The sequence below is a fragment of the Leptospira hartskeerlii genome (assembly GCF_002811475.1).
Classification (GTDB): Bacteria; Spirochaetota; Leptospiria; order Leptospirales; family Leptospiraceae; genus Leptospira_B; species Leptospira_B hartskeerlii.
In genome coordinates this window covers 57,672-288,357 of sequence record NZ_NPDL01000003.1, presented here as the reverse complement: position 1 = coordinate 288,357, position 230,686 = coordinate 57,672, and the positions used below count along the sequence as shown (strand labels likewise).

At 40.5% G+C, this 230,686-nt stretch carries 220 protein-coding genes and 5 tRNA genes (2 of these 225 only partly in view); 121 read left to right on the top strand and 104 right to left on the bottom strand.

The window, feature by feature from the left end; translation table 11 throughout:
- From lepA to CH352_RS06785, 4 genes are all read left to right on the top strand, one after another.
- Positions 1 to 883, top strand: partial view of a translation elongation factor 4 gene (lepA, locus tag CH352_RS06805; RefSeq protein WP_100706066.1) — the end only. Its footprint begins 923 nt before the window's first position; only the last 883 of its 1,806 coding nucleotides appear in the window; its start codon lies off the left edge, out of view; the stop codon is at positions 881 to 883.
- 3 nt (positions 884 to 886) lie between these two features.
- Positions 887 to 1,792, top strand: a complete 906-nt coding sequence (locus tag CH352_RS06800; RefSeq protein ID WP_100706065.1) for a PALP domain-containing protein — start codon at positions 887 to 889, stop codon at positions 1,790 to 1,792.
- 123 nt (positions 1,793 to 1,915) lie between these two features.
- The gene (locus CH352_RS06795) at positions 1,916 to 2,470 is read left to right on the top strand and encodes a hypothetical protein (RefSeq protein ID WP_100706064.1); all 555 of its coding nucleotides are present in this window, start codon (positions 1,916 to 1,918) and stop codon (positions 2,468 to 2,470) included.
- Between the two features lie 348 nt (positions 2,471 to 2,818).
- Positions 2,819 to 3,706: a hypothetical protein gene (locus CH352_RS06785; protein WP_100706062.1), complete on the top strand. Its 888-nt coding sequence runs from the start codon at positions 2,819 to 2,821 to the stop codon at positions 3,704 to 3,706.
- A gap of 66 nt (positions 3,707 to 3,772) precedes the next feature.
- On the opposite strand, the gene CH352_RS06780 is transcribed toward CH352_RS06785, so the two are convergent.
- The 3 genes from CH352_RS06780 to CH352_RS06770 are packed head-to-tail and all read right to left on the bottom strand — an operon-like array spanning position 3,773 to position 7,121.
- Entirely contained in the window at positions 3,773 to 4,504 is a 732-nt protein-coding gene (locus CH352_RS06780; protein WP_100706061.1) for a succinate dehydrogenase/fumarate reductase iron-sulfur subunit, read from the bottom strand.
- The gene (locus tag CH352_RS06775) at positions 4,504 to 6,420 is read right to left on the bottom strand and encodes a fumarate reductase/succinate dehydrogenase flavoprotein subunit (protein WP_100706060.1); all 1,917 of its coding nucleotides are present in this window, start codon (positions 6,418 to 6,420) and stop codon (positions 4,504 to 4,506) included. Before CH352_RS06775 ends, CH352_RS06780 begins: the two co-directional genes overlap by 1 nt.
- Entirely contained in the window at positions 6,420 to 7,121 is a 702-nt protein-coding gene (locus tag CH352_RS06770; RefSeq protein ID WP_100706059.1) for a succinate dehydrogenase cytochrome b subunit, read from the bottom strand. The genes CH352_RS06775 and CH352_RS06770 overlap by 1 nt, the downstream gene beginning before the upstream one ends.
- Before the next feature lie 249 nt (positions 7,122 to 7,370).
- On the opposite strand from CH352_RS06770, the gene CH352_RS06765 reads away from it, so the two are divergent.
- The 4 genes from CH352_RS06765 (at position 7,371) to CH352_RS06750 (ending at position 10,564) form a co-directional block, all read left to right on the top strand.
- Complete coding sequence (locus CH352_RS06765) at positions 7,371 to 8,822, top strand: aldo/keto reductase (RefSeq protein WP_244283357.1); 1,452 nt, start codon at positions 7,371 to 7,373, stop codon at positions 8,820 to 8,822.
- Positions 8,806 to 9,288: a DUF309 domain-containing protein gene (locus CH352_RS06760; protein ID WP_100706057.1), complete on the top strand. Its 483-nt coding sequence runs from the start codon at positions 8,806 to 8,808 to the stop codon at positions 9,286 to 9,288. Before CH352_RS06765 ends, CH352_RS06760 begins: the two co-directional genes overlap by 17 nt.
- Before the next feature lie 4 nt (positions 9,289 to 9,292).
- On the top strand, positions 9,293 to 10,186 hold the full coding sequence (locus CH352_RS06755; protein ID WP_100706056.1) for an alpha/beta fold hydrolase: 894 nt from the start codon (positions 9,293 to 9,295) through the stop codon (positions 10,184 to 10,186).
- Positions 10,187 to 10,354: 168 nt separating this feature from the next.
- Positions 10,355 to 10,564 (top strand): hypothetical protein, encoded by a 210-nt coding sequence (locus CH352_RS06750; protein WP_008590531.1) that lies wholly within the window; start codon positions 10,355 to 10,357, stop codon positions 10,562 to 10,564.
- A 71-nt stretch (positions 10,565 to 10,635) separates the two neighbouring features.
- Here CH352_RS06750 and CH352_RS06745 read toward each other — a convergent pair whose 3' ends face one another.
- Positions 10,636 to 10,941, bottom strand: coding sequence for a PilZ domain-containing protein (locus CH352_RS06745; protein WP_165780154.1), 306 nt, complete (start codon positions 10,939 to 10,941; stop codon positions 10,636 to 10,638).
- Positions 10,942 to 11,451: 510 nt separating this feature from the next.
- Between CH352_RS06745 and CH352_RS06735 the strand changes: the two genes are divergently transcribed.
- Together CH352_RS06735 and CH352_RS06730 are read left to right on the top strand one after the other, a co-directional pair.
- The gene (locus tag CH352_RS06735) at positions 11,452 to 11,625 is read left to right on the top strand and encodes an antitoxin (protein WP_100706251.1); all 174 of its coding nucleotides are present in this window, start codon (positions 11,452 to 11,454) and stop codon (positions 11,623 to 11,625) included.
- Positions 11,622 to 12,020 carry a putative toxin-antitoxin system toxin component, PIN family gene (locus CH352_RS06730; protein ID WP_100706055.1) on the top strand — a complete coding sequence of 133 codons (399 nt, stop codon included), beginning with the start codon at positions 11,622 to 11,624 and terminating at the stop codon, positions 12,018 to 12,020. The genes CH352_RS06735 and CH352_RS06730 overlap by 4 nt, the downstream gene beginning before the upstream one ends.
- Positions 12,021 to 12,030: 10 nt before the next feature.
- Here CH352_RS06730 and serA read toward each other — a convergent pair whose 3' ends face one another.
- Positions 12,031 to 13,254: a phosphoglycerate dehydrogenase gene (gene serA / locus CH352_RS06725; protein ID WP_100706054.1), complete on the bottom strand. Its 1,224-nt coding sequence runs from the start codon at positions 13,252 to 13,254 to the stop codon at positions 12,031 to 12,033.
- A 113-nt stretch (positions 13,255 to 13,367) separates the two neighbouring features.
- On the opposite strand from serA, the gene CH352_RS06720 reads away from it, so the two are divergent.
- Positions 13,368 to 13,913 carry a hypothetical protein gene (locus CH352_RS06720; protein ID WP_100706053.1) on the top strand — a complete coding sequence of 182 codons (546 nt, stop codon included), beginning with the start codon at positions 13,368 to 13,370 and terminating at the stop codon, positions 13,911 to 13,913.
- Positions 13,914 to 13,915: 2 nt separating this feature from the next.
- On the opposite strand, the gene lysS is transcribed toward CH352_RS06720, so the two are convergent.
- The 4 genes from lysS to CH352_RS06700 all read right to left on the bottom strand — a co-directional run bounded on the left by lysS (position 13,916) and on the right by CH352_RS06700 (position 16,926).
- Positions 13,916 to 15,415 carry a lysine--tRNA ligase gene (gene lysS / locus CH352_RS06715; protein ID WP_100706052.1) on the bottom strand — a complete coding sequence of 500 codons (1,500 nt, stop codon included), beginning with the start codon at positions 15,413 to 15,415 and terminating at the stop codon, positions 13,916 to 13,918.
- A gap of 1 nt (position 15,416) precedes the next feature.
- Positions 15,417 to 16,052: a hypothetical protein gene (locus CH352_RS06710; RefSeq protein ID WP_100706051.1), complete on the bottom strand. Its 636-nt coding sequence runs from the start codon at positions 16,050 to 16,052 to the stop codon at positions 15,417 to 15,419.
- A 56-nt stretch (positions 16,053 to 16,108) separates the two neighbouring features.
- A tRNA-Leu gene (locus CH352_RS06705) sits at positions 16,109 to 16,191 on the bottom strand.
- Positions 16,192 to 16,254: 63 nt separating this feature from the next.
- Complete coding sequence (locus CH352_RS06700; protein WP_100706050.1) at positions 16,255 to 16,926, bottom strand: CDP-alcohol phosphatidyltransferase family protein; 672 nt, start codon at positions 16,924 to 16,926, stop codon at positions 16,255 to 16,257.
- Between the two features lie 128 nt (positions 16,927 to 17,054).
- Between CH352_RS06700 and CH352_RS06695 the strand changes: the two genes are divergently transcribed.
- A tRNA-Asp gene (locus tag CH352_RS06695) sits at positions 17,055 to 17,128 on the top strand.
- 38 nt (positions 17,129 to 17,166) lie between these two features.
- Here CH352_RS06695 and fliG read toward each other — a convergent pair.
- Genes fliG through pdhA form a run of 4 tightly spaced genes read right to left on the bottom strand, consistent with a single transcriptional unit; the run spans position 17,167 to position 21,533 of the window.
- Positions 17,167 to 18,186: a flagellar motor switch protein FliG gene (gene fliG, locus CH352_RS06690; protein ID WP_165780160.1), complete on the bottom strand. Its 1,020-nt coding sequence runs from the start codon at positions 18,184 to 18,186 to the stop codon at positions 17,167 to 17,169.
- A 22-nt stretch (positions 18,187 to 18,208) separates the two neighbouring features.
- Complete coding sequence (locus CH352_RS06685) at positions 18,209 to 19,534, bottom strand: pyruvate dehydrogenase complex dihydrolipoamide acetyltransferase (RefSeq protein WP_100706048.1); 1,326 nt, start codon at positions 19,532 to 19,534, stop codon at positions 18,209 to 18,211.
- Positions 19,535 to 19,578: 44 nt separating this feature from the next.
- A complete protein-coding gene (locus tag CH352_RS06680; RefSeq protein ID WP_100706047.1) occupies positions 19,579 to 20,553 on the bottom strand; it encodes a pyruvate dehydrogenase complex E1 component subunit beta in 975 nt (324 codons plus the stop codon).
- The gene (gene pdhA, locus CH352_RS06675; protein WP_100706046.1) at positions 20,553 to 21,533 is read right to left on the bottom strand and encodes a pyruvate dehydrogenase (acetyl-transferring) E1 component subunit alpha; all 981 of its coding nucleotides are present in this window, start codon (positions 21,531 to 21,533) and stop codon (positions 20,553 to 20,555) included. The genes CH352_RS06680 and pdhA overlap by 1 nt, the downstream gene beginning before the upstream one ends.
- 462 nt (positions 21,534 to 21,995) lie before the next feature.
- Between pdhA and CH352_RS06665 the strand changes: the two genes are divergently transcribed.
- The 4 genes from CH352_RS06665 to CH352_RS06650 all read left to right on the top strand — a co-directional run bounded on the left by CH352_RS06665 (position 21,996) and on the right by CH352_RS06650 (position 25,123).
- Entirely contained in the window at positions 21,996 to 22,841 is an 846-nt protein-coding gene (locus CH352_RS06665) for a flagellin N-terminal helical domain-containing protein (protein ID WP_100706044.1), read from the top strand.
- 406 nt (positions 22,842 to 23,247) lie between these two features.
- Complete coding sequence (locus CH352_RS06660) at positions 23,248 to 24,096, top strand: flagellin N-terminal helical domain-containing protein (RefSeq protein WP_100706043.1); 849 nt, start codon at positions 23,248 to 23,250, stop codon at positions 24,094 to 24,096.
- Between the two features lie 152 nt (positions 24,097 to 24,248).
- On the top strand, positions 24,249 to 24,569 hold the full coding sequence (locus CH352_RS06655) for an ArsR/SmtB family transcription factor (RefSeq protein ID WP_100706042.1): 321 nt from the start codon (positions 24,249 to 24,251) through the stop codon (positions 24,567 to 24,569).
- Between the two features lie 2 nt (positions 24,570 to 24,571).
- Positions 24,572 to 25,123 (top strand): SRPBCC family protein, encoded by a 552-nt coding sequence (locus CH352_RS06650; RefSeq protein ID WP_100706041.1) that lies wholly within the window; start codon positions 24,572 to 24,574, stop codon positions 25,121 to 25,123.
- A gap of 64 nt (positions 25,124 to 25,187) precedes the next feature.
- Here the strand turns inward: CH352_RS06650 and CH352_RS06645 are convergent, their stop codons facing one another.
- Positions 25,188 to 26,435: a lipoprotein LipL46 gene (locus tag CH352_RS06645; RefSeq protein ID WP_100706040.1), complete on the bottom strand. Its 1,248-nt coding sequence runs from the start codon at positions 26,433 to 26,435 to the stop codon at positions 25,188 to 25,190.
- 66 nt (positions 26,436 to 26,501) lie between these two features.
- Between CH352_RS06645 and CH352_RS06640 the strand changes: the two genes are divergently transcribed.
- From CH352_RS06640 to CH352_RS06615, 6 genes are read left to right on the top strand one after another with little or no spacing between them, the layout of a single operon-like run.
- Positions 26,502 to 27,761, top strand: coding sequence for an exo-beta-N-acetylmuramidase NamZ family protein (locus CH352_RS06640; protein WP_100706039.1), 1,260 nt, complete (start codon positions 26,502 to 26,504; stop codon positions 27,759 to 27,761).
- 31 nt (positions 27,762 to 27,792) lie between these two features.
- Complete coding sequence (locus tag CH352_RS06635) at positions 27,793 to 28,401, top strand: LIC_11883 family protein (protein WP_100706038.1); 609 nt, start codon at positions 27,793 to 27,795, stop codon at positions 28,399 to 28,401.
- Positions 28,398 to 29,252 (top strand): DUF2797 domain-containing protein, encoded by an 855-nt coding sequence (locus tag CH352_RS06630; protein ID WP_100706037.1) that lies wholly within the window; start codon positions 28,398 to 28,400, stop codon positions 29,250 to 29,252. Before CH352_RS06635 ends, CH352_RS06630 begins: the two co-directional genes overlap by 4 nt.
- Before the next feature lie 8 nt (positions 29,253 to 29,260).
- Positions 29,261 to 30,121: a M48 family metalloprotease gene (locus tag CH352_RS06625; protein ID WP_100706036.1), complete on the top strand. Its 861-nt coding sequence runs from the start codon at positions 29,261 to 29,263 to the stop codon at positions 30,119 to 30,121.
- A 30-nt stretch (positions 30,122 to 30,151) separates the two neighbouring features.
- On the top strand, positions 30,152 to 31,342 hold the full coding sequence (locus CH352_RS06620) for a DUF2157 domain-containing protein (protein ID WP_100706035.1): 1,191 nt from the start codon (positions 30,152 to 30,154) through the stop codon (positions 31,340 to 31,342).
- Positions 31,339 to 31,899: a GDYXXLXY domain-containing protein gene (locus CH352_RS06615; RefSeq protein WP_100706034.1), complete on the top strand. Its 561-nt coding sequence runs from the start codon at positions 31,339 to 31,341 to the stop codon at positions 31,897 to 31,899. Before CH352_RS06620 ends, CH352_RS06615 begins: the two co-directional genes overlap by 4 nt.
- On the opposite strand, the gene CH352_RS06610 is transcribed toward CH352_RS06615, so the two are convergent.
- From CH352_RS06610 to CH352_RS06590, 5 genes are all read right to left on the bottom strand, one after another.
- Positions 31,871 to 32,749, bottom strand: coding sequence for an NAD(P)-dependent oxidoreductase (locus tag CH352_RS06610; protein WP_100706033.1), 879 nt, complete (start codon positions 32,747 to 32,749; stop codon positions 31,871 to 31,873). The genes CH352_RS06615 and CH352_RS06610 overlap by 29 nt on opposite strands.
- A gap of 45 nt (positions 32,750 to 32,794) precedes the next feature.
- Positions 32,795 to 33,544, bottom strand: a complete 750-nt coding sequence (gene mce / locus CH352_RS06605; protein WP_100706032.1) for a mammalian cell entry protein Mce — start codon at positions 33,542 to 33,544, stop codon at positions 32,795 to 32,797.
- A gap of 68 nt (positions 33,545 to 33,612) precedes the next feature.
- Positions 33,613 to 34,380, bottom strand: a complete 768-nt coding sequence (locus CH352_RS06600; RefSeq protein WP_100706031.1) for an ABC transporter ATP-binding protein — start codon at positions 34,378 to 34,380, stop codon at positions 33,613 to 33,615.
- 3 nt (positions 34,381 to 34,383) lie between these two features.
- Positions 34,384 to 35,163 (bottom strand): MlaE family ABC transporter permease, encoded by a 780-nt coding sequence (locus CH352_RS06595; protein WP_100706030.1) that lies wholly within the window; start codon positions 35,161 to 35,163, stop codon positions 34,384 to 34,386.
- A gap of 5 nt (positions 35,164 to 35,168) precedes the next feature.
- Positions 35,169 to 36,569, bottom strand: coding sequence for a hypothetical protein (locus tag CH352_RS06590; protein ID WP_100706029.1), 1,401 nt, complete (start codon positions 36,567 to 36,569; stop codon positions 35,169 to 35,171).
- Between the two features lie 38 nt (positions 36,570 to 36,607).
- On the opposite strand from CH352_RS06590, the gene CH352_RS06585 reads away from it, so the two are divergent.
- Positions 36,608 to 37,663, top strand: coding sequence for a D-alanine--D-alanine ligase (locus CH352_RS06585; protein ID WP_100706028.1), 1,056 nt, complete (start codon positions 36,608 to 36,610; stop codon positions 37,661 to 37,663).
- Positions 37,664 to 37,665: 2 nt separating this feature from the next.
- Here CH352_RS06585 and metW read toward each other — a convergent pair whose 3' ends face one another.
- The 3 genes from metW to CH352_RS06570 all read right to left on the bottom strand — a co-directional run bounded on the left by metW (position 37,666) and on the right by CH352_RS06570 (position 40,805).
- Complete coding sequence (gene metW, locus CH352_RS06580; RefSeq protein ID WP_100706027.1) at positions 37,666 to 38,277, bottom strand: methionine biosynthesis protein MetW; 612 nt, start codon at positions 38,275 to 38,277, stop codon at positions 37,666 to 37,668.
- The gene (gene metX, locus CH352_RS06575; protein ID WP_100706026.1) at positions 38,274 to 39,383 is read right to left on the bottom strand and encodes a homoserine O-acetyltransferase MetX; all 1,110 of its coding nucleotides are present in this window, start codon (positions 39,381 to 39,383) and stop codon (positions 38,274 to 38,276) included. The genes metW and metX overlap by 4 nt, the downstream gene beginning before the upstream one ends.
- Before the next feature lie 117 nt (positions 39,384 to 39,500).
- Positions 39,501 to 40,805 (bottom strand): O-acetylhomoserine aminocarboxypropyltransferase/cysteine synthase family protein, encoded by a 1,305-nt coding sequence (locus CH352_RS06570; RefSeq protein ID WP_100706025.1) that lies wholly within the window; start codon positions 40,803 to 40,805, stop codon positions 39,501 to 39,503.
- Between the two features lie 334 nt (positions 40,806 to 41,139).
- Here CH352_RS06570 and impL63 point away from each other — a divergent pair, with 334 nt between their 5' ends.
- Complete coding sequence (gene impL63 / locus CH352_RS06565) at positions 41,140 to 42,816, top strand: cytoplasmic membrane protein ImpL63 (RefSeq protein ID WP_100706250.1); 1,677 nt, start codon at positions 41,140 to 41,142, stop codon at positions 42,814 to 42,816.
- A gap of 1 nt (position 42,817) precedes the next feature.
- Here impL63 and CH352_RS06560 read toward each other — a convergent pair whose 3' ends face one another.
- The 4 genes from CH352_RS06560 to CH352_RS06545 form a co-directional block, all read right to left on the bottom strand.
- The gene (locus tag CH352_RS06560) at positions 42,818 to 43,573 is read right to left on the bottom strand and encodes an RsmE family RNA methyltransferase (protein ID WP_100706024.1); all 756 of its coding nucleotides are present in this window, start codon (positions 43,571 to 43,573) and stop codon (positions 42,818 to 42,820) included.
- A 6-nt stretch (positions 43,574 to 43,579) separates the two neighbouring features.
- Positions 43,580 to 44,083: a zinc ribbon domain-containing protein gene (locus CH352_RS06555; protein WP_243396246.1), complete on the bottom strand. Its 504-nt coding sequence runs from the start codon at positions 44,081 to 44,083 to the stop codon at positions 43,580 to 43,582.
- 5 nt (positions 44,084 to 44,088) lie between these two features.
- Positions 44,089 to 44,913, bottom strand: a complete 825-nt coding sequence (fcpB, locus tag CH352_RS06550; protein ID WP_100706023.1) for a flagellar-coiling protein FcpB — start codon at positions 44,911 to 44,913, stop codon at positions 44,089 to 44,091.
- Positions 44,914 to 45,038: 125 nt separating this feature from the next.
- Positions 45,039 to 46,334, bottom strand: coding sequence for an AAA family ATPase (locus tag CH352_RS06545; protein WP_207766651.1), 1,296 nt, complete (start codon positions 46,332 to 46,334; stop codon positions 45,039 to 45,041).
- 81 nt (positions 46,335 to 46,415) lie between these two features.
- Between CH352_RS06545 and fliN the strand changes: the two genes are divergently transcribed.
- On the top strand, positions 46,416 to 46,940 hold the full coding sequence (gene fliN / locus CH352_RS06540) for a flagellar motor switch protein FliN (RefSeq protein ID WP_100706021.1): 525 nt from the start codon (positions 46,416 to 46,418) through the stop codon (positions 46,938 to 46,940).
- 46 nt (positions 46,941 to 46,986) lie between these two features.
- On the opposite strand, the gene CH352_RS06535 is transcribed toward fliN, so the two are convergent.
- Genes CH352_RS06535 through CH352_RS06525 form a run of 3 tightly spaced genes read right to left on the bottom strand, consistent with a single transcriptional unit; the run spans position 46,987 to position 49,360 of the window.
- Positions 46,987 to 47,913: an SPFH domain-containing protein gene (locus CH352_RS06535; RefSeq protein ID WP_100706020.1), complete on the bottom strand. Its 927-nt coding sequence runs from the start codon at positions 47,911 to 47,913 to the stop codon at positions 46,987 to 46,989.
- Between the two features lie 8 nt (positions 47,914 to 47,921).
- On the bottom strand, positions 47,922 to 48,857 hold the full coding sequence (locus CH352_RS06530) for an SPFH domain-containing protein (protein ID WP_100706019.1): 936 nt from the start codon (positions 48,855 to 48,857) through the stop codon (positions 47,922 to 47,924).
- A 32-nt stretch (positions 48,858 to 48,889) separates the two neighbouring features.
- Positions 48,890 to 49,360 carry an NfeD family protein gene (locus CH352_RS06525; protein ID WP_100706018.1) on the bottom strand — a complete coding sequence of 157 codons (471 nt, stop codon included), beginning with the start codon at positions 49,358 to 49,360 and terminating at the stop codon, positions 48,890 to 48,892.
- A gap of 70 nt (positions 49,361 to 49,430) precedes the next feature.
- Here CH352_RS06525 and CH352_RS06520 point away from each other — a divergent pair, with 70 nt between their 5' ends.
- The 6 genes from CH352_RS06520 to fliM all read left to right on the top strand — a co-directional run bounded on the left by CH352_RS06520 (position 49,431) and on the right by fliM (position 54,936).
- A complete protein-coding gene (locus tag CH352_RS06520; protein ID WP_100706017.1) occupies positions 49,431 to 49,868 on the top strand; it encodes a heme-binding domain-containing protein in 438 nt (145 codons plus the stop codon).
- Between the two features lie 18 nt (positions 49,869 to 49,886).
- The gene (argH, locus tag CH352_RS06515; RefSeq protein ID WP_100706016.1) at positions 49,887 to 51,308 is read left to right on the top strand and encodes an argininosuccinate lyase; all 1,422 of its coding nucleotides are present in this window, start codon (positions 49,887 to 49,889) and stop codon (positions 51,306 to 51,308) included.
- The gene (locus CH352_RS06510) at positions 51,305 to 52,207 is read left to right on the top strand and encodes a peptidylprolyl isomerase (protein WP_100706015.1); all 903 of its coding nucleotides are present in this window, start codon (positions 51,305 to 51,307) and stop codon (positions 52,205 to 52,207) included. Before argH ends, CH352_RS06510 begins: the two co-directional genes overlap by 4 nt.
- Positions 52,207 to 52,815 carry a hypothetical protein gene (locus tag CH352_RS06505; protein ID WP_100706014.1) on the top strand — a complete coding sequence of 203 codons (609 nt, stop codon included), beginning with the start codon at positions 52,207 to 52,209 and terminating at the stop codon, positions 52,813 to 52,815. The genes CH352_RS06510 and CH352_RS06505 overlap by 1 nt, the downstream gene beginning before the upstream one ends.
- 115 nt (positions 52,816 to 52,930) lie before the next feature.
- Positions 52,931 to 53,914, top strand: a complete 984-nt coding sequence (locus CH352_RS06500; RefSeq protein ID WP_100706013.1) for a hypothetical protein — start codon at positions 52,931 to 52,933, stop codon at positions 53,912 to 53,914.
- Positions 53,911 to 54,936, top strand: a complete 1,026-nt coding sequence (gene fliM, locus CH352_RS06495) for a flagellar motor switch protein FliM (protein WP_020768525.1) — start codon at positions 53,911 to 53,913, stop codon at positions 54,934 to 54,936. Before CH352_RS06500 ends, fliM begins: the two co-directional genes overlap by 4 nt.
- Positions 54,937 to 55,052: 116 nt before the next feature.
- Here fliM and CH352_RS06490 read toward each other — a convergent pair whose 3' ends face one another.
- Entirely contained in the window at positions 55,053 to 55,271 is a 219-nt protein-coding gene (locus CH352_RS06490; RefSeq protein WP_100706012.1) for a ferredoxin, read from the bottom strand.
- Positions 55,272 to 55,525: 254 nt separating this feature from the next.
- Between CH352_RS06490 and lsa33 the strand changes: the two genes are divergently transcribed.
- Positions 55,526 to 56,455, top strand: coding sequence for a surface adhesin Lsa33 (gene lsa33 / locus CH352_RS06485; protein ID WP_100706011.1), 930 nt, complete (start codon positions 55,526 to 55,528; stop codon positions 56,453 to 56,455).
- A 56-nt stretch (positions 56,456 to 56,511) separates the two neighbouring features.
- Here the strand turns inward: lsa33 and CH352_RS06480 are convergent, their stop codons facing one another.
- Together CH352_RS06480 and queF are read right to left on the bottom strand one after the other, a co-directional pair.
- Positions 56,512 to 56,775, bottom strand: a complete 264-nt coding sequence (locus CH352_RS06480; RefSeq protein WP_165780158.1) for a SemiSWEET transporter — start codon at positions 56,773 to 56,775, stop codon at positions 56,512 to 56,514.
- On the bottom strand, positions 56,775 to 57,188 hold the full coding sequence (gene queF, locus CH352_RS06475; protein ID WP_100706009.1) for a preQ(1) synthase: 414 nt from the start codon (positions 57,186 to 57,188) through the stop codon (positions 56,775 to 56,777). The genes CH352_RS06480 and queF overlap by 1 nt, the downstream gene beginning before the upstream one ends.
- Positions 57,189 to 57,277: 89 nt before the next feature.
- On the opposite strand from queF, the gene guaA reads away from it, so the two are divergent.
- Positions 57,278 to 59,089, top strand: coding sequence for a glutamine-hydrolyzing GMP synthase (gene guaA, locus CH352_RS06470; protein ID WP_100706008.1), 1,812 nt, complete (start codon positions 57,278 to 57,280; stop codon positions 59,087 to 59,089).
- A gap of 19 nt (positions 59,090 to 59,108) precedes the next feature.
- On the opposite strand, the gene CH352_RS06465 is transcribed toward guaA, so the two are convergent.
- Positions 59,109 to 59,558 (bottom strand): DUF4505 family protein, encoded by a 450-nt coding sequence (locus tag CH352_RS06465; protein ID WP_100706007.1) that lies wholly within the window; start codon positions 59,556 to 59,558, stop codon positions 59,109 to 59,111.
- 59 nt (positions 59,559 to 59,617) lie between these two features.
- On the opposite strand from CH352_RS06465, the gene CH352_RS06460 reads away from it, so the two are divergent.
- Together CH352_RS06460 and CH352_RS06455 are read left to right on the top strand one after the other, a co-directional pair.
- Positions 59,618 to 59,688, top strand: a tRNA-Cys gene (locus tag CH352_RS06460).
- 18 nt (positions 59,689 to 59,706) lie between these two features.
- A tRNA-Leu gene (locus CH352_RS06455) sits at positions 59,707 to 59,793 on the top strand.
- A gap of 3 nt (positions 59,794 to 59,796) precedes the next feature.
- Here CH352_RS06455 and CH352_RS06450 read toward each other — a convergent pair.
- Positions 59,797 to 61,767: an O-antigen ligase family protein gene (locus CH352_RS06450; RefSeq protein ID WP_100706006.1), complete on the bottom strand. Its 1,971-nt coding sequence runs from the start codon at positions 61,765 to 61,767 to the stop codon at positions 59,797 to 59,799.
- Positions 61,768 to 61,876: 109 nt separating this feature from the next.
- Here CH352_RS06450 and CH352_RS06445 point away from each other — a divergent pair, with 109 nt between their 5' ends.
- From CH352_RS06445 to CH352_RS06405, 9 genes are all read left to right on the top strand, one after another.
- Positions 61,877 to 62,776, top strand: a complete 900-nt coding sequence (locus CH352_RS06445; protein ID WP_100706005.1) for a glycosyltransferase family 2 protein — start codon at positions 61,877 to 61,879, stop codon at positions 62,774 to 62,776.
- 1 nt (position 62,777) lies between these two features.
- Entirely contained in the window at positions 62,778 to 63,557 is a 780-nt protein-coding gene (locus tag CH352_RS06440; RefSeq protein WP_100706004.1) for an LBBP_01157 family protein, read from the top strand.
- 2 nt (positions 63,558 to 63,559) lie between these two features.
- Positions 63,560 to 64,147 (top strand): D-sedoheptulose 7-phosphate isomerase, encoded by a 588-nt coding sequence (gmhA, locus tag CH352_RS06435; protein ID WP_100706003.1) that lies wholly within the window; start codon positions 63,560 to 63,562, stop codon positions 64,145 to 64,147.
- Between the two features lie 3 nt (positions 64,148 to 64,150).
- Positions 64,151 to 64,939, top strand: coding sequence for an ATP-binding cassette domain-containing protein (locus tag CH352_RS06430; protein WP_100706002.1), 789 nt, complete (start codon positions 64,151 to 64,153; stop codon positions 64,937 to 64,939).
- Entirely contained in the window at positions 64,923 to 66,398 is a 1,476-nt protein-coding gene (locus CH352_RS06425; RefSeq protein ID WP_100706001.1) for an FHA domain-containing protein, read from the top strand. The genes CH352_RS06430 and CH352_RS06425 overlap by 17 nt, the downstream gene beginning before the upstream one ends.
- Positions 66,399 to 66,512: 114 nt before the next feature.
- The gene (leuC, locus tag CH352_RS06420; protein WP_100706000.1) at positions 66,513 to 67,910 is read left to right on the top strand and encodes a 3-isopropylmalate dehydratase large subunit; all 1,398 of its coding nucleotides are present in this window, start codon (positions 66,513 to 66,515) and stop codon (positions 67,908 to 67,910) included.
- A gap of 12 nt (positions 67,911 to 67,922) precedes the next feature.
- A complete protein-coding gene (leuD, locus tag CH352_RS06415; RefSeq protein ID WP_100705999.1) occupies positions 67,923 to 68,549 on the top strand; it encodes a 3-isopropylmalate dehydratase small subunit in 627 nt (208 codons plus the stop codon).
- 30 nt (positions 68,550 to 68,579) lie between these two features.
- Positions 68,580 to 69,581: a PLP-dependent cysteine synthase family protein gene (locus tag CH352_RS06410; RefSeq protein WP_100705998.1), complete on the top strand. Its 1,002-nt coding sequence runs from the start codon at positions 68,580 to 68,582 to the stop codon at positions 69,579 to 69,581.
- Between the two features lie 5 nt (positions 69,582 to 69,586).
- Positions 69,587 to 71,470 (top strand): AAA domain-containing protein, encoded by a 1,884-nt coding sequence (locus tag CH352_RS06405; RefSeq protein WP_100705997.1) that lies wholly within the window; start codon positions 69,587 to 69,589, stop codon positions 71,468 to 71,470.
- Positions 71,471 to 71,473: 3 nt separating this feature from the next.
- Here the strand turns inward: CH352_RS06405 and CH352_RS06400 are convergent, their stop codons facing one another.
- On the bottom strand, positions 71,474 to 72,100 hold the full coding sequence (locus tag CH352_RS06400; protein ID WP_100705996.1) for an NrsF family protein: 627 nt from the start codon (positions 72,098 to 72,100) through the stop codon (positions 71,474 to 71,476).
- Between the two features lie 125 nt (positions 72,101 to 72,225).
- Between CH352_RS06400 and CH352_RS06395 the strand changes: the two genes are divergently transcribed.
- Genes CH352_RS06395 through gshAB form a run of 7 tightly spaced genes read left to right on the top strand, consistent with a single transcriptional unit; the run spans position 72,226 to position 80,909 of the window.
- Entirely contained in the window at positions 72,226 to 72,813 is a 588-nt protein-coding gene (locus tag CH352_RS06395; protein WP_100705995.1) for an RNA polymerase sigma factor, read from the top strand.
- Between the two features lie 3 nt (positions 72,814 to 72,816).
- Complete coding sequence (locus CH352_RS06390) at positions 72,817 to 73,989, top strand: GNAT family N-acetyltransferase (RefSeq protein WP_100705994.1); 1,173 nt, start codon at positions 72,817 to 72,819, stop codon at positions 73,987 to 73,989.
- Positions 73,986 to 74,309 (top strand): ATP-dependent Clp protease adapter ClpS, encoded by a 324-nt coding sequence (clpS, locus tag CH352_RS06385; protein WP_100705993.1) that lies wholly within the window; start codon positions 73,986 to 73,988, stop codon positions 74,307 to 74,309. The genes CH352_RS06390 and clpS overlap by 4 nt, the downstream gene beginning before the upstream one ends.
- Positions 74,306 to 76,549 carry an ATP-dependent Clp protease ATP-binding subunit ClpA gene (clpA, locus tag CH352_RS06380; protein WP_100705992.1) on the top strand — a complete coding sequence of 748 codons (2,244 nt, stop codon included), beginning with the start codon at positions 74,306 to 74,308 and terminating at the stop codon, positions 76,547 to 76,549. The genes clpS and clpA overlap by 4 nt, the downstream gene beginning before the upstream one ends.
- Entirely contained in the window at positions 76,549 to 78,312 is a 1,764-nt protein-coding gene (ggt, locus tag CH352_RS06375) for a gamma-glutamyltransferase (RefSeq protein ID WP_100705991.1), read from the top strand. The genes clpA and ggt overlap by 1 nt, the downstream gene beginning before the upstream one ends.
- A 27-nt stretch (positions 78,313 to 78,339) precedes the next feature.
- Positions 78,340 to 79,881, top strand: a complete 1,542-nt coding sequence (gene gshA, locus CH352_RS06370) for a glutamate--cysteine ligase (RefSeq protein WP_100705990.1) — start codon at positions 78,340 to 78,342, stop codon at positions 79,879 to 79,881.
- Positions 79,869 to 80,909: a bifunctional glutamate--cysteine ligase GshA/glutathione synthetase GshB gene (gene gshAB / locus CH352_RS06365; protein ID WP_165780157.1), complete on the top strand. Its 1,041-nt coding sequence runs from the start codon at positions 79,869 to 79,871 to the stop codon at positions 80,907 to 80,909. The genes gshA and gshAB overlap by 13 nt, the downstream gene beginning before the upstream one ends.
- On the opposite strand, the gene CH352_RS06360 is transcribed toward gshAB, so the two are convergent.
- From CH352_RS06360 to CH352_RS06320, 9 genes are all read right to left on the bottom strand, one after another.
- On the bottom strand, positions 80,892 to 81,152 hold the full coding sequence (locus CH352_RS06360; protein ID WP_008589741.1) for a glutathione S-transferase N-terminal domain-containing protein: 261 nt from the start codon (positions 81,150 to 81,152) through the stop codon (positions 80,892 to 80,894). The genes gshAB and CH352_RS06360 overlap by 18 nt on opposite strands.
- A gap of 1 nt (position 81,153) precedes the next feature.
- A complete protein-coding gene (gene grxD / locus CH352_RS06355) occupies positions 81,154 to 81,465 on the bottom strand; it encodes a Grx4 family monothiol glutaredoxin (RefSeq protein ID WP_100705988.1) in 312 nt (103 codons plus the stop codon).
- Between the two features lie 25 nt (positions 81,466 to 81,490).
- Positions 81,491 to 81,712, bottom strand: coding sequence for a BolA/IbaG family iron-sulfur metabolism protein (locus tag CH352_RS06350; RefSeq protein ID WP_100705987.1), 222 nt, complete (start codon positions 81,710 to 81,712; stop codon positions 81,491 to 81,493).
- A gap of 65 nt (positions 81,713 to 81,777) precedes the next feature.
- A complete protein-coding gene (locus CH352_RS06345) occupies positions 81,778 to 82,050 on the bottom strand; it encodes a BolA family protein (protein ID WP_100705986.1) in 273 nt (90 codons plus the stop codon).
- A 1-nt stretch (position 82,051) separates the two neighbouring features.
- A complete protein-coding gene (locus CH352_RS06340) occupies positions 82,052 to 82,825 on the bottom strand; it encodes an ABC transporter permease (protein WP_100705985.1) in 774 nt (257 codons plus the stop codon).
- A complete protein-coding gene (locus tag CH352_RS06335) occupies positions 82,822 to 83,739 on the bottom strand; it encodes an ABC transporter ATP-binding protein (RefSeq protein WP_100705984.1) in 918 nt (305 codons plus the stop codon). The genes CH352_RS06340 and CH352_RS06335 overlap by 4 nt, the downstream gene beginning before the upstream one ends.
- A 62-nt stretch (positions 83,740 to 83,801) precedes the next feature.
- Positions 83,802 to 85,181 carry a dihydrolipoyl dehydrogenase gene (locus CH352_RS06330; protein WP_100705983.1) on the bottom strand — a complete coding sequence of 460 codons (1,380 nt, stop codon included), beginning with the start codon at positions 85,179 to 85,181 and terminating at the stop codon, positions 83,802 to 83,804.
- 169 nt (positions 85,182 to 85,350) lie between these two features.
- Positions 85,351 to 86,166, bottom strand: coding sequence for a hydroxyacylglutathione hydrolase (locus CH352_RS06325; RefSeq protein ID WP_100705982.1), 816 nt, complete (start codon positions 86,164 to 86,166; stop codon positions 85,351 to 85,353).
- 28 nt (positions 86,167 to 86,194) lie between these two features.
- On the bottom strand, positions 86,195 to 86,509 hold the full coding sequence (locus CH352_RS06320) for an STAS domain-containing protein (RefSeq protein ID WP_020768055.1): 315 nt from the start codon (positions 86,507 to 86,509) through the stop codon (positions 86,195 to 86,197).
- A gap of 265 nt (positions 86,510 to 86,774) precedes the next feature.
- On the opposite strand from CH352_RS06320, the gene CH352_RS06315 reads away from it, so the two are divergent.
- The gene (locus tag CH352_RS06315; protein WP_100705981.1) at positions 86,775 to 87,731 is read left to right on the top strand and encodes an MBL fold metallo-hydrolase; all 957 of its coding nucleotides are present in this window, start codon (positions 86,775 to 86,777) and stop codon (positions 87,729 to 87,731) included.
- 32 nt (positions 87,732 to 87,763) lie between these two features.
- Positions 87,764 to 89,257 carry a glycerol kinase GlpK gene (glpK, locus tag CH352_RS06310; RefSeq protein WP_100705980.1) on the top strand — a complete coding sequence of 498 codons (1,494 nt, stop codon included), beginning with the start codon at positions 87,764 to 87,766 and terminating at the stop codon, positions 89,255 to 89,257.
- Here glpK and CH352_RS06305 read toward each other — a convergent pair whose 3' ends face one another.
- The 6 genes from CH352_RS06305 to sppA are packed head-to-tail and all read right to left on the bottom strand — an operon-like array spanning position 89,258 to position 94,977.
- Positions 89,258 to 90,568, bottom strand: coding sequence for a hypothetical protein (locus CH352_RS06305; protein ID WP_100705979.1), 1,311 nt, complete (start codon positions 90,566 to 90,568; stop codon positions 89,258 to 89,260).
- Positions 90,569 to 90,584: 16 nt separating this feature from the next.
- Entirely contained in the window at positions 90,585 to 90,872 is a 288-nt protein-coding gene (locus CH352_RS06300) for a hypothetical protein (RefSeq protein ID WP_100705978.1), read from the bottom strand.
- Between the two features lie 50 nt (positions 90,873 to 90,922).
- A complete protein-coding gene (locus CH352_RS06295; RefSeq protein WP_100705977.1) occupies positions 90,923 to 91,903 on the bottom strand; it encodes a PP2C family protein-serine/threonine phosphatase in 981 nt (326 codons plus the stop codon).
- Entirely contained in the window at positions 91,900 to 92,517 is a 618-nt protein-coding gene (locus CH352_RS06290; protein WP_100705976.1) for a hypothetical protein, read from the bottom strand. The genes CH352_RS06295 and CH352_RS06290 overlap by 4 nt, the downstream gene beginning before the upstream one ends.
- 22 nt (positions 92,518 to 92,539) lie before the next feature.
- Positions 92,540 to 93,958, bottom strand: a complete 1,419-nt coding sequence (locus CH352_RS06285) for an MBOAT family O-acyltransferase (protein WP_100705975.1) — start codon at positions 93,956 to 93,958, stop codon at positions 92,540 to 92,542.
- Between the two features lie 23 nt (positions 93,959 to 93,981).
- The gene (gene sppA / locus CH352_RS06280; protein WP_100705974.1) at positions 93,982 to 94,977 is read right to left on the bottom strand and encodes a signal peptide peptidase SppA; all 996 of its coding nucleotides are present in this window, start codon (positions 94,975 to 94,977) and stop codon (positions 93,982 to 93,984) included.
- A gap of 170 nt (positions 94,978 to 95,147) precedes the next feature.
- On the opposite strand from sppA, the gene CH352_RS06275 reads away from it, so the two are divergent.
- From CH352_RS06275 to CH352_RS06255, 5 genes are all read left to right on the top strand, one after another.
- Positions 95,148 to 96,020, top strand: a complete 873-nt coding sequence (locus tag CH352_RS06275) for an aldose epimerase family protein (protein WP_100706248.1) — start codon at positions 95,148 to 95,150, stop codon at positions 96,018 to 96,020.
- Between the two features lie 76 nt (positions 96,021 to 96,096).
- Positions 96,097 to 97,791 carry a DNA repair helicase XPB gene (locus CH352_RS06270; protein WP_100705973.1) on the top strand — a complete coding sequence of 565 codons (1,695 nt, stop codon included), beginning with the start codon at positions 96,097 to 96,099 and terminating at the stop codon, positions 97,789 to 97,791.
- Positions 97,792 to 97,808: 17 nt separating this feature from the next.
- Positions 97,809 to 99,026, top strand: a complete 1,218-nt coding sequence (locus CH352_RS06265; RefSeq protein WP_100705972.1) for a pyridoxal phosphate-dependent aminotransferase — start codon at positions 97,809 to 97,811, stop codon at positions 99,024 to 99,026.
- A gap of 4 nt (positions 99,027 to 99,030) precedes the next feature.
- Positions 99,031 to 100,020: a hypothetical protein gene (locus CH352_RS06260; RefSeq protein WP_100705971.1), complete on the top strand. Its 990-nt coding sequence runs from the start codon at positions 99,031 to 99,033 to the stop codon at positions 100,018 to 100,020.
- Entirely contained in the window at positions 100,005 to 100,820 is an 816-nt protein-coding gene (locus tag CH352_RS06255) for an alpha/beta fold hydrolase (protein ID WP_100705970.1), read from the top strand. The genes CH352_RS06260 and CH352_RS06255 overlap by 16 nt, the downstream gene beginning before the upstream one ends.
- Here the strand turns inward: CH352_RS06255 and CH352_RS06250 are convergent.
- On the bottom strand, positions 100,795 to 102,252 hold the full coding sequence (locus tag CH352_RS06250) for a sodium:solute symporter family transporter (RefSeq protein ID WP_100705969.1): 1,458 nt from the start codon (positions 102,250 to 102,252) through the stop codon (positions 100,795 to 100,797). The two genes, CH352_RS06255 and CH352_RS06250, sit on opposite strands and share 26 nt — an antisense overlap.
- A gap of 119 nt (positions 102,253 to 102,371) precedes the next feature.
- Here CH352_RS06250 and thrB point away from each other — a divergent pair, with 119 nt between their 5' ends.
- Positions 102,372 to 103,349: a homoserine kinase gene (thrB, locus tag CH352_RS06245; protein WP_100705968.1), complete on the top strand. Its 978-nt coding sequence runs from the start codon at positions 102,372 to 102,374 to the stop codon at positions 103,347 to 103,349.
- On the opposite strand, the gene CH352_RS06240 is transcribed toward thrB, so the two are convergent.
- Positions 103,346 to 103,990, bottom strand: coding sequence for a hypothetical protein (locus tag CH352_RS06240; RefSeq protein ID WP_100705967.1), 645 nt, complete (start codon positions 103,988 to 103,990; stop codon positions 103,346 to 103,348). The two genes, thrB and CH352_RS06240, sit on opposite strands and share 4 nt — an antisense overlap.
- Positions 103,991 to 103,993: 3 nt before the next feature.
- A complete protein-coding gene (locus CH352_RS06235; RefSeq protein WP_100705966.1) occupies positions 103,994 to 104,311 on the bottom strand; it encodes a hypothetical protein in 318 nt (105 codons plus the stop codon).
- A gap of 230 nt (positions 104,312 to 104,541) precedes the next feature.
- Here CH352_RS06235 and CH352_RS06230 point away from each other — a divergent pair, with 230 nt between their 5' ends.
- From CH352_RS06230 to serB, 9 genes are all read left to right on the top strand, one after another.
- Positions 104,542 to 105,609, top strand: a complete 1,068-nt coding sequence (locus CH352_RS06230) for a DsbA family protein (RefSeq protein WP_100705965.1) — start codon at positions 104,542 to 104,544, stop codon at positions 105,607 to 105,609.
- A gap of 31 nt (positions 105,610 to 105,640) precedes the next feature.
- On the top strand, positions 105,641 to 106,621 hold the full coding sequence (locus tag CH352_RS06225) for a malate dehydrogenase (RefSeq protein WP_100705964.1): 981 nt from the start codon (positions 105,641 to 105,643) through the stop codon (positions 106,619 to 106,621).
- Between the two features lie 97 nt (positions 106,622 to 106,718).
- The gene (locus CH352_RS06220; RefSeq protein ID WP_423789692.1) at positions 106,719 to 107,777 is read left to right on the top strand and encodes an aminotransferase class I/II-fold pyridoxal phosphate-dependent enzyme; all 1,059 of its coding nucleotides are present in this window, start codon (positions 106,719 to 106,721) and stop codon (positions 107,775 to 107,777) included.
- 2 nt (positions 107,778 to 107,779) lie between these two features.
- Positions 107,780 to 108,445, top strand: a complete 666-nt coding sequence (gene bioD, locus CH352_RS06215) for a dethiobiotin synthase (RefSeq protein WP_100705962.1) — start codon at positions 107,780 to 107,782, stop codon at positions 108,443 to 108,445.
- The gene (gene bioA, locus CH352_RS06210) at positions 108,442 to 109,746 is read left to right on the top strand and encodes an adenosylmethionine--8-amino-7-oxononanoate transaminase (protein ID WP_100705961.1); all 1,305 of its coding nucleotides are present in this window, start codon (positions 108,442 to 108,444) and stop codon (positions 109,744 to 109,746) included. Before bioD ends, bioA begins: the two co-directional genes overlap by 4 nt.
- 68 nt (positions 109,747 to 109,814) lie before the next feature.
- Entirely contained in the window at positions 109,815 to 110,909 is a 1,095-nt protein-coding gene (bioB, locus tag CH352_RS06205; protein WP_100705960.1) for a biotin synthase BioB, read from the top strand.
- Between the two features lie 147 nt (positions 110,910 to 111,056).
- Positions 111,057 to 111,230, top strand: coding sequence for a hypothetical protein (locus tag CH352_RS19005; protein ID WP_008591702.1), 174 nt, complete (start codon positions 111,057 to 111,059; stop codon positions 111,228 to 111,230).
- Between the two features lie 22 nt (positions 111,231 to 111,252).
- Positions 111,253 to 111,996: a GDSL-type esterase/lipase family protein gene (locus CH352_RS06200; protein ID WP_100705959.1), complete on the top strand. Its 744-nt coding sequence runs from the start codon at positions 111,253 to 111,255 to the stop codon at positions 111,994 to 111,996.
- 92 nt (positions 111,997 to 112,088) lie between these two features.
- The gene (serB, locus tag CH352_RS06195) at positions 112,089 to 112,865 is read left to right on the top strand and encodes a phosphoserine phosphatase SerB (protein ID WP_423789691.1); all 777 of its coding nucleotides are present in this window, start codon (positions 112,089 to 112,091) and stop codon (positions 112,863 to 112,865) included.
- A 49-nt stretch (positions 112,866 to 112,914) separates the two neighbouring features.
- Here serB and mutS read toward each other — a convergent pair whose 3' ends face one another.
- Both mutS and CH352_RS06185 read right to left on the bottom strand, forming a co-directional pair.
- Positions 112,915 to 115,473, bottom strand: a complete 2,559-nt coding sequence (mutS, locus tag CH352_RS06190) for a DNA mismatch repair protein MutS (protein ID WP_100705957.1) — start codon at positions 115,471 to 115,473, stop codon at positions 112,915 to 112,917.
- Positions 115,442 to 116,104 carry a phosphoribosylanthranilate isomerase gene (locus tag CH352_RS06185; protein ID WP_100705956.1) on the bottom strand — a complete coding sequence of 221 codons (663 nt, stop codon included), beginning with the start codon at positions 116,102 to 116,104 and terminating at the stop codon, positions 115,442 to 115,444. The genes mutS and CH352_RS06185 overlap by 32 nt, the downstream gene beginning before the upstream one ends.
- Before the next feature lie 96 nt (positions 116,105 to 116,200).
- Here CH352_RS06185 and CH352_RS06180 point away from each other — a divergent pair, with 96 nt between their 5' ends.
- The gene (locus tag CH352_RS06180) at positions 116,201 to 116,899 is read left to right on the top strand and encodes a purine nucleoside phosphorylase YfiH/LACC1 family protein (protein WP_100705955.1); all 699 of its coding nucleotides are present in this window, start codon (positions 116,201 to 116,203) and stop codon (positions 116,897 to 116,899) included.
- A gap of 25 nt (positions 116,900 to 116,924) precedes the next feature.
- On the opposite strand, the gene CH352_RS06175 is transcribed toward CH352_RS06180, so the two are convergent.
- The 4 genes from CH352_RS06175 to CH352_RS06160 form a co-directional block, all read right to left on the bottom strand.
- On the bottom strand, positions 116,925 to 117,332 hold the full coding sequence (locus tag CH352_RS06175; protein WP_100705954.1) for a response regulator: 408 nt from the start codon (positions 117,330 to 117,332) through the stop codon (positions 116,925 to 116,927).
- Positions 117,333 to 117,439: 107 nt separating this feature from the next.
- On the bottom strand, positions 117,440 to 118,516 hold the full coding sequence (gene leuB, locus CH352_RS06170) for a 3-isopropylmalate dehydrogenase (protein WP_100705953.1): 1,077 nt from the start codon (positions 118,514 to 118,516) through the stop codon (positions 117,440 to 117,442).
- A gap of 19 nt (positions 118,517 to 118,535) precedes the next feature.
- The gene (locus CH352_RS06165) at positions 118,536 to 119,750 is read right to left on the bottom strand and encodes an aspartate aminotransferase family protein (RefSeq protein WP_100705952.1); all 1,215 of its coding nucleotides are present in this window, start codon (positions 119,748 to 119,750) and stop codon (positions 118,536 to 118,538) included.
- Positions 119,747 to 121,513: a phospho-sugar mutase gene (locus CH352_RS06160; protein ID WP_100705951.1), complete on the bottom strand. Its 1,767-nt coding sequence runs from the start codon at positions 121,511 to 121,513 to the stop codon at positions 119,747 to 119,749. Before CH352_RS06160 ends, CH352_RS06165 begins: the two co-directional genes overlap by 4 nt.
- Positions 121,514 to 121,596: 83 nt before the next feature.
- On the opposite strand from CH352_RS06160, the gene CH352_RS06155 reads away from it, so the two are divergent.
- A complete protein-coding gene (locus tag CH352_RS06155; protein WP_100705950.1) occupies positions 121,597 to 121,962 on the top strand; it encodes a hypothetical protein in 366 nt (121 codons plus the stop codon).
- Positions 121,963 to 121,983: 21 nt separating this feature from the next.
- Complete coding sequence (locus tag CH352_RS06150; protein ID WP_100705949.1) at positions 121,984 to 123,129, top strand: aminotransferase class I/II-fold pyridoxal phosphate-dependent enzyme; 1,146 nt, start codon at positions 121,984 to 121,986, stop codon at positions 123,127 to 123,129.
- Here the strand turns inward: CH352_RS06150 and CH352_RS06145 are convergent.
- The gene (locus CH352_RS06145; RefSeq protein WP_125169473.1) at positions 123,027 to 124,136 is read right to left on the bottom strand and encodes a hypothetical protein; all 1,110 of its coding nucleotides are present in this window, start codon (positions 124,134 to 124,136) and stop codon (positions 123,027 to 123,029) included. The two genes, CH352_RS06150 and CH352_RS06145, sit on opposite strands and share 103 nt — an antisense overlap.
- Before the next feature lie 69 nt (positions 124,137 to 124,205).
- On the opposite strand from CH352_RS06145, the gene CH352_RS06140 reads away from it, so the two are divergent.
- From CH352_RS06140 to CH352_RS06100, 9 genes are all read left to right on the top strand, one after another.
- The gene (locus CH352_RS06140) at positions 124,206 to 124,979 is read left to right on the top strand and encodes an LOG family protein (protein ID WP_100705947.1); all 774 of its coding nucleotides are present in this window, start codon (positions 124,206 to 124,208) and stop codon (positions 124,977 to 124,979) included.
- A gap of 87 nt (positions 124,980 to 125,066) precedes the next feature.
- Complete coding sequence (gene rpmB, locus CH352_RS06135; RefSeq protein ID WP_100705946.1) at positions 125,067 to 125,342, top strand: 50S ribosomal protein L28; 276 nt, start codon at positions 125,067 to 125,069, stop codon at positions 125,340 to 125,342.
- Complete coding sequence (locus tag CH352_RS06130) at positions 125,299 to 125,994, top strand: endonuclease III domain-containing protein (RefSeq protein WP_100705945.1); 696 nt, start codon at positions 125,299 to 125,301, stop codon at positions 125,992 to 125,994. The genes rpmB and CH352_RS06130 overlap by 44 nt, the downstream gene beginning before the upstream one ends.
- 10 nt (positions 125,995 to 126,004) lie before the next feature.
- A complete protein-coding gene (locus CH352_RS06125) occupies positions 126,005 to 126,436 on the top strand; it encodes an acyl-CoA thioesterase (RefSeq protein WP_008591302.1) in 432 nt (143 codons plus the stop codon).
- Position 126,437: 1 nt separating this feature from the next.
- On the top strand, positions 126,438 to 126,860 hold the full coding sequence (locus CH352_RS06120; RefSeq protein ID WP_100705944.1) for a peptide chain release factor family protein: 423 nt from the start codon (positions 126,438 to 126,440) through the stop codon (positions 126,858 to 126,860).
- Positions 126,861 to 126,863: 3 nt separating this feature from the next.
- Entirely contained in the window at positions 126,864 to 128,744 is a 1,881-nt protein-coding gene (uvrC, locus tag CH352_RS06115) for an excinuclease ABC subunit UvrC (protein WP_100705943.1), read from the top strand.
- Between the two features lie 50 nt (positions 128,745 to 128,794).
- Positions 128,795 to 130,933, top strand: a complete 2,139-nt coding sequence (locus tag CH352_RS06110) for an LIC11755 family lipoprotein (RefSeq protein WP_100705942.1) — start codon at positions 128,795 to 128,797, stop codon at positions 130,931 to 130,933.
- A gap of 11 nt (positions 130,934 to 130,944) precedes the next feature.
- Positions 130,945 to 132,333, top strand: coding sequence for an LA_2168 family protein (locus tag CH352_RS06105; protein ID WP_100705941.1), 1,389 nt, complete (start codon positions 130,945 to 130,947; stop codon positions 132,331 to 132,333).
- The gene (locus CH352_RS06100; protein WP_100705940.1) at positions 132,330 to 134,096 is read left to right on the top strand and encodes a phospholipase D-like domain-containing protein; all 1,767 of its coding nucleotides are present in this window, start codon (positions 132,330 to 132,332) and stop codon (positions 134,094 to 134,096) included. Before CH352_RS06105 ends, CH352_RS06100 begins: the two co-directional genes overlap by 4 nt.
- Here the strand turns inward: CH352_RS06100 and CH352_RS06095 are convergent.
- Positions 134,076 to 135,404, bottom strand: coding sequence for an O-antigen ligase family protein (locus CH352_RS06095; protein ID WP_100705939.1), 1,329 nt, complete (start codon positions 135,402 to 135,404; stop codon positions 134,076 to 134,078). The two genes, CH352_RS06100 and CH352_RS06095, sit on opposite strands and share 21 nt — an antisense overlap.
- 125 nt (positions 135,405 to 135,529) lie before the next feature.
- On the opposite strand from CH352_RS06095, the gene CH352_RS06090 reads away from it, so the two are divergent.
- Positions 135,530 to 136,825 carry a glycosyltransferase gene (locus tag CH352_RS06090; protein WP_100705938.1) on the top strand — a complete coding sequence of 432 codons (1,296 nt, stop codon included), beginning with the start codon at positions 135,530 to 135,532 and terminating at the stop codon, positions 136,823 to 136,825.
- Here CH352_RS06090 and CH352_RS06085 read toward each other — a convergent pair whose 3' ends face one another.
- Complete coding sequence (locus CH352_RS06085) at positions 136,826 to 137,884, bottom strand: glycosyltransferase family 9 protein (protein ID WP_100705937.1); 1,059 nt, start codon at positions 137,882 to 137,884, stop codon at positions 136,826 to 136,828. It abuts the gene before it with no gap.
- The gene (locus tag CH352_RS06080; protein WP_100705936.1) at positions 137,881 to 138,483 is read right to left on the bottom strand and encodes a DUF4254 domain-containing protein; all 603 of its coding nucleotides are present in this window, start codon (positions 138,481 to 138,483) and stop codon (positions 137,881 to 137,883) included. The genes CH352_RS06085 and CH352_RS06080 overlap by 4 nt, the downstream gene beginning before the upstream one ends.
- Positions 138,484 to 138,609: 126 nt before the next feature.
- Here CH352_RS06080 and CH352_RS06075 point away from each other — a divergent pair, with 126 nt between their 5' ends.
- Positions 138,610 to 140,364, top strand: a complete 1,755-nt coding sequence (locus CH352_RS06075; protein WP_100705935.1) for a patatin-like phospholipase family protein — start codon at positions 138,610 to 138,612, stop codon at positions 140,362 to 140,364.
- Here the strand turns inward: CH352_RS06075 and CH352_RS06070 are convergent, their stop codons facing one another.
- From CH352_RS06070 to CH352_RS06050, 5 genes are all read right to left on the bottom strand, one after another.
- Entirely contained in the window at positions 140,365 to 140,994 is a 630-nt protein-coding gene (locus CH352_RS06070; RefSeq protein WP_100705934.1) for a phosphorylase, read from the bottom strand.
- A gap of 4 nt (positions 140,995 to 140,998) precedes the next feature.
- Positions 140,999 to 142,927 carry an AMP-binding protein gene (locus CH352_RS06065; RefSeq protein ID WP_100705933.1) on the bottom strand — a complete coding sequence of 643 codons (1,929 nt, stop codon included), beginning with the start codon at positions 142,925 to 142,927 and terminating at the stop codon, positions 140,999 to 141,001.
- A gap of 6 nt (positions 142,928 to 142,933) precedes the next feature.
- Positions 142,934 to 143,947, bottom strand: a complete 1,014-nt coding sequence (gene argC / locus CH352_RS06060; RefSeq protein ID WP_100705932.1) for an N-acetyl-gamma-glutamyl-phosphate reductase — start codon at positions 143,945 to 143,947, stop codon at positions 142,934 to 142,936.
- A 123-nt stretch (positions 143,948 to 144,070) separates the two neighbouring features.
- Entirely contained in the window at positions 144,071 to 145,159 is a 1,089-nt protein-coding gene (recA, locus tag CH352_RS06055) for a recombinase RecA (protein WP_100706247.1), read from the bottom strand.
- Between the two features lie 274 nt (positions 145,160 to 145,433).
- Entirely contained in the window at positions 145,434 to 146,279 is an 846-nt protein-coding gene (locus CH352_RS06050; RefSeq protein ID WP_100705931.1) for a hypothetical protein, read from the bottom strand.
- 68 nt (positions 146,280 to 146,347) lie between these two features.
- Between CH352_RS06050 and CH352_RS06045 the strand changes: the two genes are divergently transcribed.
- Genes CH352_RS06045 through CH352_RS06020 form a run of 6 tightly spaced genes read left to right on the top strand, consistent with a single transcriptional unit; the run spans position 146,348 to position 152,013 of the window.
- Entirely contained in the window at positions 146,348 to 146,821 is a 474-nt protein-coding gene (locus CH352_RS06045) for a hypothetical protein (RefSeq protein WP_100705930.1), read from the top strand.
- Positions 146,821 to 147,240, top strand: coding sequence for an HIT family protein (locus CH352_RS06040; protein WP_100705929.1), 420 nt, complete (start codon positions 146,821 to 146,823; stop codon positions 147,238 to 147,240). The genes CH352_RS06045 and CH352_RS06040 overlap by 1 nt, the downstream gene beginning before the upstream one ends.
- 51 nt (positions 147,241 to 147,291) lie before the next feature.
- A complete protein-coding gene (locus CH352_RS06035; protein ID WP_100705928.1) occupies positions 147,292 to 148,674 on the top strand; it encodes a TldD/PmbA family protein in 1,383 nt (460 codons plus the stop codon).
- Entirely contained in the window at positions 148,674 to 150,011 is a 1,338-nt protein-coding gene (locus tag CH352_RS06030) for a TldD/PmbA family protein (protein WP_100705927.1), read from the top strand. The genes CH352_RS06035 and CH352_RS06030 overlap by 1 nt, the downstream gene beginning before the upstream one ends.
- A 2-nt stretch (positions 150,012 to 150,013) precedes the next feature.
- Positions 150,014 to 150,817: an AAA family ATPase gene (locus CH352_RS06025; RefSeq protein WP_100705926.1), complete on the top strand. Its 804-nt coding sequence runs from the start codon at positions 150,014 to 150,016 to the stop codon at positions 150,815 to 150,817.
- A gap of 5 nt (positions 150,818 to 150,822) precedes the next feature.
- Complete coding sequence (locus tag CH352_RS06020; protein WP_100705925.1) at positions 150,823 to 152,013, top strand: VWA containing CoxE family protein; 1,191 nt, start codon at positions 150,823 to 150,825, stop codon at positions 152,011 to 152,013.
- Here CH352_RS06020 and CH352_RS06015 read toward each other — a convergent pair whose 3' ends face one another.
- From CH352_RS06015 to CH352_RS05970, 10 genes are all read right to left on the bottom strand, one after another.
- Positions 152,014 to 152,559: a YceI family protein gene (locus CH352_RS06015; protein ID WP_100705924.1), complete on the bottom strand. Its 546-nt coding sequence runs from the start codon at positions 152,557 to 152,559 to the stop codon at positions 152,014 to 152,016.
- Between the two features lie 11 nt (positions 152,560 to 152,570).
- Positions 152,571 to 153,293 carry a hypothetical protein gene (locus tag CH352_RS06010; protein WP_100705923.1) on the bottom strand — a complete coding sequence of 241 codons (723 nt, stop codon included), beginning with the start codon at positions 153,291 to 153,293 and terminating at the stop codon, positions 152,571 to 152,573.
- A gap of 145 nt (positions 153,294 to 153,438) precedes the next feature.
- The gene (locus CH352_RS06005) at positions 153,439 to 153,624 is read right to left on the bottom strand and encodes a hypothetical protein (RefSeq protein ID WP_100705922.1); all 186 of its coding nucleotides are present in this window, start codon (positions 153,622 to 153,624) and stop codon (positions 153,439 to 153,441) included.
- A 5-nt stretch (positions 153,625 to 153,629) separates the two neighbouring features.
- Entirely contained in the window at positions 153,630 to 154,433 is an 804-nt protein-coding gene (locus tag CH352_RS06000; protein ID WP_243396244.1) for a SprT-like domain-containing protein, read from the bottom strand.
- The gene (locus tag CH352_RS05995; protein WP_100705920.1) at positions 154,387 to 156,375 is read right to left on the bottom strand and encodes an ATP-dependent helicase; all 1,989 of its coding nucleotides are present in this window, start codon (positions 156,373 to 156,375) and stop codon (positions 154,387 to 154,389) included. Before CH352_RS05995 ends, CH352_RS06000 begins: the two co-directional genes overlap by 47 nt.
- An 8-nt stretch (positions 156,376 to 156,383) precedes the next feature.
- A complete protein-coding gene (locus tag CH352_RS05990) occupies positions 156,384 to 156,854 on the bottom strand; it encodes an FKBP-type peptidyl-prolyl cis-trans isomerase (protein WP_100705919.1) in 471 nt (156 codons plus the stop codon).
- A 115-nt stretch (positions 156,855 to 156,969) separates the two neighbouring features.
- Positions 156,970 to 157,305: an LIC14007 family protein gene (locus tag CH352_RS05985; protein WP_100705918.1), complete on the bottom strand. Its 336-nt coding sequence runs from the start codon at positions 157,303 to 157,305 to the stop codon at positions 156,970 to 156,972.
- Positions 157,306 to 157,435: 130 nt separating this feature from the next.
- Positions 157,436 to 157,603, bottom strand: a complete 168-nt coding sequence (locus CH352_RS19000; protein ID WP_165780153.1) for a hypothetical protein — start codon at positions 157,601 to 157,603, stop codon at positions 157,436 to 157,438.
- Positions 157,604 to 157,655: 52 nt separating this feature from the next.
- The gene (locus CH352_RS05975; protein WP_100705916.1) at positions 157,656 to 159,680 is read right to left on the bottom strand and encodes an oxidoreductase; all 2,025 of its coding nucleotides are present in this window, start codon (positions 159,678 to 159,680) and stop codon (positions 157,656 to 157,658) included.
- Between the two features lie 135 nt (positions 159,681 to 159,815).
- Entirely contained in the window at positions 159,816 to 161,333 is a 1,518-nt protein-coding gene (locus CH352_RS05970; protein ID WP_100705915.1) for a 2-isopropylmalate synthase, read from the bottom strand.
- 91 nt (positions 161,334 to 161,424) lie between these two features.
- On the opposite strand from CH352_RS05970, the gene CH352_RS05965 reads away from it, so the two are divergent.
- The gene (locus CH352_RS05965; RefSeq protein WP_341476367.1) at positions 161,425 to 161,769 is read left to right on the top strand and encodes a hypothetical protein; all 345 of its coding nucleotides are present in this window, start codon (positions 161,425 to 161,427) and stop codon (positions 161,767 to 161,769) included.
- A gap of 83 nt (positions 161,770 to 161,852) precedes the next feature.
- Here CH352_RS05965 and CH352_RS05960 read toward each other — a convergent pair whose 3' ends face one another.
- Complete coding sequence (locus CH352_RS05960; RefSeq protein WP_100705914.1) at positions 161,853 to 162,566, bottom strand: queuosine precursor transporter; 714 nt, start codon at positions 162,564 to 162,566, stop codon at positions 161,853 to 161,855.
- A 152-nt stretch (positions 162,567 to 162,718) separates the two neighbouring features.
- Between CH352_RS05960 and CH352_RS05955 the strand changes: the two genes are divergently transcribed.
- Together CH352_RS05955 and CH352_RS05950 are read left to right on the top strand one after the other, a co-directional pair.
- Positions 162,719 to 164,299 carry a glycosyl hydrolase family 18 protein gene (locus CH352_RS05955; protein WP_100733507.1) on the top strand — a complete coding sequence of 527 codons (1,581 nt, stop codon included), beginning with the start codon at positions 162,719 to 162,721 and terminating at the stop codon, positions 164,297 to 164,299.
- On the top strand, positions 164,286 to 165,221 hold the full coding sequence (locus CH352_RS05950) for an L-threonylcarbamoyladenylate synthase (RefSeq protein ID WP_100705912.1): 936 nt from the start codon (positions 164,286 to 164,288) through the stop codon (positions 165,219 to 165,221). The genes CH352_RS05955 and CH352_RS05950 overlap by 14 nt, the downstream gene beginning before the upstream one ends.
- On the opposite strand, the gene CH352_RS05945 is transcribed toward CH352_RS05950, so the two are convergent.
- The gene (locus tag CH352_RS05945) at positions 165,218 to 166,930 is read right to left on the bottom strand and encodes a S49 family peptidase (protein WP_100705911.1); all 1,713 of its coding nucleotides are present in this window, start codon (positions 166,928 to 166,930) and stop codon (positions 165,218 to 165,220) included. The two genes, CH352_RS05950 and CH352_RS05945, sit on opposite strands and share 4 nt — an antisense overlap.
- A 128-nt stretch (positions 166,931 to 167,058) precedes the next feature.
- Here CH352_RS05945 and uvrA point away from each other — a divergent pair, with 128 nt between their 5' ends.
- The gene (uvrA, locus tag CH352_RS05940) at positions 167,059 to 169,893 is read left to right on the top strand and encodes an excinuclease ABC subunit UvrA (protein WP_100705910.1); all 2,835 of its coding nucleotides are present in this window, start codon (positions 167,059 to 167,061) and stop codon (positions 169,891 to 169,893) included.
- A gap of 11 nt (positions 169,894 to 169,904) precedes the next feature.
- Positions 169,905 to 170,963 (top strand): acyl-CoA dehydrogenase family protein, encoded by a 1,059-nt coding sequence (locus CH352_RS05935; protein WP_100705909.1) that lies wholly within the window; start codon positions 169,905 to 169,907, stop codon positions 170,961 to 170,963.
- On the opposite strand, the gene CH352_RS05930 is transcribed toward CH352_RS05935, so the two are convergent.
- Together CH352_RS05930 and CH352_RS05925 are read right to left on the bottom strand one after the other, a co-directional pair.
- Positions 170,960 to 171,973, bottom strand: a complete 1,014-nt coding sequence (locus CH352_RS05930) for a cation diffusion facilitator family transporter (protein ID WP_100705908.1) — start codon at positions 171,971 to 171,973, stop codon at positions 170,960 to 170,962. The genes CH352_RS05935 and CH352_RS05930 overlap by 4 nt on opposite strands.
- A 14-nt stretch (positions 171,974 to 171,987) precedes the next feature.
- Positions 171,988 to 173,019, bottom strand: coding sequence for an OmpA/MotB family protein (locus CH352_RS05925; protein ID WP_100705907.1), 1,032 nt, complete (start codon positions 173,017 to 173,019; stop codon positions 171,988 to 171,990).
- Positions 173,020 to 173,156: 137 nt separating this feature from the next.
- Between CH352_RS05925 and mgtE the strand changes: the two genes are divergently transcribed.
- The 4 genes from mgtE to CH352_RS05905 all read left to right on the top strand — a co-directional run bounded on the left by mgtE (position 173,157) and on the right by CH352_RS05905 (position 177,285).
- Positions 173,157 to 174,551 carry a magnesium transporter gene (mgtE, locus tag CH352_RS05920; RefSeq protein WP_100705906.1) on the top strand — a complete coding sequence of 465 codons (1,395 nt, stop codon included), beginning with the start codon at positions 173,157 to 173,159 and terminating at the stop codon, positions 174,549 to 174,551.
- A 49-nt stretch (positions 174,552 to 174,600) separates the two neighbouring features.
- Positions 174,601 to 175,245, top strand: a complete 645-nt coding sequence (locus CH352_RS05915; protein ID WP_100705905.1) for an LA_2219 family laminin/E-cadherin/plasminogen-binding protein — start codon at positions 174,601 to 174,603, stop codon at positions 175,243 to 175,245.
- Between the two features lie 66 nt (positions 175,246 to 175,311).
- Positions 175,312 to 176,289: an NAD(P)-dependent alcohol dehydrogenase gene (locus CH352_RS05910; protein ID WP_100705904.1), complete on the top strand. Its 978-nt coding sequence runs from the start codon at positions 175,312 to 175,314 to the stop codon at positions 176,287 to 176,289.
- A gap of 39 nt (positions 176,290 to 176,328) precedes the next feature.
- Positions 176,329 to 177,285, top strand: coding sequence for a cytochrome c (locus tag CH352_RS05905; protein ID WP_100705903.1), 957 nt, complete (start codon positions 176,329 to 176,331; stop codon positions 177,283 to 177,285).
- A gap of 57 nt (positions 177,286 to 177,342) precedes the next feature.
- On the opposite strand, the gene CH352_RS05900 is transcribed toward CH352_RS05905, so the two are convergent.
- From CH352_RS05900 to CH352_RS05885, 4 genes are all read right to left on the bottom strand, one after another.
- Complete coding sequence (locus tag CH352_RS05900; protein ID WP_100705902.1) at positions 177,343 to 177,657, bottom strand: antibiotic biosynthesis monooxygenase family protein; 315 nt, start codon at positions 177,655 to 177,657, stop codon at positions 177,343 to 177,345.
- Positions 177,658 to 177,722: 65 nt separating this feature from the next.
- Complete coding sequence (locus CH352_RS05895) at positions 177,723 to 178,499, bottom strand: helix-turn-helix domain-containing protein (protein ID WP_100705901.1); 777 nt, start codon at positions 178,497 to 178,499, stop codon at positions 177,723 to 177,725.
- Positions 178,500 to 178,541: 42 nt separating this feature from the next.
- The gene (locus CH352_RS05890) at positions 178,542 to 181,064 is read right to left on the bottom strand and encodes a cation-translocating P-type ATPase (RefSeq protein WP_100705900.1); all 2,523 of its coding nucleotides are present in this window, start codon (positions 181,062 to 181,064) and stop codon (positions 178,542 to 178,544) included.
- 71 nt (positions 181,065 to 181,135) lie between these two features.
- The gene (locus tag CH352_RS05885) at positions 181,136 to 181,345 is read right to left on the bottom strand and encodes a YgaP family membrane protein (RefSeq protein WP_100706245.1); all 210 of its coding nucleotides are present in this window, start codon (positions 181,343 to 181,345) and stop codon (positions 181,136 to 181,138) included.
- Positions 181,346 to 181,459: 114 nt separating this feature from the next.
- On the opposite strand from CH352_RS05885, the gene CH352_RS05880 reads away from it, so the two are divergent.
- Positions 181,460 to 182,020: an ion transporter gene (locus tag CH352_RS05880; RefSeq protein ID WP_100705899.1), complete on the top strand. Its 561-nt coding sequence runs from the start codon at positions 181,460 to 181,462 to the stop codon at positions 182,018 to 182,020.
- A 59-nt stretch (positions 182,021 to 182,079) separates the two neighbouring features.
- On the top strand, positions 182,080 to 183,051 hold the full coding sequence (gene galE, locus CH352_RS05875) for a UDP-glucose 4-epimerase GalE (protein WP_100705898.1): 972 nt from the start codon (positions 182,080 to 182,082) through the stop codon (positions 183,049 to 183,051).
- Positions 183,052 to 183,107: 56 nt separating this feature from the next.
- Here galE and CH352_RS05870 read toward each other — a convergent pair whose 3' ends face one another.
- Together CH352_RS05870 and fbp are read right to left on the bottom strand one after the other, a co-directional pair.
- Positions 183,108 to 184,751 carry a thiol-activated cytolysin family protein gene (locus CH352_RS05870; protein ID WP_100705897.1) on the bottom strand — a complete coding sequence of 548 codons (1,644 nt, stop codon included), beginning with the start codon at positions 184,749 to 184,751 and terminating at the stop codon, positions 183,108 to 183,110.
- Positions 184,752 to 185,066: 315 nt separating this feature from the next.
- On the bottom strand, positions 185,067 to 186,089 hold the full coding sequence (gene fbp, locus CH352_RS05865; protein ID WP_100705896.1) for a class 1 fructose-bisphosphatase: 1,023 nt from the start codon (positions 186,087 to 186,089) through the stop codon (positions 185,067 to 185,069).
- A gap of 116 nt (positions 186,090 to 186,205) precedes the next feature.
- Between fbp and CH352_RS05860 the strand changes: the two genes are divergently transcribed.
- From CH352_RS05860 to rpoD, 7 genes are all read left to right on the top strand, one after another.
- The gene (locus CH352_RS05860; RefSeq protein WP_100705895.1) at positions 186,206 to 186,628 is read left to right on the top strand and encodes a hypothetical protein; all 423 of its coding nucleotides are present in this window, start codon (positions 186,206 to 186,208) and stop codon (positions 186,626 to 186,628) included.
- Positions 186,629 to 186,801: 173 nt separating this feature from the next.
- Positions 186,802 to 187,017: a hypothetical protein gene (locus tag CH352_RS05855; protein WP_100705894.1), complete on the top strand. Its 216-nt coding sequence runs from the start codon at positions 186,802 to 186,804 to the stop codon at positions 187,015 to 187,017.
- A gap of 68 nt (positions 187,018 to 187,085) precedes the next feature.
- On the top strand, positions 187,086 to 187,550 hold the full coding sequence (locus CH352_RS05850) for a hypothetical protein (protein ID WP_100705893.1): 465 nt from the start codon (positions 187,086 to 187,088) through the stop codon (positions 187,548 to 187,550).
- 200 nt (positions 187,551 to 187,750) lie between these two features.
- Entirely contained in the window at positions 187,751 to 187,960 is a 210-nt protein-coding gene (gene rpsU / locus CH352_RS05845) for a 30S ribosomal protein S21 (RefSeq protein ID WP_008591132.1), read from the top strand.
- 38 nt (positions 187,961 to 187,998) lie between these two features.
- Positions 187,999 to 188,448, top strand: a complete 450-nt coding sequence (locus CH352_RS05840) for a GatB/YqeY domain-containing protein (RefSeq protein WP_100705892.1) — start codon at positions 187,999 to 188,001, stop codon at positions 188,446 to 188,448.
- An 11-nt stretch (positions 188,449 to 188,459) separates the two neighbouring features.
- Entirely contained in the window at positions 188,460 to 190,250 is a 1,791-nt protein-coding gene (gene dnaG, locus CH352_RS05835) for a DNA primase (RefSeq protein ID WP_100705891.1), read from the top strand.
- A 15-nt stretch (positions 190,251 to 190,265) separates the two neighbouring features.
- Positions 190,266 to 192,032 carry an RNA polymerase sigma factor RpoD gene (gene rpoD, locus CH352_RS05830; RefSeq protein WP_086448759.1) on the top strand — a complete coding sequence of 589 codons (1,767 nt, stop codon included), beginning with the start codon at positions 190,266 to 190,268 and terminating at the stop codon, positions 192,030 to 192,032.
- Between the two features lie 99 nt (positions 192,033 to 192,131).
- Here the strand turns inward: rpoD and CH352_RS05825 are convergent, their stop codons facing one another.
- Entirely contained in the window at positions 192,132 to 193,748 is a 1,617-nt protein-coding gene (locus CH352_RS05825) for a glycerol-3-phosphate dehydrogenase/oxidase (protein ID WP_100705890.1), read from the bottom strand.
- Positions 193,749 to 193,810: 62 nt separating this feature from the next.
- Between CH352_RS05825 and tyrS the strand changes: the two genes are divergently transcribed.
- A complete protein-coding gene (tyrS, locus tag CH352_RS05820; protein ID WP_100705889.1) occupies positions 193,811 to 195,028 on the top strand; it encodes a tyrosine--tRNA ligase in 1,218 nt (405 codons plus the stop codon).
- Between the two features lie 13 nt (positions 195,029 to 195,041).
- Complete coding sequence (locus CH352_RS05815) at positions 195,042 to 196,241, top strand: polysaccharide deacetylase family protein (protein ID WP_100705888.1); 1,200 nt, start codon at positions 195,042 to 195,044, stop codon at positions 196,239 to 196,241.
- Positions 196,242 to 196,261: 20 nt separating this feature from the next.
- Here the strand turns inward: CH352_RS05815 and CH352_RS05810 are convergent, their stop codons facing one another.
- From CH352_RS05810 to CH352_RS05795, 4 genes are all read right to left on the bottom strand, one after another.
- Entirely contained in the window at positions 196,262 to 199,603 is a 3,342-nt protein-coding gene (locus tag CH352_RS05810) for an efflux RND transporter permease subunit (RefSeq protein WP_100705887.1), read from the bottom strand.
- A gap of 38 nt (positions 199,604 to 199,641) precedes the next feature.
- The gene (gene def, locus CH352_RS05805) at positions 199,642 to 200,172 is read right to left on the bottom strand and encodes a peptide deformylase (RefSeq protein ID WP_100705886.1); all 531 of its coding nucleotides are present in this window, start codon (positions 200,170 to 200,172) and stop codon (positions 199,642 to 199,644) included.
- Positions 200,173 to 200,174: 2 nt separating this feature from the next.
- Positions 200,175 to 200,861, bottom strand: a complete 687-nt coding sequence (locus CH352_RS05800) for a hypothetical protein (protein WP_100705885.1) — start codon at positions 200,859 to 200,861, stop codon at positions 200,175 to 200,177.
- Between the two features lie 54 nt (positions 200,862 to 200,915).
- A tRNA-Ala gene (locus tag CH352_RS05795) sits at positions 200,916 to 200,988 on the bottom strand.
- 60 nt (positions 200,989 to 201,048) lie between these two features.
- Between CH352_RS05795 and CH352_RS05790 the strand changes: the two genes are divergently transcribed.
- The 5 genes from CH352_RS05790 (at position 201,049) to CH352_RS05770 (ending at position 209,005) form a co-directional block, all read left to right on the top strand.
- Entirely contained in the window at positions 201,049 to 201,354 is a 306-nt protein-coding gene (locus tag CH352_RS05790; protein WP_086448752.1) for a hypothetical protein, read from the top strand.
- Between the two features lie 97 nt (positions 201,355 to 201,451).
- On the top strand, positions 201,452 to 204,133 hold the full coding sequence (locus tag CH352_RS05785; protein WP_423789690.1) for a SpoIIE family protein phosphatase: 2,682 nt from the start codon (positions 201,452 to 201,454) through the stop codon (positions 204,131 to 204,133).
- A 13-nt stretch (positions 204,134 to 204,146) separates the two neighbouring features.
- A complete protein-coding gene (locus CH352_RS05780) occupies positions 204,147 to 204,476 on the top strand; it encodes an STAS domain-containing protein (RefSeq protein WP_008596558.1) in 330 nt (109 codons plus the stop codon).
- A 128-nt stretch (positions 204,477 to 204,604) separates the two neighbouring features.
- Positions 204,605 to 206,257: an acyl-CoA carboxylase subunit beta gene (locus CH352_RS05775; RefSeq protein WP_100705883.1), complete on the top strand. Its 1,653-nt coding sequence runs from the start codon at positions 204,605 to 204,607 to the stop codon at positions 206,255 to 206,257.
- 6 nt (positions 206,258 to 206,263) lie between these two features.
- Positions 206,264 to 209,005 carry an ATP-binding protein gene (locus CH352_RS05770; RefSeq protein WP_100705882.1) on the top strand — a complete coding sequence of 914 codons (2,742 nt, stop codon included), beginning with the start codon at positions 206,264 to 206,266 and terminating at the stop codon, positions 209,003 to 209,005.
- Positions 209,006 to 209,035: 30 nt separating this feature from the next.
- Here the strand turns inward: CH352_RS05770 and CH352_RS05765 are convergent, their stop codons facing one another.
- The 10 genes from CH352_RS05765 to ispH all read right to left on the bottom strand — a co-directional run bounded on the left by CH352_RS05765 (position 209,036) and on the right by ispH (position 221,304).
- Complete coding sequence (locus CH352_RS05765; protein ID WP_100705881.1) at positions 209,036 to 210,064, bottom strand: protein-glutamate methylesterase/protein-glutamine glutaminase; 1,029 nt, start codon at positions 210,062 to 210,064, stop codon at positions 209,036 to 209,038.
- Between the two features lie 6 nt (positions 210,065 to 210,070).
- Entirely contained in the window at positions 210,071 to 210,562 is a 492-nt protein-coding gene (locus tag CH352_RS05760) for a chemotaxis protein CheD (protein ID WP_100705880.1), read from the bottom strand.
- Positions 210,563 to 211,063, bottom strand: coding sequence for a chemotaxis protein CheW (locus CH352_RS05755; protein WP_100705879.1), 501 nt, complete (start codon positions 211,061 to 211,063; stop codon positions 210,563 to 210,565).
- 10 nt (positions 211,064 to 211,073) lie between these two features.
- Positions 211,074 to 213,950: a methyl-accepting chemotaxis protein gene (locus CH352_RS05750; protein ID WP_243396241.1), complete on the bottom strand. Its 2,877-nt coding sequence runs from the start codon at positions 213,948 to 213,950 to the stop codon at positions 211,074 to 211,076.
- 51 nt (positions 213,951 to 214,001) lie between these two features.
- Positions 214,002 to 216,113 (bottom strand): chemotaxis protein CheA, encoded by a 2,112-nt coding sequence (locus CH352_RS05745; protein WP_100705878.1) that lies wholly within the window; start codon positions 216,111 to 216,113, stop codon positions 214,002 to 214,004.
- Positions 216,113 to 216,496 carry an STAS domain-containing protein gene (locus tag CH352_RS05740; protein WP_100705877.1) on the bottom strand — a complete coding sequence of 128 codons (384 nt, stop codon included), beginning with the start codon at positions 216,494 to 216,496 and terminating at the stop codon, positions 216,113 to 216,115. Before CH352_RS05740 ends, CH352_RS05745 begins: the two co-directional genes overlap by 1 nt.
- A 13-nt stretch (positions 216,497 to 216,509) precedes the next feature.
- Positions 216,510 to 216,872, bottom strand: a complete 363-nt coding sequence (locus CH352_RS05735; RefSeq protein ID WP_100705876.1) for a response regulator — start codon at positions 216,870 to 216,872, stop codon at positions 216,510 to 216,512.
- 19 nt (positions 216,873 to 216,891) lie between these two features.
- Complete coding sequence (locus CH352_RS05730; RefSeq protein ID WP_100705875.1) at positions 216,892 to 218,163, bottom strand: ATP-binding response regulator; 1,272 nt, start codon at positions 218,161 to 218,163, stop codon at positions 216,892 to 216,894.
- Positions 218,156 to 220,234, bottom strand: coding sequence for a PAS domain-containing sensor histidine kinase (locus CH352_RS05725; RefSeq protein WP_100705874.1), 2,079 nt, complete (start codon positions 220,232 to 220,234; stop codon positions 218,156 to 218,158). Before CH352_RS05725 ends, CH352_RS05730 begins: the two co-directional genes overlap by 8 nt.
- A gap of 131 nt (positions 220,235 to 220,365) precedes the next feature.
- Positions 220,366 to 221,304: a 4-hydroxy-3-methylbut-2-enyl diphosphate reductase gene (ispH, locus tag CH352_RS05720; RefSeq protein ID WP_100705873.1), complete on the bottom strand. Its 939-nt coding sequence runs from the start codon at positions 221,302 to 221,304 to the stop codon at positions 220,366 to 220,368.
- A gap of 242 nt (positions 221,305 to 221,546) precedes the next feature.
- Here ispH and CH352_RS05715 point away from each other — a divergent pair, with 242 nt between their 5' ends.
- Positions 221,547 to 222,395, top strand: a complete 849-nt coding sequence (locus CH352_RS05715; protein ID WP_010515586.1) for a flagellin N-terminal helical domain-containing protein — start codon at positions 221,547 to 221,549, stop codon at positions 222,393 to 222,395.
- A gap of 333 nt (positions 222,396 to 222,728) precedes the next feature.
- On the top strand, positions 222,729 to 224,360 hold the full coding sequence (locus tag CH352_RS05710) for an ArnT family glycosyltransferase (protein WP_100705872.1): 1,632 nt from the start codon (positions 222,729 to 222,731) through the stop codon (positions 224,358 to 224,360).
- Between the two features lie 193 nt (positions 224,361 to 224,553).
- On the opposite strand, the gene CH352_RS05705 is transcribed toward CH352_RS05710, so the two are convergent.
- Positions 224,554 to 225,579: a glycosyltransferase family 2 protein gene (locus tag CH352_RS05705; RefSeq protein ID WP_100705871.1), complete on the bottom strand. Its 1,026-nt coding sequence runs from the start codon at positions 225,577 to 225,579 to the stop codon at positions 224,554 to 224,556.
- A 174-nt stretch (positions 225,580 to 225,753) separates the two neighbouring features.
- Here CH352_RS05705 and CH352_RS05700 point away from each other — a divergent pair, with 174 nt between their 5' ends.
- The 6 genes from CH352_RS05700 to CH352_RS05675 all read left to right on the top strand — a co-directional run.
- Positions 225,754 to 226,839, top strand: coding sequence for a PHP domain-containing protein (locus CH352_RS05700; RefSeq protein WP_100705870.1), 1,086 nt, complete (start codon positions 225,754 to 225,756; stop codon positions 226,837 to 226,839).
- An 88-nt stretch (positions 226,840 to 226,927) separates the two neighbouring features.
- Positions 226,928 to 227,347 (top strand): hypothetical protein, encoded by a 420-nt coding sequence (locus tag CH352_RS05695; RefSeq protein WP_100705869.1) that lies wholly within the window; start codon positions 226,928 to 226,930, stop codon positions 227,345 to 227,347.
- Between the two features lie 35 nt (positions 227,348 to 227,382).
- The gene (locus tag CH352_RS05690; RefSeq protein WP_100705868.1) at positions 227,383 to 228,753 is read left to right on the top strand and encodes a TolC family protein; all 1,371 of its coding nucleotides are present in this window, start codon (positions 227,383 to 227,385) and stop codon (positions 228,751 to 228,753) included.
- A 10-nt stretch (positions 228,754 to 228,763) separates the two neighbouring features.
- Positions 228,764 to 229,213, top strand: a complete 450-nt coding sequence (locus CH352_RS05685) for an LIC13259/LIC11441 family protein (protein WP_100705867.1) — start codon at positions 228,764 to 228,766, stop codon at positions 229,211 to 229,213.
- The gene (locus CH352_RS05680) at positions 229,200 to 230,288 is read left to right on the top strand and encodes a heavy metal-binding domain-containing protein (protein WP_100705866.1); all 1,089 of its coding nucleotides are present in this window, start codon (positions 229,200 to 229,202) and stop codon (positions 230,286 to 230,288) included. Before CH352_RS05685 ends, CH352_RS05680 begins: the two co-directional genes overlap by 14 nt.
- Before the next feature lie 10 nt (positions 230,289 to 230,298).
- Positions 230,299 to 230,686: the 5' end (the start) of an efflux RND transporter permease subunit gene (locus CH352_RS05675; protein WP_100705865.1), read on the top strand. The gene runs 2,900 nt beyond the window's last position; 388 of the gene's 3,288 nt are visible here — the first part of the coding sequence; its start codon is at positions 230,299 to 230,301; the stop codon falls past the right edge of the window.

Genomic DNA, 230,686 nt, shown 5'->3' with positions numbered 1-230,686 from the left:
AGAACAATTCGAAGAATTAGTAGATGCGATCGAAAAGATGAAACTGAACGACGCAGCTCTTGTATACGAAAAAGAAAGTTCTGCTGCGTTAGGATTCGGATTTCGGGTGGGCTATCTGGGACTTCTCCACATGGAGATCGTACAGGAAAGATTAGAAAGAGAATTCAATCTTGACCTGATCACTACTGCGCCTTCCGTAAAATACACGATACGAATGAAAAACGGAGAGGTATTTGATATAGATAACCCTTCTAAATTTCCTGATCCTGTTTTTATAGAAGCTACAGAAGAGCCTTATGTAAAGGCATCCATTATCACTCCGAATGAATATGTCGGTAATATCATGTCCTTGGCGATTGATAAAAGAGGAGTCCAGTTGGATACTGTTTATCTTTCTCAGGATAAGGTGCAGTTGACCTACGAGATCCCTCTTGCAGAGTTAATTTTCGAATTTTATGATAAACTAAAATCTTTAACCAGAGGATATGCTTCTTTGGATTACGAACCTTGCGGTTATAAGGCGTCTCGACTCGTAAAAATGGATATTTTGGTAAACGGAGAATCCGTTGATGCACTTTCTATGATCGTTCATAGTTCCAAAGCGGAATCCCGCGGTAGAGAGATCATCGAAAAATTGAAAGAGATAATCCCTCGCCACCAATTTATGATCCCGATCCAAGCTGCAGTCGGAGGCAAAATCCTCGCCAGAGAAAGTATTTCTGCTCTTCGTAAGAATGTAACCGCTAAATGTTACGGGGGAGATATCACTCGTAAGAAAAAACTTTTAGAGAAGCAGAAAGAAGGGAAGAAGAGGATGAAACAGATCGGAAACGTAGAAATTCCTCAAGAAGCCTTCCTTGCAGTTCTAAAAACCGGGGACTAATTTTTGAAAGACTCCGTTTTGCGAACCCGCAGAACCGGAGTAGATTCCGTCCTCAAAATACATTCTTCAGAACTATTTATAAAAAGAGAAGATCAGATCTTCTTTTCCCAAGGGACCAAGATCCGAAAGTTGCAGGGAATTTATAAAAGTTTAGAACCGAAACTCCGATCCGGGGAAATCGAAAAGGTCATTCTGCAAGGGAATTTGCATTCTAATGCGATCCTGGCAGGGAGTTTGTTTTTTCGATTTGTAGAAGTGCCTACAAAAATCCTGGGATATTCCAGGGATCCAAGGCTAATTACTCCTGCTTCGATTATTGCAAAACGGTTTTCAGAGTTAGAATTGTATCCGACTAGGCAGGAATGGGAAAAAGCCGTCGAAGATACTACAAAATCCCTCTCCTCCAATCAATTCCTGATCCCGGAATATCTATTCACACCCTCTGCCTTGGAAGGGCTCTCATCTCTCTGGGAGGAAATTGATCCGACTCATTACGATAGGATTGTTTTAGATATCGGTTCAGGGCTTACTTGGATTTCCGGATTAGAATGGGGGAAACTTCCTATAACAGGGGTTTGTCTAGGAATACAAAAGAGTAAGTTTGTGTCTTGGATGGACTTGAATTTGTCGTCATTTCGACTACCGATATTAGACCTTCCTTATGAAAACCTAATCGATCCAAAAGAAAAAATAAAAGCAGATTTTTCCTATGGAAAGAAAGGAAACTTCTGGTTGGAAAAATCAAAAGAATACCAAAACCGATTCGGACTTTATCTGGAACCTATATACGCAGCAAAGTCTATTAGCATTCTTGAATCTATGATGAAAGAAAGGGAGTTAGAGGGTCGGATTTTATACATATATCAGGGTGGGATCTTGCAAGGAGGAATAACGTCAATATTGCCCTAAAGTGATAGGCATGTTTTATATAACTCTTTTGGGATATTAAGAATTAAATGTTTTTCTGAAAAACAACATTGACCTGATTCGCTGACGGAAAATATCTAACTTATCATTTATATTGGATTAACGATGAGAAAAATTCTACTAATAAGTTTCTGCCTGTATTTTTTACAGTGCACAACTACCGTTAAGATTATTACAGATCCTCCAGGATTGGACGTATATAACCAAAGCCAAAGACTTGGAAAAACTCCCTTAGAAGTTGTCATGTCTGACGGTATATTTGAAAATTATTATTTAGAATTTAAGAAAGATCGCAAATATTTAAGAAACGTTCGTATGGCTACGGAAATCAAAAATGGAGCTTTAGTCGGCGCAATTTGTTTCCTATTTCCCGTGCTTTGGGTGATTGGGCCTAAACCTTACCAGGAATATACGATAGATAACGCATTTGATCAGAAAACGATGAATAAAGATTCTGCCTTAGTGGTCTCTAATTTACCTCAAGGCGTAGAAATGATCGTAGGGACCAAAGTTTTTGGAAAAAATAGTTCCGCTTATATTGAAGCGAACGAATACAAAGTAAAACTTTGCGATCATTTAAAATGTAATGATATAGGGAAACATCGTTTCGAAAAGGATAGCGGTTATTTTTACCAACTCGACTCTTCTAATCGTAAGTAAATTCCCGTTTGAACGAATCAAAATCTCTGTGAAATTGGTCGATTGGTTTGTGATCGATCAATTTCCCCCTTCCTTCTTTATATATATATCTTTTCTGTCCATATTCCTGCATCAGTCTATTTTCAATATAAAGGAGCCGATTGATCGAAAAGAATAGCGCAGTCAGAAAATTAGAAGTCTCGAATTCCTCTTTTACGAAATGAGAGCAGGAAGGTGACATTGGACAAATCACATTTTGGAATTTGCTATCTTTTGTTTGGTGTTTTTGAATTCTATTTAATACGATAGCAGTGAGAAAAAAGCGATCTTCTGGATCTTCTTTACGGACAGAAGAAATAGTTTGGCAGAATGAGAAGAACATTATCAATAAGCATATTTGTATTTGTCCAACTTTGGAGTGTAAAAGTGTTTTCCTCTCCTTTGGATGCTTGTAATCTAAATTCTTCACAACTAGATAGTTTGCGTAACGCATCCTTTTATTACAAGTCAGAAAGGTATTTGGAAGCTGAGATAGAACTGAATCGCATTCTACAGGTTAAAAAATGTGATTCGATCCGGATCTTTCACGCCTTTACTTACCTAAGACAAAGTAAGAATATCGATATATTATTAATAGAGTCAGATTGGAAGGATATTCGGTTCAGGATCTTATATGATTTTTCTAATTTGGCTCGTTCCGGAAGAGATTTTGCCGAGGTTCCTAAAGAAAATACCTACTGTCTCTATCCAGATTGTAGATTAGAAGGACTCGAATCAATACTAGTATATCTCATTCAGATAAAAGATTGGGAAAATTTGGATTCTTCATCTTTTGAAAATACCTCACATATCCATTCTGAAGAAGAATTGAAAAGATTTCGAGAATATTGGACTTCTGAGCAAAAGAAGATACAAGAGAAATCTAAAAGTCCTTATTTGGCAGGGGGATTTTCTGCGGCAATTCCTGGAACAGGGCAGATATATGCGGATCAATTTGCAGAAGGTGTTACTTCTTTTTTTGTAAATTTGGTAGTTCTGTCTGCAACTTACGCGCTCTATGTAGCAGAGCCAACAAGTGTTTTGTTTTATCTAGTTTCAGGAGTTTCGTTGGTAACCTACACTACGAATATTATAGGAGGTTTCTCCGCAGCGAATCGAAATAATAATTATTGGAAATACGAAACTTTGGAAGGACTCAAGAAAGAGTTTATAAGTCTTCCTATTCTGGAAAAAGAGATTTTATTTAAACTTTTCTAATTTTACTCCTAAAACAAAAAAGGCCCTCTTTCGAAGGCCTTTTTCTCAATCAGGAAATCCTAATTCTTAAGAAAGAATAAACTCTTTGTTTAGAACCCGGATAAAATCCCGTTTGATGTCTTTAGGACAAGCAGCTTCGCATTCGTACTGATTCGTACAATTTCCGAAACCTTCTTTATCCATTGCGTTTACCATGTTTTTCACACGCTCTTTTTTCTCTACCTGGCCCTGAGGAAGTAATGCAAGGTGGGAAACTTTTGCAGAAACGAATAGCATCGCAGAAGCATTTTTACAAGAAGCTACGCAAGCACCACAACCAATACAGGTTGCTGCGTCCATTGCAACGTCAGCATCTTTTTTAGGAATAGGCAATGCGTTCGCGTCAGGAGCTCCTCCAGTATTGATACTAACGAATCCTCCTGATTGGATGATCCTGTCAAAACCGCTACGATCAACTATTAGGTCTTTTATGACAGGGAATGCTTTCGCTCTCCATGGCTCCAAGTAGATAGTGTCTCCATCTTTGAAACTTCTCATATGAAGTTGGCAGGTGGTCACACCTGGAAGAGGCCCATGAGCCTCTCCATTGATCATAATATTACAAGAACCGCAAATACCTTCTCTACAATCGTGCTCGAACGCAATCGGATCATCTCCTTTTACGATCAGGTCCTCGTTAACTACGTCTATCATTTCTAAGAAAGACATATCAGGAGAAATATCTTTGGCATCGTAGTTTACGATCTTGCCTTTCTCTTTTGCGTTTTTCTGTCTCCAGACTTTTAGTTTGAGGTCCATTATTTGTAGCTCCTCGTAGCGAGTTTAATATTCTCGAATTCCAGTTTTTCTCTGTGCTCAGTAGGTTTCGCGCCTACTCCCTTCCATTCCCAAGCAGTTGCATGACAGAATTTATCGTCGTCACGTTTTGCTTCTCCGTCGTCCATTTGGTGCTCTGTACGGAAATGGCCTCCACAAGATTCTTCTCTTGTAAGAGCATCTAAGCAGAGAAGTTCTCCAAACTCTAAGAAGTCTGCAACTCTTCCTGCTTTTTCTAAGGATTGATTTAGATCAGAACCAGAACCAGGAACGTTTACATTCTTCCAGAATTCTTCTCTGATCTCAGGAATTTTCACGAGAGCTTCTTTTAAGCTCTTATCGGTCCTTGCCATTCCGCAATTATTCCACATGATCTTTCCGAGTTCTTTATGGAAAGAATCAACAGTTCTCTTACCTTTAATGCTAAGGAATTTATTGAGCTGAGAATTTGCGTCAGTCTCTGCTTTTTTGAATTCAGCATGATCGGTGCTAGGAGTTTTTCCGAATCCTACTTCTGCCAGATAATTTCCGATGGTGTAAGGAAGAACGAAATATCCGTCTGCAAGTCCTTGCATCAGCGCAGAAGCTCCAAGTCTGTTTGCTCCGTGGTCAGAGAAGTTTGCTTCACCAATCACGAATAAACCTGGAAGATTGCTCATCAGGTTATAATCCACCCAGAGTCCGCCCATTGTATAGTGAACTGCAGGATAAATTCTCATTGGAACTTTATAAGGATTTTCTCCAGTGATCTGTTCATACATCTGGAAGAGGTTACCATATCTTTCAGCGATTGTATGTTCCCCCAAACGATTGATCGCAGAGGAGAAGTCCAGATATACACCTTGGCCTCCCGGTCCTACGCCGAATCCAGCATCGCAAACTTCTTTTGCGGAACGGGACGCGATATCACGAGGACAAAGGTTTCCATAACTTGGGTATTTTCTTTCTAAGTAATAATCTCTTTCGCTCTCAGGGATATCCGCTGGGTTACGAGTATCTCCCTGTTTTTTAGGAACCCAAATACGTCCGTCGTTTCGGAGAGATTCAGACATCAAAGTTAATTTGGACTGATGGTCTCCTGAAACTGGGATACAAGTAGGGTGGATCTGAGTGTAACAAGGGTTAGCGAAGAAGGCGCCTTTTTTGTAAGCCCTAAATGTTGCAGTAACGTTAGAACCTTTCGCATTCGTGGAAAGATAGAATACGTTACCATATCCGCCAGAAGCAAGAACAACCGCATCTGCAGAATGAACAGTAACTTGGCCGGTTACTAAGTCGCGGATCACAACACCTTTTGCATGACCGTCGATCACAACCACGTCCAACATCTCAGTTCTCGGATACATCTTCACATTTCCGAGTCCGATCTGTCTGGAAAGTGCTGAATAAGCTCCTAAAAGAAGCTGTTGTCCAGTTTGACCTTTAGCGTAGAATGTACGGGAAACTTGGGCTCCACCAAAGGATCTGTTATCCAAATGTCCGCCATATTCTCTCGCAAATGGAACACCTTGAGCCACACATTGGTCAATGATGTTCGTAGAAACTTGAGCTAAACGATATACGTTAGCTTCTCTTGCTCTGAAGTCTCCACCTTTGATCGTATCATAGAACAAACGATAAACAGAGTCACCGTCGTTTTGGTAGTTCTTAGCTGCGTTGATACCGCCTTGAGCTGCAATCGAGTGAGCTCTACGTGGGCTATCTTGGAAGCAGAATGTTTTAACGTTGTATCCGAGTTCCGCCAATGTAGCAGAAGCGGAACCACCTGCGAGACCAGTTCCAATTACGATAACTGTGTATTTTCTTTTGTTAGCCGGGTTAACTAATTTGATATGGGATTTATAATCGTCCCATTTTTTTTCCAAGGGACCCGATGGGATTTTGGAATCTAAACTCATTATTGCGCTCCTGGAACTTTCACAAAGTTAAGAAGAATGGCAACCGGCATGGAAACATTGCCGATGAAAATGGTCAAAGCGTAGAGGATCGCAAATGCGTTCGTCTTAGGCGCCCAGAAAGTAGTGTTAAATCCAAGAGTTTGGAAAACACTCGTAACTCCATGGCGAAGGTGAAACGCAAGCAATGTCATCGCTACGATATAGGAAACAGAAACATAAACGTTCTTAAATCCTAAGATTACCATAGTGTAAACATCATGCCTTTGTCTGTCACCAATGGTTTCTTGGAGTGCAAAGTTTTCAGGCTGGATCTTACCTAAGGTAAAATGAAGCAAATGGTATATTACAAAAGCTAATAACACGGAACCGGTCAAAGCCATATACCGGGAAGATAAAGTAGCCTGGATCGTACTTTCTTTTACATAGCCAACCGGTCTCGCCTTCTTGTTTTCAAGAGACAATTTGAGGGCGTAGTAAACGTGTAATGCGAACGCTACTATAAGAATTCCGCGGGCCAACCATAAGAGTCCGCCTAAATTGTGTAAGAACTCAGCGTAAGTGTTAATCTTATCCGGTTCTTGGAAGATCTGGAGGTTCCCCAGCATGTGTACAAACACAAAGCCGAAGAGAATGATTCCGGTAATCGCAACGATAGTTTTTCTACCGATGGACGACCTTAGATATCCAGCTTGAAAATCCATTCAAAATCTCCTGTAAGGATCATGGGAAGAAGTCATCGATTTGTTTGAGGAAGGGACCAGAAAAAGCGAAAGATCGAATTTAGAATCCCTCTACAAAGTATGATAAAAAATCAGGTCTAGACGAAAAGCACTTTTAAACTAAAAGACAAAAAATGGACATTTGCCGAGGAATATTTAGACTTGGTCTCATTTAGTGCGACGCGAAAATTCAAAATACAGCAAATGATTTCTAAGGATCCGTTTCAGTCTTTGTATAGAGAATCCCTTTACGAAGGGAGGAAGGAAAACTTTTCCCCGGGCAAAAAGGGAGAAGGACTCGGCTATTTTTTATTCCGAGAACTGAAGCTGTCCCGAATCGCGTTCGGTGGATATAGGATAGGACTGGAAGATCCGGAACATAAGGAAGCTCTACTTCTTGCACTCAAATCCGGAGTGAACGTCATTGACGTTTCGGCCAACTATGGAGACGGGGAAGCTGAAAGTTTAGTAGGCAAAGTCCTGGATGAAAATTTCAAAAAAAAACAACTGAATCGAAAGGAAATTTTCTTAGTCACCAAGGCGGGTTATATCCAGGGACGGAATATGAAATTGGTCGAGTCCAAAGAAAAGGAGAAGGATCAATTTCCGGAAATCACATACTACCAACCTGGTTGTTATCATTGTATTTCTCCTGCATTTTTGGAAGACCAATTGGAAAGGTCCAGAAAGCGTCTCGGACTTTCCACCATCGATGCATTCTTATTGCACAATCCCGAATATTTTCTAAGCCATTCCGAGAAGAACGGAGTTCCAAAAGAAGAAGCTCAAGCGGAATATTATCGTAGGATCAAAGAGGCATTTCTATTTTTAGAGAAGGCAAGAAAGGAAGGAAAAATCCAGTTTTATGGGATTTCCAGTAATACCTTTCCCGTGCCGGAAGGGGATTATACACATACTTCTTTGTCGAAGTGCCTACAAATCGCTGAGAAAATTGCAGGAAAAGAACATGGATTCGCAGTGGTCCAGTTCCCTGGGAATTGGTACGAAGACGGATTCCTTCGCAATCGGTCGGAAGGCGGGACTTTACTCGAGATCTGTAGTAACTTCGACCTTCTTCCACTCATCAACCGACCACTTAACTCATTCCAAGCCGGGAAAGGAATGATCCGACTTACTTACACTCCTCAGGGGCAGGCGCCTGATCAGTCGAAGTTACTACAAATCTTAGAACTTGAATCCTCTCTCCTCGAACCACTTTCCGCTAATCCGAATCGGAATTCACTTTCCAAACTTTGGCAAACTTATGGGGAGAAGATCCGCTCCGAAGAACAATTCCAAGTCCTTCTGCAAAAATCCTGGATCCCTGCTTTGCGATCAGTAATCGACGAAGTATATTCAGAAAAAGGAAAAGAATCCGCGGAAGAATACCTACGAGTTTTAAACACGGCTCTCCCTTTGCTCGAAGAACAAATACAGATACGTTCTTCCGAAAAACTATCAGGATTATACGAAAGTCTGATCTCCGGATTCCATCCAAACGGAGAAGGTCCTGAAACTTTGTCTTCTCTCATGGTATTTCATTTAGCTTCACTTTTAGAAAAGGGAATAGTTCTACTCGGAATGAGAAAAAGAAAATATGTCCGGGACATTCTTCCAATCTTCAAAAATCAACTACCTATAATCCCAAGATCGGAATGGGGCGAAAATGGAATTCGATCCTGAAATACTTTCTATATTAGAAAAAGTGAAACAAGGAGACGCGGACGCGAGCTTTAGCTACGCATGGGAAGAAGGAAGAAAACTCTTTCAGACAGGAAGATATTTCGAATTACATGAAGTCTTTGAATTTCAATGGAAGAAAGAGACAGGTGGAAGAAGGCTACTTCTACATGGATGGATCCAACTTGCGATTTCTTTGAATAAGGTTTTCGTAAAACCGAATATTCGCGGATCTAAAATGCAAGCGGAGAAGTCCAAGGAGAAGTTCCTAAAACTTTCCGAAACTGGAGAACTTTCCCCATTAGGAAAAGAGCAAAATATCCTTATAATCTCCTACTTGGAAAAACTTTTGAGAAATTTTCAAAGTGAAGAAAGTTGGGACCTAAAACGAATTAAAGAACTTTCTCTTCCGGAAATGATCGAAAGCGGCAAGGAATTGTTTTCAAGTTCCGTTTTTCCAGCATCGTGACCGTATGGAATTTTCAGATCCTCAAAATAAAAATCAAGAAAGTGGATTTTTCGAATCCGGCGGATATAAACTCCATTATACGAAAAGGGACAATGGAAAGGGAAGAGCATTGCTCCTTCTTCACGGATTTATGGATTCTTCCCAAACCTTTTTATTCCAGGAAGAATATTTATCCAAACATTTCGACTTATACCGTTTCGACTATAGAGGGCATGGGGATTCAGAATGGTTGAAAGAAGGTTTCTATCATTTCATGCTTCCTTTGGTAGATACAAAAACATTCATCCAAAAATTTCTTCCTGAAAAATTCCATATTCTCGGACATTCAATGGGAGGAGGACTCGGCTCTAGGATTGCAGGATTGTATCCGGAAAGAGTCGAAAGTCTTGTAAGCTTAGAAGGATTTAGTTCTCTCCAAGATCCTGAAAAGGAAAGAAGAAGGTTCCTTGGTTGGTTGGAAAATTGGGAACTAAGTCTCGCGGGAAAAGATAGAAAACGCCAAAAAAATTTCAAATCTGTAGAAGATGCTGCAGCAAGACTTGCACCCATCTACCCAAGGCTTCCTAAAGAAAGACTCATAAAGATCACGGAAACGTTAACCAGGCCTGCAGAAGAAGGCGGTTATATGTGGAAGAGCGATCCTTCATACAAAAACGGTCCTCCCGTACTTTTAAGCCCTCAATTTACTAGACATCTTTGGGAAACAATCTCTTGCAATGTCCTCGTTGTCTATGGACAAAAGACTCACCTTGCATTAGATGATAGCAAAGAAGTATTCTCTCATATTAGAAATTTAAAATATATTGAAATAGAAGATGCCGGTCATAATATGCATCACGATCGTCCCGAATATCTCGAAAGCATCCTGGAAGAATTCTACGTAACAAATTTGAAGTAAACGAATTTTAAATACATTACTGTGTCGGATAACGTATTCTTTACTCACGTATGTTTAGTACTAAAATTTCTGAGACATAAAAAAATTCCTGAGTTTTATCAAAAAAAACTTGTACTTTTATGGTACCGGAATAGTTTTCCTCCAACGTTTTGTAGTTAGGGGCCGAACATGGTAAGCAGCAAATTTAAAGAACAAATGGAAAGATACGTAAACTACCGAGGGATAGACATCATTCTTCATTTGAAAGACGGTTCTATCATCGAATTAGATAAAAACAGAAGACTCGTAGGCGAAGAGATCGTATATTTTCCACAAAAAGCGAATCCTAGCAAAATTTCTCTCACCATGATCCAGAAAGCGGATCTATTTGTCGCCTAATCAAAAAAGGCGAATCCCTTCAAGATGATCAAAACGACACCGAGGCAAGCTCGGTGTTTGTTTGTAAGACCTTAAGCTAAGGTTTGGATCAATTCTTCGATTTCCTTAATCTTATCGAAATCCTTTTCGGTATAATTTAAGAATACATCGTATTCCGCATCCGAAACACGATCGCATTTGATTACTTTCATCGGAATATCGATGGAACCGGAGACGCTGATCGTTCCTACTTTTAAAGCCAGGTTCGTTCCTGGCTCTAAAGGAACCTCGGTTCTATGCACAATTCCTACTAACACATTTTCTGCAATTCTTAGCTTAGAACTTTCTAATACTTGAAAGCCTACGTTAAGTGTGGAGGGGATTCTATTGTATTTCATGGCGGTTTCCTCCCGTTTTTTCTGAAAGAGTTTAGATTCAGTCGCTTACGTTCCGATTAAGATCCTTTTACGATCCTGAGAAAATCGATCGAAGAGACGATATTCCTATTTAAAGCAAATTCTATACCAGTAATCCTATATTAGGCCCTGGACAAAAAGAAAATCGTGCAATGCACTAAAATATTAAGTCACTTTCTAATATAGCGAACATATGCCAGGGTTTAGCGGAGAAAGAGCCAGATCTTCACTTTATTGAGACCCTAAAGCTTGATATTTAGTCGTAGTTACTACATGGCAGATTTTTATGAGGATTCCGAAAATCCTTCTTTATTGCTACTTTATTAAGCGAATTGGCAGTATTCCATTCTTCTTTGGAAATTTTTTATTCCGGAATCACTTTTCCCCTCCTCATTTTTTTCTTTTCTTGCTTTCTACCTGTCATACTTTGTAATACAGAGGTCTGAGATGAGGAAAGTGGTCTCGGTTAGTTTAGATGAGGAATTGGAATCTATGTTACTGAAAAGCGCACGTAGTCAAAAAGTTTCCAAAAGTGAAGTGGTCCAAAAGGCACTGAAACAATATTTCTTCTTAACCGAAGCACAACGGTTTCGCAAGAACCTAAAAAAATATGCAGAAAAAGCGGGATATCTCAGTGAGGAAGATATCTACAAAGATATCTCTTGAAAATCGTTCTAGATACGAACGTACTTCTTTCTAGTTATTTATTCCAAGGTTATACTGCAGAGGTATTCGACCATGTTTGGTTGAATCACGAGATTATAGTATCCGAATGGATCCTTGAAGAATTTAGAGAAGTATGTTCTCGTAAATTTAAGATCAAAGATAAAGAAATTCTAGAAGTTTTAGATCATCTTAAGAGTGGGGCAAAGGTTTATCAACCGAAAGGTCTTCCTCCTAAAGTTTCTGCCGACCCGGATGATGACAATATTCTTCATATTGCTGTATTTTCTAAGGCAGATTGGATCTTGAGCGGAGATTCCGATCTTTTGAAATTAAAACAGTTTCAGAAAATCGAAATCATTTCTCCAAGAGAATACAAACTGAAATTTTTGGTCTGAGTGTTCTTGCTCAATAAAGGATTCTGGTCTTGATAGAACCAGGATGTCTTTCTATTCTTTCTTTCAGTTCGTCTCCCACACTCATGTTGATTACCATAGAAAGGTAACCGATTTCAGCGCTGGTCCCTAAATGTTGAGAACTGATGTTTGCACCAATCTCGGAGACCATGCTGTTGATATCTTTCAAGAAGCCCGGCTGGTTTTTATGAACGTTCAGAATCCTATACATTCCCTGAGGGATTGGATTTAATTCTATATTTGGGAAGTTCACAGCAAAGGTAGTGGAACCATTGTTTACAAACTTTAAAAGTTTGGATGCAACTTCAGTTCCGATATTCTTCTGAGCTTCTTCCGTAGAGCCGCCGATATGAGGGGTCAATATTACGTTTTGCAGATTTTGCAAAGGAGTGATGAACGGATCGCTATTTGATTCAGGTTCCTGCGGAAAAACATCCACTCCTGCACCTGCGATATGACCTGCTTTAATCGCCTCAGCCAATGCTTCTAGATCCACAACCTTTCCTCTGGAAAGATTGATGATATAAGCTCCCTTTTTCGTAGCCTTGATTTCTTTCGCACCATACAGGTTCGTCGTTTCCGGAAGTTCAGGCACATGGAATGTAACAAAATCGGAAACGGAAAGTAGTTCTTCGTAAGAACTGAGAGGTGTTGCATTTCCTAAAGGAAGAACCGTTTGCGTATCATAATAAACCACCTTTAAGCCCATTGCTTCCGCAAGAACTGAAACTTGGCTTCCGATATGGCCGTAGCCTACGATTCCTAAAGTTTTTCCGCGGACTTCAAAACAATTCTTAGAAATTTTGTTCCAAATACCAGAATGGGTATTTCTGATATGGTCCGGAACTCTTCGGGCTAACATTACGATTTCTGCAATTACGAGCTCAGCAACGGAACGAGTATTGGAATAAGGAGCGTTGAATACTGGGACCCCTTTTTTCTCAGCTTCCGCTAAATCCACCTGGTTTGTCCCAATACAGAAACAACCCACGGTCATAAGTCGTTTCGCCCTGGCTAAAACAGGTGCAGTAAGATTGGTTTTACTTCGGATCCCCAGAACATGAATGTTCTCGATTTCTTTCGAAAGTTCGTCTTCGCCCAGTGCTTGGGGGAGAAGGCGGACATTAAAACCGTCTTTTTGAAAGAGTTGGAATGCGTCTTGGTGTACATTCTCTAAGAGGAGGACGTTTATCTTTTCTTTCGGGTAGGAAATCATAGTTCTATTACCATGGAACGTATCCTCGGCTTCTCTGAAAACGGATTTTTTACTTCACCTTTGGGAGATCGTGAGAAGAATGGAATGGAAATCACAAAGGAGACCGCTTTTCAATGATCCGTTCTAATTTTTCTTTTTTTCAAGTTTCTATCTTCGCGGTATTTTTTACCGTTTTTCTGAATTCCTGCTCGGCTCGGGTCCAAGTCCTTCCTGAACCAGTGGTAGAGCAGACACTTTTCAGAAGTGGTCCGATTTGTCCCGGCGCAATTTTCTGCAGCATCGGAAAACCTGGCTCACTGAATTTTAAAGGGATTCTCGTGAATAAAACAGGGGAGAAGCCGATCTTCTTGGAATATTATATGAGCTCCTTTGAGGAAAGTTTTCCGATCGGGATTTCTATGAAACTAGACCAAACTTGGCATAACCTTAGAAAGACCTCTACTGATTACGGGGATACAGTTCGTGTAGTGTCCATTCTTCCTACGGATGTGGCAGACAAATTACTCTCCGCAAAAGAAATCCAACTTAGTTTTTCTTCCAGAGACAATACGAGCACATTCACTTTAAGTTCTTCCAATACGGACAGTTTGAAATCCTTATTGAAGGACTTGAAAGAAAAGTTGGATTCTCAAGCAAGACTAACGATTACAAATCACTAAACTTATTCCGGCCTCATCAGAGGGAATAAGATGGTATCTCTGATAGAATGAGAATTTGTAAGTAACATTACCAAACGATCTATTCCAATCCCGAGACCTCCAGTAGGAGGCATTCCATATTCAAGCGCGCGGATATAATCCTCGTCCATCATGAATGCCTCGTCGTCTCCTGCCTCTCTTTGTTTAACCTGATCTTCAAATCTTTCTTTTTGATCGAATGGATCGTTCAACTCCGAGAATGCATTTCCAATCTCCCTACCTACTATATAAGGCTCGAATCTTTCCACGTAACTTGGATTTTCAGGATTCGATTTTGCTAATGGAGAAAGTTCTTTAGGATAATCAGTCACGAATACAGGCTGGATCAGATTTGGTTCCGCTTTTTCGGAGAATACCTCGTCTGCCACTTTCCAGATAGAAGTACATTTGCTTGCATCGACTTTTACGGAACTTGCTTTTTCTTTTGCTTCGTCTAGAGTTTTTACCTGGGAGAAATCAATTCCTGAATATTCTTTAATAATATCCACATATTTCACTCTTCTCCAAGGAGGGCTCAAATCAACAAGGTCATTTCCGTATTTGATCTTAAGAGTTCCGCAGATCTTTTGAGCGACAGTAGTGATCAGTTTTTCCGTTAGTTCCAACATTTTTCCCATATCGCCATAAGCCATATACGCTTCGAGCATGGTGAATTCAGGATTGTGTTTGGTAGAAATTCCCTCGTTCCTAAAGTTTCGGTTTAATTCGAAAACTCTATCTAGTCCGCCTACGATCAGTCGTTTTAGATATAATTCCGGAGCGATCCTTAAGAATAACTGCATGTCCAATGTATTGTGATGGGTGACGAATGGTCTTGCCGCCGCGCCTCCTGCGATCGGTTGCATCATTGGAGTTTCCACTTCTAAAAATCCTTCGGAAGTTAGAAAACTACGGATCTCGGATACGATCCTACTGCGAGTGATGAAAGTATCTCGGACATGGTCGTTTACTACCAAGTCTACATAACGCATTCTGTATCTTTGTTCCACGTCCGCGAAAGCGTCGTAAATCACTCCGTCTTTCTCTTTCACAACAGGAAGGGGACGAACACATTTTGCAAGTAAGGTAACGGAAGTTAAATGAAGAGTAGTTTCTCCCTTTTGGGTCTGGAAAAGATAACCTTCAATCCCGATCAAGTCTCCTAAGTCCAAACTTTTGAAAAGTGTATAATTCTCTTCTCCCAGATCATCTCTGGTTGCATAAAGTTGGATGACTCCTGATTTATCTTTTAAATGAGCGAAACTTGCCTTTCCCATTACTCGTTTGGAATGCAAACGTCCGCCTAATAAGAATTTTTTCTCCGGACCGGTAGGAGTTTGAGAATACATCTCTATCAAAGATGCCGAATCTGAATCAGGGAAGAATCGGATCGGGTAGGGATCTACTCCCTTCTCCTTTAGATTTTTGATCTTCTCGATTCTTTGTTGGATAAGTTCGTTTGTTTCTTTTAAGTCTTGGGACATTCTAATTTCCTAATAGTATCAGATATAAATGTTTCGAGAGTCTTCCTAAGATGGATTCTAGGCTTTTCGGTTTTGTAAACCAATCCCAGGATCCGATCCCTTCGCTTACTTTGGAGACTGCGATATAAATTCCCGCAGGTTCCAATACGTTTCTATATAATTTTAACAAGGTTGCGGAGTCGTATTCTTTTCCTATCAAAAGAAAAGTTTTCCACTGACGATCCAGAGCGATCTTTAAGAGAGTTTTCGGAAATTCCTGAGGACCAGCTTCTACCGTATAAACAAGGATCTTAGTTTCATCGACTCCTAAGGAAATCAAATAGGTTTGTAAAGAAGCGGTTGGATCTCCTACAATTCCCAAATCTGAATCCTGGTTGGGCGGAGAATGTAAAATGACAATCACAGGAGCCAGGCCCTTCTTCCATAAAGTAGCAGCTTGTTTGAATTTATCTTTTTTACCCGTTTCAATCGTTTCTAATACAATTGCGTCCGATTTTTTGGGATCGGCCTTTGAAACTAATAGATAAGGAGAAGAGAAGAATAATATCAGAAATAGGATCAATAATCCGAAAAAGCCGTAAGAAACAAGTTTGGCTTTGTCTAAGAAATCTTTAACGGAGAGAGCACCCGATGTCATAGTTCTACCGAGGGTTGGTTTTTCGAAATGGAGGAAGGAGTTTAGGTAGGACGAATTGCTCGAGAGGGGACTCGAACCCCTACACCGAACCGGCACAAGCACCTCAAGCTTGCGTGTCTACCAATTCCACCACCCGAGCGGTCGCGATTGACAGAATGGGTGAGTCGGCTCCGGTGTCAAGGAAATTCAACCGAAGATAGAATTAGACTAGTTCGTACTTTTTCTTCTGCTTTTTATCTTCCGGATCTAAGATGAATCTTTCCGGATGGAACACTATATTCCAATATCTTTTGGAATAGGCGACTACTCCAATGCTTAATACCAAAACTAAAATATAACCTGAATATTCCGGATGAAGGAAAAAATGATTTTCTGGTAAGGTAGGGCCGATCAGAGGTAAAGTCATATACCATAGTACTGCAGCCGCAACAAGTCCCACTCCAATCTTACCCCACCAATTCGGTTTTCCTTGGATCCCTCTCTTTAAATATAAAAATCCACCCAGCCATACTCCTAAAATTTCTCTTACAATATAGATAAGAAGAATCCAAAGAGGAAACTGATAATAATGAACGATTACGGAGAGTCCACCAATAGTAACAAACTTATCGCAGATAGGATCCAGATACTTTCCCAAAACAGATTCTTGGGAAAGTAGCCTGGCTAGAAACCCGTCTAGAAAATCCGTAAGCACTGCAAGAATGCAAGTACCGATAGCTAAGAATAAATATTCGCTGCTACGAGGAGATTCGATATGTTTGCGAGTGAATTGGATAAAAAAAGGAAGAAGTAAAACTCTTGAGACGGATAAAAAATTAGAAAGAGTAAATACCCTCTCTTCGAGTAGATCCTTTGGTTTTTTTTCTTGAAGCATCTATAAAAGCCGTCAGTCGGAAAAACTCCGCTATTGGAAAGGCTATGGAATGGACTTAAAAATTCATCCCTTTTTCAGATAAACGAATTGACCCCCGAACTCTCTCAGAAATCATGTTCTTCATAAAAGGAGCTGTAGCTCAGCTGGTTAGAGTGCCTGCCTGTCACGCAGGATGTCGCGGGTTCGAGTCCCGTCAGCTCCGGAATTTTCCCATCAATCTATAGTTTGACTCGAAGCGGGTCAAATGAACTCTTCCGAATCCTTTTTAATTATAATTTCCCCGATCTCTTCCAAGTCGCGTAGCGCAGTCAAAATGCTGTTTCTGGCATCTGTGATCTCTTTCAAAGTTACTTTTCCACGGATATCCATACTTTCTAAAATATCGTTAGCTCTATTTTTGGACATTGCCTCGAAGAAATGAGCCTTAATCTGGTCAGAAGCTCCTCTGAGTGCGATAGCGATCAGATCATCGTCTCCGATCCGATTGATAAGTTGTCTCATCTCTTTGGAGTTGAGAAGAAGCACATCTTCAAATGTATATAATTTCTCCCTGACCTGAGAAGCAAGTTCCGGAGATTGTTCTTCCAATTCTTTCAGAATAGTCTCTTCCAAAGATTTATCCATATGATTCAGGATATTTGCAAGAGCTTCCGCTCCTCCCGCTTCGCTGAATTCGGATTTATCTCTTTGTTCGTATTTTTTCTTCAGAACTTTTGCGATTTGGCGGATTGCATCCGGATGAGTTTTGGTAGTGTTTGCGAGTCTCAGCGCAACTTTGCTCTGAAGTTCTTTTGGTAAAAACTTAAGTGTTTCCGCCGCTTTTTTAGGATGTAAAAATGCAAGTGTGACTGCGATAGTTTGGGTATGTTCCGGGGCAAGAAGGTGAGCAAGAGTCTGCGGTTCTGCGTCGTTTAAGAAGGAAAAATCTTCTTCAGTGTCCTTTCTATCTAGTTTACCTAATATGTTTTCTGACTTTTCTTTTCCGAGAGACTTTTGGAGTAATTCTCTTGCGGTTTCGATTCCGCCTCTGGATTCTGCAGCTAGGTCTTTTAGGGAACCTTGGAAATCTAGAAGAACTTCTTCTTTTTCGGATTTGCTGATTGTTTTGATCTTTGCCATTTCTTGGACGATCTCTTCAATCAACTTCTCATCTAATTGTGCCAAAGCCTTGGCAGCAGCATCCTTATCTAAGGATAGAAGTAGCATTGCTGCCTTTTTAACTTTTTGGTCTCTAATTTTAAGATTGGAATCTTGGTCCACTGCTTGTTCGCCCACAAAGAAATCAGGCAAGTAACCGAAGAGGATGTTCCAGAAAATTTCGAAACACTTCCAACCAACCGGCTCCTACCGCACCGTCTACCACTCTATGATCGCAGGAAAGGCAGACTGAAAGAGTTTTTCCGGGGACAACGGCTCCATTTTTGATTACCGGTTTGGATACCACGTTTCCAACCGCGAGGATTGCCGCTTCAGGTTCGTTGATTACCGCTGCAAAACGATTCACTCCGAACATTCCCAAATTGGAAACAGTGAAGGTTCCGTCTGAAAACTCTTCCGGTTTGAGTTTTCGTTCCCTTGCACGGGAAGCAAGCTCTTTTACCGTTCTACCGATTTCCAAAACGGACCTTTTATCTGCGTTTCTTACATAAGGAGTAATCAGTCCACCTTCGATAGAAACTGCTACTCCTATATCCACTCTTCCATGTTTTAGAATATGATCTTCTCTCCAGGAAGAATTCACTTCCGGAACTTTTAGAAGCGCAAGCGCAGAGGCTCTTATAATAAAATCGTTTATGCTAAGTTTAATCTCTTCTCCCGATTCTTTTAGATCGGAGTTAAAATTTTCTCTCAAATGAACAAGTGCATCTGCGTCAATTTCCATATCCAAATAGAAATGAGGTTGGTGAGTTTTAGAATGAACTAATCTAGAAGCGATCGTCTTTCTCATTCCTGATATTGGAAGTTTCTCTTCTTGCATAATTTCTCCGGCAAATGGAGAAGTTCCGCTAGGTGAGAATGCGGAGATCCCGTTTTCAATATCTCTTTTGATAATCCTTCCGTCCGGTCCGCTTCCTCTGATCTTAGAAAGATCAATTCCACTTTCCTCTGCTAAACGTTTTGCCAAAGGAGAAGCCTTAATCCTTCCTGCCAGTGCTCCTGGGGAAAGTCCTCTGGAAACTGGGCTCTCTTTAGGTGTTGGGGCTTCTTCAGGTTCAAAAGTTGTCGAAGATACTACATTTTCCGCTTTTTTAGGGCTAGGCCCAGGAGAAGTAAGCGGAGGTGGTTCAGGAGCCGAGCTCGGAGCCGCCGCCGGGGCTACGGCCGAAGATCTGGATTTTGCTTCTGAAAGTAGGGAAGTGATATCTTCTCCTGCTTTTCCTATGATTGCAACTGGGGCTCCAACTGGGAGTTTGGCGCCTTCCTGTGCTAAAATTTCTAAAATCACCCCGGAATCGAATGCTTCCATTTCCATGACCGCTTTATCGGTTTCGACCTCGGCTAATATTTCTCCAGGAGCGACAGAGTCACCCTTCTTCTTTAGCCATTTTACCAAAACACCTTCCGACATTGTCGGGGAAAGTTGGGTCATTTCGGAAATTTTTGCCATCTATTTTTCCTATTTATAATATAATAATATTCAAATATTATGATTTATTTAATCATTTCTCTGACTTTTTTGATTATTTTTTCTTCGCTCGGCAGTGAGGATTTTTCCAGATTGGCCGCGTAAGGCATAGGCACATCTTCCTGAGTAATCCTTTCGATTGGGGCATCCAAATAATCGAATGCTTCTTTTTGGATCAGGTAAGCCACTTGTGCCCCAAATCCTGCCACATTCCAACCTTCTTCCACTATGAGTACTTTGTTTGTTTTTCTGACAGAAGCTAAAATTCCTTCTTCATCCAAAGGTCTTATACTTCTTAGATCTAAAACTTCGACTGAAATTCCTTCTTTTGCCAATTTTTCTGCTGCGGGAAGAACATACATAAGTGCCCTGGACCAACTTACGATCGTGAGTTGTGTTCCTTCTCTTTTGATATCCGATTTTCCCATCGGGATCAAAAACTCGCCTTCCGGAACTTCTCCCTTGGAGCCGTACAATACTTCACTCTCTATGAAGATCGTTGGATTATTATCTCGGATGGAAGTTTTTAAGAGTCCGTAAGCGTCAGAAGGAGTGTAAGGGGCGAGAACTTTTAGTCCTGGAATATGAGCATACCAACTTTCGAAGGACTGAGAGTGTTGAGCTGCAAGTCTTCCTCCAGCACCGCCTGCGCCGCGGAAAACGATCGGGATCGGGAATTGTCCCGCACTCATATAATTCATTTTTGCCGCTGAGTTGATGATCTGATCGATCGCAACAAGTGAGAAGTTCCAGGTCATAAATTCTATGATAGGCCTTAGTCCTACCATAGCGGCTCCAATTCCAACTCCAGCAAAACCGTTCTCTGAAATGGGAGTGTCGATCACTCTTTTTTCGCCGAACTTAGCGAGCATTCCTTGGGAAACTTTGTACGCTCCTTCGTAATGTCCTACTTCTTCACCCATGAGAAAGATATTCGGATCCTTCTCCATTTCTTCCGTCATGGCTCGATTGAGCGCTTCTCTATATGTGAGTACTGCCATTATACATTCTCCGCATAAACATGCTTGTACAGCCAGCCAAGAGGAGGTTCTTCACTCTTTTCTGCGAAGTCTACAGACTCTTCAACGGTTTTGAGGATGATTTCGTCCATCTTGGCCAATTCTTCTTGGGCCCAACCTGCGGAAACTAGATCTTTCTCCGCTTTGATAAGAGGATCGCCTTGTTTATATTTTTCTAATTCTTCTTTGGTCCTATACTTTGCAGGGTCCGACATGGAGTGGCCCCTGAATCTGTAGGTGGAAATTTCCATGAGGGTAGGGCCTTCTCCTCTTCTTGCTCTTTCCACGGCAACCTTCACATGCTCCCTAACTTTTCGGACTTCGTCGCCTTCTATATGGTCTCTTGCGATATCATAAGCTGCTGCTCTTACGGAAACATCCTTAACGGAGAGCGCTCTATATTCTGGAGTTCCCATTGCATAGTGATTATTCTCACAGATCATAACTAGAGGAAGTTTCCAGATGGCGGCCAAATTCATTCCTTCGTGAAAGGAACCAATGTTTGCTGCACCTTCTCCAAAAAAACATAATGTAACTGCACCATCTTCGCGGTATTTGGATGCGTATGCGATGCCAGCTGCGAGTGAGATATGTCCACCTACGATCCCATGTCCTCCCATGAAGTGTTTCTTCTTGTCGAAGAAGTGCATGGAGCCTCCGTTACCGGAAACAATCCCAGTTTTTTTGCCGTATAATTCCGCCATGAGAGACTTGGGTTCTAAACCTCTGGCGAGTGCGTGGCCATGATCTCTATAGGTGGAAACTATATAATCTTTTTCTTCTAGAGCGGAGATCGCTCCTACGCCCACGGCTTCTTGACCGATGTACAAATGGCAGAAGCCGCCGATTTTGCCCATGCTATACGCCTTTGCGGAAGCTTCTTCGAAGCGACGGATCAAAAGCATTTGTCTGTATAATTCTAATAGATCTTCAGTTTCTTTTTTTGTTTTAGGTTGGCTCATAGTACTTTAGGAAATACGAAAACAATCGCAAAATATCTTCTTAGAACTAGGATATGCAAACTGATTTCGGAAATTTTTTGAAAAATGATCAGAGGCGGAGAAGGGGAGCTTCTTTTTCTAAAAAAATGCTTATGGAAATTTCCAGTTCGTTCGAACCTTTAGATGAGCCCAAAAAAGGAGAATTTTTTAGAAAAAATTCTCCAATTCCTTTCTCTCTTTTTCTTCAAAAATCGCTAATAATCAGCAAAAAATGGCTAAAATAGCCGAAAATATCCATTTTCGTTAAAATTAATCTAGGCCTGGTGCTTCACCGAAGATATATCTGAAGGAAACCCTGAATTTCTAGGTTTTTCCCGGATTTCAGCCTTCATTTAAACATATAGAAAAAAGACCAAAACCAAACCAGCACAGATCCCGGCACGGACGCCGGGCTCATGATCTTAAGTTTCAAGGAGGAAACAAATGATCATTAACCATAACTTAGCCGCGATTAACTCCCACCGCGTTCTGAAGTTCCAGAACAACGAAGTGGCGAAAAACATGGAGGCACTTTCTTCCGGTATGCGTATTAACCGCGCCGGTGATGATGCATCCGGTCTAGCCGTTTCCGAGAAAATGAGAACTCAGGTGAAAGGACTTCGCCAAGCGGAGAGAAACACTGAGGACGGCATGTCCCTGATCCAAACAACTGAAGGATATCTGCAGGAAACTAACGATATCATCCAGAGGGTCCGTGTACTTGCTATCCAATCTTCCAACGGTATCTACGGTGCAGAAGACCGTCAGATGATCCAAGTAGAAGTTTCTCAGCTCATAGACGAAATTGATCGCATTTCCTCCCAAGCAGAGTTCAACAAGATGGCATTGCTCCAAGGCGATTTCGCTCGTGGATCAAGAACTGCTTCTATGTGGTTCCACATCGGACCGAACCAGCACCAGAGGGAACGTGTTTATATCGCAACTATGACCGCTAAGGCTCTGAATTTGATCAAGTCTGACGGAACACTTTTGACTCTTTCTACTGCTGAACTTTCAAACGAAGCAATCGGCTTTCTTGACGATGCTTTAATGAAAATCAACAAACAAAGAGCAAATCTTGGAGCTTACTATAACCGTTTAGAGCATGCATCTAAAGGTCTAATGGTAGCTTACGAGAACATCCAAGCTTCAGAGTCGAGAATCAGGGACGCGGATATGGCAGAGGAAACAGTATCGTTCACTAAGAATCAAATCTTAGTTCAATCCGGTACTGCAATGTTAGCTCAGGCTAACGTAAGACCTCAGTCTGTCCTCCAGTTACTTAGGTAATTAGGACTTTCCGGCAGCGGGAGCAGTGATGCTCCCGCACCGGGAACTTTTCTGTAGAACTCCGAAGCCGCGCATGCGGCTATCGTTGTCTACGGACCTAACGAAAAGGTACAGGAAAAACGTCGGGTCTAATCTTCTTCTTTCCCCAATTTTTTTCCGGTTCCTTTTCCAAGGAGAAATTCCGAAGAAACCGAACTGGGTTAGTAATAACCTAAAGCTTATTGTACTTTTGTAAGGTTGCTGACGTTAGTCAGCATTCTTGCGGTTGATTGAATAATATCCTAATCTCCTCGGGAGAAAATGACCTGTCGGGTGGTCCGACCGGGTCCATCCCGGAGCACCGGACAGGTCATGTCCGATCGGAGGATAGGGAGATCCTCCGGAAACTCTCTACAAGGAGTGTAGGATGATTATCAATCACAACCTGAGTGCGGTGAATGCTCACCGCTCTCTGAAGTTCAACGAGCTAGCTGTGGATAAAACCATGAAAGCTTTGTCGTCCGGCATGCGGATCAATTCTGCCGGCGACGATGCTTCGGGTTTGGCTGTCTCCGAAAAACTCAGAACGCAGATCAACGGACTGAGGCAAGCGGAGAGAAATACGGAAGATGGGATGAGTTTCATCCAGACTGCAGAAGGATTCCTTCAACAGTCTTCGGATATCATCCAAAGGATCCGGGTTTTGGCCATCCAAACCTCGAATGGGATTTACAGCCCCGAAGACAGACAATTGGTTCAGGTGGAAGTTTCCGCCCTTGTCGACGAAGTGGATCGTATTGCTTCTCAAGCAGAATTCAATCGATTCAAATTGTTCGAGGGAGACTTCGCTAGAGGTTCCAAAAGAGCTTCTATGTGGTTCCATATGGGACCGAACCAGAACCAAAGGGAAAGGTTCTTCATAGGAACTATGACTTCCCGAGCTTTAAAGCTTACCAAGGCAGATGGTAGACCGATTGCGGTTTCTTCTCCTGGGGAAGCGAATGAAGTGATCGGCTTAGCCGATGCTGCGCTCGGAAAGATCATGAAGCAGAGGGCGGATATGGGAGCTTATTTTAATAGGCTGGAACATTCCGCAAAAGGTCTCATGGCAGCGTATGAAAATATGCAGGCATCTGAGTCCAGAATTCGTGACGCTGATATGGCGGAGGAGATGGTTGCTCTAACTACAAAACAAATACTCGTGCAGAGTGGTACGGCGATGTTAGTGCAAGCAAACCTAAAACCGAATTCGGTCCTCAAACTTCTACAAATGTAGTTTTCGGGAACAGGCGCCACCGGATGGAAACTCCGGTGGCTTTTTTTATATCTTCGTCAAAATCATTTTTTACTAAACATCTCCGCTTATAATTTTCTAAAAATTTATATTTAAGTATTGACTTAATTAAGTTTAAACTTAAATATATGGCCATGCAGGCTTTAGATGCAATTGCGGACCCAACCAGGCGCAAAATTTTAGAACTACTATTCAAAGGCGAAATGGGCGCAGGAGAAATTGCGGGACATTTTGATATAAGCTCCGCTGCGATCTCCCAACACCTAAAAGTTTTGAAAGAATGTAATCTGATCCAAGTGAGAGTGGATGGGCAAAGAAGGATCCATTCCTTGGATTACAAAGGTTGGAAAGAGATCCAGGATTGGCTCGATAGAGCTAAAACTTTCTGGGAAGGAAGACTGGATATTCTGGAAAAAGAATTAAGAGCTAATAAAATAAAAAAAGGGAGAAGATAGTGATGAAAGATCTATCTGTGAACAAAACGTATGGAACCTTCACTTCGGATTCCGAAGTTCGTTTCCAAAGATTATTACCTGGGCCGATTGAAACTGTTTGGGAATATTTGACTGATTCTGAGAAGCGTGGCACCTGGCTTGCTTCCGGAACTATGGAATTGAAAGTAGGTGGAAAAGTAGAATTAAACTTTTTGCATTCTTCTCTTTCAGACGAAAAAACTTATCCGGAAAGATTTAAGGAAATGGAAAACGGTATTAGCGGAGTTGAAACGATCACTGCAATTGATGCTCCTCGTTTTTTAAGTTTTACTTGGCATCCTAATTCTGAAGTTAGTTTTGAACTACAAGAAAAGGGGGAAGATGTTCTTCTTACCTTGAGACATTATAAACTGGTGGATGAATTCGGTAAACTTATGGTCTCTAGCGGATGGCATACTCATTTGGATATTCTGGTTTCGAAACTTTATAAAGAATCAGTTCCTAAGTTTTGGCAGACATTTGCTCACCATGAAAGTATTTATCATGAGACCCTAAAAAGTATCGTTAAGAAGTGATCCTTAAAATAGAAAAGCCGACGATCACTCGCCGGCTTTCTTTTAAAATCGATTGTTAGACCGATTATTTATTCGGAGTAAACTCCAAAGTAACCACACCTCTTGCAGCCGACTTAACGTTCATTTTCTTAGTAGCTAAGAAAGTAAACCCTCTGTCTTTTTTATAGACTAATTCGTCCATAAAGAGTGCGTCTTTTCCAGGGTAGGTAACTTCCCACTCGGAACCGCTTACGTTGCTTGCTCTAACATTGATGTCTTTTGCAGCAGTTAATTCTGCTAGATCATCTTTGAATTTAGTGGATTCGTCAGCATCCAAACCGGTAAACTTCAGAATGATTGTGTTGTTCTCAGTGAGATTGAACCATTCTTCTTTTAGTTGTTTGTTTACTTTTTTGGTAACACTTTCAGCCCAAGCAGCAATCGCTTTTTCACGAGATACTTTCTGAGTGATGTCTGCAGCTCGACCATCTCCTGTGCCGGTATCGACGATTTTTCCGTCTCCCCATAGCAGGATGACTTTATAAGATCCGGTAGCCGCAGTATTGAATAAAGGTCTATCCAATGTTTTTCCACCGATTGCAGTTACAGGTGCTTGGTCTTCAGTTTCTACTGAACCAACTACCAGAACTTCTGCTCCGGAAGCTTGAGCTTGGATTAAAATCGCAGCTCCTGCATCTAAAGAGTTTACTGCATCAGCAGTCAAACCGGAAGGTTTAACAGTTTTAGAAGCAGTTCCTGGATCTACGATCTTGTTTCCTGCTTTTTTGAGTCCTTTGATGATCTCAGCTTCTGCAATATTACCATTGCTTAAAGGAGCCACAGGTGCTCCCCCAACTTTAGAAGGAACTAAAACTACGATACGTGGATTTCCTACATCAGCAAGTAAACCTTCTACAGCAGTGGAAAGTTTAGATTCTTCGATAGTACAACGAACAGTAAGTTTTAAAATAGGTTGAGTGTCTATCTTACCTTGGTCTTCCGAAACGATGTCGTATGATTTTACGAACGCATCCGTTTTGGAAAGTAGACTAGAGCCTAAACTTTCTCCGTCGGAAGCTTGGCTTTTGCTGGAAATTTCTTCGCCAACTACTTTACGTACCGCATTAACTTTTGCGTCTTTGATCGCTCTTTGTTTTGCGTTCGCTATATCTCCGTTATAGATCGGAGCTTCTCCGAGCACGGTGATCGTATTTCCTTCTCTAGTGAATTCTTCTTTTTTCTTGCGTCGGGATCCGTCACCCGTTGCGCATGCAAAAGCGAAACCTAAAATCAGTGTGAGAGCGGTTATCCGCAGGATGGGCAGCTTTGCCATATCGCTTCCTTTTTCTCCTTGATGTATTGAATTCTGTCTATTTACTGAACAAATAAGGTATCTTACATGCGGTTCAAAGAAAGAAACAAAAAAATCCTAACTTTACTCATTTTTTTTCTGACAATTTCCTCAGGCTCCTGCGTAGAAGCGTCATCCAGAAGTCATATTTCTAAATCCAAAATTATTCCAGCCGAAGTTTCCTTCTACGAACAAGTGCTTCCTAGTCTTTCCGGTAAATCCGTTGTGCTCGTTACGAATCCATCCGGTATAGGAAGACATCCTGAGAAGATCTTAAAAGAATTTAAGGATAAAAAAGTTAAGATCAAACATCTGATCGGACTCGAACACGGGTTTTTAGGATTGGAAGAAGACTTCAGCAAGTCTCCAGTCACAATGGATGAAACTTTTCAGCTTCCTATCTATCATATTTATAAGGTTAAAAATTCCGAGATACCTGCAATTCTGAAAGGTGCAGATGCAGTTGTGTTCGACGTTGTAGATATGGGAATGCGTTGTTATACATACGTAAGCGTTCTCAAACGTTTGATGGATAATTTGCCTGATCCAAATACTAAGTTTATTCTTTTAGATCATCCAAACCCTGCGTTATATTTGGGCGCAAGGGGAGAAGGTATACAGAAGAAGTTTTTAAACTTCGCAGGAGAATTTCCTTCTCTATTCTTCACGGGTATGACTCTGGGAGAAGCTGCTGCATTCTATAATGGAGAATATCTAGGCGGAAAAGTGAAACTAGATATCATCTCTCCCGAAAATCTAAAGAGAGGATTCGATTGGGAAAGAGAAGGGATCCCTTGGTCTACGCCATCTCCGAATCTTCCTACGTTGGATTCTGCGAAAAACTATTTAGGTTTGGTGCTATTAGAAGGAGTGAATGTTTCCGTAGGAAGAGGAACTCAGGCTCCATTCGTATATTTCGGCGCTCCTTGGATGAATGAGCCGGAAGATATTATCCCAGAATTAAACGAAGACAGCAAAGGCGATTATTATTACCAGAGCGTATTCTTTAAACCTACATTCGGTCCTTTTAAAGGAGAGATCTGTAGAGGTCTTCGTTTAACAGTCGTAAATCGTAAATATGATCCGATCAGAATGGCATATAATTTAACCGCCATTATGAAAAAGAAATATAAGGATTTCAAATGGAGACAATACGCCGACGGATCCCATAATATAGATTTTCTTTGGGGAACCGAAAGATTTAGAGAGTCGGTGGATGCAGGTAAGACATACGAAGAGTTTAAGGCTTCTTATGCGGAATCTGAATCTTCTACAAATAGACAGATCCAAAAATATCTGATCTACTAATGTTTTATAAATAGATTTCGAAAGATATATTATGAGAACCAGATTCGCAGTTATAGTATTGATTTGTTTTTCCTTCTCCATTTTCGCAGAAAACGAAACCGGAGAATGGAAAGAATATGGACTGAAAGAAGTTTTAGGCCGTCTGAAATTTTATGCATTTGCTAAAATCGCCCAAAGTGTTCGTACGGGAGCTTCCTTCGACCAAGAATTATACGTCAAGGAAACTCCATGTGCTCAGGATTTTCCAAAGTTAGAAGGAAATTTCCAATGCGCATTACTCAAAGTTTCTACATTTGAAGATAAGTTGGCGGAAAGTTCTGAGCCGACCCCGCCTAACGCTACTGCTACATCTGCGACCAACGGTTTGACTCCGAGCAAAATGATACCCCCTATCCCTGTGAAAGCAAAATGGTATGAAGGAAGAACGCTCGCAGGAAAGGGAGTTCTTTCTCTTCCAGGAAAAGAAGGGCAGAGTGATTTGAAATTATTCTATCACACTGATGGAAAGCTAAGTCATTATTATTACGAAGATAAAATAGTGGTTTTTGACTGGAAAGGCCATGAGTTAAGCACTATCTTAACTGTAAAAGTGGATCCAAAATTACGACCACTTGGCGGTAAGGAATATTTTTTTCCATGAAAGAATTGTCTTCCGGTTTTTTAAGAATGATGGACCATGAAGGTGTGAACCCGGTAGAATATATCTGGGTAGTAGCTTCTTATCCCTCTTCCGAATCCGGAAAACAAGAGGCAAAACTTGTTCCTGCAAATTTTAAGATCGGAAGCCTTGTAGGCAAAAGAGTAAAACTGGAATTTACCGGAAAGATCCGATGCGTGAATTGTGGAAAAGTCACAAGTAAAAGTTTTAACCAAGGAAGTTGTTTTAACTGCTTCCAAACATTAGCGGAGAACGATCTATGTATTCTTCGTCCTGAAACCTGTCATTTTCATTTAGGAACTTGTAGGGAACCTGAATGGGGAGAAGGTTACTGCTTTCAAAAGCACACTGTGTATCTTGCAAACACGAGCGGACTCAAAGTGGGAATTACGCGCGAAAAGCCGGTCTCCAATCGCTGGGTGGATCAGGGCGCACAAGAAGCAATTCCACTTTTAGAAGTTTCCTCCAGAAGGGACGCAGGTCTTATCGAAAAACAATTTACCACTGTTATAGATGATAAAACAAAATGGCAGAAGATGGTGTCGGAAGATTCCGTTCCATACGATCTAATTTCCAAAAAGAAAGAGCTACTTGAAGTGTTGGATTCCTGGGACTTGGGAGTTCCTTATGTTGAATCAGCCGAGCAGAGCATTACAAAATTAAGTTATCCTATTTCAGAATATCCTAAAAAATCCAAATCTTTCTCGCCGGATAAGGAGAAGGAAATAGATTCTAAATTGCTCGGTATCAAAGGACAGTATCTTTTGTTCGAGGATGTAGTCATCAATATACGCGCCTATGGCGGTTACGAAATCCGTTTGTATTCGGAGTGAATTGTCCTATGAATAAAAGTTCTATTCGCAAATATTTTCTGGTCCTATTTTTACTTTTTTCCCTCCAAGGTTGCGGCTGGATGGTGGATATTGTCTTTCCTTTGGACGTAGACCGATTTTTAGGAGAACAATTTTATAAGGCAGCAGTAACAGGAGAAGGTCACGGAAAAATTTACAAAGACAAGTCCTTGGAAAAATATCTGCAATCTATTGTAGATCGTATCTTAAAATCCAAATCCATCCAATACAAGGACGAATTCAAATATAAGGTAACCATAATAGATGATGATAAGGTTATCAATGCGATCTGCGCGCCCGGAGGCTATATATTCGTTTATACAGGACTTCTTCATTTCGTAAAAAATGAAGCGACTCTCGCAGGGATACTTTCTCATGAGATCGCTCATGCGGAAAGAAGACATTCTACCAAACAATTATCCACGAATCTTACTTTATATTTTGCGTTATATTTTGTTCTTTCTTACGTATTAGGTCCTGATCTTGCGCAACATGCGGCCGATATTGCAGGACTTTCTACAAATCTATTGGGACTTGCAAACTCTCGTTCCATGGAAGAAGAAGCAGACGAATTCGGCTTTGATTATATGAGATCTACTCCTTATTATCCCGGTGCGATCGCCGATTTTTTCAAAGATATCCAAAAAGAGAAGAAAATAAATCCTGAGTTAAAAGGAGCGGATATTCCTTTGGAAAAATATTTAAGCACGCATCCACTCGACGAAGATAGAATTTCAGCCAACGAAAAAAGATTGAAAGATGCCGGCATTGGCGCACCGAATCAAAAATCATATTTTAAAGAAAGATACCGCAATAATATTGAAAAGTCTTTCGGAAACGAGGTTGACTGATTTCGATTCCATTTAGATAACTTTCGCGTTATGAATTGGAAGAAAAAGTTAAAAACTTGGGTGGATGGCGGACTCATTAGCCAGACTCAGGCAGAGTCCATTCTCAAATTCGAAGATTCTAAAAAAATTCCTTATGTATTCTATTCCTTTCTTGCCTTAGGGATCGTGATTATCGGACTTGGGGTCATCGCAATGGTGGCTGCTAACTGGGATAAGATCCATTATTCCGTAAAATTGGTCGCGAGTTTTACACTACTTTCAGGGATAGGGATTACGATCCTGTATTCTCAAAGTAAAGAGATTTGGAACGATACAATTCGTTATCTTTTAGTTTTACTTCTTTGTGTATTATTTTTTGCGAATATTGGTTTGGTTTCCCAGATCTATCATACCCAAGGAAAATTATACCAAGCACTTTTACTTTGGTCAGGGATCACTATCTTGCTCGTGGTCATGTATCCTGGTAGGGTACTGCAACATCTTTGGATCGCAGTATTCAGCTCTTCATTCTTAAGTTGGATAGACAATCATCCGGATATTAGTTGGAAAGAGAAAGATCATTATTTTTCTCTCTTCTTCTTTATTGCTTCTTGGGTATTTGCAGGGATTGCCATCTTTGCAGAGAGAAGATTGGATACTAAGGAAAGTAAAACTTCTATCCTTGTGAATCCGTTCTTACTTTGGGCTTTTGGTTTCTTTTTAACTTCTTCTATTTGGGGAAGTTTTGAAACTCATGATATTCCGAATTTGGACCAAGATCCTGAATTTGCTAGAAGATACGATCTGCCTTTCTCATGGTATTGGCCTTTACTTTTTCCTATTCTGTTGATTGCGGTGTCTCAATTTTTCAGAAAGCGTTTTTCTCGTAGAAAGATCATTTTACTTTCTATTTCCGGAATATTCTTAGGATTCCTAAATTACCCTCAGGTATTTCATTGGTATGGAAAGTATCCAGCTATGATATTTTTCTTTTTGGCCTGGATCCCATTTACATTCTTATTTTTTGAATCTCGAAGATGGTTCGATCTCTCTTTACTAATTTTAGGTCTTAGATTCGTATCTGTCTATTTGGAAGTATTCGGAAGTTTGCTTGCTACCGGAATTGGTCTGATCGTCTCCGGAATATTTATTTTGGGTTTCAGCATCTTAATATTTAGGATGAGAGAAAAGATCAGAAATGCCGCGAACCAGCTCTTTCAAGATGAGGAATTTGGAATATGAATAAGTTTAGCATTTATATTCTTGCTGTATTCTTACCAATCATTGTTTTGGCTTCCGTTGCCTTGGAGAGGGAATTCGATCTTAGGAATGGGAAAATTTTGATACTTCCGATTACTGGATATGATCCTAGAGATTTACTTTCCGGGCAATACCTAAGATTTCAGATAGATCGGAAATACTCCGACGATGTCTGTCAAAAGGGAGATTACGTTTCATCTACTGTAGAATCTGCGGTGGCAACTGTAGACGGAAGCAAGCTCACTAAAAAGGAAACCTGCGTTTGTTTTGATTCCAGAGAACCTTCCGAATATGAAATACGTTTTTACTCTGATTGTAACGAACTCAAAAACGATACGACTTGTTGGAACTACGTCAAAGGAGAATGTAATTACGGAAACTTTAATTATCCTTTCCGCAAATATTTTATCCCGGAAGAGGGCGCGAAAGAACTAGAGGAAAAACTCCGAGAACCAGGCGCCAAAATCCAATTGAGAATCGACAAAAATGGTAATGGTCTGATAGAAAAGATCATTTGGCCGGAGGTATCTTCGCAGTAACCTCGTTTAAGCTGCAATAGTCCTTCTCACCCAAACCCGCTTCGATACCGGAGCGGTAAATCTCATCCAGTCCGGAACAGAGTGGCAGCTTAGTTCCGGATTCTTCTCCTAATGAGAGTGCATGTTTGAGATCCTTATACATATTCTTCAAAGCGAAATGAGTCTCGTAATTTCCTGAGAATAGAAATGGAAACTTGAATTCTGAAATTCCGGATTTAGCAGCGGACTGTTCTAAGATAGATTTCAGGATAGAAGGATCTATACCTTGGCTTTTGGCCAAAGAAAAACCTTCCATATAAACTTGGAAGATCCCTGCTTGCACCATGTTGAGAGCGATCTTTGCCTTCTGTCCATCTCCGATCTGTCCACAATAGACAGTGTTCTTGCCGCAGATCTCAAATACAAAAGAGATGTCTTGGATTTCTTCTTTAGATTTTGCGCCTACCATAAATAGGATCTGTCCATCTCTGGCTGCATTCTTAGAACCTGTCATAGGAGCATCTAAAAATTGGATATTCTGTTTTTGAAATGCGTCTTTCAGTTTGATTGTGAGAGAAGGGGAGGTTGTGCCAACATCTATCACATATTTTGCATTCGTTTCCAGAAGACCGGAGGAGAATACTGATTCTTCTACTACATGATCTTCCGTAAGACAGAGTATTATAATTTCTGAATCTTTTGCTGCTTCTTTGATATCTCCGTGGACGGAAATATTCGCTGATTTTAAGTCTTGGATTTTTTCTGGGTTACGAGCAAATAACTGAAGAGAATGCCCTTTGGAAGAGAGATTGTTTGCGATCCCTCTTCCCATGATCCCGGTTCCGATGATTGCAATTTTACGAGAAGACATAAGGAAAGTCTTCCGCATACAACCTGATTTGGCAAGAAAAAGGTTTTAGAAAGAGCTAAGTGCCGCGCGAATAAAGCTTGTGACCGGAGCTTGTTCTCTGGTATCTTCCAGACCTTCTCTCAGTTCTCTAAGGACAATCTGAGCGTCTGTTAAAACGGTATTCACATTCGTATGAAGATCGTCTCTGTTGATTAGTCTACCTAGAGTTCCGTCTCCAGTATTGATCTTAGTAGTGATATCAGCTACGTTTGAGAAGGTTTTACGAATATCTCCTCTGTTTTCTGCAATCAATTCGGAAAGAGATACGAGCGGATCCTGCAATACTCTTCCTTTTAAGGAAGTTACTCCAGATTTATAATCCACTACTTGGAAAGTCCTAGGTGTACCTTTACCTTCTTCCGTTGATTCAGAAGTTCCCGGGTCTATGGAGATCACTCTACCGGAAAGCAAACTTTCGTTACGTATTGCAATATCATAATTTTCGTACATACGAACAGGCTCTTTTAGAAGAATGGTAACTTCTACCCTGGTGGCGACTCCTACTTCTCCTGCGGGAAGTACTGCTCCACTCTCATCTATTTGGATGAGTCGAATATTGGAAACGTAACCGAACGGTACACCTTGCACAGTGACCTTGTTTCCAACTTTGATCCCTTCCGAATTTTTGAAATTGATCTTTAGGAATTCACCCCGTTTTTGAACGGGACCACCTTCCGTCATAACGGTAAAGTAACCGACTACGACCAAAGCTACGGAAAAGATAGCACCTACTAAAAGATAACGAAAGGATTTCATTTAGGATCCAAAACTCTTACTATATATATCGGACTTTTTATCCAGAATATTCTCTTAGGACCCAGGTTTCAATTCTTAGTTTCCAGAATCATAGGTCCTTTGGTATGTCCATTGATAAACTGACGGATGAATTCATTCGGAGAATTCTGCACTTCTTCCGGAGTTCCGGTAAATAAGACCTGTCCCCCATAAAAAAATGAAATGCGGTCGGCTATCATATACGCGCTGGACATATCATGTGTGACCACCACTTGAGCTGCACCGGTTTCCTTTTTGATACGGATAATCAGTTCGTTGATCACGTTCGACATAACAGGATCTAGACCGGATGTGGGCTCGTCGTATAAAATGATCTGAGGATTGGAAGCGATTGCTCTTGCAAGTCCTGCTCTCTTCTTCATTCCGCCTGAGATATCGTTCGGAAAATTATCCTTCGCGACAGTCATATCCACTAACCTAAGTTTTTCGGCAACGATGCGTTGGATTTCCTCTTCGGGATATAATTTATGCTCTCTTAAGGGGAGTGCAACGTTATCGAACACGGTCATCCAGTTGATGAGAGCACCCGACTGAAATAAAACTCCCATTTTAGCTCGGAGCTTTTCTCTCTCCTGGATGGTAACCCCTGAGATTTTTTCGCCGAAGATCTTACATTCTCCTGCATCAGGATCTAATAGACCTGTGATATGTTTTAAGGTCACGGACTTTCCTGTTCCGGAAGGCCCAAGTACCACCATGGTCTCTCCCTTTTTTACCTGAAGGTTCATACCTTTCAGGATTTTTCTTTGTCCGAAAGCTTTGTGCAGATTGATGAGTTCTATTGCGTATTCTTCCATGATTTATTCCCTATAGAAGATCGCGGTGATCACGTAACCGAAAAAGATAACCATCAAAAAAGAAGTTACTACAGATTCTCTAGTGGCCCTGCCGACCCCTATCGCTCCTCCACTCGTTCTTAAACCGTGAGAACAAGAGATGGACGAAATGATTAGGCCAAATACATATCCTTTGAATAAGCCGGTGTAAAGGTCTTTAAGGCCCGGAATGGAAGTGATCCTTTCGTTCACATCCTGGAAATACACTATATATTCTATTCCCAATTGAAAATGCCCGACTAACGCCCCGCCTAAGATCCCCAAAATACTGGAATACACGCAGAGCACAGGGACCATTAAAGAAAAACCTAATACTCTTGGAAACACCAGAAATCGTACAGGATCAATGGACATTACTTCTAAAGCGTCGATTTCTTCCGAAACTTTCATGGTCCCGATTTCCGCTGCGATTGCAGAACCGATAGAAGCAGCTAAAATAAGTGCGGTCATAAAAGGAGACATCTCTCGAGTAAGAGTGATTGTAAGAAGAAGTCCGATCTGTCCTTCTGCTCCGAAATCTTTTAAGCCAAGTCCGGTGTTTAAGGTGAGAAGCATTCCTGTAAAAACTGCAACTACCGAGACCACAAACAAACTTCCTACACCCGCGATAAACATCTGGTCTAAAATTTCTTTCCGTTTTTCGACCGCAAATCTTAGATTTAAAAAAGTTTCCGCGATCAAAACGATCGTATAACCTGCAGCGTATAGAGTATCGTTCGCTTTTTCTTTAAAGGATTCCAACATTTCGATTAGAGCCTAATCCACCAAAAAATCTGCACCGTAGTCTTGTCCTTACTTCTTTCTAATCCGAATAGACCGTATAAAAATTGATAAGAAGTCTTTTCCGGAGTGGAGCTGTATTCCACGAGCAATGGCACATGGATATGCAGTTCGTCTTCGTTCCATCTCTGGGTATAAAGTCTCATTAAAAAAGAGAGCCTTTTTTCTCCATTGGCTAATTTTTGATACTCAACAATGGACCAGACCGGATCCCAGATCCTTTCCACAAGTTCGGATTTTATAGGAAATAAAGAAAGTAGATTCCAAGTCAGGTTACCTTCTCTATCTTCATGCCAACGGAAGAATGGCCAGAGTTTATAATAATTTTCTTCTCTTCCCCATTGAACGTAAGTCCTGTTCGTTCTCCACCAAAATGGAATAAAATAAGTCTCGGAAGATTTGAGATGATAGCTATCGGTACTTAAGCGGAAATAGAACGGAGTGAAAAATCTGGTCTCCTTATACGCAAATCTATAATAACCGTAAAAAGGAAATAAGATTAACTTTCTGTAATCTTCGTCGTCGTTTTGACCATACTGGAAGAGGAAAAATAGAATGTTCAGATCTTTTTCATGAGTTCTTTTATCGTACCCGTACGAAAATAGAGAACCAAAAATAGGAAACCAGAGAAACGCTCTTGCCTTCATATTCCCGAATTCGGAATCTTTCGCTAAGTAGAGGGGCCAAAACATTTTATAAGTGAAGGGTTCTCTTTTATCCTCGTTAATATTTCCCCATTGGATAAATGGCCAAAGGATCGAGTAACGTTCATATTTCCCTTTATGGATCTTGTGAGAATAAAAAGGCAAGATCCTAAGATCGCTTCTGACTTCGGAACCTCCCCACATGACCAAAGGCCATAAGATCCCATGGGCATTATAATTCTTATATTTCCAATTGGAATAAAGAGGGAATAGGGCAAAATTCAATTCCGAGTAGCTAACCTTTCCTCTAAGTCTTCCGAATAAAGGAAAAAATCCGAAATAGGACTCGCGAGCAGTTTCTCCTTTTCCCCAGATTAAAAGTGGAGAAAGAGTATCCTCATCCCAACCTAGATCGTCATGGTAAGTTTCCGTCCCACTGATGAAGAATAAAAAGCTCCATACCCTCCAGTAATCCGTCTTTTCCGAATAATAGATCGGGAATAAGAACGTGTCATATCTATAATTCGATTTGGTTTCTTTATAAGTGGAGAAGAAGGGACGGAAGATCTGCTCTTCTTCTCCCAATCTTTTTTCGGATTGGTATAAGAACCAAAATTGTTTGTATTCGGAAGGATAAGGAGAAACCGGTTTGAAAGGGTATTCCGAAAATAGACTTTCCGTACAAACTAGGAAGAAAAGGATCAGTACTAGATTCTTATTTATCATTCTTCCCGGAAAATCCTAAGCAACAGGGGATTAGATCATTGAAAATTGCAGTTTTATTCGGCGGAACTTCCACAGAACACGAAATTTCCCTGCGCACAGGCACTTTCATAAGTAAAACTTTGTCTGCCATGGGACATTCGGTCAAACCCATTCTGATTTCCAGAGATGGCAGATGGGTGATCCCTAAAGAGTATCGACCCGAGTTCCCTGATGGAAATTCCAAGAATCCGGAAGAGTATTTAAAAGAATTCGAAGAAATTCATTCTACTATTGCAGGTGCATTCTCCTCCTTAGATTGTGATGTTGCATTTTTAGGATTACATGGAACAAGCGGAGAAGACGGTTCCGTCCAAGGTTTCTTAAAAGTTCTCGGGATCCCATTCACAGGTTCAGACGTAAAAGCATCTGCACTTGCAATGGATAAGATCAGAGCAAATCGATTATTCCAACTCGCTGGAATGTCTGTGGCTCCGTTTTGGGAATTGAGAAAAAAAGAATATTCTGAAAATCCGACTTCGGTCGAAAACTCCGGTTTAGAATATCCACTTTTTTTAAAACCGGTAGAAGGCGGTTCTAGCTTTCATACATTCAGGATAGAAGGACCGGAAGATCTGCGTAAGAAACTGCCAGAATTTTTCGATGCTGAAGAACATGCTATATTACAAAAATTCCTGAAAGGAACGGAAGTTTCCTGCGGAGTCTGGGAAAAGAAAGAAGGCCCTAAAAGAATACTAGAAGCGCTTCCTCCCACAGAAATTATTCCAGGCGGAGAATTTTTCGACGTGGAATCCAAATACAAACCTGGACTTTCTCAAGAGATCACCCCTGCTCGTTTGTCTGAAAAGATCATCTCCAAGATCCAAGAACAATCCATCCTAGCTCATAAAACTCTAGGTTGCGAAGGCTATTCAAGAACGGATTTTATTGTGGTAGGAGAAACTCCATTTGTTCTGGAAACAAACACGTTACCCGGAATGACAGAGACAAGTCTTATCCCTCAACAAGCAAAAGCGGCTGGGATTCCTATCCAAACATTGTATCAGTCTTTGATCGACCAGGCTTTAGAAAGAGCAGGGAAGGTTCCCGTAGGTTGATTCTATCTAATCTGGAACAACGCTAACTTTGCAAAAAAGTTGGGACTAAATTTTACCTGTTTCAGATCTGTGAAGAATGCTTTATCTTCTACAGTGAAACCGCGAATATCGCAGAACTCCTGAAAATCTAGAACGGAAAGAAAATGTAAGTTAGGAGTATTAAACCAGCGGTAAGGAAGAAGATCCGTAACAGGAGTTTTTCCTTGGAATAGAATTCTAAAACGAACTTCCCAATATCCAAAATTCGGAAAAACGATGATTACACGTTTGCCGATCCTCAAACATTCTTTGATAATATCGCCAGGGTGTCTGGTCTCTTGGATAGTCTGATTTAAGATCACATAATCAAAACGTTTGTCTTCGTGATGGCTTAGGCCTTCGTCAATATCTCCATGGTGAACATACACACCTTTACGGATACATTCTACGATCGCATCTTCGTCCTTCTCGATACCTTGTCCTCGGATCCCTTTTTGTTTGAGAAGATAGAGAAGATCTCCATTGCCGCAACCAAGGTCCAAAACTCTGGAACCCGGTGAGATTGTATCCAGAATATATGCGAAGTCCGGTCTTTCACTCAGAGTGGCGCTACTTAAGATCTTAGAATCTATCATTCGTTCACCGGCATATTTAGAAAACCTCTGATCACATCTTCCTGTCTTTGGTTAGGAAGAAGAAAACTATCATGACCTTCGTTCGTAGTAAGCTCCACGTAAAAGACTCTTTTATCGGAGGCTTCTAAACTTTTTACGATCTCTCTAGATTGAGAAGGAGGGTAGAGCCAATCGGAACTATAAGAGACAACTAAAAATCTACAATGAGCTGGACTAAGCGCCTTAGTAAGTTCCTGGCCTTTGCCCAGACTGAAATGATCCAGGGCTTTTGTCACATAGATATAAGAGTTTGCATCGAAACGATCTACGAAACTTTCTCCTTGGTATATTAAATAACTTCCTACTGCAAAATCGGAATTTAATAGGTTTCCTATAGGAGGTTTCCTGCCGAATTTTTCTCTCATCTTATGGTCGGAAAGATAAGTGATATGGCCCATCATTCTTGCCAAAGCAAGTCCTTTACGAGGAGTTGCACTGTCTTCATACAATCCGTTATTCCAATTCGGATCGGAAAGAATTGCCTGTCTTCCCACTTCATTAAAGGCGATTTGCATTGCGGAATGTTCTGCAGAAGAAGCTAAAATAATACAATTCTCTAAAGAATCCGGATAAGAAATGCTCCATTGTAAAGCCTGCATTCCACCCATGGAGCCGCCGGCTACGCAGAGCAATCTTTGGATCCCGAAAGATTCTACCAAAAGCTTTTGAGCAGCCACCATATCCTTAATGGAAACGAAAGGAAAGCTGGAACCATATGGTTTTCCACTGACAGGATTGATACTCATGGGTCCTGAAGAACCCTTACATCCGCCGATCACATTAGAAGATATTATAAAAAATTGATTTGTATCAAAGGCCTTACCTGGACCGATATACTCGTCCCACCAACCTGGACGTTTTTCTCCTTCAGAATGAAATCCTGCCGCATGAGCGTCTCCTGAAAGTGCATGGCAGACTAGTATTGCATTGTCTTTGTTGGGAGAAAGTGTTCCGTAGGTTTCATAAGCAACTACGGTAGGGGAAAGAACAGAACCGTTGTCCAGGCGTAGATCTCCCAGCACTGCGGTTTTTGGTTCTACTATGCCGACGGATTGATTCGATCCCATGATTTAAGTTCCAAATAACTAAGCCACTTTCCTTTTTCAGATGATCCTAAGCAAGCTTAGGAAACTAAAAAGAGAAAGTGGCCGATTATTAGACGATTTTTTGAACGGAGTCGGAAGTCACACCTTTTTCAGTGCTTCGTCCAGGTCCGTAATAATATCGTCTATATGTTCCAGACCAACGGAAAGTCTGATAAACTCAGGAGTCACACCCGCTGCCAATTGTTCTTCCGCACTCAACTGTTGGTGAGTAGTAGAAGCAGGATGGATCGCAAGTGATTTTGCATCTCCTACGTTTGCAAGCAAGGAGAATAATTCCAGACCGTCTATCAACTTCTTCGCTTCCGGAATTCCACCTTTCACTCCGAATCCGATGATTGCTCCGAACAATCCTCTCGTATGGTATTTTTTAGCCAGAGCGTAGTTTTTATCGGAAGGAAGGCCAGGATAGTTCACCCAAGTCACTTTAGGATGTTTTGAAAGATACTCCGCTACTTTTAGCGCATTCTCCGAATGCTGGGTAACTCTCAAATGAAGAGTTTCAATACCTTGTAGGATATTAAACGCATTAAAAGGGGAAATTGCAGGCCCTAAATCTCTCAAACCTTGGACACGAGCTTTGATGATGAATGCGATATTCACGCCGCCAAAAGGTTCGAACTTACCGAAAACGTCCCAGAATTTCAGGCCATGATAGCTTGGATCCGGTTCAGTGAAGTTCTTAAACTTCCCGTTCCCCCAGTTGAATTTACCTGAATCAACGATGATCCCTCCGATGGAAGTTCCATGGCCTCCTAAAAACTTGGTAAGCGAGTGAACCACAATGTCTGCACCAAAATCGATAGGACGAACAAGATAAGGAGAAGGTAGGGTATTGTCAATCACCAGCGGGACCCCTGCATCATGAGCAACCTTAGCAACTGCTTCTATGTCAAGAGTATCCAACTTAGGATTGCCTAAGGTTTCGGCAAATATGGCTCTAGTCTTGTCATTGATCGCTTTTTTGAAATTTTCAGGATTGGATTGGTCCACAAAATGGACTTTGATCCCAAGCTTAGGGAAAGTATAGTGAAGAAGGTTGTAAGTTCCTCCATAAAGGGAAGAAGATGCCACAATTTCCTGGCCTGCTTCTACTATATTCAAAAGTGCTAATGTTTCTGCAGACTGACCGGAGGCAGTCGCAAGAGCAGCAACTCCACCTTCTAACGCCGCAACTCTTTGCTCTAAAACGTCAGTAGTCGGATTTCCGATCCTCGTATAAATATTACCGAATTCCTGGAGTCCGAATAGTCTCGCTGCATGGTCCGTATCCTTAAAAACATAGGATGTAGTTTGGTAGATAGGGACGGCTCTGGATGTGGTTGTAGGATCTGGGGCCTGTCCTCCATGAAGAGCGATTGTTTCTGGTTTATAGTTTCTTGCCACGCTTAAGACTCCTTTTTACTAAGTGTAGAAATTTATTCTACAATGTCCATCTAAAATTTAATAAATAAGATAATATAATCGCTATAGTGAACGAATGTGATTTCAGAATAAAAATGAAAATTCTTTTAAAGATCCATCCCTTAAGAAATGAAAACCGATAGATTTTGGAAAATATTTTCTAAAATACGAGAAATGTTCCTGTTTTATTGGTTTTTCATCGCAAGGTTCTGATAGAATCGGTAAGTCATTTAGATTCCATGTAGTTGATACGATACTAGTGGTACTATTTTTGGATGAATTGAAATACGCTTTCCCGGTGAATTCCGGCTCAAATATGAAATTAAACTTTTTGAATTTATTAAGAAGATCTCTAATACTTCCGGGAATTATCCTTTTAACCCTTTATCTATTGCCTGGGGAAGAACTTGAAGCGCAACTCTGGATGCCTCCTGGCAGACAATACATGCAACCTCCTGATCCATTCACATTCGATGCAGGGGTGAACAAGTTTAATAACGATTATTATCTATATCTTGCTCCTACCTTAAATTTGAATTTCGGTGGAGAATTCGGACTATCGCTCACAGCTCCGATGAACTTTCTCGCATACGACCAAGATCCGAAAGATCCAACCTTAAAAGTGGGAAGCATTCGTAAAATCGACTACGACCAAAAGAGTGATTATCTTAGGCTTATTAATAATATCTGGTATGGGACTTATGGTCTTTATAAACCGGGGGAGACAACCTTCTCCTTTTATGCGGGGAAACTCTTCGATGGATATATAGGACACGGAACCATCGTAAACCGTTATGTGAACAACCAGAGGATAGACATTTATAATGTGGGTCTGATGGCTGATTTTAATAACGATTATGGAGGAGTGCAGGTATTCACAAACTCTGTCTATACTCACGAGATAGGTGCAGCCAGAGGATATGTACGTCCGTTTGCGATCGCATTCAAATTATTCGATCTATTTACGGGAAGATCTCAACTCTTCGGGATGTTACAACTTGGACAAGGAAACGTAGCGGACGAAGCCGGTAGAAAAAAAGTCTACGAAGAAGCAGGAGTAGACCCGGAAGACAGAGAGAAATACAGGGCTTTGGTAGAAGATCAAAAGACTCACCAGATGAGAGAAGAAATGATCCCGATCGAGAAAAAACCAGAATCTCGTAAGGAAAAGTTAAAAGAGTTCTTCAATCAGGATAATTTCGCAAATAGATTCTCTATCGGTTATACTACCGCATTCGATACAAAGGCTCCTACACAACTTTCGTTTGATACCACCGGTCGTTTACGTTTGGATTCTAATAATAATCCGCTCGTAGAGCAGTCGGAAAAATTAGTCATCCAAGGTATGGATGCTGAATACAAACTCATCAGCACAAAATATATTGAAATCACTCCTTACTACGATGTAAACACCATCAAAATATTGAACTCCAAAGGAACTCATACTGGCGCAATGTTCCGCTTCGGTGGGAAAGACATATACGCTAAGATCAAACCTGAATATAGAAATATGGATGCGAACTATATTCCTATGTATTTCGACAGCTTTTACGAGATAGAGAGATATCAGTCCAACATAAACTCCCAACTTCCAATGACAAAGCTCGAAGCTGCTAAACTCATGGATCCGGATGCTGCAAGGCTGAAAGGATATTTCACTTCCGTAGTATTTAATTTTTATAGAGTATCTTTAGAAGCGAACTATGAGAATTATTCCGGACCTAATAATTCCAGGATATTCGTAGGTTTATATTTCCCGATCGGTTCCTTATTCATGATCTCCGGATATTATACACGTAAGAACTTCGATCAGAATAAAGATGCATTTAAGGTAGATGATAATTCAGTCGGAGCGTTAGAAGCTGCCCTGAATCTTGGATTTATCGCAATCAGAGTGCAGGATATCCGCAGATGGGTCTATGATAGCACTACTAATAGTTTCGTAGCACAGGACGAGCAAAAGGTATTATTCTCTAACTCTTTGTCCTTCTAATCTAATGAGGGATAGAATTTTCCCATTGGGAAAGGAAGAAGGACACTGCCTGCTCAGATCTCAAAACAGAAGAAGAAAGCCTGATTCCAGGAATATTTGATTTTCTGAATGTTTCTAGTTCGGCTTTTGTCCAACCAGGCTCCGGTCCCACCAAAATAGAATATTCTTTTTCACCTAAGGGGAGGATCTCCTGGATGGACTTTCCCTTTTTGTCTAAATAGAAAAACTTACGGGAAGAAGGATCTACTATTTCCGAAACGGACTGTTTCTTTTCAAAACTTGTTTTTTTGCCTGGAGGAACAAATCCAAGCTCTACCCTAGGAAGAAAAACATTCCCACCTTGTTCCATTCCTAAGATCAGTTTTTCTTTCATATTCTCTTCTTTCCAAACAGGGGAGGTGAGATATTCCGTTCTTGAAAGTGTAGAGAGTCTGAATTCTATAGAATAGGTTCCCCAGACACCTACAAGTTCTAAGATCTTTTCGATCGTGGGAGGTCTTTGGACGGAAACAATTAGATTGATAACAGGACTTCTTCTTTTAGGTCGGATGATAGAAGTATAAGATCCTGAAATTTCTTCCGGGGAAATTTTGAGAATTTTAAAGATCCCCAAACTCTCATTTATGAGACCTGCTTTGATCTTATCGCTTTCTTTCTTTTGTAAAACTTTTAGAATATGTGTGATCCGATCCTTATTAGAAATCTTGAATTCTCCAGAATTTGTTTTCTGAGAGGGATCCAATATTAGATAGTTCATGAAAGTTTAAATTTCTACTTGTGGAGCTTTATCGTCTTCTTCCCCTGGAGTTGGAACAGAAGGTTCCTGAGGCTCCGGAGTGTTCCAATTCGGAACGGAATCGTTCCAGCTCTGGGTAGAAAAGAAGCATGCTCTTGCGATCCCGATCAGGATCAGAATGAATAGAATATATTTTGCGAGTAGAGGGCCGAATCCAGTGCGATTGGGGTCATTATAATTTTGGCGTTCATCCGGATTTTGCCAACCGTAAGATCTGTTCCGGCTAAATCTAGATTTGATAGATTCGAATTTATTTTCTAAAAAACGAAAAAATCCCCGTACTGAACGGGGACTCTGCGCTCCGGAATCTCCTCCTGGGAGATCGTACCTTCCGCCTCTAAAACTGGCGGGGTCTTCCGGATCAAAAACGAAAGAATGATAACATCTAGGACACCGAACAGTCAGTCTTCCCAAATCAATGGGAATTCTGAGTTCGGTGCCGCAGGAAGAACAAGGAAGAATATACCGCACTTAGCTTAGTATTTCAGGGATTCCTTGAGCGTGTTTACGTTCTCTTTGTAGTTCTCATTACCCAACTGGTCGTTGTAATCGAAAATTTTGGTAAATAATCTGTCGAACGTATCCAAATGTTTAATGTAGAAAGTCTTTTTGAAAGAGTTACGGATAGGGTGGGTCTTAGTATTTTCTACGTTAGCAAGAACGTATTTACCAACACCTTTTTCGCTAGGAGTTTCTGGACGACCACCTTCCGGATAACCGTTCTTTTGATAGAAGAGTTCGATCTTATCGTTATGTCCTGGTTGGTCGTTCGGAGCCCTGTCGATGATCTCGGAAACCGATTTATCTTCGATTAGGAAGTTATTCTTATAAACTCTACTGATAATTTTGCTGATTTTACGAGGAGGTTCCATTCTAGGATCCGGATCGTTGGAGTTCGGTCCTTCGAAGTAGATTTCCATATATTTGGAAAGTCCACCTTGAACGATCTTGCCTTGGCCTCTTTCTTCGTCCTTAATGAAATCGTAAACTTCTACTCGGATACAGTTGTTTGCTGCATCTTCTTGTGCGTTACTATTCGAAACCACACATTCGTCGTTGTTTGCTTTTCCTTTGTACAAAACCGTACGGAATGGAAGAACACGTACTTTCATTTTCATGAGTACTGTATGACGTTTTAGTCTTTCATTTAGAGCGGTAACTCTTTGATCCAGACCTTTTTCCGTATCAAGGATAGCCGCACCGGTTTGACCGTCTTCCTTCTTTTGGGCTTGGTTGTCTTGAGCGTTGAGTATGCCTGCGATTGAAAAAATTGCCAGGCAAAATGCGATTTTGCGTTTCATTGTACCCTATTTCCTTGGTCTCTTCTGCGTTTGAGTTTCCCGAAAGTCGAGAATACCCTGTCTCTAGTATCGGTAAAATAGACTCCCGATTAAATCGAAGACTTACATTTTCGCACCGAAAACGTTTATTTTCCTGATTTTGAACTCGTTTCCAAATACAGTTCATAGGGTGGAGGAGTCGGTTTCAATCCTTTTTCGATCAGATTAGCCGCCCATCTTCTTTCCACAAAGTCGCAGAAATCCCTTAAATCCCGGCCTGAATGAGATCCCAATCGTTGTGAAATTGTTAAACGCTCGGAATCCTGTAAATGTTTAGCATAATTACCTAATATCGCTGCCCTTTCTTTTTCGTTAGGAAGGGGGAAGAATACTGATCTGTCAAATCTGGAAACCAAAGCCTTGTCCAGGTCCTGCTTTCTGTTCGTAGCGCCCAGTGTGATCGATTTTTGTCCTCCCTCAAAACCGTCCAGTTTTCGTAATAATACGGATAGAATGTTCCGGGTCGCCTCGAATAGGCCGTCGTCTCTAGACCCAGCCAAAGAATCTATTTCGTCCAAAAACAAAAGACAAGAAGGGAATAGAGAGGCAACATCAAAGACATAAGCCATGTTCTGGGCACTTTCCCCATAATATTTACTTAAAATGGATTCCACCGGCACATAGATGAGAGGGATCTCCGTCATACAGGAAATCACTTTCGCCATGGTGGTTTTTCCTACCCCAGGTTCTCCTTCTAAAAGAATTGCCCTTGGTTTCGTTCTGCCTGGGAATTTACGGGTGAGTTTCGAAAGTTCCTCTAGGGTTTCCGGAGATTTGAGAGGAAGTATAATGGATTCTAAAATTTGTCTTTTGACATCTTCGTAACCTGCGATGGTCTCGAATGTCATCCAGTCTCCCTTCTTCTTTGCTTCTATTGGATCATATACATCAATACCTAGTCTAAGTAGAAGTTCTTTCGGATTCTGGACGGACTCTTGTTTGGAAAGTCTGAGATATTTGAATAGGTCGATTGCGGAAAAAATTTCCTCTCTATGGAAATCTCCTTTTTTTGTGATCTCTATTTTGCTTTGGTTTCTTCCTGCATAAAAGCGGAACTTTGCATTGTCTAAAATGTTTTTGGTTTCGAACAGATTTTCATTCAATGCTTGTAGGCAAACATATCCAGGCTCGAAAGTATGGATCCTCAGATTTTCTATATGGTTTCGAACGATTTGGATACAGTCTAATAACTGTGCCTTATCCGCTCCCGGGATTGGAAATTCTACCCTGAGATCTTTTTTGTCCGGCACAAAGGCAGGAAGTTCGGAATCCTTTACCCCTAGACCTTTTAGCTCCGAATAAAGCAGGTTTTTTGCCTGTGTAAAATCCAGAATATTTCCGGAATTTCGTAAGGGTGGAGTGGTCAAATCTTCAGGTTTCATTCTTTCTTCCCTAGAATTTCTCTTGTATAATCTTTCGGTTCTGTCGAAGAATTTAGAAAGAACCTTTGGAGGCAAGTCCTAATGGGTGAAGGCTCCCTTTCACAAGACGATATAGACGCATTACTAACCGGATCCAGTCCGGGAGGTGGGGGCGGTGGCTCAGCAGATTTTAATCTGAGCGGAGAATTGGACTCCCTATTAGGAGATTCCGGCGGTGGTGGTGGAGCAGGCTCTTCTACCTCTCCGGCATCCGGAGGAGCTCCTTCTTTCGCGGATATTGCTGCGGCTTTGGGGCCTTCTTCTACTCCTGCTCCTCCAAAAACAAGTGCTCGTTCTAGTTCCGTTTCTTCCAATACCGCAAATTTAAATCTATTACTAGATGTTAATGTGGCTCTTACTGTGGAATTAGGTAGGACCAATATGTACATTAAAGATGTCTTAGGTCTGAACGAAGGCGCAGTTGTAGAACTGGACAACGCTGTCGGAGAAGATCTGGATATTTTAGCAAACGGCAAACTGGTTGGGAAAGGAAAACTGGTTTTATTGGATGATTATTACGGAATTCGAATTACCGAGATAGTGGATCCATCAAGAAGAATGCTCTAAATAGAATGTTCGTATCCGGAAGTAACCTCCGGATACGATTTTGATCTTAGACCTTTTTGTCCTCGCTTCCAAGGACTGACTTCATTACAGATTTAAAATTAGATAGGTTCAGTGGAAGAACAAGTTCTGTTCCATCCTGTCCTAATTTTTCTACCTCTTTAATAAATCTCTGAGCGATCCTGAGTTTTACCGCTTCTTTACCACCCTTTGTTTTGATGGAAGCCGCAAGTAACTCGATCCCCTTTGCAGTAGCAGTTGCAATGGATTCAATTTCCGCTGCTTGGCCTTCTGCCTCATTGATCCTTTTTTGTTTTTCACCCTCGGATTTATTGATGGCTTCTTCTTTAATACCTAAAGAGCGGTTGATCCTGGAGTCTCTATCTCCTTCTGAAAGAGAGATCTGTGCTTTCTTGGAGATCTGCGCCTTTTTCTCTCTCTCCATTGCTTCGATGACTGATTTAGGGGGAGCAATGTTTACGATCTCATAACGATTTACACGAACTCCCCAAGGTTCTCCAGCTTGGTCTAACACTTCTAGGATCTTACTATTGATCACTTCTCTCGTTTCGAAAGTTGTATCCAGATCCATAGTTCCAATGATCGCTCTCATGGTAGTTTGCACGAGTTGGGTAACTGCGAATCTATAATCTTCTATTCCGTAACTCGCTTTCTGAGGATCGAGTACTCTTAAATAAAGAATTCCATCCATCTCCACTTTAACGTTGTCTTTTGTGATACAAGTTTGAGGAGGAACGTCTATCGCTTGCTCTTTTAGAGTATGATAATATGCATCATAATCTATAAAAGGGATTAGAATATGAAACCCTGCGTGAAGGGTTCGGCTATATTTTCCGAGCCTTTCTACAATGATACATTCCTGAGCGGAAACAATTCTCAAGGAACGATAGAGTTTATACGCAAAGTAGAGTAGAAACCCGAGCCAGAATATCCATAAAAATACTGAAACAAACATCTTGAATATTACTCCTTCTCTGAATCCAATCCTGGGAATTTATTGGTCACCTTGGAAATACCTTCAAAGAAACCGACTACGTTTGCCATTTCCGTTGGGAGAACTGTAGTTTTTGCTTTTTCTAAAATTACTCCGAGTCCTGATAGATAATCCTCTGTGATCTGAAGATTGACTGCTTCTGCTCCGCCTTCGTTCCCGATTGCATCCGAGATCTGTTGGATACCTTTTGCCTTGGCTTTTGCAATGAACTCGATCTCCTTAGCTTTACCTTCTGCCTCGTTTACTTTTTTGGTTTTCTCACCTTCTGAAAGGTTGATCGCTTCCTGTCTTTCACCCATAGAGCGATTGATCCTTGCCGCTTTTTCTCCTTCGGAGATCGTGATCTCTGCACGTTTTACACGTTCTGCTTTTACTTGTTCTTCCATCTCATGAAGAATTTCTTTAGGAGGCGAAATGTTTTTGATCTCGTAACGAGTTACCTTGATTCCCCAAGGATCTGTTGCCTCATCGAGTGCACGAACTACGTTTGCATTGATATCATCTCTTTCTGAGAATGTATGGTCCAATACAAGTTTCCCTATCTCTGAACGAAGAGTGGTTTGAGCCAACTGGATGGTAGCACTTCGAAAGTTTTCGATTTCGTAGGAAGCTTTGTAAGGATCCATAACTTTGATGTATAGAATACCATCCACCAAAATGGAAACGTTATCCTTAGTAATACAAGTCTGAGGAGGAATATCGATTGCGATTTCCTTCAAAAGTTGTTTGTATCTGATCTGGTCAATGATCGGGATGAGAAAATGAAAACCTGCACCAAGCGCTCCACGGAACACTCCGAGTCTTTCCACAACAAAACAATAGTTTTGGGGAACCACAATACAGGTCTTCACAATGAGATAGATTGTTGCGATGAAGATCAGCGTAAAAAATAGAAATGGGTCCATTTTATCAGTTTCTAACTCCTATTCAATAATGATTATATTTCAGGAAGCTCGATCGGCTCCACAACGAATGTCAGATTTTCCCTCTCCAGGATCCTGACTCTTTTTCCGGCAGGGATACGTTTGGATTTGCTGATCGCATCCCACTCAGTTCCTTGGAATACGATCCTTCCACCTTTCCTTTCCACAAGAATATCTTTGGAAACTAAAACGATCCGTCCTGGACCTTCCTCAGGATTAAGGGTCGCCCTTTCGGAAGAAGAAGGAAAAAATTTCCTCAGGAAATTCCCTCCCACCCAAATTAGAATTCCTGAAAGTGCCGCCCAAATGATTGCCTGGGTCCAAAATCCTATTTCAAAAAAATAGGAAATACTTCCTACAATTGCCGCAGAAAGTCCTAAAAAGAATACGAATGTTCCAGGGACAAAAAGTTCGGCTACCATGAGAATGATCCCGGAGGCGATCCAAAGATAGGAGAGGTTATGTCCGTCTTGCAAAAAGTCCATGGTTTAGATAGAAGAAAGGGGAAAAATTCTATTTTCAAAAACATTCCCGTCATTATTCTTAGCGGGAGTGATGAGAAAAATTTGGATCCGTCTCGGAATCGGACTAATAGTCGTATTCCTTGCTCTTCAGTTAATCCCCGTACAACCTCCGTTGGGAAAGAATGCTAATGAAATCAAAACGGAAGAACGCGTCAAAAAGATTTTTCGAAAGTCTTGTTATGACTGCCATTCCGATCTAGTACAATGGCCTTGGTATTCTAAGGTTTTTCCGGTTTCTTTATATATCTCTCATCATATAGAAGAAGGCAGGGAAGAATTGAATTTTTCCGAATGGGAAACCTTAAAACCGGAAAAAAAGGCGGATCTGGCGGAAGAAATATTAGAAGAAGTGGAAGAAGGTAATATGCCTCCCAAGGATTATATTTTTCTACATTCAAACTCCAAACTGGATCAGGAAGAAATAGAGATCCTGAAAGACTGGCTCCAAACTTTTGCGGAAAATCAATAAGGCATCGAAATCATTTTAATGAACACACCTGAGGATAAAAATTCTAAACTTTGGGGAGGAAGATTTAAAGAAAAAGCTTCTTCCATCATGGAAAGGATAGGAGAATCCATTTCCTTCGACAGGAAATTATACAAAGAGGATCTAGAAGGAAGTAGGGCTCATGCCAAGATGCTTTCAAAGATGGGTATCTTAAACTCGACAGAATTAAAAGATATACTAGACGGATTAAATCAGGTAGAAGAAGAGATTGAATCCGGAAATTTCAAATTTAGTTCAGAGCTGGAAGATATTCACATGCACGTGGAATCCAGACTCACTGAATTGAAAGGAGAAGTTGGAAAAAAATTACATACTGCCAGATCTAGAAACGACCAAGTCTCACAAGACACAAGGCTATATATAAGAAATCGAATCCAAGAAATTTTACTTCGTTTGGATTCTCTGAGAGGCGCGCTCTATGAACAATCTTCTAAAAATATAGATACGATCATTCCTGGATATACGCATCTACAAGTTGCTCAACCTATCCGGGCCTCTCATTTTTTATTGGCTTACTTTTGGATGTTCACTCGTGACTTGGAGTTTTTTGAATTTGCTAAAAAGACAGCGAATATTTTGGTTTTAGGTTCCGGTGCAATGGCCGGAGTGAATTACCAAAACGATAGAGAGTTTTTGGCATCCGAACTAAAAGTAGATTCTATTTCTCCGAATAGTATGGATGGTGTTTCCAACAGAGATCATCTTCTCCAATTTTTGTTCGCAGCAGTTCAAACGATGTCCCATGCTTCTCGTTTTTGTGAGGATATCGTTCTATATTCTTCCCAGGAATTCGGTCTTGTAAAACTACCGGATTCACTCACCACCGGATCTTCTATCATGCCCCAGAAAAAAAATCCGGATATAGCAGAACTAATCCGCGGAAAATCCGCGAGGGTGGCGGGTAACTTAAATCATCTAATTGGGCTCTTAAAGGGATTGCCTCTCACCTACAATCGTGATTTACAAGAAGATAAGTTAGCCGTTTTTGACGCTGTGGAAACTGTTCTATTAAGTCTGGAAGGTTTAGAAGCAATGGTTTCCGAAATGCAGTTCAGACCGGAAAGAGGAGAAAGATCCTTGAAAGAAGGATTTGCAACTGCAACAGATCTGGCTGACTTCCTCGTGGGAGAAAAAAAAGTCCCATTTAGAACAGCTCACGAACTAGTCGGAAGACTTGTCTCCGAATGTGTGGAAAGAAAAGAGAATTTATTCACGATCTCCGAAGAAGTTCGGAAAGGAATTTCTCCTTATTTTATGGGGGAAGAATATTCCAAAGCGGTGAGTCTGGAACTTTCTACGGACAAAAAATCTAGCTACGGCGGAACTTCCAGAACGCGACAGTTAGAACAATTGGAACTCGCAAAACAATCTATCAAATCAATCCAAAGGAATACGAAATGAATTATCTAAATATAAAATCGAATTCTAAGCCCAGTGTTTTTGGTGCCTTAGTGTGGTTTACGATTTTATTATTTTCTTTTGCCTGTAAGGCAAATCCATATGCGGAACAAAGATATGTTCCGGAAGCATATAGCCCCGTGGAAGTAGTGGTCAAAAAAGAAGAAAAACCTCGTGCGGCTCTTCCTGAAAAACCTGCTATTTACGCTCTCATAGAAACTACTCAAGGAAATATGCTTTTCGAACTATACGATAAGGATGCTTCTAAAACAGTACAAAACTTTATAGACTTAGCTCAAGGAGAGAAAGAATTCACTCTTCGTAACGGTCAGCCTCAGAAAAGACCATTCTATGATGGATTAACTTTTCATAGAGTGATCGAAGGATTCATGATCCAAGGCGGATGTCCATATGGGGACGGATCTGGAACACCAGGATATAGATTCGCAGATGAGATCAACGCTGCAAGTTTAGGTTTAGACCAGACGAAAATTGGACAATCTCAATTCTATACCGGTTACTTGTATAGATATATCGGTGGAGAACTTGGAATTCGTAGCCAAAGAGAAGCAGACGAAAGAAGAGAAGAACTAGAAAGCAATTTGGAGAAGGCCAAAAATCTTTCCGTCATGGAGATACTCTACAGATTAGGGTATCGTTATAATAATGTTGTGAAAAGTAAGAAGGCGATCAAAGGAGCCTTGGCAATGGCGAATGCCGGACCGAATACAAACGGTTCTCAGTTTTTCATCAACCAAGTCGACACTCCTCATTTGGACGGACTGCATACAGTCTTTGGACAGATCGTCCAAGGCTCTGATGTAGTAGATAAGATCATCGCTGCCGGAAACGGAAAAACTACCATCCGCAAAGTGTCCATCTACGATAAGAGGGCAAAATAATGAGTACTTCCCTGGACCAAAATCCTATTTTTCTTTCGGTGGCCCGAGAGATACAAGGCTCTGGGTCCACGGGAAGAATATTAGAAAAACTTTCCGGATTGCAGGTGGACGACTCCAATGGTGGAGAAATGTTCCCTGAACTTCGGAACAAAAAAGACACTGCCTGGGACTTTCGCTCAGTGGTTTCAATCGTGAGATTGATCCAACAAAATAGGCAGTCAGTCAGCAATTCTTATGAAGAAGCAATGGCGCGTTACAGCAAGGTGAACAATCTGACTGCAAAACGAAAAGCAAACGAAGAAGAAGTCCGGCTCAAACAAACTCTTACGGACTATATCCTAAAAATAGAATCCAATTTTGAAAAGAACGATAGGGCGGATGAGTCTATCTTTAAAGAGATTACCCGTTTTTTCGATAGTCTGGAATCCGCAGAAAAGCTTTCCGAAGACAATATTTCCAGTCTGAACTTATCACCTAAGTCAGTGATCCAAATCGGGCCAATTCTGGAAAGATACGAGGAATGTTACCAGGAATACAGTAAACTCAAACCAGTGCTTGGACGCTTGATCCGGATCGCGGACTATATTATAGAAGATGCAGGAGCCTAGGTTTCTTCCGGTTTCCTTTACATTTTCTCTGTATTTTTTAGTAGGTTTTGTCCCTTTTTGCCGAAATCTAAAAGAGGACCATAGATTTTGCGTCCACACGGACTGAAATTTTAGAATGAAACGAATTCTGATCATACTTATTCTACTGAGTGCATTTGGTTTGGGATCTTATCCGAACAGAAATGCAAGGGGAGAAGTTTCCGAAAATTATATCCAAGCCCAAGGCATTGTGGATATCAAACTTCCTAAGATGCAGTTCCGAGAAAAGGAACCAATCTCCGCATTACTTTCCGTTAGAAACACGGGAAACGAGGTCCTTCGAATTTTCCCTTATGGAAAAGATCTACGTTCTTTCCAAGTAATCGTAAGAGATGAGGACGGAAGAACCGTCACAAGAATTGAAGAAGAAAGAAAACAGGATCCAGTCTTAAGAAGAAGGAACAAAGTCGAAAATCTTGTAGGGGATGAGGTAAAGGAGATCATTCTACATAAGGACGAGACATTCTCTAAAGAGATACGGATCGATCATTTATACGAGTTAGAGCCCGGAAAAAAATATTTCGTAACCGCTTACTTCTATCCTAATATATCCGAATACGGAGACCATTTTGTAAGATCGGAAAGCCATCCTTATTTTAGCGTAGAAGAACGCAAAAAAGATTGGGTTCTTCCCGGAGTTCCTTATCAAGATCCATCAACAGACGGACTTGAGCCTGAGGAAGTGATCCATCTATTCTTAGGTGCAGAAAAAAAGAAAAACTGGAAACTTCATTTTAAATGGATCCATTTCCCAGAATACATACAAGCTTATGACAGATTTGCCAGAGATTGGCAACAATCGGAAGAAGCCGAAAAAGATTTTGTTCTGGAAGAATTCAGAAATTATCTAACGGAAAACAGATCCGGTATGTTACAATATTACAAGATCCTGGGAACGGAAAAGGTAAGTTCCAATCTTTCCAAAGTAAGAGTCGCTGTGGAAAGAAGAGTGAACAAAGTGCCTGTCCGATACGAATACGAATTTACTTTGAGAAGAATGCCGGAAGAAAACGGAATGTTTTGGAAAGTGGCTAATCTATTAGCGAAGGTAAGAAAATGACCGAGATATTATCCCAAGACGAGATAGACGCATTATTAAACGCGATCTCCAGTGGAGAGGTGGCGGAGGATGAGTATTCTTCCGTAGGGGAACAGAAGAAGGTCAAAATTTACGACTTCAAACGTCCCGACAAATTTTCGAAAGACCAGATCCGTACTCTACAAATGATGCACGAGACCTTCGCTCGCTTGGCAACTACCGGACTTTCCGCTCAGTTACGAGCTCTCGTTCACGTTCACGTGGCTGCTGTGGATCAGTTGACTTACGAAGAATTTATTCGTTCCATTCCCAACCCGACCACACTTGCAGTGATCAATATGGACCCGCTTAGGGGTTCTGCAATTTTAGAAATAGATCCATCTATCTCATTTACGATCATCGACCGTCTATTTGGTGGTAAGGGAGAGACTGCAAAGATCTCCAGAGAACTTTCCGAGATTGAGATGAGTGTAATGGAGGGGATTATCGTTCGTATCTTAGGGAATATGAGAGAGGCTTGGTCTACAGTAATCGACCTTAGGCCTCGTTTGGGTAATATTGAAACAAACCCTCAGTTCGCTCAGGTTGTACCTCCCAATGACATGGTGGTTTTGATCAACTTAGAGACCAAGATCGGAGAAGTAGAAGGTTTAACGAACCTTTGTATTCCTTATATCACGATCGAACCTATCATTAATAAATTGTCTGCACAATACTGGTATTCCTCCATCCGTAAAGGTGAGTTGGACGAGAACAGGGCAATCATCCAAGAACGCTTGGATCAGGTGCAAATTCCAGTAATCGCAGAAGTTGGATCCGTGGATATTTCTATCTTGGATTTTATGAACTTAACTGTGGGTGATGTTGTAAAATTAGAAAACACCACTACTAGATCCGATATGCTCGTGAAAGTAGGGGAACGTAAGAAGTTCAAATGTCTTCCTGGACGTGTTGGAAATAGACTCGCTATCCAGATCGGAGATAGAGTAGAAGATATTCCGGACGAATTGCTCGGCTCTACTAGATCGGAACAAGAATACTGATCTAATAATCTATAACAGAAACTTTTGATGTAGATCAAGAGCCCAAGCAAGGCACAAAAAAAGCGGGAAGATATTCCCGCTTTTGTTTTTTACAGAATATAGAAATCGGAAAACGACTACTTTCTCCAGTGAATACATTCACCGGGACATTCATCCATTTCCTTCTGAACTGTTTTCCAATCTGCTTCAGGGATCTGAGCTTGATTTACACTCTCTCCTCCGATATGAGTTTCGGAAGTATCGTTATCGTCCATTTGAAAGTACTTAGGTAGATTGTCTGCACACTGGTTGCAAGAGGTACAGTTGTCCTTGTCTACATAGGCTATTTTGGTCATTCTGTCACTCCTTTGGAACTTTTTAGTTCTTCTATTTGGCGGTCTAGGCTACAATTTCTAGACTGGGGCTATGGCGCAATACCTTTTCGTTTCAGATTCAACCACTGATTGCCAGTCTCAATGCGATTTGCAGCCTTATACAAATTAGACAAGCCAGTTCCCGAATAATTCCAAGGCCATGAGTAAAAATGTGGACGGAAATTTCTTTCATCGATATTCTTCCCAAACCTAATTCAAGGGAGAATCAGAACTAAATGAAACGGATTGCCATAACCTTCTTTCTTGCCCTCAGCATTGTATTTGTAGATTGTAAGAAAGCCAAAGAAGATCTCCAGGGTGGAGTGATCACATTCACTAAGGGAACAGTAAAAATTTTCGATAAGGCCGGGAAAGAAAAGCCGGTATCCGTTGATACTTTCCTTTTGCCGGAAGATAAGATAGAAACCGGAAAGGATTCTTATGCGGACCTTCAATTGACTGAAGGAGTTCTTGTTAGGATCAAAGAAAACACAAGTCTCACTTTAAAGAAAATTTTTATAGATTCGGCAAACGGAGAAACCTTCGCAGATATGGGTCTGACCAAGGGAAAGGTCTTCACCAAGGTCGCAAGCAAGCTTACCAAAACTTCCAAATTCACGGTTTCTACTCCAACGGTCGTAGCTTCTGTTAGAGGAACAGAGTTTATCGTTGAAGAGACCGGTAAAGGAACAAGTACCAGAGTTTCGGACGGATCTGTAGAAGTAGCAGACGCGGATAATCCTGAAAGCCAAGCTATTGCGGACGCAGGAGAAAACGTAAGCTCTAACGGAGATACATTCAAAGAACAACCTTTGACAGAGGATGAAACCCAAGAGCTAAAAGATGATTCTGCTACCATCCAATCCATTACGGAAGAACAAAGAGCACGGATCCAAGAGATACTAAAAGATTTCCAAGAGAATAAGGCTCGGATCCTCCAAGGTTTGGAAGAGCAAAAACAAAGAAATAGAGAATTGATCGAAGGCGCAAAAGAAGAAAATCGTAAACTTTTAGAAGAAGCTAAGAGCGCCGGAAAAGAAGAAAAAGAAGCCATCCAAAAGGCGGGCAAAGAAGAGAAAGAAAAAGTAAAATCTTCTATGGACGATGCCAAGAAGGAATTGGAAAATCAGCGTAAGTCTTTAAAAGACCAAGCAGCTCCTAAATAAGGTAGTTTTCCATTCTAAAAGAACAAAGAGCCGTTTCCGTAAGGAAGCGGCTTTTTTTATTCTTCTTCTTTGGAACGAAGTTTGTACCAGAGAATTGTGGTGGTAAAAAGTAAAGTAAATCCGTTTGCAAGAATGATCGGAAAATCATTCTTCAAGACCCCATAACAAAGCCAGAAAAACACTCCCACTGAAAGAACAAGATACATGTTCCTTGAAATATCTCTGGTCCTTTTTTCCAGGATCACTTTGATCAGCTGAGGTAGAAATGCCAAAGTAGTCAAGGTACAAGCGATAAATCCAAGTAAAGAGATCGGGTCCATCATTTGCTTGTGTACTCTCTTGTGACTATTGTTTTGATCCCGCCTCTTAGGTTATAATCACCCTTGACTCGGATATATTTTGGGTCCACGGACTGGATCAAATCTTCTAGGATACGGTTTACCACATTCTCATGAAAAATTCCCAGGTTTCTAAAGGCGAGAATGTATTCTTTCAGGGACTTTAACTCTATACATTTTGCCTTTGGTATATAGCTGATCTCGATTATTCCGAAATCAGGCAGTCCTGTTTTAGGACAAACCGCTGTGAATTCTGGAATGGTAAAATCGATTGTGTAATCCTTACCTTCGTACACATTGGCGAAAGATTCTATCTCGGGAAGTTTCAGACTGGGGATATGGTCCTGTCTTCCCTCATAAGCGGAAATTCCGATCGACTCTTGTTGTTGGCTCATGATTCCCTCTTTAAACCAGAGTTTTCCGGACTTTGTCTCTGGGAATCTTTTTACAACTCACATAAAGGAAACGTTAAGGATACCTTGGAATGAAGCACCAAAATGTAATTGGGATCGTGGATTTTGGAGGGCAGTACGCCCATTTGATCGCGTCCAGAATTCGTCGTTTGGGAGCTTATTCCGAAATTTTAGGTAACGACGAACCTATCGAAACATATTCTAAACTTTCAGGCATCATTCTTTCCGGAGGACCGGAAAGTGTATACGAGCCGGATTCTCCTTCTTTACCAGTCGAGGTCCTAAAACTAGGAATTCCAGTTTTAGGGATCTGCTACGGCCACCAACTTATGATGAAACTTCTCGGTGGAGAAGTTAAAAAAGCGGGCATTGCAGAATACGGAAGAGCCGCTTTAGATTTTATTGATACTCCTAAAACACAATTACTCAAAGGCTTTGCAGGCGGAGAAGTTGTATGGATGAGCCATGGGGACGAGGTGACTCGTTTGCCATCCGGTTTTACCCGCACTGCTTCCAGCCAAGACTGTGAATACGCAGTGGTTGAAAATCCGACCCAAAAATGGTTCGGGATACAACTCCATCCTGAAGTAACTCATACAGAAAAGGGTTCTGTTCTTCTAGAAAACTTCGTAAAAATTTCGGGAGCAGAAGGCACCTGGGATTTAAAACAATTTTTAGATCTAAAAGAAGAAGAATTACATTCAATCGTTCCAGCCGACAAAAAGATTTTCCTACTCGTCTCGGGAGGAGTGGATTCCACAGTTTCGTACCTTCTTCTTTCTAGAGCCTTAGGAAAGGACAGAGTTAAGGGAGTTCTGATCGATACTGGATTTATGAGAAAGAATGAGGTCGCAGATCTACAAGAAAAACTTTCTCCGCAAGGGATCCAGTTGCATGTTCATGATTCTTCTGAACTTTTTTACTCTGCTTTAAAAGGAAAAAAAGATCCGGAAGAAAAACGTAAAATTGTAGGTAATTTATTCTTACAAGCGCAAGCGGACTGCGCTAAAAGTTTAGGATTGAATGCAGACGAATGGTTGCTCGGACAAGGAACAATTTATCCGGACACCATAGAAAGTGGTGGAACAAAACATTCTCATACGATCAAGACCCATCATAACAGAGTAGAAGCTATCCAAAAATTAATGGAAGAAGGTAAAGTTGTAGAGCCTATTAAGGATCTCTACAAAGACGAGGTTAGAGAACTCGGAAATTACCTAGGACTTCCAAAAGAATGGACTGGAAGACATCCTTTCCCTGGGCCAGGACTTGTAGTCCGAATGATTGCCCAAGAAAAACCTTTTGAAGAATCTGTTCAGAGAAAGTTAAATGAATTTGTCGGTGCGGACCCTTCTTTTCAAGCAAAACTTCTTCCTGTGGCTTCTGTTGGCGTAAAAGGGGACCAGAGATCTTACGCGCATTGTGCTGCGATTTCAGGAGATAAAACCTGGGATGAATTGGATAAAATTTCCACTGCGATCACAAACCAAATTTCTTCGGTCAATCGAGTCGTTCTATTTTTAGGTAAGTCCGAGGACTTCTCAAAAGCAAACTTCAAATTCCAGGCAATCGACTTGGATAAAAAAGATTCGGACATTTTGAGAGAAGCAGACGCAGCGGTTGAGAAGGTACTACAAAAAAGAAAGATCTACGATCAAATCTGGCAGATGCCTGTGGTCCTTCTTCCCTTAGGTTCCGAGTCCGGAAAAAGAAGTATCGTTCTTAGGCCTGTAGATTCTCAAGAAGCAATGACTGCGAGTTTCTTTCGATTGGAAAAGGATGTTTTGGATGAATTGGTTTCAGAAGTTCTGAAAATTCCTCAAATTGAGTATTTATTTTTCGATCTTACAAACAAACCACCTGGCACAATAGAGTGGGAATAAATCCCAATCGAGCCTGGGCCTAATCTGATAGTCCTGGATCAAATTTAGGGATTAGGAATTTTTTCCCGCCCCAAATCAGATCCCAATTTTCAGGATTTTCTCTCCATTCTAGTTCCGGATCTAATAGGATTTCTGTGGAAACTCTTCCCCAGATCTCTTTTTGAAAAGGGTGGAGTAGATTTCCAAAAGGATCGAATTTCAAATTCTCCGGTTGGAATAAGATCCCTTTTTCTCCTCCGTAGTAGAGCTTATCTTCGATTCGATGCTTAAATAAAACCGGATAATGTTCCGTTTGCACATAATTCATTTCTTTTCCGCAGGGAGAAACATAGGCGCATTCAGGATATTTGCCTGTTCGGTTTTTTTCTAGATGAGTGAAAAAAAAGTCTAAAAATTTTTTGTCCGTCAACTCAGAGTCCTCGTGGAAAAGCCGAGCATTCGAGTCGATTCGATAGAAATAGATCCTCAAAGTCTTTCCTCCACTTTTCTATTGACACCTTGCCCACACACAAAATCATACCTCATATCGGCGTCGTGGCCAAGTGGTAAGGCATGGCTCTGCAAAAGCTTGATCCCCGGTTCGAATCCGGGCGACGCCTGGCAGAGTCTCTAAAAACGCCTGGATGGTGGAATAGGTAGACACCCAGGACTTAAAATCCTGTGAGTTCACGCTCGTGCGGGTTCAAGTCCCGCTCCAGGTACCAACTTTACTCTAATCTAAAATCGCAGAGATCTCCCAAGTCTAGGACAGGTAGATCCATCTGCTTCTCCGGACTTGAACCTCCAAAACGGATCTTAAAACTCCTAAAAAATACGATATCTGGAAAGATCGTAATTTTAGAAAGTCCCATGGTTTCTTTCCAAATGAATGAATTCCAACCAGGTTTCAGATCTAACTCCTTCCTCCCCAGATCATATTTTCGATGAGACCAATAGAGTTTGTCCTCATCAAAAGATTCTTCCGAAAATACAGTAACGCTAATCTTACGCGGCGGGTTTGCCCAGTCCGGAGAAATATAAATACCAAAAGAATAATCTTTTTCTCGGAGCTTTGCGGGATTTGGATATCTATGAGTGAGACAACCTTCGAGGAAAAATTCTGAATTTCCTTCCGAGCTAGAAACTGAAATGTTTTCTGAAATTCTTTTTTCTCTTTCTTCTGTTTGATCCCTAAAAGGAAGGATACGTCTTTCTATCTTTTTAGCAAGAGTAGAAGAAGAGGCAAAAACCTGTCTTCCATAAGCAAGTTCTGCAGGGATTGAAAGTCTCCAAATCCAAAAGGAGGTATTTAATATAAAAGTGAAGCTTAAGAAGATAGTAGAAGCGGCAGAAAATTTTGAAGAATTTTCCTTCTCTCTTCCCCATAAAAGTCCCGCCAAAGCAAAGAAGGGAAGTGCAACCTCATCATCCAAAAGATAACATTGGAAAAATCCTGCTACCCAGATAAAACCAATACCGATCAGAGGAAAATTTCCTTCTTCTAAACGGGAACCCGCAATCTTTCTAAATAAAAGATAGAAGAATCCAAGCCATAAAATCCCGGAAAGCCAGCCACCTACGATCGCAAATTCTAATATATCATTATGAGCATGTTTATTAGGAGTGATGTATAATTCGTACCATAGTTGTTCATTCTTCTCTATAAATGATTTAGAAACTTCTGAACTGGTTTCCTTGAACCTTCCTCCGCCTGTACCCAAGATTGGATTTTCTGAGAGCAAAGGAAGACTGAGCTTATAGATCCAATATCTTTGGTTTTCAGGGGTTTGGATCTCAGTGAGTTGGGCAATGGTCCTTTGTAATAACCAGTTCTTCTGGTAAAAAAAACGAACTGTTCCCCCGAGTATTATTAATAATGCGATTACAATCGAAATTCGCGCAAATGTGACCCTTGGAAATTTACCTGAGAAATCTTTCCACTTGCTTAGGATAAAATAAACAGTGACCGCGAAAATTCCGAGCCATGCAGACTTACTTTGGTTGAGTAGAAATACCCAAAGTGATAACAAAAAGAGAATTCCGAATCCAATCGTGCGTTTTAGATCCTTCTCCTTTATTTTTTGTAAAAGAAGAAGTGCAACTCCCGGAATATAAAAAGAAATTAATCCTCCATAGGTCAAATGAGTATTCATTAGCCCGATCGGAAGATAAGTCTCCAAACCGAAAAGTGGTCCGGCAGGATGCTGCCTTCTATCTCCAGGAGCTGGAGTAAATCCGTTTGAGATCCATTTTCCGAGCCGATACTCGCTGAAAACGGAAGCGATCCCAGAGATCAAAACGAGTAAAAAAGAGATCCATAGATATTTATAGATCAGCTTTCTATTTTTTTCATCCGAAGAATGTACTGCCGCAATCGGAAATAAGATCGAAAGCCAAAAATCTCCTGCTTCCGATTGTCTTGTAAATGTTTTCCAGAAATTAGAATATTCTTCGAAGTGTACGAGAGACGAAATGAATACAAGAGAATAGGCTCCTAAGATAAACCCCCAAGGCAAAAGATACGTTTTTATCCGTTGGAAATTCTCTTTAGAAGAGAATATAAAACAGAAAATGCTAAGGCCTGCCAAGATCTGTGATGCGGAAAAGGAAAGTGGAAATGCTACTAGAAATAATAATAAAGAATAAAAGGAGATCTTTCCAGAGGTCTCCGAAATTTGAGAAAAGGAACTAGGTTTCACCGGTCCCCAGACTTTCCTTTTCCTCTCAGATTTCCAGAAAAAACCGCTGACAAAGAAGGAAATCCTACTATTTTAGGAATTCATTCGCTTCTTTGCGATATTCGAATATATGGCAGAATCCGTTAAAACCAAGGAAACTTCTTCCTCTAAAAAAAAGAAATCTAAAGCCAAGGCACCCTTGAGCAGAAACGAGGTCCGGGAAAGATTTCTAAAAAAACTCTCAGTTGCGATCATTACTTATAATGAAGAAGCGAATATCGGTGACTGTATCAAATCTTGCAGAGATATCGCAGACGAGATCATCGTTTTAGATTCAAATAGCACCGACAAAACCAAAGAGATCAGTGAGTCCTTTCCTGAGGTTCGTTTTTCCTCTCAGAATTTTAAGGGACATGTAGAACAGAAGAATGACGCGATCTCTCTCTGTAAGAATGAATGGATCCTTTCTTTGGATGCGGACGAACGCCTAAGTGAAGAACTTCGAGAGTCTCTTAGAGCATTTTTAGAAAGCCCGGAAGATCCTTCCTTGAACGGATTAAAAGTTTCCAGGCTTACATTTCATATGGGAAGGTTTATCCGCTTCTCAGGTTGGTATCCTCAAACTAAATATCGCATCATCCGAAAATCCAAGTCTAAATGGACCGGGGAAAATCCTCATGACTATTTAGTAGTAGAGGGGAAGGGCAAAAAGATAAAAGGGGATATACTCCATTATAGTTTTGCGGATCTCTCGCAACAGGTAGATACGATCAATAAGTTCTCCTCAATAGTTTCCTGGACCCGCTGGAAGAAGAATAAAAACTTTTCCCTGGCTCGAACGATCATCAAACCATTCGGAAAATTTGTAGAGATTTACTTTTTCAAACTCGGATTCTTGGACGGATTCCCAGGATTTACGATCGCGATCTCTTCCGCATATTCCACTTTTCTAAAAGAAGCAAAGGTCTACGAATTGGGGAAAAAATTGATAGAACGCCCTTCTAATCTCCGAAAAGATTACGGAAAATAAGATGGCGAAGGGCAAACAAAAATCAAGTTTTTGGAATAAACTCTTTTTCTGGAGAAAGAAAAAGAAGGTCTCTGCAGGATCTGAAAAAGAAGTAGTTAGAGATAGCAGAGGTTATACCTGGGAATTAAAAGATCTAAGAGAAAAAGCAGACCGCTTTTTTGTAACCCGTAAAAAGCCTTCCGGTATTATTTTCGAAAGTCCATCCTTAAAGCTTACTAAAAACAATCGAAATCTATTTCGTTTAGAAGGTAAGGAAAAATCTGGCAGAGAATATTCTTTGGTTGTTTCTACCGGAAACTATCTAACGGAACAAGGTGATAAGATCAGCGGGGTGATTTTTTTAGGAGAAGCGGATCTAAACCGACTTTTGAGCGGAGACCATAAGAGTCTAAAAAGTATCTTATCCGGAATTAACGCCCCGAATTGGGACGAAGAATCTTGGGCTGTTCTACAGGAAGCGCCGGATCTAAAACGTTCTGCTGATTCTTGGAAAGAGGTCTTGAATTGGGAACCGATTTGGAAACAACAGATATTGATCAATCTCAGGCCGAGCACTATCGCAGTATTATTGGTGTTTTTAGGAAAAGAATTTGAAGATGTCTTTCAGGCAAATTCTTCCGAAAGGGTGAAACAGATCGTTTCTAAAGAGCTGTATTTTTTAAACGTAAGCGGGAATCGGAATTCTCCACATTCCGAAAATTTGACGTTGTATGAATTTGATTCCGCCAAAAAGGATTTTGAGTCGGTGCTCTCTAAAATTCGGTCTAAAAAGGATAAATGAGAATGAACTTAAAAGAAATCGCATCCAAACAGATTCAAGACTCTATCGAGACCAAAAAAGCGGTATTGGATACACTTCTTCCTCAGATCGAAGAAGCGGGGAAGCTTGCTTCAGAAGTATTAGAAAAAGGGAATATGATCCTTTTTTGCGGTAATGGTGGTTCTTCTTGTGATGCATCTCATATCGCAGCAGAACTTGTTGTTCGTTACAAATCTGGAAATGAAAGAAGGGCACTTCCCGCATTAGCATTGAATTCTGACTCTGCTGTTCTTACCGCTTGTTCTAATGATTACGGATACGAGTTTGTATTTTCTCGCCAGGTAGAAGCATTCGGAAAACCTGGAGATCTGCTCGTTGGACTTTCTACCAGTGGGAATTCCAAAAATGTGATCGCAGCTATGGAATCGGCAAAAAAGATCGGGATGAAAACGATCTCATTTTTAGGCGGAGACGGTGGAAAGATGAAAGGTATGGCTGATTTGGATCTGATCATTCCTAGAAAAGAAACAGCGCGTATCCAAGAGTCACATATTCTGATCGGTCATATTCTTTGTTCCATTGTGGAATATAAGCTATTTCAGTTAGGATAAAACTTGGAGAGGGATCGTCTAAGCGAAACAATTCTTTCTATACAAGGCCTGAATGTTAAAATCGGGTCTTCTCATATTCTTAAAAACTTCGATTTCCAAATTTCTAAAAAAGAAGTACATGCACTCGTCGGAGAATCCGGAAGTGGAAAATCAACTTTTGCAAGCACAGTTCTAGGACTTCTAAATGAAGAAGCTTCCGTAACTTGGAAAAAATTCCAAATCTTTTCCGAAAATATACAAAGCGGGGATTTTTCTCCTTGGGAAAATTGGCGGGGAAAGCGGATCAGTTTGATCCCACAAACAGCAGCGATTGGACTTCATCCTTTTTTAAGTATTGGATCTCAGGTCCTGGAATATTTTTCTCTTATCCAACCTGAGTTTGCAAATGAGGAAACTTGCATCCGTTTATTAAAAGAATTCGGACTTTCTGATCCGGGTGCAGCCTGGAAAGCGAGGCCGCATCAACTTTCAGGCGGAGAAAGACAAAGAATTTTAGTACTACTTTCGGTGTATTCGGGAGCAGAGCTTATTCTGGCTGATGAGCCTACGTCCGCTTTAGACCCAATTACAGGAAAAGCGATTTTGGAACTTTTGAAATCCAGGGTGAAAGATCTGGGAGCCGGGCTTCTATTTATCAGCCATGATCTTAGTTCTGCCAGGGAGCTAGCCGATACTATTACTGTAATGAGAAGTGGAGAAAAACTGGAGACCCTGAAAAGCCGAAACGGGTCTTGGGAGCCACAGTTGGAGTATTCCAGAAAACTGTTTACTTTGGATGAAAATCCCGCTTAAATTGCAAAACCTTATGATCCGTTCTTTCTTCGTTCACTTTCTGATCCTAGCGACTTGCGTATATCCTACGTTTGTCGGGGCAGAAAGTATCCATTTAGAAGAATATGATATTTCCAGATACCCTAAAGTAGAGCTGAAGCTTAGGGCTGGTAAGGGAATATCTTTGGACCAGGAAATACTCACAGTCTCGGAACAAAAAGAAAATCGTTCCAGGAGAGTAGGACCTCTTAAGATCCATAGACCGGAAGGTACAAGGCCCGTTCATATTTATCTGATCACTCAGATGACGAATTCATTTGATCATAATGTCCAAGCTACGGAGATCTTAAAAACGATTGTAGAAAGAGCAGATTCAGCAGACAGGTTTAGCTTTGTATTTTTTACGGATGATGTATTTTTTTCCAAAGACGATCTGAGCAAATCGGATGCGTTAAAAGAAGCCAAGGTTCCTGGTGGGAAGTCCAACAGAAATACTTCCGCGAATCTGGATTATGTTTTTCAAAAGATCTCTCCTCGTTTGAAAGAGACTGATTATATTCTTACTCTATTTTACGATCAGGACTTGATCCCTTCTAACGAAGCTCAGAATGGAGAATACACCCCGAATATTCCCATCCAAGTTTTATCTTTTCCTTCCAATGGAGGAAAGTTTTTGGCCAAAAGATATGGTGGAACATTCTACTCTTTGAATAGTCCTGATTTCAGGACCCAAGTTTTCGGGGACCTGGATTATTTCAGAAAAGAACCTTGGTCTTTAATATACGAGTCTCCTTTCCAAGATGAATGGCAATTCCAAGGAAGTGGTAATTTAGAAGTAGAACTGGAAACCAAAAATTCCAGAAGACTTAGCTTTTCGTATGATCTTCCTTTTCGGACCAGGCTTGCAGTATTCTTATTACATCCTTCTATCTTTCTTCCAAGTTTTACATTCTTATTAGTTCTTACTTTGGTGGCTCTAATCGTAGTTCTGAAAAAAGGAAAAAAGCATTATCCTGAAGGAACTGTAAGCGCGGAAGAAAGACTTCATACGATTGAATTCGAACAAGATGCTTACCGTAAAATGTACGGAAACCAGTATCAGTTGGTTTATTCAGAAGAAGATAGAATTGAAACCGAAAGGGCAGCTCCAGTCGCTTTAAAAGAATTTGACCAAGGAGAATCCTATGAAAAGGCCACTCTTGTTTTTAAAGAAGGAAGAAATCCCGGTAAACAATACTCACTCGCAAGGGCCGAGACCAATATTGGAAATTCTGACCTTTGTGATCTAGTTTTATACGAACAATCTGTCAGTAAAAATCATGCAAGGATCAGAAAGGTCCGTAACCGCTACATTCTATACGATTTGGTGTCAGAATCCGGAACCTTCTTGAACGGTAAGAAAATTTTGAGACCAAGGATCTTGTACGATTTTGATGAGATAGGAATCGGTAAGGCTTTACTCGTTTTCCGCGGCAAGTAATAGATTCGAGGCCTTCTTCCCGGAACCTTCTTTACGAAAAACCCCTGATTTTTAGCATGGAAGAGAGCAAGTCTAATCTTTACTCTTGAATTACCCCCTGGGGACCTACAAACCATGAAAACGATGTTCGAAAAAATCTGGGAAGACCATTTGGTCGGTGAAATGGAAGGAGGGTCATATATAATTTATATAGACCGACATCTGATCCATGAGGTAACGAGTCCCCAGGCTTTTGATGGAATTCGTATGGCGCAGAGAAAGGTCCGCCGTCCGGAAGCTACTTTCGCTACTATGGACCATAACGTTTCCACTCGGATCCGTGACCTGGAATTGGCCGATCCAATCTCTGCCAACCAGATGAAAACCCTTATCAAGAATTGTAATGAGAACGGTATTACTCTTTATGATCTAAACCATCCAGACCAAGGGATCATCCATGTGATCGCTCCCGAGATGGGACTCACTCATCCTGGTATGACTATCGTTTGCGGTGATTCTCACACTTCTACCCATGGCGCTTTTGGAGCTTTGGCTTTCGGGATCGGAACTTCCGAAGTGGAACATGTGCTTGCTACCCAAACTCTTTTGCAAAGAAGAGCAAAGACTATGGAGATCAGAGTTGATGGTCAACTTTCTCCACATGTGACTGCTAAGGATATCGTTCTTGCGATCATCGGAAAGATCGGTACTGGCGGAGCAACCGGATATGTGATAGAATATAGAGGTTCTGCAATTTCTTCCTTAAGTATGGAAGCTCGTATGACTGTTTGTAATATGTCTATCGAGGCGGGCGCAAGAGCAGGATTGATCGCTCCTGACCAGACCACTTTCGATTATCTGAAAGGAAAAGATTTCGCACCTAAAGGTGCAGAATGGGATCTGGCTGTCCAAAGATGGAAACGTTATGTGACAGACGAAGGTGCAAAATTTGATACTAGCATCGTATTAAAAGCGGAGGAGATTGCTCCTCAAGTTACTTGGGGAACTTCTCCTGGACAAGTAGTTCCTGTGACTGGGATTGTTCCTGATCCTAAGGATGCACCGGATGCTGTAGAAAAGACCAGTATCGAAAACGCACTTAAATATATGGACCTGAAACCTGGACAAAAGATGGAAGATGTCTTTGTAAATAAGGTATTCATCGGTTCCTGCACAAACTCTAGAATTGAAGACCTGAGAGTGGCTGCGACTACCGTAAAAGGTAAGAAGGTTTCTAGCAAGGTTCAGGCAATCGTAGTTCCTGGATCTGGAAGAGTGAAACGCCAAGCAGAGTCGGAAGGACTGGATAAAATTTTTATAGAAGCAGGCTTCGAATGGAGACAACCAGGTTGTTCCATGTGCCTTGCTATGAATGACGACGTTTTACAACCCGGAGACAGATGTGCTTCCACTTCCAATCGTAATTTTGAAGGAAGACAAGGAAAAGGTGGAAGAACTCACCTCGTCGGTCCTGCGATGGCAGCAGCTGCGGCAGTCGAAGGACATTTTGTAGATATTCGGAACTGGAAATAAGGATACTGATTCATGAAACCCTTTACTCAACACGAAGGTTTAGCGGTCCTAATTGATCGCCCAAATATAGATACGGACGCAATCATTCCGAAACAATTTTTGAAAAAGATAGAACGTACAGGCTTCGGGATCCATCTATTTCATGACTGGAGATATCTGGACGACGAAGGCACCAAACCGAATCCTGAGTTCAGTTTGAACCAAGACAGGTATAAGGGAGCTTCCGTTCTAGTAACCAGAGACAATTTCGGATGTGGCTCTTCCAGAGAGCATGCTCCTTGGGCATTGGAAGATTACGGATTTAGGGCGATTATTGCTCCTTCTTACGCTGATATTTTTTATAATAATTGTTTCAAAAACGGTATGCTTCCGGTTGTTTTAAAGCCGGAAGAAGTGGACGAAATTTTCAAGATCGTAGATAAGACTCCGGGAGCCAAAATTAAGATCGATCTGGATAAACAGAATGTGATCAGTCCTTCCGGGAACGTATACAATTTTGAAGTGGATTCTTTCCGTAAGTATTGTCTATTTAATGGTTTGGACGATATCGGTTTAACCTTGCAGCATGAAGCAAAGATCTCTACTTACGAAGAGAAAAATCGAAAAGACGTTCCTTGGTTGTACGCTTCTCATAAGTAATTTTCTAAATCACAGGACTCAAAGAAGACTATGTTCGACGAAATTTCACGCTCTATAGATGAATTCGGCAATAGCCTTCTTGGGGCTTTGAATAATGTACAAAATGCTTTCGGAAGGGAGTTAAGCGTAGCAAAACCTATCAAGGAGAATGTTCTCCAGATGATAGGAAACACTCCTCTCATCCGACTCAACCAGATCGGTTCTCATATTCCAAATGTTGAAATTTATCTCAAAGCTGAATTCTGTAATCCTACAGGAAGTGTAAAAGATAGAACTGCACTTTCTATGGTGCTTGCTGCCGAAAGAAGAGGGGAACTAAAACCCGGTGGATCTATTTTTCAGGCTGGTTATAACACTACCGCGATCTCTTTAGCTTGGATCTCTACTCTTCGCCAGTATAAGTTCAAAGTATTTTTAGCTCCTGATACAGATCAGGAAAAGATCAAAGAATTAAAATCTTACGGTGCCTCTGTAGAAGTTGTTCAACTTGCAAAAGGTAACTGGGATGATTCTCTTTTGGAAACTGCGAAGGCAGCCAAAGACAAAGAGAAAAACAGCGTAATCTTGAATGAGTTCAAGGATATGGCAAATACAAATGCGCATTTCTTATTTACAGGACCCGAGATCTGGAGAGATCTCGCTGGAAATGTGGATGCGTTCGTGGCAGGAGGAGGTTCCGGCGGAACTCTTTCCGGTGTAGGAAGATATTTAAAAGGTAAAAAGCCTTCTCTTAGAGTCATTATGGGAGTGAGCAAAAATTCTCGCTTCATCCGTAAAATGATCCAAGGTGATTCCAGTATTAAACTTCCTGAATCTTTCGATCCTAAAGTCACCGATCAATATATTGGAGTAGATAGAGACGAAGCGCTTCGTTACCAATCGGAGCTTTATCAAAAAGAAGGAATTTTTGCAGGACTGACTACTGGGACCACGCTCGCATCCGCTATCCATTATGCGGAAAGTCTTCCTACTCGCGAAGATCAAAAAACTCCTAGCTATAAAATTGTAGTACTTTCTCCTGACCGACTCTAATTGGAATGGAAGGATCTTATTATTCCGCCTTACGTGAATCTTTAAAAAAAGAAAGAAAGGCGGAGCTCGATAAGTATAAGGAAGAAATTTCCTCTTCCGATCTGAACCAAAGGATCCAAGACGGATTCACCGTATTTCCATTAGTATTTGAAGACGCTGAATTAAGCGCGGATGGAAATTGGAAAGTTTTACTCAAACCCACAAAATCTAAAAATATTCCTGAGTTATTTAGACCAGGAACACCTATACGAATCGTTAAAGAAACAGAAGAATACAACTCAGTTTTACTAAAGGCAAACGAAGATTCTTACCTGGTTTATATGGAAGAAGTTCCTGATTGGGTGGAAGAGGGTAAACTTGCTCTCGAAATTCTCCCGGATGAGACAAGTTTTAAAGAATGGGATCGCGCCTTAGAAAAAGTAATCTCCGCCAAAAAAGGTTCCAGAGAAAAATATTTTGCGGATCTATTCTCCAATCAATTGGAAGTTTCTAAACCGAATTTTAAATCTATCTCGAATTTGCCAGAAACTCTAAACGATTCTCAGAAGAAGGCAGTATCCGCAATTTTACAAACGGAAGATTTTATTTTAGTCCATGGTCCTCCTGGAACCGGTAAGACTAAAACGATTGTGGAAGCCATTCGTATCCTGGCCTCCGAAGGCAAACGAATACTTGCTTCTGCTCCCACAAACTCCGCTTCCGACCTGCTCGTAGAATCCTTGGAAAAATTGAAAGTTCCCGTTTTGAGAATCGGTCATCCTGCTAGAATGAATCCGGACATTCTTCAAAATTCCTTAGAGATGAAATTGAATCATTCTCCGGAAGCAAAGCTGATAGAAAGGGATCGAAAAGAAGTCCAGGAGTTATTGAAGAAGGCCCGCAAATACAAAAGAAGTTTTGGCAAAGAAGAAGCGGAAGAAAGAAGAAGTCTTTATAAAGAAGCGGACGCTTTACGAAAAAATATAAAAGAAAGACAGAAGGTCCTGATCCGATATCTGCTCGAGTCACATCCCGTGATCGTATGTACACATACTGGAGCTTCTTCTTACCAACTCCATAATTTAGAATTTGATTACGCAATTTTAGATGAGGGCAGCCAGGCAATCGAACCTTCTTCCTGGATCCCGATCTTAAAAGCGGAGAAGTTTGTGATCGCAGGTGATCCGTTCCAACTTCCTCCTACAGTGATCTCGGAAGATCCATTGCTTAAGGTTTCTTTAATGGAGAGACTTCTTCCCGTTTTCCAAGACAAGGAAAGAGTATTTCTTTTGGACACTCAGTATAGAATGACTGATCCGATCCAAACATTCCCGAATCTTAAGTTCTATGAGAATAAATTAAAATCCGGATTAGAACGAAATCTTAGAGAAAAAGTTCCTTTCGATTTAGGAGAACCATTTGGCTCTAGCTTAGTATTCTTAGATAGTTCCGGAACAGACACTGCAGAAGAGAATTCAGAAGGAAGTTTAGGAAATCCTTGGGAAGCCGAATTTACTGTAAACATAGTAAAGAAGATTATAGATTCGGGTTGGGATCCTAAAAATCTTATATTACTCTCTCCCTATAGATACCAAAGATATCTTTTAAAGCAAAAACTGGAGGAAATACTTCCGGAACATTCTTCTCAGTTAGAAGTGGAGACTGTAGATTCTTTTCAAGGAAGAGAATCTGATGCAGTGATCTTCAGTTTGGTACGTTCGAATCCGGAAGGTCAGATCGGATTTTTATCCGAGACAAGAAGATGGAATGTGGGAATGACCAGGGCTAAAAAACTTTTAGTAATGGTGGGAGACGGCTCTACTCTAGGACAAAACGATTTTTTTAAAGACTTACTCGAAACTGTGGAATTAGCAGGGGAACTTAGAACTGCCTGGGAGTTTCTGGACTAAAACTTACCAACTGAATTTTTTTCGGATTGGAAAATATAATATCCCGATCCAAATCAGGGTAAAGCTTACATGAGAGATCAAAATATGGGAAGGATCTTGGACGGGGCAGACAAATTTCAGACCTAGATTAGAACTTGCTAATAAAAGATTTAAGAATAAAAATCCTGAAAGTCCGGGACGGGAGCTTGCTGTCGTTCTTAAAATATACCAAGCTACAGCGCCGAATAAAATAGAAGTTATCGCTAAAATTACGGAACAAAGTCCTACATGAACATGGGCCGGAGCTTCTTCCGTAAAAAAACGGCTTAGAATAAAAAAAGTCCAGACGACTAGAAAAGCACCTGCAGCCCAAAAAAGCCAGGTCGAGGTCTCCTCGGGGAAGGCGAGTTTGCTTAATAAATAAGCCGAAAAAATTCCCCAAACTAACAGTAGCGCAGGTTCTGGCCACCAACCTGGAAAAGAGTTCGTGCGGCCTATTAAGTTGGAAACGGACCATCCCAGTGCAATCCCTAAAGCCACTAGACCCAAACAGGAAAGGAAGAGAGTATAAATGTTCAGGCTTCCTTTTTCCAGGCTAGAACTCAATGTTTGGATCAGTTTTTTAGTTTTATCCGATTCTGAATATGACATGGTCCCTCCCGGTTTAGATTTTCCGCATTAAAGTAAGAAAGATTGGACATCCTTAAAAAATCCAGTCCAATAGCTATTCTTTATACGACTCATTAATTCATTCGAGTCAAACTGCATAAGGTTACATGGCGGAAAAGCAAGATATCTGGCAAATTCTTTCGGAAAGAATGCGCTTAGCCCAAGAAGGAGATTCCAAGGAATATGAACTCCTACTTTCCAAATGCAGGGAAATTTTAAACAATCATTTGAGCTCTAAGGTCCGTGATAAGGAAGATAGAGAAGACCTGATCCAGGATATTCTGATCGGTATCCACAAAGCGAGGGCGACTTACAGGAGGGAAAGACCCTTTGCACCATGGTTTTTCTCCATCGCTAGATACAAGACCATAGACTATATCCGCAGGAAAGGAACCAGAGATAGACTTGTTTCTGCTGAGATGGAAGGTTTTGCCCAAGAAGAAAAAATCTCTATAGAAGACAGGTGGGAGGTCCAACAGGGACTTGAATCCTGGCTAAATGTCTTGGAACCCAGACAAAGACGGATCTTAACCATGGCAAAACTGGAGGGAAAATCGGTCAGAGAGATCTCCGAAACCACGGGGCTTTCCGAATCCAATGTGAAGGTGATCGTTCATCGTTCTCTGGAAAAGTTGAAACGATTTTTTTCCGAGTCTGAGAGAACGATAGAAGGCTCAAAAACGTCCAAGAAATAGAAAATGCCAGGTAAAACAAAGATCACCAGGATTTCCTCTCTCCAAGAAGTTTCAATGGAGGATTGGAATCTTTTGGGAGATCCCGAAAATCCTTTTTCGAATCATGAATTTTTACATTCTTTAGAACTTTCTTCCTGTGTAGGTGGAAGAACCAGTTGGCATCCTGAATACTGGGTAGCCGAGGACGAAGATGGAATACATTCGTCTCTTCCTTTTTATCATAAATACGATTCTTATGGTGAGTATATTTTCGATCATTCCTGGGCCAATTTTTTCTCTCAAAACGGACTTTCCTATTATCCTAAGGGGCTTGTGGCTTATCCATTCACCCCGGTGAACGGTAAGAAAATATTAAGAAGAAATAATGTATCTGCGGAAGAGGCGTTGGACGTCCTACTTCCTCCTTTATTAGAAAATGCAAAGGCAGAAGGACTCTCCAGTATCCATTTTCTTTTTTTAGAGGAAGGAGAAGCAAGAGCTTTGGAGAAGAGAGGATTTGCCACTAGGATCACTCACCAATTCCATTGGAAGAATCGAGGCTATACTAGTTTCGAAAATTTTTTGGGCGATTTCAGATCCAAAAAAAGGATACAGATCAAAAAGGAAAGAGAAACAATCAAAGGATCTGGAATTCGGATCTTATGCAAAGAAGGCAAAGATATTTCTGAAAAAGACATGGACTCTATCTATTCTTTTTATACTGAAACATATTCCAGAAAATGGGGATCTCCATATTTGAACCGAAAATTCTTTAAGATCATTTTGGAGAAATTTTCCCAAAATTTGGTATTATTTTTAGCGGAGAAGGACGGGGACACGATAGGCGGAACATTCAACCTGAAAAAGGGAAAGAAGTTATATGGAAGATACTGGGGTTCTTCTTCACATTATCCTTTTCTACATTTCGAATGTTGTTATTATGCTCCTATTGAATACGCGATCAAAAATGGTTTTGAAATTTTCGAAGCAGGAGCACAAGGAGAACAGAAGTTTTTAAGAGGATTTCCTGCCGTTCCTACTTATAGCTCCCATTTTATTTTCCATGACCAGGCTCGAAATGCGATTGAACGTTTTTTAGAAAGCGAAAGAATGCATATGCAGGAAATGATAAGGGAAACAAATCTTTCTTCCCCATTAAAGGACGAGGCGATGAGGGGAGAATCCGAAGACCAATGAGCGATGTAAAAACGGAAGAGCAGGTTCTCACGAAAGAGAAACTGAAACTTAAAAAACCAGCCAAGTATAGGGTAGTGATCTTGAATGATGATTATACGCCTATGGAGTTTGTGGTTTGGATTCTTCGCGTGGTATTTTATCGGACCCAGGTCGAGAGCGAACAAATAATGTTACAGGCACATACGACCGGAAAGGCTCTTTGTGGAGTCTATTCTCATGACGTTGCAAGAACAAAAGTGAACGAAACCCATATGCTCGCAGAGGAACATGGACATCCTTTGCATTGTCAGATGGAAATTGAAGAGGGGGAAGAATCATGACATTATCCGAAGAACTAGAAAAATCTCTAAATCAAGCAAGAACAGAAGCCCTCAAGAGAAGAAACGAATACATTACTCTTGAACATATTCTCCTTTCCTTAACTTACGATCCGGTTGCGGCAGAGGTTCTGATCGCATGCGGCGCGGACTTGGATCAGTTACGTTCTGAGTTAAAGGAATATTTAGATACTGAAATGGAATCAGTTCCGGAATCTTTTGGAGAGATCGAGCCTGAATATACAATAGGAGCTCAAAGAGTCCTTCAGTTAGCCGCTTTTCAAGTACAATCTACAGAAAAGAAAAAATTGGACGGGAGCTATGTCTTAGCTTCTCTGTTTAGAGAAGATCAGTCTCATGCAGTTTTCTTTTTGGGAAGGCAGGATATTTCCCGCCTTGATGTGGTTCGTTATATTTCGCATGGAATCAAAAAATCAGGAGAGAAGGTAGGAGAAGGAAATTCTACCGATGAGACTTCCAAAAAACAAAGCGGAGATCCTTTGTCCGATTTCTGTGTGAATCTGACTGAAAAAGCAAGCCAAGGTAAGTTGGATCCTTTAGTCGGAAGAGCGGAAGAGCTTGAAAGAACGATTCATATTTTAGCAAGACGACGTAAAAACAATCCTATCTTTGTAGGAGATGCAGGAGTAGGAAAAACTGCGATTGTAGAAGGTTTGGCCCTTCAGATAATAAACGGAAAAGTTCCGGATGTATTAAAAAATACGAAAGTATATTCTTTGGACATGGGACTTCTACTCGCAGGAACCAAGTTCAGAGGTGAGTTCGAGGAAAGACTGAAGAATGTAGTGCAGGCTATTTCTTCCGATCCTGATAATGTATTATTTGTGGATGAGATCCATACGATCATAGGTGCAGGCGCCGTGTCAGGAGGATCTTTAGATGCTTCTAACCTTTTGAAACCCGCGCTCTCTAATGGGGAACTACGTTGTATAGGGACTACAACTTATAAGGAATACAAAGCGATCTTCGAGAAGGACCATGCTCTTTCTAGAAGATTCCAAAAATTAGAAGTAAACGAACCAAGTGTAGAAGAGACCATCCAGATCTTAAAAGGACTTCTTCCTAAATACGAACAATTCCACTCAGTAAAATATTCTCACCAAGCGGTAGAAGAAGCGGCGAGACTCGCAGAACGTTATATTCTAGATCGCAAACTTCCAGACAAGGCGATCGATTTAATCGATGAGGCAGGAGCTAAAGTTAAACTCAGAGAAAGTTCCAAGTCCAAGATCGTGAGTGTAAAAGAGATTGAAGAATTAGTATCAAAAATTTCTAAAATTCCTCCAAGAACTGTAAAAGCGGACGATAGAGAAAAACTAAAAGCTTTGGATGAGGAATTAAAGCGCAAAATTTACGGCCAAGACAAGGCAGTGATCGAGCTTGTCCAAGCGATCCGACTTTCCAGAAGTGGATTATCTGAGCCAGGAAAACCTGTCGGATCTTTCTTATTCGCGGGGCCTACCGGTGTAGGTAAAACCGAGTTATCCAAGCAGCTCGCTGCTATCTTAGGCATAGAATTCATCCGATTCGATATGAGCGAATACATGGAAAAACATACTGTTTCTCGCCTTATAGGTTCTCCTCCCGGTTACGTTGGTTTTGAACAAGGTGGGCAATTGACAGATGCGATCGTCCGCACTCCTCATTGTGTTCTACTTTTGGATGAAATTGAAAAGGCTCACGAAGATATTTATAATATTCTACTTCAGATCATGGACCATGCCACTTTAACTGATAATAATGGTAGAAAGGCGGATTTCAAACAGGTCATTCTCATCATGACTACAAATACTGGTGCCAGAGAGAGAGCTTCTAATCCATTAGGATTCGATAATACTGCTTTGACCGACCGTGGGTTAAAAGCTATCGAAAAACAGTTTTCTCCTGAGTTTAGAAATAGGCTAACTGCAGTGATAGAATTTTCTTCTCTGGATGAGGGAACTGTTTCTAAGGTAGTTCGCAAACAGTTAGAGCTTCTCGAAACTAGACTGAAAGAGAAAAGTATCCAACTTCATTACGGAGAAGAAGTTTTACTTTGGATCGCTAAAAAATCCTATGACCCTCTGTTCGGGGCAAGGCCAGTGCAAAGGTGGATAGATTCTAATATTTCCAAAAAACTCTCTGAAGAGATCCTGTTCGGCGAATTAAAAAACGGTGGAGATGTGAATTTGGAAATACAAAACGAGGAACTTAAATTAGTCTTCCGTTCTAGAGAAAAATAATGTCTTTTAGAACGGTTAGACCTAATTCAAAAAGTTTCTTCATCCTTTCTATTTTGCTTCTTCTTGTTTTTGGATCTTGCAAGAAGAATGTACTAATCATCGAAGGTAGAGAGGTTTCCACCCAAAACCTTATTGCTCCTAAGTTCGGGATAGATCCGAACACTTTGTTTGCAGAATCCAAAAAGATCATGATCTCTACGGACTCCATAGACGCTTCCAAGGTGGGACTGGAAATCTATAAAAAGGGAGGTAACACGATCGACGTGGCGGTCGCTTCTTCTTTTGCAGTTTCCGTTACCCGTCCTTCTTCCACCGGAATTGGAGGCGGTGGATTTTTGGTCTATCATCATGCAAAATCCGGAAAGTCATACGCTTTTGACTTTAGGGAAAGGGCACCTTCTTTAGCAAATCGTAATATGTATAAAGGTCGTCCGAAGGAAGAATCTTTGCTCGGATACAAATCGGTTGGTGTTCCTGGAATGGTGGCTGGTCTTGTGCAGATCCATAAAAAGTTCGGGAAACTTCCTCTAAAAGAGGTTTTAGCTCCTGCTATTCGATTGGCAGAAGATGGATTTGTAGTTTATCCAGATCTTTCCGAGGCAATCCAGGAATCAGAACAAGACATGAGTCCTGGAATGAAAAAGATCTTTATACCTGGAGGAAAGAACCCTGAGCCTGGAGAAGTTTTCATCCAAAAAGATCTGGCAAAAACTCTAAGGATCATTTCGGAAACTGGGGAAAAGGATTTTTACACAGGTGCAATTGCGAAGGCTCTCGCAGAAGAAGTTTCTTCAAATGGCGGTCCAATCCATTTTAACGATCTGAAAAACTATAAGGTACGAGAAGAAAAACCTTTAGAGATTACATATAGAAATTATAATATTAGGACAATGTTTCCTCCTTCGTCGGGAGTTCATCTTTTTACAATGTTAAAGATGTTGGAAACAAAAGAACTTCATTCCATGTATGATTTCTCCCAAAGCGATTATTATCATTTTTTGGCAGAAGTCATGAGAAGAGGATATTCTGATAGAGCAGTTCTTGGCGGAGATCCAGGATATACTAAGATCCCCGTCGAAACTTTGATCTCTTCCGAATACGCCAAAGAAAAAATTTCGGACTTTAATCCTGGAAAAGCGACTCCAAGTTCTACATATTTAAGCAGGTTAAACTTAAAAGCAGAATCTCCTCAGACCACTCATATTTCCGTCGTGGATGCGGAAGGAAATGCAGTTTCTACCACACATTCTATCAATTATAGATTTGGTGCTGCAGTTGTGCTCGAAGGATACGGTTTCGTTCTGAACGATACAATGGATGATTTTAGTCGTTCGCCTGGAGAGCCTAACGTGTACGGTCTTATCGGTGCAGAAGCAAATTCTATCCAGCCAGGAAAGACTCCTTTGAGCTCCATGTCTCCTACTATAGTTTTGAAAAATGGAGAAACCTTTTTAGTCACTGGAGCGCCAGGCGGTTCTTATATAGTAAATGCGGTTTTACAATCCATATTGTTTAGCTTAGACTTAAATTTGACTTTGTATGAGTCGGTTGCAAGAGGAAGGATCCATCATCAGTTCTTTCCGGATGCACTTTCTATTGAAGGCCCTGCAACTGATACAGCTACTTTCAATCAATTAAAAGCCAAAAAGCACGAGGTTAGGCTCGGTAACAATATGGCAAAACTATTCTGTGTAAAAAGAGAGAATGGTACATTGTATGGTGCGGCAGACCCACGGGGAGACGGGATCCCTTTGGGAGAATAATATTAAAAAAATAGTTAGGAATATAAAATGAATCGATCCGCTAAAACTCCGGTATTTCCGAATCTACGTCATGCTGTAAAAGCAAAACATGGATTGGAAAAGGAAAGTATGCGTATATTTTTCGATGGAAGGATTTCTACTACTCCCCATCCGGAATCCTTAGGTTCCAGTCTTACGAACCATTTTATTAAGACTGATTTTTCGGAACCACAACTTGAATTTGCTACAAATCCTAGGCCTAGAATTGAGGCAATTGTAAGAGAATTACAAGATTTGCATATATTCACTTCTAGGCATTTAAAAGAAGAATGGATCTGGCCTTTCAGTATGCCTCCCATTCTTCCTAAAGAAGATAAGGATATTCCTCTCGGACAATACGGTCATTCTTTTTCCGGAGAATGGAAAACAGTCTATAGAAACGGTTTAGGTCTACGTTATGGAAGAAGGATGCAGACAATTTCCGGCGTGCATTATAATTTTTCTTTTTCGAATTTATTCTTAAAACAAATTTTAGGTAAAGAGATCCAAGCGTTCACCAAAGAGGAAATTTCCGAACTTTATCTTTCTGTTACCCGAAATTTTATGAGAAGGGTTCCTGAAATTTTATACTTAACGGGAGCAACTCCGGTATTTGATGAGACTTTCTTACCTGTTAAGAGCAATTTCCCTTTCATAAAACATAAGAACCATACTTATTACGCTCCTTACGCTACTTCTTTGAGGATGAGTGAGATAGGATACACAAGTAAGGTGCAGGATGAACTTCCGATTAATTATAATTCATTAAAGGAATATATAGATGGGATGTGTTATGCGGTTAGCACTCCTTATACAAAATACCAACCCTATGGTGGAATTCCAAACCAGCTAAACGATCATTATCTTCAGATAGAAAACGAGTTTTATTCTCCGATCCGACCCAAACAAATCCCTAAAAACGACGAAAGGCCGCTGGATGCTCTTCAAAACAGAGGGATCCAATATATCGAGATCCGTTGTTTAGATCTTCAGCCTGAATCCCCGACTGGAATTCATAAGCCAAGTCTCGGTTATATTCAGATGGTTCTTCTGGATGGATTGCTGAGGGAGAGCAAATCGATTGATCAAAAGGAAAAGCTTAGGATTAGAGAAAATACAAAACGAATTATCTGGGAAGGAAGAAAACCTGGCCTAAAAGTTTTAAGCGATGATGGAGAAGAACAAGATTTCTTAACTAGAGGAAAAGAATTCACTCAGAGCCTCAAGCCTATCGCGGAAGAATTGGACCGTCATACTGGAAAAAGATTCTACCAAGAAATTCTAAACATCATGAATAAACGTTGGGAAGACACTTCGTGTACTCCTTCCGGAAAATTGATGGATCGTATCCTAAAAGAGGATTGGGAGTTTAGAGATCTTGGAATTCATTTGGCTAAAGAAAATTATAGGATCCAATCTCAGATGGAACTAACTCCGGGCAAATTTAATATGTTTGTCAAGGAAGTCCAAAAGTCCATTGCGGAAAAGATCAAAATAGAAGAAGCGGAAAAGGTAAAAAAGAATCCGACTGCAAGGATCTGCAACCATTGAAATATAAACTGGAAGCCGGTCAAAAATTAGATCCGAACGAATTTATCTTAAAAGGATTCGAGGATCTTGAAATCTCGACTCAGATCGTGATCCGAGATGCGCTTAATCGAGGATTAGAAATCGAAATTTTAGATCGTCCCAGTCATTTTATCCGAATTCAAGGGCAGGGGATCACTAGGCTTGTAAAGGAAGCCTCTAAAACGGAATTGGACTCTTATATGACCTTCCTCGTGATGGAAAACAAAACCATTACAAAACGTATTTTAGAAGAATCGAATATACTCGTCCCGCGAGGGACGGCTGTTTCGGATCTAAACTCTGGACTGGAATTCTTAAATAAAAATTCAGATAAAAAAATGGTGGTTAAACCTGTTACTACCAATTTCGGGATTGGGATCAGTATTCTTCCATCTTCTTCTTCTAATGAAGAAAAGAAGAAGGCACTGGAAATTGCACTCGGATTTTCCGAAACTGCAATCGTAGAGGAATTCGCAGAAGGAAACGAATACAGGTTTTTGGTGATCGGAGACGAATGTGTCGCCGTTTGCAATCGTATCCCTGCGAATATAATAGGTGATGGTAAAAAGTCCATCCGAGAATTGATAGAAGAAAAGAATCAAGATCCAAGAAGAGGAGTAGGTCATGTGACTCCTTTGGAAAAGATCCGATTGGATGATACTGAACTAAACGTTTTAACAGAATCCGGAAAAACTCCGGAATCCATCCCTGCTGCCGGTGAAAAAGTTTTTATCCGTAAAAACTCGAATATCAGTACGGGAGGAGATTCCGTAGATGTAACCGATATTGCACATTCTTCTTATAAAAAACTTGCTGTACAAGCGGCAAAAGCGGTGGAAGCAAAGATCTGTGGTGTGGATATTATTGTAAAAAATCTGGAAGCCGAGGGCGATTATAGGATTTTAGAACTAAACTTCAATCCTGTATTATATATTCATAATTATCCCTATTCAGGAAAAAATAGAAAGGTGGGAGAGAAAATTTTGGACGTATTAGGATACAGTTCCTAATTTTTGGATCTTACTTTTTACGTAGTCTACAATATCTCTGGATTCATACATTTTAATATCGCCATCTACCAGAAAAGGAACCTGAGAGAGTCCTCCTAAACGTAGGACTTCCTCTCTTCCTGGGGTTCCTCTGCTGGCCTCGACCAATTCGTAGTCCTTACCTTCTTTGAGGCCCATTTCAGAAAAATGGCCACGAACAAAGGCGCAATAAGGACAAGTATCGTATTGGAAGAGTTTCATCATATTAAGCACCGATCTTTTTCTGAAGTTCTCCGCTTCTTGCCATTTCAACGACGATATCGTGCCCGCCTATAAATTCTCCGTCAATGTATAACTGAGGAATGGTCGGCCAGTTCGCAAATTCTTTAATTCCTTCTCTGACCGACATGTCGGAAAGAACATTAAACGAATTATAATCCGCACCTAAACTTCTGAGAACGTTGGTCACTCCTGCGGAAAAACCGCACATAGGAGCGTCAGGAGTTCCCTTCATAAACAGAAATATTTTTTTAGAAGAGATCAATCCTTCGATCTTATCTTGTAATTCTTTATCCATGATACTTGTTCCTATCTGTTAGTTATTATACCTTGGTTTCGAGTCCTAAAGCGTGGACTTCTGCCTTTAACTCGTCCTTTAATGTTGCGTACACCATTCTGTGTTGTTCCACGATGGACTTTCCGGCAAATCCGGAAAACTTTACGATCGCTTTGATATGTACTCCGTCGTTATACGGATCTTGGATCTCTACTTCCGAGCCCGGAAGTCCTGCTTGGATTTTTTCCCGAATTTCTTGGACAGTCATCTGTTATATCTTAGACTCTAATACTATCAGCACTTTTTAGAATCTCTTCCCGGACAATCTTTTTTCTAAGGGATAGATGTCTTTAATTCAAGTGCATGAACGCCCCATTCTTTTAGGAACGGATCCATGATCCGGTAAACGGAGCGATGTTGTTCCAAAAGGGATTTCCCGTGGAACTCAGGACTCGTAATAAATATCCGGATATGAGTTCCTCTTTTTTTGCGAGTAGGGTTCCCGGAATGGCCCGCATGTTGTTCGGAAAAATCCTCAATTCTTAATTCAGACGGAGAAAGTCCGTTTCTCAGAAGTCTTTCCATTTCTATAAACATATCTTGCATTTTAAGTCCTTGTTCCGAAACCACGGCTGAGTAAAAATACGGACAGAGAATAAAGTAGAATGGTGCCTACTACTAAAAGCCCGATTGCCTCAACCGGATCAATATCGCTTACTCCCAAGAATCCATAACGAAATGCATTCACCATATAAAGAATTGGATTGAACTTGGAAACAATCTGCCATCCTTCCGGAAGCATTTTAATAGAGTAGAATACTCCGCCCAAGTAGGTGAGTGGGGTCAGTATGAAGGTAGGAATGATCGTAACATCGTCAAATTTTTTGGCGTAAAGCGCATTCAAAAATCCACCCATAGAGAACATCAGAGCAGAAAGTGCTACTGTGATGATTACGATCCCTACATCGTACAATTTTAATTCAGTGAAGAATAAGGATACCAGTGTCACTATAAGCCCTACTAAAACTCCGCGGATCACTCCACCAATCGAATATCCAAGAACGATTAGATACGCTGGAGTAGGGGAGACTAATAATTCTTCGATATTTTTTCCGAATTTTGCTCCAAAAAAAGAAGATACTACGTTGTTGTATGCATTCAATATTACGGACATCATCACAAGTCCAGGGACGATAAATTGGATATAGGTATGACCTCCTACATCTCCAATTTGAGATCCGACCAATTTTCCAAAGATCAGAAAGTATAATGAAATCGTAATGCCTGGAGGGATTAATGTTTGGATCCAGATCCTTAGAATACGAACTGTTTCTTTTCGAACGATAGTGGAGAATGCATTGAATTTTTCTTCGAAGTTCATAATTTTTTCTCCACTAGTTTCAAGAATAGTTCCTCCAATCGATTGGACTTGTTTCTCATACTTGATATTTGGATCCCACTTTTGTCCAAAAGTCGGAATAATTCGTTTAATGAATTGTTCTTACCGATATCCACTTCTAAGGTAAGATCATCCACTTTATTCAAATGAAAACCGTTTAGATCAATTGGAGAAGTAACAGGTTGTCTTAGATCCAACACGAATGTCTGGGAATCTAATTTTACTAGAAGTTCCTTCATGGAAGTGTTTTCTACGATCTTTCCTTGGTCTATGATCGCGATCTTCTTACAAAGATTTTCCGCTTCTTCCAAGTAATGTGTGGTGAGGATGATCGTGATCCCGGATTCGTTCAGTTTTACTAAGAAATCCCAGAGAGAACGTCTAAATTCTATATCCACTCCTGCAGTTGGTTCATCTAAAATGAGTACTTTAGGGTTATGAACTAAAGCCCTTGCTATCATGAGCCTTCTTTTCATTCCCCCGGAAAGTCTTCCTGCACCTTCTTTTCTTTTTTCGTAAAGACCGAGTTGGCTTAAATAAGCGTGAGTCCTTTCTACGGCTACCTTTCTGGAAAGACCGTAATATCCTCCCTGGTTGGCGACTATCTGTTCCACTCTTTCGAATATATTAAAATTGAATTCTTGCGGAACTACACCAATATAAGATTTTGCTAATGTAAGTTCTGTGTCTATATCCGCTCCGTAAATTTTAACTTCTCCGGAAGTTTTATTTACTAGGGAACTGAGGATACCGATCGTAGTGGACTTCCCCGCACCGTTCGGACCTAAAAGTGCAAAAAAGTCACCTTCGTCCACAGTCAGATCGATCCCTTTTAAGGCCTGCACTCCTCCGGCATAGGTCTTCACCAAATTTTTTATCTCTAAGGCTTTGTTCATTCCCGAAAAATCGCTCCAATTCTATGATTTTGAACAAGCCCTGTTTCGACAATCTTTTGGCTTTAGGAAGAGCTTAAGATTTCTCTTGCTTTCCTGGCAGCGTTTCTTGCGATTTCAGGCAAAGCGGGATGAACATAAATCATCTTTAGCAAGTCCTCTAGAGTCCCACCCATAGTCATCAGGAGTATAAAAAGATGTATGAGATTAGAGGCCTCATCGCCGAGGATATGAGCCCCCAAGACTTTTCTGGTTTTAGGACTTACTAATATTTTGACGAATTGGTCTTCGGATAGTCTAGCCATTCCTGTGGCACTTCCTGAATAAGGATGGACTGCGGAGATATAGTCGGTCCCTTCTTCCTTCAATTGTTGTTCTGTTTTTCCCACGCCTGCTACTTGAGGATGAGTGAATACTGAGTGGGGAACAGGAGGATATTCGACCGGAGTTCTATGTTTGTCTACATATAAGGACTGAAACAAGAATTCTCCCTCAAAGTTAACGGAGTGGCGGAAGAAATACTTTCCAATAATATCTCCCAGAGCATATACACCATCTGCAGTAGTTTCAAAGTATTCGTTTGTTTTGATATACCCTTTTTCATCTGTTTGTATATCGGTGTGTTGGAGGTCCAACCAATCTGTATTTGGTTTGATCCCTGTGGCGACGAGGAGTGCGTCTCCTTCTAATATAAAAGTCTCTGAAGAATTTTGGCACTCCAAACGGAAGATACCTTCTTTATACTCTACCTTCTTCACTTCCGTTCCTAAACGAACATCTTCTCTTTTGGAAAATGCCTTTTCGAAACCGTCTACGATATCTTTGTCTTCATGAGAAAGCATTCTATTTCGGACAATAAAAGTGGTTTTAGAGCCGAATGCAGAATAAGCAAAACCAAGTTCTAGACCAATATAACCTCCTCCAATCACCAAAAGTCTTTTCGGAAGTTCAGTTCTTCTAAGTGCTTCTCTGCTAGTCATATAAGGAGTTCCTGCAAGACCAGGAATATTGGGGATAGAAGGCCTACATCCTGCAGCTATAAATATACGATCCGCGGTGAGTAGTTCATCATTTACTTTCACTACCTTGTTCTCTACGAATCTTCCTTCGTGAGGATAAAAGTCTATGTTTGGATTTTTTTCATAAGCAGGGATAATGCTATCTGAATCTGCATCTACAGTTGCGGAGACTCTTTCCACCAAAGTTTTAAAATCTACGGAGAATGGACCGGGAATTCCCAACTGGAATTTGGAGGCATCTTTTGCCTGAGCTAAAATTTCCGCAGGATGGATGAGCATTTTAGAAGGGATACATCCCCTGTTCAAACAGGTGCCTCCCAAACGATCTTTTTCTAAAATTGCTACCTTATAACCAAGTTTAGAAGGAGGCGTGACTAGCTTAGTTCCTCCTCCGGAGCCTATTACGAGAATATCATACTTTTTCATGCGGTTAATTCAATGGAGAATGGGATGCTTCCATACGAAAAGGATTCTTTTGGAGAAGACTTCAGATAAATCTCAAAAATTTACCGGAGTATTCTCTCTTATTCACAAAATATTAGATATTGTTTGTACTGATTTCGGGAAAATAAAAAAATAGAAAGCAGAGTACCTTCTACCATTTATCTCTCAGGGATCTCAAGGCTATGAACAAAGTTTGAGGATCTGACACCAAAGACTGATTTTGTGTTTTGTTCCGAATTCCTGATACCAAATTTTCTTTCGGATCAAAAACAAGGAAGAATGGATTGAATGTTCTTTCTTCCGAGAAGTTTGTAGTCCAGAATTCTTGGTCTTCTTTTAGACTTTCCGCCTTTGACAAAGCTTTGGCTGCTGCCTCATTACTAGGATCAATCGCTAAACTAAATTTTAGATTGTTTTTGAGGTAATCATGTCCTGGATACAATCTAACGTTTCCGGGAAGATTTTGGAATTCTTTGAGTACGGTTTCGTAAAGCGTTTTAGGGTCTCCTCCTCGAGTGCAATTTCCCACACCTGAATTAAAGATCGTATCTCCAGTAAAGACCGCGTAAATAGATCCATTTTCTATCTGCAAAAGGCAAACATGAGCGAATGTATGGCCCGGAGTATAAATAACTTGTAGATAAGAATTTCCATCAGGACTTTCTAAAATTTTCTCTCCTTCTTTTAATGCGTAAGTAGCATGAGGGATTTTTCCGAGCCCTGCAGGATGAGCCAAAACCTTGGCTCCATATTTGGAAACAAGTCCATCATTTCCACAGGTATGATCGTTATGCTCATGAGTGTTTAGAATATAATCCAATCCCCAGGTTTTCTTTTCCAAAACTTGGGAAATTTGTCCCGGATCATACGGATCTATAGAAAGTGTTTTTTGGGAATTTGGTTCTCTTACTATGTAAGTAAAATTTCGGAGAGGACTGTCCGTATAGATCCTAAGAACTTCCAACATGGATTTTAGACAAGCGGAGAAGGTTGGTTTATTGGATAATGTCCAGGTGTTTGTCTAGATTCGCGATCCTTAAAATAGTCATCACGTCTCTGCTTAAGTTTCTGAGTTTCAGATGTCCATGCCTTTCGGTAACGTACTTTTGGGTATTGAAGATGGCACCGATCCCGGAAGAGTCCAAGTATACATCACCTTCGAAGTCTAGGATGATATCTTTATGGCCCTCGTCGAACTGGCGAATGATGAGTTCCTTTAACGCAAATGCGTTTTTTAGGCTTACATTCCCCTGGATCTTAACTACACAAGACCCTTGTTCTAGGGATACGTCTGTTTGAAAACCTTCCAATGAGTGGCTCCGATCTCTATTTCTCTGACTATCCTCGGGTTAAGAAAACAACGGATCTCTAAAAGAAATCTCGGAATTAATTTCCAAACCGGGAGGGAACCCGATCCAATAGACTAATTTGTGGCAAAGCGGAGGTAAACTCTTTTTTAGAACAAAAACTGAGCCAAATAAAATAAGAAATCGCTCGCAAAAACTAGTGATTCGGTAAAAGTAAGTGCTCGATTTTGTAGCGAAACTAAAGGTTTCGGACGATATTTAAAACTGTATGCGGATCAAATTCTGGGGAGTGCGGGGCTCCATTTCTTCCCCCGTTCAGGGAGACCTGATTCGATCTAAAATTCTTAGGATACTAAGCTTGGCATCTCCGTCCGACCTGCAAAGTCCGGAGGCAATCGAGGACTTTTTAGACTCCTTGGCACTCTCTAACTGGAGCACTTACGGCGGAAATACGACCTGCATTGAGATCCGGGATAAAGATGATAAACTTGTTATCATAGACGGTGGTACAGGGCTCCGCGAACTGGGAAACTCCATCTTACACGAGGGTTACGCTTCCGGAAAAGGAAAAGCGGTTTGGATCTTCACCCACACTCATTGGGACCACATCCAAGGAATTCCATTCTTCGTTCCTTTGTATACTCCAGGCAATAAATTCGAATTTGTAAGTTCTGTAGAAAATTTAGAAGAAAGATTGAGATACCAACACACGTTCACTCATTTTCCGGTTCCTTTCGATGGGTTCCAAGCGGAAAAAACTTTTCGACATGTTCCGGAAGGTAGGGCATTCAGAGTCACTGATTCTATTACCTCCATTTCTAAAGCAGTTCGGCATCCAGGTGGAAGTTTTTCTTATCGATTTGAAGAAGACGGTAAGGCGCTCATCTTTGCTTCAGACGCTGAATTCAATTTGGACGAGATGGAAAATATAGAAGATTATCTAAACTATTTCAGAGGTGCGGATGTTCTCGTTTTCGATACTCAATACACTTTTGAAGAGTCCTTGCAGAAAATTGATTGGGGGCATAGCACTGCTTCCATGGCGACTGATATCGCTCTTAGAGCGAATGTTAAAAAATTAGTAATGTTCCACCATGATCCTTCTTATGATGACGAAAAATTGGATGCAGTCTATCTACGTGCGATTAAATACAAAGAAATGTTTGATCCTGACAACCAATTAGAGATTATCATGGCAAGAGAAGGTCTGGAAATCCAAATTTAATCTTTAATTCAATCGATCAGGGAGAAGTTCGAATGAGTGAATATATCATCGGAATAGATGCCGGTACCACAGGTATACGTACTTTTTGTTTTAATAAATCGGGGGCAGTGATCTCGAGCGCTTATTCCGAATTTAAACAATACTTTCCAAAACCAGGTTGGGTGGAGCATGACCCTGAAGAGATCTGGGCTAAAACTGAAAAGCTGATCGTTAAAGCGATCCGCAATGGAAAGTTAAAACCTGAAAAAGCGGTTGCGATTGGGATCACCAACCAAAGAGAAACCACGGTATTATTTGATAAGGATACAGGCGCGCCTGTTTATAACGCGATCGTATGGCAATGCCGTAGGACCTCCGACTTCTGTTCCGGATTAAAGAAAGAAGGTTTAGAGCCTATATTCAGAAGAAAAACAGGCCTGGTCGTCGACGCTTATTTCAGCGGGACTAAGATCAGATGGATCTTGGACAATGTGAAAGGTGTTCGCGCAAAAGCAGAAAAAGGAAAGGTTTTATTCGGAACTATAGATACTTATTTATTGTATCGTTTAACTGCAGGAAAAGCCCATAAAACGGATCATACAAACGCGAGTAGAACACTTATCTTTAATATTGAAAAGAAAGAATGGGACAAGGAACTATTAAAGATATTACAAATACCTGAATCAATTCTACCCGAAACACATAACTCCAGCAGTTTGTTTGGGAGAACGGAAGGTGTAAAAGGATTGCCCGATGGTATTCCAATTTCTTCCCTAGTAGGAGACCAGCAAGGAGCGCTATTCGGACAATTGTGCACAGAGCCTGGAGAGGCAAAAAACACATATGGCACCGGATGTTTCTTATTATTCAACACTGGAAACAAATTACAAATTTCTAAAAATAACCTGATCACAACTCTTGCATGTGGGCCGGAAGGAAAAACAGTCTATTGTTTAGAAGGTTCTATTTTTATAGGTGGAGCCGTGATCCAGTATCTGAGGGACAATCTCAGATTCTTTAAGGAATCTAAACTTTCGGAAAAGATGGCTGCTTCTGTGACTAAAGATGATGATGTAGTATTTGTTCCTGCATTTTCCGGTTTGGGCGCTCCTTATTGGGATATGAATGCAAGAGGGGCAATTTTGGGTCTGACTAGGGATACTACCCAAGAACAGATCACTAGGGCTGCATTAAAATCTATTGCATTACAATCTTATGAACTAGTGGAAGCAATGGAGAATGATACCGGCTCTAAATTGAAAGTTCTAAAAGTGGATGGTGGAGCGACTGCCAATAATTGGCTTATGCAATACCAAGCCGATATTTTAGGTAAGAAGATCGTAAGGCCTTCTAACCTGGATACCACAGTTTTGGGAGCAGCATATCTCGCAGGATTGGAAAGAGGTTTTTATTCTTCCGTAAATGATCTGAAGAAGAACCAAAAAACTAGTAAGGAGTTTTCTCCTAAATTAAGTTCCAGTTTAAGAGAAAAAGAGATCCGAGTCTGGAAGGATTCGGTAAAAAGGATCCTTACCTCTGAATCCTGATTAGTAAGAGAAAGAGAGCAGGCTAAACTCCAAAGGTTTTCTTTCGGAATTGATGCCTGCTCCTATGATCAGTTTTGCCTGATCATACTTAGGGATTTCAATAATAGAATCTGCAGAGATTTTAAAAAATTCATACTGATCTCTTTCCTTCTTCGAAAGATAAATATCGATCCTTATAATATCCATATATTTTAAGAATCGAAAAAGTATTTTATTCTTTGTAATAGCGTAGAGTTCTATTTCGATAGAAGATCTATTTAAATTGTATTTATCTGCAGGGAAACCTTCAAATTCGATTTCTATCTTAAAAGTTTCTTCATCTGCAGAATTCCCATTGCGGGACAGGTTCTTATATACAGGAAAATTCCCTTCTTCATAATAGATCCTTCTGGAAAAACGTCTGAAGATCTCTTTCTCTACGATTTCGGGAAAAGATTCTCCAAGTTCAGGCTTTTTACTAGGGCCATCTAAGATCTGTTTCCATTTATTTTTCGATACATTCTTTTCTACCATTTTACGAACAGGGGGAGAAAGTTTCGAAACGGAAAATTTTAAGATCCTTTCATCCAATTTATTTAAAATAGAATTTAAGAATGGCCCATGTATTAATGGAAGTATTTCGATAGAAAAGATCCTATCTCTCAGAAATTTTGCGAATTCTATCTCATAAGTAAATAGATTAGAAACTAATCCTTGCTCTTCCGTAGGAGTTCCAGCATATAAAATTTTTACTAAACGAAATAGATAGGTTTTGCTTTCTGGATCAAAGTATAATTCTTCAATTTTTTTGATCACTTCCTCTTCATTCAATTCAGGGTTCACTATATCTCTGAGGGAGAGGTATTTAGTTGCGAACATTCTTCTTCGGAACATTCTATTGAGTATAAACTTTCCAGTTTGGATACTTCCCACTTGTGTTTGTAGATTCTCTCGGGTTATAAGGACCGGCCTAGGAGACCGAGCTGTTGGAGTTCCTACAACACTATAAGGATTCGAACGAATCGGATAGCGAACTTCTTCAACGATTTCCTGAGATTCTTTAGGGAATTTAGAATCCTCTGAATAGAGTAATCCTTCTGTAAATTTCAAATACGGAGGCGTTTTAATTGCGGAGCTTGGAGTGATTTTACGATCATATTCTAATTCATAAAGGAACTTAGGAATGAGTGCAGGTTGAGAATAGAGATAGGGTAGCTCTTCAATTTGATTTAATGGAAAATCATAAAAAGGAGCAATTTTAGAATGTACTCTTGCTACAGAATCAGGATTGCAGAATAAAAAATGATAATTCTCTCCCTCGAAGTAGATCATGGGAACGGTGAAAAGATCAATCTTCTTCGAATAGATCCGGATGTAAGACGGAAAGACCTGGCGCCTTTGTCTCTCTTTTGGAAAGTTTGGAAACCAGTTGTTTTTTAAATTGGATCCAGTCGTAAGTCTGTTTTAAGGAATCTAACTCTTCTTCAAAGCCGTATTGTAAAAAGTCCAGTGTCTCTTCTTCCGTGAGTCCTGTGACAAGGCTACTATCGGAAACTACGCGGAGAATTTTACGAATGTCTCTTTCGTTCCAGACTAGGATTCCTGAAAGTCTTACGACCCAATATTCATGGTCCATTCTTACAGAATCGCCGATTATTTCCGTTTGTTCAAGAGTAAATTAAGTTCTTAAAATTTTCTGATCACTAGAAGACTCATGTCGTCTTGTATTCTTCCGCCTGTATGTTTTACTACGTCGGAAAATAGATCGTCTATGAGTTTACGGATATTCTTCTTAGGAGCTGTTTCCAGAAATTTATATAAATTTTCTCCGTAGTATCCGCCAATACTTCTGTTCTTTTGTTCGAATAATCCGTCAGTGAAACAGAACAATATATCGTCCCTATCCATCTTAAAACTTTGAGAAGGTTTCGGTTTTTTTAGAGGTGAATTCATCACAGTAGAAAGGAATTTTCCGTCCGTGCTAACCACATACGTTTTGTCTTCTTTACTCTTATACAAAACTAGGCTTGGATGAATTCCTGAATGTAGAAAATTCCCCTTACTATCAGCCTTCATTAAAAGGAAAGTTGCGTATAAGCTACGGTGAATATGAGGATAAGTGTTGGTTCTTTCTTCCAAATGTTCTAATATTTGGTCTATGATCTCATGTGGAGTTTCGAATTTATGAACCAGATGGCCCATTTGGTTCATGATCATTAGGCTGAAGAGTCCGGCAACATATCCGTGACCGGAAGTGTCTCCTATCCCCATCCAATAATTTCCTTCTTTGTCTTTTAAGAAATTATAGAAGTCCCCTCCGATCGGGTTATAGGTCATACATCTTCCGCGGATCTCGTAATTTTCATCCACATAATCCAAAGGAAGAACGTAGTTTTGCATCCTACTGTCCCCTCTACGGAATCGTTTGATGATCTTTCCGAATTCCTGCTCTCTAGGTAGGATCTTTTCCGTGATAAACAAAACGAATGCGGAAAAATTAATGAATAAGGTGAAACAACATACTAAGATTAAAACGATCGGAACTCTAATTGGTAGAGTATAAAATTTAAGCCCTATTCCCAAACTGCCTAAAATGGAAAGATTTAGCACGATCAAAACCGGCCAAGCATCTTTAAAATAATGTTTGATCGTAGTGGAACTTCTCATCTTACCTTGAAATAGGCATGGCCTTGGTATTCTTTCTTAGAATAATTCCTGCGAGAGATCTTGAATAATTCATCTTCTGCATACGGTGTATTTGTCCCTTCCACGACACCAAAAGGTTTTTCTCTGTATCCTGATTCATAGATCATAGGGATTAAAGAATCGTTAGAAGGATCGTAATGATATAATAGTTTGTGGGAAGTTTCCAGGAAATTTATTTCAGGACCTGAGATTTGTTTTCCGTCTCTCCAAACGGATTCTTCCTTTTTGATCTTTTGTGTGATCAGTAAAAGCCAATTTCCCCGAGACTCATATTTTCCGGACCCTTCTATCTGGATTCGTCGGATTTCTCCTTTTTCTTCGATCTCCCTCAAGTAGTATTTTTGGAATGATTTTTCTGAAGTAGAAAACTCCAATTTTTCAGATTGGTTTTCCTTGTAAGTTACTGAGGTTAAAGGGGAAAAGGGAGGAAGTTTCTTACTATATGTTCCCTTCAGAGTCATATCGCTGGAAGACTCAGGTCTTTCCGGAAGCTCTCTGATCCAAGAAGGTGGAAAACATCCGGAAAAAAAAGAAAGAAGTACAAGTATCCTTAAGGCCGAGAGTATATCTTTCATTGGAAAATCTTAGAGGCCGCTCCTAAAATTGGAAGTAAATAAACTCTCCTCCACCGTCCCCGAATATACCCATTAATAAAAGTATAACAAAGGAGAAGGAAGGTAATAACCAACGGAATCTAATCTGAATTTTTTCTCTAATGCTTGGATAATATTGAACCGCATTCCATAGGAAGGTGAATAAAATGAACGCAGCTAATTCTTCCCAGCGTACCAATGCTTTTCCGCCTATGATATTTAAGAAACCTGTAAAATAGTCCCAAGCCAAACTGAGCGAATTTTTACCCGCGGCCGCAGTTCGGAAGAAGATACCTGAGATCGCAAATAAATGGATGATCAGCGCCACTTTCCAGAAACGTTTCCATCCTCTTGGTTCTTCTTCCTTTTTAGGATCGCCAGGAGAGAAAAATCTTTCGGCTCCCAGGATCAGACCTAAATAAGCGCCCCAAATCACGTAACCAAAGTTTGCACCATGCCACAAGCCACCCAAAGTCATTGTAATCATGGAATTCGCTTGCGTTCTCCAGAATCCGCCCCTGCTTCCGCCTAATGGAATATATAGATAATCTCTCAGCCAAGTGGATAAGGTAACATGCCAGCGTCCCCAAAACTCTCTGAAACTTGGAGAAAGGAAAGGTCCTCTGAAGTTTTCAGGGATCTCATAACCAAGTAAGTATGCGGAACCTCTTGCCATATCGGTGTATCCGCTGAAATCACAATACACTTGGCAGGCAAATCCGAATGTTACCAGATATAAACTGAAAAAATTATATTCTCCCGGATGCTGGTAAATTCCGGAAATGATCCCGGAGATATTATCAGCAATCACTACCTTCTTAAATAGACCGGAAAGAATAAGAAAAATCCCCCATTGAACTCGATTGAAATCAATTGCAGGTTTGTCTAGCTTAGGAAGGAAGTCAGTAGTCCTCATGATCGGTCCTGCGATCAATTGAGGGAAGAATAGAATGAATAAGAAATAATCTATGGAAGAAATTCTTTCCGGAACATGGTCCCTATGAATATCCACCTGCAGAGCGATCAATTGGAATGTATAAAAGCTGATCGCGAGAGGAAGAGGTATATGAATCCCTTTTCCGAATTCTGAAAATTGCAATGAACCTGTAAAGAAGTCCAGTGAATCCAGAAAGAAATAGAAATATTTGAAGAATGCTAGGTTAACAAAATTAAGAACTATGATCCAAGTTAGAAGTTTAGATGTGGATTTACCTTCTCTTTTATTCTTCCAAAGTTTGAGAGAAAAATAGAAGTTTACTGCGATCACGAGTAAAAAGTGGATCGAAAATGCAGCACCTGAATAAAAGTAGAAAAGAAGAGAAGAAACTAAAAGTAAAGGCTTTCTTCCTTTTTGAGGAAGACTCCAATACAATAAGAATGTAAGCGAAAATAAAGCTAGATAGGGTAGGGAGTTAAAAAGCATTTTAGAATTATTTTATAAAAACCTTATTCGGGTGAGAACAGATAATGCAATTTATGATCCGGAGAGATCCGGAAAGGCAACAGAGATTCCAAAATTGTAGGACCAGTTCCTGTATTGCTGTCTATTTGGTAGAAGTTCTCCGGTTGAGGTCCTTTATAAGAATAGAATACAATCCTTGGACTAAGTGTTGAAGAAGCTTTATAACCGGGAAGTCTAGTCACTTGAACCACTGCGTCTTCGAAATAACCGATCGAATCAATGAGTCCTGTTTCCAATGCTTGGTTTGCAGAGTAAATTCTTCCGTCCGCTAGTTTTCTAAGGTCGGATTCTTTTAGTTTAGGTCTTCCTTTTTTGATAATACTCAAAAACCTTTCGTAATTCTCCATGATGATATCTTGGAAAACTTTCTTCTGCTCCGGAGTAAATTCTTCTATAGGATTGCCTGTAGCCTTGTTTGGACCAGAACGAATTGTGCTACTTTTGATCCCAAGTTTGTCTAATGCTTCTTTCGCATTGATCCCAAATCTAAGAACTCCAATGGAACCTGTGATTGTAGTAGGATGAGCTTGTATATGGTCAGTTGCCATACTCAGATAATATGCACCGGAAGCAGCGGTGTCCATGAATAGGGAGAGGACCGGCACATTCTTCTTCTTTTTGAATTCTAAAATTTCGTGATGAATTAGATCGCTCGCAGTAACGGAACCGCCTGGAGAATCTATTTTTAAGATCACCCCTTTGATAGCAGGATCTGTTGCTGCCATGGACAAATAGGTTTTGACCCTGCTGACAATGCTGTCCTTTTCTCCACCTAAAATTCCTCCTGAGGATTTTTGTCCGGAGATCTCGCCCTCAATCGGGATGAGTAATATTTTATCAGGACTTTCTGTAGAAGAACCGGTGACTAGTTTTTCTTTGGGAATCGGAGAAGATTGGTTCGGAAAAGAAAGAAACAAACATTGGCTTAAAAACAAGATTCCTAATACAAATAAAAGGGATTTATGCAATAGGAATTTCATTAGCAAGCCTCATGTCCCATTCTGGGAGGCCTAGGTATCGCTTCAATTCCTTTCCTTTCTGTTTGGCGTCCAAAAAAAAGTCTCATATCCGTTTTTTACTTTCCCTCTCAGCTAGTTTTCCCAACCTCCTTCCCGCAATGTATGAATTTCGGACGGAGAACTCTCGTTTTTTGACCGACGGTACCCAATGGTTTTCTTGGGACTGGACTCATCCAATCACAAAGGAAAGTTTTCCGATCATTCTTCCTTACGATAAAAAACTAAGTGTATTCGAATCCGGTAATTTTCTAATGTTTCCTTGGGTGAATCGACATGCTTCAAAAGAATTCATTCTAAACGGAAAGGACTGGAATGCTAAGGAGCTGATCCGAGATCCTAACCAGTTTCCGGTTCATGGCCTTGTACATTCTTTAGAGAGAAAACTTTTGAAACTGAAGAATAACCAAAAAGGCGCAGAGTTCAGAGTGAACTTTCCGGAAGAATGGAAGGATTCCCCGCTTTCCGGAGTTGCAATCCGAGAAGAATATTCAATCGAAGAAACTTCTTCCGGGACTCTCCTAAGTGTGAAGACTAGATTTAATAATTTAAGATCTGATTCTATTCGATTTGCTTACGGCTATCATCCATATTTAAGTTTAGGAAAAAATGATGAAGAATGGAAACTTAGTCTTCATCTAGACAAAAATTTGGAATTAGGTGAAGACTTAGTTCCAATACAACCATTTATTTCCAATCCAATTTCTTCCGTTTTAGAAGGGGATAATATTCCAAGCCTAGATCATTTGTTCTACGGAAAAGAACCTAGAGTTGTTTTGGAGAATAGAACCAAAAAATACTCCATCACTGTTTTAAGTCCTCCACCGGAAGAAGGACAAATTTCATTAAAGTATTATCAAATTTATACAAAGCCGGATCGTTCCGCAATCGCAGTCGAACCTTGTAGTTCTCCCGGTAATGCTCTCTTGTCAGGGCAGGATCTAAAAGAGCTAAAAGGTCACTCCGAAACCTTCGGAGAATTCAGGATTTTGGTGAGATCGTTATGATTCGGCCTTATAATCGCTTTCTTCTTGACAAGGAAGGGGTCATTTTCAGTCTAAGTTTTAGGGGAGATTCCACGCCGTGAGTAAACCGTTAATCGTACAAAGTGATAAGACTATGCTTCTAGAGGTGGACAATCCTGAATTCGAAGCTTGCCAGCTAGTCGTAGCTAAATTCGCGGAATTAGAAAAAAGTCCCGAGTATCTACACACTTATAGAATTTCTCCTCTTTCCTTGTGGAACGCTGCATCTATCAAAATGAGTGCAGACGAGATCGTAGAATGTTTGGAAAAATATTCTAGATATTCAGTTCCGAAAAACGTAGTCAACGAGATCAAAGAACAGATCGGAAGATACGGAAAAGTAAAACTAGTCAAGGAAGAGAATGGAGATCTTTGTATCATCTCCAACGAAAAAGGATTTTTACAAGAGATCTCTAATCATAGAGCTGTTCAGCCTTATATAGAAAAGACTGAGAACGATAAGATCTATATTAAAAAAGAATTCAGAGGCCATATCAAACAGGCGCTGATCAAGATCGGTTTCCCCGTAGAGGACCTTGCAGGTTATGACGAAGGAAACAAATATGGATTCAATCTAAGACCTACTACCAAGTCCGGAAGAAAGTTCGGAATGAGAGACTACCAAAGAGCCTCCGTGGAAGTATTCCATGCTGGTGGTGGAAACGAAGGTGGATCCGGAGTAGTGGTACTTCCCTGCGGTGCCGGTAAAACTATCGTAGGTATCGGTGTGATGCAGATCGTGGGAGCAGAAACTCTGATCCTGGTTACGAACACACTTTCTATCCGTCAGTGGAAAAACGAAATTTTAGACAAAACAGATATTCCTGAATCGGATATTGGGGAATACTCCGGAGAAGTGAAGGAGATCAAACCGATCACAATCGCTACTTATAATATTCTCACGCACAGAAAGAAAAAGGGCGGAGATTTCACCCACTTCCATCTATTCAGCGCGAATAACTGGGGACTTATCGTTTATGATGAGGTTCACTTACTTCCGGCTCCTGTATTTAGAATGACTTCCGAATTACAGGCAAAAAGAAGATTGGGTCTTACTGCGACTCTTGTTCGAGAAGACGGATTGGAAGAGGATGTATTCAGTTTGATCGGGCCTAAAAAATACGATGTGCCTTGGAAAGAACTGGAAAGCAAATCCTGGATCGCAGAAGCAAAATGTAAAGAGATCCGCGTTTCCATGGAAGACGATCTTCGTATGAGATATTCTATCGCAGACGATAGAGAGAAGTTCCGCTTAGCCTCAGAAAATCCTGAAAAGTTAAAAGCGATCGGGATGATCATGAAAAAGCACTCCGAGTCTCATTTGCTCGTGATTGGACAGTACATCAATCAGTTGGAAGAGATCTCCAAAACGTTCAAAATTCCTTTGATCACAGGAAAAACTCCTTTGGGAGAAAGACAGGAATTGTACGATGCCTTCAGATCGGGTAGGATCAAGTCTTTGGTAGTGAGCAAGGTTGCAAACTTCTCCATCGACTTGCCGGATGCGAATATTGCCATCCAGGTTTCCGGGACTTTCGGTTCTCGTCAGGAAGAGGCGCAACGTTTGGGACGTATCTTAAGACCGAAGGGCGAAGATAATACTGCAGTTTTCTATTCTTTGATTTCGAGAGATACAAACGAAGAAAGATTCGGTCAGAACAGACAACTTTTCCTTACGGAACAAGGTTACGAATACGAAATATACACTCTGGACCAATTCGGGGAATCCCTCGAAGAGAAAGTCGGAGCATAATAAAAAAAGAGGTCTAAATGGAATGGAACGCAAGAAGGCTAGATGTGATCGAGCCTTCACCCACTTTAGCAATCAGCGCTAAGGCGGCAGAACTAAAAAAGAAAGGCGAAGACATCGTAAGTTTCGGAGCAGGAGAGCCTGACTTCGAGACGCCGGTTCATATTAAAGAGGCTGCTAAAAAAGCGATCGATAAGGGAATGACCCGTTACACAGCCGTTTCCGGTACGGTGGAACTCCGAGATGCAATCATCACTAAATTCAAAAGAGATAATGGACTGGAATATTCCAGAAACCAGATTATTGTAGGAACTGGCGGTAAGCAGGTTATCTATAATTTCTTCTTAGCTACTTTAAATCCCGGAGATGAGGTCGTGATCCCAGCTCCTTATTGGGTAAGCTATGCTGATATAGTTCGTCTGGCAGAAGGTAAGGCAGTCATTGTTCCTACCAGCAAAGCCGACAATTTCCGTATTTCTCCTGCACAACTTGAGAAAGCGATCACACCTAAAACAAAGGTAGTGGTTTTGAACTCTCCGTCCAACCCGACAGGTTCCGCATATTCCAGAAAAGAATTGGAAGCATTGGGAGAAGTGATCTTAAAACATAAGGTCATGGTTTTAAGCGACGATATCTATGAGAGTATCGTTTTTGACGGATTCCAATTTTCAAATCTGGCAATGCTTTCTCCTGAACTGAAAGAGCTTACATTCGTTGCGAATGGAGTGTCCAAGGCATACTCCATGACAGGTTGGAGGATCGGTTATGGTGCGGGACCTTTGCATATTATCCAAAACATGGATACTATCCAAAGCCAGTCTACATCCAATCCTTCTTCTATTTCCCAGGCTGCCGCAGAAGCCGCACTGACTGGAGACCAGGCTTGTGTGGCCGAAATGGCTAAAGCATTCCAAAAGAGAAGGGACCTAATCGTCGGACTTTTAAATGAGATCCCAGGCGTGGAAGTGAATGTTCCTCAAGGTGCATTCTATGTATTTCCGTATCTGACTGGAGCTTATGAAACGGACGGTTTCAAAAAACTGCAGGCAGCAAGTTCAGAGACGAGCAAGAGTAAATTGTTCTGTGCTCATCTTCTGGATAAGTATAAAGTAGCAGCAGTTCCAGGGATTGCATTTGGGGACGATAATGCACTTCGTCTATCTTATGCGATGGGAGAAGAAGATATCAAAAAAGGTGTCGCAAGAATTTCCGAAATGATAAAGGACTTCTCCCGTTAAAAGAATGTATTTACTCCGGTTAGTATATCTAATACTGATCGCGGCCTGTACATTCTCCATTTCTGCTCAAGGCAGAAAGCAGTACATCGTTTTAGATCCGGGAACGGAACTATATCTGTTCCCGGAAAAAAAATCGGAAGTGCTGCGTAAACTTTCTTTTGGCGAAATTCTCTCCGCAGAAAACCAAAAGGAAGCAGACTCCAAATTCCAATTACTCACAGACAAAGACGGACTCACCGGTTGGGCAGATTCCCGTTCCCTATTTAGAATGGGAAGTAAGGGAAGTTATCCGGTTATCACAAAAGCAATCGAAAAACTTCTCTACCAAGATTCAGGACCGAACGAGTTAGAATCCGTTTTTACCTATTTAACAAAAATAGAAGAAGGTCCTATCTTCCAGGGAAACGAGTATTTGTTCCTAAAGATCCGTAGGTTAGTTGTTCTGCAAAGATATGCAGAAGTTTTACAATCTCCTGAATATAGATCCAAATCCAGACAGAAGTTAGAAGATCTTTTAAAGAATAATCCTACTGAACTTGGAGTATATTCTAAAACGGGAACTTGGACAGACATATTATCCAATGCACCGGAAGGTTCTAAATTAAAAGTAAGACCGGAAACTTTTTGGAAAGTAGCGGAAGCATATCCAAATTCTAAGCCCGGGGACTTTGCAGCTTACTTGGCTGTAAAGTATACACCTGAGATCCGATGCGGAAGAGATCCAATTTGTGTTTTGCAAGACGAGGAAAGTCGTAGGTTGAAATATTTACTTCTTCAGCCGAACGGAAACTATGCTCCTATCTTCTCTTCTCATTTAGAAAAACGGTTACTTCATTTTTCCAAAGACAGAGAAACCTTGGTATGTGATACGAAACTTCCTAAAGAATCAGTGCTTAAAAATTTTAGAAATAAAGTGCAAGAACTACCCTCAAGATACGGAAAGAAGTTCTATTCTAAGCTCAAAGTGATAGAAGAGGAATGTTTAAAGAAGTGAAACTTTTCTTTAAAGAATATCCAGCTAAAGAAACTGCAACCCTTACTACTCCCATTTTAATATTACACGGACTATTCGGTTCTTCCAAAAACTGGGTAAGCGTTGCCGATTTTTTAAGCCATTATTCCACAGTATACAGTCTGGATCTCAGAAACCACGGAGATTCTCCTCATTCTTCAGAACATTCTTTAAGTGCAATGGCGGAAGATATAAAGGAATTTATAGAAGATCATAAACTGAATAAAGTAATTTTACTCGGTCATTCTATGGGAGGTTTAGTCGCAATGACATTCTCTCTTAGATACCCTGAAAGGGTAGAGGATCTAATTATCCAAGATATTGCGCCTAGAGACTATGAATTTAAATACGACGGCGAACTTGCAGTTTTAAGAACGGATCTTTCTACTTTTAAGAACAGGCAAGAAATAGATTCGGTTAGCTCTCATTTCGTATCGAATCCTTTTATTCGAAACTTTTTACTAATGAACCTGGATAGAACGGAATCAGGTCAATATCGCTGGAAATTGAATGTGGATGCAATCTCACATTCTAAAAATATGTTCCGATCTGAGTTTTCCGACGTAAGCAAGCAATATTCAGGAAAGGTAATGTTTATCATCGGCGGAGATTCCGAATATTTCCGCACAAGTGATAAGATCGTATGTTTGGAATATTTTCCGAACGCCAAATTTGAAACGATCCCAGGCGGAGATCATTATATCCATTTCACGAAAGCGGAAGAATTTCGTAAGATCCTTTCTTCCTTTATGGATTCTATTGTTTCCGGTTCGGGAAAATAAACCCTGCGATTAAAGCGAAAGTCCAGAATAAGACCATCCCAAGTGGAACGAGAACCGTGAAATTGTAATTTTTCACTGTTCCTGAAATTCCAGTTACTAAGATAGAACTTGCTAATGCCAAAGCTAATCCAAGATCTGAAACAGTGATTCTTTTTCGCAAGAAAGGGATCACTTCCGTTAAGAACACCGCAACCATCGAACCTACAGTGAAAGAAGAGATTTTTAGTCCTAACTCCAAAAGTCCTTTTGTATAATTTTCAGGAAGGGAGAAAAAGAAGAAGGAACTAAAGAAAAGCAACATCCCGAAGAATATAGAGGAAACCTTTTGTCCTCCTAAATTCCAACCGAAATCCGCCTTTGCAGTCAAAGATAGCGAGTTTATGGAACTGGATAATGTAGACATAGTGGATGCCAATATCCCAGAAAGTAAAAGCCCTAAGAACGGCGTTGGAACCTCTTCTATTAGAAATTTAGAAAATACTTTGTCTTGTGCGATTGTTTGTCCGTTAAATTTGTAGAATAAGAAAGTCCCGATTGCTAAAAATAATACCATTTGGAAGAAAACTGCAATTCCTGAGCTGATCATTGCTTTTTGAGCATCTTTTACGTTTTTCGCGGCAAGTGATCTTTGGATAAACATTTGGTCTGCGCCATGCGTCCCTAAACTAAGCAAGGCTCCTCCGAGCACTGCCCAAGGTAGGAAGTAAGTTGCAGAAGTATTCTCCCATTCCAAAATCCTAAGTTTGTTTCCTTCCCAAGCGGAAGAGATAACTGTTAATGGTTCCGGACTTGATTGGTAAAGAAGAAAGAGTGCAAATACTCCACCGAATACATATACAAAATATTGTAATGTGTCTACCCAGACGACGGATCTGAATCCACCTTGCATCGTGTATAAAACGGTGATCAATGTGACTATTGCTAAGGTCCAAACTCCGATCGAGTACTGATTAAATGAATATGGTAGAATTTTAGGAAGTCCGAGCTCCAGTAACATCGCAACTGGAAGTGTGGATGCGTAAAGTCTGACGCCGTCTCCCAAAATTCGAGTCACTGAAAAAAGACCTGACATTGTTTTTTGGGACTTTCTTCCGAATCTGGTTCCTACCCATTCGTAAACGGAGAGAAAATTATGATGGTAGGTAAGTGGGATCAATACTAATGCAACGACTGTTCTTCCTAAAATATATCCGAACACAACTTGCAAGAATGTAAAGTTTCCTGAATAAGCAATTCCAGGAACGGAAAGAAAGGTCAATGCGGAGGTTTCCGTCGCTACAATGGAAAGTGAAAGCGGAACCCAAGAAAGAGATCTGTTCGCTAAGAAGAATTCCTTAGATTCTGAACTATTACGTCCGGATTTATAACCGGAATACAGAACGATCCCAAAATAAAAAAATAAAACCAGAGCATCGGACCAAGCAAAATGCATACGCGAGCATTCTTTCTTCCTGGAATTTATGCGCAAATCAGAATTCTTTTTGTTTTAGAAAAGCAAATGACGATCGGAGAATTTCCCAAAAGATGGCAGAAAAATCCGGATACTCGGTTATGAGCGCGCCAAAATATAAATTCCAAATCAAGGTTCCGGGAACTTCCGCCAATTTAGGTTCCGGCTTCGATCTATTGGGGTTGGCGTTCCAGATCTATAACGAATTTATTTTTGAATTCGGAAAAACTTCCGAGTTTACTAGAAAGGTTAAAGGATCTTCTGCACCTGTGTTTACGGATGATGAGGATCTAGTTTTACAATCTTATAAAACGTATTTTTCCTTATTTATATCTTCCCAAACTAAGTCATCTATTTCTCCCGTTCCTTATTCTGTGACTATGGAATTAGGACTTCCTTTAAAGGGTGGCTTGGGATCCAGTGCGAGCGCAGTGGTAGCTGGATTTTCTGCTGCCAGATTCGCTCATGAAAAATATTTCCCGGATACAAAACTTCCGAGCGAATCTGAGTTCTTATACCAACTGGCCTTACTCGAGGGTCACCCTGACAATACAACTCCTGCTTATTTAGGAGGATTTGTTTTCTCTTATTTTGCAGAAGATAAACTTTATTATTTTAAGAAGAAATTCCCTAAGAATATACATTGTTTCTTTCTCATTCCTGAATTGGAGATTTCAACCAATCATTCCAGGAAATGTCTTCCGGATACTTATCCTGTTTCTGATATTATTTTTAATTTAAGTAGAATGTCTACTTGGTGGGAATTTTTAGAATCCGGAGAACCTGGACTTCTAAAAAGGGCGTTGGAAGACAAGATCCATACTCCTTACAGAATGAATTCCGAATTTCCACTTTTGCCTCTAGTGCAAGAAATCGAAAAATCTGCAATAGGCGTTTCTCTTTCAGGAAGTGGTCCCGCCGTTCTTGTTTATACAAGAAGAAAGGATTCCAAACGTCTGGAGAAAAAGTTCTCAGAGCTTACAAAACAATTCTCCGAAAAATCAGGGATTACCTGCAGGTTAGTTCGTCTTTCTCCCGATACTGGTGGAGCTAAAATCTCTTTTAAAAAGATCTCTTAATCTTCTTCAGAAGATCTTTCTTTTCCGAAAGAATAGAGACCTTTTTTATCCCTGGACCGGGTAGAAAGTCCAGGATGGATCTTTTGGACGGAGAATATGAATTTCATTCTTTCCTTTCCAAGTTTATTCACAAAAAAGTTAGAAGTAATTCCTATCTCGAAGTATTGGGTCATACGATCCTTGATGATCTTATCAGAGATCCTAAAAGATGCAGTCTGTCCAATGATCTCATGGCTTTCCAATTTTTCCTGGGATTCCATTTTAGCAAAATGCTGCATACGTGGAGGTTTCATTATCGCAGGACCGGAACGATTGATTAGAATATCATAATCTTCCGTATCTTTTCCTTTTTTCAATACGAATACTAGGTGATCATCTTGAATGGACTTGCAGAGGGTAGGGATGTCTCCATAGACTTGCCCAACTGAAAATTTATAAAATCTGGTGCTTTCCGGAACTACGATTTCGTAGGTATCTCCTTCTTCAGGAGGGTCCATTTGGCTTGGGCGTGTTTTGGCGGCATACGGGCGAAGAACTTCCCAATAAAAAAAGAATCCCATTCCTGAAACTGCAATGAGTGACAGGACGCCTAAGGCTAAATCCAGCTTGGGTGAAAATACAAGACCTAACTCAAAAGCCAAGTTTTAGCCTTTTAAATCTATCTTACCGCGACCGGTTTTCATTTCTGAGACCGAGCTAAATCTGGAACTTACGATCATAGATAAAAGATCCTTCATTTGTTCGGGACTGATTACTTGGCTCAATCTTTCTTCTGCACTTACTGGACTCGGCTTCATTACCAATTCATCTGCGCCATGCTCGTTTTTCAATTTGATTCCTTTCCGATCGGCAGTTTGGATTTCCAATACATCTCCGACCTGTTCCTGTTCGGGTTTAACTTCTTTCTGTACCGGGGACCAAGTCACCGGATACTGTCCCGAATGTATCCCATTTACGTTCATAAACCTAAACCTCCGTTTTCAGGTCTCTATTAATTCCTATCGGAAATCAGATCGCTTGCTTAATTTTTTTTCGAAATAATTCCTTTATAAGCCTGAATTTGAACGGTTTTTTTACCATGGATATAGGCGGATTTCTGCCTTTTTCGCCATCCGAATTATTCGTTTGCCTCCCATACTCAGCTTTCTAAATTGGCAGCTAGGGGAGCTTTTCTCCCTTTGGTAAGGATATTATGTCTGAAGAAACTTCTTCCACTCTCTTAGACCGTGTTTTCGGTCAGAAATTTAAGGCGACACTTCCTTGGGTCTTCTTAGCTTACGTTCTATTATCAATTCATCCTATTGTGAAGTTCTTTATACCGGAACATTATATGAGGATCGGGACTTTCGGATTTTATACCATCTCCGATGTGAAAAAAGATAACCCGGCTGCTTATCGCAAATATCTGCAAGAAAACAACCAGCAGATGTATAGAATGTTCTCACAGCTTGCTTCCCAAGAAATCCTAAAAAAAGAAGCAGCTGCTAAAGGAGTTCCTGTAGAAGAGCTGACTAAGTTTGGAAGAGGGTATGAGCCGGTCCAAGACGAAGTGGTTGCAGCATATAACCAATTCAAAAATGAGCCAGGCTTAAAAGGAAAACCTTTAGCTGCAGTCCAAGGTGAGATCGTAAAATATTTAAAAGCGGTCCAAGCGGATAGAGAAAGACAATCATTCTTCGGAAGAATGAGAGAAGAGTATAATACTGAGATCATCGGACCGGAACTTCCTCCTCCAACTAGAGTTGCGATCGAGGCAAGTGAGAATCCAACAATCGGACCTGCTGATGCAAAAGTTACTATTGTAGAATTTTCAGATTTCGAATGTCCTTATTGTGCGATGAGCCAGACTACTACTAAAGCGCTCAGAGAACAATATAAGGATCAGATCAAATGGGTCTTTAGGGATTTCCCTATGGACTTCCATAGAAACGCAATGTTCGCTCATGTTGCCGCAAATTGTGCGATCCCTCAGGGAAAATACTGGCAGTACAATAGCCTCCTTTTCGAGAACGGAAGAAAATTAGAAAAAGGGAATGTGATCAGACTGGCTCAGCAAGTTGGTTTGGACATGGGAGCCTTCAATCGTTGTATCGCTGACGAGGACAAGATAAAGAGCGAGATCGAAGCAGATATGCAAGCAGGGCAAAGTTACGGCGTAAACGGAACACCTGCATTCTTCATTAATGGTATTTTAGTGGAAGGCAATATGCCGATCCAAAATTTCACGAAGATCATCGACGAAGAGCTGAAAAATAACTAAGCTCTAGTATATAAAAAGTTAGGAGTTTCAAATGGCAAAAACAGTTAAGGTAGCAGTTACGGGTGCCGCTGGGCAGATCGGATATTCTTTATTATTCAGGATCGCATCAGGTCAAATGTTCGGAGCGGATACTCCGGTAGAGATCCAGATGTTGGAACTGGAAGCAGCTCTTCCTGCTGCTAAAGGTGTGATCATGGAATTGGAAGACTGCGCCTTTCCTCTTTTGCAAAAAGTAAGTGTTTCTCCTGATCTGGATGTCGCTTTTAAAGATATTAACTGGGCGCTACTTGTTGGTTCCGTTCCAAGAAAAGCTGGAATGGAAAGAAGTGACCTTCTTAAAATTAATGGTGGGATTTTCGTAAACCAAGGAAAAGCGATCGAGAAGAACGCTTCTTCCGACGTAAGAGTTCTGGTAGTCGGAAACCCTTGTAACACAAACTGCTTAATTGCTATGAACAATGCGAAAGGAGTTCCTTCCGATCGTTGGTTCGCAATGACCAAACTGGATGAGAACCGTGCAAAATCCCAACTTGCGATCAAGTCTGGAAATTTGGTAAAAGATGTATCAAATGTTGCGATCTGGGGAAACCACTCTTCTACTCAATATCCTGACTTCTATAACGCTAAGATCGGTGGAAAAATAGCAACCGATGTGATCAAAGATCATGATTGGTTGAAAGGTGACTTCATTAAGAACGTTCAACAACGTGGAGCTGAGATCATCAAAGCAAGAGGAGCCTCTTCCGCTGCATCTGCTGCTAACGGAGTTGTGGATACTGTTCGTCAGATCATCACTCCCACCCCGGCAGGAGATTGGTTCAGCGTTGCCGTTACTTCTGACGGTTCGTACGGAGCTGATAAGGGACTTATCTTCGGATATCCAGTGAAGTCTGACGGAACTAAAGTTGAGATCGTTAAAGGATTGGAATTGAACGACTTTGCAAAAGAGAAATTCAATATCACTCATGACGAACTTAAGTCAGAAAGAGACGAAGTAAAAGGGATGTTATAATCCCTTCGGAAATCCTGTGCAGGAAACTCCATCCACGAAACTTCCTTTCTTTTCGGAGCTTCCTGCCTTCTTTTCCAGGTTAGAATCTCAAAAGAGGATCCGAGTCTTGGATCCTCCTTCTGGTCTGGACCTCTGCTCCAATGATTATCTGGGGCTTTCTAAGCATCCTGAAATTATCCAAGCTTTAAAAGAAGGGATCGATATCTACGGTGCAGGTTCCACTGCAAGCCGCTTAGTTAGAGGTCATCGAACAGTATTCGAAGAATTAGAAAATGATTTTTCAAACTGGGTGCAATCTGAAGATTCTCTCTTCTTCGCAAATGGTTATGCAGCGAATTTAGGAACGATTTCCTGCGTTGCAGATCCTTCTTATACGATCTTTTGTGATCGTAAGAATCATGCTTCTTTAATGGATGGTGTCCGACTCTCGGGCGCCAAAAAAGTATATTATAAACATTCCGATCTAAACGATCTAGAAGACTCTTTAAAAAAATATTCCGGTTCCAAGCATAAGATGATCGTAACCGAGTCCGTATTCAGTATGGACGGCGACAAAACTGATATACGCGCATTATTATATCTGAAAGAAAAATACGGAGCATTACTTTATGTAGATGAAGCTCATGCAATCGGACTTTTCGGGAAAGAGGGCTCTGGAGTTTCCTTAGAAGAAAATATTCCCGGAACTTCCGAAGTGGATTTTAGAATGTCTACTTTAGGAAAGGCTCTCGGTTTAGAAGGTGCAGTCATCTCTACCACCAAAGATGCGAGAAAGTATTTACTTCATTCTGCTCGAACATTCGTATTTTCCACAGGTTCACTTCCTGCAATTGCGCACGCTGGAAGGGTTGCAATCCGTCTTGCAAGACAGATGGATGATGAAAGAAAAATTTTGCTCGAGAATTCTGAATTCTTTCGTGATGCTTTGCATAAAACCGGAAGAGATACAGGAAATTCTAATACTCAAATTATACCTATACTGTTAGGTTCGGAAGCAGAAGCATTGGAACTTTCTTCTCGTTTGGACCAAAATGGATTCCAAGCAAAGGCGATCCGTCCTCCTACAGTGGATGTTTCTAGGATCAGGGTCTCTCTTAATTCTAAGATTAGCAAACAAGATCTAGAAAAATTCGTACAATTGGTTCGGGAGAATTAAGTTTGTCCATCTTTGTAACCGGAACCGGGACCGATATCGGTAAAACATTTTTCTGTTCTCTTATGATGGCTAAGTATGCCGAAGAGCTTGGGCTAAAATATTTAAAGCCCATCCAAACTGGTGCGGATTCGGACAGAGTGAAGATCATGAATCTTACCGGACTCAACGAATCTTATTTTTTAAAAAATTATTATACATTCGAACTTCCTGCTTCTCCTCATTTAGCTTCTGAAATGGAAAATACTACCGTTGATACCGATGAACTTTCCAGGCATCTTTTCAGTATAAAAGACGCTAAAATTTTGGTAGAAGGTGCCGGAGGTCTATATGTTCCTCTGAACCGTTATTATTTTACAGTCGACCTAGTGGAGCAGGCGAAAATCCCATTGGTATTAGTAGCTTCAACGGAACTCGGAACGATCAATCATACGTTATTGTCGATTGAAGCTCTTAGAAAAAGAGAGATTAAGGTTTTAGGAGTCTATTTTATAGGTCCTGAAAATCCACTTCGCTCGGACAATATCAGGACCATCATAGAAGCGGCTGAAATAGGGCTTTTGGGGACATTTCTTCTTCCGGAAAGAAAGTTGTCTAGAAAGGAATTCTTAGATAAGGTTGTAAAAGAATTCGATCCGGACAGGATCCTCCCGGACTTACTTTTCCCTTGATCTGGCACCCGTACACAATCCAACTAGATTCCGATCCTCCTTTAAAGATAGTCTCTGCTAAGGGAGAATTTCTATATGATGAAAATGGAAAAGAATATATAGATGCAATCTCTTCTTGGTGGGTCAGCATCCACGGTCATAACCATCCTAAACTTGTGGACGCCGTTAAAAAGCAGTTGGATTCCTTGGATCATGTACTTCTCGCAGGTTTTACTCATCCTCCCGCATTAGAACTGGCTCATGAACTTTTAGAATTCACCAATTGGAATTTTCGTAAGGTCGTCTATTCTGACAATGGGTCCACCGCTTTGGAGATCATGTTGAAGATCGCTCTTCAGTATTTTAGGAACCAAGGTAGACAAAAGAAAAAGGTATTTATCAACTTCTCTTATTCTTATCATGGAGACACAATCGGAGCAATGAGCGTAGGAGGGGACTCAGTATTCAATAGAGTCTTTCAAAGCCTTTTGTTTCAGACTAAAAGTTTTCCTTCTCCCGCCTGTCATGATTGCCCGGTTTCTAAATCACCACATTCCTGTGCAGAAGATTGTTTGGATGAGTTAGAGGCGTACTTATCCGCTCACTCCGAAGAAGTAGTAGGAGTTGTAATGGAACCTTTGATCGCCGGTGCAGGCGGAATGTTATTCCATAAACCAAGCGTTCTTACAAGGCTTAGAGAGATCACAGAACGTCATGATGTGCTTCTTCTTTTGGACGAAGTATTTACCGGTTTTGGGAGAACTGGGGCAGACTTTGCCTATCAAAAAGCAGGGATACGTCCTGATATGATAGCGCTCGCAAAAGGACTGACTGCTGGAATTCTTCCTTTGGCAGTTACTTTGGTGAGAGAAGAAATTTACAAAGAATTTTTGTCCTCTGAACCTATGAAAGCATTCTATCATGGTCACACTATGACTGGATATCCGCCAGGCTGCGCTTCTGCACTTGCTTCATTACGAATTTATAAAGAAGAAAACAGACTCGCAGATGTAAAAAAATTGGAGTCTTATTTGGAGGAAGGTTGGGCCAAACTAAGAGTTGAATTTCCTGATAAGATCAAGAATACAAGAGTGCTCGGTTCGGTAGGTGTAGGAGAACTTTTTACAGGAAAGATTCGCCCAGGTTATGTGAATCCATTTGCGAGAGAGTTCCGTAGGATTTGCCAAGAGAATGGAGTGATACTTCGCCCACTCGGGAACGTGATATATATCACTCCTCCATATAATATTTCCAAATCTTCTTTGGACAAGGTGTTCCAAGCGGTCCGCGAAGGCCTCTCTGCTTATAAAATCGAAGATTGACGAACACTCGTTTTTAAGTTCAATTATAGATTGCCAAGGAAAACACTGCTTCGGAAACTATCGGCAGAATGAAACTTAGTCTAGAAACTCCCCAAGCCACTGCAGAAAAAGTATTTTCAGAGGTGCCAAGCATTATCGATCGGGAGGAAACACATGCAATTCTAAGTGGCCAAGTCCCATTGACTGAGGCTTTGGACAGGGCATACAAAATCCGCGAAAAATATTTCGGTAAAACAGTTCGGATTCATGTTCTAGACAATATTAAGAACGGACATTGTCCGGAAGACTGCGGTTATTGCGCTCAAAGAAAGAATGCTGATTCTGGGGTCCAAGAATATTCTATGAAATCTCCTGAGGAGATATTCCAAGATGCGGTCCAAGCAAAGGAAAATGGTGCTTACCGTTTCTGCATGGTTACAGCGGGAACAGGACCTAATTCTCTAGCAACCGAAAAGCTGGCATTCACAATCGAGAAGATCAGCAAAGAATTGGGACTAAAAGTTTGTTTGTCCGCCGGTCTATTAGATAGAGAAAAAGCAGAACGTTTAAAGGCGGCCGGTCTTGATAGATACAATCATAATCTGAATACTTCTAAGGCACACTATCCAGAAATCTGTGACACTCATACCTACGAACAAAGAGTAGAGACCATCACCCATTTGATGAAAGCAGGAGTAGGGATGTGCTCCGGTGTGATCGTTGGAATGGGGGAATCACTTTGGGATCTAACGGATGTTATATACGAGATCAAAAACCTAAAAGTAATCTCCATTCCGGTGAATTTTTTCATCCCTGTTGCGGGACATGCGATTAAAAATCCGCAAGGTTTAACCCCGGAATTTTGCCTTAGGACTCTCATTGCATTTCGTTTGGTGAACCCTGATTCAGAGGTCCGTATTGCTGCAGGAAGAGAAGGACATTTAAGAGGACTGCAAGGAATGGCTTTATACGCTGCTAATTCCTTATTTGCAAGCGGGTATCTGAACGTAAAAGGTTCCGATGCCGCAGACACTATCCGGATGATCCTAGACTCAGGATTCTATCCTGAATTCTCTTCCGGTGTGGGAGAAGAAATAGATTGGGAATCCGCTCTCGGAAAAGACCATCCTTATGCTCCTGAAAATTTCCCGGAACTTTACAAATATCGGAAATCCTTGAAATAGTTTTTTTGGGTTAAGATCCAAAATCGTATAGCATTTTCCGACCCAGTATGGGAAGATTCCCAAGCTCGGTGGTTTTCCAAGATTAATTTCGGAATAGATTGAAACTCTGGTAGGGGTGAAAATCCTGGATATAACGGAGATTGTCGGATGAAATATAAAATAGAGATCAATAAACTAAAAAACGGCTATATTGAAGCCAAATTGATCGATACAGTTTCCAACAACCCAATTGAATTTCGTATTTGCGACACAGAAGAATATCTGCAGGCTCAGATCGCTGACTGGCATAAAAGATTTCACATGAAAGAATCCGAGAACTGAGAGTTTTAAAGGGATTGTTCAAATGAAAGTATTAGGGATTTGTTTTTTTCTTCTTTCCCTAATCTCTTGTTCTGTTTTCCAACCCAGGACAATATACGACTATTATAATCCAGATTTCAAATGTGTGGACAAGGTAGGTATCCGGGATTCCGACGAATGGGAATCCTACCAGAAATTGTATCTGGAAGCAGTCCTGATCTACACAAATGAGAATGAAAAATTAAAAAAAGCGAATATAGTTTTCGTAGGAAATAGCCTGATCGCAGCTATTCCACCGGATCTGATCCAAGCGGATTTTCCAGGTTCTGTAAACCGAGGGATTGCCGGAGATATGACGGAACTTCTTTTGAACCGTTTGGACTCCACCGTCCTGAATCTAAAACCTTCTACTATTATCCTAGAAATCGGTGGAAACGATATTCGCGACGGTAAATGCCTGGATTATATAGAAGGGATTCATAGACTTCTGGTCCAAAAAATTAGAACCAGCCTTCCGAACACAAAGGTGCTTATTCTCGGAATTCCGCCGGTTTTAAGCCGAAATGTGAATTCTGTATCTCCTATTGTAAATGCTTGGCTTTTACGGATCGCAAATGAGAACCAAAATGTCCAATTCTTGGATATCTGGCCTGAGTTTCGACAAAAAGAGATTCCTTTTATCCGAGAAGAATTGGCATTTTCTTATGATGGAAAAAAAGATCCGATCCATATCAATAGAGACGCCTATATCATTTGGCTTCGCAAAATTAAATCCCTTTTACGTTAATCTAAGTGCTCTTATTTTTCAGTCCTAAAAACGATTCGGATCCCCAAAGATTATCCGAGGCACTTTCCGACCGATTCAAACAACCTGCTTTTATCGAAAGAAGATCGGAAGTTTCCAAAGAATACGTATGCGATGTTTGGAATATAGATAATGCTCTTCCAAGAGAAGAATTAGTCTATCTCAGACAAGAATTACAAAGATTCCGTAAAATTGATCTGATCCAAATCTCTTCCTTTTTAAACAATGACGTATTGTTTTGTTTCGATATGGATTCCACTTTGATCCAAGAAGAAGTCATAGACGAACTTGCAAGATACGCAGGTGTTTATGAAGAAGTCGCACATGTGACAAAGGAAGCAATGGAAGGCAACCTGAACTTTCACGAAGCTCTCCAAAAAAGATGCCATTATTTGAAAGATCTTCCTGTTTCCATATTTGACGAATTGTATTTTAAATTACATGCAAATCACGGTGTCCCTGAATTGCTCCAAGGTTTAAAGAAGAAGAACGCGAAAACCGCAGTATTCAGCGGCGGATTTATAGACATATTAGAAAGATTTAAACAAGAATATTCCATTGATGAAGTTCGTGCAAACTATTTGGACCGAGTAGGGGATAAACTTTTAGGAACAGTATCCGGAACTGTAGTCGATAAAAATATCAAAAGAGATTCTCTTTTGGAACTTCAATCTCGCTTTCAAATACGCAAAGAAAACATCGTAGCTGTGGGCGACGGCGCAAACGACCAACTGATGTTAGAGGCTTCCGGTATCGGGATTGGATTTCATGCGAAAGAAGGTCTTAAGTCCAATATTTCCAACTGGATAGACTTTGCTTCTATGGATGTTCTTCTGTATTTATTTGCTTAATTGAAATTGGGACCGCGGTGTAGGAATTCCAACATCGCCGCTCTATAAATTAACCTCGAGAACTAACTCTCTTCTTCCAATCATCCAAAAGTTTTAAAGCTTCTATAGGAGTCATAGAATCAATCGGAAGATCCGTAATCTCTTTTTTAAAGTCCTGCCAGAACTGACTGTCGCCGTTAGGTGCGCTCATATCTTGGAATAAAGAAGGTTCCCTGGTTTGGATACGTATTTCTTTCTTCCTGGATTCCATATCTGTGAGAATTTCGGCAGCTCGTTTTACTACGGAATCTGGAACTCCTGCAAGTTGAGCCACGTAGATACCGAAAGATTTTTTAGCCTTACCTGGTTTTACTTTTCTTAAGAAGATGACCTTATCATCCTTCTCCACGGTTTCCATATGAAGGTTCCAAACTCCGGGAAGTCTGGCGAGTTCGGTAAGTTCATGGTAATGGGTCGCAAAGACAGTTTTAGGTCTTGGGTGCATTTCAGAAAGAGATTCCAAAATCGCCCAAGCAATACTCATTCCGTCGTAGGTAGAAGTTCCTCTTCCAACTTCATCAAAAAGCAATAGAGATTGAGAAGTACAGTTTTTTAGAATATTCGCAGTTTCTTTCATTTCCACATAGAATGTGGACTCTCCCGCATTCAGATTATCTCCAGCTCCGATACGAGTGAATAGTTTGTCTAAGATCGGAAGTTTTGCAGTTTCAGCCGCCACACTTCCGCCGATCTGGAATAAGATCTGATTAATTGCGATCTGCCTCATGAATGTGGACTTACCGGCCATATTGGGACCAGTTAAGATGGCGATTGAGTTTTCTTTTCCATCCAAGCCCACATCATTTGGAGTGAATTTTGCCCCAACCGGAAGGCTTGCTTCCACCACAGGGTGTCTGGAAGATTTCATTTCTAAGTTGGAATCCTCACTCAGTTCAGGGCGTATCCAGCCGAATTTTTCCTCCGCCTTTAATAGTGAAATTTGGAAATCAAGATCTCCGAATTCTTCCGAGACAAGAAGTAGTTCGGAAGAATATTCCAAAACGGTTTGTACCATTTTTTCAAATTCTGCCTTCTCCACTTTTTGGATGATCTCATCCGCTTCTAAAATCGTTCTTTCTATCTCTTCTAGTCTTGCAGTGGTAAATCTTTCCGAAGTAACTAGAGTTTGTTTTTTGAGATATTCTTTAGGAGCCTGCTCCGCTTGTGCACGGGAGATCTCTATAAAATAACCAACGATCTTATTATACTTGATCTTGAGAGTGGAAAGTCCCGTTTTCTTCTTCTCTTCTGTCTCTAATTCTAAGATCCAGTCGGCACCTTTGGAACCTGCTTCTCGTGCTCTATCCAGATTTTTGTCGAAGCCATCTTTTAGAAATTTACCATTTCCTAATATAACAGGAAGTTCCTCCGTATGGATCCTTCCCTCAATATAATCCTTTAATTGATCCAATTTATCCGGTTTGGAGATCGGATATCCAAGAGGGGAAAGTAAACCTATGAGAGAATCCAAGGTTTGGATAGAAGAAAGGATCGTTTTGAAATCCCGAGGGTAGGCTTTGTTGCCTCTAAATCTACCTAGGATTCTTTCCAGATCTCCTAGGTCTTTGAGCGATTGAGTTAAATGAGCAAGGGGGATCCTTTTGATGATGTCCTGCTTTTCCCATCTGGATTTTAGGATGGCAGGGTCCGTTTCCGGAAATAAGATCCTCTGTTTCAGGACTCTTTTTCCTTTGGCAGTACTGCAAAAATTTAGAACTGAGAATAGAGTATGACCCTTGTCTTCTTTTTCGTTTTCGATTAGTTCCAGATTCAGGATGGTTTCCCTATCCATTTCTAAATAAGAACCTGTTTGTAAGATTCGTGGCTCTCTTAAGGTAAGAGTTCCATCCCTATAATTCTCTCTAATATAATATTCTAATGTTCTGGTAACAGTTTGGAATGGATCGTTAGAATTTTCCGACCCAACTTTAGTCGCATCTAAAACGGTTAATTCTCTTTCTCCGAAGTTTTGCCAAGTTCTGATCCTTTCTAAGTCTTGGGAGAATACACAAATTTCGCTGGGTTTGAATTTTACGAACTCCGATTCTAATACTTGGGTCCTGGAAATCGGGACCGCAAAATGTAAAACTTCTCCCGTAGAAACATCAGCCATTCCTACAAAGATCAAGGCAGCTTTCGGGACGAGCACGCATAGATAATTATTTTGGAAACCTGAAAGTAAATGTTCTTCGATCACTGTGCCTGGAGTGATGATCCTCACGACATCCCTGGTCATCAGTTTTGTATTTCCATCTTCCGGTCTAGATTGTTCGCAGACTGCTATCTTCTTTCCTGCAGAAAGTAATCTGGAAATATATCCGTCCTTGCTATGGAATGGGATCCCGCACATTGGAACCGAGTTTTGTCTTTTAGTAAGCGCAATGTCTAAAATTGCTGAAGCAATTTTCGCATCTTCCAAAAACATTTCATAAAAATCTCCCATTCGGAAGAATAGAATAGAATCTGGAAACTTGGCTTTGATCTCCAGATACTGCCTCATCATAGGAGTATCCAGCGCTTCTGTTAGATCAGGAGAATTAGTTTCCGTTGTAAGCGAATCTTTTTGCATTTCTAATAAAATTCCGAATGAGTTCCTGATCTTTATTTCCTGGAGAAGATTCTACACCACTTGCAACATCTACTCCGTATGCTTTTGTCTGGGAGAGTGCCTTTGCAACATTCTCCGGAGTAAGCCCTCCTGCAAGCAGGTAAGGTCTTCGGACTTCCGAGACCTGTTCCCAAGGAAAACTTTCTCCTGTTCCACCGCCCGCATCAGATTTATAGCTATCTAATATCAATAAATCTGAATTTAAAAAATGTAAAGAGTCATCGTTTACTTTTCCTCGAACACGATAGGAAAGTATTCTGGAATCCTTGGTTTGGTAGAGAGGAGAAGATTCTCCGGGAGCCAATGAGTCGTCGCTAACGTATTGGACATAGTCGTGTCGCAAATTTTTTAAAAGCGCTTCTATATATTGGGTTGAAGATTTATAAAAAAGGAATACGATTTTTGGACGTAAAAAAGAAGGAACAGAAGTATATAAATAGGTAATTAGGATCTCGGCTTCTTTCGGGGAAACAAGTCTTGGACTGGAAGAGACAAAATTGATCCCAATCAGATCGGCTCCTTCTTCCACGCAGACTTTTAGATCGTCTACTTTTCGTATTCCGCAGATTTTTACTTTAGGGGTTTGGGACATGGGATTTTTTTTCCGGGACTGTCTTTCGATTCCATTTTACGGCTCGAAATATTTCTCCTCTTTTCTATACAAGACCAGGACTTCCCCAAGTCAAGTATGATCGATCATAGATTTTTTCTAGAAGACAAAAGAAGCCTTAGGCTTTTGATCCTGGGAAACAAAGAGGCTACCGGAGATCCAAACGACCCGAATTTTATCCGGGAGAGGGTCGCGCAGGCTTCCGGAGTTGCGGGTACCGAAGTATTTTTTATGAACCAGGAACATGGAACTACCATCCTGGAAGTAAACGGATCTCCCAGCGCCGAAATTCCTACAGGGGATGCTCTATTTACCACGGAACCTAAAAAGATCCTAGTCGTAAAAACGGCTGATTGTATGCCGATCTTCTTTTGGACAGGAAGGCCTGCTCTTGTAGGGGTAATCCATTCTGGCTGGAAAGGAACTCTTGCAGGTATTACTGAAAAAGTCCTGGCTCATGTGCAGAAAAGATATGGAGTAGATCCTGAACTGGTCCATTTTTATTTAGGGCCTTATGCGACCGGCAAACACTATGAAGTCGGAGAAGATGTGGCTTCTCTTTTTCGTAAAGAAGTGCCGAATTCTCTCAAAGCGTTAGAAGAGCCTGGAAAGTTTCTGTTGGAACAAAAAACTTTTTTACTTCATAGGATTAAAAGTCTAGGGATACAGCCTTTTTTGGAAACTGCCGGAGTTTGTACGATGTCTCCCAATTCTAAATTTTTTAGTCATAGAAGGGGAGATACCGGTAGGAATTTGAATTGTATCTGGTTGGAATAAGATCCTAAATTAGAAAAATTCAGGATCAGATCTTGATCGTTTTGCGAACGGTAGAGTTTGCTTTTTCTAGAACCTTTTCTCTTTTGATCGGTTTTATCAGATAGTCCATGATACCATCTTCTGTTAAAGCCTTGATGACTGCGGGAGTGTTTTCGTCGCTGATCACGATCACTCTAGGAAGAACTCCCATTTCTTTCATTTCATAAAAGGCGGCAAAACCGTCTATCACAGGGAGGTGAAGGTCTAATGTAATCAGGTCTACCTTTCGGTTTTCCTTGTACATATTCAGGAGTTCTTTGCCCGTTTCCGCAAAACCGACCACTTCATAACCTTCGGATTCCAGGATCTGAGCCAATTGTTTAGCTTGGAATTTAGAATTTTCCGCAATGATTACCTGATAAGGTCTTCCTGATGGAGCTACTCCGCCTTTCATCCAGTCACCGTCCCCGTTAATTCAAGAAATTTCCAGAAAGTTTCATACATTTAGTATTTATATACGTAAAAATATGAAATTTCCAAGCATCGAATCAATTCCAGGCTTTATAAAACCTTCTCAATTTCTATTCCGATTTCTTCCGTTCCCAAAATTTCGGCGCCTTTCTCGGCGATATCTTTGGTACGTTTTCCTGCGGAAATCACTTTACGGACTGCAGTTTCTATCTTTTGTGCTTCTTCTTCCATAGAGAAAGAATAACGTAAGAGTAGTGCAGCACTCAAAATCTGAGCGATCGGGTTTGCAATTCCTTTGCCTGCGATGTCCGGTGCGGATCCGCCGGAAGGTTCATATAAACCGAATCCGGATTCTGAAAGGGAAGCAGAAGGAAGCATCCCGATAGAACCTGTGATGATGGAGGCTTCGTCGGAAAGAATGTCCCCAAACATATTCTCGCAAAGGATCACGTCGAATTGTTTCGGATTTACGATTAGCTGCATCGCCGCATTGTCCACATAAAGATGGGTTAATTGGACGTCGGAAAATTCTTTTTTGTGAAGGTCGATCACCACTTCTTTCCAAAAAACGGAAGTGGTTAATACGTTTGCCTTATCAATGCTTGTGACTTTATTATTTCTTTTTCTCGCGGCTTCGAATGCAACTCTTGCTGCTCTTTCGATCTCTCTGCGGGAATATCTCATTGTATCGAATGCGAATTCTTCCGCTCCGCTTCCTTCTCTACCTTTTGGCTGACCGAAATAGATACCTGAGGTTAATTCTCTTAGAATAAGAATATCCAGGCCTTCTCCAATAATTTCAGGTTTGATTGGAGAAGCATTTCTGAGCTCAGGATAAATGATCGCAGGTCGAAGATTTGCGAATAGATCGAAATGTTTACGTAAAGGAAGAAGTGCTCCTCTCTCAGGTTGTTTTTCCGGTGGAAGTGATTCCCATTTAGGACCTCCAACAGATCCGAATAGGATAGCATCTGATTCTTCACAAAGTTTTAAAGTTTCTGGAGGAAGAGGTCCTCCAGTTTTGTCGATTGCAATTCCTCCTACTAAGCTTTCCGTAAATTGGAAGTCGGAGGCTTTGGAGCCGAGCGCTTTTTTAAGAACGGAGAGGGCCACTTTCATGACCTCGGGGCCGATTCCGTCCCCTGCTAATACGGCTACTTTTTTCATAGAGCTGTTGTTTTCCTTTTTATTTCTGTGCTTCTAAGACGGATTCTAGAATATCCAGTCCTTCATTCAAATATTGTGCTGAGATCGTAAGCGGAGGCATGACACGAATAACAGTGTCTCCAGTAGCATTTATGATCAGCCCTTTTTCCAAACAGAGTTCTGCGATCGGTCTAGAAGGAACGGTTAATTCTACTCCAATATGAAGACCCTTTCCTCTGATCTCTTTTACGATCTTATTTTTCTGTTTCATCTGATTCAAACGGCTGAATGCGATCTCGGAACAAGAGTTAACGTTTGCAAGAACGTCTCTTGTTTGGATGATCCGGATCGTTTCATAAGCAATCGTTGCGCCCAAATGGTTTCCGCCGAAAGTGCTTCCATGAGTGCCTTTCGCTAAAACGTTTTGGTATTTTTCCGCAATGATCAAAGCACCCATAGGAAATCCGGAACCAAGACCTTTTGCAAGTGTCATTGCATCCGGAGAAAAACCGAATGTTTCAAAAGCAAACATAGTGCCAGTTCTTCCGAAACCTGTTTGGATCTCGTCTAAGATCAGAAGTGCCTCATTTTCTAAGGTCAACTCTCTAACAAGGTTCATATATCCATGGGTAAGAGGGATGATCCCGCTTTCTCCCAAGATAGGTTCTGCAATGAACGCAACCACTCTTCCCGCGAATCTTTCGAATGCATCCACTAGCTCTTCTTCATTGTTTGGGCTAACGAATTCTATTCCTTCCAATAGTTTCCCGAAGCCGGTATGCATTTTTTTCTGTCCGGTTAGGCTGATCCCTGAGACGGATCTTCCATGGAAACTTTTATGGAGAGATATGATTACCGGATCGTGTATCTGTTTCTGTTCCGCGTAAGCTCTAGCTAGTTTGAAAGCTGCTTCTGTTGCTTCCGTTCCGGAATTACATAAGAATACCTTTCCTGGAAAAGTATTCAGGATGAGAAGTTCCGCTAAACGAGATGCTTCTTCCGAATAGAACCAATTGGAAGTATGCATTAGTTTGTCTATTTGGTTGCGGATCGCTTCTATAATATCCGGATCGCTATGACCCAGATTTGTAACTGCTACACCTGCTAAAAAGTCGATGTATTGCTTATTGTTTTGATCGAATAATAATTCGTTCACTCCGTAACGGAATGCTACAGGGTAACGATTGAATAAGTCTAGAAGATACTTGTCTGTAAGTTCTTTTGTACTTTGAAAATCTGATGCAGTTTCGTTCATGATAAACCAGCCAATTGTAAAAATAAGGACTCTGTTTCTTTCAATTCTTCTAATAAACTGTCTGTGAGTTTTGGGATCTCAGTTTTAGTCTTAGGAGAAGTCCTGCTCTTGAAAGAAGAATAAATTTTGATCTTAGGTTCAGTCCCAGAGGGACGGATAGTTAGCTTTGCCTGATCTTCTAATTCTAATTGGATCACATCCGAGGAAGGAAGACCCGAAAACGCAGATTTAGATGCGCTTCCCCTTGCGATCTTATTCTTAAAATCTAAAAATCCTGTGACCTTTCTTTTGCCGATCGATTTTCCGATCAGGTCGTTGTCACGGAGTGATTGTAATGAATCTTGGATCTTTTTTTTGCCTGCAAGTCCTTCTAAGGTTAAAGACTTTAGACTTTCTTGGTACAATCCATACTTCAGATACACATCATCCATATAGGATAGAAGGTCTTTTTTTTCGGATAGAACTTCCATGAGTAGAAGTGCGGAAGACAAACTATCTTTATCTCTTACAAATTCCACCGGAAGATAACCGTAGGATTCTTCTCCTCCGAATAGAAAATACTGGGTTTTGCTCTTGTCTAGTTTTCCCATTACTTCTGCGATAAACTTGAAACCTGTTAGAACATTCTTAAGTGCGATCTTGTTTTTCTTTGCAATCTCAGCTTGTAGGTCGGTGGTTACTACGGTTTTTACAAGAACCGGTTTTTTTCCTTTTTTAGGTTTAGAGCCTACCTTCTCCGCTAAGTATGCAGCTAGAATGGAACCGATCTGATTTCCATTTAGAAGTGTGTATCCTCCCTTAGGATTTTTGACTCCAATCCCAAGTCTGTCCGCATCTGGGTCAGTTGCTATAAATGCGTCTGCCCCGATCTTTTCAGAAAGTTTTCTGCTCATTTCCAGAGCTTCCGGTTCTTCCGGATTCGGGAATTTGACTGTAGGAAATTCGCCGTCCGGATCTTTTTGTTCCGGGACCAGAGTCACATTTTTGTATCCGAAGTCTTGTAGTAGCTTCTTCATATATTTTCCTCCGGTTCCATGGAGAGGAGAATATACTAATTTGGTTTGGGATCTTTCTTTTGGAGTAACCTTAGAAGATACGATCCCTGATTTTTTAAGAGCTTTCAGATAGGAAGAAAAACAATCTTCTCCCGCTTTTTGGACGAGCTTCTTGTATTTCGGGTCCTTAGAAGAAAGAAACGGGATCTCATTCCAGTCTTGGACTTTGTCGATGAGAGAGATGATCTTTTTATCGTCCGGAGGAGCGAGCTGTTCTCCTTTAGAAAGATATGCCTTGAACCCATTGTATTCAGGAGGGTTATGTGATGCCGTTAAGACCACACCACCTGTCGCTTTATAATAACGAACTGCATAAGAGAGTAACGGTGTAGGAGCTACTTCTGAGAATAAGATCACTTTGATCCCGAATGATGCTGCCACTCCAGCTGTGACCTCTGCAAATTCTCTAGACCTTCTTCTGGAATCGTACGCGATCACTAAGATCGGTTTTTTGGACTTTTGGACCAGATATCTGGAAAAGCCTAGGGCAGCTTTCCCGACGGTGAATTCATTCATTCTACCGATCCCGTTTCCGATCCTTCCCCTCATTCCACCGGTTCCGAATTCTAAGGGTACAGTAAATGCCTCGATTTCCAGGCCGTTTGTTTCTCCCTTTTTGTATCTATCCAGTACAGCTTTCGCTTCCTGTTGTACCTGGGGAGAAAACGGGGATTTGGTCCAGGATTCTATGTGGGATTCTGTGCTCATATATTTCTCTAGTTCACCCTATACTTGGAATAAAAAATCTAGTTCTTCCTGGTTCAAGACGTTTTTTCGCCGATTCTATTAGTATGGAATCTAATGAAATTTCCCGAGAACAACATAGGGAACTGGACTCACTTAGAGCGGTACTACGGAACATTTCCTTCCTTCTATTTTTACTTTCCGGTATTTTAACGTTCGGAGCCTTTTTAAAGGAGGCCCCTGGAAAGATTGTAATCCAAGCTGTGTCAGCGGTTTTATTTTTTATCTTGGGGATTTTGGGTTACGGAGCCTCTCTTTCTTTCCGTAAATCCTTAATTTTAGAGGAGAAGGACCCGGAGCAGATCCTATTTGCTCTCAAGGACCTGCGATTTTTCTTAAGTGGACTCGGTTGGATATTACTCGGTCTATTTTTACTCTCCTTTTTTGGAGCTTTTGCATTGCTTCTTTCTTGAATTAGAAAATCATGATCGTAAGTGGATTTAAGAGAATTTTTCATTGAAGATCGTCTAGAAAAATTTAGGACGGAAGCTCTATGTAATCTGGGAGAAAGCGGGGTCAGAAATCTGGACCTGGACACTCTTGCAGAATATCTGAGTTTAGATTTGAGAGATTTGGGAAGACTCTCTTTGGCAGATTCTCCCAATTCGGGAAGAAAAGATCTAAGAGAAGAAATTTCGAAACTTTATAATAATGTTTCTCCCGATCAGGTTCTGGTGACTACCGGAACAGGAGAAGCACTCTTCATCGCATTTCATTTACTTTTAGAGAAGGGAGATCTTACTTCATTATTCTGGCCTGCGTTTCAGGCATTGTATGAAGTTCCCAGATCTATCGGTGCCAATCTACAAAAAGTGGACCTTCTTCCCAGATTAGAAAGTAAGGAATTAGGATTTGGAAAAGAGAATCTTAACAAATTATTTCAAAATTCTCCCAAGCTTATTATATTCAATCATCCTCATAATCCGACTGGAATCATCGCGGAAGAAGAAGATAAGAAAGAACTTCGAAAACTCTCCGGGAATTTTCCGAATTGGATCTTATTCGATGAACATTATAGATTTCTTTCGGATGAAGAAGATCTGGGTTGGAGTGGCTTGGGCATTTGCGAAAATTCAATTTCTACGGGCTCTATCACAAAATGTTTTGGTGTGATGGGGCTTAGGATTGGTTGGTTAATTGGTCCTAAAGATTGGATTTCCAAAGCTAGGTCCATGAAGGATTATTTGACTCATACTGTTTCTCCAATATCAGAGTTTCTGACTTTGAAACTTCTACAGAATCGTAGAGTGTTGCAGAGTAAGATTCGGGACACCCTCAGGGGGAATGTGCGAACCTTCGCCCAAGCAACCGCGTCGACTGGAAAACTTCCAGGCGTCGAAAGTTTTAAAGAGCCAAGAGGTGGAGTAGTCGGTTTTGCAAAGTTACAAGAAGGTTTAGACTCCAGAAAATTTGCGGATCTGCTATATAGGAAAGCGGGAGTGTTTGTTTTGCCTTCCGCTGATTTTGAAACGGAAGGTTATATTCGGTTAGGATTCGGAGAGACAGAAGAAAGGTTTTGCTTGGGCCTAGAACGCTGGAGCACTTTAGGATCGGATGTAATCGCTCTTTTGAATAGATAAGCGATCTGTCTATCTCTAACAAAAGATCCGGACTCTAGGGTAAAATAAGATTTTCCTAAAAATACATGAGGACTTTCTAATATACTTTCAAAATGAGAATTTTCTTTGGCAGGTTTCCAAGTCCATTCCAAACCTCTGATCCCAATCTTTAAAGTTTCTCCTTGGATTTTCCAATAAGTTTCTCCGGTTCGATAAGGTAATCCTTGTCTGAGTCTGGGGTCCTCTTCTTTTAATAGATCGGGTGAGATCCAAACCCCTAGAGGAAATAATAGAGGTCTTTCCGGATCGATCTCTTCTTCTTTTTTATGACCATAAACCCAGACTTCCGTTCTATAAACTCTGTTTGGACTTGGAAATGTATCTTCGTACAGATTTCCCAATTGATGAGATAGTACCCTCATAGACTGGATACGTACTTTCCATTTTCCAGGTTCTCCCACTGGAAGAATTGATTCGGGGAGACAATCTTGGAACAGATCGGCAGGAACTGAGGTCTCCCAAATTACGAATGGGGAAAGTGTAAGAGTGCTTATTTGAGGAAACCAAACTTCCCAGAAATATGGCTTGTTTCGTAGGTGGAAATTTTCCTTTTTGCGGACCTTCTTCTTTATTTCCTCTTGGAATAAATTTTCTCCCGGGTGAAACGACCTAAAGCTTGGTTCCGATTCTTGGATCTTGGATTTCCAAGGCAGAAAAAATAACAAGGACCAAAGGGAAACCTTATGTTTTCGAACTCTATGGAATTTTCTTTTTGCGTTTGGAAAAATTTCTTCTCTTTCGGTTTCAGAAAAGGAGAAGGGCGGCAGGTTTTCAGACCAGTCTTCGGTCGTGGAAGATTCTCTTCCGTTTAAATTGCGAAAAAAGCTGGAATGGGACTCATGAGTAACGTAAGGATCCAGTCTTTTTTGGAGTCTGATCTTTCCCGCTTCCCATTTGATGGAAAGGTGGAAAAAAGAGGACCGGAACCAGGAGAAAATTTTTTCTTTTAAACTTTTTAGTCCGATCATTCTTGGAGATAGGTTAATAGACAGAGTTGGGAAAGGCAAGCCTAACTTCCCCTAAAAAAGGAAAGAAATATGGGAAGAACGTCCTTAGAACATGAAGAGTTTTTAAAATCCATAGATGCGTTCCATCTAAGGGTCCTTGCAGAGATTGATTATCCTCAATCATTATTCAGAGAAGGAAAGATCAAGGATACTATCTGCATTTTTGGATCTGCAAGGATCTTAAGTCCGGATGAATGCAGAGAGAAAGAGACCAGAGATCTTTCGGAAGTAGAAAGAAAATTATTCGTAAAACAAAAAGAGATGTCAGTTTACTATGAGGCCGCCAGAAAAACTGCAAGCCTAATCACCGCCTGGGGAAAAGAGATTTCAAAAGATACCAGAAGAATGGCGGTTTGTACGGGTGGCGGGCCTGGCATCATGGAAGCTGCCAACCGAGGAGCAAAAGATGCGGGAGGACCTAGCCTTGGTTTGAACATCAGACTTCCTTTTGAACAATTCGTGAACCCTTATGTGGATCCGGAAATTAGTGTGGAATTTCATTATTTCTTCATGAGAAAACTTTGGTTCCTCCGATTGTCTATGGGAGTAGTGGCTTTTCCGGGGGGATTCGGAACGGTAGACGAGTTATTCGAGACCTTGACCCTGATCCAAACGGGTCGGAATAACCGCAAAATCCCAGTCATCTTGTATGGGACAAAGTTTTGGAGAGAGATATTCCATCTAGAAAGTATGATAGATTACGGACTGATCAATTCCGAAGACTTGGAATTGATCACATACTGTGATACTCCTGAAGATGTTCTGGAAACATTAAAGAAGAAGGTCCCATTGGATTTGGAGTAGGCCTCAAAAGGGGAGAATTTTAGGATTTTTTCCAAATCTTTTTGGTTTCCTTGACATAAGCAACTTATAGAAAACTATGGTCGCAGTATGGCCAGAAAATGTGTTGTGACAGGGAAAGGTACGATATCCGGAAACAATGTTTCCCACTCTCACCTTAAAACCCGTAGATCCTGGAAAATCAACCTAATCAAGAAACGTATCTTCTTAGAAGATGAGAATCGTTGGGTAACCGTTCGTATCTCTACTCGTGCTTTAAGAACCCTGAAAAAGAAAGGGATCAAAGCTGCGATCAAAGATAACGGCGAATCACTAAAAGCTCTTGCCCCGAAAAAGTACGTCGGAATCCAAAAAAAGGCAATCTAGTCCTTCTTTTTCCCCGACCCAGGTATATGTTTCTCGAATTTACTTCCTACTCAGGAAGGAATTCGGGGACGTAAATTCTCCTCTCCAATATTCCAAAGACTACGAATTCGCGATCTCGGTAATTCTTTCCGCTCAATGTACGGACGAAAGGGTTAACCAAGTTAGTCCTCTTCTTTTCGCAGAATTTCCTACATTGGAATCTCTTGCTTCTGCTCCTTTGAAGAAGATAGAAAAGATCATTTATCCTACAGGTTTTTATCGGAATAAGGCGAAGTCGGTTTCCGGTTTTGCGAATCTTCTTCTAAATGAATATGACGGCAAATTGCCAAAGAGTATTCAGGAACTGATCAAACTTCCGGGTATAGGAAGAAAAACAGCAAACGTAGTATTAAATGAGATCCACCATATTTCGGAAGGATTCGTGGTAGACACTCATGTAAAAAGAGTTTCTAAAAAGTTAGGTCTTACCAAACAAACAGATCCTGTAAAAGTAGAGAAGGACTTAATGCAAAATGTGCAGTCCGAATATTGGATGGATCTGTCCTTATATTTTATATTTTTAGGAAGAAAATATTGCAAGGCGCATAAGACATTCTGCGAGACTTGTATCCTTAGAAAAGAATGTCCTTCTTCCACATCACCTATAGATTAGAGAGGCCCAAATGAGCGTAGAAGTCTTTTTAGATGAAAAAATCCAGGGAATGGAATTAAGCACTCAACATATAGTCATGTCCAGGGACTTAAACCAACACGGTTTCCTTTTCGGAGGACAAATGCTTGCTTGGATCGACGAAGGTTGTGCGATGTTCGTAATCGAAAAAATAGGATATTCAAATCTTGTGACGGTGACTATGGATAACGTGATCTTTAAAAGCCCGGGATTACTCGGCGAGATCATTCAGATTTTTTCTAAAATAGAAAAAGTGGGAAAAAGTTCCATCACCATCCGAAGTGCAGCAATCGCAAAAAGTCAGAAGAAAAAAGAAATAAGGGAGATCATAGATTGTAGGGTAACCTACGTCTGTTTGGACGATTCCGGAAAACCATTCCCTTATTTCAGTCAATTCGATCCGGAAGAATTTTTAAAAAAATAAAATGACCGCTCAATTTCCTGTCTCTCCTGAAAAAGCAAACCTTCTTCTTGCCAGAATGCGAAAACTTGGCATCAAAGAATCCGATCTGGAAGAAACTTTTGTAAGAAGTGGCGGCAAGGGTGGGCAGAACGTAAACAAGGTTTCGACTGCCGTCCGACTACTTTATAAAAAGACAGGTCTCGAAATTAAATGTTCCATCCATCGTACCCAAGGTTTAAACAGATATAAGGCGAGAATTCTTCTATGTGATAAAATAGAAGCCGAAATTTTAGAAGCTTCCAAAGTAGAAGATCCTAAACTTACAAAGATCAGAAAGGCCAAAGCGGATAAGGCGAGAAAAGCCAAAAGAAAGGCCGCTTCCAAGACTTTGGCAGGTCTAAAAAGAAAAACCTCTCCTGAAAACGATTGGGGTGAAGAATATTAAATCATGCCGGAAGTAGTCAATCATACTCTGATTGTAGAAAAACTCAAAAACCTGACTGGAGCTCCTGGGTGTTATCTCTGGAAGAATTCGGAAGGAGAAGTGATCTACGTAGGCAAGGCTAAAAATCTAGATAAGAGGATCCGTAACTATTTAAAAGAAAAACAAACGGATCTAAAAACCAGATACCTGCAGAGAGAAATTTTCGATCTGGATTGGTTTGCAACTTCCACAGAAAAGGAAGCTTTAATTTTAGAAGCTACCCTGATCAAAAAACATAATCCCCGATATAATGTTCGTTTAAAGGATGATAAAAAATATCCATATATCTGCGTTTCACTTTCGGAACCTTATCCAATGGTATTTATCACGCGCAAAATAAAGGATAATGGAGATAGATACTTCGGTCCTTTTACGGACGTAAGGACCACTCGGGAAATTTTAGATGTGATCCTGAGAATTTTTCCCATCCGAAAAGTTAGACAAAAACTTCCACTTCCTAAACCGAAACGTCCTTGTTTGAATTTCCAAATGGGAAGATGTTTGGGCCCTTGCCAGGGGACAGTTCCAAAAGAAGAATATGCAGTCATCGTAAATCAGATCATACAATTTTTAGAAGGTAAAAAAGAGATCCTGGCAAACGAACTTACAAAACGTATGGATGAATATTCAGGAAAACTGGAATTCGAAATTGCTGCTCGTTACAGAGACATGCTGGGAAGATTACAAATCTTCAGACAAAAACAAACCGTTGTGAGTATGGACGGCGGTGACGAAGATGTGATTGCATTCGCACGTAAAGAAGATGAAGGACAGGTCGTCCTTATGGAAGTTCGAGGTGGGCTCTTAGATAATAAAAAATCTTTTCCTTTGCAAGGTGTGCAGAATTCCACGGAAGAAGAAATATTATCATCCTTCTTCCGAGATTATTATATGGGAGCAGGAATGATCCCTGCAAGTATAGTCGTTCCTTTCGGTCTAAAAGAAGAAGGGGAGACTGTGTTAGACTTCCTACAGGAAAAAACAGGGTTTAGACCTAAATTAAGATTTCCTAAAGCAGGAGAGAAAAAGTCCCTATTAAAGATCGCCGAAAAGAATGCGGAACTTGGGCTTACGGAAAGACTTCTCGCCACTCACTATAAGGACCAAACCGTAGCCTTAAAAGAGATCCAGGAAATGTTCCAACTCAAGGAACCTCCTCATATTATAGAATGTTATGATATTTCCCATTTCCAAGGATCATTTCCCGTTGCAAGTGGAGTGATGTTCGTAGAAGGAAAACCGTTCAAACAGGGTTATAGAAAGTATAATATCCGAGGTTACGAAGGTATCAATGATCCTGGAATGATGCATGAAGTGATTTCCAGAAGACTGCAAAGAATTATCAATGAAGACGGTGTAATGCCTGATCTGATCGTAATTGATGGAGGTCCTACACAACTTGGAAAAGCATGCGAGGCCGCGGTAGAAGCCGGTGCCGCAAATCTTCCGATGGTAGGTCTCGCTAAAAAAAGAGAAGAGATCTATTTCCCCGGAGAAAGTTCTCCTTATAGTTTCGATATGAATTCACCCGGGATGAGATTACTTCGCCATCTCAGGGATGAGGCACATAGATTTGGAGTGGAACACCATCGTTCTCGTAGAAATAGAGAAGCATTGACTGGTCTAATTCGTGAAGTTCCGGATATAGGATTAAAAAGAAGTAAACTTCTACTAAAATCATTCTCAGGTCAGAAAAAAATAGAAGAAGCAAATATAGCGGAATTAATGAAAGTCCCTGGTATCGGCGAGGCGCTCGCGGAAAAAATTTATAATTATTTTCATTCTGCAAACTCCGCAGCTCCCGGCGGAATCACCGTTCCGGATAATTCCGACAATAATTCCTAAAAATTGCAAGTGAGAAGTTTTTCCCCAGACAAGTAGCTCTGGAGGAAAAAATGCGAACAATACTATATACCTTTGGCTTAATCATCTTTTTCATTTTGGGTTCTTGCAAACAAGACTCCAGTTCCCAATATCTCTGGGAAGAATCTTCAAAGTCTGTCCAATTCAATTACGATCCACTCCATGCGGAAAATTCAAGACTCATTTCCGATCTGGTGCAAGAGATGGGTCGAACTTGTTTTGTCTCCGGCGAAGATCCTAATTTTAAGATCCGGATCTGCGTTAGCGACAATGGAATTTCAGAATATGCAAAAATTTTTGCCGCCTGGAAAGAAGGGGCATTAGTCTCTGAATTTGTTTATAGTCTTTCCGATGATTCTGAATATAAAATCGGAACATACCCTTTCTTAGAAATTAAGAAGAAAGTCGAAGTTTCCAAATTTGCACTTGTTGGAGATAAAAAGCTAAAATCGATAGATGCAGAAAATTCTCTTTGGAGTCGGAACAATTTTAATCTCAAAAATCATTTTAAAACTTTTAGTATATTCTTTCTTTCTAATGGGATTTCAATTTTGGTTCTTCCTCCTTTAGGAGAATCGGAGGTTTATCTTGCGTTGTCTGTTAAATCACCGAATTTGGAAAAAGAGATCCAAAATCTGATCCTGGCTAAAAACCGAATTGGGTTAGATACTTGTAGTTCTTCCATTCCGATCATCACAGAGATTTTCGGAGACACAAATTCGAATCTAGGAAGGTGGATAGAGATCTATAATCCAAATTCTTTCCCGGTATGCGAAGAAGGTTTGCAATTTACTCTATTAGGAAACAAGATCTCGATTCCCAAAACGACAGGTTTCATTTCTCCTTACGAAACTCGGATCTATGCGGAAGAGTCTACTTCCTTAGAGAATATTTCTCTTTCAGGCATCAAATGGGGAGATCTAAAGAAGCCTGGCAAAATTTTGCTGAGTAGAGAAGATCATTCCGTAGAATTTAATCTTCCAGGGAGCGGATATTTATTCGGAGAAACTTACTATTCTTGGAAGGGAAATTCTTTCTCTCATTGTGAAACTACTTCTAAATTCTGCATGGATCCGGGAGAGAATCAAACCTCTAAGGTTGAGAACGAATCTGCCTGTGATCCAAATGATTTCGAATTAGAAGAATTGAATCCGAGTGGGTTATCGCATAAGGGAGTTCTGCAGGAAGATTGGAAATATTTAGATCTGATCTATAAAGGAACTAAAGTTTGTGATCCTTCTTTTTTAAAAATCGGCTGGGGAAAGAATCTTTTTCCGATCCGGATCTCTAAAAGAATTTCGGCTGGAGAAATACTGAGCATTGGAAATCTACCGTTTCTATTAGGAAATCCCTCTTATTCTTTTTCGATCTTTAAGACTGTTACAGCGAGCGATATTGTTTCTCTATCGAATTCTTCTGGAATGGAGAAGATTCTCTGGGATGGGATCTTTAGGACTTCAAAGGGAATTCCGACTCGGATCGTACTCCAAAAAACGAATGGTGAGATTATAAGCATTTGTTTTGAGAATGGCCGGGCATTTCTTCATCCGAGCTTGATTGCCGATTTAGATTCAAATACTGGATCAGAGTCACCTTTTTCACAATCTGCAATTGCTTTAGAAAACTCCAGGTCGTCTGCCGGGAAAAAGTTTTGTTCTAAGCAAGAGACAACGGGAAAAATCCAATTTTCGGAAGTTTCTTGGATGGGTTCTTACCAAGGTGCGGACCCGATTTCGAAAGATAGATTTTTGGAATTTGTATCTACTACCGAAAACTCTCCCGACTCCGCATTTTTAGAAATAATGCAGAGTAACGGTTCTCTAATTTCTATTCTTCTACCTATATCTAAAAAAGGTCCGACTTTAATTTCTTCCGGAAGATCTACTTGTTTTCCGCAAACTGAGTTTTGGAAGGATACAAGTTTCAGTTTACCTGCTTCCGGATCTAATATTCTCAAAATTTATGATCCTTATACTGGAGAAGTTTGGGACGAGTTTGTTTATAATTCTTCCGGTCCTGGCATAAACGATACCAAAAATAAAATTCGAAAATCCGCATATTCTAAAACGGAATATGGTGTAAGGGTTTGGTCTGCAAATTCGTATTTAGGTAGGCCTTATCGAGATCCTAACTGTACGTTTACGGAAGCTAGTCCTGGGATTTCGGAATAAGAAGGTGGATCATGAAAAAAATCCTCTTCTTATTTTTATTCTTTTACGCTCATATAATATCTTCTGAAGAAGTTCGAGATCCTTCTTTGGAGATATATTTCCAATGGATCTTGTTTAGGACCCAAGGTAGGATCTCTGAAGAAAAGGAAAGTTCTAAAATTTCAGCGTTAGTTTTGCCTGCTGTGATAGGTTTTAAATTTGAGAAGTCCACGCAAAAGTTTAGAGCTGATTTAGAATGGAATCTGGTTAGTACACCAAATTCCGGATTATTCTTCTTACCGGGTAAAAACTCTTATATTGGAATTCTTTACAAAGGATTTTTATGGGGTGTAGGAAGAAGATCCGATCCGGAAGAATTTCCTGCCTGGTCTTTCTGGAAAGATGGAGTAGAAGGACTATTTGCAGAAACTGAATTGGATCGAGTCAAGATCAGATTCGATTTTTTGGATCTATACAGAGGGTTTCCTTTATTGGAAAACCAATGGTTGAAACTGCAGGGAAGAGAGTTGTTTCTTCCTAAACAGGCTAGAGATGAATTAATTTCCGAAAAGGATGCAGCCGTTTTTTCGCAATCTAGATACAGAGCAGGTATCAATCTAATAGGGAATAAAGAAGACCGTTTTGTATATAGGTTTAGACTGCGTTATTTATCCTTGGGAGATTGGGGAAGATTCGGTTCCGATACAAAGGAATCCAAGTCTGAAACTATAGAAGGAGATAGGGATTATTTAGTCGAATGGAGACTTGGACTTGGATTTATCTGGAAGTATATTTATGTTTCCGGTGACTTTTTCCTTTCCAGAGGGATCGATAAAACTGGATATCATCCGAATCGGGCCGAAAGATCGATCCCGATCAGTGGAGAAGCTTTCCGATTTGATTTAGGTTTTTATAATATATACGGTAAAATTTCCATTTTCGGTTTTTTGCCGGATAGAGAAAAAAGATCTTCTCAAGGTGAAATTTTAGAACTTGGTTTTGTAGGAATGGGAGCTTCTCCCATTCCGAACCCTATTCTGCAACAGGTTTGGGGATTTTATCCTTCTACTTGGATCACGGACCGGGGGTTGGAAAGGGAAGAGACCAATTTTCCCGGTAAAAGGCCCACAAATCTATTCGGTTGGAAAGCGGAAGGAAAGTTTTTCGGAATTTCTCCCGGCGTTCATTTTACTTATATCGGATTTTTGAAAGAGGAGAATTCTTCCTCCGGTCTTTGGACAATCTCTTCAAAGAATATGCAAAATAAATTTTTGAGAGAGGCAGGAGTAAGTATCGCCTGGTCTCCTTTGGAAGATGGATCTGCAAAGATCGAATTGGATCTAGGAGGTTTTGAGTCCGACGAAGCAACAGGATTAAAACAGTGGTACATGCTTTTTCGGATAGGAGGAGTTTGGAAATGAAGAAGTTTTATTTTTTCTTATTTACGATCATTTACTTCTACTCCTGCGAAAAAACAGAAGAGGATGTTTCCGTTTTCTGGGAAGATGAATTGTTTCCTAAGGTTTTCTTTTCTTATCCTGGCAGATTTGTTCCGGTTGGCAAAAAGAGAAATGTAAGAGATGAGATCCTACGCATCGTCCGAGGGACAAAAGAATCTATCTACATGCATATTTATTCGTTCGATGATCCTGAAATAGAAGGAGAACTATTAAAAGCAAACCAAAGAGGAGTTCATTTGGAACTCATGGGAGAATGGGGCAAAACATACCCGAGTTCTATTCTGCCATTTTTGAAATACTGGGAGGGAACCGGCTTACAGCATACCAAGGTTTTGGTTTCAGACAAATCTTTGGTGTTTATGGGAACAGGTAATTTTACATTTTACGGTTTGGAGCAAGATCATAATGGATATTTTGAATTCAAATTGAACCGAAAGGAATGGGAAAACTTCTATTCTTTTCTAAAGGAAGAATATCCATTTCCTGTATTGAAGATTGCCGGATTAGAGTTTTGGAATTCTCCTTTGGAAGGAAATTTGATCCAGAATCGACTTTTAGATTCTGTTCTTTCTTCTCGGTATTCGATTCGATATTTGATCTTCGATCATTACGATCCGGTCTTGAGTTCGGGATTTACTCGTACAAATCATAGATCAGGTGAAGGGATTTATAATCGTCCAGTTGATCCTGAAGGAGAGATTCTTTCAATCATTCCAGGAATTGAGATTATGGAAGACGGAAATGAGGATATTTTAGATGGCCCAGACATAGGAAAAGGAGGACTTCTTCATCATAAAACGATGATCTTAGATGATATAGAAGTTCTAACCGGATCTTATAATTACTCTTTGAATGCAAGGGATTCTAATCGAGAGATCCTTATTCGATTGAAGGATGTCCGGATTGCCAAAGAATTCAAACAAGAATGGGAAAATATACGAACTAAATCAAAACGTGTAGAAGTCTCATCTTCAAAATTTCAGTTTAATTCGGTTAACGCGTATATTTATGACGAAAACAATGATCAGATTTGCAGATCCCAAGTCCAGCCTGAGGATTCTTTTTTAGAGATCGGATTTGCCTGGTTTCATTGGACCAATTTTTACAGATGGAAAGAGGAGTCATGTAAATCGATAGTAGATTATGAATCCATTAGTTCTCGGTCTTTTGGAAGTATAAGTGAATTTCCAAAGACTGAGGCGGAAAATTTAGGAATTAGATCATTCTCCAGAAATGGAATATTAGAATTTTCTGTTCCTGAATCGGATTTAATGAATGAATTCCATTCTACAATTTTAAAACCTTCTCTCTTTTTGAGACCATCTCAATTTTTAGGGACGGTTGGAGCCTGGGTCTTTTCTGATACTTCCGAACTTACTGAACTTTTAGCTGGAAATTCTCCCGGACAAGTTTGGATCTTAGAAAGAGGGAAACTTCCAAGAAAGTTGGGAGTTTCCATGGAAGAAGGAGTGTATTATCTTTCGGAGACTATAACTTCCAATTCCGGTGTTATGATTCTTGAATATGAGAACTTCGGGTTGTATTTCTGTTATAAGTCCATCAATTATAATTTGCACTGGCCTGAGGAAATTTTATTTGCAGTTTACGATTTCAGAGAAGCTCACAATATTCCGGACCAATATTCTAAATCCAATTTGGAATTTTTTGCAGAACAAGGACTTCCGAACCAAAGAAGAGAGAATTTATGCGTTATCTCTCTTTGAGATTAGAATTTCTCCTTTTACAAAAAGGCCCAATAAAATCCAGAACAGGATAACCACCTCGTCATCTTGGAAATAACATTGGAATAGTCCCGAAACAAAAAATCCGATCAATCCGTAGAAGAATAAAATGACCTGAAAATCTTGTTTGGATTGGAATAGATAAGCTATTAGAATTGCTCCTAGTCCTAAATAGATCAATACCGCAGGGATCCCAAAGACGGACGCTAAATGGAAATAATCGTTATGAGCATGTCCTCTTTGGGTAACTTCATAAAAGTAGGCGAGTTCGGAATATTCTTCTGAATGCACTGTCCTTACTTTTTCGATCTCTTTGTTATAATTCCCGGGGCCAACTCCGATGATTGGATGTTCAAGGACCAATGGAAAACTGGAATCCCAGATGAATGTTCTTCCGGAATCTGTATGTTTTTCTTTTCCGAAGAGAGGACCAATGACCTTCTTTCCAGCAGGGCTGAACGCCAATACGAGTCCTATCAAAAATAAAAGTCCTAAGAAAAGGGAAGCGCCCTTGATCAAAAATGACTTCGAAAATTCTTTTCTGATAAAGAATAAATGAATACCCGCAAAAAAGATACTCACTCCGGCTCCGATCATACTGGATCTTGCTTGGTTTAATAAAAACACAACGCAGTATAAAAAGAGCAGAATGCCCGCAATCAATATCCTTTTTTTATCTCCCTGGATCAATGTCCTTAAGAATCCAAATACTGCAAATGCGGAGAAAAATTGAAGTAAACCTCCGAACGTTAGATGAGTATTCATCAGACCAATGGAGATATAAAGAGGAATAGAAGAAATAGAACCTAATGGATGAGTGAATCTGTAACTACTGGAGGTTTTATATAAGTCGCTAATGATCCTAGAAAGTCGGACTGGAGTGAAACCTCCTGCAACTCCGGTAAATACCAGGATCAAAAAAAGCCAGAAGAGCGCGCGATACACTTTTGGCAAATCTTCCTTTGTAGTAAATCCTACGGAGAGCAAACCGAAAAATAAAAAGAAGTCTTTGAGTTCTCCGTTCCATGCTGCCTTAGTGTAGCCGGCGGAATTGTCGAAAACAAGATGGATCAGAAATACGATCCCATACCAAAGAAAGAGAGAAATGGAAATTTTAGAAACAGGATGATTTGGTAAGATCTCTTTCCAATTTCCTAGCTTTAATTGGTCCACAATTCCGAAAAAAAAGGAAAGCACCAGAAATCCCTGGCTTAAGCTGACCGAAATTCCGATGGAAGGAAGGGTTGCGAGTAAACAGAATAGATGCGCCTTTTTTAAAAACTCTTTCATCTGGATTCTGGAAATAATCTCACCGATCTATTCTTTGTAAATTCGATTATTTTTCACATAGATTTCTGTAATGGAGTGGTAAAATCCATATTATGGAGGAGATTGGTCCCGCATTAGGAACCTAGATGAAGATTCTTTATTTTTCGGACACCTTTTTACCTAAAATAGACGGGGTCGCTATTTCAATGAGAAATTTTGCGGAAGCCCTTGCCGAAAGAGGACATGAATTTCTGATTTGTTGTCCACGTTATGGAGAAGGTGACTTCGATAGAATGGGAGATCATATCCGTCTGGAAAGATTCAGAAGTGGATATTTGCCCAGTTACCCGGATATCAAGGTTGTTTTGCCTTCTCCTTCTAAGATCAAAAGAGCGATCAAAGAATTCCAACCTGATCTAGTGCATATCCACACTCCTGGGCTTATGGGAGTCTACGGGATAAACGCCACTGAAAAATATGGGATCCCAAGTATAGGGACTTATCATACTTTGATGTCCGAGCAGGACATGTATCTTTCTTTTTATCGCCTTCTAAAACTAGACAAACTTTTCATGAGAATTGGAAAGTTAAATAAGAAGATCAAGATAAAGGATTTGGTAAAGTTTGAAAAATTCGACAAGTTCAATATTCGTAAAAAGATTATTTTAAAAATTACGAATAATTTATACGATCGTTGTGATTTGATCATTTCTCCTTCTCACCTGATCAAAAAGCAGTTAGAAGAGTTCGGGTTAAAGAAACCCGTTGCAGTCATCTCTAACGGTCTGGATCTTTCTCAATTTAAGGGAAGTCCTAAAACTCTTTCGGAAAGCCCTAAACTTCTGCATGTAGGTAGGATCTCCTACGAGAAAAATTGCGATGTGATCATAAACTCTTTCAAACTGATCCTTGAAAAGATCCCATCTGCTACTTTGACAATCATAGGAGATGGTCCCGCGTTGGCTTCACTTAAGGTTCAGGCGCAAAAGCTAGGGATAGATCATAAAATTACATTTACCGGTTTTATAGATAGAGCAGAACTTCCGAAACATTATCCGAATTATGATCTGTTCTTAACCGCTTCTACGATGGAAACACAAGGACTTGTGATTCTAGAGTCTGTGGCCTGCGGTCTTCCTGCAGTTGGCGTGGATTCATTTGCGATCCCGGAACTAATTCATGACGGTGTGAACGGATTTATCGCAAAACCTTTCGATGTAAAAGATATAGCGGAAAAAACGGTTCGTATTCTTGAAGATCCTTCAATGTATGCTTCTTTCTCCAAGGAATCCTTAAAAATTTCACAAAGCCATGAAATGAAAGCTTGTGTAGATAGAATGGAAGAAGTATATAAATCAGTCGCAGCCCAAAAGAATAAGAAAAAGAAAAGATCTATACTGAATACGATCTTCTCTTTGGATCCTTTCGGGATCCTGGGCTGATCAAAAGAGTGTATTGATATTCTTGATGACGTTGATCCGTTTGATCACGTCTTCCGGAGTAATTCTTTCCATACAAGCAAAGTCTTTTCGATAGCAGGTGGTATTTCCGTAAATACTGCAAGGTCTGCAAGGCAGGTCTTCTATCTGCAAAACTCCAGTGTCTTCCTGACCGAAAGGTGCGAATCCTGAAAGTGGGTGAGTGGTCCCAAATAGTGCGATCACAGGTCGTTTGAGAAGCGCAGCTATATGGATGTTGGAAGAATCCATCCCGATGATCACATCCATTCTTTCCATGATCCCTAACTCACCTCGTATTCCAAGTTTACCACCGGAAACGATCGTCATGGATTGGTCCCCATTTCTCCATTCTTCCATTTGGACCGCCTCTTGGGAGGAACCGAATAAGAAAATTCTAATATTAGGAAATTCTTCTTTTAAAAGTTTGAGCAGCTCTAGGCTTTTTTCCATAGGCCATTCTTTGAGCTTGTGGCCTGCAAAAGGTGCATAACCCACCCACAGCCCTTCTTTTTTATCTATTTTTCTGGCAAGAAGGAAGTCTTTGGCATAAATTTTAGATTCAGGATCTACGTTGATCCAAGGACCTTTGCGTACAGTCGCGGGAAATCCTGCTTTTTCAAAAACTTTAAGATATCTGTCCACTGTGTGGGGAAGTTTACGTAAGATCTTCCGAGTCCTGCGTATTTGGCGCATTTTCTCTCTTCTTCCCTTAATAATCCGAAAAACGGAAACACCTCTGATCCAAAAGAAAAAACTGATAAAGCGAGACCTAACGCTGGAGTGTAGGTCTACTATCTTTTCGTAAGGACCTAATTTATTCAGTTCTTTGAATAAACGATATAAACCGGAGAGGCCTTTGTATTTTTTGAGATTGATCCCGATCACATGAACATTCGGAATATTATAAAAGAAGGGAGCATAATTCCCTCTTGTAACAACGGTAAGTTGTATATTCGTATACTTGGCGGCTACGGCGATCAATGCCGGAGCCATCAAGGCGACATCTCCCATCGCTGAGAATCTTAGCACCAAAAGATTCATGCTTGTTTTGTATATAAGGATGGGTTCAGATTTTTGTCGTTATACATTTTCATCTGCCTATACACCTTATAGAATTTATCTCCTTTAGATAAATCGTCCAGAAGTTCATCTAGACATTTTGAAAGATCGGTCCTTTGTTCCAGCAAAACATTTAATTTGTTTTGGCAGGTTTGGATATGTTCCGGACTCACATCCTTTCTTTCCGTTTGTTCTTTCATATGATAAATTTTGAGTTCCAGGATGCTCATCCTGTCTATCAGCCAAGCGGGGGTTTCCGAGTTCATTCTGGCATTCGGTTTTCTTTCTACGGACTTGTACATGGCAGAGATTTGATCGTCTATCTGCTCTACTAGGTCGGTTCTTTCCTGGTTGAGAGCGTCGATCTTTCTTTTGAATTGGACGAGTTCCTTGTCCGGGAGGTCAGGCCTTCTGATCTCGTCTTCCACATGCCATTGGATGGTATCTATCTGGTTTTTTTGGTAAAATAGGAACTCGAGCGAGGACTGAGGGAATGGATTCGGAGATAGAGCTTCCTCTTTATGCCAGTCCGTGACGGAATTTTTGAATATCTCAACCACTTTGGCCGATTCTAACTTCATCGGAGCTAGAATTTACGCGATAGACCAAAAATCAAGAGGATTTCCTATTGCCAGTCCGTCGGCTAATACCAGAACGTTATAGTTCCGCTTTACAAAATAAATTTCCCAGGTTAGGATTTTGCCCGCATGAAAAAAATAGTACCTCCGGAAGCGTTGCAATTTTTAGCGTCTATCCCTTTGTTTAAGGGTCTCCCGAGAAAATTACTAGTCTTACTTTATGGCCATATAGAAGAGCGGAACGTTCACAATCACACTGTTATTTATTATAAAGGAGAGATCTCCAAGGAACTTTACATAATCCGACATGGAGAGGTAATGATGACCTTAGGGGAGGCGGGCAAAACGGTTCGCTACTTAGGAGAAGGTGATGTATTCGCCGAGAATAGCGTTCTTACAAGAACGGCCCATACAGGTTCTGCAACTGCCATCCTGGATACATTATTGTATGTTTTAGATGGAGAATATTTTTTAAAACTAGCCGCAAAAGAAAGAGTTCTTTCTCAAAACTTGATGAGGCTGATGGGAATGAGAATGAGAGAGGTGATGGAAGATTCTTCCAGTCAGATACATTCTCCTAGAAGACTCGTATGTCATATCCCTATCGAAGATATAGAAGATTTTAAAGTCCACCTAGAGTCCATAGTGGATAACGGTAGGAAGTCCCACGAAGGCCATGTTTCTCTTTTGAGAATGGATACTTTCAAAGGAAAATCAGTTTCTGAGATGATTAGAACAATCGCTCAACTTAGAAAAAAGTCCGCAATTCTACATTTATATTTTAAAAACCCTGAGATCCAACCTGAGCTGGATAAACTCGTACAACAATGCGATCAGATCGTTTTCTGGGAAGAAAAACCGGAAAGAAATTTAAAGCAGAAAAATGATATCTTAGGCTATTGGGAGCCAAGGATACGGAATTTTTCCGGAAGGACTTCTCGTATCGTCGTATCCGAAAACGGATTAAGAAAGCATGAGGAATCCGCAAACCAAAAGGTATTTTATAAAGGAGAAACATTCGCAAGATATTTGGTTTCTAGGACTAGAGGCCTGGCATTGGGAGGCGGAGGAGCAAGAGCACTCGCTCATGTAGGTCTTTTGAAAGTTTTAGAAAGAGAAGGGATCCGTTTTGATTTTGTAAGTGGCTCTTCTTTCGGTGCTGTGATCGGAGCTCTTTATGCGAGAGGAGAAAGCACTGATTCTATCTTCAAAATGATCGGTAAGTTTTTTGGAGGAATAGAAAAACCGTTCGATCCAACCATCCCGCTTATCTCCTTCTTCAAAGGAAAAAGAATGCTCCGAATGTTAAAAGATGCATTTGGCACTCAGTTAATAGAAGATCTAAAGATACCATTTGCAACTTCTGCTGTGGATCTTCATAGCGGACAAGAATATGTAATGGATCAAGGTCCTGTCTGGGAAGCGCTTGCAGCGGCGATGAGTTTGCCCGGGATGTTCCCTCCTGTATTCAAAGGAGATCATCTTTTGATAGATGGCGGAGTGATCAATAACGTTCCGGAAAATCTGATCAGAAGAAAAGGTGCAGATGTGATTTTATCGGTAAACGTTTCTCCATTGCGAGACGAAGGGATCGTAAGGCTTTTAGAAGATCGAAAAGTGACCGGAAAATCCTTCTTTAAAAATCTTTGGGAAGATATTACTTATCCTCCAATTCTAAAGATCATGGCAAGAGCGATCACCTTAGAAGGGAGAGAGATCACCAAATTGAGAAAAGAGAAAATGGACCTTTTTATCAATTTACATATAGAAGAATTCGCATTTACGGATTTCGGAAAATATAAGGAAATTATTAAGAAGGGAGAATTGGAAACGGAAGCCGCAATCGGTGATATCCGTAAATTATTCTTCCCTTCTGAAAAATAATTAGAGATAACTTAGGATCTTTTCCTGGAGTCTATCTGAATGTTTTCTCCAGGAAAGTTTCCATTCTTCACTTCCTTTCGGTCCTACTTTGTTGGTAAGCGCAAATATGGTTCCGAAAGGAATGTTAAATAGATTACATACTTTTGCAAGACCGAAGGCTTCCATATTCTCGAAACCTAAACTTTCTCCCTTAATCCTTTCTAAAGCGCGTGGACTTAAGTCCTCTAAGGTGACCGAGCCCGTTCCGTTCGTTGCAGATTCTACGAAATCGTTTCCATCAAATGGGAACTGTAAATCTGGAAACTCGTATTTAAAAGTCATACTTTCCGGAAGTCTGATCTTTTTGTCTAAGAATGCGATCTGGTAGTTTGCGAATACTTTCGAAATTCCGAATTTACCCTCCCATTCTTTTCGAGGGATCCAGTTATATACTCCGGCGGAGCCTATTCCTAAAATCGCCTTGGGTTTCCAGGTAGAAGGATCTGAAAGATATTTTTGGAGATTGATGGCGGCTTCCAATTCACCAATTCCCGCTTCTAAGGTATGGATCCTAGGATCCGATTTTAATTTGTCTATTTCTCCTGCGAAAGCCGCGCAGAAAAGAATGTCCTGAATTTTAAGGTCGCTCATCTGATTAAAGAAAGATTGTTTTTATCAGATGCGTGTAGAGTTCTGCAACCTTATTTCTTTTCACTTTCATGGTTTCGGTGAGTTCTTTTCCTTTTTCGAACTCCTTGTCCAACAGGCGAAACTCGCCTATTTTTTCGAAATTTTTGAATCCGTTCTTTTCCGAGATTGTATTCTTGATCAGATCTTTGTAAAACTTCAGCACTTTCGGATCTTGGACCAGGTTGGAATTATCATTTGGTAGAGGAATCCCTTGGGAGGAAAAATGATCTCTGATTTTGGCAAAGTCCGGAACGATCAATACCGCTAAAAACTTTTGGTCCTGGCCTATAACTACAGCAGTTAAGGCCCAACCGGTTTCTAAAATTTTTCCTTCGATTGGTTCCGGTTCGACATTCTCTCCGGAAGAAAGAACGATCGTATCCTTTGCTCTGCCTGCAAATTTTAATTCGCCGGTTTTAGTCCAAACGAATAAGTCGCCAGAGTTAAACCAGCCATCCGAAAAATTGGACCCGGTGAGTTCCGAATTTTTATAATAGCCTGCAGTTACATGGGGACCCTTATGCCAAGCGATCCCTTTATCTCCCGGTTTCGAAACCACCACATTCTGCTCGCCGACTAACTTGATATGTGCGCCCGGAAACACAGGTCCAATGGATCCTGTTTTTGGGATTGGAAAACTCCCCAAGGCTCCCATTCCTGTGGTCTCAGTCATTCCGTATGTTTCTATGATAGGAACTCCCACGGAGCGGAAGAAAAATTGGATCTTAGGAGGCATTGCTCCCGCTCCGCAAAATGCAAACTTAAGTTGTCCACCGAATAAAGCTCTGACAGGCGAGAGAACTTTCTGGGCTAAAATATTTAAAGAATAAAAGAATGGAAGAAGCAAAGTAGAAACCACTGTGTCGGTCAGCTTCTCCTCTTTATTGGATTCTTCCGTTTCCGAATAATTTCCAGTGACAGTATCTAAAAGAGAATTATACGTCTCTGCAATCCTGACTGCCGTTTTAAAAATAAAAAGTTTTGCAGGAGAAGATTTAGAAGCTTTATCCCAAATCCTGCGGTACAATGCTTCCCAAACTCTTGGGACAGATACAAGAACTGTAGGTTTAATGATCTCAAAGTCACGAGTAAGCTGAGAAACACTAGAGCAGGCGAGTGAGGCTCCCCAGGAAAGAAGTGCTGTTTCTAAAATTCTTTCCGCGATATGCCAAGGAGGAAGGAACACTACAACTCTATCCGAATAATTTGCAGGCACGAATTGCTGCAGCTGGTCGATCGTCCAGGTAAAAGATCTATGTTTTAGGAGCACACCTTTTGGAACTCCTGTAGTCCCGGAGGTGTAGATGATTGTTGCAATATCATTTTCGGTTAAGGACTCTCCGACTGAATGCAGGAGCGATTTTCCTTTTTTTTCAACCCAGGCCCTTCCTTGAGCAATTGCAGTTTCCAGATCTATAAATTCTATTTTAGGATACGAAGTTTTTAATTTTGCGAGCGAAGGAAAATCCTCCTCAGGCTCTATAAGTATTACGGTTTCTAGATGTTTTAATCTGTTTAAAATATTTCCCAGTTTGACTAAGGCTTGTTCTTTTTCTATAAATGTGATCTTGGATTCAGTATGATCTAGAATATAGAATATCTCTTCATCGCTTGCGTCACATCCTCTTGGAACATCCGCTCCACCGGAACACATTACGGAGAAGGAGCATAATGCCCATTCTGTCCTATTATCGCAGAATAAGCCTACCTTATCGCCTTTGTTTAGATTTTTCTGTCTGAAAAATCCGGAAAGATTTTCCAGATTTAAAAACCATTCGGAATAAGAAATTCCGGAGAATGATTTTAATTTCTCATCCCAGATCCATTGGAATGGCCTGTCTTTGTAATGGATACAAGAATCCCTGACTAGATGATAGATGCTTCTTTTTTCCATGGAAGATTAGGAAAGTAGGCCTAGAGTCTCCGGCTCGTTCAACATTAAATTTATATTTTGTAATGCCTGGCTGGCCGCTCCCTTCATTAGATTGTCCAAAGCGGAAACGATTGTGATATTTTTCCCTCTTTGTCTCAGGCTAATATCCAAGAAGTTGGTATGTTGCACTTTTGCCAGATCTATCTCTTCCGGAGTTTTTCTGATCCTGATAAATGGTTCTGATTTGGAATTTTCAGTCAGAGTTTCCAAGAAAGGTAAATTTTCGGAATTTGCTTCCAGATATATAGTAGATAAGATCCCCCGATAGACAGGGAGTAAATGAGGCACGAATAAAATTTCAGGCTCGGACAATCCGGTTCCAGCAAAACAATACTCTTGGATCTCAGGTTCATGCTGGTGGCTTAAAATTTTATACGCTCTAAAATTTTCGTACACACCGTTGAAGGAAAATCCTCCGTCTTCTACTCTTCCTCCGGCACCGCTGATGCCTGATTTACAATCGGCTATAACCCTAGGTTTGATCTCTTTTCTGAGATTTCCTAAAAGATATAGAGCCAAGATTACGGAAGTGGAGAAGCAGCCGGGATTAGAAACAAAGTCCGCACCTTTCAGTTGATCCCTGAAAATTTCAGGAATACCGAATATCGCTCTAGCAGTTAAAGAGAAGCTCGTATGTTTTAATTTATAATTCGTTTCGAATTTTTCTTGGTTATGAAGACGATAAACTCCGGAAAGATCGATTACCTTATGACCTTTATCCAAGAATTTAGGAGCTAACTCCAAGGATGCTTCGTTAGGAACCGCGAGAACTACAAGTGAATCTTTTGGAACCTCGTCCTCATGTTTTTTAAAAACCAGATTATTAGGAGATATTAGATCCGGAAAAACTTCTGAAAGAGATTTGCCTGCAAGTTTATCGCTAGTAACATGCACCGCTTTGTATTTTGGATGGCGGGCAAGAAGTCCTAATAACTCTTTTCCTGTAAATCCGCCTGCTCCGATGATGCTGATCTCTGACATAGGTCTTCCTTTTGACTAGCGTTTGAAACAATCCTAAAAATCAGGACTAGGCTTGGAATAAAAAAACGCCGGATGAGTTTTCATCCGGCGGTCAATGGTTTCTAAAAAGAAAGCCAGTAGTAATTAGCCTGCTGCTTTTTGGACTTCTTCCGACGGCTGAGCAGGTGGTAGTTTGCCGTCAGGTGCTAAAGGGGGTAATCCGTTTAGATCTCTTACCATATTTTCTACTTGGAAGGCGATCTCTGGATTTGATTTCAGATATTCTTTAGCTGCTTCTTTCCCTTGGCCTATCTTTTCCGTATTATAGGAATACCAGGCCCCGGATTTGCTAATAATGTCGTGTTTTACCCCTAAGTCAACGAGAGAACTTTCTCTGCTGATTCCGCTGTTAAAGATTATGTCGAATTCCGCTTGGCGGAACGGAGGTGCCATTTTGTTTTTTACAACTTTTACACGCACTCTGTTACCAGTGGCTTCTTCCTTCTCTTTAAGAGTTTCTATCTTACGGATATCTAAGCGAACTGTACTATAAAACTTTAATGCGTTTCCACCGGTGGTAGTTTCAGGAGAACCGAACATAACACCGATCTTCATACGGATCTGGTTAATAAAGATAACTACAGTCTTAGACTTAGAAATGGTTCCGGTCAGTTTACGAAGTGCTTGGGACATAAGTCTTGCTTGCAGACCCATATGAGAATCTCCCATATCACCTTCGATCTCTGCCTTAGGAACCAAGGCTGCAACCGAGTCCAAAACCACGATATCGATCGCGTTGCTTCGGACTAGAGATTCACAAATTTCTAATGCTTCTTCTCCGTTGTCCGGTTGAGAAACTAATAATTCCTCTAAGTTTACTCCTAGCTTTTTGGCATAAGCAGGATCCAATGCATGTTCCGCATCTATAAACGCTGCGACTCCGCCTCTTTTTTGGCATTCCGCAATTGCTGAAAGTGTAAGAGTTGTCTTTCCGGATGATTCAGGCCCGTAGATCTCTACGATCCTACCTAATGGATAACCGCCGATTCCTAATGCGATATCCAGATCTAGGGATCCTGTAGGAATAACAGGGGCAACAACCGCAGCAGCAGCAGCTCCCAAACGCATAATGGATCCCTTACCGAATTGTTTTTCGATTTGGGTCATTGCCTGGTCTATGGCCTGGCGCTTGGAATCATCCAAACCCTGTGCTTCTTCTTTTTGCTTTTTCATGGACTCTTTAGCTCCTTCTCTTGCCAAGACCCGGTTCCCCCTCAGATAAAACTGCGTGTACTTTTTTAATGGGAATCAATCTTTTCTAATACGAAGGATACTCTTAGTCCCGGACAAATTCCAGAGCGGATCTAAAAAACCTTCGGATTCCCTGGGAAAAGTTTCTGATGAAATCACTCTTATGTCACCCAAAAAATTGGATCATGGGTGAAAAAAGTGCAAATATTTGTATAGTAAATATGATTGTAGTAAAATAGGCCTGGAAAAACAAGGCCTAATCGGACAAAAATCCATTCTCCGCTTTCTCCTTATCGGCTAAAAAGGAGACTTCTGCCTTATGACTACGTCTAGTTTGCTCTATAAGGAATTTCCAGAACCTTCCCGCATATAATATAAATATAATAAATGAGGAGAATACCAAGAGTATTTTAGAGAGAAGTAATATATAGAAAGGTGCCAGGTTATGATTCGGAAAATAAAATAGTTCCGTTTTGTTTTCTGAGAAGTTTTTCACGTTCCCGCCATGCTTTTTATCTTCTTCCGAGAATGTGCGGACTTCTCTGATATCTAAGTCCTTGATAGGAAAATCCGGGGTGGTTTTGTATAATAAAAGCGCTCCCGATTCGGAGAAGAGTAAAAAGCTTCCTTGTAGTTTTAATTCTCCCCATTTAGGCAATGGGCGATAGGAAAGATTACGGAATACGTATCTGATCGAGACTGGGCCAGTTTCGAATTCGTAATAAGAATCCGGGAAATTTCCTTTATCATAAAATAGGGTCTCCCATTCCTTTCCGGAGAATTTAATTTGCACTCCTTCGAACCTTTCCAGGCTTTCTAGATCTTTTCTTAGCTTGTCTAATCCTTGTTTTTGGTTTTGTTTTTTGTCAGGTTTTAGATCGTTTTTTAGAAACAATTCTAAACTTTCTTCGGAGTCTTTTTTTAACTCTGTAATATATTCGGCACTTAAGGTACGGACTATCCTTTCTTCCGCTAAAATCGGATGCCCAGACCATTCTAAAAACGAGTTTAATAACTCATCCGAGGACTTTTCGGAAGCAGTAAGGCTTAAGGGATAGGAGAGAAAGAAAAGCAAAAAGAAGAATCGGAAAACCTTTGACATAGGCGGCTTTTATCCTGTATTACTCAAACAATAATCGAAAACCCTGAACTGAAAAGCTTTAAAAATATATGAGCCTGTTAGAACTACATAAAATCCAAACCACCAAATCTTCCTGGCAAGACTTTGTGGAATATAGTATCGATACTCCTTTTTATACCGAAACAAAGGCCAAAACCCAGTCTTTGGTAGAGGCGATACAACTTACGCTATTCCATGATTATCTATCCACTTTCTCGGCGGAGGAAAAGGCTACGTTCCTTTCTTCTCCGGATGCATTCCAGGCATCTGCCGAAAAGTTCGTGAATATATTGGAAGGTGTGCGTTATTCCCAGGAAGGGTATAACCAAAAGGAAAGATCCCTGTTTTTAGGAATGTTAAAGTCCTTATTAAAAGAATATAAGGTAGATGAGAACGGAGAAAGAAAGGATCTGGAAAGATACCATTTTTATAGATGTATCATTCGTTTTTGTTCTGATAAGGATTATATTTTTAGGGTGTACGAAAAATACAAATCCTATCTTTCCCAGGGCAGTTGGGTGTAATGGCCCAAAAGACTTTAGTCGTTTCTCCTGATTGCCCCATTTGTTCCGTGTTGCGCGGGACAAAGATCCCAGGCTTAATTCATCAAAATTCTTCTTTTATCATCCGTCACGCACCTGAAGATAAAAAAATCCCAGGTTATCTATATATAGAACCAATTTCTCATAGAGAAAAATATTCAGACTGGGACCCTAAAGAATTCAGGGACTTAGGAGAGACGCTCCAATTCGCAACAGATTGGATAGAGAAGAAGTATTCTCCTCCTAAAATCTATACAGTCTTAGTCGCGGAAAAAGTAGCTCATATGCATTTTCATTTGGTTCCTAGATACGAAGAAATCAAAGGACCTGAGTATATTCGACTAGCATTAGAAGGTTTGGCTTCGGCTCCGGTCGGGATACCATTCCCTAAATTCGAATGATCCTTTTTCCTTCCGTTATTATCAAAAAATTTCTGTCTAAAGTAAAAGGTTATGAATCAATCCAATATAGAAACCCTGATCGACGCGGGTAAAAAAAGAAAAGCGGACTTTGTAGAAATTTATGAGGAAGAGTCTAGAAATTCTTCCATCTCTCTTAGAGACCAAAAAATAGAACAATCTCTCGCCGCAACCGATTATGGGATCGGGATCCGATTGGTATACGGAACCGACGTATTATACGCATATACAAGTAATGACGACCAACAACATCTACTTTCTTTAATTCACTTACTCGCTGATTCTCGCGGAGAAGTAGCAAATGGCTCAAGCGCATTCACTCTTCCAGGAGATGTAGCTAAATATTCTTTTTCTAAAAATATTCATGATCCTCGGAAAGTTCCTCCATTTAGAAGGTTGGAACTCCTACAAAAGGCAGACTCAGTTGCCAGAAAAGTATCCTCTAAGATTATACAAGTAGGAGTAAGTGCTTCCGATATAGTAACGAATGTTTTGATCGCAAACTCGGAAGGACTTTGGGTAGAAGATCTTAGAGTTAGAAGTAGATTTTTCCTTTCTGTAACAGCGGAGAATAAAGGAGAAAGATTCGTAGCAAGTGAATCTCCAGGCGCTCTGAAAGGATTTGAATTTTTTGAAGGATTACCTGTAGAAGATATAGCACAAAAGGCAGGAGAAAGAGCTCTCTTCATGCTGGACGCAGGCTATATAGAAGGTAAAAAAATGCCCGTGGTAATGGGTAACGGTTTTGGTGGAGTCATTTTTCATGAAGCATGCGGTCATCCTTTGGAAACGGAAGCAATTCGCAAAAAATCTTCTCCCTTTGTAGGGAAATTAGGAGAGTCAATCGCTCAGTCTTGCCTAACGGCTTATGATGACGGAACGATTGAAGAGCAGTATGGCTCTTTGAAGGTAGACGATGAGGGAATGCCTACACAAAAAACTCTTCTGATCGAAAATGGAATTTTAAAAGCATATCTTGCTGATAGGATCGGATCCATGGAAACGGGATCTGCCAGGACCGGAAGTGGAAGAAGAGAATCTTATCAATATGCACCTGTTTCCAGAATGAGAAACACTTATATAGAAGCCGGAAAAGATTCCTTAGAGGAGATGTTTGCATCAGTGGATTTCGGACTCTATGCAAAAAGAATGGGTGGTGGATCCGTAAATCCTGCCACTGGAGAATTCAATTTTGCGGTTGAAGAAGGTTACGTAATCCGAAATGGAAAGATCTCAGAACCTGTAAGAGGAGCCACTCTGATAGGGAAAGGTCATGAAATTCTTCCTAAAATTTCCATGGTAGGAAAAGACTTGGAATTGGCAGCAGGAACCTGTGGAGCGTCTTCCGGTTCAATCCCTGTTACAGTGGGACAACCTTCACTTAAAGTGGATGAGATCCTAGTGGGGGGAAGATAATGGATTTAGAGCAAGCCGCCGGATTCGTATTAGAAGAAGGGAAACGTTATGGGATCGATTCCTTCGATCTGATCGCCACTGACTCTGAAGATATAGGGATTGAAGTTTTTAAAGGAAGAATTGTCTCTACGGAAACTTCTCGTTCCAGAGGAGTAGGCATCCGAGTCCTGAATAATTCCCGCCCCGGATATTCTTACAGCGAACGTTTTAGTAAAGAAGCTCTTTCCCAAATGGTGAGAGATGCAATGGATCAGACCGAGATTACGGATCCTCTCGACATGGAGCTCCCCGGACCGAAACCATTGGCAGAAATAGATCTGAAACATTATAATCCCGCATTAGAAAAATTGGATTTTGCCTGGATGAGAGAACAGGGACTTGCATTGGATCATGCATCTTGGGAATCCGATAAGAGAGTGGAAAATGTTCCTCATGTAGGTGTTGGAAAAAGTTCCACACAAAGTTTGATAGCAAACTCAAAAGGTGTTTTCGTTAAAAAAGATTCTAATGTTGCTTACCTTGGAACAGGTCTTGTAGTAGTCGAAAGTGATATCAAGAAGATGGGGAGTTATTACCGTTCTGGCAGAGATATTTCCCAATTCGATCCATCGTATATCGCTAAAGAAGCTGCTCATAGAGGAACAGAACTTTTAGGAGCGAAGCCTCTTCCTAGTGGTGTGTATACAATCGTTTTAGGAAATCGTATTAGTCCTCAGATTTTTGGGATGTTCTCTTCTCCTTATTTTGCGGATGCAGTTCAAAAAGGTTCCTCTCGTTTGGTCGGAAAACTTGGGAATGAAGTAGCATCTCCTATATTAAGTATCTATTGTGAAGCTCATACTCCGGACTATCCTGGATCTCGTTTAGTGGATGCGGAAGGAATTCCTACATCCGCACGAACTAAGGTTTTAGAGAACGGGGTCCTTAAGTCTTATCTATATAATTTAGAATCTGCTAAAAGAGATAATGTTTCTCCTACGGGACATGGGGTTCGTTCTTATTCAGGAAGGGCCGGCACATCATTCTCTAACATGATTGTTCCTTTGGGAACGAAGACCAAAGATGAACTATTAGCATCCGATTCTCATTGTATTTTTGTTACTAAGTTGGAAGGTGGGGCAGGTTGTAGCGCAGTATCTGGCGAGATTTCAATCGGGATCCAAGGGATCTATTATAAAAATGGAAAACCGGAACATGCAGTGGATCGTATCACAATGAACACGAATTATTTCGATCTACTCCATAAGATCCAAGGGATTTCTAACGAATACTCTGATAGTTATTCTTCGATCAAGGTCCCCGATATTTTGATCTCGGAAATTCACGTTGCAGGTTGATCATGTCGGAAGAAAGAAACAAGCCTGAAACATACTTACTCTCCAAAGAATTAGAAGAAGCAGTCCAAGTAGCTGAGATTACCGCAAGACCCTTGTTGTTAAAGGGAGAACCAGGAACCGGAAAATCACTCTTAGCGGATTATCTTTCCTTCAAGACTAAAAAGAAGCTCTACTCGTGGCATGTAAAATCTACCTCACTCGCAAAAGAAGGTTTATATTTTTATGATGCAGTTTCCAGGCTGAACGATTCTAGATTTACGGAAGATAAGGAGAAGGTCCGCAATATCGAAAATTATATCCGATTGGGCGCTCTGGGCGAGGCATTCTCTGCGAGCGAACCTTCTGTAGTCTTGATCGATGAAATAGATAAGGCGGATATAGAATTCCCGAACGATCTACTTTTAGAATTAGACAGGATGGAATTTGTGATCCAGGAAACTGGCCGTAAGATCAAAGCAGTCAATAGACCTTTAACTCTGATCACTTCGAATAACGAAAAGGAACTTCCGGCAGCATTTTTAAGAAGATGCATTTTTCATTATATTGATTTTCCTGAGCCGGCCTTCATGGCGGATATCGTATCTTCTCATTTTCCTAAGATCGAATCTTCTCTTTTGAAAAGAGCACTCGAGTCCTTCTATGTGATCCGCACCATGGATGACATGAAAAAAAAACCAGGCACAAGCGAACTACTGGATTGGATCCAAATTCTAATTCATATGGGAGCCAAACTTCCGGAAGACGGAAGGATTCCTTATATAGGCGCTCTTGTGAAGAATGAAGAGGATCTGAAATTGTTCAGATAAGTAGTTTGTTTTTTCCTTTTTTCTACAGGCTGAAATCGTCCGGAGTTCCAATTTCCACTGTGGAACTCCTGGATTTTTTAAAAGCAACCGAGGTTTTGACCAGAGATAAGACATTTCTTTCAGTTAACGAGTTCTATAGAGTTTCGAGACTTTGCCTTGTAAAAGACGTAAAATATTACGACGCATTTGATCTAGTATTTACCGAACTATTCGGAGAAAGAGGTGTACTTAAAGAATCATTTCGCAAGGAAATGATGGATTGGCTCTCTACTATATTCGAAAATCCGAATAAACTTCCCCCAGGCATGATCCCTCCGGAAGAACTCTGGAAAGAGTTTTTAGACAGACTCCAAAACCAAAAAGGAGAACACCATGGCGGGAATAAATGGATCGGTACTGGAGGAAGTTCTCCTTTCGGTCATTCTGGAGTAAATCCAGGCGGAGTCCGCATAGGCGGAGAAGGTTCTGGAAAGTCCGCTATTTTCCAAGCAATGGAAAGGAAATATAAGGAATACCGGACTGACGAACAATTGGATGTTCGACAAATTAAGATCGCACTGAAAAAACTCAGGAACTTAAGAAAGGAAGGAATACCGGAATTTCATCTTCCTAAAACTGTAGATGCGACTTGTAAGAATGCAGGAGATCCTGAGCTTATATTTGACCGAACCAGAAAGAATGGGATCAAAGTATTACTTTTAATGGATACCGGCGGGAGCATGACCCCTTATGCAGAAAGAGTAAGTAAACTTTTTTCAGCGGCCCATCAAATGAATCACTTTAAGGAATTCGGGCATTATTATTTTCATAACTCTGTTTATGATTCTGTGTATCCAAAAGGAGATCTAAGATATCCGATCCCTCTGAAGAATCTTTTTAAAAAACATAAGGATGATACAAAGCTCATTATCGTTGGCGACGCATACATGGCTCCTTATGAACTTTTAGATCCTGCTTACGGATTTTATCATTCCAGATTTAGACAGGAATCCAGACTTCCGGAACATCCTGAATCGGGACTGGACAGTTTCAAAAGGATAAAATCCCATTTTGACGATACTATCTGGATGAATCCTGAACCAAAAAGATATTGGGATGCGCCGACCATCTACGAACTCAAAAAAGTATTTCCTATGTTTTTTTTGAGCGTAGATGGATTAGAAGATGGGATCCGAGAACTTTTAGGAAAAAGATAATTAAGGTTTTAGAACGAATTTATATTCTATACTTACCTCGTCCTTTGCAGTTGCAAATAATAAACTAGGTCTTTCCACATCAAAATCACTCATCAAGATCTGGAATTTTCCGGATAAAACAGTATCTTGTCCCTCTTTTTGGATGGTCGCTACTGATTTAATCGTTTTGGTTTTTCCTTTTACTGTCAGATTTCCTGTGATCGTCCATTCATTATCCTTAGCAGTAATGGAAGTGCTCGTAAAACTGATATTGGTAATTGTAGGATATCCTAGAGATTCAATGATATGTTCGTCTCTGTTCTCGTCTCCGGATTTGATCTGCGAGATAGGGATTTCAATCTTAACAAGTTTAGGGAATTGTAAACCGCCGGGCCCTTGAGTCAAAGTCATAGGACTTACTGTAGTACCGGAACATTTTCCATTCACTGTTTTGAAAGGGTGGATTGCTATAAAATTGATCTGAGATTCTTGTAGTTTTAATTCTTCTGAAAAAACGGAAGAAACGCTAACTAAGAACAAAATCAAAAAACGTAAAATACAAGACACTGTGATACTCCTTAAAAATAAAAAACTGCTATAGAAACGCTGAGTGCTCCGAATCCGGCCCAACCGACTACTCTCATTTCATTTGCTGCGCTCGGACCCTCTTTGGAAATCCTTTCTCCAATAAATGGAAGTGCAAGCATTGCAGGCAGATGGATCCAAATCATTGCCTTATGAGTGAATATTGTGCTAAGTCCTGGTTCTCTTTCTAAACTTTTGGAAGGAGAGAAAAATGCGAGTCCCGCAGTCAGCGCGTATAAAGTAAAAGTAGTTCCCGCTAAAGCGGAATGCATACTTCCCGAAGATTCTGAATCCCAAGGAGAAGATTTCATAATTGCAGTGTATAAAAGTAAATTCTTTTGAGGATCGGAGATCAGTAAATAATTAGCGTAAGGTTCGTATTCTCTTTTCAGATTAGAGAGAGCCTGCTCTCCAACTATATTCGTAGCGAGCCAAAAACCCCAGGTGAAAAGACCTAAACCTTGGTGCCAGTCTAAAAGGGAACGACGTAGCTCTACTCGTTCCTTTTCTTTATGCAAATCCTTTTGTTCAACCGTATTTATCGGAGAAGTTTCTTGGCTATAAAATTTAGGAGAATATCTCGAAAAATCCGGAGTTAAAGGGTTAACCTCAGCCCATCCTGAAAAATCATTATAAACATACGGAGAAGAATGCAACATTGTGCTCGTACAGAAAAGAAAAACAACGGAGAATAATATTCCTTTTATGAAGGTCATATCAGATATCTAAAACGAATTATAGAAAAGGAAATCATTATTTATGAGAAGTGACAAAAAGCAATAAACGACTTGGTTTTTGGAACGAACTGAAAAGGTAAAATCCGGATCGTTTATCCGGGGATTTTGAGAATGCGGATCTGTATTATCTTTTGTTCTGCACTCTCTTTAATATTTCCGTGACTGCTTGGGTATATCCGTCGTACACACCTTTATCATAATCGGATAGTGTCTTGTAATTCAGTCCGGAAAACTCTTTTAGTAGTTTGGAAAGTTCTTCTTCAATTACATTTTTGCGAATATATACTGTTTCGAAATGGTTCGGATGCATAAAGTTTATCCGTAAAATTCTGATCTAAGCCTATGGCCGATTTCTTTTTGGTGTCCCATTAGAAACTTTGGATATTCCATTTTCAACCAATTTATGGCCTCTCTGTATCTAACGTATTCTTTTTCCTTACGTTTAAATTCAGGGCTATGAATTGAATTTTGGCCATTTTTGATCCGGCTAGGAAGAATATGATGTAGAATTTCGTGATGTACCACATGTTCCAGAACGTAAAGCGGAACCTCTTTATGGTCCAGGATCGGACTGATACGTATATTCATATTCCGTTTTTCGTAACTACCCAATCTTCTTTTTCCGAGTCGATCCGCCCATCCGATGGAAAGTAGTTTTGTATCCATTTTAGGAAAATAGTAAGAAGAAATTTTTTCCAAAATTACCCTCAAATCGTAGACAACTCCGTTTTCCTTCAATTTTTTGAAATTGGCCGATCCGGATTCAGGGAGAGAATTCAGGAATTCGGCAACTTCTTCTTTCCAAATCTGTTTTGGTTTGAGTCCCAACAATTTAGAAATGAGTAATCGGACAAAGGATAAGATTATTTCCTCTCTGGCTTCCATCAAAGAGGAGTGAAATTTGGCGGTTAGTAAACCGTTATGGAATGAAACAGAATGATTTCCGTTTCTATACGGATAAAATTTAAGTTCTACCGAACGGATTTGGCTTTCTTTGAAACGCCTGGATTTGACTTTCAAAGAATTCCAAATAGAAACCAGAAGTTCTTCCCAGTTCCTGTCCGAAGCAAGATCAGGAACCGAAAAACTCTCTAATTCTTTTTCTGGCATCTGAATCATTTTGGTTTTGAGAACTTGGAGAAGAAGAAGGATTAGATGTTTCTTCTTTTTTATTGATAAAAATTTTATCTAATACTTTTTCAGGTTCTCTGATCTCTTCTATAAACCTAGAAACTCGATTGAAGTATTGCGAATTTTTCTGTTGAGAGATTTGAGGGTAGGTGAGCAGCAATTTCTTTTTAGCTCTTGTGATTCCCACATAAAATAGTCTCCTTTCTTCCTCTAAGTTTTTCTCTCCTCTCCCGGAAGGAAAAGATCCTTCTGAAACATTTAATAGTACTACGGTATCAAATTCCAAGCCTTTAGAAGAATGTACTGTGGATAAAATTAATCTTTCGTCTTCTTCCTCGGGGGAAATTTTGTCTAAGCTGCGGTTAGGCCCTTCTAAACTCATATCCACTAAAAATTCGTGTAAGCTTTCGTATTTTTGCGAAAGGGTCAAAAACGCATTCAGATCTTCTAATCTTCTTTTGAAATCATCGTATTTCTTTTCGAGTAGGGGAGAATAATAGTCTATAAAGTTTCCTAAAAGTCTTTTTAGATCTTTTTCGGAATCGCTGATTAATTGATTTAATTCTTTTAAATGAGAAGCTGTGGTTCCTTTTGATTCTGAAATGACCCTTTCCAGATTTCCGCCGGATCTTTCCAAATCAGTCAGAATCGACCTTGCTTTTGCAGCACCAATTCCGGGAAGAAGTAACAAGACTCTCAGCCAAGAAACTGAATCCGTTTTATTCTCCCTAATTTTTAGAAGAGAAAGATAATCCTTTGCATGAGCGCTTTCTACAAATTTTTTTCCACCAAATTTTAAGAATGGGATATTTCTCTGAGAAAGAACTAATTCTAGCTGGTTCGAATTCCATCCGGACCTAAATAGGACTGCTATATCCTTTAAGGGAACTCCGTCTTCTCTTCTTTCTAAGATCAGATCTGCAATTCCTTCCGCTTCTTCTAATTCGTCTGCATATCCAATCAGCGCAGGCTTTTGAAAGTCTTCATTTTTAGTGTATAGATATTTTTCGTATTTTTCTCTGAAATTGGAAAGGACCACATTGGCCAGATTTAAGATAGATGGAGTGCTTCTGTAATTTCTTTCTAGATAGATCGTTTTAGTTTTTGGAAACAGTTTCGGAAAATTGAATATTCCATTTACATCCGCTCCGCGAAATGAATACACACTTTGCGCATCGTCTCCGACTACCAAAATATTTTCATGGTCTAATGCAAGTAAACAGGTAATATGAGCCTGGATCTGATTCGTATCCTGAAACTCGTCCACCATAATGTATTTGTATTGTTCGGAGACCTTTTTTCGGACAGTTTCATTTTTATTCAGAAGATCTCTTGTAAATACTAAGAGATCATCATAATCCAAAAGAGATCTTTGCTTTTTGTAGTCAGCGTATTCTTGGAAAATTTGGCGAATAGCGGATTCTTGATCCAAAAACTTAGGATATTCTGCTTCTAATAATTCCTCTAAGGATTTTCCACGATTGATGACGGAAGAATGGAGAGAGATCAATGTGTCGTTAGAAGGGAATCTGGACTTCTGTTTTGCATATTCTCCCTCTGTTCTTAATAGTTGGAATATATCTGAAGTGTCTGATTCATCTAAAACGGAAAACTGAGAAGAAAATCCTAGAACGGGCGCATATTTTCTGAGTATATGGCTTCCGAAAGAGTGAAATGTTCCTCCATGAACTCGAGCGCAACGTTTGTCCAGGAGAGATACGGCTCTGGAGAGCATTTCTCTAGAAGCTTTTCGGGTGAATGTAAGAAGTAGGATATTTTCGGCAGGGATGCCCGATTCGACTAATTTGGAAAGTCTGTGAACGATTGTTTTTGTTTTTCCCGTTCCGGCACCGGCGATCACTAAAACCGGGCCGTTTAGGGTCTCGATAGCTTCCTTTTGTTTTTCGTTAAGTGACTCTAAGGACGCCATTAGTGAGATTAGTGGTGGTGATGTCCCCCCTCACCGTGAACATGTCCATGACTCACTTCCTCGTCAGTCGCTGTCCTGATATTTACGATCTGGACATCAAAAATCAGATCCACCCCAGCTAAAGGATGGTTTCCGTCTACGATCACAGATTCTCCCTTGATATCAGTAATCGTGTAAACGGTATCCGGCTCGTCTGTTTGGAACATCATTCCAACGCTCAATTCTTCCCCTTCCGGGAATTGGCTTTTAGGCACATCGAAAACTAACTCCGGATTTTTTTGGCCATAAGCCAAATCAGCGGAAACAGAGATTACTTTTTTGTCTCCAGCTAACATACTTTTGATTTCGTCTTCAAGACCGGCAATGATCTGTCCGGTTCCTTCCAGATAAGAAAGAGGATGACTTCCTTGAGAAGAATCGATTTCGTTTCCTTCTTTATCTGTTAATTTATAGTGAAAAGTCACTACTCTTGGGTTCATTTATTGCTCCAACCGGGTAAGGCCCCTTGACGGGTAAGGGAGGGAAGTTCCGGCACGTGATTTAAGTTAGTATATTCTTGGAAGATCCTAGGACAATCAGATTTTTGAGACTAAGTCAAAAGTCGTAGGAAATTTCGACCCCGAAATTCTCTACATCCTTAATGAACTGTTCAACTCGATTTGCCAGAAAGAACCAAGAATCCCTATGCACTATATCGTTTAGAAAATTCAGGAACCGATTCGTATTCCTAAGAGCGAATTCTCTGTCTTGGGTATAGTTTAGAAGAACTGTATATGCCAAAGACTTTAGAATTTTATCATTTTCAGCTAATTCCAAATATCCAGGGAGATTCGGCTCGAATAAACTGAGCCTGGTTTTTGCGCTCCCTTCGGTTACATATAAATTATAATCTGCTGAATTTGGAACTCTGTCGGCTGAGTATACTTTCATCTTGGATAACTCCTCTAGAAACCAGAGGAAAATGTGGTTTCCATTAAGAAACATACCCGCAAAAAGTCAACGGGAAAGAATAGTTTTGTCATTTATAAGCCACAAAACAGGCTTTAGTTTAGAGAATGTTTTAGGAAACCTTTCTCAAATAATCTGTTGGACGGAACATTCTTTGCACGTCCAATCCGTGACCCTCCAGTAAGTTTAAAAGTATAACATCCGATTTTCGTAATTGAAAATAAATTTTTACTAATAGTATAAGATTCTGTTGTATACAGATGTTTAATTTTGATTTCATACCTGCCTCCGAAGAAACGGGTATGAAATCCATTAGATTGGTTTTACTTTTTTTAGTTTTGTTCCGTTCCGATCTTAGAAGCAGCCAAATAACCTTCTAACATGGCTCTTTTCGCGTCTATTCCGGAAGCGTCTTTTGCTCCACCGATCAGATAAGAAGGAATATTAGTTCTTTCTTTACTGAAAGTTTCATACAAGGAAGCATCACTTGTTTGTCCGGCGCAAAGAATAATAGAATCGCATTCTAATGTTTTTGCTCCTTCTTTTTTGGTCTCAATCACAAGACCTTTATCATTCACTTCTTTATATGTTAGGGAAGAAAGGAATTCTACTCCTTTGGATTGTAATTCCTGCAAAAGTGCCCAAGAGGTAGTAGCCCCCAAACCTGCGCCTACTTTTCCGTTTCTTCTTAAGATTGAAACTTTTCTAGAAGCGGTTTCCGGCTGGATCACAGCTTGTGTATAAGAATTTACATTGTACTTTTCGAAGTAGGTAGGAATATCCGGATCCTTTTCCTCAGTAAGTTTATGAGCCACATCCACACCGATCCCTCCACCGCCGATTATGGCAACATTGGAACCAGGCTTGAATGTCCCATTCAAGAACTCCACATAACTTGCATGTGGTTTTTTCTCTAAACCAGGGAGGTTCGGATTTCTAGGAAGAACTCCAGTTGCAAAGATCACTGCATCTGGTTTAAGATCATCCAACATTTTTAGATCCGCTTTTGTATTCAGACGAATATCTACTTTTAAACGAGGAAGTTCATTTTTGAAATATCGGATCGTTTCAAAAAATTCGAATTTACCGGGAATAGCAGCTGCCAAATTCAATTGGCCTCCTAATTTTCCAGAGGCTTCTAAGAGAATAACTTCATGGCCACGTAAAGCGGCAACTCTTGCAGATTCCATTCCTCCTGGACCGGAACCTACTACTACCACTCTTTGTCTTTTTGCCTGAGGAAGAGATTTCCAGTCCAGTTCTCTGTTTGCAGAAGGGTTTACCAAACAAGAAACCATTTCTTCTTTAAATGTATGATCCAAACAAGCTTGGTTACAAGCCACACATGTATTCACTCTTTCAGTTTGGTTTTCTTTGATCTTATTTACGATTTCTGCATCCGCTAAGAATGGTCTTGCCATACTCACAATGTCTGCTTCTCCGGCATTCAATACTTGGATGATTGTTTCTGGCATATTGATTCTATTGGAAGCGATGATTGGAATTCCTGGAACTGCAGACTTTATTTTTCCTGCGATCTTTGCCCAGGCTCCTCTCGGAACCAACTGAGAGATTGTAGGAATACGAGACTCGTGCCAACCGATCCCGATATTGAGTGCGTCTGCTCCTGCTTCTTTTAATTCTTTCGCAAGAGAGATTACTTCTTCGAAAGTTGGATTGCCCGGAATCAAATCGATCCCGGACATTCTTACGATGACTGGAAAGCCAGGCCCGACTTGTTTGCGGACTTCTTTCATAGTCTCGATCGCAAATTTTCTGCGGTTTTCAGGAGAGCCGCCGAACTCGTCTGATCTTTTGTTTGTTACTTCGGAGAAGAATTGGTTAACCAAATATCCTTCTGAAGCCATAACCTCTACCGCTCTGAAACCTACTTGTTTAGCACGTAATGCGGAAGATCCGAAATCACGGATCGTTCTCCAAGCATCTTCTGTAGAAAGTTCTTTTGGTATGAATCGATTGATAGGAGCGCGTAGCGCGGAAGCTCCTACGAGTTCTCTGTGGTATGCATATCTTCCCGCATGAAATAATTGTGCGCAGAAAATTCCCATTGGTTTAAGAACGGATGCGACTTTTTCAAGCTCTTGGCAGTCTTCTTCCTTTTGGAAATCGAAAAATATATTGGAACCTTTTCCTTCTGAATTCACCGAAATTCCTCCGGTGGTTATCAATCCAACTCCTCCTTCAAATCTTTTCCCATAGAATGCAGCCATTCTATCCGCAGTCTTGGGCATTCCCTCTAGGCCCAAGTGCATGGAGCCCATGATAATACGATTCGAAATAGTTTCGTCTCCGATGGATATCGGGCGAAAGATTGGGGAAATATCTAAAGAAGACATTCACAGTCCGCCTTTCTTTTTATTTGAGTAGAACAGTCGTTCTACTGAGAAAGGTTTTAAACTGAATTTGGAAAAGGCAACGGTTTTTCTAGGAAATTTGAAAATAGATACCGAACATGATTCGGCAAAACTTTTTCAATTCATAGAAAAACGATTTAAAGCGGAGATATAAGCTTGAGAACAAGCCTCAATAATATCAGTCGAACTTGCTTTTCCTACGACTCTTTCTCCATGTTTTTCTAAAGTAACGGAAGCTTCCGCCAAAGCATCTTGTCCTTCTGTTACTGGAGAGATTACGAGTTTAATAAGTTCTACATCAGAGATAGTTGCCTTCTGGATTGCTTTAAATATTGAATCGACCGGGCCGTCTCCGGTTGCGGATTCTTCTTTTAGATTTCCTTCGATGGAAAGCCGGATACTAGCAGTAGGTGTGCTCTTAGTTCCGGTGGTTACATGAAAACTTTCTAATACGTATTTGTCGTTGGAAGATTTTCTGGATTCATCCGCGAATAATGCACGGATATCCTCGTCGAAAATTTCCTTTTTACGATCTGCGATCTCTAAAAATCTTTGGTAAGCTGCTTCTAATTCTTCCGGATGAGGGCTGAATCCTAAACGAACGATCCTATCTTTGAAACCGGCTCTTCCACTATGTCTTCCTAAAACCATACGGTTGGATTGAATTCCTACACTTTCAGGAGTCATGATCTCGTAGGTTTCTCTATTTTTCAAAACTCCGTCTTGGTGGATCCCTGATTCATGAGCGAATGCGTTTGCACCTACAACTGCCTTGTTGGGTTGTACCACCATTCCAGTGATTGTTTTTACTAAATAAGATGCTTTTGCGATCTCTTCCGTTTGGATCCTGGTTTGTATTCCAAATTTATCCTTACGTGTACGAAGTGCCATGACCACTTCTTCCATCGCTGTGTTGCCGGCTCTTTCTCCGATACCGTTTACAGTACATTCAATTTGTCTTGCTCCGTTTAAGATGGCAGCAAGACTATTAGAAGTTGCAAGTCCTAGATCATTATGGCAATGCGCGGAGAAGATTGCCTTCTCACTTCCTTTCACATTTTGGATCAGGAATTTGAATAATTCTCCGTATTCGTACGGTGTTGTATATCCTACAGTGTCTGGGATATTGATCGTAGTTGCACCAGCTTCGATCACTGCTTCACAAAGTTCTCGTAAGAACTCAGGTTCTGAACGAGTCGCATCTTCTGGAGAAAATTCCACATCGTCTACATGGTCTCTGCAGATCTTGACTGCTTCCACGGCCATTTTCAAAACCTCGGCAGGATCTTTTCCCAGTTTGAATTTCATATGAATGGGAGAAGATGCGATAAAAGTATGAATTCTTCTTTTTTTAGCGGGAATGATTGCTTTTGCTGCTGCTTCTAGATCCGGACGAACTGCTCTTGCGAGTGCTGCGATGATTGGGCCTTCTACTTCTCTGGAAATTCTTTGGACTGCTTGGAATTGGACTGGAGAAGAAACTGGGAAACCTGCTTCGATCACATCCACATTCATTTTAGCAAGTTGGAGTGCGATCTCTATCTTCTCATTTTCACTCATTGCCGCGCCTGGGCATTGTTCTCCGTCTCGGAGAGTGGTATCGAAAATCCGAACAAAATCCAAATTTGAGTTCATATGCTTGGAAAACTTCCCTAACTCCAAAATTATAGTCTGAATTGGGCCGTAAACCTAATAAATAACCGGTTTCGGCTTTCGGAGGTTAGACTTGGATTTAGATAAAGACTCTCTCAGTTTCTATGGAGCCAGCTTAAAAGCAGATGATTGTGCTATGATAGCAAGGCTTTACTCGGAACTTTTTGGCGGAGAAGTCCAGGTGTCTAGTCCCGGTCACGCAGAACTTCTCTTTTCTGAAAACCAAAGAGTGATCTTTAGCAAAGAAACAGAAGAATGTCCAGTGTCTCCTGGAACCCTAGTTTGGAAGATCTCAAAGACCCGGGTCCCAGCTTTCGAAACCAAACTTCTCGGGGCGGGGTTTGAGAAGGAATTAACAACCAGTAAATATTCTTCTTACCTAGACCGTTGGAAAAATCGGATTTGGTTGTACTGGTAACCTAAAACCCTCTGTGTTCTTTGTGCTCTCCGTGCGAACCAAAAAAGGAATTTCGCGCAGAGATCACGGAGGACGCAGAGTTTTCAGCCCGGATAAGTCTGGATCTCTTCTTTCCCTTCTTTGAGAGCCGCTTCTGCCATTTTATGAGCATCTTCTCCCAAGTATTTTTCGATCCAGTAATGTGCCAGATAGATGATGGGGGTGATCCCTATAGCTATGAAGATCTTGTATCCGAAATTGGTATAGGAGATAGAATTCAGAGTTTGGAAATCGTAGGTTCCCCAATAGGCCACAAAGATAACAACATAAGAGTCTAAAAGTTGAGAGAAGATAGTGGAACCAGTGGCCCTTAGCCAAAGAAGTTTGTTTTTGGTCTTTTTGCGGATCAAATGAAAGACTTGGATATCCACAAGCTGCCCGATCAAGTACGCCACGATGGAGCCTGTGATCACTTGCCCAGTATTAAAGAATACAACCTGAAAGGAATGATCGTCTACCGGTGAATTTCCCGCAGCAGGAATTGCCATATCCAATTGAAGAAGGAAGAATGCCAAAACGATCATTACCATACCTACTAGGGTTAGGTATCTGACACCTCTTCTTCCATAATACTCATTCAAAAGGTCCGTTACGATAAATGTGATCGGGAAGGGTATTACCCCCAAGGTCATGGTTAACGCCTTGCTTCCGATCGCAACTTGGAACCATTTTGAGCCAGTCACCTCTGCCATCAAAAGGAAGGTTATGAAGATGGAACCTAAAACGAAAAATAGTTTGAAGGGCCGGTGAAACTGCATCTGAGGAAAAATCTTGCGAATTCAGTCTCTGTCAATCAAAGAACAGATTGGAACCTCACAAACGTTTGACAGGTAGGCTACCTATAAATCACTGGAAGACAGTCGGTGCTTTACTTTTGGCCTCCGCGATTCGATAAATATATAGAGCTCAAATGAATCCAAACGATGAACCTTACACCCCAGAGGACTTGATCCGCCCAGTCCCTTATCAACCTAAAAAGCAGCCTCTCTGGCAAACGAGCCTAGTGAGCCTGACTTGGTTATTACTTTCCGGAATTTCTTTTTATCTAGGACTACAGGCCTTAAAGGCAGATCCTAAACCTGCTTCTGCCCAAGCCGGAACAGAGCAGGTAGTATTGCAAAATACTGCTCTCAAAGCGGACCTGGCTCCTACTGAGGGAGCCTGGGAATCTTGGAAGAAATGGTGGAATTCCAACAATACATCTTCCGAATCGGATGGGACTGTAAGTTCTTCCGAGCCTGAATCGGAAGACGATCCTGCTTTCAGAGCTTCTACTTGGTTCTCCGACTATGAGGCGATGAAACGTACTGTTCATCTGTATAATGAGATCCATCCGTTTATTTATGGATTCAAAGGAAGAGAGACAAATAACGGAGATCTTTATTCTCTTTGGGGATCCGCTCAAAAACATGCGCGCGTTGCTGAGCTTAAATCTTTAAATCCAAAAGTTAAGATCATTCCTACAATCTTCCGTTGGGAAAACAAAAATGAGAAGATCTCTGAAAACATAGGTCTGAACGGACGTAATGATATCAGAGACAAACATATCCAGAATATTCTATATGAAGTGGATACCTACGGTTTCGACGGTATCGATATAGACTATGAAGGAATGAGCTGCGAGAAAAAAGAGAAGTTTGAAGAGTTCATCGTTATTCTCTCCAAAGAGATCCACAAACGTGGTAAACTTCTTTCTGTAGCTGTTCACCCTAAGACTGCCGCTAAAAAATCCGGCATGAAAGCATGTAAGGGTCTAAAAGAAAAAATTAATATGGATTTTGCTGAGAATTGGAGAGGTCCTATGACCCACGATTACGCTTTCTTAGCAAAACATGCAGATCGTGTAAAGGTGATGGCTTACGAACTTCATCCGCGCAAGCAAGGAAACCCAGGACCTGGGCCTCAGGCACCTAACGTTTGGATCAGAAATATCATCACTTACGCAAAAGAAAGAGTTCCTGCTAAAAAACTATATATGGCGATCCCGACTTACGGATATGATTGGGCTTTAAATTGTAATGCGAAGATCAAAGCTGTATATTGGTCGGACGCATTAAAACGCCAACAACTTGGTGTGACAAAACAACCTACGAATATCACCCAAGTTTTAGCCGATAACAAAAACTCCGATTCTTGGACAAATCTTTCCAAGTTCAGTTGGGTTCACCAAGGTAAAACTTACGAAGATCCTAGCATTTGGTATAAGTCGGAAGGTTGTGATCGTGTAGCATTCTTCATGAATCGAAAAGCTTTCGAAGAGAAAATGACTCTATTAAGATCTTATGATATTGGTGGATTCTCTTTCTGGCAATTATTATCTGATAACGATCCGGGGATCAATGATTACTTGGAATTGCTTGTGACTAATAAACTTCCACCTGTTCCTAAGGCAAAAAAACTACCTGAGGTTCCGAATCCTGATGTAAAACAGGCTCCTCCGGAAGAAAATCAGGAAGAAGCCAAGAACAACCTGGATCTTGTCAAAAAATAAAACTACAATCATCACAGAAGATCCTTCTCTCGCAGCAAAAATACTGAAAGAGGGAGGGATCGTTCTATTTCCTACCGAAACTGTTTATGGTCTTGGCGCTGATTCTAGAAACCTTTCTTCTTGTTTAGAAATTTATAAAATTAAAAACCGTCCCGCGGATAATCCTCTTATCGTTCATCTCGGAAATCCTGCTTTAATCCCCGATATTGGAGAAGTTCCGGAGAACGCAAGGATCCTGATCAGACAATGTATGCCCGGACCTTTGAGTCTGGTTTTAAAGAAGATCGATAAGTCTGTTTTTTCAACAGGGCTTACTACAATAGCAGTTAGAGTTCCTTCTCATCCAAAAGCTTTGGAAATGCTATCCTATTTCGGAGGGCCGGTTTCTGCTCCTTCTGCTAATCTTTCGGGAGAACCGTCGATTACAAGATTGGATGATGCGATCTCCGAGTTTGATGGTTTAGTAGATCTAATCTTAAAAGGTTCAGACCCGGAAATCGGTTTAGAATCTACTGTTGTGGATTTTTCAATTTCTCCGCCTAAACTACTTCGTCCTGGATATTTCGGCTGGGAAGAATTACAAAAGTATGTTCCCGATCTGGAAGATTATAGTCTGTTGAAAGAAGGAGATATTGTTTCTAGCCCCGGAGTAAAATATAAACATTATTCTCCTAAAGCAAAAGTGATCTTCACTGAAAACCAAACTCCAGATAGAGAATCTGCTGCTATCGGTATCAGTCTAACCAGAGGCTGGAAATTCGCTTTGGATCTACGAAACAATACTGAGTATATGAAAAATTTATACTCATTCTTTAGGGATTGCGATCGTTTGGGAATTTCCAAAATTTATTGTTTTCCACCTGCGAAAGCTAGCGGAAAAGAAGCGCTCTTAAATCGGATATTAAAAGCTCAGGAATCTTAAATTTTAGATAACTCTTGCGCAATCTCTGAAAAATGTAGGATCTCCAACGGATTTTGGTTAGGAGCTTTTTTCAGTTTAGCAAATAAATTCCCGCCGAACGTTTGCACTCCGGGTTTTAAGTCTTGGACCAAGTCTTTCCAGCTATAAGTCCCAGGCAGATAGCGCACATCTATCTTTTTGGATTTAAGTTCTTGTTTCAGATCTTGTAATATATCTAAAAATGAATCGCAGGAATCTAAGAATCCGGATTTACGGAATGTTTCTCCGGAAAATATACGACCTTCTCCATAACTCTTTTCTAATTCTTGGAAACTCGTTTTTCTGGATTCGATGACTCTATTATAAAATAAGTCTCTGGATCTTAAGACTTCCTTTCTGAGGAATTGCTCAGATTTAGGAGAAAGTTTGCCGTATTCGGAAAGAATGTCCCTATGTGGATAAAACCCGATCCTTTCTTTTTGGACTCCGAATTTATCGTAGAGTTTTTTTAATTCGAATCTCATCATTACTGCGCCAATAGAACCGACAATAGAGTAAGGTGTTCCGTGTATTTTTTGAGTGGCGCAGGATAGGTAGTATCCTCCGGAAGCGGCTACATTCAATACGTATGTGATAACAGGTTTTTTCTCTGCAAGTTTTTTGATCTCTCTGTAAAGAAGCTCGGAAACAAGTGCACTTCCTCCTGGAGAGTTCATTTCCAAAATGACTGCTGCAATTTTTGGATCTTCCTTAAGATCTTTGAAAATTTCTTGGTAATATCTGAAGGAAACTTGTCTAGACCTAAAATCTTCTTCTCTTCCTAAATCAGGAAGAATATTTCCTTGTACCGGAAGAACCGCTACGATCGGAATCGATTTAGAGATAAGTGAAAAATTTGATTTTTTATGATATAATCTGAAACCTTTAGGGCTTAATTTTCTATATTTTGGTTTATCCGTTTCATTCTCTTTTTTATAATTTTCGAATAAGTAATTTTCTTCGAACTCGTCTTCTTCTACAAAATCGGTGAGAAATCCCAGCTTTTTCAATTTTTCAGAACTGATAATAGGTTCTTCTAAAACTTTAAGATCTAAGTTTGAGGACTGCTTAAAACCATTGGAAAGCAGATCTTTATAATCGCCGAGTAACGCTTCTAAATTTTTACGAGCCGGTGCGGAGAAGGATGTTCTTTGGAATGTTTCTCCGAATGATTTGAACGCTCCACTTGCATAAGCTTCTACTCCTACGCCGAATTTTTTAGCTGTAGCTCCAAAAAAATAAGGCTCAGCGGAAGGAAGTACAGGAAAGAATTCGGATGCGGAAGAAGAATATCTGTATTTACATTGTGAAAGTAATAGTAATGCTTTAGTTCCTCCGCCTAAACAAAATCCGGAAGTCTCAATACCTTTTTTATTCAATGTTTGGATTGCTTGGCAAATATTCCAAACTTCTCCAAATCCGTATTCTGGATTGGAAATATGGAAGGAAACTTTTTTCAAACCTGGGACTTTTGTTAAGGCTTTCAATCCCAATAAAAAATCCACCAAGAAGGGATCTTCTTCTTTTGAGACCAATAGTCTGACAAAAAAAGATTTTTTATCAAAGGAGAATGAAGAAGGAATTTCCAAATAGAAATGATCTCCCTTTCGGATGGTCCAGGATAAGATCCTAAATCCTTGGAACAAAATCCGGATCGGCAAAAATATAAGAGAGAACAGAATTCTAAACATTGGAAATTCCTTTTGGCGACCAAAGTAAAACGGACATTTATTCCGGAAAACGTAAAATTGCGGAAGGAAAACCGCTTTTCAGCCTGGCTTTCCAGAAATTATCTGAAACCTAAGAGAGGGTTATTCGTTTGGATCATATCCGCATCCGAGGAGCTCGGGAGCATAATCTTAAGAACATCAATGTGGATATTCCACGGGATAAACTCGTGGTGATTACCGGACTTTCAGGTTCAGGTAAATCTTCTCTTGCTTTCGATACGATCTATGCGGAAGGACAGAGGAGATATGTGGAAAGCCTCTCCGCTTATGCTAGACAATTTTTAGGTCAGATGGAAAAGCCAGATCTGGATCTGATCGAAGGACTTTCTCCTGCAATTTCTATAGAGCAGAAGACTACGCATCGTAATCCTAGATCTACTGTAGGAACTGTAACAGAGATCTATGACTACCTACGTCTTCTTTATGCAAGGGTAGGAAAACCTCATTGTCCTATTTGTGGAACTCCAATCCAATCTCTCTCCATCGACCAAATCACCGAAAGGATACTAAATTTTCCGGAAGGAACTAAGATCCAAATTTTGGCTCCTATTGTTTCTGGTAAGAAGGGAGAACATAAAGATGTTCTGGAAAAGATCAGAAAAGATGGTTTTAACAGGATACGTCTGAACGGTGAGATCAAAACTTTAGACGAAGAGATCGTTCTCAAGAAAAGTTTTAAGGCAACGATTGAGATCGTTGTAGACCGCCTTGTGATCAAGGACGGGATACGTTCTCGTCTGACAGACTCAGTCGAAACAGCTCTTAAACAATCAGAGGGAATTCTTCTCATGGATGATGGGAAGAAGGACCATACATTCTCCCAAAAACTTTCCTGCCCGAATCACCCAGAAGAATCTTTACCGGAACTTTCTCCTAGATTGTTTTCATTTAACTCTCCATTCGGTGCCTGCGAAACCTGCGACGGACTAGGTAGTCTTCTAGAATTTGATGAGGATCTTTTAATTACAGATTCAGAACTTTCTCTTGTGGAAGGTTGTATAGAAGCATGGGCAGGAGCTAAGAGTAATAGTTATTGGTTTTTAACAACCGTTCATTCTTTGGCTAAAAAATTAAAATTTGATTATAATATTCCATGGAAGGATCTTCCTAAAAAAGTCAGAGATACAATTCTTTACGGGGATAAAAATCTCAAAATAGATTACGATTTCAGAAATGAAAAATCCCACTATGAGTTCAGTAGGGAATTCGAAGGCGTGATCCCGAACTTAAAAAGAAGATATAAAGAAGGTTCGGAAGCAAGACGCCAGCAATTAGAAGGATATATGACCAATCATCATTGTCCTGCATGTGAAGGAAAACGTCTGAAACCAGTGAGTCTTCATGTAGAAGTAAACGGTCTGACCATAGATAAATTCTCCGCATTCAGTGTGGAAAAAGGTTTAGACTTCGTAAAATCAATGAAGCCAAAAGGCAGCGAAGAAATAATCGCAAGACCTATCTTGAAGGAAATCCAACAAAGACTTACATTTTTGAATGATGTGGGAGTTGGTTACTTAAGTTTAGAACGTGCCGCCGGAACTCTTTCCGGTGGAGAAGCACAAAGGATCAGACTCGCTACCCAGATAGGATCGAGGCTCCAAGGTGTATTATATATTTTAGATGAACCTTCTATCGGACTTCACCAAAGAGATAATACGAAATTAGTAAATACTCTGAAGGATCTAAGAGATCTTGGTAACACGGTTTTAGTGGTAGAACATGACCAAGAAACCATGGAAGAAGCAGATTGGCTCATCGACATGGGACCAGGTGCAGGTGTTCATGGTGGAACAATTGTTTGTTCCGGAACGCCAGAAGAAGTTTCTAAAAACAAAAATTCTCTTACAGGCAAGTTTTTATCAGGCAAAGAATTTATCCCAGTCCCGAAGACTGTTCGACCAGGAAATGGGAAAAAGCTTAAGATCGTAAACGCAAAAGAGAATAATCTTAAAAACGTAAGTGTGGAGATCCCACTTGGAAAACTGATCGTAGTTACAGGAGTTTCCGGTTCAGGTAAGTCTACTCTGATCAACGATATTTTATACAATGCAGCGGCTCATAAAGTTATGAAGATGAGAACCGTCTGGGGTAAACATGAAAAAATCACAGGTCTGGAAGAAATAGACAAGATTATCAATATCGATCAATCTCCAATCGGTAGAACTCCTAGATCCAATCCTGCAACTTATACAGGTCTTTTCACTGTTGTTCGCGATATGTTCGCCCAACTGGAAGAATCTAAACTCAGAGGTTATTCTCCGGGAAGATTCAGTTTTAACGTTAGCGGAGGAAGATGTGAAACCTGCGAAGGCGATGGTATCTTGAAAATTGAGATGCACTTTCTCCCGGACGTGTATGTAACCTGTGACGTTTGCAAGGGAAAACGGTACAACCAGGAAACATTAGAAGTTCGTTATAAAGGAAAGAATATCTACGAAATACTGGAAATGACAGTAGAGGATTCTATTCCATTCTTCGAAAATATTCCTGCATTAAAAAGAAAACTGGAAACCTTGGGCGAAGTGGGTCTAGGATATATTAAGCTTGGGCAGCCTGCGACGACATTCTCCGGTGGCGAAGCGCAAAGGATCAAGCTTGCCACCGAATTATCCAAAAGGCCTACAGGAAAAACATTATACATCCTGGATGAACCTACCACAGGACTTCATTTTGAAGATGTTCGACATCTAATGGTCGTTTTACATACGCTTGTAGACCGCGGAAATTCAATGATAGTCATCGAACACAATCTGGATGTGATCAAACAAGCGGATTGGATCATCGATTTGGGGCCGGAAGGTGGAGAAGGAGGCGGAAAAATTATCGCTGAAGGAACTCCAACAGATATTGCAAAGGTAAAAGAATCTTTTACAGGACAATATCTGAAAAAAGTTTTAGGAAATCCTGGGAAGAAGGCAGGTTAAATTTTCCTCCAATGATGAAAGAATTAAGAGATAAACTTTCTTCCTTTCCTCCGGGAGAATTCAGATCCGTCTACAAATCTTCTTTGCCTGATATCGCAAAGGCAGGATTACTGAATGCGTTAAAAGACGGCGGATTCAGAACATTTCACGAAAAGTTAATATTCATTCCTTCTTTTCCTCATGGTATAGGGGTGGGAGTAGGGTTGATGGCCCAGACAAATGTGGCCGGAAAGATCTTAAAATTAGTTCTTGGTTCGGAAGTAGGAGCCTCGACCAACCCAGAATCTAAAAAATTAGCATTGGAGCTTCAGGATCGTTTGGTAAACGGTCTCGGGATCTTGGGACTGGGAGTAAGTGAACCTGGGTGGATGGGGAAACTCACCAATCTAAAATCCACGGCAAAAGTACTTCCGAGCGGAGAAATTGAATTAAACTTTCATAAAGGATTCGTGACCAATGGTGCTGACGCTGAAGGTTACTTGGTAGTAGCCAAGGAAGAAGATCTAAATCGTTTCGGCGTATTTTTCGTCCCGAGAGATTTCCCAGGTTTAAAAGTAGAAGAAGTTTATTTGGATGTTGCTAGAGAAGCCACTCATTGTAAGATCACAGGCGAAAATTTCAAAGTACCTTCTCATTATCAGTTTATTGAAGATTATTCTAAATTAGGCTCCGATATCCATCTATCCGAAATGTTGTCTGCAGCGGTTCTATTCTGCGGAGCCATTCGCAAAATAGTATCCGATTTAAGCCAAGGAAGTGAATCCAGAGAAAGATTTGCAGTTTTAGGAAAACTCTGGGACTTAAGCGGCCTTTTGTATGGAAAGTGTTTGGAGATCTCCGACAAAAAAGATAAGGATCCGAACTATAAAATCGAAGAAGATCATCCTTACGGATACGAAGCCATTTTGGATGAATGTATCTCGATCTTAGAATCCATTCCAAACTTCGATTATAAAAAAGAATATCCTGATATAGGATTATTCTGCACAATCCATCCTGCTAGAAGTCCTGTCTATATCAAGAACAGACTTAAACAATCCAAGAGCTGGAGAAAATTCGGAAATCTTTAATGATGATTTGCCGGATGATCGTGAGTATGGTGATGATGTCCCCATTCTTCCGAATCGATATCATGTAGAGTTTTTGCAATGATCCCATCGATTATATGAGTGGTAGAAGGATCTTCCAATTGCAGATAGATCTGCTCGAACTTCCATTCTCCTCTCAAAAGTTCGTAAGCTTCTTGGACGATCTTTTTAGGATCAGATCCTTTAGCGATCTGGACTCTAAATGCACAAGCATGGATCCCTTTTGTTAGAGTCCAAGTATGAGCGGAAAGAAGGGACTCTGCTCCTTTAATATGTAATAGATCTTTTTGTAAATGATCCCATTCATCAAATGTTGGAGAAGATTCCAGAAGGATCATAAGACTTTCCTTCAAGATCACAATGGCCGCTCTTAGTATGAAAATAGAAAGAACCAGACTGAGTAATGGATCGATCCAGGTCCAAGCAAATAGACGGATTAAAATTGCACCCACTAAAACCGCGACTGTGCCAAACAGATCATTTAATACATGAAGGTATGCTGTTCTTAGATTGATATTGTTTGCGGAAATTCTTTTTAAAAGCCAAACAGAGATCAGATTTAAACCGATGGTTCCCAAACTGAAAACCAACATGGATTCGGTAACAATTTCTTCCTGATGACGAAATCGTTGCACCGCTTCGTATATGATAAAAATCGAAATTCCGGAGATCAAAACGGAATTTAAGAATGCAGCAAATACTTCTACTCTAAAGAATCCGAAGTTCATTTTTGCATTCGGTTTTTTATCAGAGACTAAAACTGCAAATATACTCAATAAAAATGCAAAAGAATCCGAGATCACATGTCCGGCATCCGCAAGAAGTGCGAGACTTTTACTTTGAGCGGAACCGAATATTTCCCAGGAGAAGATCCCGATAGAAAGAAAGAATGCAAAAACTAAACTACGCAATGCATCTTTTCTTTTGGGGCGAAGGATCGCCTGTCTCCCAAAAGGTTCGAAATTAGAAGATGAGTGAGGATCCTTTTCCAAAATCGAAAGAAGCCTTAGTGACTCTTGCCGCTTTGCGGTTCTAAAACGATATCTACTCTTCTGTTCAAGGAACGATTTTCAGGAGTATCATTTGAAACGATAGGCTGGTGTTCCCCATAACCTGCTACGGAGAAGTTCCTTGCATCTAAGTTTTTACTCTCTAACAAAAATCGAACCACTGAAAGTGCTCTTTCTGTAGATAACTGCCAGTTATCGTTAAACTTTTTAGTACGTATCGGAATATTATCCGTGTGGCCTTCCACAATGATGAGGTTGCCCGGATACTTGACCAAAATTTCTTTGATCTTGTCCAAAGCAGGAAAGATCTGCTTTTTCAATTCTGCGGAACCGGAATCGAAGGAGATCTGATCGTCAATATTGATGACTAGTCTATTATGAAAACGTTTTACTCGGATCTGCCCTTTAGCTATCTCGCCTGAAAGTTTAGATTCTAATTCGGTTGCTTGCTCCGCCAAACGATTTAGTTCTCTTTTTTGGTCCTCGTTCAAGTTCTTGAGTTTGGAAAGATTATCTTCCAGCTCTTTGATCCTTGCTTCCAAGCCTGCAATTTTGGACTCATATTCTCTTTTGAGCTCGTCCATTTTTCGGATGCAACCGAGTCTTTCTTTCTCTAACTCGGACTTTAGTTCGGAAATTAGATCTTGGTATTTTTTGGATTGTTTTTCGTTCTCTTCAATGAGTTCTTTTTCTTTATTTCCGCTTTTTGCTTTTAGAAGAGCGATCTGATTTTCCAGGGCACGGATCAGTTCTGCGGCGAGTTCCCTGTCCTTTTCTCTGAAGGATTTTTCGCCTGCGAGTTGTTCTTCTAGATTCTGGATCCTTGCGTCCAGACTGAGTTTTTCTTTTTTAGCGTTTTCTGTCTCGTTCCTGTAGCGGAGTCTGAGAGAATCTAACTCGATTCTGAGCGTTGCGTTCTCATTATAGAGTTTATTGTATTCCCAAGGGAAATAAAATGCGTCCGAAAATATCGGCAAAGAAAATAGAATTAGAAGAACTGGAGTAAGTCGGAAAAAAAAAGGGTTCATAGTCAGATAAGGGAAACTTTGTTCTATTCTAAGCCTGAGACCCCCCAGTCAAATGAAAAACTCTTGCGCCAAAATTCAGGAAATTCATTGAACCGATAAATTCCGTCAGGATTCTGTCATAGGGGGAAGAACGCAAAATGGACGAGACAAATAGCACTAAGGAAACTTCTTCCCTGAAGGCAAATCCACAGTCTGCGGATTGGATGGGTTCCTTCCTCGAAAAGATCGAAAATAAGGACAATAAGTTCCTACTCAGTTTCACTTCTTCCAATCACCCGGCGGATATCGCCGAAGTCCTGGAAAAGCTGGATATTGACGAAGCTTTCTATATATTTAAACTCTGCGATTCTGAACAACAGTCCGAAATCTTAGTCGAGTTCGACGAGGATCTACAGGCAGATTTGATCTCCCGTCTGAATATGAAGGAGATCTCGCCTATCGTCGAAAATCTGGAACCGGACGACGTTACAAATCTGATCTCTGAAATCCCTAAGGCGAAAGCAGAGGAAATTTTGAATTCCTTGGATCGGGAAGATTCTTCTCAAATCCGAAAACAGCTAAATTTTAGGGAATATACCGCCGGTCGTTTGATGACGACCGAATTTGCTTCCGCATACGAGACGGACACAGTTAGAAAAGCGATCATCAAATTGAGAAGAGTCGCCAAAGAGACGGATGATATCTATCTTCTCTATGTAACCGACGCGGAGAATCATCTAAAAGGATTTATCAAACTTAAAGATCTATTCCTTGCGCCTCTCAATCAGAAGGCGAGTAAGCTTGTAAAAGAAGAAGTATTCTCCATTCATTATGATACGGACCAGGAAGAAGTAGCTAAAATATTCCGAAAATACGACTTAGTTTCCGCTGCAGTAGTAGACGATCTGGATCGGATCATCGGCAGGATCACTGTAGACGATATTTTGGATATCGTTCAGGAAGAAGCTTCCGAAGACATTTTGAGGATGGGGGGAGTTTCGGAAGAAGAAAGATTGAACACTTCCATCTGGGATTCTATCCGAAGAAGATTGACCTGGCTCGTGATCAATTTGGGAACCGCAGTCATTGCTGCTTCCACTGTTGCGCTTTTCCAAGACACGATCCAATCTTTTGTATTACTTGCGAGTCTTATGCCAATCGTCGCCGGGATGGGGGGAAATGCGGGTACACAGTCCATCACCGTGGTAGTTCGAAATATCGCCACAGGAGATTTGAGCCAATCAAATTGGACGGTAGGTTTTAGGAAAGAAAGCATCATTGGACTTATCAACGGGCTCACCATCGGCGCGATAACAGGACTTGTCGTATTTTTTTATACTGGAAAACTTGCACTTGCGATTGTTATCTTTTTGGCGATGCTTGCAAATCTAATCGTAGCAGCCATTGTAGGAGCTTGTATCCCTATGCTACTAAAAGTGGTTGGGATAGATCCCGCAATTGCCTCTTCCATATTTGTAACAACTACCACGGACGTGTTCGGCTTCTTCTGTTTCTTGGGGCTTGCCACACTGTTCTTGCAATATTTGGTATAGTTGGAATATTTCGGATAAAATTATAAATTTCCTTGGATAGGAGAAGCCAATGTTTCATGTTTCGGTTTTCCGAACTTTTTTAGCCGGTTTTGCGGTTCTATATTGTTTATCATTTATTTCTTGTATTAGCACCGGGGGCGCTACCTCCCACACACCAGAAACTCCAAAGGGAGAAGTTCTCCCAAACCCGGCAGGAGACAGCGAAGAGATCATAGACGAAGAAGGTAGAGAGGTGAAGATCAGCACTACTGACCCTATTTCCTTCCAAAGCCAATCCAAAGATAGTTCCGAATATTTCAGGGTCCACATTACAAGCGAGTCCTACCAGGTTCGCCAGATCAGAGGATCCAAGTATATTCGTAGAAAAGTAGATAAGGGCGGAGACGCACTCATCAGTGAAGAATTAGTTAAATATAATAGGATTAATTTTAACGACGACGGGATCATCTTAGTGATCCTAAACGGAAATACTGGTGCCGTAGAAACAATCCGTTTTAATACTAGAGTTCCTCGAATTAACAACCTTGCCAAAATTATCCAGAATGATGTTACGCGCTGGTCTATGGAACATTCGGAAGAGAAGCCGGTGGTTACTAAATATCAAATTCATTATACTATTAAGCTGGAAAATAAATCCAACACGACTAGAGATACAGTGAAAGAAGAACTCAGGGGTGAGGTCAAGAAGAGGTAATTTCCCTCTTTCACTTCTTAATTTCTTAACTGTTGTTTCTAAATTTTTAGAAACAAGGATTTACCTATGAAGGCAATTGTATATGAAAAGTATGGATCTTCTGATGTACTTCAATATAAGGAAGTTCAAAAACCTGCTCCTAAGGATAATGAGATCCTTGTAAAGGTAAGAGTCGCTTCTGTGAATGCTGCTGATTGGCGTATGATGAAAGCGGATCCTTTTCTTGTCCGGTTTTACGCAGGTCTTTTTAAACCTAAAAAAATTTCAATCTTAGGTGCGGATGTTGCCGGAACTGTAGAAGCTATTGGAAGAAACATTACACAATTCCGTCCGGGTGATGAAGTGTTGGGAGATGTTTTTGCAAGTGGCTTTGGAGCCTTTGCAGAATACAAATGCGGTAAAGAAGATGAGTTTGTTTTGAAACCGTCTAATATTTCCTTCGAGGATGCAGCGGCCTTACCTTTAGCTGGAATGACTGCTTTGCATTCTTTAAGAGATTTCGGTAAGATAGAAGCAGGACAAAAAGTTCTGATAAACGGAGCATCTGGTGGTGTAGGAACATTCGCTATACAACTTGCGAAATATTTCGGGGCAGAAGTAACGGCTGTTTGTAGCACTTCTAAAATAGCACAGGCTATATCTCTTGGAGCCGACCACGTAATCGATTATATGAAGGAAGACTTCATCCAAAGCGAAAAAAAATACGATCTAATCGTCGGTGTAAATGGATATCGTTCACTTTCGGAATACAAGAGTGCTTTAAATCCGAAAGGTAAATACGTTATGGCCGGCGGTGGAACAGCTCAGTTATTCCAAGCCTTACTTTTGGGACCGTTCATTTCACTAATTGGTGATAAAAAGATAATCGCTGCTTCTTCTCAACCGAATCAAAAGGACCTTCTATTTTTATCAGACCTACTGAAATCAGGAAAAATCAAATCCGTAATTGATAGACGCTACAAATTGGAAGAAGTTCCACAAGCAATCCAATACGTTGAAGAAGGTCACGCTAGTGGCAAAGTAATTATTACAGTAAAGCCATGATCTTTGCTGATTGATTAGAAAAACATAAAGGAACTGTGAATGAAAAGAATTTTGAAGATGATTGGGACAACAATCATCCTTTTACCAGTATTGGGTATCGGATTTTTATACTTTAAATTTCCGAACGCGGAGCCAGCACCTGAAATTTCCGCGGGAAGTAGTCCCGAACGTTTACAAAGAGGGAAGTATCTCGCGAATCATGTATCCGCCTGTATGGATTGCCATTCGATTCGAGACTGGTCAAAATTTTCAGGTCCATTAATCCCGGAAACAATGGGAGAAGGTGGAGAAGTTTTTGATCAAAAGCTTGGATTTCCGGGCTCCTTTATTGCGCCGAATATTACTCCAAGCGCACTGGATCGTTGGACAGATGGAGAAATTTTAAGAGCGATTTCCAGCGGGATCAATAAAGAAGGAAATCCATTATTTCCAGTTATGCCTCACCCGGCATACGGACAGATGGACCAGGAAGATCTAATTTCCATCGTTGCTTACTTAAGAAGTCTAGATCCGATTGAAAAAAAGAATCCTAACTCTAAATCGGATTTTCCATTCAACTTGATATTAAGGACAATTCCTAATCCCGCGAAATTCGGCAAACTTCCAGACAGACAAGATAAAGTGGCTTACGGAAAATATCTATTTATAGCGGCTGCATGCACAGAGTGCCATACGAAGCAGGATAAAGGGAAGCCAATTGCAGGTATGGAACTTGCCGGAGGGTTTGAATTTCCTTTAGGGAACGGAACTAAAGTTATTTCCGCAAATATCACTCCGGATAAGGAGACAGGACTGGGTAATTGGACTGAGGCTCAATTTATCAAAAAGTTTAAAAGTATGGAGCTTCCTAAATATAAACCTCACTCAATAAAAGAGGGAGAATTCCAAACAATCATGCCTTGGACAATGTATGCAGGGATGACGGAAGAAGATTTGGCTGCCATGTTCGCTTATTTGCAAACTGTGCCGGCTATTCAAAATAAAATTACAAACTAAGTTCGCTTGGCTAAGAAGAAGGGAGGGATTTTCTCCCTTCTTCCGAACAGGTCGGCCTTAGGTCTTCGAAGGTTCAAAAATCCCTCTTTCGATAGAGATACCAAGTCTCTGCAACATTCCAGGCATATCGAAACCTTCTCTCTGGTAGGATGATTGCACTTCTTTTTTTGCATTAGAAATTGCTTCTTCATTTTCCCAAATTGCTACGGTCACAAATTGAAATTCGTTCGGGCCATTTTCGCGGATATATGCTGAATCCTGAATAAAACCGGGAAGGTCTTTAATCAAGTTTCGATTTACCTTGACTCGGTTGAAAAATTCTTCCTCCGCTTTTTTGGGAACTGTGAATGTATCTATCAAAACTTTTTGCATTTTGTTCTCCTTTTGGTGCTAGGATACTCTATCCAGAGAACTAAAAATTGTAAAAATTCAGGATTTTACCAATATGGGGTGGAAAGTTTAAAAAAGTGTTTAGGAGTTTCGTTCGTAAAAGTTTTGAAGTCTTTGATAAAATGCGCTTGGTCGAAATATCCGGCTTCTTGAGCAACTTCTGTCAAAGTGATCTGAGAAGAATAAGAATCTATAATATTCCTCATTCTTACCAAGTTGGAAAATTGTTTAGGGCTGGTTCCGATCATTTCTCTAAATCTTTTTTCATAAGAATCTCTGCTGATCGGCAATCCTTTCAATAAGTCCCCGATTTTTAGATTTCCCTTAGACTTTCTGATCCTAATGATAGAATTTAGAATTAGATCGTCTTCTTTAGATCCTCTCCATTCTGAGATGAGGAAATTTTCCACTATAGAGATTTTTTCCGGATTCGTTTTTGTTTGAAAAAGTTTTTCTTCAGTTTCCGACACCTTTTTCGGAGAGATCAAATGATCTAGTGAAATGTTCAATTCAAATAGAGTATGAATTGGTTCTCTAATAAAACTTGCGGCTCCACCTTCTTTAAAAATCACTAATAGAGTAGAGGCTTTCGGAGAATATTCGATCAGCCTAGGAAAACGGCGTAAACCTGTAATTCCGGAGCTAGGAAGAATACGTTCTCGATTTTCTTCCTTATGAGAAATACTTCCGTTGATCCTAAAGGAAATTACCAAAGAAGACCCGGGTAGGATCTTATTTTGCATTCCACTTTCACTTTCAATGATCAGGAATTGGCGGATATACGGTTGTAAATTCTTTCTAGGTAAAAATGTCTCAACTTTCATGAGAGGATTCTTGCAAGTATATTGTTTATTCTTCCGAAACTCTCAAGCAAAAAACCGGATCTTCCTGATCTCCCAAACAAGACCGGAGATCAGCCCTAATCCAATAGAGTAAAATACCCAAGCCAATTCGATTTTATGAAAACCGAATAGCCTAAGACTGAATTCGAATTGGAAACTTGCAATTAGCGCTGCAGCCGCCAAAAAGAAGATCCAGAATACACTGGAATGCAAGGACCGCAAGATGGAGACAAATCCACCTTTGTGAGTTAAATTCGTAAGCATCAAACTGAAATTGGATACGACGAGAAAGATAAAACCGAAAGATCTAATTTCATTTTCTCTAATGCCTTTTTCCTTCATCCAGAAATACAAAGCAAGTAAGGAAATCAGAACGATTGCACCTTGAGCAAATGACAGAAGGAAACGAGGAATGGTCATTAGACTAGAATTCTTCCTTCTTGGACTGGAATAACGATCTCCTTTTTCCAAATCCAATGATTCGAAAACGATGGAGCATGTAGGATCTATAATCAACTCTAAGACTAAAATATGCGCGGGAAAGAAGAAGATAGGGTCACCCGTAAAAGCAGGCAATAAGGACATTCCTATGATCGGGATATGAACGGATACAATGTAAGAAATACTCTTTTGTATATTCTCATAGATCCTTCTTCCTAAAAATACGGACTTTACTATGGAGGAAAAATTATCATCCAACAATACTAGATCCGAAGCTTCTCTTGCTACATCTGTTCCTCTTTTCCCCATGGAGATCCCGATATGAGCCGCTTGTAGGGCGAGGGCGTCGTTTACCCCATCTCCAGTCATTGCGACAATTTCTCCCTTCTTTTGAAATGCTCTGACTATCTTTAATTTCTGAGCGGGTTTGATCCTGGAAAAAATTCCTACCGAATCTAATTTAGAATCCAACTCTTCTTCCGTAAGTTTTTCCAACTCGTCGCCGGTTATGCTCTCCTTGTGATCTTCTAATCCTATCTTGGAAGCTACAGCCTTTGCAGTTCCCGCATGATCTCCTGTGATGATGATAACTCTGATCCCTGCTTGGATACATTCCGATACGGAAGAAGGTACAGTTTCTCTAATAGGATCTTCCAATAAGACCAGACCTAAAAATTCGAATTCTAGATCGTGTTGGTTTTCGGGAAGAGAAGAATTTACGATCCTGGATCTTGCCACTCCGATCGCTCTGTATCCTTGTAAAGAGTAACTTTCAGTGATCTTCTCCCAAGCCTCGGTCTTCTCTTTTGAAAAATGGCAAAGATCGAATATCGCTTCCGGAGCACCTTTGGTGCCTATCACGAATGTTCCAGGTTCTTCCGAATTCCATGCGTAGCTGAGTGCGAGTAGCTTAGGAGAAAGTGGATATTCCTTTTCTAATGTCCAATCCGCATGAAGATGTTCCGTATCGTATAAAAGTTTAATACCTAATTCTCGGATCGCCTTTTCCATTGGATCAAAAGGATCCTTTTTAGATGCAAGAATTGAGAATTCCAATAGTAGATGAAATTCTTCAGCGACTTCCGGAGTTTTAAATTCGAATAAACTGTTCTCTCCGGAAGAAACTAAACCTTTCACTTTCATTTGGTTTTCGGTTAAGGTTCCTGTTTTATCTACGCATAATACTGTCGCTGCGCCGAGGGACTCTATGGAGTTCAACTTTCTCGTCAAAACACCACTTTTGGAAATTCTCCAGGCCCCTAATGAAAAGAAGATGCTGAGAACTACCGGTATCTCTTCCGGTAATACTGCCATTAGGAATGTTAGAGCAGCTAAGATTGCATGCATCCAATTTCCGTTACGTATTCCTAAGCCATATATTAAAAAAAATGAAATTACTAAGGCTCCCAAAAAGAAGAATGTAGTGAATCTTTTTGCTTCTTTTTGGAGGGGACTTTCCGATTCGGAAATTTCTCCCATTTCCTTTCCAATAGAGCCTATTGAGGTGAGGTCGCCGGTAAATAATACTTTAAAGATGCCTTCTCCTGAAACGATCTTTGTTCCAGAATACACCTTTTGGAAATCAGAATATGGTCCTTGGTTGTTTAGATCTGTTTCTTCCTTTAGAACAGGGATGGATTCTCCAGTTAAAAGAGATTCGTCCGAATGTAGATTTAATCCATCTACCAAATATCCGTCGGCAGGGACCTTATCTCCTTCCGATAAAAAGACAAGATCACCCGGAACAAGTAGTGCAGAATCGATTTCTATCTTTCTTCCTTCTCGGATCACCTTAGCTTTTAATGGAGAAAGTTTTCGAAGAGACTCCAGAGCTTTTTCGGATTTATTCTTCTGGTAGATGGTGAGAGAAATAACCGCGATCACTGCAATAGAAAGTGTTATCGCTTCTTCTAAATCCCCGAGCAAGGCGTAGATGAAACCGCAGGCCAAGAGTAGGGAAAGCATCGGCTCTTCGAGGATAGAAAGACTGATCCTCCAGAAGGATGTTTTTTTTAGTTTGGATTCATTTGGTCCGAACTTTTGGAGAAGTTCGGACGCTTCTTGAGAACTTAAACCTTTGTAAAGAATCTCCGCTATTGGGGGCATAGATATAGAATAACTATGATCCGATTTTTTATGGCAAGATCTTTCTTACCAAAGTGGAATAACGGTAGATCTTAAGATTTTTTGGAGTGGGTCCGAGTATTCCAACCGAATAAGGAATAAATTGGACACCAACCTACGATTCCTGTTGCCAGGATTACAAAACCAACTGCAAAAATCGCAAGTTTATATAAATCTTCTATATAGAAAGCCCAGGTAATCAAAGAAGTACCTAAGATTACTCGAAAAGCTCTGTCCCAAAAATTAGAATTTATAAATTTCATATTGAACACCTATTGACTGTATCTTTGTTGGAAATATTCTTCCATTTTAAGTCTTTGTCAATAATTGGACGGATACAGTTCCGTTTAGGCGAGCTGATAAATATCAAAGGTATCATGAAAATCGATCGTTATATTATTAAAACCATAATGAAAACATCTATTGAGTATGTATTCATTATATCTTTAGGAATACTTCTCATCTTTTTGGATGAAATCGAATTTGCAGGTTTGGAGATCAAATATCTGATCCTGATATTGGCCGGTTTTAAATCTTCTTATTTCTTTATCAAGGGTTTCAGAAGGATATCCGAATTTTCCGGATTAGATCTAAAATATTATGAATTTCTGGTATTCATCGCGTTCAATATTAGCGTAATCGTTCTATCTTTCGGGTTTGATTTCCTTTGTATTTATAAAACTGATCTGAGTTCATTTTCCGGAATTCCCCAGAACTTAGGTTATCCTTCCTTATTTTTTAAATTTGTATATTTCAGTCTGATGATCTTTACCAATATAGGGATTATCAAAATTGTCCCGGAAAGTACAGAGGCGGAGATCCTCGTAATTTTCGAAGCAATTCTATCCTTTATCACGATCATTTTTATTCTTTCCGATTTTTTAAGTCTGAAAGAGTCTTTGAGCGGTTCCAGTTCTAAGAAGGGAGATCTCAGCTAAAGTGAGCCTAAAATTCATTTTTACAATTTCGATCCTTCTGAAATACATGTAAAAGCTTTATGAAAAAAATCCTGATTACCGGTGGAGCCGGATACATTGGCTCCCATATGAATAAATATCTCCATAAATTAGGTGTGGATACTGTAGTATTCGATAATCTTTCCAACGGCCATGAGAAAGCAGTTAAGTGGGGAAAATTTTTCAAAGGAGATCTTTTAAATAAAGCGGACCTGGATCGTGTATTTTCAGAACACGAATTCGAAGCAGTCATTCATTTTGCTGCATTAGCATATGTGGGAGAGTCGGTTACTGATCCCCAGAAATATTATATAAACAATGTGATGGGTACACTTCAACTTTTAGAAGCGATGAAGAATCATGGGGTCAAATACTTCATCTTTTCTTCTACTTGCGCTACTTACGGGGCCGTTACGGAAGTTCCGATCTTAGAGACTACTCCTCAAGATCCGATCAATCCTTATGGTCAATCCAAGTTGATGATCGAAAAAATTCTAGCGGACTATTCGCGTGCATACGATTTAAAGTTCGTTGCACTTCGTTATTTTAATGCTTCCGGTTCCGATCTAGATATCGGTGAAGAGCATGATCCGGAAACTCATCTTCTTCCGATCGTGATCGAAAAAGCATTAGGAAAAAGAGATTCACTCACAGTAAACGGAAATGATTACGATACGCAAGACGGGACTGCAGTTCGAGATTATATTCATGTGATGGATCTTGCCCAGGCTCATTATCTTGGATTGGAATATCTGAAAGAAGGCGGAGTATCCGACTTCTTCAATCTTGGAACAGGACAAGGATTTTCAATTTTAGAAATTATTAAAACAGTGGAGAAGGTCTCCGGGGTGCAAATCCCTTACAAGATCGGTCCCAGAAGAGAAGGCGATCCTGCTAAATTAATCGCAGATAATACTAAGGCAAAAAAGATCTTAGGCTGGGATCCGAAATTTGCAAAAATAGAAGATATAGTTTCCAGCGCCTGGGAATTTCACAAAAACCATTCTCATTAAAAAGAAAAGCCTTCTTCCCAGATTGGAGAAGAAGGCTGAAAGATCGGTAATAGTGATTACATTTCTGCTGTTTCGTTCTCTTCTATGATGGACCAAGCACCGGTAATCTTATTCAATTTATATTTATAAGTTAACTGCTTTCCGCAGGTGCTTACACTTCTACTTAGATTACGGCTCCTTAATACTGTTCCGTTCAACTTCAGATCTATATCCAAAGAGGTTCCGAAACAATTCGAGTTATACAATTCCACTGTGAACTCATGTTCTGAACCAACACTCATTGCATTATTCAGATTGATCTCAGGCCCTGTATAAACATCTGCTTCCGGATTCGTAGAGAAGAATTCTTGTCCGTCCATTAGGAAACGAACCTTATCATCCACCTTTCCAAGCTTTGCAGTGAATACCTGAGGATTTTCTGAATAAGTAGCCTCACAGTCTCTTTGGTCATACACTGTGGTATAACTCATCTTAGCTACGGATCTGTCTTTCAGATAGTTCAAAGTGTAAGCGATCGGCACTCCAGGGTTTGCAGCGGAATAATTTGCGGCCTCAGGATTCGCCAAAAAATTGCGAATAGCTTGGTACATACTTCCTGGAGTAGCAGAATCAGCAGCGCTGATCGGAGCTAAAGCTAAACCTGCATTTCCACCTCTTACGAAGTAGGCAATTCTAGTTCTGTCTAAGACCTGCTCATGAGTGACTGAAACTTCTCCGCCGATCGGCGGAACAGGAGAAACGGCAGAAAGAATTCCAGGATCCCAGGCAACTTCCAATGCAGTCTTAACTTGTAGTGCAGTGTATTCCGATTCCAAAAGAAAATATACGGCTCTTCCATAAGACACTTTAGAAACATATAATGGAGGATTGTTTGCGGCAATCTGTCCTTCCGGATCTTGAAAGTTAGCCCCGTCTCTAAAAACCGAAGTAGAAAGAGTAGGATCTTCGAAGTTTACGTCGTAGAACTTCTGAGTGAACTTCATCAAAATATAGTTCTTTTTGCCCAAATTATCGATCCCAAGACTGACCTTCAGGCCAACATCGGAGAAACGAGCATCTAATCCAAGATTGAATAAAAGATGATTTTCGTTATAAACTTGTTCTACACTAAAGGAAGCATCTGCCGCAGTTCCTACAACATCTGTGGATAGAATATCTTGTATCCCTTGTTGTATATTAGATGCGCTGATCTGAGCTAATTCCTTAGAGTAGACTGCATTAGGAGAAAGTTTTAAACCTGTAAGGAAAATTTTACCACCGGATCTTGGGATGGTAACTGGAGTATAACCTCCCGCTTCCAAAAACTTACCTTGTAATAGCGCTCCTGGATAAAGCACCTCAGAGCCTTGGTTTAAAATTGCCCGGTCTACGAGACTTCTTACCTCGGAAGCTCCCCACTTAGTAGTGGTGCAAGAATAATGACCGGTCTTAGAATCCGGAACCGGGATACCAGCCGGGAAAGGAGTAATAGCTTCCTTACTGGAAGAAGAAAGAGCCTGTCCGTAGGAAGGTTCCGTATATAATTCGCCTGCATCTGCGATTTTAAATGCCCCAGGTCCGGTTTCTTCCACTTGTTTAGAACCGCCTAAAAGACCTAATAAGCCGCTTAAGTTGGATTTATTTGGGGAACAACTCACCAAGTAGCCCGCGGTTAAAGCTACAGCTACAGAAGGTTTGATCCAATTTTTCACTATCTTCATTCTTTTAAAATACCTTGTTTCTATTTCAGTGCCTACAGATTTATCTGCCCAAATTTTTGTAGCAAGCGCTAAAATAAAATCATGATATTTTTATTTATTATTAAAACATAATATATAAGGAGAATGCAAAACGGAATGTAAGTCTTCTTAATGTAAAGTAAGAGATGGTTTGGAATATAAGTAAAATTTAAGCGCTTATTTTTGGGAGTGGTTTGTAAGGTAGATTTGATGAAATAGTGGGAAAGAAAAGTAGAAGGTCAATAACCTGCGGACCTTCTACCTGCGAAGCAGATAAAGAAGATCCGCGATAGTATATTATTTTTTTATAAAGGTGAGGAAATGTTCCACTTCATTTTTGGAACCAACCACGAATGTGGTCCTTTCATGAAGTTCTTCCGGCTCCAGATCTAGAATTCTTTTACCTTCTACTGTTACCGCCATTCCACCAGCTTGTTCAGCAAGGAGTGCCATAGGAGCAACTTCGTATAAAAGTCTAAGTTTTCCTTTAGGATATTTGGAAGATTTTGTATCGTTCGGATACAAGAAAATCCCGCCTTTTAATAGGTTTCTGTGGAAGTCCGCTACGAGAGAACCGATATAACGCAAAGATTGAGGCTTACGTCCGCCTTCGATCGATTTAATGTTTCGGATATAATTCTTCACTTCATCCGACCAATAATCATAGTTTCCTTCATTGATAGAATAGATCCCCCCTGACTCAGGCATTTTCATTTCTGGGTGAGAAAGTATAAATTCTCCGCAAGATGGATCCAATGTAAAACCGGAGACTCCCTTTCCAACACAAAGCACGAGCATAGTAGAAGATCCGTAAACGATATATCCTGCTGCTCTTTGTTTAGATCCTTTTTGTAAAAGGTCTTCCTTGGTTCCAGGAGTTCCTTGAGGAGAAGTCCTTAAATGGACCGAAAAAATAGTACCTATGGAAACGTTCGCATCAATATTAGAAGAACCATCCAATGGATCGATAGCAATCGTATATTTCCCTATCTTATAGCCTGTTGGGATTGTAATAACATCTTCTTGTTCTTCACTTCCCATTACACATAAGTGTCCGCAACGGGTAAGTGTATGAGTAAAAATTTTGTCCGCGTATTCGTCCAGTTTCATGACTGTTTCGCCCTGGACATTCGTTTGATCCGTTGCTCCTAAAATGTTTTCTAAAAGACCTGCTTTTCTTACTTCTCTGGAAACAACTTTTGCGGCGTATACGAGATGGCTCATGAGTGCCGTAAAATCCCCTGTGGCCTGGGGAAGTTTGAGCTGTTCCTCGATCAAATATTGGGAAAGACTCATTAATTGGGTAGGGTGGGCGCTCACGGCGTGTTCTCCTTTTTGCTTTTAAGCTATACCGGATATAAAATCGCTCCTGGGCAGCTTGACAAGCCTGAAAAAATCGGTTTTTAGAGGGATATCCGTCGATATTTCTAAGAGAGATGGAAACAGCGAATCAGAAGCAGCCTATCCCGGACGTGTTTGAAGAATTTACGAACCAATTTTTACGTGACGTTAAAAATTCACTCAGTACAGAAATGGTTCTAACTCATTTTTATTTCCAGGATCTTTCCCAGTATTTTAAATTACTCGGAGAACAAAAGTCAGGCGAAATATTAGAAGAATTAAAATCTGTTATCCAGGCCCATCTTCGTCCGTACGATAAATTGTACGTTTTAAATTCCAGATCTTTCTTAACTTTTTGTCCCGATTGCAGATTGGATATTGTAAAAAGCAGATTCGACGAAGTCATCTTCCAGGTAAATCATCTGATCATTGACTATGAGATTAAATTTCTAGAATTCACTGAACCTTTGGATTCCTTCCAACCGGTTTACGAAAAGCTCCTCAAAGCACATTTCTGAAATTTCAGTAGGAACTGTTTCGCGCAAATGACACGGAAATGTACGTATCAAATGTGTATCTGACTCGGTGTTCTCTGTGGCCTCCGTGCGAAAATAAATTAAACCTCTCCTAAAAAAACTCTATCGAGAAAATGAACAGTTGTACCGTAAATTGAAACGTATTGGGGGAGAAGATGAAAGACAGGGCGAAACAATTTAAGGACACCTTGGAACGTTATATCAACTATCGAGGGATTGATATCATTCTCACTCTAAAAGATGGAACCGTGATCGAGCTTGATAAAAATAGAAAAATGAAAGGCGACGTGGTGATCAAAAACGGTGACCTGGGAATCGAAGCAGAAATCGAAATTTCCTCCATCCAAAAAGCGGATTTTTTTGCAGCGTAAGCCATTCTTTAGTTCTTGTCCGACCTAATTTTCTAGACTACAATTCTTCCCCGCGAGCGGGAGGAATTATGGAAGCGATAGGATTGATCTTCTTGGCCGGTTTTGCCGGAACCATTTGTATGTCTCTTTCCATGTGGTCCATTCATTACGCAGGATCCGTAAATGCAGATATGATCCGAGCCGTAGGAAGCTTTTTCACAAAGGATATGAGTAAGGCCCTAATTCCTGGGATAATTACTCATCTTATCGTTGGGCTCATATTTGCATTTCCATATGCGTTCCTAATCAGTCTGGCTCCTCATATTTTGATCGCTTCGATTGTGACGGGAGGAGCAGTGGGATTCTTCCATGGATATTTGGTGGGCTTTCTTTTAGTGGTATTAGTTGCCAGAAACCATCCTTTAGAACAGTTTAGAGAAGCCGGGATCAGCGTTGCGGCTGCTCACGTTTTTGGACACTTGATTTACGGAGTGGGTATTGGAGTCATACTTGGTCTATATGGGTATGCCTGGACATCCATTTTGACCATGTAAGGTCATTTTGGCGTTTTCCCTTCTTTTAGTCTGAAAATCGGCCAAATGACCTTGACTTCCAGCCCGGTCAACAGAAATTAGTAAATACGGGGTACTTTGTCCCCAGACTCCGGACCTCTGTTATTTCAGTGGTCGGTATCGTTTTTTTGCGATATTGTTTATCCGGCCCTAAAACAATCCAAACAGGAGAAATCCACCGAATGGTAGGAATCATTGTAAAGGAAGGCGAGTCCATCGAATCCGCTCTCAAACGTTTTAAGAGAGATTGCGCTAACGCCGGAATCATGAGCGAGATCAAAAGACGTGAATTCTACGAAAAGCCTAGCATCAAAAAGAAAAAGGCTCTAGAATCCGCAAAACGCAAATTAGAAAAGAAAAAACGTCTCTTCTCCCGTAAAGACCGCGGTTAATTCCCGGTCTTAGGTTCCTAAGAGATAGGGGAACGGGCATGTCCCTGCAATTAAAAATTAATACCGACCTGAAAGAGGCCATGAAAGCAAAACAGGAGCCTCTTCTCTCCACCTTACGCCTACTCAAGGCTGATATCCAATATGAGCTTACGAAAAACGGAGCTCAGGAATTAAATGATGAACAAGTCATCGTCTTGATCAAACGTAGTTATGCTAAACGTACTGATGCAATCCAGATGTATGAAAAAGCAAATCGCAATGATCTCGCAGATAAAGAAAAGGGTGAAGCTGAAATCTTAAAATCATATCTTCCGCCTGATGTGCCCGAAGATCAAATCATCGCCGCTGTAGAAAAATTTGTCATAGAACTCGGAGCTTCCGGTCCCAAAGACATAGGAAAGGTTATGGGAAAAGTTATGGCTGAGTTTAAAGGCGCGAACATAGACGGATCAAAGGTTTCTGCGATCGTAAAATCTAAACTTTCCTAAGCGGGTATATCTTGCATTTCCAAAGGGAATTTATCGACCGTATTCGTAGGGAAGTTCCCATCGAAAGTTATATAAGTCGATTTGTGCCCTTACAAAAAAGAGGGAGAAACATGGTGGGCCTATGTCCATTCCACCAAGAGAAATCTCCTTCTTTCAACGTATCAGTAGATAAACAATTCTATCATTGTTTTGGATGTAAAGCATCCGGAGATCTATTTCAATTCGTAATGAGTTACGAAAGAGTGGATTTCCAAAGAGCGAAAGAAATTCTTTCAGAATATTCAGGAATTCCGATCCAGGAAAAAGCGAAAGAAGAAGTAGAAAGAACGGAAACTTTATACAAAGTAAATAAGAAGGCTCTTCTATTTTTCCAAGAAAATTTGCGGGGACCGCAAGGTTTGGCTGCGAGAGATTATTTGAATTCTCGAGGTCTCGGAGACGAGATCCAAAAATCTTTTCAACTTGGTTATGCCCCAGGCGGATTTAATCATTTAACCGGAAAAGTTTTTAATACTAAGGACGAAATTAAGGCAGCTCTTGAAGTCGGCCTCATCCGCGAATCTGAAAAAGGAAAAGAACCTTATGATTTTTTCAGAGATCGGATCATGTTCCCTGTTTTTGATCTTTCTGGCAGAGTAATCGCATTTTCAGGAAGGATTTTAGGCCCGGGAAAAGAGTCTAAATATGTGAACAGTCCCGCTTCTTCCATATTTGATAAAGGAAGAACGTTTTATCATCTTCACCAAGCAAAAGAATCCATCCAAAAGTCCAGGACCTCGATTTTAGTGGAGGGATATTTGGATGTGATAGGTCTCGTAGATAAGGGCCTGGAAAATACAGTTGCGTGTATGGGAACCGCTGTGACTGAAAATCATATCCGTACCATGAAGAAATTTTCAGACAAATTCCTTCTGGTTTTGGATGGGGATTCTGCAGGAAGAAAGGGTGCGTTGCATGCTGCGGAACTTTGCCTGAAAGAAGGCCTGGATTGTTTTGTTATATTACTACCGGAAGGAAAAGACCCTTTCGATCTTTCTAAGGAATTGAACCGCCAAGAATTACATGAACTTTTAGAGAACCAGATCCCTGCGTCTTCTTTTGTGGTTGAGGAACTTTTGGATAAAGCGGATTCTCGCGCTCTTCCTGAAAAGAAAAGAAGAGCCTTGGACAATCTGTATCAATTTCTGAAAGGGTTCAATCGGGACTCAGACAAGGAGTTTTTTCTGGGTCTCGGGGCAAGAAGGCTCGGGATCAGTATGGACGCAGTTTTGCGAGATTATAAGGGCGGAGGAGCCAAGTTTGCCAACCCTAAGTCCGATAATAATAAGGATAAATCCGCCAAACGTGTATCAGGCCCAAGTCCCGCCGAAAAATGTGAAAGAGAGATCATTGCCTTGCTTGTGAAGGCTAATCATTTATTCCGTTTTTCCGAAGAATTATCCGGGTTGGAATTCTTGGACTCTAAAAGTGCGTTTTTATGGGACTTTATATATACGAGATACGCAAGCGAAGAAGAAGTTTCTCCAGCTTCCGTTATTTCCTCCGAGATCCCGAACGAATTTAAAGAGTCCATAGCTCCTTTTCTGATCTCGGAAGCGGATATGAGTCCTGAAGATTCCGTGAAGGTGTTTAAAGGATTATTAAATCAACAAAAACTTTTCGTGATCGATAAGAGAATGGAAGAGTTGGATTCGGGTTCACCTATGGATGATCCCGAACATTTTACAAAACTGGCATATTATAAGACTGAGAAAGCAAAATTATTGGAATTTATCCGTAATGAAAACTCGGGCGTAAGATAGATAGGGGACCGCAGAATGGAAAATCTACAAAGCATGCCGGAAGTGCAGAAGATCATCGCGATAGGAAAGGCGAATAGCGAAATTTCCTACGATGAGATCAACGAAATACTTCCGGATAAGATCTTAAACTCGGAGAAGATTGATGATGTATTCACTCTTCTTCACGAGATGGGAATAGAGATCGTAGAAGAATATACTAGGAAATCTTTGGAGCCGGCTACTTCTATCCTGCCTAAAGATGATCCGGCTCTTCCGGTAAAACCAGCCCGCAAAAAGAAAGAAACCGCTTCTTCTGCAGGTGGTTCGGAAGATCCAATCCGTCTTTATCTAAAAGAGATCGGAAAGGTGAACTTGATCTCCGGAGAAACGGAAGTATTCCTAGCTAAAAAAATAGAGAAGGGCGAGAAGATCATAGAAGAAACTATCTTAGGTTCTTCTATCCTTAGAGCAAACTTCATCAAACTTCTTCCTAAGATCCGCAGTAAAAAGACTAAAGTGTATGATCTTGTTCGAGTAGACAAGATGTACGCGATGAATGCGGAAGAAGCAAAGAAGTTAGAAGAACTTTTCTTCAAGAACATCTCCGTCATCCAGGAACAGGAAAAAGTTTTACAAGAAGCTCAATCCAGGATCCGCAAATATTCCGAGAACTCTAAAAAGTTCAAAGAGTTCAAAGAGAAAATAGATATCTCTAAAGGTATCATCGACACCGCGGTTCGCGAGCTGGGAGTTTCTCAAAAAGAGATCCAAAAGATTTCCCAAAAGATCAAATCTATGGTCTTCAGGATCAAGGAGATCGATCGTCATTTCTTAAAGATCAAAGCTCAGTATGGTTACGACGTTAAGGATATTAAAGCGTTCAACCGTTTCATCGAGAAGAATGAAAAGTTAGAAGATATCGAAAAGATGATGGGAGTCTCTATAGACGAGGTTCGCGAAGTCATTAAAGATATTCGTAATAATGAGCGTAAACTTCGCCGTATGGAACAAGAAGCTGGTTCTTCTGTCCAAGAGATCAAGGACTGGGGCGAAAAGATCATCAAGGGTGAGAGAGAGATCGCGCAGGCCAAAAAAGAACTCGTAAAAGCAAACCTAAGACTCGTGGTTTCCATCGCAAAACGTTATGCAAACCGAGGAATGCATTTCTTCGATTTGATCCAAGAGGGAAATATCGGTCTTATCAAGGCGGTGGATAAATTCGAGTATAAGAAAGGATATAAATTCTCCACTTATGCTACTTGGTGGATCCGCCAAGCGATCACTCGTGCGATTTCAGACCAAGCAAGAACGATCCGTGTTCCTGTTCACATGATAGAACAAGTGAACAAAGTGATCCGTGAAACTCGTTTATTCGTTCAAGAATTTGGTCGAGATCCTTCCAATGAAGAAATTGCAGAACGTTTAGGCTGGCCTGTACAAAAAGTAAAAGCTGTTAAGAACGTAGCAAGAGAACCAATCTCTCTCGAGATCCCAGTCGGTTCCGAAGAAGATTCGGAACTCGGAGACTTTATCGAAGACAAGGATGTGGAATCTCCAGTGAATTCTGCGGCTTCCAGTATTCTAGCGGAACAGATCAGACAGGTTTTACATACTCTTCCTGCAAGGGAACAGAAAGTGATCCGTATGCGTTTCGGTTTGGACGACGGTTATCCTCAAACCTTGGAAGAGGTCGGTTATCAATTTAAGGTAACTCGAGAAAGGATCCGTCAGATCGAAGCAAAAGCACTTCGAAGGCTACGTCACCCATCTCGTTCTAAAAAACTGAGAGACTACATCGATTAAGAGACGAGAGAGTTTTGCACGCAAAGCCGCAAAGTTTAGAAGGTTATTTCAGAAATTTCGAAACAATATCTTCTTATCTTTGCGCCTTTGCGATAGACTTTATTTCTTAGCTTTACCGTCGTAGGTTGCTTGGAGAGATTCGATCAGCTCGAGTGCCTCTGATTCTTTTTCCTTTCTTTGCGCTTCTTTCCAACCTAATAATTTAGCCAAGACCTGAGAAACCGGTTTTGCCAGTTTTGTCGCTAATTTCAAATCCAGGAACTGGATCCTGAATCTTCTTGCGAGAACGTCCGTGACTGTGAGTGCAAATTCTTCTTTTGCGAACCATTCTACTTCTTCTTGGAAGTATTCCAAACCAGCGATCAGTTTAGTCGGCTTTTTGCCTAGGATGATGAAAACTTCTCCGCCATAAAAGTTTTGGAGACGTTTTGCAGATACCTCACTAACCTTATACATTTTCTGGATTTCTTGGTATAAGTTCTCCGAATAGCCGACTTTTCCAGGGAAAGCATACGTTGCAGTTCTACTAGAGCCGAATTCTTCTTGCCCACCTTCTTTCAAGACTCTATCGATCAGGTCTTCCGCCATCTTTCTGTAAGTGGACCATTTTCCTCCTCCCATTGTGATGAGCCCGGAAGAAGAAACTAAGATCACTTCTTCTCTAGAAATACTTTTTGTATCTTGGTTTCCTTCCGGAGAGATGAGAGGTCGGATGCCTGAGAATACGGAGATGATATCTTTTCTTTGTAGAGGTTTGGTTAAATAATCTGAACCTGTTTGCAGTAGGAACTCCACCTCCGATTCCAAAGGAAGAGGATCTTGTGTCACTTCATGGATAGGAGTGTCGGTTGTTCCTAAGATCACATGGTCTTCCCAAGGAATGATGAATACTACGCGCCCGTCCTTTGTTTTAGGAATGATGAGAGCCGTATTACAAGGAATGGTTTCTTTATTGAAAACCAAATGAATACCTTGGCTGGGAGAAAGTACGCGGTAGGTTCTTGGATCGTCCTTCAGACGAACATCATCCACCCAAGGTCCGGTTGCGTTCACAACGACTTTTGCTTTTACGTTATAGGTTTCGCCACTGATCAGATCTTTTACCTTTCCACCTATAAGTTTGCCGTCCTTCCTTTGGAAAGATAGAAGTTCTGTTTGATTCAGCACGAGAGCTCCTTCTTTGGATGCCGCACGAGCCAGGTTCACGTTCAGCCTTGCGTCGTTGAATTGAGAATCGTAATATAAGATCCCGCCGGTCAGACCTTTGCTTTGGAGAGCTGGAAAATCCTTTTCAACTTCTTCTTTAGAAACTCTTTTGTGAGAAGGCAAATTTCCTTTCCAAGCCAGGATATCGTACATGGTCATTCCAATACTGTAATACGGTTTTTCGTAAAGTTTGTATGTGGGAAGAATGAATGGCAATGGTTTGACAAGGTGAGGCGCATTTTCCAGAAGTCTTTGCCTTTCGGTCAATGCCTCATGGATCAGTTTAAAATGGAATTGCGCGAGGTAACGTACCCCTCCGTGGATTAGTTTTGTGGAACGAGAAGATGTTCCTGCGGAAAAATCCGATTTTTCTAAGAGTGCAACCTTGAGCCCTCTTAGGCTAGCGTCCAGGGCTGCCCCAGCTCCAGTGGCTCCTCCACCCAAAATCAGGAGGTCGAATTGTTCTTCTTTTAATTTTTCAAACCGGCTTTTGCGATCGTGTTTTTGCATGTACAAGGTCTTCCTGCTTTACAGGGTGATTTCGCCGGGTGAAATTGCAATAAAAGAGCCAAATGGAACCTAAAAAACAAATCGAATTGATACGACGCGGGACTGTCGACCTGATCAGCGAAGAGGAACTTACCTCCAAACTTACTAAAAAAAAGTCCTTAAAAATCAAAGCCGGTTTCGACCCGACAGCTCCGGACCTTCACCTGGGGCATTTCGTTTTACTTAGAAAATTAAGGCATTTCCAGGATTTGGGCCATGAGGTGAATTTCCTTCTCGGGGATTTTACCGCAATGATCGGAGATCCAACAGGAAAGTCTGAAACCAGAAAAAGACTCTCTAAAGAAGAAGTTCTTAAAAATTCGGAGACCTACCAAAACCAAGTTTTCAAGGTTTTGGATAAGGAGAAGACCAAGATTGTCTATAATTCCCGTTGGTGTTCCGGGATGAATTTCGAAGATGTTCTTGTACTTACCTCAAAATACAGTGTGGCCCAAATTTTAGAAAGGGACGATTTCAGTAAAAGATACAAAGGGGGACAGCCGATCTCTCTTATCGAATTCTTATATCCTCTTGTACAAGGTTACGACTCCGTAGAAATGGAAGCTGACGTGGAATTGGGAGGAACAGACCAAAAATTCAACCTTCTCGTGGGTAGAGAATTACAAAGAGAATACGGAAAAGAGGCGCAATGTGTGATCACTCTTCCTCTTTTAGTCGGTTTGGATGGGGTCAAAAAAATGTCCAAATCCCTCGGAAATTACGTGGGGATTACGGAAGAGCCAATCGACATGTTCGGAAAACTCATGTCAATTTCGGACGAGCTAATGTGGAATTATTTCGAATTGCTTACGGATCTTCCCATGGAATCGGTTTCTGAACGTAAAAAAGGAATCGAGTCCGGAGGACTTCACCCTAAAGAAGTCAAAACGGAACTTGCGAAATTAATAATGGACCAATTCTCTTCTTCGGAAACGAATTCAGAAGCGATCGAGGAATGGAATAAGGTCCATAACCCTAAGGCAAGAGCCATCCCTGAAAATATTCAGGAAACAAAATTAGGTCCCGAATTTTTCCAAGAATCCGAAACTCCTCAGCTAATCTGGGTCCTCGCCAAACTTGGATTTGTTCCTTCTACCTCCGAAGCGAGAAGGCTCATCAAGTCGGGGGGGATTTATGTCGACGAGGAGAAACTTTCGGATGAAAAATTTACCGTAAGTAAAAACGCAGAATACTTGATTCGCCAAGGCAAAAAAGGAAAATTCATCCGTCTGGTCAGTTGACCGAAATCAGAACATGCTCAGCGAAGAAGAATCCACAGTACTTTCCAAGACGATCAAGGAAATCCAGGACAACGAAGTAGAGTCCGAAGTCCTAGAAAAAAAATTTCGTCAGATCCGGATCGGTTCCTCCGTATTCTTTTTCCTGATCCTGGCTATTACCACAGTTTTTGCATTGGCAAGAAGGTTAGATTCTCTCCAGAGCACCGTTCAAAAACAAAGCGAAGTCATATCCGTTCTTTCTGAAGACATCACAAGTTTACGATTAGAAGAGCAACAAAGAGAAGAAGAAGTTCTACGTTTTAAATCATCGATCTTGGACGATGTTCCGGACGGCGATTTAAGTGAAGAGGTTAACAAAAACTTAAGTTCTTTACAAGCGGTAGTTCCTAATCCTGGAATTGGTAAAAATATCAGCAGAGGAAATCCGAACTTTAAGGAAATTTCTCTTACTTTCGATCTGGGCACAGGCGAAGATCTACAAATACTTTATGAATTTATGATGAGGTTCCCGATCAAGGTGACCTTATTTGTTTCTAATGAAAATCCTGCTAAAAAAGGCGGATCTCTATTTTCTAAAACCAATTTGGTGTATCTCAAAAAATTAGCTGCCCTAGATGGAAGAGTAATTTTTGGGAATCATACCTGGAGCCATTTCAATTTACCTAGAAGTTTAAAAGAGCCTTCTCTTAGAAAAAGGGCACTTCTAAGTTATGTAGCAGATGAGATTCCTGACTTTAATACTCTTTTGGAAGAGCTGACATCTGTAGAAGATAAATTCAAAACAATTACAGGACTTACACTTACCAAGTATTATAGATTACCTTACGGTGCTGTAGATCCGATCATCTTAGATGTATTTGCTACCCAAGGTTACGAAAATCATATTTTCTGGAGTAATAATACTGTAGGTTCTTTGGATGTACCTGACTTCGTGTATAAGAAGTACATCACCAAAAAAGACCCTGCGACTGGAAAAACGAAATTAGTACAAAATCCTCATTATAAGACAAAAGAGGAGATGTTGGATTTTTTATATCGCTGGGAAGCATCCGACAAAAATGGAATGAATGGTGCGATCATTTTGATGCACTTGGGTTCACCTAGACAATCTGAAAAATTGATCTACATTCTTCCTGATTTTATCCAGGCTATGTTAAACAAAGGTTATAGATTTGTAACCGTTCCGGAGATATTGAACGAAAAGCAGGATTGATTCCCGCTTTTCGTATTATCTTATTTCTTCTTTTTACCTTTATTATTCGTTAAAATCCTATCAGGCTCACTCGCAAATTCTGGGCTTGGGAAATACACAACCTTCTTCTTACCGAAAATCCTTTCCAATCTTCCATAAAACCAATTTTGGAAATTGTATAGGTGAAGGTAGAATACTGGCACCATCAAAAGTGTGATGATACTTGCAAATGCAAGTCCCCAACCGAAAGCTAGTGCCATCGGAACTAAGAATGGATCGTAACCTCCGATCCCATATGCGGTAGGTAAAAGCCCTAAAACTGTAGTGACAGTGGTCAAGGTCACAGCTCTAAGTCTTAAATTTCCGGTATCTACTAGGATTTCCTTAATGTCTTTGTTCGGATTTTCTCTACGAAGAGTGTTTGCAAAGTCCACAAGTACGATTGAGTCGTTAACTACAACTCCTGCAAGACCTACAATTCCAAGCATCGCTAAGAATCCGAAATATTCTCCATGAGTTACAAAAGCTAAGATCACTCCAATAAAGGAGAAGGGGATGGCGCTTCCGATTACAAGAGGTTGCATCAAAGATCCGAATTGGGAAGCGATGATGATGTACATGATAAGTAGCGCCATCAGGAATAAAAATCCTAAGGAGCCCATGGACTCTTCTGTGTCCTTATTCTCTCCGCCGAAACGGACCATATAGCCTGGATACTTATCTATGATCTTCTCTTGGTCTGCCAATTTTTTAGCGGAAGCATTCGCTTCCGTGGAGTTTGCCTGTTTTCCACCTGCTAAGTTTGCAGTGACCGTGACTAGACGTTTTCCATCCAAGTGATTGATATTAGAAACGCCAGGAAGTCTTTGCATAGTTACTAAACGAGACACTGGGATCATTTTACCAATGGAGTTTGAAACATATACATGATTCAAACTATCCACAGACTTTCTGTAGGATTCGGGAAAGCGGACTTTTACTTCTACTTCTTCATCCGTTCTTTTGATCTTGGTTGCGACAGTTCCTTGGAATGCGGTATTGATTGCTTGTGCAACTCTGAATACGGAGACTCCAGCAGTGGAAGCAAGAGATTCGCTGACTCGAATACGGACCTCGTCCTTACCTTCATTGAAGTCGTCTGCAATATCGGTGACCCCTTTCACTTTTCCGAGTACACCTTTGTATTCGGAAGCGATCTTAAGAAGAGTATCATAACTATCTCCCCTGATCTCGATTGCCACAGGTTTTCCTACTGGAGGTCCTCCGGATACTTTTTCGTATTCTAAGGCGACCAGTTTTCCTCGGAGAGATTCGAATTCTTCCGGGATCACTACAGGTTCGGGAATATCGCAAGGATTTTTACTCTCTTGCGCTTCTTTCTGAATCTTCTCTTCTTCTATTTTGCGAGAAGTTTCATTGAGTAGCCAAAGAGTTTTTCTTCTGAGTTTTTGGATGATATCATCCGTTTTATGGCATTTTTTACGGTTCTCTTCCGCAGTTAAATAAGCCATTACCATTCCGTAATGTTTTCCTCTTTTAGTAAAAGGATCGTTCGGATTGGCTTGGATGATCCCGACACGAGTCGCATAATTCTCCAGATCTTCCTGAGGGACTTTTGCGATTTCCTTTTCTATTACTTCTAAATAACGATAGGTTTCATTCAAACTTGCTCCGGTTTTGGCAGAAACCTTTACGTAGAATTGATCTACCGAACCCGGGAATAACTTAAACTTAGAGAATAGGATCTGGATGATAAAACTTGCGATCAATAGAGAGACTAAGCCTATCGTCATCTTCCATGGATTGCTCAATGCGAATTTAAGCGCAGGAACATACTTGGTATTTCTAAATTTAGAAAACCAGCCGGATTCTTCTTTGATCTCTCCCGCTTTTACTCCACCTTTATTGATATCGTATAAGTGGTTAGGAAGAATGAAGAATGCCTCCGCCAAAGACGCACAAAGCGCGATGATCACAACGAGAGGAATACTAAATACGAACTTACCGAAAATACCCGGCATGAATAGAAGTGGAGCAAATGCTGCAATCGTAGTAGTAACAGTTGCGGTCACAGGAGAAACTACTTCTAAGGTTCCCTTGAGAGTGGCCTCATAAGGAGGAAGTCCTTCTTCTATGTATCTATATACGTTTTCACAGATAATGATCGCATCATCCACAAGGATACCGACGACCAAAACTAATCCGAACATAGAGATCAAATTTAAGGTCAGACCGAATTGATCCATTATGAAGAATGTAGCACCGAAAGACACAGGAATTCCAAGAGCGGTCATCAGCGCCACTCTCCATCCCAAAAAGAAAAATAAAGATCCCATAACTAAGATCATTCCGAATGTTGCGTTAGAAATTAGAACATTTAACCTACGTCGGATATACTTAGAAAGATCGTTTACGAATGCATATTGAAATTCCGGAGAACCTTTGCGGAATTTTTCTACAGTGGACTTTACGCTATCTACCACTTTGATAGCATCCGCACTTTGTCTTTTTAAAACTGTAAGAGCGACAGTTTTGGTTCCGTTTACGTTCTCGATGTAATCCGCTTCTCTTAAACCTTCCGTAACTCTGGCAACATCCTGGATACGGATCGCGTTTCCGATCTCATTTCCTCTTACATGTACCTTGGAAATCTCTTCAGGAGTATCAAATTCTCCGATAGTTCTGAGAATGATCTCTTTGTCCAGACCGGTAATATTTCCACCAGGAACGTTTACGTTACGATTTCTTAATGCGCCAATCACGTCTTGACCGGTAAGATAAAAACCGAATAGACTATTCGGAAGAATATCCACTTGCATTTCAGTCTCTCTCCAGCCTCTACGTGAAACCTTTGCTACTCCAGAAATGTCCAAGAGAGCTTGTTCTACGATCTTTGCTTGGGCGCGTAATTTTTTCTCCGCTTCGACTGATCCATCATCATCCTTTAATGTGATGGAAACCTCGATTACTGGAGTTCTTGCAGTTGTGATCTCGGTTACGATAGGATCTTCCACTTCTTCCGGAAGATCTTCTACCCGGTCTATGGCGGATTTGATATCATCCACCACCTTTTGGGTATCCTTTGTATCCGGATCCAATGTGATCACGATCCCGGATCGACCCTCGATAGAAGCGGATCTATATTCTTTAATCCCATCCACTTCTTTGATCGCTTTTTCAAGAGGATTAGTGACTAACTTTTCCACCTCTTGGGGAGAAGCACCTAAATACAAAGTAGAGATAGAAACTATATCGAAGTTGATATTTGGGAACGCTTCTCTATTCATTTTTACTGCAAGAAAACTTCCTGCAAGAATGATTAGAACGGTGAGTAGGTTTACGAAGATACTTTTCGAGAGGAAATATTCGATGATACTTTTCATAGGGGTATTCTGCTTAAAAATTTAGGAGAGAAGTTCGTTTAGTCCAAGATAGGACCGGTTAGTTCCATGGAGTCGTTGAAGCCGAACATTTTTGTACTCTTTAATCTATCTACGTACAAAACTCCGTTTAGGTGATCGCATTCATGTTGGTATACGACTGCGGAATATCCCTCAATTGTCTCTTCGTGGGAATTTCCTTTTTCATCCATCCATTTCATTTCGATCTTATTGGGTCTTTCTACATAACCCCTCATGCCCGGAACGGAAAGACAACCTTCCCAATTACCGTCTACTGAATCCGTGATCGGTTTGATCTCAGGATTGATAAGAATTCTTTCCGGAACTCTGGATGGACTGTCATCTTCCGGATCGGAACCGACTACCACGATCTTCTTCATGATACCGATTTGAGGGGCGGCAAGTCCAACTCCGTCTGCATGTCTCATTGTATCAAACATGTCCCGGATCAACTTTTTGAACTCTTTGGTTCCCAGTTCGTCGGGATGAACAGTTTCACTGGTCTTTCTTAGAAGAGGATCGCCGATTTTGAGAATTTTGCGCACTGACATTTTCAGAACCTTGTCCTAGAGCTATCCTTCACCGGTTTTTGCCCACCAGATTTTAAGAATGGTTCTAGGATTTTAGACAGCATTCCAGCGGTCGGTTCTAAAAATCTTGGATTTTGAGCTTCCCACCTAAGTACTGAAGTTCCGACAGAAAGATTTTGCAATATTTCCGCTTGCGTTTCTAAGGGTCCGACGGTTCTGGGAAGAAGTAGACCTAATGGACATTTTGCCTTTTGGGAATAAAGATCTTCCTTTTCCAATCCGTTCCAAAGCTTTTCAAAACCGAATGGGTCGAAAAAGAACTTAGGGATCTGGGTCAAATTTCGCAAAAACCAATCCGTTTTTTCTAAAATAGACGCTGAGTATCCGGATACCGGCAGAGGATTCGGGAAAATCAGAAATGCAGAAAGTATTTTGTCATTAGGCTGGGTAAGAAGTGGCCAGACCAATCTAGCGGAAAATCCTTCCGCAATTAGAATTTGTTTCTTCTTTCTTTTCAGAAGAAAATCCAGAATATCTGCATTGGAAAATCCGGAGAATTTTTCAGGACCTTCTGCCACCGTAAGATAATATTCGGAAGAAAGTTCCGGGCTAAAGGATCGGTCGAAAGAATGTAAGGGGTCCCGGAGCCAAAGCACCTCGTCTTTTTTGGGATTTCCCCGGCTGGTAAAAGTCCAATGATTCTCTCGCATTAGTCTTGACAGTGATTAGGAAAGGAAACTATCTATTAGGTTCGGCTTGAGAGTTGGAGACGAGGGGAATCGAACCCCCGACCTTTTGAATGCCATTCAAATGCTCTCCCAACTGAGCTACATCCCCTTCGATTCCAACTTGGTCTCCTTGGGCATGCTGTCAATATATATTATTAGGAGCAATCGGATGAGCGATTCCGTCGAGGAGCTACAGAAAAAAATAAAGATCCAAAACGATATCATTAAAGGTTATGAGAAAGTTTTGAGATTGAATGAGCAGGAGTTGGAAAATGCGGATGAGATCATTCGTATGTACGAAACAATCATCCAATACTCCGGACAAGAATTAAAAGATGTTAAAGAAGCTTTTGATGCAACTTCAATCGTGACTAACTTATCCAGAGACGAATTAATTTCCGCAATGAATCGCATCAAAGAACTTGAACACGCTAATAAAAGATTAAGGGAAGAATCCCTTAAATTCCAATCCTAATTTTTCGACCTTGACCCATATAAAAAAACAGGAGACCCTACTCAGAAGTCGAAGCGACGGTTCCTTCTTTCTAGAAGAAGGTTTAGGGGTCTCCTCTATCTTTGATAGTTTTTTGAGAGAGGCAATTGCACTCACTCACGCGGATTTGGGTGGTATTTTTTCCACAACAGAATCCGCGAACATACGGCAGATATCCGGTCGTAACGAAAGAGAACTGATCGAAGCCGCTCACTGGGCATTTTCTCAATCCGGAAAAGATCTACTTTTAGAAAGAGGTAAAACTCCTCCCTGGGCAAAATCCCCAAGCAACTATCCGCTTTTAGTCGTTCGATTGAAAGTGGATGATTTGGACTCAACTGCCCAAGCAAAACGTGCAAGTTACGCAGTTTTGGTTTTACAAGGCAAAACAACTGCGGATCGTTTTTCTAAAACCGATTTCGAACTTCTTCGTACTACATGTAAAACAGTAGGAAGACTATTAAAAGAATCTCATGTTTCCGGAGATGCTTCCTTAGTCACACTTTCCTTACTCGCAACCACTCAGTTAGTATTAGAAGCTGCGCAAGCCAAAAGACAATCAGAACGTTTCGACTTCTTACTCACGGAAGTGATACGTGTTTCCGGATTGATCAATTCTTCCTTAGATCTTTCTCAATTATTAGAAGCAATCATGCTTTCCTCTAAAACAGTATTTAGGACGGAGGCTTGCAGCGTTCTCCTTTTAGATGAATCCAAAGAATATCTCTACTTTCATACGGTGCTCGGAGAAAAGAGTGAAGCAGTCACTAAGATGCAGGTACCTGTAGGAAAAGGTGTAGCAGGACTAGTAGTTCGAGAACGTAAACCTATGATCATTAATGATGCACAAAATGATGATCGGGTTTATAAGGAAGTAGATAAGGCTTCTCAATTCACTACTCGAAATATCATGGCTGCACCTTTGGTTGCAAACGACGAAGTTATTGGTGTGATAGAAGCGATCAATACTGTGGATAGAGAAAAGTTTACCGGAGAAGATCTAGAACTTTTCCTAAGTTTTTCGGGAACTTCCGCGTTAGCCATCCAAAAGACAGGACTTCTTCAAAATCTAGAGAATGCAAACAAGGATCTTCGCAAGAAAGTTTCAGAGTTAGAGTCTTTATTCGACTTATCTCAAGCAGTTAGTCTTTCTACAAACAGATTAGGTTTAGTTCGAAAGTCTATCAGACTTATTATTAGAGAGTTGGATGCGAGTGTTGCCGGTATTTTCTTGTATAGTCTTTCTAAAGAGAATTTCATTAATTGTGCTTATTACGATGGAGAGACCGAAAAGATAGATAGGTTTTCAGAAGATGAAATTTCGGGAACTCAGGTCATATCCAGTGTAATAGAAGGTCTTCCGGTCTTAAAAAGAGATATTTTAGACCAACCGTTCCCACATGAATTGGACAGAAGATATTTAAAGGGATCTTATATTATCGTTCCATTATTCTTATCTAGCGGGGAACCTTACGGGGCCTTGACTGTTGCGGACAGAAAGGATAAACTTTCTTACCAGGATTCGGACTTCCGATTATTGCAGACAATGGCTTCCCAGTTTACAAAGGGATTCGAAGCATTCCGTCTCAGAACGGAGATGTTGGAGAAAAAAGCGATCCAACAGGAGATGGAAATTACGCGTAAGATCCAACAGAATATTCTTCCTTCTGAAAAAGTATTTCATTCCAACTTTGATTTAGGAATTCTTTCCGTTCCTGCAAAAGACGTATCCGGAGATTTTTACGATTATTACCAGTACAGCGATGGTCAGTATTCCTTTTTGATTGCGGATGTTTCCGGAAAAAGTCTTCCTGCGGCACTCTTTATGGCGATGAGCTCTTCTATCATTCGGACTCTTGCTAGAAACCATGACTTAAGTCCTGAGGAAATTTTAAGACAGGGAAATGAGCTGATTTTCGAAGATTCACATTTTGGAATGTTCGTCACCGCATTCTTCATTCATTATAATCCTTCCTTGTTTACGATTGAATACGCATCTGCAGGTCATAACGACCAGGTCTGGATCAAAGAAGACGGTTCTTACGAATTGTTGAAAGGACAGGGGCCTCCTCTAGGTGTAATCCCGACTGCAAAATATAAAGGTGGAAATTTCACGGTCAAACCCGGAGATATTTTTGTTCTTTATACCGACGGAGCAGTAGAGGAAAAAGATGCTCAAGGAAATGAGTTCGGTCTGGAAAGAATGATCGAAGAAATCAAATCCAGAAGACATCTTCCCGCTCGAAAGATTGTGGAAGAATTGTATGCCACCATCCGTTCCTTCTCCTCCGGAAAAGAACCTTTCGACGATTTCACTGTGCTTCTATTGAAGTATAATAATGATTTTCAATTTTTCAGGACTTTCGACGCAAATACCGGACAAATTCCTATCTTCCGAGAATTTATATATGATGCGATCAAAGTCAGAAATCTGCCTGATTTCTTAAGAGACGATATTCTTTTAGCGGGAGACGAGGCGGCTACAAATATCGTAATGCACGGTTATAAAGATACTCTGCTTAGAAATCCGAAATTCGATTGTAAAATTCGGTTCACTGAAGATTCTATCACGATCGTGCTGACTGATTCCGGAAAAGGATTCGACAGAACGAATGTGAAAGACCCGTCCATAGAGGAAAACCTCACCGGAAAAAGAAAAGGCGGATTCGGTGTGTATCTAATCGAGACATTGATGGACGTGGTGGATTATAAAATGGAAGAGGGAAGAAACATACTCACTCTCCAAAAATTTTTCCGCTGAAGATGGGGGTAAAATGGAACTGACGGTAGAAATAAAAGGGAACTCTAGAGTGATCCATCTAATTGGAAATATGGATGTTCATAATACCCATAGGGTAGAACAGGCGTTCATGGATCATATCCGAAAGGCTACTGAGCCCAATATCGTCTTAGATATGTCCAACGTGGAGTTCGTTTCTTCTGCAGGTTTGAGAGTCATCGTAGGTTCCTTAAGAGTTTGTAAGGAAAGAGAGATCCAACTAAAACTTGCCGCTTTACGCCCTGCAGTCCGTAAGGTTTTCGAGATCATTGATATGGATTCCCTTTTTAAGATTTATGATACCGTAGATTCAAGCCTCCAATAAATACTTTTCCCGAACCGCCGTTTTTTAATCTTCTAAATCGGCGGGGCCAAACTTTAGATTTCCTTTCCTTCTTCTTTCAACATTTTTAAGCTTTCCTCCCTGGCCTTTCTCTAAAAACTGTGTACCGTATGTCGGAACAAGCGTACTCTATAGATAATCCGTTTCAATCTTCTGAATCTTCGGAATCCCAACCCGTCTCCAGTATTTACGACGATGCCAATGCAATGGGCAAAGAATTACTGGAAAAACCTCTGCAAGGAGGAGGAACGGATCGGATCCTCGTACAACATTCTAAAGGAAGAATGACTGTTTGGGAAAGGATCAAAGTCCTTACCAATTCAGAGCCAAATATTCTCTATCAAAACTGGGGAAAAAATTTAGATGGCGCTTCCTTAATCACAGGTATTTTAAATATTAACGGAAGGGACGTAGCAATCTACGGACATGACTTCACTCTAAGAGCGGGGTCCATGGATGCTACTAACGGAAATAAACTTGCAAGGCTCATCTATATGGCAGGGGAACATGGAATTCCTCTGATCGGGATGAACGACTCCGCTGGTGCCTATGTTCCTGCCGGGGTTGGCGGTCTGGACGGATACTCCGAAGCATTCACAGCACTCAGAAAGATTAGCGGTGTGGTCCCAAGCTTAATGCTCATGTTCGGATTTAACGCGGGTGGTGGAGCTTATCTTCCGAGACAAGGTTCCTTCATGATCCAACCGGAAAATACGTTCTTCGGTTTGACCGGACCCGGAGTTGTTAAATCAGTTTTAGGTGAGGATATCAGCGCAGACGATCTGGGAGGACCTAAAGTCCACGGACAAAGCGGGGTAGTGGACTTAGTTACTAACGACGAGTTAGGAGCATTAAGAACTGCACTCAGACTTCTATCTTATATTCCTGATAATAGTTCAAGTGCTGCACCTTTCCATCCTACTTCTGATCCTACAGATAGATTTATCTATGAAGAAGAGATCTTATTCAAAAAGACATTCAATTCCCCTACAGGAATGAATACTCCATTTGATATCACATTATATATCCAGAATATTTGCGACCATGGACAATACTTCGAGATCCAGCCTCAAAGATCCAGAAACTTAGTTACTGCATTCGGTAGATTGGGCGGACATGTGGTTGGTTTCGTAGCGAATAACTCTGCTGTTTCTTCCGGTCAGATCGATATTGGCGCCGCAAGAAAAGGTACTCGATTTATCCGTTTCTGTAATGTATATAATATTCCTTTAATATTCTTGGAAGATACTACCGGATTCTTACCTGGAAAAGAACAGGAGCAAAATGGGATTGTGCTCGAAGGAAGAAAACTTCTGGATTCGATCATAGATATCCGCACTCCAAGATTAACTCTTATCATCAGAAACGCATTCGGTGGAGCTTACGCAAGTTTTAACTCTTACCATACCGGTGCGGACATGGTATTTGCACTTCCTACTGCAAGGATTGCTGTTATGGGACCTGCAGGTAAGGACTACGTCTACAAAGACGAGATAACTGCGATCCAAAAAGAATATAAGGAAAATCTGAAGAATGGCACCTCTGAAAAAGATGCCGCTGCAACCAGGGATAAAAAACTGCAACTTCTCTCTCAAAAATACGAGAAGGAACTTATGAATCCTAAGGAAGCATTATCGTTAGGTTCCGTTTCTAGGATCGTTCTTCCGGGAACCACCAGAAACATCCTATTCAAAAACTTAGATTATTTAATCCGACACTACAAACCTGGACCGATGTCCGGACCTCAAAGGGAATTCGAGTAAACAAAGATGATCGACTACCAAAATCGGCGCATTACATTTCGCGAATCTACTTCTCCTTGGCTCCATTCTTTTTCCTTAGAGACGATCAAATGTCTGATCGTCTGCCGAGGCCCAGTTCGAAAAGAAGCAATGGAAATTTTCGACCAAATCGGGATCAGAGAATACGGTATTTTACTTTCGGAAAAAGATTCGGTCGTTTATCCGATGGCACTCGCTCCGGAACTTAGAGACTTCAGATTCCCTTCCAATATCCACCGAGTTCCTGACTACATGGGAGCCGGTGCGGAAGAAAAAGCTGCAAGAATTAAACAAATCATCCAAATCGCAAAAGATAACGGATACACTCATATCTTTGCCGGTTACGGATTCATGGCAGAAGATTCCGAATTTATCGAGGCAATCGAAGAGAGCGGAATTACATTCATGGGACCTTCTTCTCATGTGGCTCACCAAGCGGGCTCTAAAGACGAAGCTAAAAAACTCGCTCGTAAACTGAATGTTTCTGTGACCCCAGGTGTGGATACGATCTCTGCTACTTGCCTTCTCAAAAAAGCAAAGGACGAAAAAGCGTTAGTTGCTCTTGCGAAAGAAAAGGGATTAAGCTACACTTATAATTCTTCCGTCTCTTTGGAAGAAAATGCGGAAGCGCTATTATATGCCGGTTATGAAAAAATCGTAGAGTTAGTAACCATTCCTGAATTACAGGCTCAGGCAGAAATTGAAACTGCTGAGATCTGGAAAAAATACCCAAGCAACCGTATCCGTTTTAAATATGTGGGCGGTGGCGGAGGAAAAGGCCAACGGGTAGTTTCCAAACCGGAAGAAGTAAAGACTGCAGTACAAGAAATATTATCGGAATCTAAAGTAACCGCTCCTGGTTCCAATAGAAACTTTTTGATAGAATTAAATATCGAAAAGACCAGGCATAATGAGATCCAGTTGATCGGTAACGGAGAATGGTGTCTTGCTTTAGGTGGAAGGGACTGTTCCGTTCAGATGCACGAACAGAAACTTCTGGAGATCTCACTTACTCAGGAACTTCTACAAAACGAGATCGCAATTCTTGAAAAAACATCGCCTAAAAAAGCGGAGATCATGAAGGCAGACCTTCAAGTCCTCAAAGAAATGGAAGAGCAATCCGAAAGATTCGGACAAGCAGTCGCTTTAAATAGTGTTTCCACCTTCGAGTTGATTGTAGAAGGGACCAATCACTTCTTCATGGAGATGAACACCAGGATCCAAGTAGAGCATAGAGTCACCGAGATGGTGTATTCATTGAAGTTCACCAATCCTGAAAACAAATCCGAATTTTTTATCGTAGATAGTTTGATCGAGGCAATGGCTCTTTTAGCTCTTCACGGAAAAAGACTACCTAAACCGGAACGTGTTGTTCGAAATATTTCCGGCGCGGAAGTTCGTATCAATGCTACGAATAAAGCGATCCAACCTCACGCTGGCGGCGTTATTCTAAGTTGGTCTAAACCTCTACCGGAAGAGATCAGAGATGACCAAGGCATTTCCGTTAGAAATCCTGATACAGGTCTATTCGTACATTATAAAGTAGCCGGTGCTTACGATTCGAATATCGCACTTTTGATCACTTACGGAACAAGTAGGGAAGATAATCTTCGCAGACTCGGGAATGTTCTAAGAAAGACCGAGCTTAGAGGTCAGGATCTACAAACGAACTTACTTGTTCATTATGGATTGATCCACTGGATCTTAGGAAAGGATCCTCTATTCAAACCTTCTACTGCGTTTATGATCTCATACCTTGCAGGAGTGGGTGCTCTTGAAAGTTTGGGCAAAGACGTAGATCTTGAAGTTGCTTGGACGAAGGTTCTTTCAAATGCTCCAGCCGAAGGGAAGAAGGTCCTTTCTCGTAAGCTAACCTTGATCACAAGACCTCTGGGAGAGATACTCTCGGACGCTCATGTTTTAGCAGGATTTTTGGGTTATCATGAAAACGTTTCTTGGAAGTTCGAAAAAGACCAAGTGACTTGGTTACGAAATCCGATCCATATTCTTTCCGACCTATACTATTATTTACATATGGAAGGTGAGTTACACCAATCTCCTTCCGAACAGATCTGGGATCATGATCAGAAGGTTTTACAATCTGCATTAGCATTTTATAAAGAACTGGAAAGACTTACCGGCAAAAAAGCGGATTCCACAGATTGGGATTCTGTTTTTGCAGGAAAGGCTCCTGCAGGCGTGGACTCTTCGGTTTGGACTAAGGCAATTGCTTCTCACAAAGGATTCCAAATCGGATTAGAATTACTTAAAATTATTCCAAATCTTGGAAACAAATCAGGCTTCTATAAACTGGGAGTTGATGAGAATTTAGAACCAGTGATCCCGGAAGAATTTAAGAAGGCTGACACAAGAGACGCATTCATCAAATTCTTAGCGCCTGCTCCTAAAGCAAGTTCAGATGAGATCGTTTCACCAATGGGTGGAATGTTCTACTCCAAGGAAGCACCAGAACTTCCTCCAATGGTGAAAGAAGGTGAGCACTTCAAAGTTGGCCAACCTTTATTCATCGTGGAAGTAATGAAGATGTTCAATAAAATAACCGCTCCATTCTCCGGAACTGTCAAGGAAGTGATCTTGCAAGACAGTGACGGAAAGATTATCCAAAAAGGACAGACTATCTTCAAGATTGTTCCGGACGAGGTTATTAAGATCGAGACTCCGGAAGAGATCCAAGATAGAAAGAATAAGGTAACTTTCTCTCTCCTATAAGTTATACTTCTAAGATTCTCGCTTAAGTTTTTAACCGGCGAGAATCTCTGAAGGAATATCTCCTAAGGAAAGTATCTTCTCCGCAGCTCCTCTTTCTATGGCTTCCCTTGGCATACCGAATACTACAGAACTTGTTTCGTCTTGAGCGATTGTTCTTCCGCCTGCTTGTCTGATCTCTAATAATCCTGCTGCACCATCTGCGCCCATACCCGTAAGTAAAAATGCTTTTGCATTTCGTCCTACATGTTTCGCAACCGAATGAAATAATACATCCACAGAAGGTCTGTGACGATTTACGAGTGGTCCATCCGTTATTTTAACGATAAACTGAGCTCCACTTCCTATCACTTCCATATGTTTATTCCCTGGAGCGATGAGTGCGGTGCCTTCTTGGATCCTATCCCCATCTGAAGCTTCTTTCACGGTGATTTTACAAATCTTATCTAGACGATTTGCAAACGCTTCCGTAAATTTTTCAGGCATATGTTGTACGATTACAATCCCTGGACTGTTTGCGGGGAGAGAAGTTAAAATTTCTTCCAAAGCAATCGTTCCACCTGTAGAAGTCCCGATTGCAATAATCCTATCAGTAGTCGCAATTTTTGTAAAATCCAGTCCGTTCGTTTTTGGAGAAGGAGACGAAATTTGATGTTTTAGTTTTGAAATGGAAGCTGAACGAATACATTCTCCTAAATATACTGCAGAATCTTCTAAAAAATCTTTTAGGCCTATTTTGGGTTTAGTCACAATTCCGACCGCACCTTCCTTCAACGCGATCCAAGCTGTTTCTGATGATTCTTCCGCGAGGGAAGAGCAGATTAAAACCGGAGTAGGATGAGTGTGCATGATCTTTTTTAAAAAACTGATCCCATCCATTCTGGGCATTTCGATATCCAGAACGATCACATCGGGCCATCTTTCCGATTTTCCTAATTTTTCCAAAGCGAACACTGGATCGGGTGACGATCCAATCACCTTTATATCTGAATTCATCTCCAAGACTTGCTTAAGTACGGATCGGACCACCGCTGAATCGTCGATAATATATACGTATATCATATTATACTAATTTTTGGGGTTTTCCATATACACTTCTCCATCCCATAAGGAGAAATATATTTTTCGGTGGGACTTACCCCCGGTATTGGAAGCTGTTAGATCTATATTTGCTTTGCGGACCAAATCTAAAACGGATTCAACATTCTTCTCGCCGATTTCCACAATTCTTTTAACTTCTTCCAATTGAGCCTCTTCCGGCGAGAACATGGAAGCTCCACCGAAAATTTTGCATACGAATCTTCCCGGTCTTTCTCCTAATTTTTGGAATTGTTTTAAGAAAGATTCCAAGGCATCGTCAGCATATTTAGGATGCGGTTCCGGAATATGCGAAGGTCGCTTTGGCAACATGATATGAGCCATCCCTCCCACCTTAGAATAAGGATGCCAAAAACATAATGCAACACATGAGCCTAAAAGGGTACGAATACGAGTGTCATTCTCACCCCAATAGAAACCTCCCGGCTGCAAAAAAATGTCCTTAACGATCTCTGGTTCCATCTAAACTGCGTTAGCCGCTTCCTCTTTTGTTTCCTCCAAAGCAGTCAATTCTTCTACCGTTAATAAGCGGAGAAGGTTGAGTAAAAGAATAAATCCGCTTGCCTGCCTTGCCATACCTGCTAAAAAGTCCACACGTATCCTAGATCCGAATGTAGGAGGAGGTTCTATTTCAGTAGAAGGTATACTCAATACTTCATATACGGATTCTACGATCAGACCTATATCCATTCCGGCACCGTTAACTGATTCAGGAACCTCCACTATCACAATGCAAGTTCGTTTGTCTGGAGAATGTTTCTTTCTGAAAAACTTATCGCATACGTCCAGAACAGGGACTACATTTCCTCTTAGATTGATTACCCCCGGAATAAAAGAAGGCATCATCGGAACCGTAGTTACGTGAGTGTATTCTAGGATCTCTTTTACGTTCAAAAGTCCTATTCCGAAAGTTTCCTCTCCGATCTTAAAGGTCAAATACTGATTATCTTCGAAAGTGCTCACTTATAACACCTCAGTATTTTTCAAACTTAGGTTTGTCCGGAATAGTTACAGTCCTTACAGCCGTCAAAGGTTTGGATCCGTTGCCTTTAGTTTCCTTTCCCAGAGACTCTTTACTCAATCGGAAGAATAGAACCGATTCTCTCAGTGATTCCGCTTGGCTATTCATCTCTTCTGCGATCGCCGCTAATTCTTCGGAAGCAGAGGCATTTTGCTGAGAGACCTGATCTAACTGTCCCATCGCTTTATTGATCTCTACTACTCCGGAAGCTTGTTCTTCGCTAGAAGCTGTGATCTCTTGCACTAAATCTGCAGTTTTTCTAATATTCGGAACGATCTCGCTGATAAGTTTTCCCGCTTTTTCAGCGATTGCTACGGAAGAAACTGCAAGGCTTGAGATCTCATTTGCGGACTTTTGGCTTCTTTCCGCTAATTTTCTAACCTCGGATGCTACTACTGCAAATCCTCTTCCGTGTTCTCCTGCTCTTGCCGCTTCTATCGCTGCGTTCAAAGCGAGTAGGTTAGTCTGGTAAGCAATATCCTCAATGATCGAAATTTTTTCCGCGATCTGTTTCATCGCAGTTACTGTTTCGGTTACTGATTTACCTCCGTCTTCCGCATCCTTTGATGATTGACTTGCTATCTGCTCAGTCTGTTTGGAATTACTAGCGTTTTGATCTATAGAGGCAGTCATTTCTTCTAAAGAAGAAGTTGTCTGCTCTACGGAAGCTGCTTGTTCTGAAGCACCTTGGCTAAGCGAATTTGCAGTAGAAGAAACTTCTCCTGCAGAACCTACTAAACTTCCGGCTTTCATGACTATATCACCCATGATCTCGTTTAGTTTATCCACCGTAGTATTTCCGTATTCTTTCAGTTTTCCGAATGTTCCAAAATATTCGTTCTCTATTTTGGAAGTGAGATCTCCATTAGCTAATCTTTCTAAGGCTTCAACAACTTCATTGAGTCCGGTTTCACTCACTTGTAAGAAAGAATTAATCCCTTCTCCTAGATTTCTAAAGAAGCCATCTTTTCCTTCTAATCGTACCCTAGTTTTAAAATCTCCTTTTGCCGCGGCACCTACTATCTCCTCGATCTCCCTTTGGACTGCAAGTTCTGTTGTGACGTCGTACCATTCCACCACCGCTCCTAATCTTTGCCCTTCTGAGCTCAAGATAGGATTTGCAATCAGATTAAACGACCTTCCTCCAATCGTAATAGAAGACTCATAAGTGCTAGTCAGATTGGCGAGTAGGTTTCGTTGGTGGGAAGGATTCTTATGGAAAGTATCGATATTCGTTCCAAGTAAACTTTGTAGATTGAAAGCACTTAATTGTTTTCTAATATCTCCTTCGCCGTTTTGGAACATCTTGTATACTGCCTTATTCATATACTTGATATTGAAGTCATTATCAGCGATCATCACATTCGTTGAGGCGTTGTCTAAGGCTACTTTAATACGAGTTAACTCGTCATTCTCGAGTTTACGGGCTTCTGTGACTTTTTTCTGCTCAGTGACATCTGACCATTCTACTACTGCGCCCAATCTATCCCCATTTTCTGTGAGAATTGGATTTGCGATCAGATCGAATGTTCTTCCGCCAATTTCTATACTTGATTTGAAAGTATTGGTAAATGAACCGAGTATTCCTCTTTGGTGTGCAGGGTTCTTGTGATATGAGTCAATATTCGAACCTAGTAATTTATTCAAATGGAAATTGTTGAGTTGTTTTCTGATATCAGTTTCGCCTATCTCGAACATCTTCACGATCGATTTGTTCATATATTTGATATTCAGATGGGTATCAGCGATCATGATGTTCGTACTAGTATTGTCCAATGCGACTTTAATGCGAGTAAGCTCTTCATTCTCTTGGCGTCGGACCTCCAACATTTTCTTCTGTTCTGTGACGTCCGCCCATTCTACGACCGCTCCAAGTCTGTCTCCTGACTCAGTCAGTATAGGGTTAGCGATTAGATCGAAACTTCTACCGCCGATCTCAATAGTGGAACGGAATGTCTGGTTCAGATCTTTTAATATATTTCTTTGGTGAGCAGGGTTCTTGTGATAGCTATCAATATTTGAGCCCATCAAAGATTCCATTCTGAACTGACTGAGTTGCTTTTTGATATCTTCTTCTGCATTCCCAAACATTCGACGGATAGATTTGTTCATGTAGGTGACCTTCAGATTTTGATCCGCCATCATGATATTCGTGGTAACATTATCCAAAGCAGTTCTAATTCGAATAAATTCCTCAGAATCAGACTTCCCGTTAATAACTGTATTTCCGGACGAGAATGGTTTTAGGTAAATCACCAAAGCAGGTAGGAGTAGGGTCCCAAATATCGCGAACAGGAAATGATAATAGAGTGGGTTTTCTTTCTGGACAGCAACAGAAACGAAGGACTTGGATTTTTCCCAATCTGATTTTAATTTTTCTAATTTAGGTATAGAATTTCCGGAAACCTGATCTAGAAAATTCTCCCTTGTATCCTTTGCCTGAATTCCTAGAATTCCTTTTGCAGCTAAGATACTTTCCTGAAGGGCCTCGAGATCTTTTTGAAATTGCTGTAGATCATCTGGATTCTTTAAGCCTGATGAAAATTCTTTTATATCGGATACAATGGTATTTTGTATCGTTTTCAAATTCTCTAATTTAGAAGAAAGGGATTCTTTGCTTTGTCCGGGGAGAAATAAGGAATACAAACCGGATTCATAGTCTCTTAATTCTGAATGTATCGATTCGGAAGTGACCGAAACTTTATCCGAGGATCCAGTCGCGAATCCATGATCATACAAATAACTCCAACCGGCTGATCCGAATGTCAGGAATACTCCCAACAACAAAGACCAAACAATTACACTTAGTTTTAATTTACCCTGTCCCATACGATTTACCTATACTATAAATTAATTATTTCCTTTATTATCAAAATTCGCTTAACGTGCGAATGTCCTATCTCTTAAATTGGTTCTTTGGATTTTCAGAAGGGAATGAAGACCAGGAACGTCCAAGATGAACGCAATTTTTCCCGTTCCTAAAACGGAGGTCCCACTGATACATTGAATTCCTTTGAAAATTTCATTCAAAGGTTTGATTACGGATTGGATCTCACCAAGCAGATCGTTAACTAAGACCCCGAAATTTCTGCCGTCATGCTCTAAAACTAATACGTTCTTTCTTCCGTCGTCCGGATCAGGAAGACCTAAAAATCTTCCCAGATGTAGAATAGGGAGGACTTCGCCTCTTAAGTTGATAGATCCCGCAATTTCTTCCGGTAAAAGTTGGAGGTCCGACTCCATGGTCTCTCTTACCCAATCCATTGGCACTACGAAATAGGAATTGCAAGACCTAACTAAGAATCCATCTATGATTGCGAGTGTAAGAGGAAGTCGGATAGAGAATACACAACCTTTTCCAAATTCAGATTGTACATTCACAGATCCTCTTAAGGCTTCTATGTTACGAAGCACAACATCCATTCCAACACCTCTACCGGAAAGACTTGTGACCGACTCAGCAGTGGAAAATCCTGGTTGAAAAATAAGATTAAAAATTTCTTGTTCGTTTAACACTTGGTTAGGGTCTATTAATCCCTTTTCGATAGCCTTTTGTCTGATCTTTTCCTGATTGATCCCTTTCCCATCGTCGGAGATCTCAATCGAAATACTACCTGTAGAATGAGAAGCATGGATCTTTAATTTTCCTCTTTGTGATTTACCGCGGCTTGCTCTCTCTTGGCTTGGTTCTATTCCATGATCTAAAGCATTTCTTAATATATGGACGATTGGATCGTTTATCTTTTCGATCACTGATCGATCTAGTTCCGTTTCTCCTCCTAAAATTTCGAAGTCCACTTCCTTTCCAAGTTCCAAAGAAATATCTCTTACTGTTCTTCTATATTTTTCAAAAAGTTCTCCGATAGGCACCATTCTAAGTGCCATTGCAGTTTCTCTTATTTCTCCTACTAGTCTGGATAATATTTCTGCAGATTCGCTTAAGTCTGAATCTTCCTTGTCGGCAAGCAAACGACCAAGGCTTGCCTCTGAGATAATCAACTCTCCTACAAGATTCACCAATTGGTCCACTTTTGCGGAATCAATACGGATCAATTTGGGAACAATTTGAGTGGCTTGCGTTTTTTCTCCTTCTGCCTTCTTGGAGGAGGATTGCTCTTTAGAAGTTTCAGAAGAATATGCGTAGATAGGTGTTTGAAAACGAAGTCCCTGTAGCTCTAACGCCTTGAAATATTCTTCTTTTTCGCAGGGAATCTCGTTCGCTATTGAATGAAATATTTCTTCGGAAGAATGAGGAGGGACGATCCTTAAAAAGGAAGAATCCTTTACGAAAGAAAAAACGGATTCTATATCCTTCTTCTCTGCGCCAGACTTAAGCTGGACTTCGTATCCTAAATAGCAATTTTCCGAATCCCAACTGTTCCAATCGGGTAGTTTTGTTTTGTAAACGTATAAGTATAATATCTCTCCGATAGTTCTAAGATACTTTAAGAAGGAGAATGGATCCATTCCGTCCTTAAAGATATTTTCTCCCGGAAAGAATGTGATCTGCCAATCGGAGTTAACAGTTCCTTGTTTTTCTGCAGTATCTTTGTTTGGACCGGAATTGCTCGCAGTATTTTTAATTTCCTTTTTCTCGGACGTTTTACCGGTAAACCTTTGGGCTTCTTTTATAATTTTTGCCTGCTCAGCCTCTAATTCGGGACTTAAATTTTTACCTGGGATCGGATCTCCTACAATTTTTTTTAAATGGTCTATAGCCCTTAATAGAAAGTCGATCTTAGACGGATCCAATTCGGTTTTTCCGGATCTTGCCAGATCGAGTAGGGTTTCCAACTCGTGAGAACATTCTTCTATGGATTCGTACCCGAACATTCCTGCAGTCCCTTTGACCGTATGAACTGATCGGAACATGGAATGAATCGCTTCTTCGTCGAATTCTCCTTTTTCCATACGTAAAAGATGTAATTCAGCCCCTGACAAAAGTTCCAGAGATTCCTGTATGAATGCTTCTTTAATCTCAGAAAGATCCATTACACTTTCTCCAATCCATAAGAAAATTTAAAGGTAGAGGAATCTTTTTTAGAAATTCGGATACGGTCTTGAAAAAAACCGATCAGGCCATAAATATCATAAAATTCTAATAAACAATTCGGATGATTTAAGATAGCGAGATCCCAGGACTTATATAAAGAATCTTTTTTAAGCAGAATTAAGGATTGAACAAAGCTGGAATCTACTTTTTCCAAAGCAGATGTATCTATCTCTATTCGGATCGGGTTCCTGTCCAAAAGAGACTGCAATTTGGACTTCCAATCAGAGGCATAATAAATTGATGCCTCTCCAGAAAGATCTAAATGAAAGATCGGTCTGGAATTCTTTTGTCCTAGCTCAGATACTTTTATTTCCAAAGACATAAAACATTCCCGATTATACGAGTAAAACCTGTATCGTTTTCAGAAGTTCTTCCGGAGAAAAAGGTTTAGTAAGCCAAGCCTTCGCCCCTGCTTTTAAACCTTCCGTTTTCAACTCATCTTGTGATTCAGTTGTCAGCATGATGATCGGAACGAATTTATGGTTCGAATCCTCTTTGATTGCTTTCACGAAAGATATTCCGTTCATGTTTGGCATATTCATATCACTCACTACCAGATCAACTTTCCCTTCTTTTAACTTCTCCAAGCCTTGGAGTCCGTCTTCCGCTTCGATTACAGAAAAGGAAGCCTGAGAAAGATGGAGGGTAAGTATCTTTCGGAACACGGCAGAATCATCCACGATTAAGATTTTTTTCATATTCTCCTTCTTTTCATTCTCATTGAATGGGTAATAATAATTCGCTCATAACACAAAGACGGACCTGTTCTCCAGTGTGATCCTTTGCATTATGAATAAAGAATAGACCGTTATGCTTTCTGAGGATTTGGTCCACCGCTGTGAGCCCCAAACCTAAACCGAATTTTTCTAAGTGAGATACACTTTCTACTGGTGGGTGTATACGAAAGAATGGTTGCAGAACAAGGTTTTCGTGTTTTTCGTCCACACCTCCGTATGGTCTTTCATCCACGATATTTTTCACCACAACGCAGAAATAACCTTGGTTAATGCTCGTAAATACTTCTAAAGATGTTTTGGGGGCACAGTATTTGTATGCGTTTAGAATCACTTCTTCCAAAGCGAGAAGAAACAGATCAACTTCTATATCCAGTTCTACTTCCTTTTTCAAAACGGGAAGAGCCAGCCTAAGACCTTTTTTTTCAAGATATGGTTGGATAAACTCAGCGGAATGTTTGATCCTTTCCACAAGATCCGAAGCTTTGATCTTCTTCTTTTCTAGATTTCGATTGATGATCTCTAATAGCTGAGTGAGGCCCTTGAGTAAGTTTTTGGTGATCTCCTGGTTTTCTATTACCAGGTTCATCATACTTTTATTAATTAGATAATTATCTCCCTCTTCTTTCATTTCAGTCTTTATCATGTCCAAAAGACTGATGATCGCTCCAATCCCCGATCCTTGGGAAAGGGAAGTCTGTAAGGAATGTATGGAGGATTTCTCCCAGGATTCATCTCCCGCTTTTCTTCTGGTCTCTTTATAGGTTAACCATTCAAGTTGGTTTCTGAGTTTCAGACTTTCCGCTTCCAGGATTGCAGCTTCGCTTGCTTTTAAGAAACGATAATCTACCGCTTTATTTAGAGCCTTAAAAAATTGGTCCGGCAGGATAGGTTTGATTATATAATCGAATACTCCTAGTTTCATTACCTCGATCACTGTATCAGTGGAATCGAGTGCAGTTTGGACAAGTACAGTTGCGTCCGGTTGGAATTCCTTCAATTTCTGGATGAAGGTTGGGCCATCCATTACCGGCATCATAAGATCTACTATATAAAAAGAATATTTATTGGCTTTTGCCATTTCCAACGCTTCTTCTCCGTTGGAAGCGGATTGGTATTGGATCCCAAACTCGTCACAAAGAGCTTCGAGCATTAGTGTATTTTCTAACTTATCCTCGACTAGAAGTATAGGATCACGAACTACACTCTTTCTTTCTTGTTTATTTTTGAATAAGGAACTTGTAGAGTTAGTCATTGATTTCGTCCGCCAATTCTTCCAATACTAATTTTAGCTCGTCCAATGAGATAGGTTGGGAAAGAACAAAGTCAAAATTCTCCATGGAATATTTTTTTTCAAAGTCTTGTGACTCTTCCGGAAGTATGAGCACCGTTTTCCAAATTTCCGATATTCTTTCTTCCAAAGGAGAATTAGAATCTTGGAATAGAACGATCTTCCTGCCTTTACTAAGTTCATTCAAAAGTAACGGTTGATTTTGTTTTTTAAAAAAATGCGTAAGAAGTTCTGCGTTTTTTGGATCGCTCAATTCTAACTGGATAAAGCAGAAATTTTTCAATTTATCAGGATATCCACCTGCAAAATTTTTTCTGCTCTTAGATTGCTTAGGAGTTTGTTCCAATACAGGAAGATTTAGATAGAAAGTAGTTCCGATCCCTTGTTGGCTTTTAACGCGTATACTTCCTCCATGAGCTTCCACTAATTTTTGAACGATAGAAAGTCCAAGTCCGGTTCCTTCTGTGTCTTTCGATTTGGAATTTCTGACCTGATAGAATGCATCGAAAATTTTTTTCAATTCCGAATCCGGAATTCCGATCCCGGTGTCAGTGATCTCAATCACCCAATCTTTTCTTTCTCTTTTGATGGAAAGATAGATGGAACCTTGTTCAGCCGTGAATTTTACCGCATTTCCTACTAGATTTAAAAAGATCTGCCGAATCCGTTTAGGATCTCCCCAAATCGTGGATATGATATTATCAGGATCATCCCAGACTAAATGGATATGTTTTCTTATAAGTTCCGGTTCTAAAAATTCTACTACCTGCTCCAATTCTTTCCTTAAATCCATTTCAGAAAAATAGAAGGAAGATTTTCCTGCATTCAGTTTTGAAAGTTCCAAAATATCATTAATTAATCCTAATAGATGTAATCCTGATTTATGGATCAGATCTAAGTATCTTTTGTCGTTAGAACTTTCATCCTGTATTTTGATTAGTTTAGAAAGTCCTATGATCGCATTCAAAGGAGTACGAAGCTCATGGCTCATATTGGCAAGAAAATCACTTTTAGCGGTGCTTGCCGCCTCCGCCTTTTCCTTTTGGACCGAAAGTTCTTTAGTTCTTTTAACTACCGTTTCTTCCAGGTTTTCTTTATGGATCTTTAGTTCTTCTAAGATGGACATTCTCTCCAGATAAAATCCGAGCAAATCTGCGAATGTTCGAAAAGTAAATTGCTCCTCCGGATCTAATTCATGTTGGAAGAATTCCATTCCCAAGAAACCGAACCAATCTCCGGACATTCTGATCGGAAATAAAAAAATTGTATCCGTCCTTCTTCCTTGGTAAAACGGCTTTTCAGAATCCAGAAGATCGGAAGTTCTAAACTGAATTATATCATTCCTGAGTAGATACGGTTTCCATCTGGCAAATTTAGTGGAGAGTGAAATTTCGGGATGAGTTTCTGCAAGAGTTGCACTCGAATAAGGACTCTTTATCTCTGCTTGTAAGGCCAACACATCCGGATTTGCGGTCTTTTTGTAGAGATAGATCCTTTCTGCTTCCACCAATACCAAAAAATGTTCAATCGCTCTTTCTATCGTAAAACTTTCGTGAGTTGTATTTAATAAGATTTGGGAAGCGGCAGTAAGGCCCATTTCGGATCTTAGTCTTTTAGCAGTCAGTTCTTCTCGGACGATCTTCTCGCTGATATCTCTTTGGATAGATAATAAATTTGTAATATTTCCGTCCTGGTCTTTGACCGGAGAGACTTTCCATTCAGAATGATATTTAGTGCCGTCTTTTTTGTAGTTAATTGTGGAAGAAGAGTAGGAGTCGCCGCGTAATAGGCAATTTTTAAGATTTTGTAATATTCTTCTGTCTGTTTCCTTTCCGAACAAAATTTTGGGAGAGCCTCCGATCAACTCCTCGGATCTGTATCCTGTCAGCTCACAGAATGCAGGGTTTACAAAAACAATAGAAGGTCCGCTCTCGTTTAGAACAGCGTCTGTAACAAGAATTGCGTCCGAAGTTTGGGAAACAATAATTTGAAAAAGTCCGGTTTCTGTGTCGAACTGCAGATCTTCCGCGACCATATAGGCCAGAAAATCTAAGCGAAAATAAACTTAATTCAACCATTTTAGAGGAAAATTCCACAAAAATGACTTATTTCGGTGTAATTTGGTTAAATTAAGAAGATTTGGGACATAGTTAGAAGTCGAAGTTACTACAGTAAAAGATTCGCAGGTAATTTGAAGCTCATGGAATCCTCCCTGGAACCGGGGAAAAGATCCAAAACTGCATCCGGATAGAATTGCAAAAGTTTAGAAATGATCTCATCTACCAGGATCTGAGGAGTAGAAGCCCCCGCAGTAATTCCTAATATCTTGATCTCAGAGTTTGCTATATAATCTTTATTTAATTCTTCTAAGGAGCTAACTTTAAAGGAGGAAGGTTTGGATTTTTGGGCCAATTGTAGAAGCCTGAGTGAATTAGAGCTATTGTCCGCTCCGATCACCATCATCGCATCTATTCCTTCCATCATGGATGATACCGCTTCTTGTCTTTCCGTAGTAGCATAGCAGATATCATCTTTAGCCGGATGTTCTACACTCGGAAATAGTTCTGCGATCTTCTCGACCACTAATTTGGTGTCTGCTACAGACAAGGTGGTCTGCATAAGATAAGTGATCGGTTTGTTTATATCCAATCTTCCGACCAATTTCTGGACATCTTCAGGAGATTCTACCAAGAACATTTGGGCTTCTCCCATGGTTCCGATAGCTTCGTCATGTCCTTGGTGGCCTATATATATGATTTGATGAGAGTCTTTATATCTACGCGCTTTTCTGTGAACCCGAGTAACCAGGGGACAGGTCGCATCCCCAATCTTCATTCCTCTACGTTTTGCTTCTTCTACTACTTCCGGAGAAACTCCGTGAGCGGAAAAAACAACTGTGGAACCGTCCGGCGCTTCGCCTAGTTCGTTAATGAACTTAATGCCTCTTTTTTTCATATCTTCCACAACTCTTCGATTGTGAACGATCTCTTTACGGACATAGATCTGTTCTGCGGAATTGGATTGAACCTGTTCCACATAAGAAATTGCGTATTTGACACCGGCGCAGAAACCGCGGGGATTCGCGAGATAGATTTTTTCAAGCATCTACTTTCAGACTCTGGCGCCTCCCGAAAGAGGCAAGCATTTTCGTGCGAAAACCTTCTCCAATAGCTCAAAAGCGACATATACAATTACAGGAGGAAGGGATCTTTTATCTATTTTTGGGAGAAAAAAGTATCTCTTCTAATTTCAGGATCTTCCCGATTTTCAAGGGGAAGAGGTCAAGGAAGACCTCTAGGAAAATCAAATTCTCTCTTCGGAGAGATTCGGATTCAAGGAGGAACCGAATGATTATTAACCACAATATCAGTGCCATCTTCGCTCACAGAACTTTGAAGTTCAATAGCGAAAGCATGAACAAAGACATCGAAAAGTTGTCTTCCGGTATGAGAATCAACCGTGCAGGTGATGATGCTTCCGGTTTGGCCGTGTCTGAAAAAATGAGGACACAGGTCGGAGGTTTGCGCAGGGCGGAACAAAACACTGAAGACGGTATGTCTTTGATCCAAACAGCAGAAGGGTATCTGCAAGAAACCCATGAAGTTGTTCAAAGGATCCGCGTGCTTGCTGTGCAAGCTGCGAACGGTATTTACACCGAAGAAGACCGTCAACAAATACAAGTAGAAGTATCTCAGTTGGTCGACGAGATCGACAGGATTGCTTCTCAGGCCGAGTTCAACAAAATGAAACTCCTTACTGGAGCTTTCGCTCGTTTGAACCCGACCGCAAGTATGTGGTTCCATATGGGTGCTAACATGCACCAAAGAGAAAGAGTGTATATCGAAACGATGAACACTGCGGCTCTGGGATTAAGAAACCCGACCGTTCTGACTTTCATCTCTCTTTCTACGGCGGGAAAAGCGAACTCCGTAATCGGTCTTGCTGACGATGCTCTTAGATTAATTTCTAAACAAAGAGCAGACTTAGGAGCTTATTACAACCGTCTGGAACATGCTGCTAAGGGACTCATGAACGCTTATGAGAACATCCAAGCGGCTGAATCAAGAATTCGTGATACTGATATGGCTGAGCAAATGACCAGCTTTACCAGATATCAAATTCTGACTCAAGCTGCTACTGCGATGCTCGCTCAGGCGAACATGAAACCTCAAACTGTGCTCCAGCTATTGAAGTAATTCAATAGCTAACCTGCCGGTTTGACTAGGTAGTATTCCGGCAGGGGAGCTGGCTTTAAGCTAATGTTGGTTCTTTCGACGGGACCACGGATTTATATTTATTATAAATCGCCGTACGACTCTGAAGCCTAACTTCTCGTAAGCGAAAGTTAGGCTTTTTTTTATCTTCTTCTTTAAATAGGTCCGCAATATTTATGCCTACTGTAAAATTTTATCCGATTTGTAATCGAATCTGAATCTTTAAAGTAAGTTTTAGAATGCGAAAGATCTATCCTTCAAATTTTTGGAAGGGGGGAAGATTAAATCTTCTCCATAAGGAAATCTTCTGCACTCATGCGAAACTTGCATTTACCAATTACACTTTTAGTTTATCTTCTATTATTGCTCATTGGATTAGGAAGTTTCTCCCTGATCGATTGGGATGAAAATATTTATGGTGCAGCTTCCAAGTCAATGCTTGAGACCGGAGAATATTTCAGGATCCAAGTAAATGGGCAGGCATTCAGCGAAAAACCTCCATTCTTCTTTTGGCTTGCAAATGTATTTTATAAAGTTTTCGGACTTTCAGAATTTTCCACCAGGCTGCCTTCCGTATTCAGCGGGATTCTTTCCTTTTTGATCTTAGTTAGATTCGGAACATTTCTGCATTCTAAAAAGTTCGGATACGTATGGGCATTTTTATATTCAGCTTCTCTTTTGCCTTTACTTCTCGCAAGAACTGCTTATATAGATCATCTATTTAATACATTCATCTTGGCATCCGTTCTTTCTTTGTATTTATATGAAACAAAAGAAAAGGGGGATTTTCGTTATAGAGCCATCTGGATCTTGGCAGCAGCATTCTTTGGCGGAATTGCAGTTTTGACAAAAGGTCCTTTAGGATTAGCTATTCCTCTTTTTATTTTTGGGACAAACAGACTATTAGATAGAAATTTTCGGATTAGGATATTCGATTTTATATTATTCGGCGTTGTCGCAATTGCCGTATTAAGTTTTTATTATCTTACGAATTTTATCTTATACGGAAATGAGTTTATAGTCCAGTTTTTTGATTTTCAGAAGAAATTACTAACTAAGTCTTTAGAATCTCATACAGGTCCTTGGTTTTATCATTTTATCGTAATGTTTATTGGATTTTTTCCTTGGACTATACTTTTGCTCCCTAGTGCAAAGAATTGGAGAATGTTTACTGATCCTAAAATTTCCAGAATTTCCCGTTACTTTCTAGTTTGGTTGGGAGTTGTTTTACTTATCTTTTCGATCGTACAAACCAAATTGCCTCATTATTCCTCTTCTATTTATATTCCTTTATCCTTCTTTGCATCATATTTGATCTTAGAAAAACCGGAAATTTTGAAATCGAATTCTTTCTCATTTTGCTTTCTCGGAATTGGAATAGTTGTAGGCTTGATCTTTCTACTTCTTCCTCAAATCTCAGAATATTCCGGCTCTACGATGAGCGTCGGAAAAGAACTATTGCCGTCTTTCAATTTTTGGTATTCCTCTTCTGGATTGGTCCTCCTTTTAGGGATATTGATCGGATTTGTAGGATTACAATTGTTCAGAAGAGAAAAAGAAGAAGGAAGAGCACTTTTCCTAGTTTCGACCTGGACTTCGATGCTGATCTTTGTAGGAGTTCTATCATCTACAATCACACCTAAGATCATTTCATTTTTGCAAGATGGGAATCTGCGTCTTTATGATAAAGCCGAGAAGTCTGGAAATCAGATCGTATATTACAAATATCTTTCTTTCTATCCTATGTTTTATAGAGAAAAGAAGATCCATATGATAGGAAGTTATAAGTTCAAAGACGAAACATTTCTATTGGATACCGAAGAGAAACTTTCTATCATATGCAACCGAAATAGTGTGTTGGAATTAGTATTAACATATCCGCAGAGAAGCTTTCAGGAAGTTTCCTCTGAAAATGGGATTGTCCTTCTTGATTCTGCTCCTAAATAACTCTGGAATGAAGATTCAACCTGGAAATGGAATGCGGAATCTGCGTTCCATTTTTTAAGAAGCAAGATTTAGGTTGTAAGAAAGCCTTTTTTGAGCTATAGAGATGGCGAGCTTCTCCCACGGGCCACTCCCCACCACCCAAGATTCAGGGTGGGGGCGATCCTTATCCGCTTGTAGGAACTCCTACAAAAGTTTAAATATTCGCGATCTTCTTCTCACTTCCTGCGGATCTTTGTGGAGCAGTCGGAATCGTTGTTTGATTCCGAAACGGGTTTTCCATTCCGAATTGGACCAGTTTCAATTCAAAATTTGTCCTTTGGATTTTAGAAACGGTATGTAAAACGAGTCCTATCGCAATTTGGATCCAAGAAAACAACATTAATCCTGTAGCAAGCACAGCCAAAGGAACATGATAGACATATCTATATTCGATATAATCCAGAATTGGAGGAATTCCTGCTACTAAGGACAAAATTCCTGAAGCCACAGAAAAAAATCCGAAGAAGTGCATCGGTTTATAATCTTTAAAGATCCATAATATATTCTTCACTACCTTATATCCGTCTCGAATGGTATTCAGTTTTGAAAAACTTCCGGGAGGTCTGTCTTTATAAGGAACAGAGATCTCTCCCACTCGAAACCTTTTGTCCAAGGCATGCAAGGTCATTTCTATTTCTATCTCGAAACCGGAAGATAGAATCGGATAATTTTTAACAAATCTACGGGAGAATACTCTATATCCACTCATTGGATCCTTGAGCTTAGTTCCAAATAAAAAGTTAATCAATGTAAGAACAAGTTTGTTTCCGGTCGAATGGAACCTTCTTTTATTCTCCCTTCCATAATCTCCCTCGGTCAGACGATCTCCCACGAGCATGTCTAAATCATTTTCTTTGAGAGTTTCGATCATAGAGTGTATCTTAAAAGCGGGATAAGTCAGATCTGCATCGCATATGATGTAAGTTTCTGCGTCAATTTTAGTGAATGCAGCTCTAACTGCATTCGCCTTTCCCTGCCTCGGTTCGAAAAGGACTTCTCCTAAGATAGAATGTTCCTCTATTACGTTTTTGGAAATTTCAGTGGTCCTATCTTTGGAATTATTATCTACGATCACAAAATATGCATGTGGGATCTCTTTATAAAATTCCAAAATGGTTTTTTCTATAGTAAGTTCTTCATTATACGCAGGAAGGACCAATACAAGAGGGAAGGGTTTCATTCTAAAATAGAGTTCTTAGAAGTATGAGCGAAGAATCATCCAGAATTCGGTCCTTCTATGTTACAGATCAATGAATCCGAAACATTCCTTATTTTAAATCGTATACAAGTTGTAACATTCAAAATACAGAATTCTAGTTTTCTCCGATAGCCTCATTTATGTAATAGCGATAGAATGAAAAGAAGTAGGATAGCTCTTTTAGTTTCTATCTTTCTCGGAGTACTTCTATTCGGAAATATGCTCACTTGGGCAATTTTCAGAGCGGATACTTATAGATCCTCTGTGGATTGGGAGAAATATTCCAATCCGTATAAAAGAAATACCAAACTCAAACTCCAAAAAACCGGAATTCATTTACATACCAATCGCACCTGGTTTACTCCTGGCAGGAATTCTCCGGAAGAGATAGAGACAGTCTACGCAGCAAATGGATACAAAATTTTAGGCTTCACTGATTACGAAAGGGTCACGAGCCCTAAGTCTCCAAAACTCGCCCAGATCAAAGGATTCGAATGGGGAACCAATCTTAGAAAAAGGCATTTCAGTGTTTTAGGTATAGAAGAAGCAAGTTATGATCTATTTCCTCTTTATGCTGATCCGGAAAATCTACAATGGGTAATCGATAAACTCGAATCTAAAAACGGTTTTGTAGTGATCAACCATCCACTTTTGAATGAATCATTTCCATTAAAACTACTGTCGCAACTAAAAGAATACGATGCATTAGAAGTGATGAGCCCATTCGGGGATATCCCTAAATTTTGGGACAAATTACTAAGTGAGAAACATCCTTCCTTCTGTATGGCTTCGGATGATTTGCACTATCTTCCAAGAGATGAGTATTTAAGAGTTAGAACCTCCGGAATCCCAAACTGGAGAGATTTAAGTTCCGAAATTTACAAACAAGAAGGAGAATCTTTGATGAGGTATCTTCTTGTAAACACTGACAGTCTGGATGAAAAAGAAATTCTTCGTTCCTTAAAAGAAGGGAATTATCTTTGTGTTCGAAAAATGGAAAGGAGTTTAGAAGAACCTAAATTGGGACCTTTGGTACTAAATTCCGAAAATGAGATCCTTTTCGATTTTGAAGACACTCCGATCAGTGTGGACTTCATTGGCCAAAATTCTGAAATTCTTTCTCATACTTCTTATCAAAACAAAGGGGCTTATAAATTGAAACCCACCGATTTGTATGTGAGAGTGCAGGTGATCTATCCGACTGCAATTATTCTGAGTAATCCATTCTTCCAGAAATTATAAGAGTTCGGAGGGTTTGGAAACCAAAAAGGACCTTCTTCCTTTTTTTCTTGACTTTTCGATAATTTTTAGAGTCAGATAAAGAAAGGTAATGAGCTTAGGGTCTAAAAAGGCAATCGGTTCCGTATTAGCGATCGGATTTCTTCTTCAGATTGCTTGCGTTTCCATTTATAATCTGACCGGAAATTGTCCGGTGAGCATGTCCTATCTCGAAAAACAAAAGGAAACTTCTCAGGTTCCTCCTTGCCATAAATCCGAAAAATCGGAACAAAAAAGCGAGTCTTCTTCCAACGAATGTTGCCCTAAACAGAATAGCATCGCTTCCTTGGATCTTTCTAAACTTTTAGCTTGGGAGAAATTAGGATTACAGAAAGTCCTGATCTTTTTGTTTATTTCTGAACTCAATGCTCCACAGATCGTGTTAGAGAACGTTATTTTAAATGATTCTTATATTCCGATCCCGTCGTCACATTCCCTTAGCTTAAGCGCTCTCCAAGTTTTCCTCATTTAATCCATATTTTCTCTCTTTAATCTTTAGGAGGAAATATGAACGCAAGACTTATTGTCTTAATATCAATTTATACATTATTTTCATCCGCAGCTTACGCGGAAAAAAGAAATCTGGAAGAGATCTTGGATGTTTTAGTAAAAGAACATCCTGAATCTAAGTCGCTAGCTGGCCTTTCCCAGGCTCACAAATCACATTCCGAGGCAACTGGTATATTACCAGATCCTAAAATAGGAGTGGCATTCAGAAATTATCCTACTCGAGGAGGGTATTCCACTTCCGATCGGGCATTGGATACACCCACAATGACAGGGATAGAATTATCGGTCTCCCAAGAGTTTCCTTTCCCGGGAAAATTAAGCACTGAGAAAAAGATCTCCAAACTAATGCAGACCGAATCAAACTTCGCCTATATTGCCGGAGTAAATCGGATCTTGGGAGACTTTTTCAGCCGACTGAACAAATACAAATATTCGGAAAAGAAGAAGGCGATTAACGAAAGAATATTAACCCTTCTTGGTGCACAAAAGTCCATTAGTGAAAACTCATATTCTTACGGAGAAAATACACTTTCCGGAGTTTTAAAGGCAACAGTTGCAAAGACGGAAGCCATCGAAAAAGAAACGGAATATACTACTCAGTTGAAAGACTTGAAATCTCAGCTCGAATACTATCAAATTTCAGATAAGGTTACCTTCTCCGATCTATACTCCATAGATCTGGATTCTTTTTTAGAAAACAAAAATGAAGAGTTAGAGGCGTTAGTAGCCGCGCAAACTTCCTTGATCGAGGATTCTCCGGAATATAAGATACAAATGGAAGAAGAAAAACGTTTAAAGGAACAGGCAAAACTCACCAAATATTCCCTGGCACCACAAACGGAAGTTTTCTTCTCTTATATGAAACGTAGATCCCAAACTTTCGCTTTGGACCAAGGCCCTTTAAATTATGGACTTATGGATACCACTGAATATAGAGGAGATCTTTTTAGCTTCGGAGTGAATATGAGAGTTCCGGTTTGGTCCGCTCTTAAATGGAATTCCATTACTGGCGAAACGGAACATCTGGCAGAAGTAGGTAAGGACTCTGTAGAAAAAACGAGAGCACAAATGTTTTCCGAACTAAATAGGAATCTGGCCTATATAAAGGGTGTTTCCAATCAGATCCGTTTGGTCGAGAAAAGACTGATCCCTGAATTGGAAAAATCCGTCAGAGCCGGTTCCTTCCAATATGCTTCCGGAAAGGTTAATGTGCAGGATACACTCCTCGCGCAAACTGAGATCTTAAATACAAAAATACGTTTAGAAGATCTTAAAGAACGGAAGAACGAATCCATTTTGAATACATTAAAACTCCTAAGTTTTATCTATAAAGATAACAAAACTCCGGAACATGATAAACATAACTGAGGATAAACACATGAAAAAATTACATTATCTATTTTTAATTTTATTTCTGAACGCAGGAAATCTATTCGCTCATGAGGGAAAAGAAACATTCGTTCTGAGAGAAGTTGCTAAGATCCATTCTTCCATCTATTCTGAAACTTCAGGAAGTATAGACGTTCAAAAATTGATTCAGCTTCTTAAGGAAAATGCAGATCACAAGAAGGACACAGAAAAATTTAAGAAGGCTCTTCCTATTGCAGAAGAATTGGGTAAAACTACGGATCTTTCTAAAAAAAGAGAATTATTCGAACGTTTATCCAAAGAACTGGAATCAATCGTTGGTCATCATGATAAATCGGGAGTTTCCGTATTCTATTGCCCAATGCTCAAGAAAAAATGGCTGGCTTCCGGTAAAGAGATCAAGAACCCATACGATCCAAAAATGAAAAACTGCGGAGAAATTATCAATGAAGCCAAATGATCTATCTACTTCTTCGTTTGTAGGATGGGTCGGAAAACTTTTGGCCATTCTGATAGTTGTGGCATTGGTAGCAGACTGTTCTTCTAAAAAGGACATCTACTATTGTCCGATGCATCCTCATTATACTTCAGATCGTCCTGGAAACTGTCCTATCTGCAATATGGATTTGGTCAAAAAGGAAGATCCTTCCGATCATAAAGATCACACAAATGCAAACAATTCTTTGCAAACTACAGAATCAATATCCGAAGAAGATCACTCTTCTCATCTTTCTGAAACTTCGTCCGGAAAAAATTCCCAAGAATTGATCCTTTCTTTCGAGAAACAACAATCTATAGGTATTAAAACGGAATTAGTAAGCAGAAGGAATCTGGTCAAAAAGATCAGTGCATATTCCAGCGTTGCTTACGATCCTGAATTATATTCTGCACTGAGTGAATACAAGGAAGCAGTTCGTTCTTCCGAATTTCTTTCTCCGGAGATCATTCGAAATCTACAATTGCGGCTTAGACAATTAGGTCTAAGCCAGGACCAGATCCGTATTTGGACATCGGGAGCAAGAGATCCATCCGAGTTGATCCTTGGAGGAAAATCGGGAAGGGCGCATATCTATTCTCAGATCTATGAATCTGATTTCACCACGGCCAAAGTTGGACTTCCAATCAAATTCAAAACGGATGTATATCCTGAGAAAGAATTTATAGGAAGGATCAAAAGTATAGATGTGATCTTGGATAAGAATAACCGAACACTCAGATTAAGAAGTGAAGTTTCGGATCCAAACCAACTCTTAAAACCCCAAATGTTCGGAGATACGATGATCGAAGTTTCCCTTCCGAAAGTATTATCCGTTCCGACTTCCGCAATCTTGGATACTGGAAAACAAAAGATTGCTTATGTACAAACTGCGCCTGATCGATTCCAAGCAGTTTCCGTCCAGACAGGAAAGAATATAGAGCCTTGGGTGGAAATTTTGTCCGGTTTGAAAGAAGAACAAAGAGTTGTGACCGAGTCCACCTTCTTGATCGATTCGGAAGCAAAGATCAGATTCGGCTCCGAATCTCATACTCATTAAGGAAAAGAATATGATCCAATCTATCATCCGTTTTTCCGCAGAAAACAAGTTTCTAGTTCTTCTAGTCACTTTGGCGATACTTGTCGCATCCTATGTTTCCATGAAAACAATCCCATTGGATGCGATCCCTGATCTTTCCGATACCCAAGTGATCGTATACTCTCGTTGGGATAGAAGTCCGGATATCATGGAAGACCAGGTCACTTATCCCATCATCACTTCTCTTTTGGGAGCTCCTAAGATAAAAGTGGTGCGAGGATTTTCAGATTTCGGTTTCTCTTATGTATATGTAATCTTTCAAGACGGCACAGATATCTATTGGGCAAGATCCAGAGTTTTGGAATATCTATCTAGGATTCAGCCATTACTTCCGGCCGGTGTAAAAACAGAATTAGGAC

What these genes read in the sequence shown, in the direction of transcription:
- CH352_RS06660 (WP_100706043.1), top strand. Translation starts at nt 23,248, where the DNA reads ATGATTATCAATCACAACCTGAGTGCGGTGAATGCTCACCGCTCTCTG.
- CH352_RS05860 (WP_100705895.1), top strand. Translation starts at nt 186,206, where the DNA reads ATGGAAACAGCGAATCAGAAGCAGCCTATCCCGGACGTGTTTGAAGAA.
- CH352_RS06645 (WP_100706040.1), bottom strand. Translation starts at nt 26,435, where the DNA reads ATGGCAAAGCTGCCCATCCTGCGGATAACCGCTCTCACACTGATTTTA.
- argC (WP_100705932.1), bottom strand. Translation starts at nt 143,947, where the DNA reads ATGTCAGAGATCAGCATCATCGGAGCAGGCGGATTTACAGGAAAAGAG.
- CH352_RS05760 (WP_100705880.1), bottom strand. Translation starts at nt 210,562, where the DNA reads ATGGAACCAGAGATCGTTAAGGACATTTTTTTGCAGCCGGGAGGTTTC.
- CH352_RS06070 (WP_100705934.1), bottom strand. Translation starts at nt 140,994, where the DNA reads ATGAGCGACCTTAAAATTCAGGACATTCTTTTCTGCGCGGCTTTCGCA.
- CH352_RS06040 (WP_100705929.1), top strand. Translation starts at nt 146,821, where the DNA reads ATGGCCCAAAAGACTTTAGTCGTTTCTCCTGATTGCCCCATTTGTTCC.
- CH352_RS06640 (WP_100706039.1), top strand. Translation starts at nt 26,502, where the DNA reads ATGCGGTTCAAAGAAAGAAACAAAAAAATCCTAACTTTACTCATTTTT.
- CH352_RS06390 (WP_100705994.1), top strand. Translation starts at nt 72,817, where the DNA reads ATGCCAGGTAAAACAAAGATCACCAGGATTTCCTCTCTCCAAGAAGTT.
- CH352_RS05970 (WP_100705915.1), bottom strand. Translation starts at nt 161,333, where the DNA reads ATGAACTCAAATTTGGATTTTGTTCGGATTTTCGATACCACTCTCCGA.
- glpK (WP_100705980.1), top strand. Translation starts at nt 87,764, where the DNA reads ATGAGTGAATATATCATCGGAATAGATGCCGGTACCACAGGTATACGT.
- CH352_RS06795 (WP_100706064.1), top strand. Translation starts at nt 1,916, where the DNA reads ATGAGAAAAATTCTACTAATAAGTTTCTGCCTGTATTTTTTACAGTGC.
- clpS (WP_100705993.1), top strand. Translation starts at nt 73,986, where the DNA reads ATGAGCGATGTAAAAACGGAAGAGCAGGTTCTCACGAAAGAGAAACTG.
- thrB (WP_100705968.1), top strand. Translation starts at nt 102,372, where the DNA reads ATGAGCGCGCCAAAATATAAATTCCAAATCAAGGTTCCGGGAACTTCC.
- galE (WP_100705898.1), top strand. Translation starts at nt 182,080, where the DNA reads ATGAAAAAAATCCTGATTACCGGTGGAGCCGGATACATTGGCTCCCAT.
- CH352_RS06490 (WP_100706012.1), bottom strand. Translation starts at nt 55,271, where the DNA reads ATGACCAAAATAGCCTATGTAGACAAGGACAACTGTACCTCTTGCAAC.
- CH352_RS05870 (WP_100705897.1), bottom strand. Translation starts at nt 184,751, where the DNA reads ATGAAGATAGTGAAAAATTGGATCAAACCTTCTGTAGCTGTAGCTTTA.
- CH352_RS06295 (WP_100705977.1), bottom strand. Translation starts at nt 91,903, where the DNA reads ATGAGAAGTTCCACTACGATCAAACATTATTTTAAAGATGCTTGGCCG.
- ggt (WP_100705991.1), top strand. Translation starts at nt 76,549, where the DNA reads ATGTCTTTTAGAACGGTTAGACCTAATTCAAAAAGTTTCTTCATCCTT.
- CH352_RS06140 (WP_100705947.1), top strand. Translation starts at nt 124,206, where the DNA reads ATGGGAAGAACGTCCTTAGAACATGAAGAGTTTTTAAAATCCATAGAT.
- CH352_RS05900 (WP_100705902.1), bottom strand. Translation starts at nt 177,657, where the DNA reads ATGCAAAAAGTTTTGATAGATACATTCACAGTTCCCAAAAAAGCGGAG.
- CH352_RS06440 (WP_100706004.1), top strand. Translation starts at nt 62,778, where the DNA reads ATGGCGAAGGGCAAACAAAAATCAAGTTTTTGGAATAAACTCTTTTTC.
- CH352_RS06145 (WP_125169473.1), bottom strand. Translation starts at nt 124,136, where the DNA reads ATGATCGGACTAAAAAGTTTAAAAGAAAAAATTTTCTCCTGGTTCCGG.
- CH352_RS06535 (WP_100706020.1), bottom strand. Translation starts at nt 47,913, where the DNA reads ATGTTTGTTTCAGTATTTTTATGGATATTCTGGCTCGGGTTTCTACTC.
- CH352_RS05745 (WP_100705878.1), bottom strand. Translation starts at nt 216,113, where the DNA reads ATGGATCTTTCTGAGATTAAAGAAGCATTCATACAGGAATCTCTGGAA.
- CH352_RS06665 (WP_100706044.1), top strand. Translation starts at nt 21,996, where the DNA reads ATGATCATTAACCATAACTTAGCCGCGATTAACTCCCACCGCGTTCTG.
- CH352_RS06630 (WP_100706037.1), top strand. Translation starts at nt 28,398, where the DNA reads ATGAAAGAATTGTCTTCCGGTTTTTTAAGAATGATGGACCATGAAGGT.
- CH352_RS05750 (WP_243396241.1), bottom strand. Translation starts at nt 213,950, where the DNA reads ATGGGACAGGGTAAATTAAAACTAAGTGTAATTGTTTGGTCTTTGTTG.
- CH352_RS06065 (WP_100705933.1), bottom strand. Translation starts at nt 142,927, where the DNA reads ATGGAAAAAAGAAGCATCTATCATCTAGTCAGGGATTCTTGTATCCAT.
- gshA (WP_100705990.1), top strand. Translation starts at nt 78,340, where the DNA reads ATGAATCGATCCGCTAAAACTCCGGTATTTCCGAATCTACGTCATGCT.
- CH352_RS06525 (WP_100706018.1), bottom strand. Translation starts at nt 49,360, where the DNA reads ATGGACTTTTTGCAAGACGGACATAACCTCTCCTATCTTTGGATCGCC.
- clpA (WP_100705992.1), top strand. Translation starts at nt 74,306, where the DNA reads ATGACATTATCCGAAGAACTAGAAAAATCTCTAAATCAAGCAAGAACA.
- CH352_RS06480 (WP_165780158.1), bottom strand. Translation starts at nt 56,775, where the DNA reads ATGGACCCGATCTCTTTACTTGGATTTATCGCTTGTACCTTGACTACT.
- CH352_RS06400 (WP_100705996.1), bottom strand. Translation starts at nt 72,100, where the DNA reads ATGTCATATTCAGAATCGGATAAAACTAAAAAACTGATCCAAACATTG.
- CH352_RS06445 (WP_100706005.1), top strand. Translation starts at nt 61,877, where the DNA reads ATGGCAGAATCCGTTAAAACCAAGGAAACTTCTTCCTCTAAAAAAAAG.
- CH352_RS05825 (WP_100705890.1), bottom strand. Translation starts at nt 193,748, where the DNA reads ATGCAAAAACACGATCGCAAAAGCCGGTTTGAAAAATTAAAAGAAGAA.
- CH352_RS06260 (WP_100705971.1), top strand. Translation starts at nt 99,031, where the DNA reads ATGTATTTACTCCGGTTAGTATATCTAATACTGATCGCGGCCTGTACA.
- CH352_RS06700 (WP_100706050.1), bottom strand. Translation starts at nt 16,926, where the DNA reads ATGCTTCAAGAAAAAAAACCAAAGGATCTACTCGAAGAGAGGGTATTT.
- fliN (WP_100706021.1), top strand. Translation starts at nt 46,416, where the DNA reads ATGGGTGAAGGCTCCCTTTCACAAGACGATATAGACGCATTACTAACC.
- CH352_RS06425 (WP_100706001.1), top strand. Translation starts at nt 64,923, where the DNA reads ATGAAAATCCCGCTTAAATTGCAAAACCTTATGATCCGTTCTTTCTTC.
- CH352_RS05685 (WP_100705867.1), top strand. Translation starts at nt 228,764, where the DNA reads ATGAAAAAATTACATTATCTATTTTTAATTTTATTTCTGAACGCAGGA.
- CH352_RS06155 (WP_100705950.1), top strand. Translation starts at nt 121,597, where the DNA reads ATGGAATCTAATGAAATTTCCCGAGAACAACATAGGGAACTGGACTCA.
- CH352_RS06635 (WP_100706038.1), top strand. Translation starts at nt 27,793, where the DNA reads ATGAGAACCAGATTCGCAGTTATAGTATTGATTTGTTTTTCCTTCTCC.
- tyrS (WP_100705889.1), top strand. Translation starts at nt 193,811, where the DNA reads ATGGAACCTAAAAAACAAATCGAATTGATACGACGCGGGACTGTCGAC.
- fliM (WP_020768525.1), top strand. Translation starts at nt 53,911, where the DNA reads ATGACCGAGATATTATCCCAAGACGAGATAGACGCATTATTAAACGCG.
- CH352_RS06235 (WP_100705966.1), bottom strand. Translation starts at nt 104,311, where the DNA reads ATGAACGTAAATGGGATACATTCGGGACAGTATCCGGTGACTTGGTCC.
- CH352_RS06340 (WP_100705985.1), bottom strand. Translation starts at nt 82,825, where the DNA reads ATGAACTTCGAAGAAAAATTCAATGCATTCTCCACTATCGTTCGAAAA.
- lysS (WP_100706052.1), bottom strand. Translation starts at nt 15,415, where the DNA reads ATGTCCCAAGACTTAAAAGAAACAAACGAACTTATCCAACAAAGAATC.
- CH352_RS05905 (WP_100705903.1), top strand. Translation starts at nt 176,329, where the DNA reads ATGAAAAGAATTTTGAAGATGATTGGGACAACAATCATCCTTTTACCA.
- CH352_RS05935 (WP_100705909.1), top strand. Translation starts at nt 169,905, where the DNA reads ATGATGAAAGAATTAAGAGATAAACTTTCTTCCTTTCCTCCGGGAGAA.
- CH352_RS06680 (WP_100706047.1), bottom strand. Translation starts at nt 20,553, where the DNA reads ATGGCAGTACTCACATATAGAGAAGCGCTCAATCGAGCCATGACGGAA.
- CH352_RS05780 (WP_008596558.1), top strand. Translation starts at nt 204,147, where the DNA reads ATGGAACTGACGGTAGAAATAAAAGGGAACTCTAGAGTGATCCATCTA.
- CH352_RS06160 (WP_100705951.1), bottom strand. Translation starts at nt 121,513, where the DNA reads ATGAGCACAGAATCCCACATAGAATCCTGGACCAAATCCCCGTTTTCT.
- CH352_RS05915 (WP_100705905.1), top strand. Translation starts at nt 174,601, where the DNA reads ATGTTTCATGTTTCGGTTTTCCGAACTTTTTTAGCCGGTTTTGCGGTT.
- CH352_RS05840 (WP_100705892.1), top strand. Translation starts at nt 187,999, where the DNA reads ATGTCCCTGCAATTAAAAATTAATACCGACCTGAAAGAGGCCATGAAA.
- CH352_RS05700 (WP_100705870.1), top strand. Translation starts at nt 225,754, where the DNA reads ATGAAAAGAAGTAGGATAGCTCTTTTAGTTTCTATCTTTCTCGGAGTA.
- CH352_RS06745 (WP_165780154.1), bottom strand. Translation starts at nt 10,941, where the DNA reads ATGAAATACAATAGAATCCCCTCCACACTTAACGTAGGCTTTCAAGTA.
- CH352_RS06685 (WP_100706048.1), bottom strand. Translation starts at nt 19,534, where the DNA reads ATGGCAAAAATTTCCGAAATGACCCAACTTTCCCCGACAATGTCGGAA.
- leuB (WP_100705953.1), bottom strand. Translation starts at nt 118,516, where the DNA reads ATGAAAAAAGTAGCCGTATTAGCAGGGGACGGAATCGGCCCCGAGGTC.
- CH352_RS05960 (WP_100705914.1), bottom strand. Translation starts at nt 162,566, where the DNA reads ATGCAGTTTCACCGGCCCTTCAAACTATTTTTCGTTTTAGGTTCCATC.
- CH352_RS06035 (WP_100705928.1), top strand. Translation starts at nt 147,292, where the DNA reads ATGAATCAATCCAATATAGAAACCCTGATCGACGCGGGTAAAAAAAGA.
- CH352_RS06335 (WP_100705984.1), bottom strand. Translation starts at nt 83,739, where the DNA reads ATGAACAAAGCCTTAGAGATAAAAAATTTGGTGAAGACCTATGCCGGA.
- CH352_RS19000 (WP_165780153.1), bottom strand. Translation starts at nt 157,603, where the DNA reads ATGAAATCAAAATTAAACATCTGTATACAACAGAATCTTATACTATTA.
- CH352_RS06100 (WP_100705940.1), top strand. Translation starts at nt 132,330, where the DNA reads ATGAAGAAGTTTTATTTTTTCTTATTTACGATCATTTACTTCTACTCC.
- CH352_RS06530 (WP_100706019.1), bottom strand. Translation starts at nt 48,857, where the DNA reads ATGGACCCATTTCTATTTTTTACGCTGATCTTCATCGCAACAATCTAT.
- CH352_RS05855 (WP_100705894.1), top strand. Translation starts at nt 186,802, where the DNA reads ATGAAAGACAGGGCGAAACAATTTAAGGACACCTTGGAACGTTATATC.
- CH352_RS05790 (WP_086448752.1), top strand. Translation starts at nt 201,049, where the DNA reads ATGAGCGATTCCGTCGAGGAGCTACAGAAAAAAATAAAGATCCAAAAC.
- CH352_RS05895 (WP_100705901.1), bottom strand. Translation starts at nt 178,499, where the DNA reads ATGAAAGTTGAGACATTTTTACCTAGAAAGAATTTACAACCGTATATC.
- CH352_RS06265 (WP_100705972.1), top strand. Translation starts at nt 97,809, where the DNA reads ATGGAATGGAACGCAAGAAGGCTAGATGTGATCGAGCCTTCACCCACT.
- metW (WP_100706027.1), bottom strand. Translation starts at nt 38,277, where the DNA reads ATGATAGATTCTAAGATCTTAAGTAGCGCCACTCTGAGTGAAAGACCG.
- CH352_RS06005 (WP_100705922.1), bottom strand. Translation starts at nt 153,624, where the DNA reads ATGCATCCGAACCATTTCGAAACAGTATATATTCGCAAAAATGTAATT.
- recA (WP_100706247.1), bottom strand. Translation starts at nt 145,159, where the DNA reads ATGAAAAAGCAAAAAGAAGAAGCACAGGGTTTGGATGATTCCAAGCGC.
- CH352_RS06305 (WP_100705979.1), bottom strand. Translation starts at nt 90,568, where the DNA reads ATGATCTACTTCGAGGGAGAGAATTATCATTTTTTATTCTGCAATCCT.
- argH (WP_100706016.1), top strand. Translation starts at nt 49,887, where the DNA reads ATGAACACACCTGAGGATAAAAATTCTAAACTTTGGGGAGGAAGATTT.
- CH352_RS06225 (WP_100705964.1), top strand. Translation starts at nt 105,641, where the DNA reads ATGGCAAAAACAGTTAAGGTAGCAGTTACGGGTGCCGCTGGGCAGATC.
- CH352_RS06230 (WP_100705965.1), top strand. Translation starts at nt 104,542, where the DNA reads ATGTCTGAAGAAACTTCTTCCACTCTCTTAGACCGTGTTTTCGGTCAG.
- CH352_RS05695 (WP_100705869.1), top strand. Translation starts at nt 226,928, where the DNA reads ATGAGCTTAGGGTCTAAAAAGGCAATCGGTTCCGTATTAGCGATCGGA.
- CH352_RS06520 (WP_100706017.1), top strand. Translation starts at nt 49,431, where the DNA reads ATGAGAAAAATTTGGATCCGTCTCGGAATCGGACTAATAGTCGTATTC.
- CH352_RS05955 (WP_100733507.1), top strand. Translation starts at nt 162,719, where the DNA reads ATGAATCCAAACGATGAACCTTACACCCCAGAGGACTTGATCCGCCCA.
- lsa33 (WP_100706011.1), top strand. Translation starts at nt 55,526, where the DNA reads ATGAAACGGATTGCCATAACCTTCTTTCTTGCCCTCAGCATTGTATTT.
- CH352_RS05705 (WP_100705871.1), bottom strand. Translation starts at nt 225,579, where the DNA reads ATGAAACCCTTCCCTCTTGTATTGGTCCTTCCTGCGTATAATGAAGAA.
- CH352_RS05730 (WP_100705875.1), bottom strand. Translation starts at nt 218,163, where the DNA reads ATGACTAACTCTACAAGTTCCTTATTCAAAAATAAACAAGAAAGAAAG.
- CH352_RS06125 (WP_008591302.1), top strand. Translation starts at nt 126,005, where the DNA reads ATGAGCGTAGAAGTCTTTTTAGATGAAAAAATCCAGGGAATGGAATTA.
- CH352_RS05995 (WP_100705920.1), bottom strand. Translation starts at nt 156,375, where the DNA reads ATGGCGTCCTTAGAGTCACTTAACGAAAAACAAAAGGAAGCTATCGAG.
- grxD (WP_100705988.1), bottom strand. Translation starts at nt 81,465, where the DNA reads ATGGATAAAGAATTACAAGATAAGATCGAAGGATTGATCTCTTCTAAA.
- CH352_RS06755 (WP_100706056.1), top strand. Translation starts at nt 9,293, where the DNA reads ATGGAATTTTCAGATCCTCAAAATAAAAATCAAGAAAGTGGATTTTTC.
- CH352_RS05715 (WP_010515586.1), top strand. Translation starts at nt 221,547, where the DNA reads ATGATTATTAACCACAATATCAGTGCCATCTTCGCTCACAGAACTTTG.
- CH352_RS06350 (WP_100705987.1), bottom strand. Translation starts at nt 81,712, where the DNA reads ATGACTGTCCAAGAAATTCGGGAAAAAATCCAAGCAGGACTTCCGGGC.
- CH352_RS05710 (WP_100705872.1), top strand. Translation starts at nt 222,729, where the DNA reads ATGCGAAACTTGCATTTACCAATTACACTTTTAGTTTATCTTCTATTA.
- serA (WP_100706054.1), bottom strand. Translation starts at nt 13,254, where the DNA reads ATGATTTCCTACCCGAAAGAAAAGATAAACGTCCTCCTCTTAGAGAAT.
- rpsU (WP_008591132.1), top strand. Translation starts at nt 187,751, where the DNA reads ATGGTAGGAATCATTGTAAAGGAAGGCGAGTCCATCGAATCCGCTCTC.
- CH352_RS06250 (WP_100705969.1), bottom strand. Translation starts at nt 102,252, where the DNA reads ATGCATTTTGCTTGGTCCGATGCTCTGGTTTTATTTTTTTATTTTGGG.
- CH352_RS06655 (WP_100706042.1), top strand. Translation starts at nt 24,249, where the DNA reads ATGCAGGCTTTAGATGCAATTGCGGACCCAACCAGGCGCAAAATTTTA.
- CH352_RS06185 (WP_100705956.1), bottom strand. Translation starts at nt 116,104, where the DNA reads ATGTCCCAAACCCCTAAAGTAAAAATCTGCGGAATACGAAAAGTAGAC.
- CH352_RS06165 (WP_100705952.1), bottom strand. Translation starts at nt 119,750, where the DNA reads ATGAACGAAACTGCATCAGATTTTCAAAGTACAAAAGAACTTACAGAC.
- impL63 (WP_100706250.1), top strand. Translation starts at nt 41,140, where the DNA reads ATGAAATTAAACTTTTTGAATTTATTAAGAAGATCTCTAATACTTCCG.
- CH352_RS05690 (WP_100705868.1), top strand. Translation starts at nt 227,383, where the DNA reads ATGAACGCAAGACTTATTGTCTTAATATCAATTTATACATTATTTTCA.
- CH352_RS06720 (WP_100706053.1), top strand. Translation starts at nt 13,368, where the DNA reads ATGATCCGTTCTAATTTTTCTTTTTTTCAAGTTTCTATCTTCGCGGTA.
- CH352_RS06650 (WP_100706041.1), top strand. Translation starts at nt 24,572, where the DNA reads ATGAAAGATCTATCTGTGAACAAAACGTATGGAACCTTCACTTCGGAT.
- CH352_RS19005 (WP_008591702.1), top strand. Translation starts at nt 111,057, where the DNA reads ATGAAATATAAAATAGAGATCAATAAACTAAAAAACGGCTATATTGAA.
- CH352_RS06620 (WP_100706035.1), top strand. Translation starts at nt 30,152, where the DNA reads ATGAATTGGAAGAAAAAGTTAAAAACTTGGGTGGATGGCGGACTCATT.
- queF (WP_100706009.1), bottom strand. Translation starts at nt 57,188, where the DNA reads ATGAGCCAACAACAAGAGTCGATCGGAATTTCCGCTTATGAGGGAAGA.
- CH352_RS06325 (WP_100705982.1), bottom strand. Translation starts at nt 86,166, where the DNA reads ATGTTGGAAGTTCTTAGGATCTATACGGACAGTCCTCTCCGAAATTTT.
- CH352_RS05815 (WP_100705888.1), top strand. Translation starts at nt 195,042, where the DNA reads ATGCTCAGCGAAGAAGAATCCACAGTACTTTCCAAGACGATCAAGGAA.
- CH352_RS06545 (WP_207766651.1), bottom strand. Translation starts at nt 46,334, where the DNA reads ATGAAACCTGAAGATTTGACCACTCCACCCTTACGAAATTCCGGAAAT.
- gmhA (WP_100706003.1), top strand. Translation starts at nt 63,560, where the DNA reads ATGAACTTAAAAGAAATCGCATCCAAACAGATTCAAGACTCTATCGAG.
- sppA (WP_100705974.1), bottom strand. Translation starts at nt 94,977, where the DNA reads ATGAAATTCCTATTGCATAAATCCCTTTTATTTGTATTAGGAATCTTG.
- CH352_RS06075 (WP_100705935.1), top strand. Translation starts at nt 138,610, where the DNA reads ATGAAAAAAATAGTACCTCCGGAAGCGTTGCAATTTTTAGCGTCTATC.
- pdhA (WP_100706046.1), bottom strand. Translation starts at nt 21,533, where the DNA reads ATGAGCCAACCTAAAACAAAAAAAGAAACTGAAGATCTATTAGAATTA.
- CH352_RS05775 (WP_100705883.1), top strand. Translation starts at nt 204,605, where the DNA reads ATGTCGGAACAAGCGTACTCTATAGATAATCCGTTTCAATCTTCTGAA.
- CH352_RS06600 (WP_100706031.1), bottom strand. Translation starts at nt 34,380, where the DNA reads ATGGAAGAATACGCAATAGAACTCATCAATCTGCACAAAGCTTTCGGA.
- CH352_RS06360 (WP_008589741.1), bottom strand. Translation starts at nt 81,152, where the DNA reads ATGATGAAACTCTTCCAATACGATACTTGTCCTTATTGCGCCTTTGTT.
- CH352_RS06590 (WP_100706029.1), bottom strand. Translation starts at nt 36,569, where the DNA reads ATGATAAATAAGAATCTAGTACTGATCCTTTTCTTCCTAGTTTGTACG.
- CH352_RS06710 (WP_100706051.1), bottom strand. Translation starts at nt 16,052, where the DNA reads ATGACATCGGGTGCTCTCTCCGTTAAAGATTTCTTAGACAAAGCCAAA.
- CH352_RS06285 (WP_100705975.1), bottom strand. Translation starts at nt 93,958, where the DNA reads ATGCTTTTTAACTCCCTACCCTATCTAGCTTTATTTTCGCTTACATTC.
- def (WP_100705886.1), bottom strand. Translation starts at nt 200,172, where the DNA reads ATGTCAGTGCGCAAAATTCTCAAAATCGGCGATCCTCTTCTAAGAAAG.
- bioB (WP_100705960.1), top strand. Translation starts at nt 109,815, where the DNA reads ATGAAACTTAGTCTAGAAACTCCCCAAGCCACTGCAGAAAAAGTATTT.
- CH352_RS05890 (WP_100705900.1), bottom strand. Translation starts at nt 181,064, where the DNA reads ATGCCCCCAATAGCGGAGATTCTTTACAAAGGTTTAAGTTCTCAAGAA.
- CH352_RS06120 (WP_100705944.1), top strand. Translation starts at nt 126,438, where the DNA reads ATGACCGCTCAATTTCCTGTCTCTCCTGAAAAAGCAAACCTTCTTCTT.
- CH352_RS06410 (WP_100705998.1), top strand. Translation starts at nt 68,580, where the DNA reads ATGTTCGACGAAATTTCACGCTCTATAGATGAATTCGGCAATAGCCTT.
- CH352_RS06770 (WP_100706059.1), bottom strand. Translation starts at nt 7,121, where the DNA reads ATGGATTTTCAAGCTGGATATCTAAGGTCGTCCATCGGTAGAAAAACT.
- guaA (WP_100706008.1), top strand. Translation starts at nt 57,278, where the DNA reads ATGAAGCACCAAAATGTAATTGGGATCGTGGATTTTGGAGGGCAGTAC.
- mgtE (WP_100705906.1), top strand. Translation starts at nt 173,157, where the DNA reads ATGGACGAGACAAATAGCACTAAGGAAACTTCTTCCCTGAAGGCAAAT.
- CH352_RS06560 (WP_100706024.1), bottom strand. Translation starts at nt 43,573, where the DNA reads ATGAACTATCTAATATTGGATCCCTCTCAGAAAACAAATTCTGGAGAA.
- CH352_RS06750 (WP_008590531.1), top strand. Translation starts at nt 10,355, where the DNA reads ATGGTAAGCAGCAAATTTAAAGAACAAATGGAAAGATACGTAAACTAC.
- CH352_RS06290 (WP_100705976.1), bottom strand. Translation starts at nt 92,517, where the DNA reads ATGAAAGATATACTCTCGGCCTTAAGGATACTTGTACTTCTTTCTTTT.
- CH352_RS05885 (WP_100706245.1), bottom strand. Translation starts at nt 181,345, where the DNA reads ATGAAATTTATAAATTCTAATTTTTGGGACAGAGCTTTTCGAGTAATC.
- CH352_RS06255 (WP_100705970.1), top strand. Translation starts at nt 100,005, where the DNA reads ATGTTTAAAGAAGTGAAACTTTTCTTTAAAGAATATCCAGCTAAAGAA.
- CH352_RS06625 (WP_100706036.1), top strand. Translation starts at nt 29,261, where the DNA reads ATGAATAAAAGTTCTATTCGCAAATATTTTCTGGTCCTATTTTTACTT.
- CH352_RS06030 (WP_100705927.1), top strand. Translation starts at nt 148,674, where the DNA reads ATGGATTTAGAGCAAGCCGCCGGATTCGTATTAGAAGAAGGGAAACGT.
- CH352_RS06000 (WP_243396244.1), bottom strand. Translation starts at nt 154,433, where the DNA reads ATGATTCAGATGCCAGAAAAAGAATTAGAGAGTTTTTCGGTTCCTGAT.
- CH352_RS05850 (WP_100705893.1), top strand. Translation starts at nt 187,086, where the DNA reads ATGGAAGCGATAGGATTGATCTTCTTGGCCGGTTTTGCCGGAACCATT.
- CH352_RS06345 (WP_100705986.1), bottom strand. Translation starts at nt 82,050, where the DNA reads ATGCAAGATATGTTTATAGAAATGGAAAGACTTCTGAGAAACGGACTT.
- CH352_RS05800 (WP_100705885.1), bottom strand. Translation starts at nt 200,861, where the DNA reads ATGCGAGAGAATCATTGGACTTTTACCAGCCGGGGAAATCCCAAAAAA.
- CH352_RS06500 (WP_100706013.1), top strand. Translation starts at nt 52,931, where the DNA reads ATGAAACGAATTCTGATCATACTTATTCTACTGAGTGCATTTGGTTTG.
- CH352_RS06595 (WP_100706030.1), bottom strand. Translation starts at nt 35,163, where the DNA reads ATGTTGGAATCCTTTAAAGAAAAAGCGAACGATACTCTATACGCTGCA.
- CH352_RS05810 (WP_100705887.1), bottom strand. Translation starts at nt 199,603, where the DNA reads ATGAAAAGTATCATCGAATATTTCCTCTCGAAAAGTATCTTCGTAAAC.
- CH352_RS06180 (WP_100705955.1), top strand. Translation starts at nt 116,201, where the DNA reads ATGATCGATCATAGATTTTTTCTAGAAGACAAAAGAAGCCTTAGGCTT.
- mutS (WP_100705957.1), bottom strand. Translation starts at nt 115,473, where the DNA reads ATGCAAAAAGATTCGCTTACAACGGAAACTAATTCTCCTGATCTAACA.
- CH352_RS06045 (WP_100705930.1), top strand. Translation starts at nt 146,348, where the DNA reads ATGAGCCTGTTAGAACTACATAAAATCCAAACCACCAAATCTTCCTGG.
- CH352_RS06505 (WP_100706014.1), top strand. Translation starts at nt 52,207, where the DNA reads ATGAGTACTTCCCTGGACCAAAATCCTATTTTTCTTTCGGTGGCCCGA.
- CH352_RS06200 (WP_100705959.1), top strand. Translation starts at nt 111,253, where the DNA reads ATGAAAGTATTAGGGATTTGTTTTTTTCTTCTTTCCCTAATCTCTTGT.
- CH352_RS06395 (WP_100705995.1), top strand. Translation starts at nt 72,226, where the DNA reads ATGGCGGAAAAGCAAGATATCTGGCAAATTCTTTCGGAAAGAATGCGC.
- CH352_RS05770 (WP_100705882.1), top strand. Translation starts at nt 206,264, where the DNA reads ATGATCGACTACCAAAATCGGCGCATTACATTTCGCGAATCTACTTCT.
- CH352_RS06105 (WP_100705941.1), top strand. Translation starts at nt 130,945, where the DNA reads ATGAAAAAAATCCTCTTCTTATTTTTATTCTTTTACGCTCATATAATA.
- CH352_RS05990 (WP_100705919.1), bottom strand. Translation starts at nt 156,854, where the DNA reads ATGAACCCAAGAGTAGTGACTTTTCACTATAAATTAACAGATAAAGAA.
- CH352_RS06610 (WP_100706033.1), bottom strand. Translation starts at nt 32,749, where the DNA reads ATGTCTTCTCGTAAAATTGCAATCATCGGAACCGGGATCATGGGAAGA.
- CH352_RS06085 (WP_100705937.1), bottom strand. Translation starts at nt 137,884, where the DNA reads ATGAATCTTTTGGTGCTAAGATTCTCAGCGATGGGAGATGTCGCCTTG.
- CH352_RS06050 (WP_100705931.1), bottom strand. Translation starts at nt 146,279, where the DNA reads ATGTCAAAGGTTTTCCGATTCTTCTTTTTGCTTTTCTTTCTCTCCTAT.
- CH352_RS06330 (WP_100705983.1), bottom strand. Translation starts at nt 85,181, where the DNA reads ATGAAAAAGTATGATATTCTCGTAATAGGCTCCGGAGGAGGAACTAAG.
- CH352_RS06090 (WP_100705938.1), top strand. Translation starts at nt 135,530, where the DNA reads ATGAAGATTCTTTATTTTTCGGACACCTTTTTACCTAAAATAGACGGG.
- leuD (WP_100705999.1), top strand. Translation starts at nt 67,923, where the DNA reads ATGAAACCCTTTACTCAACACGAAGGTTTAGCGGTCCTAATTGATCGC.
- mce (WP_100706032.1), bottom strand. Translation starts at nt 33,544, where the DNA reads ATGAAATCCTTTCGTTATCTTTTAGTAGGTGCTATCTTTTCCGTAGCT.
- CH352_RS06080 (WP_100705936.1), bottom strand. Translation starts at nt 138,483, where the DNA reads ATGAAGTTAGAATCGGCCAAAGTGGTTGAGATATTCAAAAATTCCGTC.
- CH352_RS06025 (WP_100705926.1), top strand. Translation starts at nt 150,014, where the DNA reads ATGTCGGAAGAAAGAAACAAGCCTGAAACATACTTACTCTCCAAAGAA.
- CH352_RS06010 (WP_100705923.1), bottom strand. Translation starts at nt 153,293, where the DNA reads ATGACCTTCATAAAAGGAATATTATTCTCCGTTGTTTTTCTTTTCTGT.
- CH352_RS06405 (WP_100705997.1), top strand. Translation starts at nt 69,587, where the DNA reads ATGGAAGGATCTTATTATTCCGCCTTACGTGAATCTTTAAAAAAAGAA.
- rpoD (WP_086448759.1), top strand. Translation starts at nt 190,266, where the DNA reads ATGGAAAATCTACAAAGCATGCCGGAAGTGCAGAAGATCATCGCGATA.
- CH352_RS05910 (WP_100705904.1), top strand. Translation starts at nt 175,312, where the DNA reads ATGAAGGCAATTGTATATGAAAAGTATGGATCTTCTGATGTACTTCAA.
- CH352_RS05985 (WP_100705918.1), bottom strand. Translation starts at nt 157,305, where the DNA reads ATGAAAGTATACTCAGCCGACAGAGTTCCAAATTCAGCAGATTATAAT.
- CH352_RS06300 (WP_100705978.1), bottom strand. Translation starts at nt 90,872, where the DNA reads ATGGACCATGAATATTGGGTCGTAAGACTTTCAGGAATCCTAGTCTGG.
- CH352_RS06095 (WP_100705939.1), bottom strand. Translation starts at nt 135,404, where the DNA reads ATGAAAGAGTTTTTAAAAAAGGCGCATCTATTCTGTTTACTCGCAACC.
- CH352_RS06735 (WP_100706251.1), top strand. Translation starts at nt 11,452, where the DNA reads ATGTTACTGAAAAGCGCACGTAGTCAAAAAGTTTCCAAAAGTGAAGTG.
- rpmB (WP_100705946.1), top strand. Translation starts at nt 125,067, where the DNA reads ATGGCCAGAAAATGTGTTGTGACAGGGAAAGGTACGATATCCGGAAAC.
- CH352_RS05925 (WP_100705907.1), bottom strand. Translation starts at nt 173,019, where the DNA reads ATGAACCCTTTTTTTTTCCGACTTACTCCAGTTCTTCTAATTCTATTT.
- metX (WP_100706026.1), bottom strand. Translation starts at nt 39,383, where the DNA reads ATGGGATCGAATCAATCCGTCGGCATAGTAGAACCAAAAACCGCAGTG.
- fcpB (WP_100706023.1), bottom strand. Translation starts at nt 44,913, where the DNA reads ATGAAACGCAAAATCGCATTTTGCCTGGCAATTTTTTCAATCGCAGGC.
- CH352_RS06315 (WP_100705981.1), top strand. Translation starts at nt 86,775, where the DNA reads ATGCGGATCAAATTCTGGGGAGTGCGGGGCTCCATTTCTTCCCCCGTT.
- CH352_RS05735 (WP_100705876.1), bottom strand. Translation starts at nt 216,872, where the DNA reads ATGAAAAAAATCTTAATCGTGGATGATTCTGCCGTGTTCCGAAAGATA.
- CH352_RS06510 (WP_100706015.1), top strand. Translation starts at nt 51,305, where the DNA reads ATGAATTATCTAAATATAAAATCGAATTCTAAGCCCAGTGTTTTTGGT.
- CH352_RS05945 (WP_100705911.1), bottom strand. Translation starts at nt 166,930, where the DNA reads ATGTTTAGAATTCTGTTCTCTCTTATATTTTTGCCGATCCGGATTTTG.
- CH352_RS06780 (WP_100706061.1), bottom strand. Translation starts at nt 4,504, where the DNA reads ATGGACCTCAAACTAAAAGTCTGGAGACAGAAAAACGCAAAAGAGAAA.
- CH352_RS06175 (WP_100705954.1), bottom strand. Translation starts at nt 117,332, where the DNA reads ATGAAAGGCGGAGTAGCTCCATCAGGAAGACCTTATCAGGTAATCATT.
- CH352_RS06110 (WP_100705942.1), top strand. Translation starts at nt 128,795, where the DNA reads ATGCGAACAATACTATATACCTTTGGCTTAATCATCTTTTTCATTTTG.
- CH352_RS06785 (WP_100706062.1), top strand. Translation starts at nt 2,819, where the DNA reads ATGAGAAGAACATTATCAATAAGCATATTTGTATTTGTCCAACTTTGG.
- CH352_RS05880 (WP_100705899.1), top strand. Translation starts at nt 181,460, where the DNA reads ATGAAAATCGATCGTTATATTATTAAAACCATAATGAAAACATCTATT.
- uvrC (WP_100705943.1), top strand. Translation starts at nt 126,864, where the DNA reads ATGCCGGAAGTAGTCAATCATACTCTGATTGTAGAAAAACTCAAAAAC.
- CH352_RS06760 (WP_100706057.1), top strand. Translation starts at nt 8,806, where the DNA reads ATGGAATTCGATCCTGAAATACTTTCTATATTAGAAAAAGTGAAACAA.
- CH352_RS06615 (WP_100706034.1), top strand. Translation starts at nt 31,339, where the DNA reads ATGAATAAGTTTAGCATTTATATTCTTGCTGTATTCTTACCAATCATT.
- CH352_RS05975 (WP_100705916.1), bottom strand. Translation starts at nt 159,680, where the DNA reads ATGTCTTCTTTAGATATTTCCCCAATCTTTCGCCCGATATCCATCGGA.
- CH352_RS05765 (WP_100705881.1), bottom strand. Translation starts at nt 210,064, where the DNA reads ATGATATACGTATATATTATCGACGATTCAGCGGTGGTCCGATCCGTA.
- CH352_RS05740 (WP_100705877.1), bottom strand. Translation starts at nt 216,496, where the DNA reads ATGTCTTTGGAAATAAAAGTATCTGAGCTAGGACAAAAGAATTCCAGA.
- CH352_RS05725 (WP_100705874.1), bottom strand. Translation starts at nt 220,234, where the DNA reads ATGGTCGCGGAAGATCTGCAGTTCGACACAGAAACCGGACTTTTTCAA.
- ispH (WP_100705873.1), bottom strand. Translation starts at nt 221,304, where the DNA reads ATGCTTGAAAAAATCTATCTCGCGAATCCCCGCGGTTTCTGCGCCGGT.
- CH352_RS05680 (WP_100705866.1), top strand. Translation starts at nt 229,200, where the DNA reads ATGAAGCCAAATGATCTATCTACTTCTTCGTTTGTAGGATGGGTCGGA.
- CH352_RS06775 (WP_100706060.1), bottom strand. Translation starts at nt 6,420, where the DNA reads ATGAGTTTAGATTCCAAAATCCCATCGGGTCCCTTGGAAAAAAAATGG.
- leuC (WP_100706000.1), top strand. Translation starts at nt 66,513, where the DNA reads ATGAAAACGATGTTCGAAAAAATCTGGGAAGACCATTTGGTCGGTGAA.